The organism is Treponema peruense (assembly GCF_016117655.1).
GTDB classification, from domain to species: domain Bacteria; phylum Spirochaetota; class Spirochaetia; order Treponematales; family Treponemataceae; genus Treponema_D; species Treponema_D peruense.
Window position 1 is genome coordinate 2472780 of record NZ_CP064936.1, and the last position, 230686, is coordinate 2703465.

General features: G+C 41.4%; 224 protein-coding genes, 2 tRNA genes, 2 pseudogenes and 1 CRISPR repeat array. Of the genes and pseudogenes, 70 read left to right on the top strand and 158 right to left on the bottom strand.

Annotated features, from left to right (window positions below):
* Nucleotides 1–120: 120 nt before the first annotated feature.
* Nucleotides 121–348 (top strand): YdbC family protein, encoded by a 228-nt coding sequence (locus IWA51_RS11340; protein WP_198442500.1) that lies wholly within the window; start codon nucleotides 121–123, stop codon nucleotides 346–348.
* Here IWA51_RS11340 and holA read toward each other — a convergent pair.
* The 4 genes from holA to hprK are packed head-to-tail and all read right to left on the bottom strand — an operon-like array spanning nucleotide 345 to nucleotide 3263.
* Complete coding sequence (holA, locus tag IWA51_RS11345; protein WP_177528705.1) at nucleotides 345–1364, bottom strand: DNA polymerase III subunit delta; 1020 nt, start codon at nucleotides 1362–1364, stop codon at nucleotides 345–347. The two genes, IWA51_RS11340 and holA, sit on opposite strands and share 4 nt — an antisense overlap.
* A gap of 1 nt (nucleotide 1365) precedes the next feature.
* Nucleotides 1366–1980 carry a transcriptional repressor LexA gene (gene lexA / locus IWA51_RS11350; RefSeq protein WP_177528706.1) on the bottom strand — a complete coding sequence of 205 codons (615 nt, stop codon included), beginning with the start codon at nucleotides 1978–1980 and terminating at the stop codon, nucleotides 1366–1368.
* A gap of 5 nt (nucleotides 1981–1985) precedes the next feature.
* On the bottom strand, nucleotides 1986–2252 hold the full coding sequence (locus IWA51_RS11355) for an HPr family phosphocarrier protein (protein ID WP_177528707.1): 267 nt from the start codon (nucleotides 2250–2252) through the stop codon (nucleotides 1986–1988).
* A gap of 21 nt (nucleotides 2253–2273) precedes the next feature.
* Nucleotides 2274–3263: an HPr(Ser) kinase/phosphatase gene (hprK, locus tag IWA51_RS11360; RefSeq protein ID WP_177528708.1), complete on the bottom strand. Its 990-nt coding sequence runs from the start codon at nucleotides 3261–3263 to the stop codon at nucleotides 2274–2276.
* A gap of 166 nt (nucleotides 3264–3429) precedes the next feature.
* On the opposite strand from hprK, the gene IWA51_RS11365 reads away from it, so the two are divergent.
* The gene (locus tag IWA51_RS11365; protein ID WP_177528709.1) at nucleotides 3430–3753 is read left to right on the top strand and encodes a hypothetical protein; all 324 of its coding nucleotides are present in this window, start codon (nucleotides 3430–3432) and stop codon (nucleotides 3751–3753) included.
* Nucleotides 3728–4480 (top strand): class I SAM-dependent methyltransferase, encoded by a 753-nt coding sequence (locus IWA51_RS11370; protein WP_198442502.1) that lies wholly within the window; start codon nucleotides 3728–3730, stop codon nucleotides 4478–4480. Before IWA51_RS11365 ends, IWA51_RS11370 begins: the two co-directional genes overlap by 26 nt.
* 57 nt (nucleotides 4481–4537) lie before the next feature.
* Here the strand turns inward: IWA51_RS11370 and IWA51_RS11375 are convergent, their stop codons facing one another.
* The 7 genes from IWA51_RS11375 to IWA51_RS11405 all read right to left on the bottom strand — a co-directional run bounded on the left by IWA51_RS11375 (nucleotide 4538) and on the right by IWA51_RS11405 (nucleotide 12384).
* Complete coding sequence (locus IWA51_RS11375) at nucleotides 4538–5095, bottom strand: cysteine hydrolase family protein (RefSeq protein ID WP_177528711.1); 558 nt, start codon at nucleotides 5093–5095, stop codon at nucleotides 4538–4540.
* A gap of 124 nt (nucleotides 5096–5219) precedes the next feature.
* The gene (gene groL, locus IWA51_RS11380; protein ID WP_177528712.1) at nucleotides 5220–6857 is read right to left on the bottom strand and encodes a chaperonin GroEL; all 1638 of its coding nucleotides are present in this window, start codon (nucleotides 6855–6857) and stop codon (nucleotides 5220–5222) included.
* Between the two features lie 129 nt (nucleotides 6858–6986).
* Nucleotides 6987–7946: an ABC transporter permease gene (locus tag IWA51_RS11385; protein ID WP_198442503.1), complete on the bottom strand. Its 960-nt coding sequence runs from the start codon at nucleotides 7944–7946 to the stop codon at nucleotides 6987–6989.
* The gene (locus IWA51_RS11390; protein WP_198442504.1) at nucleotides 7946–9022 is read right to left on the bottom strand and encodes an ABC transporter permease; all 1077 of its coding nucleotides are present in this window, start codon (nucleotides 9020–9022) and stop codon (nucleotides 7946–7948) included. The genes IWA51_RS11385 and IWA51_RS11390 overlap by 1 nt, the downstream gene beginning before the upstream one ends.
* Nucleotides 9019–10542, bottom strand: coding sequence for an ABC transporter ATP-binding protein (locus IWA51_RS11395; RefSeq protein WP_198442505.1), 1524 nt, complete (start codon nucleotides 10540–10542; stop codon nucleotides 9019–9021). The genes IWA51_RS11390 and IWA51_RS11395 overlap by 4 nt, the downstream gene beginning before the upstream one ends.
* 152 nt (nucleotides 10543–10694) lie before the next feature.
* Nucleotides 10695–11780: a BMP family ABC transporter substrate-binding protein gene (locus tag IWA51_RS11400; protein ID WP_198442506.1), complete on the bottom strand. Its 1086-nt coding sequence runs from the start codon at nucleotides 11778–11780 to the stop codon at nucleotides 10695–10697.
* 28 nt (nucleotides 11781–11808) lie between these two features.
* Complete coding sequence (locus IWA51_RS11405) at nucleotides 11809–12384, bottom strand: xanthine phosphoribosyltransferase (RefSeq protein WP_198442507.1); 576 nt, start codon at nucleotides 12382–12384, stop codon at nucleotides 11809–11811.
* Between the two features lie 200 nt (nucleotides 12385–12584).
* Between IWA51_RS11405 and IWA51_RS11410 the strand changes: the two genes are divergently transcribed.
* The 3 genes from IWA51_RS11410 to IWA51_RS11420 all read left to right on the top strand — a co-directional run bounded on the left by IWA51_RS11410 (nucleotide 12585) and on the right by IWA51_RS11420 (nucleotide 14971).
* On the top strand, nucleotides 12585–12752 hold the full coding sequence (locus tag IWA51_RS11410) for a hypothetical protein (protein ID WP_177528718.1): 168 nt from the start codon (nucleotides 12585–12587) through the stop codon (nucleotides 12750–12752).
* A gap of 12 nt (nucleotides 12753–12764) precedes the next feature.
* A complete protein-coding gene (locus tag IWA51_RS11415) occupies nucleotides 12765–14306 on the top strand; it encodes a Na+/H+ antiporter NhaC family protein (RefSeq protein WP_198442508.1) in 1542 nt (513 codons plus the stop codon).
* A gap of 293 nt (nucleotides 14307–14599) precedes the next feature.
* Nucleotides 14600–14971, top strand: coding sequence for an SIR2 family NAD-dependent protein deacylase (locus IWA51_RS11420; RefSeq protein WP_198442509.1), 372 nt, complete (start codon nucleotides 14600–14602; stop codon nucleotides 14969–14971).
* Nucleotides 14972–15036: 65 nt separating this feature from the next.
* Here IWA51_RS11420 and IWA51_RS11425 read toward each other — a convergent pair whose 3' ends face one another.
* Genes IWA51_RS11425 through IWA51_RS12960 form a run of 4 tightly spaced genes read right to left on the bottom strand, consistent with a single transcriptional unit; the run spans nucleotide 15037 to nucleotide 16767 of the window.
* A complete protein-coding gene (locus IWA51_RS11425; protein WP_230402660.1) occupies nucleotides 15037–15579 on the bottom strand; it encodes an RNA 2'-phosphotransferase in 543 nt (180 codons plus the stop codon).
* 1 nt (nucleotide 15580) lies between these two features.
* Complete coding sequence (locus IWA51_RS11430) at nucleotides 15581–15907, bottom strand: hypothetical protein (RefSeq protein WP_198442511.1); 327 nt, start codon at nucleotides 15905–15907, stop codon at nucleotides 15581–15583.
* Nucleotides 15897–16427, bottom strand: a complete 531-nt coding sequence (locus IWA51_RS11435) for a hypothetical protein (protein WP_198442512.1) — start codon at nucleotides 16425–16427, stop codon at nucleotides 15897–15899. The genes IWA51_RS11430 and IWA51_RS11435 overlap by 11 nt, the downstream gene beginning before the upstream one ends.
* A gap of 1 nt (nucleotide 16428) precedes the next feature.
* A complete protein-coding gene (locus tag IWA51_RS12960) occupies nucleotides 16429–16767 on the bottom strand; it encodes a DUF4417 domain-containing protein (RefSeq protein WP_408059004.1) in 339 nt (112 codons plus the stop codon).
* Here IWA51_RS12960 and IWA51_RS11445 point away from each other — a divergent pair, their 5' ends adjacent.
* On the top strand, nucleotides 16768–17082 hold the full coding sequence (locus IWA51_RS11445; RefSeq protein WP_198442301.1) for a transposase: 315 nt from the start codon (nucleotides 16768–16770) through the stop codon (nucleotides 17080–17082).
* Nucleotides 17083–17132: 50 nt separating this feature from the next.
* Nucleotides 17133–17921, top strand: a complete 789-nt coding sequence (locus IWA51_RS11450; RefSeq protein ID WP_230402733.1) for an IS3 family transposase — start codon at nucleotides 17133–17135, stop codon at nucleotides 17919–17921.
* An 11-nt stretch (nucleotides 17922–17932) separates the two neighbouring features.
* On the opposite strand, the gene IWA51_RS11455 is transcribed toward IWA51_RS11450, so the two are convergent.
* Both IWA51_RS11455 and IWA51_RS11460 read right to left on the bottom strand, forming a co-directional pair.
* Nucleotides 17933–18400 (bottom strand): DUF4417 domain-containing protein, encoded by a 468-nt coding sequence (locus IWA51_RS11455; RefSeq protein ID WP_198442514.1) that lies wholly within the window; start codon nucleotides 18398–18400, stop codon nucleotides 17933–17935.
* A 100-nt stretch (nucleotides 18401–18500) separates the two neighbouring features.
* Entirely contained in the window at nucleotides 18501–19283 is a 783-nt protein-coding gene (locus tag IWA51_RS11460) for an HU family DNA-binding protein (RefSeq protein ID WP_198442515.1), read from the bottom strand.
* 207 nt (nucleotides 19284–19490) lie between these two features.
* On the opposite strand from IWA51_RS11460, the gene IWA51_RS11465 reads away from it, so the two are divergent.
* Together IWA51_RS11465 and IWA51_RS11470 are read left to right on the top strand one after the other, a co-directional pair.
* Nucleotides 19491–20384: an ABC-three component system protein gene (locus tag IWA51_RS11465; protein WP_198442516.1), complete on the top strand. Its 894-nt coding sequence runs from the start codon at nucleotides 19491–19493 to the stop codon at nucleotides 20382–20384.
* Nucleotides 20368–20601 (top strand): ABC-three component system middle component 7, encoded by a 234-nt coding sequence (locus IWA51_RS11470; RefSeq protein ID WP_198442517.1) that lies wholly within the window; start codon nucleotides 20368–20370, stop codon nucleotides 20599–20601. The genes IWA51_RS11465 and IWA51_RS11470 overlap by 17 nt, the downstream gene beginning before the upstream one ends.
* A gap of 518 nt (nucleotides 20602–21119) precedes the next feature.
* Here the strand turns inward: IWA51_RS11470 and IWA51_RS11475 are convergent.
* The gene (locus IWA51_RS11475) at nucleotides 21120–22358 is read right to left on the bottom strand and encodes an IS256 family transposase (RefSeq protein WP_198441892.1); all 1239 of its coding nucleotides are present in this window, start codon (nucleotides 22356–22358) and stop codon (nucleotides 21120–21122) included.
* Nucleotides 22359–22452: 94 nt separating this feature from the next.
* Between IWA51_RS11475 and IWA51_RS11480 the strand changes: the two genes are divergently transcribed.
* Nucleotides 22453–23640 carry a DUF2326 domain-containing protein gene (locus tag IWA51_RS11480; RefSeq protein ID WP_198442518.1) on the top strand — a complete coding sequence of 396 codons (1188 nt, stop codon included), beginning with the start codon at nucleotides 22453–22455 and terminating at the stop codon, nucleotides 23638–23640.
* A gap of 95 nt (nucleotides 23641–23735) precedes the next feature.
* Here IWA51_RS11480 and IWA51_RS11485 read toward each other — a convergent pair whose 3' ends face one another.
* Nucleotides 23736–24128, bottom strand: coding sequence for a TnsA endonuclease N-terminal domain-containing protein (locus IWA51_RS11485; RefSeq protein ID WP_198442519.1), 393 nt, complete (start codon nucleotides 24126–24128; stop codon nucleotides 23736–23738).
* 308 nt (nucleotides 24129–24436) lie between these two features.
* Between IWA51_RS11485 and IWA51_RS11490 the strand changes: the two genes are divergently transcribed.
* Nucleotides 24437–24838 (top strand): restriction endonuclease, encoded by a 402-nt coding sequence (locus tag IWA51_RS11490; protein ID WP_198442520.1) that lies wholly within the window; start codon nucleotides 24437–24439, stop codon nucleotides 24836–24838.
* Nucleotides 24839–24855: 17 nt separating this feature from the next.
* On the opposite strand, the gene IWA51_RS11495 is transcribed toward IWA51_RS11490, so the two are convergent.
* Nucleotides 24856–26094 carry an IS256 family transposase gene (locus tag IWA51_RS11495; protein WP_198441892.1) on the bottom strand — a complete coding sequence of 413 codons (1239 nt, stop codon included), beginning with the start codon at nucleotides 26092–26094 and terminating at the stop codon, nucleotides 24856–24858.
* A gap of 113 nt (nucleotides 26095–26207) precedes the next feature.
* Between IWA51_RS11495 and IWA51_RS11500 the strand changes: the two genes are divergently transcribed.
* Nucleotides 26208–30770 carry a type ISP restriction/modification enzyme gene (locus tag IWA51_RS11500; RefSeq protein ID WP_198442521.1) on the top strand — a complete coding sequence of 1521 codons (4563 nt, stop codon included), beginning with the start codon at nucleotides 26208–26210 and terminating at the stop codon, nucleotides 30768–30770.
* A gap of 81 nt (nucleotides 30771–30851) precedes the next feature.
* Nucleotides 30852–32090: a phospholipase D-like domain-containing protein gene (locus IWA51_RS11505; RefSeq protein ID WP_198442522.1), complete on the top strand. Its 1239-nt coding sequence runs from the start codon at nucleotides 30852–30854 to the stop codon at nucleotides 32088–32090.
* Nucleotides 32091–32250: 160 nt separating this feature from the next.
* Here IWA51_RS11505 and IWA51_RS11510 read toward each other — a convergent pair whose 3' ends face one another.
* The 4 genes from IWA51_RS11510 to IWA51_RS11525 all read right to left on the bottom strand — a co-directional run bounded on the left by IWA51_RS11510 (nucleotide 32251) and on the right by IWA51_RS11525 (nucleotide 35007).
* Nucleotides 32251–33489 carry an IS256 family transposase gene (locus IWA51_RS11510; protein ID WP_198441892.1) on the bottom strand — a complete coding sequence of 413 codons (1239 nt, stop codon included), beginning with the start codon at nucleotides 33487–33489 and terminating at the stop codon, nucleotides 32251–32253.
* A gap of 98 nt (nucleotides 33490–33587) precedes the next feature.
* A complete protein-coding gene (locus tag IWA51_RS11515) occupies nucleotides 33588–33707 on the bottom strand; it encodes a recombinase family protein (protein WP_198442523.1) in 120 nt (39 codons plus the stop codon).
* Between the two features lie 41 nt (nucleotides 33708–33748).
* The gene (locus tag IWA51_RS11520) at nucleotides 33749–33910 is read right to left on the bottom strand and encodes a hypothetical protein (RefSeq protein ID WP_198442524.1); all 162 of its coding nucleotides are present in this window, start codon (nucleotides 33908–33910) and stop codon (nucleotides 33749–33751) included.
* Nucleotides 33911–34098: 188 nt separating this feature from the next.
* Nucleotides 34099–35007, bottom strand: a complete 909-nt coding sequence (locus IWA51_RS11525; RefSeq protein ID WP_198442525.1) for a DMT family transporter — start codon at nucleotides 35005–35007, stop codon at nucleotides 34099–34101.
* A gap of 214 nt (nucleotides 35008–35221) precedes the next feature.
* Between IWA51_RS11525 and IWA51_RS11530 the strand changes: the two genes are divergently transcribed.
* The gene (locus IWA51_RS11530) at nucleotides 35222–36709 is read left to right on the top strand and encodes a glutamate synthase subunit beta (protein ID WP_198442526.1); all 1488 of its coding nucleotides are present in this window, start codon (nucleotides 35222–35224) and stop codon (nucleotides 36707–36709) included.
* A gap of 426 nt (nucleotides 36710–37135) precedes the next feature.
* Here IWA51_RS11530 and gltB read toward each other — a convergent pair whose 3' ends face one another.
* Entirely contained in the window at nucleotides 37136–41662 is a 4527-nt protein-coding gene (gene gltB / locus IWA51_RS11535) for a glutamate synthase large subunit (protein ID WP_198442527.1), read from the bottom strand.
* Between the two features lie 312 nt (nucleotides 41663–41974).
* Here gltB and IWA51_RS11540 point away from each other — a divergent pair, with 312 nt between their 5' ends.
* The 4 genes from IWA51_RS11540 (at nucleotide 41975) to IWA51_RS11555 (ending at nucleotide 46881) form a co-directional block, all read left to right on the top strand.
* On the top strand, nucleotides 41975–42817 hold the full coding sequence (locus IWA51_RS11540) for an undecaprenyl-diphosphate phosphatase (protein WP_198442528.1): 843 nt from the start codon (nucleotides 41975–41977) through the stop codon (nucleotides 42815–42817).
* 70 nt (nucleotides 42818–42887) lie between these two features.
* The gene (locus IWA51_RS12855; RefSeq protein WP_198442529.1) at nucleotides 42888–44744 is read left to right on the top strand and encodes a methyl-accepting chemotaxis protein; all 1857 of its coding nucleotides are present in this window, start codon (nucleotides 42888–42890) and stop codon (nucleotides 44742–44744) included.
* Nucleotides 44745–44924: 180 nt separating this feature from the next.
* The gene (locus tag IWA51_RS11550) at nucleotides 44925–46451 is read left to right on the top strand and encodes a DUF5312 family protein (protein ID WP_198442530.1); all 1527 of its coding nucleotides are present in this window, start codon (nucleotides 44925–44927) and stop codon (nucleotides 46449–46451) included.
* A gap of 31 nt (nucleotides 46452–46482) precedes the next feature.
* The gene (locus IWA51_RS11555) at nucleotides 46483–46881 is read left to right on the top strand and encodes an acyl-CoA thioesterase (RefSeq protein ID WP_177528731.1); all 399 of its coding nucleotides are present in this window, start codon (nucleotides 46483–46485) and stop codon (nucleotides 46879–46881) included.
* A gap of 47 nt (nucleotides 46882–46928) precedes the next feature.
* Here the strand turns inward: IWA51_RS11555 and IWA51_RS11560 are convergent, their stop codons facing one another.
* A complete protein-coding gene (locus IWA51_RS11560; RefSeq protein ID WP_198442531.1) occupies nucleotides 46929–47228 on the bottom strand; it encodes a hypothetical protein in 300 nt (99 codons plus the stop codon).
* 50 nt (nucleotides 47229–47278) lie between these two features.
* Nucleotides 47279–48811 carry a hypothetical protein gene (locus IWA51_RS11565; protein ID WP_198442532.1) on the bottom strand — a complete coding sequence of 511 codons (1533 nt, stop codon included), beginning with the start codon at nucleotides 48809–48811 and terminating at the stop codon, nucleotides 47279–47281.
* A gap of 151 nt (nucleotides 48812–48962) precedes the next feature.
* Here IWA51_RS11565 and hflX point away from each other — a divergent pair, with 151 nt between their 5' ends.
* The 16 genes from hflX (at nucleotide 48963) to lptB (ending at nucleotide 61947) form a co-directional block, all read left to right on the top strand.
* A complete protein-coding gene (gene hflX, locus IWA51_RS11570) occupies nucleotides 48963–50258 on the top strand; it encodes a GTPase HflX (protein ID WP_198442533.1) in 1296 nt (431 codons plus the stop codon).
* Nucleotides 50252–50746 (top strand): flagellar basal body-associated FliL family protein, encoded by a 495-nt coding sequence (locus IWA51_RS11575; RefSeq protein ID WP_198442534.1) that lies wholly within the window; start codon nucleotides 50252–50254, stop codon nucleotides 50744–50746. Before hflX ends, IWA51_RS11575 begins: the two co-directional genes overlap by 7 nt.
* Nucleotides 50747–50810: 64 nt before the next feature.
* Nucleotides 50811–51170, top strand: coding sequence for a hypothetical protein (locus IWA51_RS11580; RefSeq protein ID WP_198442535.1), 360 nt, complete (start codon nucleotides 50811–50813; stop codon nucleotides 51168–51170).
* Nucleotides 51154–51717 (top strand): RNA polymerase sigma factor, encoded by a 564-nt coding sequence (locus IWA51_RS11585; RefSeq protein ID WP_177528737.1) that lies wholly within the window; start codon nucleotides 51154–51156, stop codon nucleotides 51715–51717. The genes IWA51_RS11580 and IWA51_RS11585 overlap by 17 nt, the downstream gene beginning before the upstream one ends.
* Nucleotides 51718–51738: 21 nt before the next feature.
* Nucleotides 51739–52200, top strand: coding sequence for an anti-sigma factor (locus tag IWA51_RS11590; protein WP_198442536.1), 462 nt, complete (start codon nucleotides 51739–51741; stop codon nucleotides 52198–52200).
* Between the two features lie 60 nt (nucleotides 52201–52260).
* Complete coding sequence (locus IWA51_RS11595; protein WP_198442537.1) at nucleotides 52261–52863, top strand: SAM-dependent methyltransferase; 603 nt, start codon at nucleotides 52261–52263, stop codon at nucleotides 52861–52863.
* A complete protein-coding gene (locus IWA51_RS11600) occupies nucleotides 52860–53852 on the top strand; it encodes a peptidoglycan DD-metalloendopeptidase family protein (protein WP_198442538.1) in 993 nt (330 codons plus the stop codon). Before IWA51_RS11595 ends, IWA51_RS11600 begins: the two co-directional genes overlap by 4 nt.
* Before the next feature lie 158 nt (nucleotides 53853–54010).
* Nucleotides 54011–54829 carry a CheR family methyltransferase gene (locus tag IWA51_RS11605; RefSeq protein WP_198442539.1) on the top strand — a complete coding sequence of 273 codons (819 nt, stop codon included), beginning with the start codon at nucleotides 54011–54013 and terminating at the stop codon, nucleotides 54827–54829.
* A gap of 15 nt (nucleotides 54830–54844) precedes the next feature.
* The gene (locus IWA51_RS11610; protein ID WP_198442540.1) at nucleotides 54845–56038 is read left to right on the top strand and encodes a protein-glutamate methylesterase/protein-glutamine glutaminase; all 1194 of its coding nucleotides are present in this window, start codon (nucleotides 54845–54847) and stop codon (nucleotides 56036–56038) included.
* A 51-nt stretch (nucleotides 56039–56089) separates the two neighbouring features.
* Nucleotides 56090–57202 (top strand): polyprenyl synthetase family protein, encoded by a 1113-nt coding sequence (locus IWA51_RS11615; RefSeq protein WP_198442541.1) that lies wholly within the window; start codon nucleotides 56090–56092, stop codon nucleotides 57200–57202.
* Nucleotides 57178–57708 carry a tetratricopeptide repeat protein gene (locus IWA51_RS11620; protein WP_177528744.1) on the top strand — a complete coding sequence of 177 codons (531 nt, stop codon included), beginning with the start codon at nucleotides 57178–57180 and terminating at the stop codon, nucleotides 57706–57708. The genes IWA51_RS11615 and IWA51_RS11620 overlap by 25 nt, the downstream gene beginning before the upstream one ends.
* Entirely contained in the window at nucleotides 57705–58139 is a 435-nt protein-coding gene (locus IWA51_RS11625; RefSeq protein WP_198442542.1) for a SoxR reducing system RseC family protein, read from the top strand. Before IWA51_RS11620 ends, IWA51_RS11625 begins: the two co-directional genes overlap by 4 nt.
* A 64-nt stretch (nucleotides 58140–58203) precedes the next feature.
* Nucleotides 58204–59805 carry a CTP synthase gene (locus IWA51_RS11630; RefSeq protein WP_198442543.1) on the top strand — a complete coding sequence of 534 codons (1602 nt, stop codon included), beginning with the start codon at nucleotides 58204–58206 and terminating at the stop codon, nucleotides 59803–59805.
* A gap of 42 nt (nucleotides 59806–59847) precedes the next feature.
* Complete coding sequence (gene lptC, locus IWA51_RS11635; protein WP_268969384.1) at nucleotides 59848–60438, top strand: LPS export ABC transporter periplasmic protein LptC; 591 nt, start codon at nucleotides 59848–59850, stop codon at nucleotides 60436–60438.
* Complete coding sequence (locus tag IWA51_RS11640) at nucleotides 60435–61223, top strand: LptA/OstA family protein (protein ID WP_198442545.1); 789 nt, start codon at nucleotides 60435–60437, stop codon at nucleotides 61221–61223. Before lptC ends, IWA51_RS11640 begins: the two co-directional genes overlap by 4 nt.
* Nucleotides 61216–61947, top strand: a complete 732-nt coding sequence (gene lptB, locus IWA51_RS11645) for an LPS export ABC transporter ATP-binding protein (RefSeq protein WP_198442546.1) — start codon at nucleotides 61216–61218, stop codon at nucleotides 61945–61947. Before IWA51_RS11640 ends, lptB begins: the two co-directional genes overlap by 8 nt.
* Before the next feature lie 78 nt (nucleotides 61948–62025).
* Here lptB and IWA51_RS11650 read toward each other — a convergent pair whose 3' ends face one another.
* The 50 genes from IWA51_RS11650 to epsC all read right to left on the bottom strand — a co-directional run bounded on the left by IWA51_RS11650 (nucleotide 62026) and on the right by epsC (nucleotide 97426).
* A complete protein-coding gene (locus IWA51_RS11650) occupies nucleotides 62026–62670 on the bottom strand; it encodes a CBS and ACT domain-containing protein (protein WP_177528750.1) in 645 nt (214 codons plus the stop codon).
* A 3-nt stretch (nucleotides 62671–62673) separates the two neighbouring features.
* Nucleotides 62674–63378, bottom strand: coding sequence for an ABC transporter ATP-binding protein (locus IWA51_RS11655; RefSeq protein ID WP_198443703.1), 705 nt, complete (start codon nucleotides 63376–63378; stop codon nucleotides 62674–62676).
* Nucleotides 63379–63380: 2 nt separating this feature from the next.
* Nucleotides 63381–64202: an ABC transporter ATP-binding protein gene (locus tag IWA51_RS11660; protein WP_198442547.1), complete on the bottom strand. Its 822-nt coding sequence runs from the start codon at nucleotides 64200–64202 to the stop codon at nucleotides 63381–63383.
* Nucleotides 64202–65224 carry a branched-chain amino acid ABC transporter permease gene (locus tag IWA51_RS11665; protein WP_198442548.1) on the bottom strand — a complete coding sequence of 341 codons (1023 nt, stop codon included), beginning with the start codon at nucleotides 65222–65224 and terminating at the stop codon, nucleotides 64202–64204. The genes IWA51_RS11660 and IWA51_RS11665 overlap by 1 nt, the downstream gene beginning before the upstream one ends.
* A gap of 12 nt (nucleotides 65225–65236) precedes the next feature.
* Nucleotides 65237–66148, bottom strand: a complete 912-nt coding sequence (locus tag IWA51_RS11670) for a branched-chain amino acid ABC transporter permease (protein WP_177528753.1) — start codon at nucleotides 66146–66148, stop codon at nucleotides 65237–65239.
* 146 nt (nucleotides 66149–66294) lie between these two features.
* On the bottom strand, nucleotides 66295–67452 hold the full coding sequence (locus IWA51_RS11675) for an ABC transporter substrate-binding protein (RefSeq protein ID WP_198442549.1): 1158 nt from the start codon (nucleotides 67450–67452) through the stop codon (nucleotides 66295–66297).
* A gap of 149 nt (nucleotides 67453–67601) precedes the next feature.
* On the bottom strand, nucleotides 67602–67835 hold the full coding sequence (locus IWA51_RS11680) for a hypothetical protein (RefSeq protein WP_198442550.1): 234 nt from the start codon (nucleotides 67833–67835) through the stop codon (nucleotides 67602–67604).
* A gap of 3 nt (nucleotides 67836–67838) precedes the next feature.
* A complete protein-coding gene (gene rplQ, locus IWA51_RS11685) occupies nucleotides 67839–68285 on the bottom strand; it encodes a 50S ribosomal protein L17 (RefSeq protein ID WP_177528756.1) in 447 nt (148 codons plus the stop codon).
* Nucleotides 68282–69328, bottom strand: coding sequence for a DNA-directed RNA polymerase subunit alpha (locus tag IWA51_RS11690; RefSeq protein WP_177528757.1), 1047 nt, complete (start codon nucleotides 69326–69328; stop codon nucleotides 68282–68284). The genes rplQ and IWA51_RS11690 overlap by 4 nt, the downstream gene beginning before the upstream one ends.
* A gap of 12 nt (nucleotides 69329–69340) precedes the next feature.
* Nucleotides 69341–69976, bottom strand: a complete 636-nt coding sequence (gene rpsD / locus IWA51_RS11695; RefSeq protein ID WP_177528758.1) for a 30S ribosomal protein S4 — start codon at nucleotides 69974–69976, stop codon at nucleotides 69341–69343.
* A gap of 15 nt (nucleotides 69977–69991) precedes the next feature.
* Nucleotides 69992–70372, bottom strand: a complete 381-nt coding sequence (rpsK, locus tag IWA51_RS11700; protein ID WP_177528759.1) for a 30S ribosomal protein S11 — start codon at nucleotides 70370–70372, stop codon at nucleotides 69992–69994.
* A 13-nt stretch (nucleotides 70373–70385) separates the two neighbouring features.
* A complete protein-coding gene (gene rpsM / locus IWA51_RS11705) occupies nucleotides 70386–70754 on the bottom strand; it encodes a 30S ribosomal protein S13 (protein WP_177528760.1) in 369 nt (122 codons plus the stop codon).
* Nucleotides 70755–70765: 11 nt separating this feature from the next.
* Nucleotides 70766–70879, bottom strand: coding sequence for a 50S ribosomal protein L36 (gene rpmJ / locus IWA51_RS11710; RefSeq protein WP_074641226.1), 114 nt, complete (start codon nucleotides 70877–70879; stop codon nucleotides 70766–70768).
* A 172-nt stretch (nucleotides 70880–71051) separates the two neighbouring features.
* Nucleotides 71052–72386, bottom strand: a complete 1335-nt coding sequence (gene secY, locus IWA51_RS11715; protein ID WP_177528761.1) for a preprotein translocase subunit SecY — start codon at nucleotides 72384–72386, stop codon at nucleotides 71052–71054.
* 17 nt (nucleotides 72387–72403) lie between these two features.
* Nucleotides 72404–72889, bottom strand: coding sequence for a 50S ribosomal protein L15 (gene rplO / locus IWA51_RS11720; RefSeq protein ID WP_177528762.1), 486 nt, complete (start codon nucleotides 72887–72889; stop codon nucleotides 72404–72406).
* A complete protein-coding gene (rpmD, locus tag IWA51_RS11725; RefSeq protein WP_177528763.1) occupies nucleotides 72889–73074 on the bottom strand; it encodes a 50S ribosomal protein L30 in 186 nt (61 codons plus the stop codon). The genes rplO and rpmD overlap by 1 nt, the downstream gene beginning before the upstream one ends.
* Before the next feature lie 2 nt (nucleotides 73075–73076).
* On the bottom strand, nucleotides 73077–73589 hold the full coding sequence (gene rpsE, locus IWA51_RS11730) for a 30S ribosomal protein S5 (RefSeq protein WP_177528764.1): 513 nt from the start codon (nucleotides 73587–73589) through the stop codon (nucleotides 73077–73079).
* 8 nt (nucleotides 73590–73597) lie between these two features.
* The gene (gene rplR / locus IWA51_RS11735) at nucleotides 73598–73960 is read right to left on the bottom strand and encodes a 50S ribosomal protein L18 (protein WP_177528765.1); all 363 of its coding nucleotides are present in this window, start codon (nucleotides 73958–73960) and stop codon (nucleotides 73598–73600) included.
* Nucleotides 73961–73971: 11 nt separating this feature from the next.
* A complete protein-coding gene (gene rplF / locus IWA51_RS11740) occupies nucleotides 73972–74514 on the bottom strand; it encodes a 50S ribosomal protein L6 (protein ID WP_177528766.1) in 543 nt (180 codons plus the stop codon).
* A gap of 12 nt (nucleotides 74515–74526) precedes the next feature.
* Nucleotides 74527–74928, bottom strand: a complete 402-nt coding sequence (gene rpsH, locus IWA51_RS11745; protein WP_177528767.1) for a 30S ribosomal protein S8 — start codon at nucleotides 74926–74928, stop codon at nucleotides 74527–74529.
* Nucleotides 74929–74943: 15 nt separating this feature from the next.
* Entirely contained in the window at nucleotides 74944–75129 is a 186-nt protein-coding gene (locus IWA51_RS11750; protein WP_177528768.1) for a type Z 30S ribosomal protein S14, read from the bottom strand.
* Between the two features lie 11 nt (nucleotides 75130–75140).
* The gene (rplE, locus tag IWA51_RS11755) at nucleotides 75141–75692 is read right to left on the bottom strand and encodes a 50S ribosomal protein L5 (protein WP_177528822.1); all 552 of its coding nucleotides are present in this window, start codon (nucleotides 75690–75692) and stop codon (nucleotides 75141–75143) included.
* Complete coding sequence (rplX, locus tag IWA51_RS11760; RefSeq protein ID WP_177528769.1) at nucleotides 75692–76015, bottom strand: 50S ribosomal protein L24; 324 nt, start codon at nucleotides 76013–76015, stop codon at nucleotides 75692–75694. The genes rplE and rplX overlap by 1 nt, the downstream gene beginning before the upstream one ends.
* 14 nt (nucleotides 76016–76029) lie before the next feature.
* Nucleotides 76030–76398, bottom strand: coding sequence for a 50S ribosomal protein L14 (gene rplN / locus IWA51_RS11765; protein WP_177528770.1), 369 nt, complete (start codon nucleotides 76396–76398; stop codon nucleotides 76030–76032).
* 13 nt (nucleotides 76399–76411) lie between these two features.
* Nucleotides 76412–76684, bottom strand: a complete 273-nt coding sequence (gene rpsQ, locus IWA51_RS11770) for a 30S ribosomal protein S17 (RefSeq protein WP_177528771.1) — start codon at nucleotides 76682–76684, stop codon at nucleotides 76412–76414.
* A 10-nt stretch (nucleotides 76685–76694) separates the two neighbouring features.
* Nucleotides 76695–76937 (bottom strand): 50S ribosomal protein L29, encoded by a 243-nt coding sequence (gene rpmC / locus IWA51_RS11775; protein ID WP_198442551.1) that lies wholly within the window; start codon nucleotides 76935–76937, stop codon nucleotides 76695–76697.
* Nucleotides 76938–76947: 10 nt separating this feature from the next.
* A complete protein-coding gene (gene rplP, locus IWA51_RS11780) occupies nucleotides 76948–77364 on the bottom strand; it encodes a 50S ribosomal protein L16 (RefSeq protein WP_177528773.1) in 417 nt (138 codons plus the stop codon).
* Nucleotides 77357–78121, bottom strand: coding sequence for a 30S ribosomal protein S3 (gene rpsC / locus IWA51_RS11785; RefSeq protein ID WP_177528774.1), 765 nt, complete (start codon nucleotides 78119–78121; stop codon nucleotides 77357–77359). The genes rplP and rpsC overlap by 8 nt, the downstream gene beginning before the upstream one ends.
* 1 nt (nucleotide 78122) lies before the next feature.
* On the bottom strand, nucleotides 78123–78479 hold the full coding sequence (gene rplV, locus IWA51_RS11790) for a 50S ribosomal protein L22 (RefSeq protein ID WP_177528775.1): 357 nt from the start codon (nucleotides 78477–78479) through the stop codon (nucleotides 78123–78125).
* Nucleotides 78480–78490: 11 nt separating this feature from the next.
* Nucleotides 78491–78778 carry a 30S ribosomal protein S19 gene (rpsS, locus tag IWA51_RS11795; protein ID WP_177528776.1) on the bottom strand — a complete coding sequence of 96 codons (288 nt, stop codon included), beginning with the start codon at nucleotides 78776–78778 and terminating at the stop codon, nucleotides 78491–78493.
* A gap of 14 nt (nucleotides 78779–78792) precedes the next feature.
* A complete protein-coding gene (gene rplB / locus IWA51_RS11800; protein ID WP_177528777.1) occupies nucleotides 78793–79617 on the bottom strand; it encodes a 50S ribosomal protein L2 in 825 nt (274 codons plus the stop codon).
* Nucleotides 79618–79646: 29 nt separating this feature from the next.
* Complete coding sequence (locus tag IWA51_RS11805; RefSeq protein WP_177528778.1) at nucleotides 79647–79931, bottom strand: 50S ribosomal protein L23; 285 nt, start codon at nucleotides 79929–79931, stop codon at nucleotides 79647–79649.
* On the bottom strand, nucleotides 79931–80569 hold the full coding sequence (rplD, locus tag IWA51_RS11810; RefSeq protein ID WP_177528779.1) for a 50S ribosomal protein L4: 639 nt from the start codon (nucleotides 80567–80569) through the stop codon (nucleotides 79931–79933). The genes IWA51_RS11805 and rplD overlap by 1 nt, the downstream gene beginning before the upstream one ends.
* 14 nt (nucleotides 80570–80583) lie before the next feature.
* Nucleotides 80584–81204 carry a 50S ribosomal protein L3 gene (rplC, locus tag IWA51_RS11815; RefSeq protein ID WP_177528780.1) on the bottom strand — a complete coding sequence of 207 codons (621 nt, stop codon included), beginning with the start codon at nucleotides 81202–81204 and terminating at the stop codon, nucleotides 80584–80586.
* Nucleotides 81205–81312: 108 nt separating this feature from the next.
* Nucleotides 81313–81621, bottom strand: coding sequence for a 30S ribosomal protein S10 (gene rpsJ, locus IWA51_RS11820; RefSeq protein WP_177528823.1), 309 nt, complete (start codon nucleotides 81619–81621; stop codon nucleotides 81313–81315).
* A 50-nt stretch (nucleotides 81622–81671) separates the two neighbouring features.
* The gene (tuf, locus tag IWA51_RS11825) at nucleotides 81672–82859 is read right to left on the bottom strand and encodes an elongation factor Tu (protein WP_177528781.1); all 1188 of its coding nucleotides are present in this window, start codon (nucleotides 82857–82859) and stop codon (nucleotides 81672–81674) included.
* A 639-nt stretch (nucleotides 82860–83498) separates the two neighbouring features.
* Nucleotides 83499–83969 (bottom strand): 30S ribosomal protein S7, encoded by a 471-nt coding sequence (rpsG, locus tag IWA51_RS11830; protein WP_177528782.1) that lies wholly within the window; start codon nucleotides 83967–83969, stop codon nucleotides 83499–83501.
* A 21-nt stretch (nucleotides 83970–83990) separates the two neighbouring features.
* The gene (rpsL, locus tag IWA51_RS11835) at nucleotides 83991–84365 is read right to left on the bottom strand and encodes a 30S ribosomal protein S12 (protein ID WP_177528783.1); all 375 of its coding nucleotides are present in this window, start codon (nucleotides 84363–84365) and stop codon (nucleotides 83991–83993) included.
* A 189-nt stretch (nucleotides 84366–84554) separates the two neighbouring features.
* Complete coding sequence (gene rpoC, locus IWA51_RS11840) at nucleotides 84555–89036, bottom strand: DNA-directed RNA polymerase subunit beta' (protein ID WP_177528784.1); 4482 nt, start codon at nucleotides 89034–89036, stop codon at nucleotides 84555–84557.
* On the bottom strand, nucleotides 89029–92586 hold the full coding sequence (gene rpoB, locus IWA51_RS11845; RefSeq protein ID WP_177528785.1) for a DNA-directed RNA polymerase subunit beta: 3558 nt from the start codon (nucleotides 92584–92586) through the stop codon (nucleotides 89029–89031). The genes rpoC and rpoB overlap by 8 nt, the downstream gene beginning before the upstream one ends.
* A gap of 266 nt (nucleotides 92587–92852) precedes the next feature.
* Entirely contained in the window at nucleotides 92853–93227 is a 375-nt protein-coding gene (rplL, locus tag IWA51_RS11850; RefSeq protein WP_177528786.1) for a 50S ribosomal protein L7/L12, read from the bottom strand.
* Between the two features lie 160 nt (nucleotides 93228–93387).
* Complete coding sequence (gene rplJ / locus IWA51_RS11855) at nucleotides 93388–93987, bottom strand: 50S ribosomal protein L10 (protein WP_177528787.1); 600 nt, start codon at nucleotides 93985–93987, stop codon at nucleotides 93388–93390.
* On the bottom strand, nucleotides 93987–94667 hold the full coding sequence (gene rplA / locus IWA51_RS11860; protein WP_177528788.1) for a 50S ribosomal protein L1: 681 nt from the start codon (nucleotides 94665–94667) through the stop codon (nucleotides 93987–93989). Before rplA ends, rplJ begins: the two co-directional genes overlap by 1 nt.
* The gene (gene rplK, locus IWA51_RS11865; RefSeq protein WP_177528789.1) at nucleotides 94667–95101 is read right to left on the bottom strand and encodes a 50S ribosomal protein L11; all 435 of its coding nucleotides are present in this window, start codon (nucleotides 95099–95101) and stop codon (nucleotides 94667–94669) included. Before rplK ends, rplA begins: the two co-directional genes overlap by 1 nt.
* Before the next feature lie 187 nt (nucleotides 95102–95288).
* Nucleotides 95289–95846, bottom strand: a complete 558-nt coding sequence (gene nusG, locus IWA51_RS11870) for a transcription termination/antitermination protein NusG (RefSeq protein WP_177528790.1) — start codon at nucleotides 95844–95846, stop codon at nucleotides 95289–95291.
* A 13-nt stretch (nucleotides 95847–95859) separates the two neighbouring features.
* On the bottom strand, nucleotides 95860–96039 hold the full coding sequence (secE, locus tag IWA51_RS11875) for a preprotein translocase subunit SecE (protein ID WP_177528791.1): 180 nt from the start codon (nucleotides 96037–96039) through the stop codon (nucleotides 95860–95862).
* 28 nt (nucleotides 96040–96067) lie between these two features.
* Nucleotides 96068–96140: transfer RNA gene (locus tag IWA51_RS11880), tRNA-Trp, on the bottom strand.
* Between the two features lie 46 nt (nucleotides 96141–96186).
* Nucleotides 96187–96363 (bottom strand): 50S ribosomal protein L33, encoded by a 177-nt coding sequence (rpmG, locus tag IWA51_RS11885; RefSeq protein ID WP_177528792.1) that lies wholly within the window; start codon nucleotides 96361–96363, stop codon nucleotides 96187–96189.
* 28 nt (nucleotides 96364–96391) lie between these two features.
* A tRNA-Thr gene (locus IWA51_RS11890) sits at nucleotides 96392–96464 on the bottom strand.
* A 101-nt stretch (nucleotides 96465–96565) separates the two neighbouring features.
* The gene (gene epsC / locus IWA51_RS11895; RefSeq protein WP_177528793.1) at nucleotides 96566–97426 is read right to left on the bottom strand and encodes a serine O-acetyltransferase EpsC; all 861 of its coding nucleotides are present in this window, start codon (nucleotides 97424–97426) and stop codon (nucleotides 96566–96568) included.
* Nucleotides 97427–97684: 258 nt separating this feature from the next.
* On the opposite strand from epsC, the gene IWA51_RS11900 reads away from it, so the two are divergent.
* From IWA51_RS11900 to radA, 4 genes are all read left to right on the top strand, one after another.
* A complete protein-coding gene (locus tag IWA51_RS11900) occupies nucleotides 97685–99802 on the top strand; it encodes a hypothetical protein (RefSeq protein ID WP_177528794.1) in 2118 nt (705 codons plus the stop codon).
* Between the two features lie 79 nt (nucleotides 99803–99881).
* Complete coding sequence (locus tag IWA51_RS11905) at nucleotides 99882–100529, top strand: hypothetical protein (RefSeq protein ID WP_177528795.1); 648 nt, start codon at nucleotides 99882–99884, stop codon at nucleotides 100527–100529.
* Nucleotides 100530–100730: 201 nt separating this feature from the next.
* Complete coding sequence (locus IWA51_RS11910) at nucleotides 100731–101102, top strand: NusG domain II-containing protein (RefSeq protein ID WP_198442552.1); 372 nt, start codon at nucleotides 100731–100733, stop codon at nucleotides 101100–101102.
* A 36-nt stretch (nucleotides 101103–101138) separates the two neighbouring features.
* Complete coding sequence (gene radA, locus IWA51_RS11915) at nucleotides 101139–102494, top strand: DNA repair protein RadA (protein ID WP_198442553.1); 1356 nt, start codon at nucleotides 101139–101141, stop codon at nucleotides 102492–102494.
* Between the two features lie 2 nt (nucleotides 102495–102496).
* Here the strand turns inward: radA and IWA51_RS11920 are convergent, their stop codons facing one another.
* The gene (locus IWA51_RS11920) at nucleotides 102497–103729 is read right to left on the bottom strand and encodes a TraB/GumN family protein (RefSeq protein WP_198442554.1); all 1233 of its coding nucleotides are present in this window, start codon (nucleotides 103727–103729) and stop codon (nucleotides 102497–102499) included.
* On the bottom strand, nucleotides 103716–105179 hold the full coding sequence (locus IWA51_RS11925) for a tetratricopeptide repeat protein (RefSeq protein ID WP_198442555.1): 1464 nt from the start codon (nucleotides 105177–105179) through the stop codon (nucleotides 103716–103718). Before IWA51_RS11925 ends, IWA51_RS11920 begins: the two co-directional genes overlap by 14 nt.
* Nucleotides 105180–105243: 64 nt before the next feature.
* Between IWA51_RS11925 and IWA51_RS11930 the strand changes: the two genes are divergently transcribed.
* Nucleotides 105244–106992 carry a hypothetical protein gene (locus IWA51_RS11930; protein WP_198442556.1) on the top strand — a complete coding sequence of 583 codons (1749 nt, stop codon included), beginning with the start codon at nucleotides 105244–105246 and terminating at the stop codon, nucleotides 106990–106992.
* Between the two features lie 5 nt (nucleotides 106993–106997).
* Here the strand turns inward: IWA51_RS11930 and IWA51_RS11935 are convergent, their stop codons facing one another.
* A complete protein-coding gene (locus IWA51_RS11935; protein ID WP_198442557.1) occupies nucleotides 106998–109433 on the bottom strand; it encodes an asparaginase domain-containing protein in 2436 nt (811 codons plus the stop codon).
* Between the two features lie 125 nt (nucleotides 109434–109558).
* On the opposite strand from IWA51_RS11935, the gene IWA51_RS11940 reads away from it, so the two are divergent.
* Genes IWA51_RS11940 through ppk1 form a run of 3 tightly spaced genes read left to right on the top strand, consistent with a single transcriptional unit; the run spans nucleotide 109559 to nucleotide 114713 of the window.
* Nucleotides 109559–110989 (top strand): MGH1-like glycoside hydrolase domain-containing protein, encoded by a 1431-nt coding sequence (locus tag IWA51_RS11940; RefSeq protein ID WP_198442558.1) that lies wholly within the window; start codon nucleotides 109559–109561, stop codon nucleotides 110987–110989.
* A 14-nt stretch (nucleotides 110990–111003) separates the two neighbouring features.
* Complete coding sequence (locus IWA51_RS11945; RefSeq protein WP_177528803.1) at nucleotides 111004–112563, top strand: Ppx/GppA phosphatase family protein; 1560 nt, start codon at nucleotides 111004–111006, stop codon at nucleotides 112561–112563.
* A 23-nt stretch (nucleotides 112564–112586) separates the two neighbouring features.
* A complete protein-coding gene (gene ppk1, locus IWA51_RS11950; protein WP_177528804.1) occupies nucleotides 112587–114713 on the top strand; it encodes a polyphosphate kinase 1 in 2127 nt (708 codons plus the stop codon).
* Between the two features lie 79 nt (nucleotides 114714–114792).
* Here ppk1 and thrS read toward each other — a convergent pair whose 3' ends face one another.
* The gene (gene thrS / locus IWA51_RS11955; RefSeq protein WP_177528805.1) at nucleotides 114793–116550 is read right to left on the bottom strand and encodes a threonine--tRNA ligase; all 1758 of its coding nucleotides are present in this window, start codon (nucleotides 116548–116550) and stop codon (nucleotides 114793–114795) included.
* 165 nt (nucleotides 116551–116715) lie between these two features.
* Here thrS and IWA51_RS11960 point away from each other — a divergent pair, with 165 nt between their 5' ends.
* Nucleotides 116716–118125 (top strand): TP0584 family protein, encoded by a 1410-nt coding sequence (locus tag IWA51_RS11960; RefSeq protein ID WP_198442559.1) that lies wholly within the window; start codon nucleotides 116716–116718, stop codon nucleotides 118123–118125.
* A 1-nt stretch (nucleotide 118126) separates the two neighbouring features.
* On the top strand, nucleotides 118127–119701 hold the full coding sequence (locus tag IWA51_RS11965; RefSeq protein ID WP_198442560.1) for a peptide ABC transporter substrate-binding protein: 1575 nt from the start codon (nucleotides 118127–118129) through the stop codon (nucleotides 119699–119701).
* 22 nt (nucleotides 119702–119723) lie between these two features.
* On the opposite strand, the gene IWA51_RS11970 is transcribed toward IWA51_RS11965, so the two are convergent.
* From IWA51_RS11970 to coaBC, 5 genes are read right to left on the bottom strand one after another with little or no spacing between them, the layout of a single operon-like run.
* Nucleotides 119724–120890: a DUF8086 family protein gene (locus IWA51_RS11970; protein WP_198442561.1), complete on the bottom strand. Its 1167-nt coding sequence runs from the start codon at nucleotides 120888–120890 to the stop codon at nucleotides 119724–119726.
* A gap of 40 nt (nucleotides 120891–120930) precedes the next feature.
* The gene (locus IWA51_RS11975) at nucleotides 120931–121437 is read right to left on the bottom strand and encodes a hypothetical protein (protein ID WP_198442562.1); all 507 of its coding nucleotides are present in this window, start codon (nucleotides 121435–121437) and stop codon (nucleotides 120931–120933) included.
* 50 nt (nucleotides 121438–121487) lie between these two features.
* Nucleotides 121488–122495, bottom strand: a complete 1008-nt coding sequence (locus tag IWA51_RS11980; protein WP_198442563.1) for a mechanosensitive ion channel family protein — start codon at nucleotides 122493–122495, stop codon at nucleotides 121488–121490.
* A gap of 25 nt (nucleotides 122496–122520) precedes the next feature.
* Nucleotides 122521–123477, bottom strand: a complete 957-nt coding sequence (locus tag IWA51_RS11985) for a P1 family peptidase (RefSeq protein ID WP_177528811.1) — start codon at nucleotides 123475–123477, stop codon at nucleotides 122521–122523.
* A complete protein-coding gene (gene coaBC / locus IWA51_RS11990; protein ID WP_198442564.1) occupies nucleotides 123464–124657 on the bottom strand; it encodes a bifunctional phosphopantothenoylcysteine decarboxylase/phosphopantothenate--cysteine ligase CoaBC in 1194 nt (397 codons plus the stop codon). The genes IWA51_RS11985 and coaBC overlap by 14 nt, the downstream gene beginning before the upstream one ends.
* A gap of 64 nt (nucleotides 124658–124721) precedes the next feature.
* Here coaBC and IWA51_RS11995 point away from each other — a divergent pair, with 64 nt between their 5' ends.
* Entirely contained in the window at nucleotides 124722–125921 is a 1200-nt protein-coding gene (locus IWA51_RS11995; protein ID WP_198442565.1) for a hypothetical protein, read from the top strand.
* A 16-nt stretch (nucleotides 125922–125937) separates the two neighbouring features.
* Here IWA51_RS11995 and nth read toward each other — a convergent pair whose 3' ends face one another.
* The 6 genes from nth to IWA51_RS12025 all read right to left on the bottom strand — a co-directional run bounded on the left by nth (nucleotide 125938) and on the right by IWA51_RS12025 (nucleotide 132239).
* Nucleotides 125938–126579: an endonuclease III gene (nth, locus tag IWA51_RS12000; protein WP_198442566.1), complete on the bottom strand. Its 642-nt coding sequence runs from the start codon at nucleotides 126577–126579 to the stop codon at nucleotides 125938–125940.
* Nucleotides 126576–127754 carry a methionine adenosyltransferase gene (gene metK / locus IWA51_RS12005; protein ID WP_177528814.1) on the bottom strand — a complete coding sequence of 393 codons (1179 nt, stop codon included), beginning with the start codon at nucleotides 127752–127754 and terminating at the stop codon, nucleotides 126576–126578. The genes nth and metK overlap by 4 nt, the downstream gene beginning before the upstream one ends.
* 597 nt (nucleotides 127755–128351) lie before the next feature.
* Nucleotides 128352–130421, bottom strand: a complete 2070-nt coding sequence (locus IWA51_RS12010) for a CHASE2 domain-containing protein (protein WP_198442567.1) — start codon at nucleotides 130419–130421, stop codon at nucleotides 128352–128354.
* Complete coding sequence (locus IWA51_RS12015) at nucleotides 130418–131365, bottom strand: M48 family metallopeptidase (RefSeq protein WP_198442568.1); 948 nt, start codon at nucleotides 131363–131365, stop codon at nucleotides 130418–130420. The genes IWA51_RS12010 and IWA51_RS12015 overlap by 4 nt, the downstream gene beginning before the upstream one ends.
* Nucleotides 131358–131813, bottom strand: a complete 456-nt coding sequence (locus IWA51_RS12020) for an SH3 domain-containing protein (protein WP_198442569.1) — start codon at nucleotides 131811–131813, stop codon at nucleotides 131358–131360. The genes IWA51_RS12015 and IWA51_RS12020 overlap by 8 nt, the downstream gene beginning before the upstream one ends.
* Nucleotides 131814–132059: 246 nt before the next feature.
* Nucleotides 132060–132239, bottom strand: coding sequence for a hypothetical protein (locus IWA51_RS12025; RefSeq protein WP_198442570.1), 180 nt, complete (start codon nucleotides 132237–132239; stop codon nucleotides 132060–132062).
* Between the two features lie 122 nt (nucleotides 132240–132361).
* On the opposite strand from IWA51_RS12025, the gene IWA51_RS12030 reads away from it, so the two are divergent.
* From IWA51_RS12030 to IWA51_RS12045, 4 genes are all read left to right on the top strand, one after another.
* The gene (locus IWA51_RS12030; RefSeq protein ID WP_198442571.1) at nucleotides 132362–132757 is read left to right on the top strand and encodes a type II toxin-antitoxin system VapC family toxin; all 396 of its coding nucleotides are present in this window, start codon (nucleotides 132362–132364) and stop codon (nucleotides 132755–132757) included.
* The gene (locus IWA51_RS12035; RefSeq protein ID WP_198442572.1) at nucleotides 132748–133071 is read left to right on the top strand and encodes a type II toxin-antitoxin system Phd/YefM family antitoxin; all 324 of its coding nucleotides are present in this window, start codon (nucleotides 132748–132750) and stop codon (nucleotides 133069–133071) included. Before IWA51_RS12030 ends, IWA51_RS12035 begins: the two co-directional genes overlap by 10 nt.
* An 11-nt stretch (nucleotides 133072–133082) precedes the next feature.
* The gene (locus IWA51_RS12040; protein ID WP_198442573.1) at nucleotides 133083–133460 is read left to right on the top strand and encodes a type II toxin-antitoxin system VapC family toxin; all 378 of its coding nucleotides are present in this window, start codon (nucleotides 133083–133085) and stop codon (nucleotides 133458–133460) included.
* Nucleotides 133461–133791: 331 nt separating this feature from the next.
* Nucleotides 133792–134613, top strand: coding sequence for a pyridoxamine kinase (locus IWA51_RS12045; RefSeq protein WP_198442574.1), 822 nt, complete (start codon nucleotides 133792–133794; stop codon nucleotides 134611–134613).
* A 28-nt stretch (nucleotides 134614–134641) separates the two neighbouring features.
* Here IWA51_RS12045 and IWA51_RS12050 read toward each other — a convergent pair whose 3' ends face one another.
* From IWA51_RS12050 to IWA51_RS12125, 16 genes are all read right to left on the bottom strand, one after another.
* Nucleotides 134642–136252, bottom strand: a complete 1611-nt coding sequence (locus tag IWA51_RS12050) for an ATP-binding cassette domain-containing protein (RefSeq protein WP_198442575.1) — start codon at nucleotides 136250–136252, stop codon at nucleotides 134642–134644.
* Between the two features lie 15 nt (nucleotides 136253–136267).
* Complete coding sequence (locus tag IWA51_RS12055; RefSeq protein WP_198442576.1) at nucleotides 136268–137284, bottom strand: glycosyl hydrolase family 18 protein; 1017 nt, start codon at nucleotides 137282–137284, stop codon at nucleotides 136268–136270.
* A 22-nt stretch (nucleotides 137285–137306) separates the two neighbouring features.
* Nucleotides 137307–140249 (bottom strand): DNA translocase FtsK, encoded by a 2943-nt coding sequence (locus tag IWA51_RS12060; RefSeq protein WP_198442577.1) that lies wholly within the window; start codon nucleotides 140247–140249, stop codon nucleotides 137307–137309.
* 51 nt (nucleotides 140250–140300) lie between these two features.
* Complete coding sequence (locus IWA51_RS12065) at nucleotides 140301–141545, bottom strand: small ribosomal subunit Rsm22 family protein (RefSeq protein ID WP_198442578.1); 1245 nt, start codon at nucleotides 141543–141545, stop codon at nucleotides 140301–140303.
* Nucleotides 141546–142508 carry an Hsp33 family molecular chaperone HslO gene (locus IWA51_RS12070; RefSeq protein ID WP_198442579.1) on the bottom strand — a complete coding sequence of 321 codons (963 nt, stop codon included), beginning with the start codon at nucleotides 142506–142508 and terminating at the stop codon, nucleotides 141546–141548.
* Nucleotides 142509–142739: 231 nt separating this feature from the next.
* Nucleotides 142740–143804 (bottom strand): ABC transporter permease subunit, encoded by a 1065-nt coding sequence (locus IWA51_RS12075; protein WP_230402661.1) that lies wholly within the window; start codon nucleotides 143802–143804, stop codon nucleotides 142740–142742.
* Complete coding sequence (locus IWA51_RS12080) at nucleotides 143801–144892, bottom strand: ABC transporter permease (protein ID WP_177527748.1); 1092 nt, start codon at nucleotides 144890–144892, stop codon at nucleotides 143801–143803. Before IWA51_RS12080 ends, IWA51_RS12075 begins: the two co-directional genes overlap by 4 nt.
* Nucleotides 144889–146406: a sugar ABC transporter ATP-binding protein gene (locus IWA51_RS12085; RefSeq protein ID WP_177527747.1), complete on the bottom strand. Its 1518-nt coding sequence runs from the start codon at nucleotides 146404–146406 to the stop codon at nucleotides 144889–144891. Before IWA51_RS12085 ends, IWA51_RS12080 begins: the two co-directional genes overlap by 4 nt.
* A gap of 182 nt (nucleotides 146407–146588) precedes the next feature.
* Complete coding sequence (locus IWA51_RS12090) at nucleotides 146589–147584, bottom strand: ABC transporter substrate-binding protein (protein ID WP_198442580.1); 996 nt, start codon at nucleotides 147582–147584, stop codon at nucleotides 146589–146591.
* Between the two features lie 215 nt (nucleotides 147585–147799).
* Entirely contained in the window at nucleotides 147800–149386 is a 1587-nt protein-coding gene (locus IWA51_RS12095; RefSeq protein ID WP_198442581.1) for a response regulator, read from the bottom strand.
* A 3-nt stretch (nucleotides 149387–149389) separates the two neighbouring features.
* Entirely contained in the window at nucleotides 149390–150871 is a 1482-nt protein-coding gene (locus tag IWA51_RS12100; RefSeq protein WP_177527744.1) for a sensor histidine kinase, read from the bottom strand.
* A 1-nt stretch (nucleotide 150872) separates the two neighbouring features.
* Nucleotides 150873–151898 carry an ABC transporter substrate-binding protein gene (locus IWA51_RS12105; RefSeq protein WP_198442582.1) on the bottom strand — a complete coding sequence of 342 codons (1026 nt, stop codon included), beginning with the start codon at nucleotides 151896–151898 and terminating at the stop codon, nucleotides 150873–150875.
* Nucleotides 151899–151916: 18 nt separating this feature from the next.
* A complete protein-coding gene (locus IWA51_RS12110; RefSeq protein ID WP_198442583.1) occupies nucleotides 151917–154421 on the bottom strand; it encodes a bifunctional diguanylate cyclase/phosphodiesterase in 2505 nt (834 codons plus the stop codon).
* Nucleotides 154422–154564: 143 nt separating this feature from the next.
* Nucleotides 154565–155257: an LrgB family protein gene (locus IWA51_RS12115; RefSeq protein WP_198442584.1), complete on the bottom strand. Its 693-nt coding sequence runs from the start codon at nucleotides 155255–155257 to the stop codon at nucleotides 154565–154567.
* A complete protein-coding gene (locus IWA51_RS12120; RefSeq protein WP_198442585.1) occupies nucleotides 155254–155634 on the bottom strand; it encodes a CidA/LrgA family protein in 381 nt (126 codons plus the stop codon). Before IWA51_RS12120 ends, IWA51_RS12115 begins: the two co-directional genes overlap by 4 nt.
* Entirely contained in the window at nucleotides 155621–155824 is a 204-nt protein-coding gene (locus IWA51_RS12125; protein WP_198442586.1) for a hypothetical protein, read from the bottom strand. Before IWA51_RS12125 ends, IWA51_RS12120 begins: the two co-directional genes overlap by 14 nt.
* A gap of 112 nt (nucleotides 155825–155936) precedes the next feature.
* Here IWA51_RS12125 and IWA51_RS12130 point away from each other — a divergent pair, with 112 nt between their 5' ends.
* Nucleotides 155937–156878: an omptin family outer membrane protease gene (locus IWA51_RS12130; protein ID WP_198442587.1), complete on the top strand. Its 942-nt coding sequence runs from the start codon at nucleotides 155937–155939 to the stop codon at nucleotides 156876–156878.
* 57 nt (nucleotides 156879–156935) lie between these two features.
* Here IWA51_RS12130 and IWA51_RS12135 read toward each other — a convergent pair whose 3' ends face one another.
* The 3 genes from IWA51_RS12135 to IWA51_RS12145 form a co-directional block, all read right to left on the bottom strand.
* Nucleotides 156936–158300 (bottom strand): MATE family efflux transporter, encoded by a 1365-nt coding sequence (locus IWA51_RS12135; protein WP_177527738.1) that lies wholly within the window; start codon nucleotides 158298–158300, stop codon nucleotides 156936–156938.
* 71 nt (nucleotides 158301–158371) lie between these two features.
* A complete protein-coding gene (locus tag IWA51_RS12140) occupies nucleotides 158372–159178 on the bottom strand; it encodes a leucine-rich repeat domain-containing protein (RefSeq protein WP_198442588.1) in 807 nt (268 codons plus the stop codon).
* Between the two features lie 112 nt (nucleotides 159179–159290).
* On the bottom strand, nucleotides 159291–159707 hold the full coding sequence (locus IWA51_RS12145) for a NifB/NifX family molybdenum-iron cluster-binding protein (protein WP_198442589.1): 417 nt from the start codon (nucleotides 159705–159707) through the stop codon (nucleotides 159291–159293).
* Between the two features lie 364 nt (nucleotides 159708–160071).
* Between IWA51_RS12145 and IWA51_RS12150 the strand changes: the two genes are divergently transcribed.
* Nucleotides 160072–160488 (top strand): Hsp20/alpha crystallin family protein, encoded by a 417-nt coding sequence (locus IWA51_RS12150; protein WP_198442590.1) that lies wholly within the window; start codon nucleotides 160072–160074, stop codon nucleotides 160486–160488.
* 133 nt (nucleotides 160489–160621) lie between these two features.
* On the top strand, nucleotides 160622–161539 hold the full coding sequence (pyrF, locus tag IWA51_RS12155) for an orotidine-5'-phosphate decarboxylase (protein ID WP_198442591.1): 918 nt from the start codon (nucleotides 160622–160624) through the stop codon (nucleotides 161537–161539).
* Nucleotide 161540: 1 nt separating this feature from the next.
* On the opposite strand, the gene IWA51_RS12160 is transcribed toward pyrF, so the two are convergent.
* The gene (locus tag IWA51_RS12160) at nucleotides 161541–162566 is read right to left on the bottom strand and encodes an LPP20 family lipoprotein (protein WP_198442592.1); all 1026 of its coding nucleotides are present in this window, start codon (nucleotides 162564–162566) and stop codon (nucleotides 161541–161543) included.
* Between the two features lie 79 nt (nucleotides 162567–162645).
* Here IWA51_RS12160 and IWA51_RS12165 point away from each other — a divergent pair, with 79 nt between their 5' ends.
* The gene (locus IWA51_RS12165) at nucleotides 162646–163065 is read left to right on the top strand and encodes a cytidine deaminase (RefSeq protein ID WP_198442593.1); all 420 of its coding nucleotides are present in this window, start codon (nucleotides 162646–162648) and stop codon (nucleotides 163063–163065) included.
* A 17-nt stretch (nucleotides 163066–163082) separates the two neighbouring features.
* Here IWA51_RS12165 and IWA51_RS12170 read toward each other — a convergent pair whose 3' ends face one another.
* The 4 genes from IWA51_RS12170 to IWA51_RS12185 form a co-directional block, all read right to left on the bottom strand.
* Entirely contained in the window at nucleotides 163083–165107 is a 2025-nt protein-coding gene (locus IWA51_RS12170; RefSeq protein WP_198442594.1) for a TRAP transporter permease, read from the bottom strand.
* A gap of 78 nt (nucleotides 165108–165185) precedes the next feature.
* The gene (locus tag IWA51_RS12175) at nucleotides 165186–165713 is read right to left on the bottom strand and encodes a DUF1850 domain-containing protein (RefSeq protein WP_198442595.1); all 528 of its coding nucleotides are present in this window, start codon (nucleotides 165711–165713) and stop codon (nucleotides 165186–165188) included.
* A complete protein-coding gene (locus IWA51_RS12180) occupies nucleotides 165703–166656 on the bottom strand; it encodes a TAXI family TRAP transporter solute-binding subunit (RefSeq protein ID WP_177527730.1) in 954 nt (317 codons plus the stop codon). The genes IWA51_RS12175 and IWA51_RS12180 overlap by 11 nt, the downstream gene beginning before the upstream one ends.
* A gap of 107 nt (nucleotides 166657–166763) precedes the next feature.
* Nucleotides 166764–169019, bottom strand: a complete 2256-nt coding sequence (locus IWA51_RS12185) for a patatin-like phospholipase family protein (protein WP_198442596.1) — start codon at nucleotides 169017–169019, stop codon at nucleotides 166764–166766.
* A 277-nt stretch (nucleotides 169020–169296) separates the two neighbouring features.
* Here IWA51_RS12185 and IWA51_RS12190 point away from each other — a divergent pair, with 277 nt between their 5' ends.
* Complete coding sequence (locus IWA51_RS12190; RefSeq protein WP_198442597.1) at nucleotides 169297–171087, top strand: glycoside hydrolase family 13 protein; 1791 nt, start codon at nucleotides 169297–169299, stop codon at nucleotides 171085–171087.
* A 169-nt stretch (nucleotides 171088–171256) separates the two neighbouring features.
* A CRISPR array of direct repeats spans nucleotides 171257–172349; the repeat unit is 36 nt; unit sequence ATCTACAACAGTAGAAATTTTATTTGGGTTCTAAAC.
* A gap of 115 nt (nucleotides 172350–172464) precedes the next feature.
* Here IWA51_RS12190 and cas2 read toward each other — a convergent pair.
* From cas2 to IWA51_RS12220, 6 genes are all read right to left on the bottom strand, one after another.
* A complete protein-coding gene (gene cas2, locus IWA51_RS12195) occupies nucleotides 172465–172743 on the bottom strand; it encodes a CRISPR-associated endonuclease Cas2 (RefSeq protein ID WP_198442598.1) in 279 nt (92 codons plus the stop codon).
* A 67-nt stretch (nucleotides 172744–172810) separates the two neighbouring features.
* Complete coding sequence (gene cas1 / locus IWA51_RS12200; protein ID WP_198442599.1) at nucleotides 172811–173812, bottom strand: type V CRISPR-associated endonuclease Cas1; 1002 nt, start codon at nucleotides 173810–173812, stop codon at nucleotides 172811–172813.
* 12 nt (nucleotides 173813–173824) lie between these two features.
* Entirely contained in the window at nucleotides 173825–174382 is a 558-nt protein-coding gene (gene cas4 / locus IWA51_RS12205) for a type V CRISPR-associated protein Cas4 (protein WP_198442600.1), read from the bottom strand.
* A 13-nt stretch (nucleotides 174383–174395) separates the two neighbouring features.
* On the bottom strand, nucleotides 174396–175436 hold the full coding sequence (locus IWA51_RS12210; protein ID WP_198442601.1) for a virulence RhuM family protein: 1041 nt from the start codon (nucleotides 175434–175436) through the stop codon (nucleotides 174396–174398).
* 87 nt (nucleotides 175437–175523) lie between these two features.
* Complete coding sequence (gene cas12a, locus IWA51_RS12215) at nucleotides 175524–179528, bottom strand: type V CRISPR-associated protein Cas12a/Cpf1 (RefSeq protein WP_198442602.1); 4005 nt, start codon at nucleotides 179526–179528, stop codon at nucleotides 175524–175526.
* 164 nt (nucleotides 179529–179692) lie between these two features.
* A complete protein-coding gene (locus tag IWA51_RS12220; RefSeq protein WP_198442603.1) occupies nucleotides 179693–181705 on the bottom strand; it encodes a glycoside hydrolase family 31 protein in 2013 nt (670 codons plus the stop codon).
* A 57-nt stretch (nucleotides 181706–181762) separates the two neighbouring features.
* Here IWA51_RS12220 and IWA51_RS12225 point away from each other — a divergent pair, with 57 nt between their 5' ends.
* Together IWA51_RS12225 and IWA51_RS12230 are read left to right on the top strand one after the other, a co-directional pair.
* Nucleotides 181763–182728 carry an AraC family transcriptional regulator gene (locus IWA51_RS12225; RefSeq protein WP_198442604.1) on the top strand — a complete coding sequence of 322 codons (966 nt, stop codon included), beginning with the start codon at nucleotides 181763–181765 and terminating at the stop codon, nucleotides 182726–182728.
* Between the two features lie 66 nt (nucleotides 182729–182794).
* Nucleotides 182795–183871 (top strand): M24 family metallopeptidase, encoded by a 1077-nt coding sequence (locus IWA51_RS12230; RefSeq protein ID WP_198442605.1) that lies wholly within the window; start codon nucleotides 182795–182797, stop codon nucleotides 183869–183871.
* A 163-nt stretch (nucleotides 183872–184034) separates the two neighbouring features.
* Here IWA51_RS12230 and IWA51_RS12235 read toward each other — a convergent pair whose 3' ends face one another.
* Nucleotides 184035–184742, bottom strand: coding sequence for a CatA-like O-acetyltransferase, family 3 (locus IWA51_RS12235; RefSeq protein WP_198442606.1), 708 nt, complete (start codon nucleotides 184740–184742; stop codon nucleotides 184035–184037).
* A gap of 42 nt (nucleotides 184743–184784) precedes the next feature.
* On the opposite strand from IWA51_RS12235, the gene IWA51_RS12240 reads away from it, so the two are divergent.
* Together IWA51_RS12240 and IWA51_RS12245 are read left to right on the top strand one after the other, a co-directional pair.
* Nucleotides 184785–185408 carry a GNAT family N-acetyltransferase gene (locus IWA51_RS12240; protein WP_198442607.1) on the top strand — a complete coding sequence of 208 codons (624 nt, stop codon included), beginning with the start codon at nucleotides 184785–184787 and terminating at the stop codon, nucleotides 185406–185408.
* Nucleotides 185409–185674: 266 nt separating this feature from the next.
* Nucleotides 185675–186562: an ATP-binding protein gene (locus IWA51_RS12245; protein ID WP_198442608.1), complete on the top strand. Its 888-nt coding sequence runs from the start codon at nucleotides 185675–185677 to the stop codon at nucleotides 186560–186562.
* Here the strand turns inward: IWA51_RS12245 and IWA51_RS12250 are convergent.
* Nucleotides 186495–187733, bottom strand: a complete 1239-nt coding sequence (locus tag IWA51_RS12250) for an IS256 family transposase (protein WP_198441892.1) — start codon at nucleotides 187731–187733, stop codon at nucleotides 186495–186497. The two genes, IWA51_RS12245 and IWA51_RS12250, sit on opposite strands and share 68 nt — an antisense overlap.
* A gap of 111 nt (nucleotides 187734–187844) precedes the next feature.
* Between IWA51_RS12250 and IWA51_RS12255 the strand changes: the two genes are divergently transcribed.
* Entirely contained in the window at nucleotides 187845–188321 is a 477-nt protein-coding gene (locus IWA51_RS12255; protein ID WP_230402662.1) for a DUF4143 domain-containing protein, read from the top strand.
* 215 nt (nucleotides 188322–188536) lie between these two features.
* On the opposite strand, the gene IWA51_RS12260 is transcribed toward IWA51_RS12255, so the two are convergent.
* From IWA51_RS12260 to IWA51_RS12330, 15 genes are all read right to left on the bottom strand, one after another.
* Nucleotides 188537–188674 carry a hypothetical protein gene (locus tag IWA51_RS12260; RefSeq protein ID WP_198442609.1) on the bottom strand — a complete coding sequence of 46 codons (138 nt, stop codon included), beginning with the start codon at nucleotides 188672–188674 and terminating at the stop codon, nucleotides 188537–188539.
* Between the two features lie 81 nt (nucleotides 188675–188755).
* Nucleotides 188756–188956 carry a hypothetical protein gene (locus tag IWA51_RS12265; protein ID WP_198442610.1) on the bottom strand — a complete coding sequence of 67 codons (201 nt, stop codon included), beginning with the start codon at nucleotides 188954–188956 and terminating at the stop codon, nucleotides 188756–188758.
* A gap of 44 nt (nucleotides 188957–189000) precedes the next feature.
* Nucleotides 189001–189744, bottom strand: coding sequence for a hypothetical protein (locus tag IWA51_RS12270; protein WP_198442611.1), 744 nt, complete (start codon nucleotides 189742–189744; stop codon nucleotides 189001–189003).
* A 100-nt stretch (nucleotides 189745–189844) separates the two neighbouring features.
* Nucleotides 189845–189991: a DNA adenine methylase gene (locus IWA51_RS12275; RefSeq protein ID WP_198442612.1), complete on the bottom strand. Its 147-nt coding sequence runs from the start codon at nucleotides 189989–189991 to the stop codon at nucleotides 189845–189847.
* A gap of 1 nt (nucleotide 189992) precedes the next feature.
* A complete protein-coding gene (locus IWA51_RS12280; RefSeq protein WP_198442613.1) occupies nucleotides 189993–190670 on the bottom strand; it encodes a DUF3800 domain-containing protein in 678 nt (225 codons plus the stop codon).
* A gap of 249 nt (nucleotides 190671–190919) precedes the next feature.
* Nucleotides 190920–192149, bottom strand: a complete 1230-nt coding sequence (gene fabV / locus IWA51_RS12285; RefSeq protein WP_198442614.1) for an enoyl-ACP reductase FabV — start codon at nucleotides 192147–192149, stop codon at nucleotides 190920–190922.
* Between the two features lie 103 nt (nucleotides 192150–192252).
* A complete protein-coding gene (locus IWA51_RS12290; RefSeq protein ID WP_198442615.1) occupies nucleotides 192253–192999 on the bottom strand; it encodes a GNA1162 family protein in 747 nt (248 codons plus the stop codon).
* Nucleotides 192986–193360 carry a DUF4810 domain-containing protein gene (locus IWA51_RS12295; RefSeq protein ID WP_198442616.1) on the bottom strand — a complete coding sequence of 125 codons (375 nt, stop codon included), beginning with the start codon at nucleotides 193358–193360 and terminating at the stop codon, nucleotides 192986–192988. Before IWA51_RS12295 ends, IWA51_RS12290 begins: the two co-directional genes overlap by 14 nt.
* Entirely contained in the window at nucleotides 193357–193698 is a 342-nt protein-coding gene (locus IWA51_RS12300) for a hypothetical protein (RefSeq protein WP_198442617.1), read from the bottom strand. Before IWA51_RS12300 ends, IWA51_RS12295 begins: the two co-directional genes overlap by 4 nt.
* A 5-nt stretch (nucleotides 193699–193703) precedes the next feature.
* The gene (locus IWA51_RS12305; protein WP_198442618.1) at nucleotides 193704–194645 is read right to left on the bottom strand and encodes a CsgG/HfaB family protein; all 942 of its coding nucleotides are present in this window, start codon (nucleotides 194643–194645) and stop codon (nucleotides 193704–193706) included.
* Nucleotides 194646–194679: 34 nt separating this feature from the next.
* Nucleotides 194680–195348, bottom strand: coding sequence for a lactate utilization protein (locus tag IWA51_RS12310; RefSeq protein ID WP_198442619.1), 669 nt, complete (start codon nucleotides 195346–195348; stop codon nucleotides 194680–194682).
* Between the two features lie 99 nt (nucleotides 195349–195447).
* Nucleotides 195448–195651: a hypothetical protein gene (locus IWA51_RS12315; protein WP_198442620.1), complete on the bottom strand. Its 204-nt coding sequence runs from the start codon at nucleotides 195649–195651 to the stop codon at nucleotides 195448–195450.
* A gap of 67 nt (nucleotides 195652–195718) precedes the next feature.
* Nucleotides 195719–197692 carry a phage tail protein gene (locus IWA51_RS12320; RefSeq protein WP_198442621.1) on the bottom strand — a complete coding sequence of 658 codons (1974 nt, stop codon included), beginning with the start codon at nucleotides 197690–197692 and terminating at the stop codon, nucleotides 195719–195721.
* Nucleotides 197670–198164: a hypothetical protein gene (locus IWA51_RS12325; protein WP_198442622.1), complete on the bottom strand. Its 495-nt coding sequence runs from the start codon at nucleotides 198162–198164 to the stop codon at nucleotides 197670–197672. Before IWA51_RS12325 ends, IWA51_RS12320 begins: the two co-directional genes overlap by 23 nt.
* Entirely contained in the window at nucleotides 198161–199828 is a 1668-nt protein-coding gene (locus IWA51_RS12330; protein WP_198442623.1) for a WD40 repeat domain-containing protein, read from the bottom strand. The genes IWA51_RS12325 and IWA51_RS12330 overlap by 4 nt, the downstream gene beginning before the upstream one ends.
* 384 nt (nucleotides 199829–200212) lie before the next feature.
* On the opposite strand from IWA51_RS12330, the gene IWA51_RS12335 reads away from it, so the two are divergent.
* Both IWA51_RS12335 and IWA51_RS12965 read left to right on the top strand, forming a co-directional pair.
* Nucleotides 200213–201790, top strand: a complete 1578-nt coding sequence (locus tag IWA51_RS12335) for an ATP-binding protein (RefSeq protein ID WP_198442624.1) — start codon at nucleotides 200213–200215, stop codon at nucleotides 201788–201790.
* A 64-nt stretch (nucleotides 201791–201854) separates the two neighbouring features.
* Nucleotides 201855–201941: pseudogene (locus IWA51_RS12965) on the top strand (hypothetical protein); the annotation flags it as partial.
* Between the two features lie 11 nt (nucleotides 201942–201952).
* Here the strand turns inward: IWA51_RS12965 and IWA51_RS12340 are convergent.
* Nucleotides 201953–203290, bottom strand: a complete 1338-nt coding sequence (locus tag IWA51_RS12340; RefSeq protein WP_198442625.1) for an ATP-binding protein — start codon at nucleotides 203288–203290, stop codon at nucleotides 201953–201955.
* 335 nt (nucleotides 203291–203625) lie between these two features.
* Between IWA51_RS12340 and IWA51_RS12345 the strand changes: the two genes are divergently transcribed.
* Together IWA51_RS12345 and IWA51_RS12350 are read left to right on the top strand one after the other, a co-directional pair.
* A complete protein-coding gene (locus IWA51_RS12345; RefSeq protein WP_198442626.1) occupies nucleotides 203626–203910 on the top strand; it encodes a hypothetical protein in 285 nt (94 codons plus the stop codon).
* 144 nt (nucleotides 203911–204054) lie between these two features.
* Entirely contained in the window at nucleotides 204055–205416 is a 1362-nt protein-coding gene (locus IWA51_RS12350; RefSeq protein ID WP_198442627.1) for a PFL family protein, read from the top strand.
* Nucleotides 205417–205470: 54 nt separating this feature from the next.
* Here IWA51_RS12350 and IWA51_RS12355 read toward each other — a convergent pair whose 3' ends face one another.
* Both IWA51_RS12355 and IWA51_RS12360 read right to left on the bottom strand, forming a co-directional pair.
* On the bottom strand, nucleotides 205471–205749 hold the full coding sequence (locus IWA51_RS12355; RefSeq protein WP_198442628.1) for a DUF4160 domain-containing protein: 279 nt from the start codon (nucleotides 205747–205749) through the stop codon (nucleotides 205471–205473).
* Nucleotides 205733–206005: a hypothetical protein gene (locus IWA51_RS12360; RefSeq protein ID WP_198442629.1), complete on the bottom strand. Its 273-nt coding sequence runs from the start codon at nucleotides 206003–206005 to the stop codon at nucleotides 205733–205735. The genes IWA51_RS12355 and IWA51_RS12360 overlap by 17 nt, the downstream gene beginning before the upstream one ends.
* 138 nt (nucleotides 206006–206143) lie before the next feature.
* Between IWA51_RS12360 and IWA51_RS12365 the strand changes: the two genes are divergently transcribed.
* Together IWA51_RS12365 and IWA51_RS12370 are read left to right on the top strand one after the other, a co-directional pair.
* Nucleotides 206144–207532: an MATE family efflux transporter gene (locus tag IWA51_RS12365; protein ID WP_198442630.1), complete on the top strand. Its 1389-nt coding sequence runs from the start codon at nucleotides 206144–206146 to the stop codon at nucleotides 207530–207532.
* Between the two features lie 18 nt (nucleotides 207533–207550).
* Complete coding sequence (locus IWA51_RS12370) at nucleotides 207551–208402, top strand: GNAT family N-acetyltransferase (protein WP_198442631.1); 852 nt, start codon at nucleotides 207551–207553, stop codon at nucleotides 208400–208402.
* Here IWA51_RS12370 and IWA51_RS12375 read toward each other — a convergent pair.
* The 3 genes from IWA51_RS12375 to nrdD form a co-directional block, all read right to left on the bottom strand.
* Nucleotides 208390–208968 carry a hypothetical protein gene (locus tag IWA51_RS12375; protein WP_198442632.1) on the bottom strand — a complete coding sequence of 193 codons (579 nt, stop codon included), beginning with the start codon at nucleotides 208966–208968 and terminating at the stop codon, nucleotides 208390–208392. The two genes, IWA51_RS12370 and IWA51_RS12375, sit on opposite strands and share 13 nt — an antisense overlap.
* Before the next feature lie 95 nt (nucleotides 208969–209063).
* On the bottom strand, nucleotides 209064–209564 hold the full coding sequence (nrdG, locus tag IWA51_RS12380; RefSeq protein ID WP_198442633.1) for an anaerobic ribonucleoside-triphosphate reductase activating protein: 501 nt from the start codon (nucleotides 209562–209564) through the stop codon (nucleotides 209064–209066).
* 18 nt (nucleotides 209565–209582) lie between these two features.
* The gene (gene nrdD, locus IWA51_RS12385) at nucleotides 209583–211745 is read right to left on the bottom strand and encodes an anaerobic ribonucleoside-triphosphate reductase (RefSeq protein WP_198442634.1); all 2163 of its coding nucleotides are present in this window, start codon (nucleotides 211743–211745) and stop codon (nucleotides 209583–209585) included.
* Between the two features lie 478 nt (nucleotides 211746–212223).
* On the opposite strand from nrdD, the gene IWA51_RS12390 reads away from it, so the two are divergent.
* A complete protein-coding gene (locus tag IWA51_RS12390) occupies nucleotides 212224–214116 on the top strand; it encodes a methyl-accepting chemotaxis protein (RefSeq protein ID WP_198442635.1) in 1893 nt (630 codons plus the stop codon).
* Nucleotides 214117–214411: 295 nt separating this feature from the next.
* Here the strand turns inward: IWA51_RS12390 and IWA51_RS12395 are convergent, their stop codons facing one another.
* Genes IWA51_RS12395 through IWA51_RS12430 form a run of 8 tightly spaced genes read right to left on the bottom strand, consistent with a single transcriptional unit; the run spans nucleotide 214412 to nucleotide 224336 of the window.
* Entirely contained in the window at nucleotides 214412–215503 is a 1092-nt protein-coding gene (locus tag IWA51_RS12395) for a tyrosine-protein phosphatase (protein ID WP_198442636.1), read from the bottom strand.
* A 59-nt stretch (nucleotides 215504–215562) separates the two neighbouring features.
* Nucleotides 215563–215979: a DUF3899 domain-containing protein gene (locus IWA51_RS12400; protein WP_198442637.1), complete on the bottom strand. Its 417-nt coding sequence runs from the start codon at nucleotides 215977–215979 to the stop codon at nucleotides 215563–215565.
* The gene (locus IWA51_RS12405; RefSeq protein WP_198442638.1) at nucleotides 215976–217034 is read right to left on the bottom strand and encodes an ATP-binding cassette domain-containing protein; all 1059 of its coding nucleotides are present in this window, start codon (nucleotides 217032–217034) and stop codon (nucleotides 215976–215978) included. Before IWA51_RS12405 ends, IWA51_RS12400 begins: the two co-directional genes overlap by 4 nt.
* A complete protein-coding gene (locus IWA51_RS12740) occupies nucleotides 217024–218367 on the bottom strand; it encodes an ABC transporter ATP-binding protein (RefSeq protein ID WP_230402663.1) in 1344 nt (447 codons plus the stop codon). The genes IWA51_RS12405 and IWA51_RS12740 overlap by 11 nt, the downstream gene beginning before the upstream one ends.
* Nucleotides 218360–219886 (bottom strand): ABC transporter permease, encoded by a 1527-nt coding sequence (locus IWA51_RS12415; RefSeq protein WP_198442639.1) that lies wholly within the window; start codon nucleotides 219884–219886, stop codon nucleotides 218360–218362. Before IWA51_RS12415 ends, IWA51_RS12740 begins: the two co-directional genes overlap by 8 nt.
* On the bottom strand, nucleotides 219876–220844 hold the full coding sequence (locus IWA51_RS12420) for an ABC transporter permease (RefSeq protein WP_198442640.1): 969 nt from the start codon (nucleotides 220842–220844) through the stop codon (nucleotides 219876–219878). The genes IWA51_RS12415 and IWA51_RS12420 overlap by 11 nt, the downstream gene beginning before the upstream one ends.
* Nucleotides 220845–220850: 6 nt before the next feature.
* Complete coding sequence (locus IWA51_RS12425; protein ID WP_198442641.1) at nucleotides 220851–222893, bottom strand: ABC transporter substrate-binding protein; 2043 nt, start codon at nucleotides 222891–222893, stop codon at nucleotides 220851–220853.
* Between the two features lie 21 nt (nucleotides 222894–222914).
* Entirely contained in the window at nucleotides 222915–224336 is a 1422-nt protein-coding gene (locus IWA51_RS12430; protein WP_198442642.1) for a PrsW family glutamic-type intramembrane protease, read from the bottom strand.
* A 67-nt stretch (nucleotides 224337–224403) separates the two neighbouring features.
* On the opposite strand from IWA51_RS12430, the gene IWA51_RS12435 reads away from it, so the two are divergent.
* Nucleotides 224404–225327 carry a hypothetical protein gene (locus IWA51_RS12435; protein WP_198442643.1) on the top strand — a complete coding sequence of 308 codons (924 nt, stop codon included), beginning with the start codon at nucleotides 224404–224406 and terminating at the stop codon, nucleotides 225325–225327.
* Here the strand turns inward: IWA51_RS12435 and IWA51_RS12440 are convergent.
* The 3 genes from IWA51_RS12440 to IWA51_RS12450 form a co-directional block, all read right to left on the bottom strand.
* Entirely contained in the window at nucleotides 225309–225905 is a 597-nt protein-coding gene (locus IWA51_RS12440; RefSeq protein ID WP_198442644.1) for a TetR/AcrR family transcriptional regulator, read from the bottom strand. The genes IWA51_RS12435 and IWA51_RS12440 overlap by 19 nt on opposite strands.
* 9 nt (nucleotides 225906–225914) lie before the next feature.
* Nucleotides 225915–227069: a THUMP domain-containing class I SAM-dependent RNA methyltransferase gene (locus tag IWA51_RS12445; protein ID WP_198442645.1), complete on the bottom strand. Its 1155-nt coding sequence runs from the start codon at nucleotides 227067–227069 to the stop codon at nucleotides 225915–225917.
* Between the two features lie 446 nt (nucleotides 227070–227515).
* Nucleotides 227516–228838, bottom strand: coding sequence for a serine hydrolase domain-containing protein (locus IWA51_RS12450; protein WP_230402664.1), 1323 nt, complete (start codon nucleotides 228836–228838; stop codon nucleotides 227516–227518).
* Between the two features lie 362 nt (nucleotides 228839–229200).
* Between IWA51_RS12450 and IWA51_RS12455 the strand changes: the two genes are divergently transcribed.
* On the top strand, nucleotides 229201–229470 hold the full coding sequence (locus tag IWA51_RS12455) for a type II toxin-antitoxin system Phd/YefM family antitoxin (RefSeq protein ID WP_198442646.1): 270 nt from the start codon (nucleotides 229201–229203) through the stop codon (nucleotides 229468–229470).
* 62 nt (nucleotides 229471–229532) lie between these two features.
* Nucleotides 229533–229961 carry a type II toxin-antitoxin system VapC family toxin gene (locus tag IWA51_RS12460; RefSeq protein WP_198442647.1) on the top strand — a complete coding sequence of 143 codons (429 nt, stop codon included), beginning with the start codon at nucleotides 229533–229535 and terminating at the stop codon, nucleotides 229959–229961.
* A gap of 16 nt (nucleotides 229962–229977) precedes the next feature.
* On the opposite strand, the gene IWA51_RS12465 is transcribed toward IWA51_RS12460, so the two are convergent.
* Both IWA51_RS12465 and IWA51_RS12985 read right to left on the bottom strand, forming a co-directional pair.
* Nucleotides 229978–230460, bottom strand: a complete 483-nt coding sequence (locus tag IWA51_RS12465) for a DNA-deoxyinosine glycosylase (protein ID WP_198442648.1) — start codon at nucleotides 230458–230460, stop codon at nucleotides 229978–229980.
* A 43-nt stretch (nucleotides 230461–230503) separates the two neighbouring features.
* Nucleotides 230504–230626 (bottom strand): annotated as a pseudogene (locus IWA51_RS12985) (chloramphenicol acetyltransferase); the annotation flags it as partial.
* Nucleotides 230627–230686: the final 60 nt, after the last annotated feature.

Genomic DNA, 230686 nt, shown 5'->3' on the forward strand with positions numbered 1-230686 from the left:
ACACATTAATAATTATCGCAACATTGCAAGCCTTTAGTTAACTTAAAAAACGAAATTTCAGAAAACGAAGCCGGATGCCGATACTTGCTATTGAATACAATTTTATTTTAGGAGAATTTTATGGCTGACGATTTTTCATTCAGTATCGAACAGAAATTCGGTGTGCTGTCTACGTCAAAAAAAGGATGGAATCTTGAACTCAATTCGGTTTCCTGGGGCGGCCGTCCTGCAAAATACGATATCCGTTCGTGGGATGCGGAACATGCAAAAATGGGAAAAGGCGTCACTTTAACCAAAGAAGAATTGAAGGCACTCCGTGATATTCTTGGCGGAATGAATCTGGACTAGAAGTCTGAATATTCTGAAAAAAACAGGCCGTTCTTGATTACAATAGAATATATGGCCATAAAAAGCCTTGTATCTTCAAGTGCGGCTCCTGTTTCCCTGTTTTCTATATCTGACGAGTCCAGAAGCGCAATTATGGAAGAAACTGTGCCAAATCCCCATACTCTTGCAGCAGACATATATCTTGCCTGATTTTTTTTGCCGATAAAACCTGCAGCGCGGAGTTCCTGTTCTGAAGGAGTTTTTGAACCTGAATGAAGCACGTGCCAGGTTCTGAGCTGGCGGAAACTGTACAAAAGTCCAGAAATAAGAGCCACACTGTTGGAATCGCGGGAAGCCCTGATTTTCTGAAGAATGTCCAGTGATGTTTCAAGACGCTGGGCCGGAGAACGCGAAGAATCTGCCATTGCTTCGAATAATGTAAATGCATTTTCTGTTCTGTTATGCGCAAGAATTTTTTCTACGTCAGAAACTGATATTCTGTGTCCTTTTTCAAAACAATAGAAAAATCTGGAACATTCGGAACGAAGGCTTTCGGTATTGTTTTCCACCATGTCAAGAATGAGCTCTATGGCTTCGGCATCGGCGGAATACCCGTTTTTGCGTAAAAAGTTCTGCAGCCACTGCGGCTTCTGGTTTTCGAACATTTCCCAGAAGATTTTTTTGTTTGCAGCTGGAATTTTTGATTCAAGCTTTTTGTCCACGGAATTTTCGTCGGAAACAAGGACAAGAACGTTGGGACTGTCAGAAGATGCTTTTACCCAGTCTGAAAGAAGATCGGTGTCTGACTTTAACTTTATGCTTTCGGCATTGCGAAGGACAATGAACAGTGCTGGGGAAAAAAGACTTGCATTTCTAAGCTGGGAAACGACATCTGTAATTCTTGTGTCGGTTGCATAATACTTGTACTCGTCAATGGATCCGTTTTTCTTTACGGCATCTTCGCGCAGTACATTTATGGCATCGCTTTTTTCGCCGGCTTCGGGTCCGGTAAACAGATAGACTTTTGATTCAGCCATTTCAGTAAGTACGGACTATGCTGGAAAGGATTCCGACGATGCGGACTTCCTGACAGTAAATGGGCTGAAAGTCAGGATTTTCGGGCTGAAGACGCACTCTGGAAGCTTCACGGTAAAATCTTTTCAATGTAATTGCATTGTCTATTACGGCAACAACAATCTGTCCTTCCGAAGCAACGTGGGCAACTTCTATTACCGCAAGATCTCCGTCAAGGATTCCGGCATTTATCATACTGGTTCCGTGCACATGAAGGGCAAAATATTCTTTGCCGGGTCTTACAAACGGTTCTGAAAGATTTACATAACCGTCAAGATTTTCTTCGCTTAAAAGAGGTCTTCCTGCAGCAACATTTCCAAGAACAGGAATTTTTGATGTAAACGGAGCGGATTCCTTTACGCGTTCATCTTTTATAACACGGATTGAACGGGAACAGCGCTTCTGGCTTTGGGAGAGATACCCCTTTTTCTGAAGGGCAGCAATATGATCCTGTACAGCACGAAGCGAAATTTCGAAGTGATCACCTATCTCTCTAACCGTAGGCGGATAAACATTGTCTTCCGTAAACTGAGCAATATAGTCAAGAACTTCACGCTGCCGGTCTGTAAGACTTCTCATACGGCTTATTCCTCTTCAAATTTTGATTCAAAGAGATTGTAAATTGCGTTGCTGGCTTCTTTTTCATCAGATCCGTCGGCTTTGAGTGTAAGAGTTGTATTATAGCCGGCAGCCATTGTAATGACGCCCATAATTGACTTTGCATTGACTGTAGTCGTATCTTTTTCAAGAATAATTTCTGATGCAAATTTGTTTGCAGTCTGGGCAATAAGCGCCGCCGGTCTTGCATGAATTCCTGCGCGGTTACGAACTGTAAGAATTTTTTCTGTCACGATGCACTTCCTCTGTTTTGTTTAATAAGAATCTTCACTTCCATAATAAGCATTCTGAGCCTCTCCGGTTTCTATCCACTTTAAGATATTCTGATTAAATTCCCGTGCGGAATAATAACCCATTGACTTAAGTCTTTCGTTCATTGCCGCTGCCTCGATAATAATTGGAAGATTACGGCCGGGTTTTACCGGAATCTCAATGAGAGGAATCTTAACGCCAAGAAGGTCTGTTGTGTGCGCATCTGTTCCAAGGCGGTCATAAATCTTATTCTGATCCCAGGTTTCAAGTTTTACTACGAGCTGTACTTCTTTCTGCTCGCGGATTGCACCTACGCCGTACAGCTGTGAAATGTTTATGATTCCAAGTCCGCGTATTTCCATGTGGTGGCTTATAAGTTTGTTTGCACCCTGCCCCAGAATACTGTTTCCATTAACGCAGCGTATTTCAACAATGTCATCTGCAACAAGACGGTGGCCGCGCTCTACAAGTTCCAAGGCTGTTTCACTTTTACCTACACCGCTGTCACCCGTAAGAAGAATTCCGATTCCGTAGACTTCTACAAAAACCCCGTGCATTGTTTTTTTTGGGGCAAACAGGTTTGAAAATACGCGTAAAAGTCTGCTTGAAAATTCTGTTGATTCAAGGTCGGTCTGAAGAATGGCACAACCGGCATGTTCTGCTATTGAAAGGAATGTATCGTCGGGAGTTATGCTGTGCGTAAAAATTGCGCACGGAATACCATAGGAAAAAAACTGTTTGATTGTTTCGATATTGCCTTCGAAGTTGAGTTTTTTAAGATAGGCAAATTCACCGCGACCAAAAAGCTGTACTCTCTGATATGCAAACGAATCATAAAAACCCGAAAGCGCAAGTCCGGGCCTGTTGATGTCGGGAACGGTAAGAGCCCTTGAAAGCCCCATGCGCCCGGCAATGCAGTGAAGATTGAGTGAGTTATGTCCCTTAAGATCGAGATCCAGAAGATCAAGAACTGTAATCTTTTTATCAGACATATGACTAGTATACATTTTTTACATACGCGTTGCAACAGGATTTACAAAAGGAATGCATAATGCTACATTCTATTAAAACAGGAAGAGTATATAAAGAAGTCGCCGGAATATCGTAAGCTTTTTTATCTGCGTTGAGGAGTTGGGTTTGGAAATTCATTCTTATTTTATGTCCGGAAAACAGGACGACAAGGCTTTTGAATATTACAAGATGAGAATCAACTTTAATGAAAGCCTCAGAAGCCAGAAATTGTTTGACCTCGAAGTAAACAACGAAAAAAAGGCATTGAAGGACAATTCATCACTTGGATTATACAGCATCAATTCTTCTTACGCTGAAGAAAATTCCAGAAAACTTATAGAACTGAGGCGCAATATGTATATTCAGAATGCAGTTACGCTCGGCGTGCCCAAAGATATTATTGCTGAAATTTTCGGGCTGAATATTCCGGATACAGGAAAAAAAGATGAAAAAACATACGGAATGGTTTGAAAACGAAAACTTCTGGCTGAATTACGGTCCCATTATGTTTGACTCACAACATTGGGCAGAAGCCAGGGGAATTGCCCAGCGGTGTACTGATATAGCAAAACTGGGTCGCGGAGATTCTGTTTTGGACGTATGCTGCGGTCCCGGAAGAATAAGTGTTGAGCTGGCGCTCTGTGGAATGGAAGTTACCGGCGTTGACATAACACAGCCCTTTTTGGACGCTGCGGCTGAAACTGCAGAAGATGAAAATGTTTCACTAAACCTTATCAACGCTGATATGAGGAAATTTTCAAGCAGAAAAAAATTTGATGCCGCAGTCAATATATATAATTCGTTCGGGTACTGCGACAGCGTTTCGGACGATACGCTTATCTTAAAGAAAGTAGCGGCTGCCCTAAAAAAAGGCGGCACTTTTATTCTGGAATGCATAAGCCGTGAAACTGCCGTAAAATATTTTACTGAAGGCGAATGGTTTGAACGTGCAGGAAAGACAGTCCTCACCGAATTCAAGGTAACAGGAGCGTGGGAAGGACTCAGTTCAAAATGGATTCTGATTGATTCTGACGGAAAAAGAATGGAACACGTTTTTATACAGAGACTTTATTCCGCAGCGGAACTGCGCGACACTATGCTTCACTGCGGCTTTTCAGAAGTGGCGGTTTACGGCGGGTTTGATCTGTCTGCCTACGACCAGAATGCAAAAACCATGGTTATTGTTGCAAAAAAGTAGCTTTAAAAAGAGCATCTCCAAAGGCTTGGAAAACTGAAGTTCCGGGGTTGGTTGCAATTATTCAGAAAGATATTCCGCGGTAGTGCACATCTTCAAATGAAGCGGAGAAAGTCCCGAAAGAATAAGTTCTGTTGCCTTTTCTTTGGGGGCATCCAGTCCGGAAACGGCGTCGGTAAGGTAAACAGTGTAGATTCCCGCGTCAATAAGCGCAAAAACTGTTGAAAGAACGCAGCATTCGGCTACAACACCTGTTATTACAACCCGCTCATGTTTTTTTGCCTCAGACAGCACTTCGGGAACAGACAGCGAAGAATACACTCCTTTTTTGTACAGCGGATATTTTTGTGCATAAGCGACCAGAAGCGGATTAATGAGATTGGCTTCACGGTCTGAATTGACGTCTGCATATTTTATATTGTAATCTGCCCAGACTCCGGCGGCCTTTTCACATGCAATGAATTCTGTAAAAATTACGTCTGCTTTTTGTGAATCAATGATTCTGATTATATTGGAGGCGGCCCCGTCTGTATTTGTGCACTGCCATTTGCCGCCCTTTCTGTAGACATTCTGCATATCCACGACCAGAAGCAGATCTTTTTTTTCTGTTTTGTTCATGCCGTATCTCCCGGAATTACCTGTATTAAAACAAGGGCCGCCCCGGAATAACCGGAACAGCCCTTATTGTTTAATTCAGTTTAGAATGTAAATTGTTTACTATGCTGACAAATGCAGGTTTTTATCAGTACATTCCGCCCATATCACCCATGCCAGGCTGTCCTGCAGGAGCTGGTGCCGGCGGTTCTGGGATGTCTGTAATAGCACATTCTGTTGTAAGAAGCATTCCTGAAACAGATGCAGCATTCTGGAGGGCACAGCGTGTTACCTTTGCAGGGTCAATAATTCCGGCGTCCATCATGTTTACCCATTCCTGGCGGGCTGCATTGAAACCAACGCCCGGTTTTTCGTTCTTTGCCTTGTCTGCAATAACGCTACCGTCAAGACCTGCATTGTCTGCAATCTGGCGGATTGGTTCTTCGAGAGCGCGCTTTACAATTCTGAAACCGACCTTTTCGTCACCGACAAGTCCGGCCTTGTTTTCATCAAGAACTTTGCTTGCTTCAATAAGTGCAAGTCCGCCTCCAGAAACAATTCCTTCTTCGAGGGCTGCGCGTGTTGCGGCAAGAGTATCTTCTACGCGGAACTTCTTTTCTTTCATCTCGGTTTCTGTAATTGCACCGATGTGAATTACGGCAACTCCGCCTGAAAGTTTTGCAAGGCGTTCCTTGAGCTTTTCTTTGTCGTAGTCAGATGTAGACTTTTCTATCTGGCTCTTGATTTCTGCAACGCGGTCTGCAATTGCCTTTTTGTCTCCGGCACCGTCAACGATAATTGTATTGTCCTTGTCGATTTTTACAGACTTTGCATGTCCAAGATCTGCAAGTTCGGTTGTTTCGAGCTTGAGTCCGAGGTCCTTTGTAATTACTTTTCCGCCTGTAAGGATTGCTATATCCTGAAGCATTTCCTTTCTTCTGTCACCGAATCCCGGAGCCTTTACTGCGCAGCACTTGAGTGTTCCGCGGATGCTGTTTACAACCAGTGTAGCGAGAGCTTCACCGTCGAGATCTTCGGCTATAATTACAAGCGGCTTTCCTGTCTGGGCTACTTTCTCAAGAAGAGGAAGCAGGTCTTTCATTGTAGAAATTTTTTCGTCGTGAATAAGAATGTAAGCATCGCTGTAGTCACATTCCATTCTCTCGCGGTCGTTTACGAAATAAGATGAAATGTATCCACGGTCGAACTGCATTCCTTCTACAGTCTTTACTGTTGTGTCCATGTTCTTTGACTCTTCTACAGTAATAACGCCGTCTTTTCCTACCTTTTCGATGGCATCGGCAAGAATTTTACCAATTTCGGGGTCGTTGTTTGCAGAAATAGTTGCAACGTGTGTAATATCATCATTGCCCTTTACGGCGCGTGAATTTTTCTTTACTTCTTCGATTGCAATTGCTGTTGCCTTGTCGATACCGCGTTTGATTTCAATCGGTGTCATTCCGGCAGAAACAGCCTTGAGTCCTTCGCGTACAATAGCATAGGCAAGAACTGTAGCTGTTGTTGTTCCGTCTCCGGCAACATCGTTTGTCTTTGAAGCAACTTCTTTTACGAGCTGTGCGCCCATGTTTTCATACGGATCTTTGAGTTCTACTTCTTTTGCTACAGAAACGCCGTCCTTTGTGATTGTAGGTGCGCCATACTTTTTATCAAGCATTACAAGGCGTCCGCAGGGACCAAGTGTAACTTTAACTGCGCGGGCAATCTGTTCAACACCGCTCAGCATCTTTTTGCGGGCATCTTCATTGTAAATCAACTGTTTAGCCATAATTATTTTACTCCTATTTGCAAAGCCGGAATCAGATATTCTTTTTCACGGCAAATTTTACGTTTATGAATAAAGATATAAAAAAATATCTGAATCGGCAAATTTTTTTTGCTTTTTTTAAGCCAAAATCTAGCGGTCTTCCCTGAAGTAACTCTCACCCAAAGCTGCAGGAGCACGGCTTCCTTTTTTTGAACCGAGGCCCATACAGACAAGAACAATTATTGTTGCAAAGTAAGGTATCATGTCCAGAAGCTGCGGCGAAAGTGCAATAACAGAAGTTCCCACAGTAATGCTCTGGAACTTGAAGGTAAGCCCCTTCAATGCACCGAAGGCCCAGGCTGCCGCAATTGCCTTAAGAGGATTCCACGAACAGAATATTACGAGCGCAATTGAAATCCATCCTGCACCGGCGGTTATATTTTCCTGCCAGCGCGGAACGAACACGAGCGAAAGATATGCACCCGCAAGTCCGCAGACAAAGCCTCCTGCAAGAACATGAATGTATTTATAAAGAGTAACGTTTATTCCCGAAGCATCTGCTGCAGCCGGATTTTCACCGATGGCTCTTACGTTAAGTCCCCAGCGCGTGTACTTGTAATAGAAGAAAAGTACAGCTGCAAGAATTACTGAAAAATAAACATACGGGCTCTGGTCAAAAAGCATAGGTCCAAGAACCGGAATTTCTGAAAGAAGCGGAATCTTTACCGGAGCAAAGGCTTTTGTAATGGAAGACGGAAGAGGCGTGGCTGTAAGTGTTTTACCGAGGTAACTTGAAATTCCTGTTCCAAAAGTGGCAAGAACAAGTCCCGTAACTACCTGGTTTCCGCGGAGTGTAATTGTAATGAAAGCATAGATGAGAGCACCGCAGGTTCCGGCTAAGCCTGCATACAAAACTGCCAGCTGAGGACTGCCGGTAAGAATACCCGCATAGTAACCGAGTGAAGCGCCCATAAGCATCATTCCTTCTGTACCAAGATTGGTATTTCCTGCCTTTTCAAAAAGAATTCCGCCGAGGATTCCAAGAAGAATATGTGTGCCGGTCTGAACAGCAACCTGAAGAAAAAGTCCCAGTGATATAAGAAAAGCCATCAGCATGCCTCCGTGTTTGTGTTTCTTCTGCTGCGGGTAAAGGAAAGTTTGTAGCGTACAAAAAATTCGCTTCCGAGTACAAAGAAAATTATTACGCCCTGAAGAATCTGTGCCATTGAAGCCGGAATCTGCATTGAACTCTGAAGGAAACTGCCGCCCTGCAAAAGCATACTGAACAGGAAGGACACGCCCACCATTACAAGGGGATTAAGTCTGCTGAGCCAGGTTGTAATTACGGCTGTAAATCCGAGTCCGTTTGACATGTTGTCTGTAAGGGAATTTTCTATTGCGCTGGCCTGCATCATTCCGGCAAGTCCGCAAAGACCGCCTGAAATCAATATTGCAAGAAGCATTGTTTTTTTTACGTTTATTCCGGCATATCTTGCTGTATTGGTACTTTCGCCGATTACAGAAACTTCATAACCGAATTTTGTACGCAGCAAAAGTATGAAAAGTAAAACTGCCAGAACAAGTGTTATAATCCAGCCGATGTGGATTCCGCAGACGGAAGGAAGGATTGCATTTGACTCAAAGCGCGCAATTCTTGGAAAGCCGTTGCCGTTGGGGTCGCGCCATGGTCCGTACTGAAGGTAACCTACCCATTTCTGTGCGATGTAATTCATCATGAGTGTAACAAGAGTTTCGCTTGTTCCCCATTTTATTTTTAACAAAGCAGGCACGGTTGCAAAAAGGCCGCCAAAGACAAATCCAAAGACTGCCATAAGAGGAAGAAGTACCGGCGCCGGAAGTTGCGGGAACAGCATAACTGCCCAGGTAGCACCGAATGCACCCATATAAAACTGGCCTTCGGCGCCTATGTTCCAGAATTTCATCTTAAACGCCATTCCGGTTCCCAAAGATAATACCGTAAGCGGAATGGCTTTATTCACAGTTTCGCGGAACCGGTATGCACTTCCGAGAGAGCCGTTTATTATTTTTGAGTATACTTCAAACGGATTCAGTTTCATAAGAGCCATGATAATCATTGAAGCCGCTATTGCAGAAACAACTGCCGCAGTATTTATAAAGACTTTCTTTTTGAATGACAACGCCTGTCTTGCTGATTTTCTTATCATTTTGCGCCCCCGTTCATATCTTTTCCCATCATCATAAGTCCTATGGTTTCTTTTGTAGTAGTTTTGGGATCGACTGTTCCCATGTTTTTTCCGTCATGCAGAACCATGAGTCTGTCACTTATTGCACAAAGCTGGTCTATGTCTTCGGCGATGAGAAGGATTCCTACACCCTTTTTCTTCTGTGCATTGAGCATGGAAATAATATTTTTTGTAGCACCGATGTCCAGTCCGCGGAAAGGATAAGAAACAATCAGAAACTTGGGGTTCATTTCTATTTCGCGTGCAAGAAGAACTTTCTGTATATTTCCGCCCGAAAGCTGTTTTACTACATTGTTTATTGAAGGAGTTGAAATATCGTAGCGGCTTACAATATCAATCGCACTTTTTATTCCGGATTTTCTGTCTACAAAAATTCCCTTTGTTTCGTCATAGGAACGCAGAATTATGTTGTCGGTAACATCCATTCCAGCAACAAGTCCCATACCCAGTCTGTCTTCGGGAACAAAACTCATTCTAATTCCGAGTTTTTTTATTTCAAGCGGTGTTTTTTCAAGAAGCTCAGAATTTTCAAACATCGCGGAACCTGCGGCTTTTGTTATTCCGGTAAGGACTTCGCACAATTCCTTCTGACCTGAACCGACAATTCCTGCAACACCGAGCATTTCGCCCGCGTAAAGGTCAAAGGAAAGACTGTCCAGTTTTTTTGCACCGCTCTTGTCTTCACATGTAATATTTTTTACCGAAAGAAGCGGGGTTTCTCCGTGCGGAACTTTTACGTACTCGTACTCAAGGTTGAGTTTTCCGCCGATCATCATTCCGGCTACTTCTTCTTCTGAAGATTCGGCTGTATTTACGATACCTGCAAGTTTTCCTTTTCTTAAAATTGCAACGCGGTCACTGATTTCCATTACTTCATTCAGCTTGTGGGTAATTATTATGACCGAACAGCCTTCACTTTTCATTCTGCGCAGGGTTTCAAAAAGTTTTTCTGTTTCCTGGGGCGTAAGAACTGCAGTCGGCTCGTCAAGAATAAGAATGCGCGCTCCCTGATAGAGCATTTTTATGATTTCTACAGTCTGCTTTTCACTGACTGCCATGGAATGAACTTTTTTGTCCAAATCTACGGAAAAGCCGAACTGACCGCAGAGTTTTTCTATTTTTGTGCGGATTCTGGTCCTGTTTATAAAGAATCCTGCCTTGCGTTCACCAAGCGTTATGTTTTCAAGAGCGGACATAACTTCTACAAGCTTGAAATGCTGGTGAACCATTCCTATTCCGGCAGAGATGGCTTCCTGCGGTGATGCAAACAACATTTGCTTACCGTCAATGATTATTGAACCGGACTCGGGTGCGTATATTCCGGCCAGCATGTTTACAAATGTGCTTTTTCCACTGCCGTTTTCACCTAAAAGAGCAAGAATTTCGCCCTTTTTTACGCTGAGTGAAATGTTCTGATTGGAACGGACTGTTCCGAACGACTTTGTCAGATTTAAGACTTCGACTGCGTTTTCGTTTTCCATTGCGCTATATTACTGTAATTAAAAAAAAATGTCAGTTATGTTTGCTGTAATGTTTGCGTTTATTCAATAAAAAAGCCCCGGTCCGGATATTCTTACCCGCAACCGGAGCTTTATTTTGATTTATTCTGTTAATTAAATAAATCTGTTGGAAATCAGTTGGCCGGAATTGTTCCGTTTACGCCCTTAACGAACCATCCCATGTTCCAGATTTCGTCGTCTGTCATGACTGTTCCGGCGGGAACTTTTTCTGCACCGCTCTGGTCAAAGATTGGTCCTTCAAAAATCTTGAGGCTGCCGTTTTCGATAGACTTTCTGGCGGCATCGATTTTTTCCTGTGTTCCTTCTGCGCAGAGTGCTGAAAGAGGAGCAAGGTCTACCATTCCGGAAGAAAGGCCTTCCCAGTAAGCGCGGCTTGTCCAGGTTCCGTCAAGAACTTTCTGTACATCGTCTGTAATAAAAGTTGCCCAGTTGAATACAGGAGCTGTAAGATATGCCTTTGGAGCGGCGTTCGGTGTTGCAACGTTGTATCCGATACAGAATGCGCCCTTTTCTTGGGCAGCAATCTGCGGTGCTGTTGTATCCTGGTGCTGTTCGATTACGTCGCATCCCTTGTTAAGGAGCTCAAGTGCAGCCTGCTTTTCTACTGTCGGGTCATACCAAGTATTTGTCCAGATAACTTCTACTGATGCAGCAGGATTTACTGACTGAACGCCGCGTGCAAAACCGTTGATTCCGCGGATACATTCAGGGATTGGGAAAGCTGCTACGTATCCGATCTTGTTTGACTTTGTCTTGAGACCGGCTGTAATTCCTGCAAGGTAGCGTGCTTCGTACATTCTTCCGAAGTAAGTGGAAACATTGTCTGCACGCTTGTAGCCTGAACAGTGTCCGAACTTAACATTGGGGAATTCTGCGGCAACCTTGATTGTCCAGTCCATAAAGCCGAAGCTTGTTGTGTAGATTACATTGCATCCCTGATCAATAAGATCGCGGATAACTTTCTCGCAGTCTGCATTCTCGGGAACATTCTCGACATACATTGTTTTAATTCCCTGAGCTTCGAGGGCAAGACGTCCCTTGTCCTGTGCTGTAGTGTAACCTTCGTCGTGAATAGATCCGATGTAAACAAATCCGACCTTAAGGTTGTCCTTTGTAATTTTTGCATCCTGAACATTCTTTTTTGAACATCCGGCAAGTGCAAAAACCGCTGCCATAACTGCCAGTGCAATTTTTTTCATAATCTGCCTCTTACTTTATTTTTCTGACTTACGCACGGAACTGAATTTTTCCGTCGTCTGTCATTTTATCTACGATAGCCAGGCTTTCCACACGGAAACCCTTTTCGCGGAGTTCTTTTCCGCCGTTCTGGAAACCTTTTTCTATGGCAATACAAATTCCCTGGACTTTTGCGCCTGCATCGCCAACTATTTTGATAAGCCCGTTAAGAGCCGCTCCGTTTGCAAGAAAGTCATCTACAAGAAGAATTTTGTCGCAGGAACTTATGTATTTTTTTGAAACAACGACCGTATATTCCTGATTGTGTGTAAATGACCATACTTTTGCCGAATACACGTCTTCGTTAACATTGCTGGATTTGTGTTTTTTTGCAAAGACAAGCGGCACCCCGAACTTCTGCGCAACTGAATATGCTACGGCAATTCCGCTTGATTCTATTGTAAGGATTTTTGTAACAGGTGTATCTTTGTAAAGCCTGGCAAATTCTTCGCCCATCTGATCCATAAGCTTTACATCTATCTGGTGATTTAGAAAATTGCTGACCTTGAGGATATTTCCCGGTAAAACTTCTGCGTCTTCTCTAATTCGGTTTTCAAGTAATTCCATAGCCTATAGTATAAAAAAAATGTAAAAAGTTCAATAAAAAAAATAACAAAGACAGGCTCAAAAAATTGCAATTTTCAGAGTCTCCCAGTATTTTTGAGCCGGATATTGCCGATTTTTACAAACATAATGCGCACGATTAAATAAACTATGATATAATCAAAAACTGTTACAAAACTAAACGGTATAAACCGGAGGATAATATGGAAAACACCGATGCCATTACGGCTTTAAAACAGGTAAGAACCTATTGCTCGGCAGAAGCACTGGATGCACTGGACTACGCAATCGAAGTTCTTGAAAAGCTTGAAAGAGACGGAATAAAATCTCCTTTGAGTACAGATTTCTGCAGCAAAAAAAATCAAAACTAAAAGGAAAAAAATATGGCTGGAACATTTTGGTCTCTTGTGCCTGCAATCGTAGCAATTGCACTGGCTTTAATTACAAAGGAAGTTTATTCTTCACTTTTTATCGGAATCGTCATTGGCGGAATATTTTTTGCAATAGACGCGTCGGCCGGCTTCCCCGGATTCTTTAACCACATATTCAACGATGGAATGATAAAGCAACTTTCTGACAGCAGTAACGTAGGTATTCTTCTGTTCCTGGTTCTTTTGGGAACTCTTGTTGCCCTTATGAACAAGGCCGGCGGTTCGGCAGCGTTTGGTGAGTGGACAAAAAAGCATTTCAAGTCAAAGGTTGGCGCTCAAATTGCAACAATTCTTCTTGGTATTCTTATTTTTATTGACGACTACTTTAACTGCCTTACAGTCGGTTCTGTCATGAAACCTGTTACCGACAAATATGGTGTTTCACGTTCAAAACTTTCATACCTTATTGACGCAACAGCCGCTCCTGTCTGTATTATTGCTCCGATAAGTTCCTGGGCAGCCGCAGTTTCGGGATTTGTTTCTGAAGGTGAAAACGGCATTGCGCTCTTCTGCAAGGCAATTCCATTCAACTTTTATGCATTATTTACTATTATAATGATGTTTGCTATGGTTGCAATGAAGTTTGAATTCGGTCCTATGGCAAAATATGAACTCGGCGAAAAAACAGACAAACCTGCAGAAGATGAAGATGCCGGCGAAGATACAGTTGCAAAAAAAGGAAAAGTCATTGATCTTATTCTTCCTATCGTTTCGCTGATTATTTTCTGCGTAGCCGGAATGCTTTATACAGGCGGTTTCTTTACAAAACTTTCTGACGGGAATGCAAACCCGACTTACCTGAATTTCGTTGAGGCATTTGCAGGAAGTGTTGCTTCTGTTGGTCTTGTGCTGGGATCTTTTGCCGCGCTGATTATTACGGTTGCTTTCTATATAATTCGCCGCGTTCTTCCTTTCAAGAACTGCATGCGATGTATTCCAGACGGATTCAAGGCTATGGTTCCGGCTATTCTGATTCTTTCACTAGCATGGACACTTAAAGCTATGACGGATAGTCTTAATGCCGCGGAATATGTTGCCGGTGTTGTTAACGGAAGTGCTGCCGACCTTCAGAAGCTGCTACCCGCAATTATTTTTGTTATTGCCTGCGGTCTTGCTTTTGCAACAGGAACTTCGTGGGGAACTTTCGGAATTCTTATTCCAATCTGCATTGCGATTTTCCCTGAAGGAGTACCGCTCAGAATTATTTCTATTTCTGCATGTATGGCAGGAGCTGTTTGCGGTGACCACATTTCGCCGATTTCTGACACAACAATTATGGCAAGTGCCGGAGCAAACTGTGACCACGTAACGCATGTTTCGACACAGCTTCCTTATGCTTTGTCTGTAGCTGCAGTTTCGTTTGTGACATATATTGTTGCAGGATTCACACAGACTCTGGGAACCATAGCAAGCGCTTTGATTTCTTGGGCATTCGGTGTAATAGTTCTTTTTGCCTTCCTTATTTTCATGAAGAAACGTGCTGTAAAAGCATAAAAGAAAATATTTATAGTTCCGAAGTAACGGTTACTTCGGAACTATAATAGTCACATCGTTTTCGACTTGCGTGGTATTAAAATAAAAAATGTTTGTTAAATGATGAAAATTTTTAGTATATTTTATAGAAAAAGTAGAAAGGGGCATCTATATGGATTTCTTTCCAAAGTTTTGAATTAACTTGAGTATTTTTAAATTTATTTTTCATTCCTAATAAATCTTTTTTTATTCCATTTCGTTCCAGTGTTCCGTGTCATAAAAAAACTTACGACAATGAAAAACAAATTCTACAAATGATTGAACAGCAAAAAGATTTAAAAATTCCTTCTGAGCTGATTCCAAAATGCCCAGTATGTGGAAAACCTATGACAATGAATTTAAGAGCCGACAACTTTTTTGTAGAAGATTCCTTTTGGGAAAAAGCCGCCGCCCGATATTCAGCTTTTATAAAAAAACACCAGAACAAAAAAATTCTTTTTCTGGAACTGGGCGTTGGTTTTAATACACCCGGAATAATAAAATATCCGTTCTGGCAGATGACTTTACAAAATCCAAAGTCGCATTATGTGAGCATCAATAAAGGTGAATCTTATTGTCCCCAAGAAATTCAAAACCGCAGTTTTTGCATTAATGAAGATATAGGGAATGTTTTGGAAAGATTGTAGAGATTGTAGAAGATTGCTCCTTGGTGGAAACAGGTTGCTATAAGATTAGAAATCATCAATCCATGTCAGTTCAGTTTCACGAGTTCTGGTGGAATTCTATCGCAGAGCCATACTTTTTCATTTCCAATGTAAAATTTTATTCCTTCTTTTAAGGCTGATTTTACATCTATTTTTAGAATAACAGGCTCTTTGTCTCGTCTTTTTCCTACAGTTGTTGCTGTTTCAATATCAGTTGAAAGATGAACATATTGTCTGTTCATTGGTAAAAGCCCCTTTTCCTTTATTGATGGCAGAAATCTTTTTGCTGTTCCATGATAAAGAATAACAGGTGGAATAGATTCTTCTTTCTTTATGTGCATCGGAATTGAGTGCCCGTAAAGAGCTCTAATTTTTTCTCCGACAATTTCAAGTCTTTTCTTGTCAGAGATTTTCATAACATAAAGAATATCAGGCAATTCAATTTCTTTTGGGTATTTTTCTTCTTCATTTATGGATGAAAGCAATTGAGAAATCTGAACAAATCCTGCTTCATCAATTTCCAGTTCATACTTCCATGGGGCGTGACGCAGAGCATAGGAAATTTCTTTACTAAGATTAATGTAGTCCATACTAGTGTGCCTTTTCAAGTTCGTTTGCATAATAACGCTTGCTTAACTTTTTACCGTTAGATATCAACATATAAAAGTATCTTTTTTCATTATAATGCCAGCAGATAAGATCTATCTGAGCAGTTTTGTCTTTTGCAATGATTCTGACATTATCATTCCAATTGAATTCTGGCGTTTCTCGTGATTTAAAAGCAGTTTTAAGAACCATATATTCAACATCTTTATACAAAACTGTTACTGTATCCTCGTTTTCTTCGATACACTTTACGGTTGTACCAATGTTGTAACTTTCTGCATTTGCGCTAACTATTTCATTTTTATCGAGCATGAAGCCCCATGTATTTATTAAGCTCATTTTTAACACCCCAGTTATATTTTTTGTGAAAAAGATTTTTACCCAGTTCTTCAAAAATCTTCTTTGCTGTTGGCATAGACTTTTTATTCGGTTTAAAATGACCGCTTTCGTTGTTGAAAGATTTTATCTTTCCTCCGGCTATTTCAAGCATTCCTGCCATCTTTACTTTTGGATTTTTACCTCCAATTAAAGTTGGATGGGGTGTTGCTAAACCATCTTTTCCATTGCCATTTCGTTTTCCTACAATTATATCACCTTTAGTAGTGATAGCATAGACAAAGATTCCGTTAGTATTCTTGTTGCCTATATAGTTGCCGTTTATCATTGACTTGATATTTTTAGCTGTAGGATTTTTTATGTACACGTCTTTTTCAGAACATATTCCTCGGCTTATGTCATATTTCTTCATATCCTTGCAGACTTTATAGGAACTTGCATATCTTTGGGAACTACCATGAGTTCCGTGGTACATTCCACTATAACCACTTCCCATTCTATTTTCCTCCATGACATCGTTTAATCCAGTCATCAATTTGGATAAAAGTTGTCTTGTTTGTAAGATCTGAAAATATTGATTTCGGCATTGCTCCGTAAACAATGACAACTTTAGGTTCCAATTCTTTAAGCATCGAAATAAGGCCTTCACGGAAAAAGAAAGTATTCTCTTCACCTTGAATGCAGCCATAAGTTCCGATTGAATAAATTCCGCCTTTCTCAACTCCAAGAAATGCAAATGGAAGTTCAGTTGGGTAAAATGAGTGTGTAAAACGACACAGAAAAAGGAGCAGATTTAAGGTGCAAACAGCCGATAAATTAAGCAAGGCGGTTAGCACATGGTAAAGAAACGACAGTCATTCAGCAAGGATTTCAAGGCAAAAGTTACACTTGAAGCATTACGAGAAGAATCTACGATTCAGGAAATTGCAGTAAAGTACGGCGTCCATCCGAATCAGATTTCCCAATGGAAAGCGCAGGCGATTGCCGGAATGGCTGACATTTTTGAACGGCCGAACAAGAAGTCAGAAGAAACGAGAAAGCAGGAAGAGGAAAAAGACAGTCTTCTGAAAACAATCGGTGAACAGAAAGTCGAAATTGATTTTCTAAAAAAAAAGTACAAGCAGATATACGGCTACGATCCAATCTTGTAGAACCTGCTTACAAGGTTTTAAGCATTTCAAGGCAGTGCAGGCTGCTTGGGATTTCACGGAGCCGGTATTATTACGAACCGGGTCCAGGGCATGATGAAAAAGATTTCAATCTGCTTGTGAAAATCAAGGAAGTCCAGATTGAGCATCCGTATTACGGCTACCGCAGAATCTGGAGAGAGATAAACAAAAACGGCGGAGACACTACAGAAACAACTGTACGCCGTGTAATGCGAAGATTCGGGATTACGGCGGTATTTCCGGGCAAGAATCTTTCCAAGGCCTGTAAATATCACAAGAAGTATCCGTATCTTCTGAAAAACAAGGTAATCAGATATCCGAATCAGGTATGGTCAACGGATATCACTTACATAAAGCTGCCGACAGGGAATGTTTACCTGATGGCAATAATCGACTGGTTCTCGAGGAAGGTCTTGAGCTGGCGCGTATTCAACACGATGGATGCGATGCAGTATGCAAATCTTCTGAGGGAAACAATCGAAGAATACGGCTGTCCTGCAATCTTCAACACAGACCAGGGAAGCCAGTTTACATCTGATGTTTTTATCAAAGTTCTTGTCGATTACGACATCCAGATCAGCATGGACGGAAAAGACCGGGCTTTGGACAACATCAGAATTGAGCGTCTTTGGAGAAGCCTCAAGTACGAGGACATCTACCTTAAACGCTATGAGACAATGAAAGACTTGAAGGCCGGCATAAATGCCTACTTCAACTTCTACAACACAGCGAGGTTTCATCAGTCTCTGGATTACAACGTGCCTGATGAAATGTATAAATGCTTCCAGTACAATGAACTGGAAAGAAAACGGGCTGCATAAATTTTTACACCTTAAACCTGTAAAATTTTTGTGTTGACTAAATAGCGCATTTTAGGGATCAACCTTGTATAAGATCTTTCATCTCCCCACCGTATATTCGGAATTACATAGATTCCTTGAGCCTGTAAGTAATGACCGACTTGCCTATTTAAATAAACATTCATCATTTGTAAAACAAGAGGCATATCTCGATAAAGGGAACAATCTGGTGAAATTACACCAGGAAATCTTTTTAAGTCTTCAATTTGTTCTTTAGTTGCTGTCAAAATATTGCGGAATTTTATGTCATGTTCATAAAAGCACACAAAATCTTTTTTATCTTTACTTTTATTACGTTCACTAAAAGGTACCATTCCTTGAGGAATAATTATTTCTGCATTGTTGTGTATTACAGGAATCTCAAGAAGACCGTCAAAAATTGCAGTCTTAACTAGTTTGGCATTAAAGCCGTCGTCAATTATATTTTTTATTTTCCTCATGATTATAAACCTCATTTTATATATATGTTGATTTGCAAAATCTGCGGAACTTTTTTAGAAACTCCAAATCTGTTCCGCAGAATTTTCAGTTTGCCTGAAATTAGGCTGTTACGGTTACTGTGTCGGAGATTGTTTCAATCAGTTCTTTGCGCTCATACCCTGAACGACCTGCGCAATGCGTTCGGATTACAATTTTGTAAGAATTGTCTGCAACAACAGAATCTGGAACTGTAAAAAGTAATTTTGAAGGAGTGTTGTAAACAAGAGGCGAAATAACTTTTATCCAAGAATTTTCATCAGTTGATACAGCACCTGTTTCCGTAACTGGAGCAAAATAAATGCCAGAATTTTCGCCACTTACTTTTATTCCTATTCCTTCAAGCAGACAAGAGCCACCGGTTGTAACAGTCCCGTCGAACAGTCCTGTTGCAACATTGGTAACAGAAAAAATTTTTCCTTCTGCTTTTTTAAATTCCGAAGAGGCAATCTCGATGTTTTTCACTACATTTTTTAAGGTCTGACTTGCAGTAAATTTTACAGTCAGTTCGGGTCGCCCAGTTTCAGAATCTACAACGCCTTTTGAAGCAATGTAAAACATTCCAAGTTCTCCAAACTTGACGGCGTTGCCGCTTTCAAGAGCTTTTAAAACAACATTTGTATAAGAATTCAAAACGCTTGCTACCGTTCCTGTGTCAATTTGAGGGAGTTCGTTTGCAATTCCTTCTAAAGTGTTCTGAACACTTAAAGTAAAGCGTTCAACTTTGCCATAATAATTTGGAGTTCCTTCATTCTTGTTGAACTGATTCAACTGAAGTTTAATACCTACGCGACCTGCCGTCGCTTCTGTCAGCTTTATAAAGCTGTTGTTAGAAGAATTTTTCATGTTCTTCTCCTTTTTCCACAAGTTAAACTTATTTTTGTTTTAAATAAGCTTAACTTGTGGTATAATAATTAGATAAAGATACAGATACACTGCATCACAAGTTAAGAAAGATATAACTCTTTCTTAACTTGTATCTAAATAATACTTTTTTATGGTGTCCACTTGGTGATGCAAAGTGACGTAAAGTGATTTAAAGTAGCGGAGAAAATGAAGTTTTCAGATTTTATTAGTACACTACAAAAATATATATGCACCTCTAGTTCAAAACTAGATTTTACTAAAACTGTTATTATCAATGCAGTTGGTTTTGATGATATTTATGATCTTTTTGCAAGTGCAGGGAAACCAGACATCGAAGAAAAAACTATAGGAAATTATTATAGAGCCAGACCATTTCCAAAATGGCTTTCAAGTGCAATTCTCGAAAATCTCTCCAAATCCAAATTTGAAAATTTTATAAATGAAAATCTATCGTTAGGCGATACCACTGACGAACTTGCAGATGCCTTAAAGAAATTTGGAACGAATATTAATATTTCTACAGATAATATGGGAGAAACTTGCACAAATTTTTTTGTTGCTATAATGAATGAAAATAGTAGTGACAATAAAAATGAACTTGATCAACTACTTGATATTACAAATAAAGATGAATACTTACAGAAAGAACTTGAACAAGTTGTAAAAAGCATTCTCTTGTGGGAAAAGAATGATAATTTAAGTATGGCTGATAAAATTGAACTCGATAAAAACACAGAATTAAATTATGATCCTGTTGTCGTAGAAAAGAAACTTTATGATGTAAAATCGTTAAAAACAGTAGTTCTTGCAAATGTTACTGAGTATTACAAAATGATAAAGTCTTTTTTTCTTGCGGAACAAAAAAAGTCCAGTGAACAGGCTGAATATGTTTCAAAAACTGTAAAAAATAAATATTTAAAAGTTAAAGCAATTGCAAAAGGTGATAAACATGAAATTTTCAAACGAATGAAAATATTTATTCAAGATAAAACAGAAAATTATGATAATGATGAGATTTTAAATATTATCGTTTCGTATTTTATACAGTCGTGCGAGGTATTTGATGCTTCTTCCAAATAAAACAGTTACATATAAAGAATCTATTATTAGTAAGTTTCCTTTTATTTTGAATTTATTGTGTAATACAAAAGAGCGAAAGATAAAGATCTACGATTTGTGTAAAAAAACAAATAAAGAATTTGAAAGTACAACAGATTTTATCCAGACTTTGGATGCGCTTTTTGCACTTAATAAAATTAAATTAGATGAAAATAGTGGAGAAATAGTAATATGCTAAAAGAAATTCAATGTGATATTTTTACAGAAGATGGAAAGCAAAGAAAACCTATTATCTTTAATAATGGTCTGAATATTATTTTGGGTGATGAAAGCAAGAAAAACTCTATTGGAAAATCAACTTTCTTACTTGTGATAGACTTTGTTTTTGGTGGTAATGCTTACGCAGATAAGAATAATCAAATACTAAAAGTGGCAGGCCCCCATACTGTAAAATTTTGTTTTGACTTTAACGGGAATATTTTTTATTTTACTAGATCGATAGAGAATTCAAAAATTGTAAATGAATGTAATAATTTATATGAACCGATTAATGTTATAACACTTGAAAAGTATACAGACTTCTTAAAAGAAAAATACAAACTTGAAAATATAAATCTTACTTTTAGACAAATTGTTGGAGCATATTCTTGGATAGCCGGAAGAAGCAGTGAAAACAGTAAAGAAATTCTTGAAGGTGCAAATCAAGAAGCTCGAGTTATTGTCAATTGTTGTGGATTGAAAAAAAGTGTCTTTTCATCAGGCAGCCTTCATTTGTTCACCGTCCACAAAAATTATATTTTTGGCGACAAGTTCAAGTTGTTTAAATCCCCTGAGCCGTCGCCAGTTTTTCTCTGCCTGAAGACAAAGCTTGAAAGCCATTGCAACAGAAGCAGCGGAAGAGCCGTTTCCTTTTGTTGACTTGTGGCGCAACCTGACTGTTGCAAATGTCGATTCAATCGGATTCGACGTTCTAATGTGAGCCCAATGTTCCGCCGGATAATCATAAAAGCGGAACAAATCCTCCTTGTCTTTTTCAAGACATTCCGTTGCCTTCGGATATTTTTTTCCGAAAGTTTCTATAAATAAGTCGTAGGCTTTCAAGGCGTTTGCACGTTTGTCTGCCTGCCACATATCCCGAATCATTTTTGTGGCCTGAGTCTGCACACAGTCAGGCAATTTGTCCAGAATGTTCATGGACTTGTGGAACCAGCATCTCTGAATTTTTAGCTGGCCCCAGATTTCATCAACTGCATTTTGAAACCCAAGCGCTCCGTCGCAGACTGCCAATTTTGGTGCTTTTGTCAGTCCGCGGAATTTCAAATCAAGCAAAACTCCACGCCAACTTTCCGTTGACTCGCGAATTCCGGCCTGTACAGCCACAAGTTCTTTTTTGCCTTCAACAGTTACGCCAATTATTACCAGAAGGCAGGTCTTTTCACCGTCAAGCCGGGACTTTACGTAAATTCCGTCTGCCCAAACATAAACGTATTCCTTTCCGGAAAGATCTCGTTTGCGCCATTCGTCATATTCAGCCTGCCATTTTACAGTAAGCTTTGTTATGACTGACGGACTCAGGCCCTTTGCTTCTTTACCAAGAACATCATGGAGCATGGCTGAAAACTTGTTTGAAGAAATTCCTGCAAGGTAGGCAGCGGAAAGTATTGCTTCTACTGTCGGAGTTTTTCTTGCAAACGGAGGAAGGACTTTGCTTACAAAGCGATCCTTTTCTTCAAGTGCACGGTCATCAACTCTGGGAAGCCTGACTGTAACGTAACCGTTTGTAGTAAGAATTGTCCGTTCTTTGTGAAAGCCGTTTCTTACTACAAGTTTGTTTCCGGTTTTGTCTACGATAGAAGAAGTTTTATTAAGAAAACGCTGAACTTCATCCTCGTAAAGACTTTCAATTACTTCACGTGCTCTTGCGCGGATTGCTTTTTCAAGCAAATCAATCGTTGGACTATTGGAATTTTCTTCAATTTCCAGTATTCTTTTCATAAGAGGTCTCCTTCGGTGTTTATTTTTTTTTCCAAAGAAAACTATACCTTAGACAGACCTCTTTTTCTATGCCTTCTCAGGCAATCCACAACTTTTGATTATAACTCAAGAAGCTCTTTCTAATGCTATTAACAGTTTTGAAAAACTATTTCCTGAAAAATATAAAACTATTGAAATAGCAAAACAGGAAGCTAAAATTGCAAAAGAAAACTCTAAAGCTTTTAATACAGTAAAAAAACGTGAACTCATTGAATCAACATTAAAAAATCAAACCCAGGTAAAACAAGCTGAAAAAGAAATAGCAGAACTTGAAAAAGAAATGTCTTTAATTATTAATGAACCGTTAAGTACTTTTTTAAATGCTAATCAAAAAGCTGTTACACAATTTGCAACTATAAATGCTGAATTAAAAGCTTTAAAAGCAAAACGTAACAGATTAAAATCAAAAATAGAAGGGCTTATTAATATTAATACTGAATCTGGAATTCCCAGCGAATTTGATTTTTCTGCATTACAGACTTTTTTCCCAGAAATTAATATACAAAAACTGAGTGATATCGAGCATTTTCATAAGACAATTAGTTCTATATTAAAAAATGAATGTAATGAACAGACAGAAATATTCAAAAAAGAATATGATACAGTATTAAATCGTATTCAAGAATTGACCGATGAAATAGCAAAAATTCCTGGTATAGAAGGAACTCCGGCATCAGCAATTAAAAAACATGAAGAATTTAGGTTACGCTCAGAATATCTAAAAAAACAGATTGAGCTTTATGCAAAAGGAAATGAATTAGGAAAGGTAAAAACTACAACGCAAAAAAATGCGGAAAATCTTGAGGGACAGTTTTTAATAGATATTTGTAATATAATTAATAGTGATTTAGTTTTATTGAATAATGAAATTGAACATGGGCGAAATCAAATTCCTGTTTTGGAATTTGCAAAATCGAATGCATCTTATACTTACAGTTCTGGAACAGACACTACTGGTACAGGTTCTTCTCATTCAGCTCAAATTCTTTTTAACTTGGCTATATTAAAAGAAACTCAAGTTCCGTTTTTAATTCATGATTCTTATATTTTTGACCCGATAGGCGATGAACGATTAAGCGATATTATTCTTCTTTATAGAAAACTCGGAAAACAAGTTTTTATTGCTCTAGATGGAGAAAACCGTTTAAGAGATGATATAAAAACTATTTTAAAGGATGATAAGGTTACTATTCTTCATTTAGGAAAAAATGAAAAATCATTATTTGGTAAATCACAAAACTAACGTTTTCCATAAGAAAAAACGGTTGTTTAGCATTATGTAAAACAACCGTTTTTCACCGTACAAAATTATTGTTTTTTATCATGTAAAACGACAGCTTAATGCTTTATTTCATACTGTGTGTCTTTGTCAAGTTTATTCTGAAAATCTGTGCTCTGACTTTGGGCTGCGTATAATTCTCCATGCTTATTATCAAATGTGTAGAACGAGTTTTGCTTGGACTGTAATGCAATAAATTCCTGGAGTTTCATTGTTGCATAATTGTCCGGGATAAAAACGTATTCCATTTTACTGTCTTTTGCAAAGCGTGTTGCGTATTCAGTTTTTGCTTTTGTAATCGGAAGATCTACGCGGTTACCGCCTTTGATTTCGATTATGTAAAACGAGCCGTCCTTTGTTTCGATTAAAAAATCAGGGTAGTAAGAGCGCAATGTATTTGAGTCCGGATCAATGTAGTGAATAAGAAAGTCTGACTGACCGGCTGTAAACATTAGAATGTGTTGGGAAAAAATTAAAAAACTGGAATAAGGTGAGTTCAAAGAGTATATTCAGTACCTGATAGTCATATTTTATACTGAATTTATGGAATTTTCAACAAAATCCTTAAAACATGTATTTCTGTGACTTCGGTAATTTTCAGTTAGTCGTACTTTTTACTTGAGTAGTTTACTTAAAGTAGTGACCTGCGAGATTTTTGCCGATAGAGCAGAATTTGGGGATATAGACAGAGTTATAGTTCAAATTTGATGGTATTTGTGGTAAAATATAAAGATTATTCTTTATAAAACGGATGCCCATTATGACAATTAACGAGATATTAGAAGATATTAGAGCTACATCAAGAAATACTGCGGATAAAGGAACAAAGTTTGAAGTATTGATATTAAATTACTTCTTGACAGAACCTAACTTTGCAAATCAATTGGACCATGCGTGGCTTTGGAGCGATTTCCCTTGCCGTAAAGAATTTGGCGGTCATGATATTGGTGTAGACGTTGTTTGTCATACCAAAACTGATGAATATTGGGCGATTCAGTGTAAATGTTATGATAAAGGAACAACAATTGATAAATCTGCCGTAGATTCATTTATTGCTACCAGTGGAAAATCATTCAGTGACGGTCTTGTAACAAAACGCTTTGCACGTCGCTATTGGGTAGATTCTCTTCCGATGGAGTTATTGTCAATTGTTGTGGATTGAAAAAAAGTGTCTTTTCATCAGGCAGCCTTCATTTGTTCACCGTCCACAAAAATTATATTTTTGGCGACAAGTTCAAGTTGTTTAAATCCCCTGAGCCGTCGCCAGTTTTTCTCTGCCTGAAGACAAAGCTTGAAAGCCATTGCAACAGAAGCAGCGGAAGAGCCGTTTCCTTTTGTTGACTTGTGGCGCAACCTGACTGTTGCAAATGTCGATTCAATCGGATTCGACGTTCTAATGTGAGCCCAATGTTCCGCCGGATAATCATAAAAGCGGAACAAATCCTCCTTGTCTTTTTCAAGACATTCCGTTGCCTTCGGATATTTTTTTCCGAAAGTTTCTATAAATAAGTCGTAGGCTTTCAAGGCGTTTGCACGTTTGTCTGCCTGCCACATATCCCGAATCATTTTTGTGGCCTGAGTCTGTACACAGTCAGGCAATTTGTCCAGAATGTTCATGGACTTGTGGAACCAGCATCTCTGAATTTTTAGCTGGCCCCAGATTTCATCAACTGCATTTTGAAACCCAAGCGCTCCGTCGCAGACTGCCAATTTTGGTGCTTTTGTCAGTCCGCGGAATTTCAAATCAAGCAAAACTCCACGCCAACTTTCCGTTGACTCGCGAATTCCGGCCTGTACAGCCACAAGTTCTTTTTTGCCTTCAACAGTTACGCCAATTATTACCAGAAGGCAGGTCTTTTCACCGTCAAGCCGGGACTTTACGTAAATTCCGTCTGCCCAAACATAAACGTATTCCTTTCCGGAAAGATCTCGTTTGCGCCATTCGTCATATTCAGCCTGCCATTTTACAGTAAGCTTTGTTATGACTGACGGACTCAGGCCCTTTGCTTCTTTACCAAGAACATCATGGAGCATGGCTGAAAACTTGTTTGAAGAAATTCCTGCAAGGTAGGCAGCGGAAAGTATTGCTTCTACTGTCGGAGTTTTTCTTGCAAACGGAGGAAGGACTTTGCTTACAAAGCGATCCTTTTCTTCAAGTGCACGGTCATCAACTCTGGGAAGCCTGACTGTAACGTAACCGTTTGTAGTAAGAATTGTCCGTTCTTTGTGAAAGCCGTTTCTTACTACAAGTTTGTTTCCGGTTTTGTCTACGATAGAAGAAGTTTTATTAAGAAAACGCTGAACTTCATCCTCGTAAAGACTTTCAATTACTTCACGTGCTCTTGCGCGGATTGCTTTTTCAAGCAAATCAATCGTTGGACTATTGGAATTTTCTTCAATTTCCAGTATTCTTTTCATAAGAGGTCTCCTTCGGTGTTTATTTTTTTTTCCAAAGAAAACTATACCTTAGACAGACCTCTTTTTCTATGCCTTCTCAGGCAATCCACAACTTTTGATTATAACTCCTTCCGATGGCTCTCAATAAAAATGCAGAACTTGCAATGCAAAACCAGACTCCTTCTGTTCAAAGAATTGGTCTGGATGCTTTGAGTAATTCAACTGTAAATTGGGAAAAAATCTATAAAGGAAAGAACGGTAAAGAAGCTCAACAGGAAAGAAAAGAATTAAAAGACCATCAAAAGGAAGCAATTGATAAGGCAACTCAACATTTCTGCACACATGACCGTGGCAAAATGATTATGGCCTGCGGAAGCGGAAAAACATTTACTTCTTTAAGACTAGCCGAAACTATAACAAACAAAAAGGGAAAAATACTTTTCCTTGTTCCAAGTATTTCCCTTCTATCCCAGACTCTTATGGCATGGACTGCGGATGCTGATGAAGCAATCAGTCCTATTTGTATTTGTTCTGATACAAAAGTATCTTCAAAGAAAACTACTGATGATTCAGGAATTATTTCAGTTCAGGAACTTGCTGAGCCTGCAACAACAGATGTTGAAAAAATTCGTACTTTGATTAAAGCCAAACAATCAGTGAATCCAGACGGAATGCTTGTTGTTTTTAGCACATACCAATCTATAGAAGTAATTTCTAATGCCCAGAAATCAATCGGAAAGGATTTTGTTTTTGATTTGATTGTCTGTGATGAAGCTCATAGAACAACTGGTGTAACTCTTGAAAATGAAGAAGATAGTGCTTTTGTTAAAGTTCATGACAACGATTTTATTAAAGCAAGTAAACGTCTTTATATGACTGCAACTCCACGTCTTTACAAGACAGAAGATCAGGATAAGGCTAAAGAAAAAAACGCTTATCTTTGTTCTATGGATGATGAATCTCTTTACGGAAAAGAATTTTATCGTCTTTCATTTGCTGATGCCGTAAAGAAAGACTTACTGTGTGACTACAAAGTAATTGTCCTTACGATGAACAGAAAAAATCAAGACAAAATCCAGATTGCTGACGGTGAAGACGACACTCGTGCAGAACATCTTGATGAATGGCAGAAACTTGTTGGAACTGCGGCCGCATTAAGTAAAATTTCTTTGACAGATGATACTACTCTTTACAAAGATGATCCTCAGCTGATGCATCGTGCCGTTGCATTTTGTTCAAATATTAAATCTTCTAATAAAATCAAAAATACTTTCAATGTTTTGAATAAAGAATATGTAGATAACCTTGTTGAAACAAATGGTGAACATAAATATGTTCAGATTGAAAGCCGTCATGTTGACGGAAGCATGAATTCTCAGGAGAGAAATGCTGATATTCAGTGGCTTAAAGATACACCAACTGATTCAAACGACTGCCGTATTTTGTGTAATGTACGTTGTCTGAGCGAAGGTGTTGATGTTCCTTCTTTGGATGCGGCCATTTTCCTTAGTCCTCGCAAGTCTCAGGTTGAAATTGTTCAGTCTGTAGGACGAGTAATGCGCAAAAGCGAAGGCAAGAAATTCGGTTATCTTATTATCCCGGTAATTGTTGACGCCACAAAAGAAGCTGACAAAGCTCTTGAAAAGAACAAGGATTTCCAGATTGTATGGTCTGTTGCCTGTGCATTGCGTTCTCATGATGATAGATTCAATTTATTTGTAAACAATCCTGACTTGGATCCAAGCGGAAATGGAGGCGGTTCTGGCGGTGGAAATGGTGGTGGAAGAGGACCTATTATCCTTGATGGAGAACAGTTTGATTTTCCGAACGATGAACTCGAAACAAAATTTTATGCCCGCATGGTTCAGAAAGTAGGAGACAGAAGATATTGGGTTCAGTGGGCGCAAGATATTGCGTTAATTGCAGACCGACATATCAAACAGATTACGAAGAAAGTAGAAACTGACAAAATTGCTCAGGATTCTTTTGCAAAATTTATAGAAGGTCTTCATAAAAATATCAATAATTCAATCACAAAACAGTCTGCAATTGAAATGCTTGCTCAGCATATAATTACAAAACCAGTTTTTGAAGCTCTTTTTGAAGGTAGTGAATTTATAGCAAATAATCCTATTTCCAAAAGTATGCAGAACATTCTTGATATTATTGATATTAAGTCTGCAAATCAGGAAGAAGCCGATACCCTCAACCGGTTCTATGATTCTGTAAAAGAACGTGCTTCGGGTGTAAAGAGTGCTGACGGAAGACAGAAAATTATTGTCGAACTTTACGACAGTTTCTTTAAGAATGCCTTTCCAAAAATGGTTGAACAGTTGGGAATTGTTTATACACCAGTTGAAGTCGTAGATTTTATTATCAACAGTGTTGCTTATGTTTTACAGAAGGAATTCGGCAGAAATATTTCTGATGAAAATGTAAATATAATTGATCCGTTTACGGGAACTGGTACTTTTATTGTAAGACTTTTGCAGAGTGGATTGATTAGACCGGAAGATTTTAAGCGCAAATATATGCACGAAATACGTGCAAACGAAATTGTTCTTCTGGCATATTACATTGCTTCAATCAATATAGAAAATGCATATCACAGTATTCTGAATAATGAAGTTTTCTTTACAAACGAAGACAAGTCTTATTCTCCTTTTGGCGGAATCTGTTTGACAGATACTTTCCAATTGGCAGAAAATAACAAAGACTTGTTCAGCGATATGTTCCCCGTAAACTCAAGACGTGTTCAGGAACAAATTGATACGCCGATTCATATTGTTATTGGAAATCCGCCGTATTCTGTTGGCCAAAAATCTGCAAATGACAATGCACAGAATCTTCACTATCAGAATCTTGAAGCAAGAATTGAAAAAACTTATGTTGCAAAGAGTACTGCAATAAATAAAAACTCTCTTTATGATAGTTATATAAAAGCATTCCGATGGGCAACAGACCGACTTGACCCTGCTTATGGCGGAATTATAGGTTTTGTTACAAACGGTTCTTGGCTTGACAACAATAGTTTTGATGGTTTTAGAAAATGTATCGAAAAAGAATTTGAAAAAATCTATGTATTCAATCTTCGCGGAAACGCGAGAACAAGTGGAGAATTAAGGCGTAAAGAAGCCGGCAATGTTTTTAAAGAAGGAAGTCGAACTCCAGTTACAATTACAATTCTTGTTAAACGAAATGAAAGAAATACTGAGAAGGCAACTATCGTTTATCGTGATATAGGCGATTATTTAACCCGGGAACAAAAACTCAAAATTATCAAAACTGCAAAATCTATTGAAAATCTTGAAATGACTGAACTTCATCCAAATAAAGAGGGTGACTGGATAAATCAGAGAAATGATAAATTTGCAGAATATATTTATATTGGAGATAAAGATAATAAAAATAATGAAAAGACATTCTTTGACATAAATTATTCAAGAGGAATGGCAACAGGACAGGATGCAAGATTAGTAAATTTTGGAAGAACATTTTTAAAACAATGTATTGATACTTGTGTTATGGAACTTAATCAAGTTGTCGAACAAAGCAAAGAGAATTCAATAGATGTTGAGACAATTGTAAAATCAATGAAAATTCATAATGTTAGTTGGACAGATGAATTGAAAATGTATGCAAAAAGAGGTTTTATCTTTGAAAAATTTGATGATAAATATATTGTTGATTATGAATATCGACCATTTTGCAAGTCAAATATTTACAATTATAAACCATTGATTACTCGTACTTATCAAACTACCAAAATTTTCCCAAATTCGGAGATTTCTAATATCGTTATTTCCGTAAGTGGTATTGGTGCAACAAAAGAGTTTATGCCATTTATATCAGATTGCCTTCCCGATTTAGGATTAAATGCAGCTTGTCAATGTTTTCCTCTATACTGGTACGAAGAAAATAAAGAAGATCAACATACATTTGATTTTGAAGAGAAAAATCCTAATGGCAAATATATCCGCCACGATGGAATAACAGATTGGATTCTAAAACAGGCAAGAAACATCTACGGAAAATCTGTAGAAAAAGAAGACATTTTCTATTATGTTTATGGCTTCCTTCATTCAAAAGAATATAGAGAAACGTATTCTGCCGACTTAAAGAAAATGCTTCCTCGCATTCCTCTTGTAGACAAAAAAGAAGATTTCTGGGCATTCAGCAAAGCAGGCCGTGATTTGGCAGACTTGCATCTTCATTATGAAACAGTTGAACCAATGGAAGGTCTTGATGTTAAATTTACGGGAGATATGGGCGATGAATACGAGTATTTCTCTGTAGAGAAACTTCGTTTTCCTGCAAAAGATAAAAAAGACACAATCATTTACAACAATCATATTACAATTTCGGGTATTCCTGAAAAAGCGTATGAATATGTTGTTAACGGCAGAAGCGCAATTGAATGGATTCTGGACCGTTATCAGGTAACAGTAGACAAAGATTCGGGCATAAAAAACGACTGCAACAACTGGTCAAAAGAACACAAAAAACCGCGGTATATTTTCGATTTACTTCTCAGCATTATCAATGTAAGTGTACAAACGGTTGATATTGTAAATTCACTTCCAAAAATCGCTTTTGGAGAAACTGCTAAAAAAGAATGCTCATATCCAGAGCAAGATGAAAATTACGGACTTCTTAAAATAGCAAGTGATGAACCTGGTTATGGTATGAAAAAGTAATATATCGTTAAAAAATAATTTGAAACGCAATTTATTATTCTCGATTCCTATAATAAAAATAGAAGAATCTGGAGGAATATAATGAGATTAATTTCAAATACAAACAAACCAAATGACAGAATGCTTTTTTTATTATCAAAATATGGTAAGAATACAACGGTTTTAATTGCTTCGGCGTTTTTTGCAGACAGTGATTTGCTAATAAAAATGCTCGAAAATAATTGTACGGTTTATATGATAATCAGATTAGATGTCGGCACAAGTCCAGAGGCTCTATTAAAAGTAATTGATAAGCCGAATGTCTATATACGTTACTTTTCGGAAAGATATTTTCATCCGAAATTATTTATTTTTGGTCGTGAAATTGCCTATTTAGGTTCTGCAAATTTTACTCATAGTGGCTTAACTGTAAATAATGAACTTGATGTAGAGATTACATCTGACGAACCTATTTTTGATGATTTGGATTCTACTTTTTCTGATTATTGGGAACAAGCGGAGGTTCTCACAAAAGAAAGAATTATAGCATTCCAAGAAGCCATAAAGGGTTGCTATATTCCAGAACCACATCAGGCAATATCAAAAGCTGTCGGAACAGTTATGTATAATAATGCCGGATTTGATGGCTCTGATTTATCGAAAGAAGATAGATTTATATCAGATTTCAGGAAAAAGTATCAAATTTATATCGGAAAATTTAATCAATTAAAATCAATTTTTGAGGAAATTGGAACAAGACGTTATCCAGACCTTCCAATACGAATTGAAGTTGATCGTTTTTTGTGGTGGTTGGGTGTAGAACATGTAAAAGGAGAATCGTACAAAGACGTTCCTGAACAACCTATACAAGAAATCAAGCAAAAAATAGTTGGTTTAATTGAGGAATATAAAAGGTCGACAAATGAATATCTTGATAGGACTGCGAATGAACATTTTTGTAGTCTCAACAGAGGTTTTGAAACTGCGGAAAAAATTAATAAATATAATTATGACGAACTTTTTGAAATTCTGTGTTATGTTTATGCTTTCCATGATAGATTGAGATTTTATCCTAATGGTTTACCATCTATGAAAAAAAGTTTTATCGAAAAAAATTCCTTAGACCAAATAAAGAAAACAATAATATATTTGCTATTTGGTAAAGATGAATATGAGATGAGAGTTTTTAAATGTATAAAAACAAAAGAGTATAAACTTGCTGATTTTGGTGAACATTGTGTTAAGGAATTATTTGGTCGAGTTAATAAGAATGACGTTCCAATCTGCAATGGTTGTACTTTGAAAAGTATGCAATGGTTAGGTTTTGGTAAGCTAGAGTAAATTTACTCTCCGATTAAATACCCTTATTTTTAAAGAAATCTATAAACAGTTGTTCGGTCAACATGCAATAGGTTTACTATTTCTGTTCTGCTTACGCCTTCATCATCAATGTATTCGAGTTATTGTCAATTGTTGTGGATTGAAAAAAAGTGTCTTTTCATCAGGCAGCCTTCATTTGTTCACCGTCCACAAAAATTATATTTTTGGCGACAAGTTCAAGTTGTTTAAATCCCCTGAGCCGTCGCCAGTTTTTCTCTGCCTGAAGACAAAGCTTGAAAGCCATTGCAACAGAAGCAGCGGAAGAGCCGTTTCCTTTTGTTGACTTGTGGCGCAACCTGACTGTTGCAAATGTCGATTCAATCGGATTCGACGTTCTAATGTGAGCCCAATGTTCCGCCGGATAATCATAAAAGCGGAACAAATCCTCCTTGTCTTTTTCAAGACATTCCGTTGCCTTCGGATATTTTTTTCCGAAAGTTTCTATAAATAAGTCGTAGGCTTTCAAGGCGTTTGCACGTTTGTCTGCCTGCCACATATCCCGAATCATTTTTGTGGCCTGAGTCTGCACACAGTCAGGCAATTTGTCCAGAATGTTCATGGACTTGTGGAACCAGCATCTCTGAATTTTTAGCTGGCCCCAGATTTCATCAACTGCATTTTGAAACCCAAGCGCTCCGTCGCAGACTGCCAATTTTGGTGCTTTTGTCAGTCCGCGGAATTTCAAATCAAGCAAAACTCCACGCCAACTTTCCGTTGACTCGCGAATTCCGGCCTGTACAGCCACAAGTTCTTTTTTGCCTTCAACAGTTACGCCAATTATTACCAGAAGGCAGGTCTTTTCACCGTCAAGCCGGGACTTTACGTAAATTCCGTCTGCCCAAACATAAACGTATTCCTTTCCGGAAAGATCTCGTTTGCGCCATTCGTCATATTCAGCCTGCCATTTTACAGTAAGCTTTGTTATGACTGACGGACTCAGGCCCTTTGCTTCTTTACCAAGAACATCATGGAGCATGGCTGAAAACTTGTTTGAAGAAATTCCTGCAAGGTAGGCAGCGGAAAGTATTGCTTCTACTGTCGGAGTTTTTCTTGCAAACGGAGGAAGGACTTTGCTTACAAAGCGATCCTTTTCTTCAAGTGCACGGTCATCAACTCTGGGAAGCCTGACTGTAACGTAACCGTTTGTAGTAAGAATTGTCCGTTCTTTGTGAAAGCCGTTTCTTACTACAAGTTTGTTTCCGGTTTTGTCTACGATAGAAGAAGTTTTATTAAGAAAACGCTGAACTTCATCCTCGTAAAGACTTTCAATTACTTCACGTGCTCTTGCGCGGATTGCTTTTTCAAGCAAATCAATCGTTGGACTATTGGAATTTTCTTCAATTTCCAGTATTCTTTTCATAAGAGGTCTCCTTCGGTGTTTATTTTTTTTTCCAAAGAAAACTATACCTTAGACAGACCTCTTTTTCTATGCCTTCTCAGGCAATCCACAACTTTTGATTATAACTCAATGTATTCATCTATGACAAGACCTTTTCTTTTGCATAAATCTTCAATTCCAAGTTTTTGGTTTGCGCCGTCCTGTTTGTCGGTGCTTACTCTGATATATCCGTATGTCATGAGTATATTATCGGAATTATAGTTTGGTCTCGGTTTGATATTTATAGAATGTCGTCGTTAAGTAAAAAATCAAGAAGTCCAATAGTAATAATTCCTTTTTCATTAGTCTTTTTTTTAATGTCATCGCCAGTGATAATTATTTTTTTGAAATTGTCATTTATTCGTAAAAGAGGACGTTCTTCCTGCATTTTCTCCTGCTGCATTCCCAACAATTAAATACATTAAAAATCTAAAAAGTTTGGAATTTAAAGTAGCGCTCAAATATTTTAAATGTTTTCCAGTAAAAAAATGCATACTATCTTGGATATAAATTCCTTTATCAACTAAGGCAAATTGTTTCTCCATTCCGATATATTTTGAAAACATGCTCTTTTTTTTTCATTACAAATTTCTAATTTCCACTCTTCCTTTCAGGTAAGCTTGCAAGAATGATCGCCGCAAAAATCATCGCAATTCCAAGCAGCTTAAAAAATCCTGCAGATTCTTTCCATAAAAAGATTCCGATTAATGTTCCTACAAGAGGTTCAACTGTTGCAAAGATTGCGGCCCTCCCTGCTTCAAGACCCGAAAGTCCGAACGTGTAAAGCAAAAATGGCAACAACGTACAAAAAACTGCAGTTCCCAAAAAAAACAAAAATGAGCGCACACTCATTGCGCCTGCAAGTTCAACAGGAGACGAAAGAGGAATCATTGCAACAGAAGCAAACAAAAGTGAATAAAAAGTTACAGTAAGCGGCTCATATTTTTTTAATGCCACACGCCCGAAGATTGAATAAAGTCCGTAGCCCAATCCCGAAAGAAGCCCGACAAAAAATCCTTTAGGAGAAACAGAAGTTCCGCTTCCAAAAATTCCTGCAACAAAAACACAGCCTGCAAACGTAATTACAAGAGCCGCCGCTTTTAAAAAAGTGATTTTTTCTTTAAAGAAAATCGCAGACAAAATCAAAACAAAAACCGGCGACGTATACAAAAGCACAACTGCAACAGAAGCGCCGCATTCAATAATCGTAGAAAAATAGCAGACAGAAAAAAACGCCATGCTCAAAATTCCGCTTCCAATAAAAATCCAAATGTCACGAAGATGAATTTTAAAAAGAGCCGGATTTTTTAAGGCAATAACAGCCGCAAGAATTCCTGATGCAAGCAAAGAACGCATAAGCATAATCTGTCTGGAAGAAAAACCAAGAAAACTGAGCGAGCGTACAAAAATGCTCATTGTTCCCCAGAGAATTCCGGCAGCAATTACACAAAATGAATAAATGATTTTTTTTGAATCAATTGTATTTTTTGAAGTGTCCATCTTTTTCCTGTAAACCGCACAATATTAGCACAACAAAAAATATTTTTCCATTGTAGCATCACGAGAAAAGCCTGGAACAGTTGCAAAACTTAGTCAAATCTGCTATACTATAAAAATCCGACAGAGAGGTCGCAGATGAATATATATGGGAAAACCATGTGTATTTGTCTGCGGCCTCTTTTTTTATTCCTAATTTTAAATGTAAGGGGTTATTATGGGAAAAGCAGACGGTTTTATGTTGTACAAGCGTGTTGAAGATTCATGGATTGAACCTGCAGAACGCATCAAAAACTTCAAGGAATTTCACAATCATCTTAATGACAAGGAACGCCGTGAACAGGCCGCGCGCTGTATGAACTGCGGTGTGCCTATGTGCCAGAGTGCAATCCGTCTTGGAGGAATGGTAACAGGCTGTCCGTTGCACAATTTTATTCCGGAATGGAACGATGCACTTTACAAAGGCCAGTATGACATGGCTGCCTGGCGTCTTTTAAAAACTTCCAGTTTTCCTGAATTTACAGGACGCGTTTGCCCGGCACTGTGCGAAAAGGCCTGCAACTGCGGTAACGGAGGAGACATAAAGGACGCGGTTACAATTCACGACAACGAACTTTATATTATAGAAAAAGCATTTGAGTCAGGCTACATGAAGCCGCAAATTCCAAAGGTACGCAGCGGCAAAAAAATTGCTGTCGTTGGATCGGGACCTGCAGGCCTTGCTGTAGCAGACCTTCTTAACCGCCGAGGACATTCAGTAACAGTTTACGAACGAGATGACAGAGCCGGTGGTTTGCTCATGTACGGTATTCCAAACATGAAGCTGGACAAAAAAATTGTTGAACGCCGCGTAAACTTAATGAAGGCCGAAGGCGTAACTTTTGTAACAGGAGCAGATGTTGGCAAAACAATTGATGCCTCACAGCTTGTTGCAGACTACGATGCAGTTGCTTTGTGCTGTGGCGCAAAACAGGCCAGAAGGCTGAATGTCGCAGGCGAAGAGTCAGCAGGAATTTTACCGGCAGTTGACTTTCTTAAAAGCGTAACACAGTCTCTTTTGAATTCAGATTTTGCAGACAAAAAATTCCTTGACCCGAAAGGAAAGCATGTAATTATAGTTGGTGGCGGCGATACAGGAAACGACTGTACGGGAACATGCGTAAGACTCGGGGCAGCAAGCGTTACGGCACTTGAAATGATGCCCCAGCCACCGGCAGAACGTGCAGCAAACAATCCGTGGCCGCAGTGGCCCAAAGTTCTTAAAACAGACTACGGCCAGCAGGAAGTAATAAAAACAGAAGGCCACGACCCGCGCGTTTACAAAACAACAATAAAGGAAATCTACACAAAAGACGGTTCTGTCTGCGGAATAAAAACTGTTCAGGTTGAATTCAAAAATATTGACGGCCAGAGAAAACTCTGTGAAATAGAAGGAAGCGAAAAAGAACTTCCGGCAGACATGATTCTGATTGCAGCAGGATTTACTGGTTGTGAAGACTACACGGCAAAGGCATTCGGAACAGATCTTACACCGCGCAATGTTGTGGCAACTTCAAAAAGCGATGACTATGCTACAAGCAAGGAAAAAGTATTTGTTGCAGGAGACATGCACCGCGGACAGTCACTGGTTGTTTGGGCAATAGCAGAAGGCCGTGAATGCGCAAGACAGATTGACGAATATCTTATGGGATACACAAATCTGTAATAACAGGTAACTTCGAAAGTCAACCCTTACAGGCTTTCGTCGTATATAACCCTTACGGGTACTTCCCGGTATGAGCAGACTGTTCGTACCGGGAAGTTTTTTTTGTGTTTCAAAGTAACAGAGTTATTTTGAAACTAGCCGGCTTGGAGGGCTGTCAGGCTGCGGCTTATTGAATGACAGGTACTTTTTGCAATAATTGCCCGCGCGGGAGGACGGGGGAAGCGGAAATGATTTGATTTTTAGCGTCGCGAAGCGACATTTGATAGTTTCCATACAAAAATCACATCAAGGGCCTTATGGCCCGGTTTTCGATTTCACCGGCCGACCAGGAGGGCTGTTATTTAAATAAATTTCTGTCAGTAAAAAAAGCCCGGCCGCCTAAAAAGACAACCGGGCTTAATTAACAGTTTATGCATTCAGCACAATTCAGGCAGTAAACTTTTTGAATGCATCAAGAACAGCATCGTCATGTTCAAGACCGCGGCTTTCACCGTCGGCAATAAGACTGAGCATCTTGCTGTAGTCATTCGGAATAATTTTCTTAAAGTGTGTTATGTATGTACCAAAGTCGGCAAGTATGCGCTTTCCCAAATCACTGCCGGTTTCTGCAACATGCTTTTCCACAAGTCCCTTAAGAAGTTCAACATCGTGGGTGTCGCTGACTTCACTCATTGTAACAAGCTGCTTGTTAAGGCGCAGGTACAAATCATGGTTCATGTCCAGAACGTAGGCAACACCGCCGCTCATTCCGGCTGCAAGATTGCGTCCCGTCTGACCAAGAATTACTGCAACACCGCCGGTCATGTACTCAAGTCCGTGGTCACCGCATCCTTCTGCAACAACAGTCGCCCCGGAATTACGTACGCAGAATCTTTCTCCTGCAATTCCGTTTATAAATGCCTTGCCGCTTGTTGCACCAAACAGAGCAACGTTTCCTATGATGATATTTTCTTCGGCTTTGTATCCTGCATTCTTTGGTACAGTGACGACGATTTTTCCGCCTGAAAGACCTTTTCCAAGATAGTCGTTGGCATCACCTGAAAGTCTCATCGTAAGACCCTTCGGAATAAATGCGCCAAAACTCTGTCCGCCGCCGCCCGTGCAGTTTACGATATAAGAATCTTCTTCAAGGGAAGATCCGAATGTCTTTTGAATCTCGCTTCCAAGGATTGTTCCGACAGTGCGGTCTGTAGAAGAAACGCAAATGTCAAATGTTCCTTTCTTTGCCTTCTTTGTCTTTTCAAAAGATTTAAGAAGTTTTGAAACATCAACAGTTTTTTCGAGTTCAAAGTCGTAAACATCTGCCGGGTCAAAGTGAGTTTTTTCTTCACCAGAAGATGCACTCCAACCGATAATGCGGCTCATGTCAACAAGGTTTGCCCTCTGGAATGCACTCTTTTCTTTTATGCCAAGAATCTCTGTGTGACCGCACATTTCATCAATTGTTCTGAAACCGAACTTTGCCATGTATTCGCGCAACTCGGCTGCAATAAACTTCATGAAATTTTCGACATATTCAGGCTTACCGGTAAAGCGTTTGCGAAGTTCCTCGTTCTGTGTGGCTACTCCGAACGGACAGGTGTCAAGATTGCATACACGCATCATAGCACAGCCCATTGTAATAAGAGGCGCTGTAGCAAAACCGAATTCCTCTGCTCCAAGAAGACAGGCAATTGCAACATCACGTCCGCTCATAAGCTTACCGTCTGTTTCAATTACAACGCGACTTCTGAGTCCGTTCTGGATAAGTGTCTGGTGCGTTTCGGCAAGACCAAGTTCCCACGGAAGACCCGCATGATGAATGGAAGAAAGAGGTGCAGCTCCTGTTCCGCCGTCGTGTCCAGAAATAAGAATAACCTGTGCGCCGGCTTTTGCAACCCCGGCAGCAATTGTTCCGACTCCTGCTTCGCTTACAAGCTTTACAGAAATACGTGCCTTGCGGTTTGCATTCTTAAGGTCGTAAATAAGCTGAGCCAGATCTTCTATAGAATAAATGTCATGATGCGGTGGCGGCGAAATAAGTGACACTCCGGGAGTTGCATACCGTGTTTTTGCAATCCAAGGGTAAACTTTCTTTCCGGGAAGATGTCCGCCTTCACCTGGTTTTGCTCCCTGTGCCATCTTAATCTGAATTTCCTTTGCGCTCAAAAGATATTCTTCTGTTACACCAAAGCGTCCCGAAGCAACCTGTTTGATTGCAGAGTTTCTGTCAGTTCCAAGACGTTCGGGCCGCTCTCCTCCTTCGCCGGAATTTGATTTTCCGTGAAGATGGTTCATTGCGAGTGCCATACATTCGTGGGCTTCCTGGCTTATTGAACCGTAACTCATTGCACCGGTCTTGAATCTCTTTACAATTTCGTCAACACTTTCTACTTCGTCCAGCGGAATTGACTTTGACTCGTCATAGTTGAACTTAAGCATTGCGCGCAGTGTATGCGGATGAGCATTGTCGTCTACAAGAGCCGTGTATTCCTTAAAGCGCTCGTAACTTCCGCTGTGTGTCGCTTCCTGAAGGGCAATAATTGTTTCGGGAGAATAAAGATGGTCTTCGCAGGTAGGTCCGCGGCGCAGTTTGTGCATTCCCACAGAATCAAGATGGGTATTCACTGTAAGTCCGAGCGGGTCAAATGCCTTGTTGTGGTGGAAGTTAACATCTTCTGCAATTTCCTTAAGGCTTATTCCGCCAACGCGGCTAACAGTGTTTGTAAAGTAAGTGTCAATTACATCCTTTGCAATTCCTACTGCTTCAAAAATCTGTGCACTCTGGTAAGATTGGATTGTGCTTATTCCCATCTTTGCGGCAATCTTTACAATTCCGTTTAAGAGGCCCTTATTGTAGTCATCAATTGCAGTGTGGTAATCCTTGTCCAAAAGTTTCTGGTCAATAAGTTCTGCAATACATTCATGTGCAAGATAAGGATTGATTGCGCGTGCTCCGTAACCAAGAATCATTGCAGCCTGGTGAACATTGCGCACTTCTGCCGTTTCAAGAATTATTGAAATTGCAGTACGCTTTCTTGTACGTATCAGATACTGTTCCACTCCGCTTACCGCAAGAAGTGACGGAATTGCAACATGGTTTTCGTCAACACCGCGGTCGCTTAAAATAATGATATTGCTTCCAGAATGATACTCGCGGTCAATTGTAATAAACAGATTGTCCAGTGCTTCCTTAAGAGAAGTATTCTTATAATATAGAAGAGAAACGACAGAACTCTTAAGGCCCTTTGTGTCAAGATTCTTAAGTTTGAGCATATCAACGCCGGTAAGAATCGGATTGTTGATTTCAAGGACAGTACAACTCGAAGCTTTGGGTTCAAGAAGGTTTCCGTCACTTCCTACATAAACAGTTGTGTCTGTAACAATTTTTTCACGCAGGGAATCAATCGGCGGGTTTGTAACCTGTGCAAACAGCTGCTTAAAGTAATTGAACAGCGCCGGATGCTTATCGCTCATTACTGCAAGCGGTGTGTCCACGCCCATAGCTCCGGTCGGCTCTATTCCGTTCTGTGCAAGGGGAAGAATCATTTCGTTGACATCTTCGTAGTTCCAGCCGAACGCGCGATACATTACATCACGTTCTTCCTGTGTGTAAACCGGAATTTTCTTGTTTGGAATCTTAAGATCAGAAAGTTTTTTGAGGTTAAGATTAAGCCACTCACCGTAAGGATAAAGATCTATGTATTCTTTCTTTGCATCATAGTCCGAAATAAGCTTTTTCTGAACAGTATCAACAAGAAGAATGCGGCCCGGCATAAGACGTGACTTTTTTACAATATTTTCTTCTGGAATATCAAGAACTCCGACTTCAGAAGAAAGAATAAGTTCATTGTCTTTTGTAATATAGTAGCGGCTTGGTCTGAGTCCGTTGCGGTCAAGTGTTGCGCCGACAAGGTCTCCGTCGCTGAACAGAATTGCGGCAGGTCCGTCCCAAGGTTCCATCATTGTAGCCCAGTAATGGTAGAAGTCCTTTTTGGAACTGTCCATTGTGTCATCGTTTTTCCACGGCTCAGGAATACAGACCATTACGGCAAGCGGAAGAGGCATTCCGTTCATTACAAGGAATTCCAGCGTATTGTCGAGCATTGCTGAATCGCTGCCGCTCAGGTCTACAGCCGGAAGAATCTCGCGTATTTCATCGTCACTGAACACAGGAGACTTTATTGTCTCTTCACGTGCAAGCATTCTGTCTGCATTGCCACGGATTGTGTTTATTTCGCCGTTGTGTGCAATAAAGCGGTTCGGATGTGCACGCTGCCATGAAGGCTGTGTATTTGTGCTGAATCTTGAATGAACAAGAGCCATGCTTGAAACATAGTCTTCACTCTGAAGGTCGGTGTAGAAAGTACGAAGCTGTTTTACAAGGAACATTCCTTTATAAACAATCGTGCGGCTTGAAAATGAAGCAACGTATGTATTCAGGTGTGAATGTTCAAATTCGCGGCGCAGAATATACAGTTTTCTGTCAAAGGCAAGTCCTTTTTCTACATTCTGCGGGCGTTCAACAAAGCACTGCATGATACACGGCATACAGTCACGGGCTTTCTTTCCCAAAACTTCGGGATTCACCGGAACTTCGCGCCAGCCCAAAAACTTAAGTCCTTCCTTTTCTGAAAGAACTTCAAGCATTTTCATTGCCTGACTTCTTATAAACTTATCCTGCGGAAAAAAGAACATTCCGATTCCGTAGTCCCTTTCGCCGCCAAGTGTAATTGAGCAGTCAGCTGCAGCTTTTTTAAAGAATTTGTGCGATACTTGGACAAGTATTCCTACTCCGTCTCCTGTTTCGCCGGTAGCATCTTTTCCCGCACGGTGTTCAAGCTTTTCTACTATAGAAAGAGCATTGTCTACTATTTTATGAGTCTGTTTTCCGTCAATGTTAACAACCGCACCGATTCCGCAGTTGTCATGCTCAAACGACGGCTCATACAAAGTATTTTTGTTTTGGATCATTGCAGCCCCCTTACTCGCTACATATACGTTTAGTCTGAAAGTTTAAAAAAAATGACGTTCGGTCGGAAAAACTCATTTGCCGTAAGGGCACAATAAGTTCGTCCAACCAAACGTCATTGTCGGTAACTAAAAGTATACGGAAATATACATTTTTTTGCAATAGCATTCACGCCGGAGTACTCAAAAAATTTGAAAAATTCCTCTGCAAAAATCATATTCTGCAGTTATATATTATATCAAACTATGCTATACTTAAAGGAAAGTTTTCTTACAGAACTTTTGTAACTGATTTTTCTAATATTGGAGAATATTATGTCTATTTTTCAGGGAATTCTTCTGGGACTTCTTCAGGGGGTTGCGGAATTTCTGCCTATATCTTCGTCGGGTCATCTGGCTGTAGTTCAGAATCTGTTCGGGCTTGAAGATGTTCCTCTTCTTTTTGACGTGTTTCTTCATCTTGCAACACTTCTGGCAGTTGTCCTGTTTTTCAGAAAGAAAATATGGGAACTTTTGTGCACATTCGGCAGACTCTTTACAAAGAAGAATGAAAATGCTTCTGAACAGGAGCAAATCCGTGAAACAGAAGACAGAAGATATATTCTTGCAATAGTACTTACAACCCTTGTAACAGGCGTTCTTGGCATTGCAACGTCAAAAATCCTGCCGGACTTTCCTATCAAGGCAGTATGTGCCGGCTTTATTGTTACAGCCGCACTTCTTGTAGTTTCTGCCCTGCTTGAAAAACGGGCCGCCGCAAATAATACAGAAAGTAGCGAAACTGCGGCGCCGTCATGGAAGCAGGCTCTTGTTATAGGACTGGCCCAGGGCTGCGGTACACTTCCGGGAATTTCAAGAAGCGGCTCCACAATTGCAGGCGCACTCTTCTGCGGAGTAAACCGTGCACAGGCTGGGGAGTTTTCGTTTATCGTATCAATTCCTGCTATTTTAGGAGCATTTATTCTTGAAGCAAAAGATCTGGGCAATGTTGCTTCTACTGTTGGCGCCGAACCTGTTATTGCAGGATGTGCGGCAGCCTTCGCAAGCGGCTATCTGGCCCTCACTTGGCTTATGAAGATGATACGCAAGGGACGCCTTGAATGGTTTGCCTGCTATCTTATTCCACTTGGAATACTCGGAATGATTTTCCTGCACTGATATATATTATATAGAAGAAAAAAACAAAGTCTGCGTTGCAGATTTTTATCCCGTACTTTTGGAGAATTTTATGGATCAACCAACAATTTCAAGACCATCGCGTGCAGTTCCTGTACTTCATATGCTGCTCAATTTAATTTTGATTCCCTACGTCACTGTATACATACTGGCCGCAAAATTACTTACACCCGGTCAGCTGGGAGCAATTTTTATTCAGCCTGCAATTCTTTGCTTTCTGGCTTTTCACATTACAGTTTCAATCCTGACTTACAGAATTTTAACAAAGAAAATCATGACTTACGACGGAACGCCCGAAAGTTGTGATTACATAAACAAACTTACCGTCGTTAACCACATACTGAACATGATTCTGCCTATTTCAGAAGGAATTGTACTTCCTATAATCCTTCATATTGAATCCAAAAAAATAGGTGCAGAAACAATAGAAATTCTTCCTATGATATTCACATGTCTTGGAACAACATTTCTTCTGGTTCTGTTCATCTACATTTTCTGGATTGAAAACTTTGAAAAATGGCTGCGTTTTCTTCCTTTGAAAAGACAGCACGTTTACTTTAACATAACGTCAAGAAACAGCCTCATAATCTTCTTTTCTGCACTCGGAATAGGTCTTGTTTCGGTAGCACCGCTTTTGTTTACTGCAAACCACGGTATTCCCATTTATACCCTCGTCGTAAGAAAAATACTTCCGCAGCTTTTGACCGGTATTTTCTACATGGTCCTGGACTCATACTTTATGATGCGCAATATTTCATGCAGACTCAATTTGGTAAACGCTCTTGGCGAAAAACTCGAAAACCGTGACTATACCAGCAAAAAACTTGATGTAGTAAGCCGCGACGAAATCGGAATACTCATGAACAGCATGAACGACCTTCTGTATACAACGCGCACAATTCTTTTACAGATTGGTAACGCAGCACAGTCTTCTGACAAGGCCGCAGATGAAACGACAGACGCTGTTTCTGAAATTTCTTCTTCTACAAACGAAATTGTTGAACACATAAATGACGTTAAGAGGCGCATGATTGAACAGGCCAGCGGTGTAGAAAAGTCGGCATCTACAATAAAAGAAATTGTTCAGAATATAGAAAAACTCAACACCAGCATTGAACAGCAGTCCGCGGCTGTAGAAGAAAGTTCTGCGGCTGTAAGACAGATGGTCGCCAATATCGGCAGCGTATCTGCAATTCTTGACAAAAACGCCGACTCAATGAACAAACTTGGCGACGCGTCAGAAGTAGGACAGCAGCGTGTTGAAACAGCCGTTAACATGGCAGAAAAAATCATCCAAGAATCAAGCGGACTTCTTGAAGCATCTACTGTTATCCAGAATATCGCCGACCAGACAAACCTTCTTGCCATGAATGCAGCCATTGAAGCGGCCCACGCAGGTGAAGCAGGAAAAGGATTTGCAGTTGTTGCAGACGAAATCAGAAAACTTGCCGAACAGAGTAATGTTCAGGGTAAAAAGATTACAGAAAGTCTCAATAGCCTTGAAGAAAGCATTAACCAGGTTGCAGAAAGTTCACGTGCACTTCAGAACCAGTTTGGCGTAATATTTGATCTTACAAAAACTGTACGCCAGCAGGAAGAAGTTGTCATGAACGCCATGAAAGAACAGTCAGAAGGAAGTTCTCAGATTCTCGAAGCCATGAAAGACATTGACGATTCTACCATCAGTGTAAAGCAGGGTTCTTCAGAAATGATGACAGGAAGCCACCAGGTTTCAGAAGAGATGGACCTTCTTGGAAACTCAACGGCAGAAATAAACACGGCTATTTCAGAAATGGCAAACAGTACTGACAGCATCATCAATTCTGTAGAAAAAGGAAATCTTGCCGCCGAAAAGAACAAGAACAGCGCAAGACAAATGGCAGACAAAATAAGCCAGTTTACAGTCTGATAAAAGCAGCCCTGATTCAAAGCGGGAAAAGGAGACGTGTCATATTTTACGGCATGTCTCCTTTTTTTTACAAATACTGAACTTTGGCGCATTTGACACGTTCCAAGCAATTTCGTATATTTATAAAAGGAAGTAAAGTTCCCCTTAACAGCGAAAAAGCCACAATCTTCAGGTAGTTTTATGAGTATTTTTTTTCAGAATCTATTGAATTCTCTTTTTGCAGGAAATGATCCAGAAGCCCTGAAAAAGCGTGCCCTGCGGAATATTTCAAAAAATCTTCTCAAAACAAAATACAGATTCTATAAACCCGGCACACACGAAGCCGATCCTTCATTGGCAAAATTTTTCTACGAAATATACAAAGTAATTTCACCGGCACAGCTTATGTTCCAGTCAATTACCCCTGCTAAACTCAAATCTCTTGTCATAGGAATGTCACTTTCCGAAGAACAGAAACAGTTGATTGACGGCATAGACGAAAATTTCATAAAAGAAAAAGCCGCAGCAGACGGTGTACAAAAAACTTCGCAGTTTGTAGAAGAATCTGTTTCAAAAATTTCAGACAGCTTTGACAGCACGTTTGTTGCAAAAATCGACTCTCTTTATTCAAAGATACTCTGTCTGCGCAACTTCTGCCTGTATGACTTTTACTTTTTGCTTAAAAAATTTGACGGCAGAATTACAGAACACAACTTTCTGACGCAGCCAAGATTTACGCCCATAAACGGCTCTTATATTTCAGAAGACATAAAAGAGTTTATAGATATTGCCTGGTGCATTCCGACAGACCAGGACTGGGACGATGTATTCAAACTGCTGCGACAGGCAAAAGGCATTGAGCCCATTACACTCGCAGTGTGGAAAAAAATACTGGTTCGAATACGCAACCTTAAGGAACGCAAAATCCTTGAAATGCTCGTACAGCTTGTAACAGAAGATCCTAACTACAGGGCCGAAGCAAAATCTTCAAACCAGGCTATTGCAGAAGACTACATTGCAAACATAAGAAATCAGGCAAAAAAAACTGTCTCTGAACTTAAGGCAGCACAGACTGCAGGAAAAGTAAGAAGTCTTTTAGACCAGGTCTTTGAAACCAGAAACATAGAAAAACTGAACTATTATACAGAAGTCAGAAGTTCAATTTTTGAAGCAAAATCGCTCGGCTCATTCAAATACACCGAACCACTCGCTTACCTGCGCCAGTTTATTCTTGACTATGCAAAGAAATATATCCGTGAACTTTCGGACATTCTTCTTGTACGTGCAGCATGGTCAAACCAGCAGATAGCAAAACCAATGAGCGACGCCTACAATTACCTTATGGAAGTTTCTACAAAAATTGCGGTTCTTGACTCGCGCATTTCGGAAACTTCGGATTTGGGAAGTAAAATCAAAACCCTTATGCCAAGAGCCGAACGCGACAAAGAAGCCCGCAACATAATCGGCATGACAATTGACGACATAAATGATGAAGCCGCAAAAATAATTCTTAATTCAACAAGACATCTTGTTACTTATGACAAGAATTTAAAGATGCTTCTCGAGGATTCCGTAAAAAAGCATCCAGAGCTAATAATGAACTGGAAGGAAATAAACCACTTTGCCGGCGAAAATCTTAAAAACATGGCAATTGAAGTTTATAAAAAGATTTATCTTTTCGTTTCACTGCTTCAGAATTTTCCGGTAGAAATTGTCAGACAAGACTAGAATTTATAATTATAGGGGTTATAAGAAAAAAATGATTTTTAAGACTGAATTAAAGGTGCGTTCTTATGAATGTGACAGTTACAGCCACGTTAACAATGCCGTTTACCTGAATTATCTTGAAACAGCCCGCATGGACTTTTTGAACCAGATAGGGTTTCCGTACAATGACGTTGTGGCCGCACACTACTATCTCTACGTAACTCACATTGACATTTACTACAAAAGTTCGGCTTTCTTGAACGACAATCTTGTTATAGAAACAACGCCTACAAAAATGGGTGCTGTAAAGGGAACAATCCACCAGATAATAAAAAAAACTGACGGAACCGTCTGCGCAGAAGCCGATGTCACATGGGCATCGGTAAAAGAAGGAATTCCTTCCAAACTGCCGCAAGAATTTCTTGTTCCGGGACTTTACCCCGAAGCGTAATCAATAAGGCAACCTTGGTACAGTTTTTTTCTGAGGTTGCAGCAATTCTATCTTAAAACTGAATCTACAAGAGCCTTAAGACTGGGATCTATTTTTACTGATGAAACCTCAAGATCTTTCTGTATTGTAAAAATTCCGTTGTTTTCTACAATTGCACTTTTTGACTTGAATAATTTTTTTACATTCATTTTTTCTGTTCCGGTTTTTGAATATTTTTTTTCTATTTTGGCAAGAAGCCCGTGTGCAGTATTTTGAGCAAGCTTTGTTTCCTCATTCATGGCACGGTTAAGCAAACCGCGTTTTTTACTTGAGTCAACGTTATTTTTGTCTGTCTCAATCACCGCCATATTAGTTTCGTCATCCTGCCGCTTTTGGTTTAGTCTTTTTTTGTGGAATTCTAATTTTTTTCTTCGTCATCCAAATCAGAAAAATCCAGACCGCCTACAGAAAAATTATTTTCAGCACCTTCGTTTTTATTATCGACAGAGTTCCCTTCTTTGTTTAGCGGATAATCTTCGCGCTGAAACTCTTCCAGCGACACAAGTTCAACTTCATTTTCTTCATCATCTGTTTCTTCGAGAGGTGCAAGCTCTTCCACGTCGTCTGCTTCTTCGAGAGGAGCAAGCTCTTCTACGTCGTCTGCTTCTTCGAGAGGGGCAAGTTCTTCTACTTCATCTGCTTCTTCGAGAGGAGCAAAATTTTCTGCATCAGCGGGGGCTTCATTTTTTACCGCAGTTTCTTCCTGCAAAGGCTTCATTGCGCCGGACAGTTGTGACCAAAGCGCCTCCAGAAGAACATCTGCACCGGCAGAATATTCTGCTCCTTTACGCCCCGGACTTCTGCACAAATAAGAATTAATCTCAAGCCGCCGGCGCAGAATTTTTTGTAAAAACTCACGCTTTTCTTTGTCAGAGGCGCATTCTGCATATTGTTTCAGAACATTGCGCCTGAACTTTTCTATTCTGCTTTTCAGAAGCGCCATTCTGTTTCTGCGCAGATTGAACAGCATAAACACAAAAAGAAAGAGTGTTACAAAAAGGCACAGAAGAAGCACCGCAGATTCCGCGCGTGAAAAAACAAACTCTTCTGCGCTGCAAATCCATCCCAAATGCAAAGTTCCCGATTGTGCAGTAACAAGATAAAATTCACGTCCGTCATCCAAAGCCGCAATTTTTTCTTCACTATAGTCACCGCTCTTCCATTTTTCACAGGCCCGCGCTGCAACCAGCGCTGCATCACCGAACGGCACGTTAAGCAGAATTTCATTCTGATCAACAAGGACCGCTTTTGTTCCGGCGGCAACTGTTCCCTCACTCACCAAATGTGAAACAAAATCGTCTGCATAAACATAAAAAGCCATTGTTCCGCGCTCAAGACCGTAAGAATCAACAAACGCAAAGCAAAACACAAACTTATTCTGTTCAGCATAAAAAACGGGCGCATTTTCTGACCAGGAATATTTCTGGAGTTCGGCATAAGGTATTGCGTACTTTGAAGCGGCTGTATAATTTTTGTATGCAACAAGATTTTCTGTTTCGCGTACAACATCTTCTTTAAAAGTACTTTTGTGTATATGAAGGCCGCCATCTTCTACAAGCCTGAATCCTTCCAGGCCCGGAACAGAAGCGAACAGTCCGTTTTCAAGGGCATTTCTTTTTTGCAGAACATTACTTGAGGGAGAACGTTCAATATATGAACAAACGGCCTCTTCTTTCATAAAAGCCCTGAACTTTGCACTCAGGCCGGAAGAATAGTTTACAAAACTGTCAGAAACCCTTTCAAGTTTTTCAGTGATTGCAGATTCAACGCGAGGGCGAAAAAAATTCATCTCAAAGGACTTAAAACCGCCCTTTACTCCCGATACTACACATGCAGCAAAAACTGCGCCTGAAATCATAAGGCTACAGATAGTTTTTTGCAGAATTTTCAAAGTTCAACCTCAAAATTGAAATAATGGCTTTTCAGAGCCGCCATAAAAAAGAACCCCATTGGAATTTCGGCAGTTTTCAATGCATGCTGAACGGAATTCAGCAGAATTTTTGCTCTTCTACAAGCCGCTTACTTTGCATTATAATATGAATATGTTTGAAATAAAAGAAGAAGCCGAAAAAAAACCAAGATGTCTCCTTATCGGAGCACCGCCCAAACAGAATGAACCGCCTGAACCAAAAGAACTTCAGGGACTTGTTCACACTTTGGGCATGGAAGTCGCAGACACGGTTGTTCTTAACAGAATTGAACCTACTCCTTCATACGGAATCGGCACCGGAAAAACACATGAAATCGCTGACCGGGCAAAAGAAGTCCAGGCTGACTGCATTATATTCGACTGGGAACTTGACCCTTCCAAACAGCGCAACTGGGAAAAACTTACAAGCATTCCTGTTTTTGATAGAAATGAAGTCATAATCCGCATCTTTGCACAGCGCGCCCGTACAAAAGAGGCTTCCCTTCAGGTCGAACTTGCACGACTTGTTTACTCAATGCCGCGTTTAAGCCACATGTACGGTGACCTTGCAAGACAAAGAGGCGGCTCTTACGGTGCAAAAGGAAGCGGTGAAACACAGCAGGAACTTGACCGCCGCCAGATAGAAGAAAAAATCATACAGATAAAAAAAGAGCTCGAACAGGTCGCTACAAACCGCGAAACACAGCGAAAACAGCGTGCAAGAACAGCCGCCGCCTCGTGCGCACTTGTAGGGTACACCAACGCAGGAAAATCCAGTCTTTTGAACGGGCTTACGGGCGCTGACGTTTTTGTAGAAGACAAGCTCTTTGCAACACTGGACCCTACGACAAGAAAACTGCCGCTTTCAGAAGCATCGTCGGCACTTATTACGGACACAGTCGGTTTTATTTCAAACCTGCCTCACACGCTCATAGACGCATTTAAGTCCACGCTCGAAGAAACATCGCTTTCAAACCTGCTGCTTCTTGTAATTGACTCAAGCGATTCGGAATGCATGATGCAGTACGAACAGGTTATAAAGGTTCTTGAAGAAATAGGCGCAGACAAAATACCGCGGCTTATTGTGCTCAATAAGTTTGACAAAATCTGCAGCGACCACGCAACAATTTCGGCACTTGACGCGGCTTTTCCGGGCGCTGTAAAAGTAAGTGCAAAAACACACGACGGCTTTGAAGAACTCATGGCACAGATAACGGAATGCCTTCTTGGAACCGTACGCGAATATTCAATTCCGCTCGAAAGGGCCGACGTAGTTGAACTTATCCGCAAAAACGGAACAATCGAGTCAGAAGAATGGGGAGAATCTGCCGTAAAGCTGAATGCAAGAATTCCCGGAACAATAGACGAAAACGGAAAAGCCACAACCAGAACGCTTTCTATAGCAATGCCCTGGAGTGTCCCATGCTGAACAGAATTCTTGCCGCAACTGCCGCACTGCTCGCTGCAGTTCTAATTACAGTCACAGCCGTAAGATTCAGAACTTCGGCAGACAAAATCGGTCTTGACTACAGAAAAGCAGATCCACCGCCCGCAAAAGTTGTTGCCAGAAGTACACGCCAGAAAAGCGGTGCCGTAGACTCTTTTACAGAACTGGGACGGCTCCGTGCGTTAACAAAACCAAACCCTGACACAGGAGATGCAACGGTTGTAATTGTATCGCCGTGGTTTTCGTATCCTGCGGGAGACACTGTTCTGTTCGAAGAAATGTCGCAGAAAGACAGGCAGCTCAAGTCCCTGGTACTGGAATATTTTTCTTCAATGACAGAAGACGAACTCAGGCTTCACGGTGAAAACAAAATAAAGGATGACTTAAAAGCCGCAGTAAATTCAAACCTTGTGCTGGGAAAAATAACCGCCGTATACTTTGACGAATACATTTTTATCGGCTCACTGTAAAAAAAATGCAACCTTTTGCAGCAGAAAGTGTCCTATTGTAGGACAACATTCACGGAGGAACAAAGTGGACTCTTCTTTTACACCGGCAGCACAAATTATTATCTCAATTATTCCCATAGTCGGAATAGCATTTGCCGCAACACTTATATTTTTTGCACTGCTTTGGAAACATTCAGAAAACAAAGCATCCATCCAGCGCGGAACATACAAACCGGCCCATTTTAACCTTAAAGTTTTTTCACTTCTTACCGGATTATGCCTCATTGGAGTCGGAACGGTTCTCACTGTAATGTTCCTGATTCTTGAGCCTTTGTCCTGGAGTCTTCTCGGAGGACTTATTCCGCTTGTACTGGGACTTATGCTCATAATCTTCTACAAAGCAAATCCCAAGTTTAAGCAAGAAACAGATGAGCAAAGAGACTGACGAAAAAGCCGCTCTCAAACGTGACAGAATTCTTGTAAAGGAAGCGGTCGCTGGCAAACCGGAAGCTTTTGCACAACTCATGTCGCTGTACCAGAACAGGGTACATGCTGTTGGCATGAGTTTTTTCCACAATCTTACAGATACAGAAGATTTTGTTCAGGAAGTTTTTATAAAGGCTTTTACAAACCTTGCCTCATTCCGTGGGGAAAGCCGTTTTTCTACCTGGCTTACACGCATTGCATACACAACTGCAATAAACGCAAAAAACCGCGTTAAAGAATACGAAACACTTACCGACGAAGATTTTATAAAATCACCCTCGCTCACTCCCGAAGACGAACATATCAGGAGCGCAACAATAGATTCTATCCGCGAAGCAGTGCAAAACCTTCCTGAACGCTATGGAATCTGCCTGGATATGTACTTTTTTTACGACTTGAGTCACGAAGAAATTGCGCGCATTACGGGATTCCCCATAAATACAATAAAATCACATATATTCCGTGCAAAAAAAATTCTTTGTAAAAAGCTCAGCGGCTTAAAATAAGATGTTTTATAGGAGACAATTATGAACAAGAAATGCGAATTCTACATGGACAGTTATCTTTCACTGGATAAAGGTGAACGTGTTCCGCTTAAACTTACAGCACATCTTCTTTTTTGTCCGGAATGCCGCCGACAGATAAAAGCAATGTCACGTGCCCGAAAAATCACCACGCAGGCACTGGATATACCGGTTCCGCTTGAGTCAGACACAATAGCAAAAGTCCTTGAACAGATTATTCCCCAGGCTGAACCCAAAAACAACCGCGTTAAGCTTCCGCAGTGGATTATTACCGGAATTCTGCTTCTTGTCTGCATCGTTGCATTCGGCTTTATAGCGCAGTCTTCTTCAAACAAACTGATTATTTTCTACGCTTACATGTTCTTTGCAGCGGGAATTTCTGCTTACTGCGCGCTTTTTGTAGGAACAAACCTAGACTTTTTTGTAAAAAAGATAAGCACCAAAAAACACGCCGGCCGTGCTTAACGCAAGGAATTTTGTATAATTGAGGTGTGTTTTTGACAGAATTCTTCCGATATATAACACATGCCGTCTAAACAAAACAGTTACAGCAAGCCCGATTTTTGGTCACAGAAAGCGTTTCGTGAAGGTTATCCTGCCAGAAGCGTATACAAACTAGAAGAAATCGACAAAAAATTCGGAATGCTTAAAAAAGGATATACAGTTCTCGACCTTGGTTCCGCTCCGGGAAGCTGGACCACGTGGCTTTTGCGCAATCTTGGCCAGAGCGGAAAGGTTGTGTCAGTTGATTTGAATCCGCTTGCAAAGTCCGTAAAAGGAGATAACCTTGTGTTCTTTCAGGGTGACCTTCTGAGCGAAGAAATACGCACGCAGATAACGGCAAACGGCCCGTACGACCTTGTTGTATGCGACGCAGCCCCACTGACTACAGGAAACAGAACAATAGATACAGCCCGCTCAAAGGCACTGGTAGACATGGCAATCTGGTATGCCCAGGCTATGCTCAAAAAAGGCGGAAACTTCTGCGTAAAGATTTTCCAGAACGGCGACCAGCAGAAGCAGCTCATTAAAATGCGTGAAACATTCACTTCTGCAAAAGGCTTTAAACCCGAAGCCTGCCGCACAGAATCCTTCGAGACTTACCTTATAGGACTTAACAAAAAATGAATTACAGCAGAAAAGTCGTTCTTAAGGCATACGGAAAATTCATACTCACATGTACCGCTGCAGTTTTGGGAATTGCGGCCGTCACAACTGCGGGCATTCTTTCTGCGCTACATTTCAATACGTTCAAGGGCCAGGGCGGTCTTGAAACTCCGGGTCCTGTAGAAGAACTTCCGGCAGACCTTACCCCAGAACTTGCACAGGAACTTCTTGAAGACACAGAAGCACCTGTTCCCGGACATAAAAACGCGGGTCTCCTTTCGTATACATCTTACCGCGTAAAAAAAGGTGACATGATCGGCTTTATCGCAGATGAGTTCGGCGTTACGCAGGACACAATAATCAGCGTAAACAACATTCATTCGTCGCGCCTTATTCAGATAGGACAGTATCTTAAAATTCCGTCAGAACCGGGAATTCTCTACACTGTACGCAACGACGGTGAAACTCCCTCTACAATAGCTGCAAAATACAAAGTAAACCCGGAGCGCTGTGCATCACTTAACGGACTGGAACTCAACGCATCACTTTCTGCCGGAAGAACGCTTTTTGTTCCCGACGCAGAACTTGACTGGGTAACGCGTCAGGAAATAAACGGAGACCTTTTCAAAAAGCCGCTTCATTCAAGATATTATTTCTCTTCAATGTACGGCTGGCGTTCAAGTCCGTTTGATTCCACACGCAGAACATTCCACTCGGGAATAGACATGGCATGCGCAAGGGGAACTTCAATTTATGCAGCCCTTGACGGAACCGTTTCTACAACCGGCTGGAGCGACGTATACGGAAATTACGTAATCATAAGGCATCATTCAGGCTACAAAACACTGTACGCCCACATGAGCCAGATTCTTGTCACAAAAGGACAGCACGTAAGCACCGCCACAAGAATAGGCCGTGTAGGAAGTACAGGAATGAGTACCGGCCCGCACCTGCACTTTACAGTTTACAAAAACGGTCGCACTGTAAACCCCGCAAATCTGTGGAAATAAGAGTATCCGGCATTATTCTGCATGCACATTCCGCTGTTCAGCCAGACAACTGTGTGCATATACTGCAGTTTACAATTTACTTCTATAGATATATAATCAAGAATGTTCAGGAATCCTGACCGGGTTCAATCACTGTACAAAAAAGGCAGTTTACGAATATGGCAGACTTACTCACAGACTTTCAGTTTAATGAATTCCGCAAAATAATTTATGACTCAAGCGGAATAACCTTTTCAGAAACAAACCGTTCAATTTTGGACAGCAGAATGAAAGAACGCTTGCGCCTTAAGGGAATGACCGATGTTCAGGAATATTACAAACTCATAACATCTGATCAGAACGAATTCAAAACCTTTCTTGACAGCATAACAACAAACCTTACGCGCTTTTTCAGAAACCAGCCGCATTTTGACGCGCTTATAAATTATGTAATCCCGCATGTAATTGAACTAAAAAAAACGACCGGTGACAGAAAAATACGCATTTGGAGCGCAGGCTGCTCTACAGGAGAAGAACCGTATACAATAGCAATGCTTCTCAAAGACAAACTGCCGGCTCCGTACACATTCGAAATAACAGCATCCGACATTTCACTCAAGTCACTTATGGTAGGACAGCAGGGTTTTTATCCTGAATCAAGAATTACGGGAATTCCGCAGAACTATCTGGCCGCTTACTTTACAAAGACAGAAAGCGGTTACCAGGCAAAACCCGACCTTATGAAAACAATCAAATTTGACTACCACAACCTGCGCTTTGACATGGGCGCCCGCAACTTTGACGTAGTTTTCTGCAGAAACGTACTTATCTACTTTGATGAAGCGGCACAAAAAGCAACAATTGACAGGTTCTGGACATCAATGGCAAAGCACTCGTATCTTTTTATAGGACATTCAGAAAGTCTGTTCGGAATGGACACAAAATTTGAATTCCTCAAGACGCCGTGGGCCTGCCTTTATCAAAAAAATGAAAAATAAACCGGAGTAAAAAAAATGGATAACATAGAAGTTCTTGTCTGCGATGACTCAAGCCTTATGCGCAACATGATTTCACGCATTGTAGATTCTGCTGAAGGTATGCACACTGCCGGAACAGCCATGAACGGAAAATTCTGCCTGCAGAAAATTCCTCTCCTAAAACCCGATCTTATTCTTCTGGACATAGAAATGCCCGAAATGACAGGCGTTCAGTTTCTTGAAGAACGCAAAAAACTCGGAATAGATATTCCTGTAATTATACTGTCTTCCATTGCAACAAAGGGCGCGGCCGTAACCATGCAGTGCCTTGAACTTGGAGCCAGCGACTTTATTACAAAACCGGGCGGTTCAGTTTCGGTAAACATAACTTCTGTAGGAAGCTCTATAATAGAAAAAATTGCATCCTACGGCGGAAAATATGCCCGCGCTCACGGAAAGAATATTGCCTCACCCGAAGTTTTTGTACATCAGGCAAAACTCAAAGAAGCAGAAGCGGCAGCCGTTAAGGAAGGAATCATTTCAAAAATAAAGCCTTCTGAAACAAAACCCGAACCTCTTCCCGCCACACTGTGGACACCACCGCACAAAGAGCCGGCCGTAATTACACCGTTGCGGCAAAGCGGCCCCATAGATGTTGTTGCTTTAGGAATCTCTACCGGCGGTCCGAATGCACTGCGCGAAGTTTTTGCAAAGATTGACCCCAAGTTTTCAAAGCCTATTCTTGTCGTCCAGCATATGCCGGCGGGCTTTACAAAAGAGTTTGCCGCAAGTCTTGATAAAATATGCCCGCTTAAGGTAAAAGAAGCAGAAGACGGTGATCTTATTCACCCGGGACAAATCTACATTGCTCCGGGCGACTTTCATATCGTGGTACAAAAATCTACACTCTGCAACGTAATACGTCTTTCCAAAGAGGACCTGCGCAACGGACACAGACCTTCTGCCGATGTTCTGTTCGAGTCAGTGGCAAAACTCTACAAAAACCGCGCGCTCGGCGTAATTATGACGGGAATGGGCCGCGACGGAGCAGCACAGCTTGCAGAAATGAGAAAACAGGGAGCGCGCACTCTGGGACAGGACGAAAAGTCTTCCATTGTATACGGAATGCCGCGTGCAGCCTGGGAACTGGGTGCAGTTCAAAAACAGGTATCTTTGGAAAACATGGCGGCAGAAATGAGCGCCGTAATAAAAGAGCAGGCCGGCGTTTAACAGCTGTCTTCAAAATTGAATTTTTTGAGAAAAGCATATATAATCAGAAGAATGAACATTGATTTTACGTCTTATCTTGAAAAAATTGAACAAACGATACTTACATACATTCCGGCCGATTTCACAGAAGAATGGAAGCTGGCCTCTTTCGGAATACAGAGTGCAGCCGTAAAGGACTCACACATAGAACCACTGGCTGCTCCTGCAAGGGAACTCGTATCACTGGGTGGAAAACGTTGGAGACCGCTTCTTATGGTACTCTGTGCACAGGCAGCAGCAGACGCGAACGGCTTTGACAAAGAAACAGCAGAAAAAAGAGCATACTCATTAACACCTCTTGTAGAATTCGTACACACGGCAAGCCTTATACACGACGATATAGAAGACAGCTCTGATACCCGTCGCGGAAAGCCCGCCGCCTACATTACCTACGGGACAGACACTGCAATAAACGCAGGCTCATGGCTTTACTTCGAGGCTCCGGTCTGTATAGACAGACTTGACTGTTCCGCAGAACTCAAAAACACACTTTATTCTGCATACGCAATGGAACTGAGGCGGCTTCATCTTGGTCAGGCCATGGACATTGCGTGGCACCGCGACAACACCGCAGAGCCTTCAGCACAAGAATATATAGCCATGGTAAAAAACAAAACCGGAACACTGGCATCACTTGCCGCAAGAACAGGAACTCTGTGCGTCGGAACAAGACCGCAGGACGCAGACAAAGCCTCGCTCGCAGCAGCACAAATAGGCGCCGGATTCCAGATTATAGATGACGTTATAAATCTTACTACAGGCAATCCCGGAAAAAAGCGCGGCGATGATATTGTAGAAGGCAAAAAATCTCTTCCGGTACTTCTGCTCGCAGAACAGTGCCCGCAGCAGATGAAAAAACTTCACACACTTTTTAAACAGGCCCGTTCCGGCGGAATCGAAAGCCCTGCAGTAGAAGAAGCAATATCTGTTCTTACAGACTCCGGAACAATTCTTCAGGCAAGGGACCGCGGCATAAAACTCATTCAGGATGCCTGCGAAAAATTTGACGCCCTTTTCGGAAGCAATAACGAAGAATCGGCAAAAATAAGACAGCTGTTTATGTCAATGATTCCGCAAATTCAGCTTGGAGAGGCAAAAAAATGCTTGAAAGCAGCGAAAAACTGAATAATCAGGCAATAAGACTTGCCGCCAAGGGGCAGTTCCCCGAAGCAATTGCCTGCCTTAAACGCGCCATTACAATGGAAAACCAGAATTATCTTCTTTGGTTTAACCTGGCAGTAACATACCGCGACGCAGGAGAACTTGCAGCCGCAAGAAAAGCCATGGAATGTGCGTACAGAATGAACCCTTACGATGATGAAGTTATAGAAACGTTGGCAAATCTCTGCTACACAATGCACTGCTATGACGATGCAAAAGCATACGGTGCGGCAGGACTCCTTCACAATCCCGACAACCCAAGAATATGGAACACAGTTGGTGTCGTTTACTTCAACGAGTCCGACTACATAAGCGCAAGTGAAGCCTTTGAACACGCAATCACACTGAATCCGTATTATTACGATGCCATGTTTAACCTGCGCGATACATACGAAGAACTCGGAAACAAAGCAGGATACGAAGAATGTGCGGAAAGGCTCAAAAATTTAAAACCTGGAGACGAACAGTGACAAACAGAGCAATAGTAATTTCGGCAGATGAAAATTCTGCACAGGTAATGGCACTTCCAAAGGGCAGCTGTTCAACGGCAGAACACACGGGCTGTGCAGACTGCGGCGGCTGTTCGGGAAAAGCAGTTACATTCCGCGTACAAAACCCGCTCAAACTGCAGCTTAAAAAAGGCACCATCGTAAAAATAGAATCGTCCAAAAAAGCGCAAGCCGTTCAGGGACTACTTTCACTGCTTATTCCATTTGCATGTGCCGTAACAGGATATTTTCTTGCACCAAAACTCATGTCACTTCTTGGAAAACCAGCAAGCGATGACTCAAGGGCTTTTTTTGTACTTCTGTTCCTGTTTCTTTCGGCCGCAATTATATTTACCGTTTCAAGAAAAATTCCTCTTCCGGGACAGCCGCAGATTACCGACATCGAAGAATAACACTGAATTTTTGAAGTGCAATTCCTATTGACCAAAATCACTTATAATGTGAAAATACAAAGATATGAGTAAGTATGTTCTTGTTACGAGCGGAGTTTGTTCAAGTTTAGGAAAAGGCGTTGCTTCCAGCACAATAGGAAGCCTTCTTGAATGCAGCGGGCTTAAAATCGCAATGATGAAGTGCGATCCCTACATTAATGTTGACGCCGGAAACATAAGTCCATACCAGCACGGTGAAGTTTATGTCACAGAAGACGGAGCCGAAACAGACCTTGATCTCGGAAACTTCAGCCGTTTTACAAGTGTAAATTTAACAGACGAAGCATGCATTTCGATAGGCAAAGTCTATGAAAATGTAATCCAGAATGAACGCGCTGGAAGATACAACGGCCGCACGGTTCAGGTAATTCCGCACATAACAGATGAAATAAAGCGCTGCATACGCCACATGGGAACAACTTCGGGTGCCGATGTAGTTGTTGTAGAAATAGGCGGAACAGTCGGCGACATAGAAACAGTACCTTATCTCGAAGCTGCACGCCAGCTTGTACGTGAACTCGGCAAAAACAATGCCATAAGCGTTCACCTCACACTCATTCCTGTAATTACAGGCGGAGAACTCAAGTCAAAGCCCACGCAGAATTCTGTAAAACAGCTGCAGCAGGTGGGTATACAGCCCGATGTTCTTATCTGCCGCTGCGAAAGTGAAGTAGAAGATTCAATGAAGCAAAAAATTGCACGCTTCTGTAACGTAACACCAGGCGCAGTTTTTGTTTCTCCAGATTTCCAGAAATCAATTTACGAACTTCCGGTTATTTTCCACAAACAGGGTCTTGACGCCATGATACTCAGCAAGCTTGGTTTGGGTAACAGAACAACAGACATAAGGCAGTGGACAGACTTCCTTGAAAAACTTTCAAACCCTGCAAAAAAGATTCGCATCGGAATGGTCGGCAAAAAAGACTATCTGGACAACTGTTACAAGTCAGTACACGAGTCTCTTTTCCATGCGGCAGTCACAGGAAACAATGCTGAACTCACAGTAAAAAAAATAGACGCAGAAACTCTCGAAAAAACACAGGATATTGACCAGGTCTTTGCTGACGTAGACGGAATTGTAGTTCCCGGAAATTACGGCCAGCGCGGATTCTTGGGTCTTCTTGCCACAGTACGCTATGCACGCGAACACAAAATTCCGTTTCTTGGAATAGATTTGGGAATGCAGCTCATGGCAATCGATACAGCGCGCTCACTTTGCGGCTGGGAGGATGCAGATACGACAGAATTCATTCAGAATTCAACACATCCTGTAATAAGCCTCCCCGAAGAGCAGCCCGGACCAAACGACGGTGTAATGAAGCTGGGAGCCTCTGAAGTACATATCGAAGACGGAACAAAGCTTTATTCAATATACAACTCAAGCAACATTGTAGAGCGCCACAGATCAAAGTATACTTTTGACAGACGTTACGCCGCCGCAATGACAGAACACGGTCTCATTACTTCGGCCTGCGCTGTTTCTGACAAACAGACAGAAGCTTTTGAATGGAAGGATCATCCATGGGGAATAGGCGTTCAGTATCATCCTGAATTTGTAAGTCGCCCTGCAAAACCGCATCCTCTTTTCAATTCCTTCATAAAGGCAGCCATCCAATACCGCAAGTAAGTTAAGTAAGGACGCACTGACTTGAGAGACAAAAACCGACGCATGCACAAAAAAAACAGCACAATAATTTTCTTTATTATGCCCGTATTGCTTTTAACTGCGCCGGTTTCCTGCTCGTTAAAGTACGATGAAGTTACAGACACGACAGACTCCGTGCCCGAATTCGTATTCCGCAACGCAAGGTACAGCCGTTATGAAAATTCAAAAAAATCAATATATCTGAGTGCCGGCCTTCTTGAACAGTACAAAAAAGATTCTGCTTCTTATGCCAGAAATGCCGTTTTTTCTACATGGGACAAAGACGGAACCATTGACACCGAAGGAAAGTGCTATCTTCTTGGCATAAACTCAAATGAAGAAATATACACGCTGTTCAACGACATTCTCATAAAAAACACTCCGCAGAATTTTAAAATCCGTGCAGAAAATTTGCGTTGGAACGGAAAAACCGAACAACTCACAGCCGGCGCCGACGAAACCGTTTATATAACAAAAGACGATGTTGAACTTTCGGGCAAAGGCTTTTCGGCAAGCGGTGTAAACAGAAACTACAGGTTCAGTTCCTCTGTAAACGGAACAATGACAACAAAAGACGAACCTTCTTCAGAACAGATTCAGGCGGCAGAAGAATGAACAGAACGGCAAAATATTTTTTCATAGCGGCATTTTTCCTTACTGCAGCATTATCTTACGCAGAAAAAATTTCATTCAGCGCAGACTCAATGACCGGAACAGCAGGAAGCAAAAACAGCTCCACTACTCTTTCGGGAAACGCCGCCGTCATCACCGAAACCATGCAGATAAATGCAGACAATATAAAACTCAGCGGGCAGGACTTCAGGTACATAACAGCAGAAGGCTCTGTAAAAGGAACAGATACATCAAGCGACATGATCTTTACCTGTGAAAAAATGACATACGACAGGGAAACAAAAATTGCAGTGCTTGAAAAAGACGTCAACCTCGATGACAAGGCAAACGAAGTAACCGCCCAGGCCCAGAGAATTGAATACAACCAGGATACAGAAATTGCCGTCATGCAGATAAGCGTTTCGCTCAAACAAAAAGACAACAACTGTACGGCCGCCTATGCAATCTACAGAAAAAAGGACCAGCTTCTTGAGATGGACGGCAACCCGCAGGTCATTCAGGGAAAAGACACATTTAGGGCACAGACAATTACCCTTAATATGAATACCCAGGAAATTGAACTTTCCGGAAGAGTTAAAGGAACAGTCACAACCGAAGCCGAAAACACAGAAAAACAGAATAATACCAAAGAAAGCAGCGGGGAACAGAATACAGAAAATGATACAGACAGCAAAACAGATATAGAAAAAGATAAGGACAGTGGGCAGCAGGCGGAACAGAAACTTCAAGACACCGGTTCCCAAACTTCAGGAGAAACAAATGAATGAAAGTATACTCAGCGTCTCCTCACTATACAAAGCCTTCGGAAGAAAGCAGGTTGTAAACGGAATAGATTTTTCAATGCATACAGGAGAAGTACTGGGACTTCTTGGCCCAAACGGTTCTGGAAAAACAACGACTTTCTACATGATTGTCGGTTTCTATAAGCCAACAAACGGTGACGTATTCCTTAACGACCAGCGCATTACGGGACTGCCAATGTACAAGCGCGCCCAGCTCGGAATTTCATACCTGCCGCAGGAACCTTCAGTTTTCAGAAAGCTTACCGTAGAAGAAAACATCTGGTCAATCCTCGAAACCCGTAAAGACCTGACAAAATCAGAAAAAAGACAGAGACTTGAGGAATTAATAGAAGAGTTTGCAATCGGCCGCATTAGAAAGCAGCAGGCATATACTCTTTCTGGAGGAGAACGACGCCGTACAGAAATTGCGCGCTCACTTGCCATAGAACCTAAATTTCTTCTTCTGGATGAACCGTTTGCAGGAATTGACCCTATTGCCGTAGCAGACATTAAAGAAATAATACGCCTTCTTTCACGCCGTGGAATAGGAATTCTCATTACCGACCATAACGTACGCGATACTCTTGAAATAACAGACCGCGCAATAATCATTTCCACAGGACAGATTGTAATTCAGGGAAGCAAAGAAGAAATTCTGGAGTCTCCTAAAGCCCGTGAAATCTACCTCGGAAAAGATTTTACAATGTAGAGATTGCCGTCGAGTTCTAAGTTGGTTCTATAAAAAAGGGGGGCTGTATCACTCTTGTAATACAGCCCTTTTTTTAACTTACACATTTCTTATATCGTCGACCGCAGCACCGCAGTCAGTGATAATTTTCTTAAAATCATCAATTCCTATAGAAGCAGCCTTTACGGTAACCATTCTGTGATTTGTAGAATCAACATCAGACGAAACAATTGACACAATGTTTCCGCCCTTCTCTGCAATAGCCGCTGTAAATTTTGCAAGCTGTCCGGGTTCTTCCGTCATAATAACGGTAGCCCTTACTCCAGACGCCCTTGTATTGAACATACGTATAAACGAAGCAAAAACATCAGACTCGGTAACAATACCAACCAGAATATTTCCGCGCAAAACCGGCAGACAGCCGACAGAATAATCGCTCATAAGTCTTGCAGCTTCTTCCACGGTGTCAGACTCGCATACGGTTTTTACACTGCGACTCATTGTCTTTTCTACAGTAAGCTTACTCAAAAGATAACCAAGTTCAAACATATCAAGAGTTGTGGCATCACTCGGCGAAGACTTCATCAAATCATTGCGCGTAATAATTCCTACAAGTGCACCATTTTTATCAAGAACAGGCAACTTGTTTATTCCGTTCTTTGTCATAAGATCCTTTGCTTCAAGAACAGAAGCTTCGGGAGCTATAGTTATTGGATTTTTTACCATTATGTCTTTTACTAACATGTTTCAACCTCCAAGATAAGCAGACTTTACGGCATTATCATTAATCAATTCGCTGGCAGGACCATTCTTTGTGAACAGCCCTGTTTCAAGTATATAAGCCCTGTTCGCAATTGACAAGGCTTTATATGCATTCTGTTCAACAAGCAGAATAGTTGTTCCCGAAGAGCTGATTTTTTTAATTATATTGAATATTTCGTCAACAAGAATCGGAGCAAGCCCCATACTTGGCTCATCCATAAGCAAAAGAACCGGACGCGACATAAGAGCACGTGCCATTGCAAGCATCTGCTGCTCACCGCCGCTTAGAGTTCCAGAAAGCTGGTTGATTCTTTCCTTAAGACGCGGGAACAGTTCAAAACACCATTCCATATCCGAACGGATTCCGTCCTTGTCATTTCGTGTATAAGCGCCCATTTCCAGGTTTTCACGGACACTCATATTGGCAAAAACACGTCTTCCTTCCGGAACCTGAATAAGTCCGCGACGTACAATTTTGTCAGGAGAAAGATTGGTAATGTCCTCGCCTTCAAATTTAATTGTTCCGCTAACCTTGTGAATAAGATTGCTTACAGAATGAAGTGTCGTAGTCTTACCGGCACCGTTTGAACCAATCAGACTTATAACTTCACCCTTATCTACATCAAAAGAGATTCCCTTAAGTGCCTTAATTGCTCCGTAAGAAACACAAAGATCCCTAACTTCAAGCATACTCATTGTGCACCTCCAGCAATTGCTTCGTATTCAGAACCCAGATAAGCTTTAATTACCGCCGAATTACTCTGAATCTCAGCCGGAAGTCCGCTTGCAATAATTTTACCGTAATTCAATACCATAAGCCGCTCGCAGATTCCCATAACAAGCTTCATGTCATGTTCAATAAGAAGAACGGTAAGTTTAAATTCCTTTCTGATAAATGAAATCATTTCCATAAGTTCTTCTGTTTCCTGACCGTTCATTCCGGCGGCAGGCTCATCCAAAAGCAAAAGTTCCGGAGCGCTCGCGAGTGCACGACATATTTCCAGTTTACGCTGTTCTCCGTAAGGAAGGTTTTTTGCATATTCAGAAATTTTATTTTCCATATGGAACAAAGAAAGCAGATGTTCTGTCTTTTCCTGCATAAGTTTTTCGTCTTTTCTGAATTTTCCCGTTCTTACAAGAACATCAACCGGGTTGGCCTTGCGGTTCTGATGAAGTGCAATCTTAATATTGTCAGCAACCGACAGCGAACCAAACAGACGAATATTCTGAAAAGTTCTGGCAATTCCAAGTCTGTTAAGCTGGGCCGGAGACCTTCCGTTAATTACATCAAGTTTTCCGTTTCTGTCAACAAAAGTGACAGTACCTTCAGTCGGCTTGTAAATTCCTGAAAGCATATTAAAAACAGTTGTCTTTCCCGCACCGTTCGGACCAATAAGACCAATAAGTTCGCCTTTATACAAATCAAGCGAAAAATCACTTACAGCTCTCAATCCGCCAAAAACAATCGAAATATCCTTGGCCTGGAGCAAAAGTTCCTTGTCTTTTTCTGCCATTATTTTGCCCCCTTTCTGATTTTTGCCATAACTTTGCGGAAAAATCCTGGAATTCCGTCATAAAACTTAACGAAACTCAATTCTTTTACGCCAAGAAGTCCCTGCGGTCTGAACAGCATGACCAGAATAAGAATTACAGGATAAATCAAAAGTCTGTAATCACGCAGGAATCTGAGCACTTCCTGAAGAATCGTAAGAACAAATGCCGCAAGAATACCGCCAGTAATACTTCCCATTCCGCCAAGAACAACAAAAATCAAATCATTGATTGAATTGTTGAACGAAGCAAGATCTGGTTTAACAAAGCCAATGAACGGAGCATAAAGCGCACCGCCAATTCCGGCAATAAAAGAAGCAATTACAAAACCAATCATCTTGTAGCGGAACACACCTATTCCGTTACTGTTTGCCGCAACAGGATCTTCACGAACCGCAAGAATAGCTCTTCCGTATGTTGAACGCAAAAAATTCTGAAGCAGAACAATTATCAAAACAAGAGAACCAATTACTGAAAGGTAAGAAATAGCTGCACCGTGGTCCAACGAAGTAGTAAACACCGTGCTGAACTGCTTTCCGTTCGGTCCGCCGGTAATTCCCTTTAGGTTAACAAGCACAACGCGTATAATTTCACCAAAGGCAAGCGTAACAATTGCAAGGTAATCGCCCTCGAGTTTAAGCGTAGGAAATCCAATCAGGAAACCAAAAAATGCAGCAATCAGCCCGCCAAGAATAATACTTACAGGAAGGGGAATACCGCATTCGCTCGTCAGAAGAATTACAGAATAAGCTCCCAAAGCCTGAAATCCGGCCTGACCAAGTGAAAGCTGTCCGGTAATTCCGCAGATAACATTTACGCTTATTGCCATAATTGCGTTTATTCCGCCAAGAATAATTATCTGCGCCGTATAGGCATCAACTGCCGGAGCACCAAGCGGGAACTCCATCAATGCGGCCGGAATAAGAACAACCGCCAGAGAAATCACAAGAAGAATTATTGTATTCCGTCTAAAATTATCTTTCATAATCTGCTCCCGTCAAACCTTGACAACCTGTTTTTTGCCAAGCAGTCCAGCCGGCTTTACAAGAAGAATCACAATGAGAATACAATATGAAATAGCATCCGCATATTGGGAAGAAATATAAGCCTTTGTCATAGTCTCGGAAATTCCAAGAATAACGCCACCAACCATTGCACCCGGAACAGAACCAATTCCGCCAAGAACTGCTGCAACGAAAGCCTTAAGTCCTGGAATATATCCCATAACAGGATCAATCTGCGGGTAGGCAGTCGCATAAAGAACACCGCCGGCACCTGCAAGAACAGAACCAATAACAAATGTAATTGCAATTGTCTTATTGACACTTACACCCATAAGACTTGCGGCTCCCATATCGTAACTTACAGCACGCATAGAACGTCCCGTCTTTGTATAGTTGATTATGTAATTCAGAATAACCATCAGAATGGCAGAAGAAATAATAACTATAAGCTGAATATTGGAAACCGAAACTATTCCGTTAGGGTAATTTGCTGTTGAAAGAGTAAAAATCTTTGTAGGCATCGTCGGAAACTGGCGCGGATCAGGTCCTACAAACGGCAGAACGCGCATTGTATTCTGAAGAATAAGTTCCACCGCAATTGCAGTAATAAGAGAGTTAAGTCTGGGCGCGTTTCTGAGCGGACGGTATGCACAGCGTTCAATAAGAAGACTCAACAAAGAACACACAATCATTGCTGCAATAAAAGCGCATATCATTCCTACGGGAGTAGTTCCCATGGCGCGCAAAACAAAATATCCGGTATAGGCGCCGACCATCATGACGTCACCGTGCGCAAAGTTAATCAGTTTTACAATACCGTAAACCATTGTATAACCGAGAGCAATCAATGCGTAGATACTACCCAGAGAAAGACCGTTTACGAGTTGTTTTAAAAAAGTATCCAACGTATCCTCCAAAAAGATCCATTCTTATACAAAATTATAAGATTATCTATTTTACTATAATACGCAAAAAATAAAAAGGGGCGCACACCAGTTAAGGCATGCACCCCTTTGTGCAGATTTACTGACTATAAAAAGCGGATTAAATCTTATTTGGAAATATCAACTGTAGCTTCGTAAGCTGTAGCGAGTTTTCCGTCATCAGCCTTAACAAGCTTAATCATAACAGCAGACTTAATCGGGTTGCGGTTTGCATCAAAAACAATGTGTCCTGTTACGTAATCGCCGTTTGTTGCCTCAAGTGCATCGCGAATCTTTGCAGAATCATCAGTTGAACCTGAAGCCTTTATTGCATCGCGGAGCATATAAACACAGTCATATCCCAAAACTGCGAATGAGTTGGGAGCCTTGTTGTACTTAGCCTTGAATGCCTTTACAAAAGTCTGAACCGCTGCACTGCTGCTGTCTTCAGAATAGTGGTTTGAATAATATCCGTTAAGAACTTCATCACCGGCATTGTCAGTAAGTCCGTCCCAACCGTCAGCTCCAACGATAGGAACATTGATTCCCTGTGCACGAAGCTGTTTTGCAATAAGAGCAACTGTTCCGTAATAATCAGGAAGATAAATTACTTCAGGATTTGCAGCCTTAATCTTTGTAAGCTGGGCATTAAAATCTTTGTCTCCAGTGCTGTAAGATTCTTTTGAAACAATCGAACCACCCATAGAAGTATATTCTGCAGTAAAATTATCAGTAAGACCTACTGAATAATCATTTCCAATATCGTAAAGAATGGCGGCTTTTTTTGTACCGAGGTTTTCGTATGCAAATTTTCCACCAATTTTTCCCTGGAAAGGATCTGTATAGCAGGCGCGGAAAACATAGTTACCGGCATCAGTAATAGCAACGGCAGTAGCAGCAGGTGCAATCTGAACAACTTTCTGTGCCTGAGCCAAATTTGTAATAGCCATTGTACAGCCAGAAGTAAGAGAACCGATAATTACCTTAACGCGATCCTTTGTAACAAGTTTCTTGTATGCGTTTACAGACTTGGCAGAATCACCTTCATCATCTTCGCAAATAAATTCAATTTTCTGTCCGTTAATTCCGCCGGCAGCATTGATTTCTTCTACAGCCAGATCAATACCATTTTTGCACTCAACACCGTAAACAGCTACCCCACCGGAAAGAGGAGCAATACCACCAATCTTGATTGTATCATTCTTTTTTCCGGAACATGATGCTGCCATCATCATTGCAGAAACAACTGCAGTTCCTAAAAGAACATTTTTAATACCTTTTTTCATATGTCCTCCAAAAAACAAATGTTATGAATAAATATACCGAATTACATAGGTTTAGTAAATAAATAACGAATAAAAAATGGGGAAATTTAAAAAAATACAGCCGCCCCTGTAGTATAAGGGCGGCTACGAAACCTAACTAAATTGATTAATTATGCTTCTGTTGATTCAGCTTCAGGAGCAGGAGCAGCTTTTTTTGCAGCGCGAGCATCCTTCTGTGCCTTGTTCTTGAAAGTTGCTTTGCAAACCTTGCAAATCTTTACTTTCTTTCCATCAACTTCCTGATCATACAAAGTTTTGACCTGAGCCTTTCCGCAAACCGGACAAACTCCACGGCCATGGTTCACTTCCTTACGGATTCCTGTTCCACGATGTGCTTTAGACATAGCTTACTCCTTTGCAGCTACAGCCTTTTCAGCTGAAGCTTTCTTGGCAGCTTTTTTTTCTGCCTTGGCATCTTTTTCTTCAGGTTCCGGCAACTTGTAATCTACCAGTTCCAGAATTACTACATCCGCAGCGTCACCCTGACGGAAACCCATCTTAAGAACACGGGTATATCCACCATTGCGATCCTTCATGCGAGGTCCAAGTTCTGTGAACAATTTGTTCAAGATTCTTTCATCAGCAATAAACTTTGCAGCAATTCTTCTGTTGTGAACGCTGTCAGTCTTTGCGCGAGTTATAAGTTTTTCGGCTGCCTTGCGTACTTCAAGAGCCTTTGACTTTGTCGTGGTAATGCGCTCATATCTAAAGAGCGAAGTTACCATGTTGCGTGACATTGCACGGCGATGGGCTGTTGTACGTGAAAGCGGATTAAATCCATTCTTATGATTCATTCGTTCTCGTCCTTATGTTTACGTAAGTTAACATCTTTAAGGTGGCTGTAATCGGTCATTCCAAGGGTAAGACCATGTTCTTCAAGTTTTGCCTTAATTTCCTCAAGACTCTTCTTTCCGAAGTTACGGGTCTTTGTTATGTCCTCTTCAGTCTTTTTTGTCAATTCACCGATTGTGTGAATGTTCGCATTCTTGAGACAGTTTGAACTGCGTACAGAAAGCTCCAACTCTTCAACCGAAGTGTTAAGAAGCTGGCGTACCATTTCATCACCTTCATCAAGCTCGTCTCCTCCGGAATATTCACTCTCGTTAAAGTTAACGAAAATTGCAAAATAATCTTTAGCAATCTTTGCTGCTTCAGCAAGTGCATCTTCCGGTTTTATAGAGCCGTCGGTCCAAATCTCAAGAATAAGTTTATCATAGTCGTTACGCTGACCTACGCGGCATGGTTCAATAGAATATTTAACCTTTGGTACAGGCGTAAAAATGCAATCCATCGGAATTGTTCCAACAACTTCGATGTAATGCTCATTCACTTCGGCAGGAACATAGCCTCTGCCCAAGTCAACCTGAATCTCAATCTCAAGAGAGGCACCATCCATCATGGTAAAGACTTCGAGTCCCTTTGTCATCACTTCAAGCTGACCCGGTTTCTCAAAATCGTCACTGGAAATAGTGCCTGGTCCCTTAAATTCATAAAGGATAGTATCCTGTTCGATATCCCGCGGCAGGCGCAAACGAATCTGTTTTAAGCTATTCAAGACTTCCAATGTGTCTTCTGAGATATTCGGGATTGTCTCAAATTCACTGGAAATAACATGAGGAACACCGTCTGCATCATACGAAGTAATCCTGACAGAAGAAATTGCATATCCCTGAATTGAAGATAAAAGTACGCGGCGGAGCGTGTTGCCCACAGTCGTACCGAATCCCGGTTCAAATGGATAAGCAGTAAACTTTCCGTAATTGGGATTTGTTTCGAGATGCTCAAATGTAATGCCCTTCGGTTTTTTAAAACCTTTAAGCAGATTTTTGCGAGCCATCTGAACTCCTTATTATTTAGAATAGAGCTCAACCACGAGCTGCTCTTTCACATCAGCAAGGTCCGTGACCTCTTCGCGGCGAGGATACTGAACGAAAGTTCCCTTTACGGCATCTTCGTCAAGAGTAATCCAAGGAGCCGTTCCTGACTTTGAAACTTCCTTGAGGCTGTCCTGAATAACTGCAAGTTTCTTGCTTCTTTCTTTAACCTCAATAACATCTCCCGGTTTAACCTGGAAACTTGGAATGTTTACAATGCGACCGTTTACCATAACATGGCGGTGCAGAACTATCTGACGTGCCTGGTTGCGGCATGAACCGATGTGCATTCTGTAAACGATATTGTCAAGACGGCTTTCGAGAAGACGGATAAGGTTTTCACCGGTTACTCCAGGCATACGAAGAGCATGCTCGAAAGTAAGGTGGAACTGCTTTTCCTGAACACCGTACATTCTCTTAATCTTCTGCTTTTCACGAAGCTGAAGACCGTACTCACTGCGTTTTCCTGTGCGTCCCTTAGGATCTTTTCCAGGAGCTGCACGCTTCTTGTTAATCGGGCACTTGTCGCTCTTGCAGCGCTCACCCTTAAGGCACAATTTTGTCTGTTCCGTTCTGCAGAGTCTGCAAACAGGACCTGTATATCTTGCCATAGTAGACTATTCTCCTTACATGCGGCGTGTTTTGCGTGGGCGACATCCATTGTGAGGAATAGGTGTTACGTCAGAAATTGACTTTACCTTAAGTCCCAATGTTCCCAAAACACGAATAGCATTCTCACGTCCGATTCCGGGTCCCTTTACAAAGACATGAACCTCGCGTAATCCATAACTTGCCGCACGCTGAACAGCAGTTTCAGCAACTGACTGTGCTGCAAACGGAGTAGATTTCTTAGCTCCGCGGAATCCCAGACCACCAGAAGAAGCCCAACTAATTGCGTTTCCTCTAAGATCCGTGATAGTTACAATTGTATTGTTGAAGGTTGCCTGGATATAGACATTTCCTTCATATACACTTTTCTTTTCCTTTCTCTTCTTTACGGTTGCCATCATCTACCTCCGCTTAAGCCTTCTTCTTGTTCGCAACAGTCTTCTTCTTACCCTTGCGTGTACGAGAATTAGTGCGAGTGCGCTGACCGCGAACAGGCAATCCCTTGCGATGACGCAATCCACGATAGCTACCAATATCCATAAGACGTTTGATATTCAAACCAATTTCAGAGCGAAGGCGTCCTTCAGTCTTGTAATTGTCATCAATTGCCTTGCGGAGTTTAGAAAGATCATCCTCAGAAAGATCATTAATAAGAACATGAGGATCAATCTTAGTAATTTCGCAGATCTTGCTGGCTGCAGAACGGCCAATACCGTAAATATATGTCAATGCAATATTGACATGCTTATTAGGGAGGTCAACTCCCGCAATTCGAGCCATCAGTTAACTCCTCAACCCTGTCTCTGCTTATGTTTGGGGTTAGAACAGATAATGCGGATGATTCCGTTTCTCTTAATAACCTTACACTTGTCGCAAATGGGCTTTACACTGGTTCGTACTTTCATAAAAGTCCCCCTGGAAAAATGTATACTACGTCGAATCATGGCAATCCGAAGCGAAATTATTTTCGCCATGGACTACAATCCGACGTCCCACTTCCACTTATGTAGTGGTGTGATAGTATATCATATTTTTCCAAACTTAATCTAGTCCTAAATCGCGAATTCTCCGTTTTTTTTAGAGATTACGTGACTTTAACCCCTTCTTAGTCAAACCATCATGGTGATGCATCTTAAGAAGAGCCTCTACCTGTGCCATGGTATCAATGTCAACACCTACCAGAATCAACAGTGAAGTACCTCCCATCAACATAGAAATTGACGGCGGAAACTTAAAGATGATCTGAATCACAGTAGGAAGCAGCGCGATGACTGCAAGATACAATGAACCAGGAAGAATCAGACGGTTCAAAACCTTCTGAAGATATTCCTCAGTATGGTCGGTACGGATTCCGGGAATGGAACCGCCGTTTTCACGGATATTCTTTGCGATTTCAGTGGGGTTCAGTGTTACCTGAGTGTAGAAGTAAGCAAAAAATATTATCAACAATACTTCAATGAAATTATACCAAAATCCGAGTGGATTCAAAACCGCAGAAACCTTCATAAGCCAAGTTGCCTTTGATGAAAGACTGTTGGCAATCTGAAGCGGGAACGTTAAGAAAGCAGAAGCAAAGATGATAGGAATAACGCCCGACGGATTAATCTTAAACGGAATATACGAACTCTGACCACCATACATCTTGCGTCCGACTACACGCTTTGCATAGTGAACTGCAATCTTGCGCTGTCCTGACTGTTCAAAAACAACAAGACCAATAATAACCAGGAAAAGAACAAATGCTACAATAACTAAGACAATATTTATATCTCCGTTACTTACGCTCTTGCCCAATTCGTATACGGCACTCGGAAGTCGAGCGACAATACCGGCGAAAATAAGCATAGAAATGCCGTTTCCGATACCATGCGCAGTAATCTGATCGCCCATCCATACAGTAATCATAGAACCTGTGGTAACTGTAAGAATAGCAAGCACATTAAAATAGACTTTGTTATCAAATATAATCGCGCCAGGAACTGCCTGGTTGATGGAGTCAGCATACACAGTCAAAGCTACAGACTGAAGAAGACATACAAAAATTGTACCTATTCTTGTCCAAGCCTGAACTCTCTGCTGACCGCCCTCTTCCTGAGCAATTCTTTTGAGTGACGGGAAAATAACGAGGGCGAGCTGCAGAATAATCTGTGTTGAAATATAAGGCATTACACCCAACATAAACACAGAGAATCTTTCAAACGCACCGCCCGCAAAAAAGTCCATGTAACTGGCAAACGCACTTTCCGCACCGCTTGCAAAACTGTTAAAGTACTGCAAAAGCAATGTGGCATTTATGCCTGGTATAGTAAGAACACTTCCCAGACGGAAAACAGCTAGAATGAGCAATGTAAAGAAAATACGGTTACGCAGTTCCTTTACTTTGAACATATTTACAATAGGATTGTTTGCCATTTAGTCACTCCAAACTTTTATTTTGCTTCTTCGGAAGTCTTTGTCTCAGCAGCCGGAACCAAAACTTTTACGGTTCCACCGGCAGCCTCAATTTTTGCCTTGGCAGAAGCAGAAACTTTTTCTACTTCTACATTAAGCTTTTTCTTAAGGTCTCCGTTACCAAGAATTTTAACTCCATCGATAACTTTTCCAACGAGACCCTTAGCTCTAAGTGACTCGCGGTTAACGGTTTCTCCGTCAGCAAACTTCTCTTCAAGTTCAACTACATTGAAGCAAACATATTCCTTTTTGAAAGGATAGTTAGAGAAGCCACGGCGTGCGATGCGACGATAAAGAGGCATCTGACCGCCTTCAAATCCAACATATGTCTTTCCGCCAGAGCGTGACTGCTGTCCCTTGTTTCCTCTTCCTGCAGTTGTTCCGCGGCCAGAAGAAGATCCACGACCAACAATACGCTTCTTTTTATTAGCACCCTGAGGAGCTGTAAGAATAAAATCTGCCATTAGTCAATCTCCTCTACTTTTACCAAGTGTGAGACAGCTGCTACCATACCAAGAATAGCCTCGGTTGCTTCATGCTCAACAGTGGAACCAATCTTTTTAAGACCAAGACTGCGAACAGTTGCCTTTTTTTCGGGCTTCTGTCCAATAACACTTCTAACGAGTGTAACACGAATCTTCTTTGCCATAATCAGCCCCACATATCCTTGAGTGTCTTACCGCGATTCTGAGCGACAGCACGAGCGTCCATAAGGTTTGTTACAGCATCAAATGTTGCGCGAACAACATTTACAGATGTACTTGAACCCAAAGACTTGGAAATAACATCAGTTACTCCGGCCGCATCCATAACCGCACGAACTGCACCACCTGCAATGATTCCTGTACCAGGACAAGCAGGCTTGAGCAATACTGAAGAGCTCTTAAACTTTCCTACCATCTCATGAGGAATAGTACCATTCTTCATGGGAAGTACCATAAGGTTTGACTTAGCCTTATCAAGGCTCTTCCTTATAGCTTCGGTAACATCATTTGCCTTTCCGAATCCGAATCCGATGCGTCCTTTTTTGTCTCCAACAACTGTCAGAGCAGAGAAAGACATTCTGCGTCCACCTTTTACAGTTTTAGCAGTACGGTTCAACTTTACAAGTTTCTCTACGAATTCATCAGCAGGCTTTCTATCAAAATTCTTCTGGTGTTCCATAGCCACTCCTAGAATACAATCCCGGCACTGCGGGTAGCGTCAGCAAGGGCCTTAACAACACCATGATAAAGATAACCGTTACGGTCGAACACAACTGTATTGATGTTCTTTTCCTTAAGGCGTGCACCCAAAGCTTCTCCAAGTTTTTTTGCACTTTCAACATTGGCTTTAAGTGCAATAAAATCCTTTTCCAGAGTTGAGATGGCAGCAAGAGTTCTGCCCTCATCATCGTTGATTACCTGTGCATAAAGATTGCGACCACTCTTGAACACTGTCAAGCGGGGACGTTCCGCAGTACCGTAAATTGACTTACGAATGTGAATCTTTCTGTGCAGGCGCTTTCTGTTTTTATCACTAAGTTTCTTGAACATATCAATTCACCTTATTTTACACCAGTCTTACCGACTTTGCGTCTGATAACTTCGGTTTCGTAACGTATTCCCTTTCCCTTATAAGGTTCAGGCTTACGTAATTTACGAATCTGTGCACTGAACTCGCCAACCTTCTGTTTGTCAATACCAGAGATTGTGAGTTTTCCATTCTGATCTACAGTTACTGTAAGTCCCTCTGGAATCATTGCTACGAAATCAGATGAATATCCTAAGTTCATAACGATTGTCTTGCCCTGGATTTCAGCACGGTAACCAACACCAGTGATAACAAGAGTCTTAGAGAAACCGGCTGAAACACCAGTAACCATATTGTGAATAAGGTTGCGGTAAAGTCCGTGTGCAGCGCTGGCAGCTTTAGAACCGTCAGCCGGAGTTACGATAACTTCTGTTCCCTTAACTTCAACATTAACCAATCCGTTTACATCCTGCTTAAGCTCGCCCTTAGGACCTTTTACAGTCACAAGGTTAGGAGCTACAGTAACGGTTACACCTGCAGGAATAGTTACAGGAAGCTTACCAATCTTAGATGCCATATCTTCCTCCTATTACCATACGTTGCAGATCAACTCGCCGCCGACCAACTTTTCAGAGGCCTTTTTGCCAGTTGTAACACCGATTGAAGTTGAAACAATTAATGTACCGTATCCGTTGTAAACGCGCGGTAATTCCTTGTAACCTGAATAAACACGACGACCAGGTGTAGAAATTTTCTTCATACCATGGATAACTGACTTGTTTGCATCATCGTACTTAAGGAAAATACGAATAATGCTGTGTCCGTTGTCGTCCTGAACTTTCTTGAAGTTTTTAATAAAACCTTCAGTCTTAAGTATCTTTACAATTTCCAGTTTCATCTTAGAGGTAGGAACATCTACCTTCTCGTGACCGACTTTCGCCGCATTCTGGACTTTTGCGAGCATATCTGCTATTGGGTCTGAAGCTGCCATTTTATTCTCCTGTCACTACCAAGATGATTTTGTGACGCCTGGTAAAAGGCCTTCACTAGCTAATTTGCGGAAACAGATACGACAAATCTTAAACTTCCGCAAATATCCATGAGGACGACCACAAATATGACACCTGTTGTACTTACGTGTGCTGTACTTAGGAGTGCGGTTCGCCTTGATAATCATTGATTTCTTAGCCATGAACTTATTCCTTATTTCCTAAACGGCATTCCAAACTTAGTCAACAGAGCGCGGGCATCACTGTCAGTGCGGGCACTGGTAACGATGCTGATATTCATACCTGCAATCTTAACAATCTTGTCGAAGTCGATTTCCGGGAAGATAATCTGTTCTGTTATACCAAGAGAGAAATTTCCGTGTCCATCAAAGCCTGTTGCCTTGATTCCGCGGAAATCCTTAACACGAGGAAGTGCAACATTGATGAGACGATCGAGGAATTCATACATGATATTTCCACGAAGTGTCACCATTGCTCCAACCTCATTGCCTTCACGAAGTTTGAAGTTTGCAATACTTTTCTTAGCTCTTGTTTTAACAGCTTTCTGGCCGGTAATCTGAGTGAGATCTGTAACTGCAGCATCAAGAAGTTTCTTATTCGTGAGAGCTTCGCCGACACCCATGCTTACGACAACCTTTTTGATTGCCGGAATCTGCATAGTGGATGTGTATCCAAGCTCCTTAAAGAGCTCCGGAGCGATTTTTTCCTTATAGACTTTCTTAAGCCGTGGTACGTAATTTTCCATTACAGTGCTTCTCCACACTTGCGGCAAACACGAGTTTTCTTGTCGCCATCAAGTTTATATCCTGCTCTAACAGGGCGTCCGCATTTTTTACATACGAGCGCTACGTTCGATATATCAAGAGGAGCCTCAATCTCAACGATTCCACCGGCATCCTGCTGTGATCTTCTCTTCATCGCCTTCTTGACCAAGTTGCATCCGCCAACGATAACACATGCTTTATTGTGCTTTTCAAAAACACGAACTATCGTTCCGCGCTTACCTTTGTCCTTTCCAGCAATGATTTCTACATTGTCATCCTTATGGATCTTATACTTATGCTGCATAATCTCCAGGCTCCTTACAGAACTTCAGGAGCAAGTGATACGATCTTCATAAAGTCCATATCACGAAGCTCACGGGCTACAGGTCCAAAAATACGTTTTCCCTTCGGATTCTTGTCAGCATCGATGATAACACAAGCATTATCATCAAAGCGAATGTAAGTTCCATCAGGGCGGCGGTATTCTTTCGATACACGAACGATTACAGCCTTCTGTACAGTACCTTCCTTAATTGTAGATGTCGGAATCGCTTCCTTAACAGCTACCACAACAATGTCACCAATACCTGCATAACGGCGGTGTGAACCACCCAAAACCTTAATGCACTGAACCAGCTTGGCACCGGAGTTATCGGCAACAACCAAATTTGATTGCATCTGAAGCATATTCTACTCCTGGTTATTTGGCCTTCTCGATGATTGCATCAAGACGCCAGCACTTGTCTTTGCTGATTGGGCTACATTCAACGATACGAACTGTGTCACCCTCATGGGCTTCGTTCTTTTCATCATGAGCCTTGCATTTCTTGGTCCGTGTAACATATTTCTTGTAGAGACGGTCCATCTTCTTTGTATCAATAGAAACAACGATAGTCTTGTCCATCTTGTCGCTAGTGACGATACCTACGAATGAACGTTTTACAGACTTTTTCTGCACATTCTGTTCTTCCACGGGTCAGCTCCTAGTTATTTGCAGCAATAGCTTCAGCAGCTGCGGCTCTGAATTTCTCCAAATCCTGCTGGTGAATAAGCGTATTAAGACGCGCAATCTCGCGGCGAATTGTACGCTTCTGCATTGGGTTCTCTACATGTCCTGTAATAGCCTGAAAGCGAAGGTCCATGTAGCTTTTCTTAAGTTCATTCCGCTTTGTTACAAGTTCGGAATAAGAAAGATCCTTGTAATTCTTTTTCTTTGAATCAGCCATCTTTTACTCCTTACATCACAGTCGGGCGGAATGCCACTTTTGTCTTGATTGGCAGTTTGCTTGCAGCAAGGTGCATAGCCTTTTCAGCGAGTTTTTTGTCTACTCCACCTACTTCAAACAAAATCATACCTGGTTTTATAACTGCGGCCCAGAATTCCGGAGCTCCCTTTCCCTTTCCCATGCGGGTGTCAGCAGGCTTCTTTGAAACCGGCTTATCAGGGAAAATACGAGTCCACAACTGGCCCTGACGGTTAATACAGCGGTTGATAGCAACACGAGCTGCTTCAATATGCTTTGCGCTAAGCCAAACCGGCTCCATAGCAACCAAAGCGACTTCGCCAAAGTCTACAAAATTATCACGTGTTGCGTTTCCTGTCGGACGACCGCGCTGAACCTTGCGGTGAGCAACTCTTTTAGGACTAAGCATTTTCTACTTTTCCTCCCTCAGCTTTCGGGGCGCGTGCAGAATCATTTCTGCGTCCACGATCACCGTTTGAGCGCTCGCGACGTGGCTTCTTTACAATATCACCTGCGTCTTCGTTCTGCTCGCGACCGTAGTTCATTCCATTGTACACCCAGACCTTGATACCAATCTTACCGTATGTAGTAAGAGCTTCGAATGTACCGTAGTCAATGTCGGCACGAAGAGTATGAAGAGGAACACGTCCTTCCTTATGCTCTTCAGAGCGAGTCATATCTGCACCTGCAAGACGTCCGGAAATACGGATTTTAATACCCTGAGCTCCGGCCTTCATTGCGTTTGCAGAAGCCTGCTTGAGCGCCTTGCGGAAAGAACCGCGTCCTGCAAGCTGGCGACCAACATTCTGTGCAATGAGAGAAGCGTTGATTTCGGCACGTTTCACTTCTTTAATCTTGATCTGTACCTTTTTTGTCAACTGCTTCTGGATATCTGCGCTTATCTTTTCGATTGTAGCGCCCTTTACACCGATAATCACACCTGGGCGTGCTGTATGAATTACAATTGTAACACGCTGCGGGTGACGTACGATTTCAATTTCAGCAATATCAGCATTCTTGCATTCAGGAAGAAGTCCGACAAGCTTGCGGATTTTTACATCTTCCAAAAACAAATCCGCGTATTCACGGGGACCTGCATACCAACGAGACTGCCATGTTTTGTTTACACCAAGGCGTAAACCGATAGGATTAACTTTCTGACCCACTTTACTTTCCCGCCTTTTCGTCAACTACAACGGTGATATGGCACATGCGCTTCAGGAGCTGATCAGCACGTCCGCGACCACGGAACCAAACTCTCTTGAGTCTTGGACCTTCATCAATACGGATTTCCTTAACGTAAAGCATATCTTCATCAAGCTTCTTGTTTTTGTTAAGTGCATTTGCAACAGCAGACTTTAAAGTACCGTTTATAAGCTTTGCACCCTTCTGAGGCATGACATCGAGGATAGCCATAGCTTCAGCACAAGATTTTCTTTTGATCACATTAGCTACAGGACGAACCTTTGTAGGTGATGCAATAAGAAATTTAGTTGTGGCTACATAACCTTTCTTTTCAGCCATAATATCCACTCCTATTTCTTACCAGCTGATTTATCTGAACCGCCATGTCCTTTGAATGTACGTGTTGCAGCGAACTCGCCGAGCTTGTGGCCGACAAGGTTTTCCGTAACATATACAGGAATCCATGACTTACCGTTATGCACTGAAATTGTATTTCCTACCATTTCAGGGATGATTGTAGAGCAGCGGGAATAAGTTTTTATTATTTTCTTATCAGCTGCCGTTGATTTGTTCATTTCGTTAACCTTTTTGTAGAGAGACTTCTCAACAAAAGGTCCTTTCTTAACTGATCTAGACACAATTAACTCCTACGCTACTTCTTGCGGCGACTAATAATGAACCGATCAGAGGTCTTTCTCTTGTTACGGGTCTTATAACCTCTACAAGGCTGTCCCCAAGGAGTAACAGGATTGTGTCCCTTACCGGCGCCTTCTCCACCACCAAGCGGATGATCAACAGGGTTCATAGCCATACCACGAACTGTCGGACGAATACCGCGCCATCTGTTGCGGCCAGCTTTTCCAAGCTTTGTATTCATACGATCTTCGTTTCCTACAATACCGATTGTTGCATAGCACTTTCCGTTAATACGGCGAAGTTCACTGGAAGGAAGACGAATAGTTACATACTCACCTTCTTTTGCAGCAACAAGAGCACCGGCACCTGCAGAACGAACAAGCTGTCCGCCACGACCAAGTGTAAGCTCAATGTTATGAACTGTAAATCCAACAGGAATTGCAGAAAGCGGAAGTGCATTTCCTACAGTAGGAGCAGCATTTTCGCCAGACATAATTTTCTGACCAACAGTCAGTCCCTTTGGAGCAATTATGTAGCGCTTTTCACCGTCAGCATAGGCAATAAGAGCGATGTCCGCACTGCGGAACGGATCGTACTCAATTGTCTTGACAGTTCCAGGAATACCGTGCTTATCGCGTCTGAAATCGATTTCACGATACTTTCTCTTATGACCACCACCCTGGTGACGTACAGAAATACGTCCGCCAGCTCCACGTCCTGCTTTAGCAGCGCGACCTGAAGTCAGGCTTTTTTCGGGTTTATCGGCTGTCAGTTCTTCACGTACCAAGTCAACACGGCCACGTGTACCTTTTGAATAAGGCTTATATATCTTAAGAGCCATATGGTTCCCCTTATTTACTGTTCAAAGGCTCAAGCGCCTTCAAACACCTTAATTGTTTCGCCAGGAGCAAGTTTAACGATAGCTTTCTTGTAGCTGGCAGTTCTTCCAGGTCTTCCACGAACCCGTTTCATTTTTCCCTGTACATTGACTGTTGTGCAGTCTTCAACTTTTACATTGAAAAGTTTGCGTACAGCTTCTTTTATTTGTATCTTTGTCGCAGAAGAAGCAACCTTGAATGTATACTTATTCTGGTCGCGAAGTGCTGTTGCTTTCTCTGAAAGAATCGGTTCAATAAGAACATCTTCGAATGTCATTATTTTGCCTCCTTATCTTCGGCATAGAATTCTGAAAGATTCTTTGCAGCACCTTCAAGCATAATTACTTTTCTTCCATAGAAAAGGTCATGTGCACGAAGACGATTGAAAGAAAGGAAATAAACATTCGGAAGGTTTCTTCCAGCCTGTTTGATAAGCTTGTCATCATCCTTAAGAAGGATAACAGTGCGCTCACCTTTAGTAAAATTGTTAAGAATTTTTACAAGATCCTTTGTCTTACCGCTTTCTACAGTGAAATCTTCCACAACAGTGAGTCTGTCGCTCTGAGCCTGAAGGCTAAGAATTGTTTTCATTGCAAGACGCTTTTCTTTCTTAGGAATTGCATAGCTGTAATCACGGGGTCTTGGTCCAAAGACAATACCACCGCCTACTGTGATAGGAGACTTTTTATCACCACGGCGGGCGTTACCAGTTCCCTTCTGTTTGTACGGCTTTGCATTGCTTCCATGAACTTCGGCACGTGTTTTTGTGCATGCTGTTCCAACGCGTTTATTTGCTAATTCGTTAGTGATGGCGTAGTAGATAACATCTTCGTTGACTGGGAGTCCGAAAATTTTATCATCAAGATTGATTGTCCTGAGTTCTTTACCATCGATTGAATAGACTTTCTTTTCCATACTATTCCTCGACCTTATTTCTTGACTGCAGCCTTAACGATAAGTGTGCAATCTTTGTTCCCAGGAACTGCTCCACGAACCATCAAAACTTTAAGCTCAGGGTCTACTTTTACAACCTTGAGATTCTGTACTGTTACACGCTCAAAACCCATGTGACCAGGCATCTTAATATTCTTAAGTGTGTGTCCAGGAGTTGTACTGCATCCAGTACCACCGGCCTCACGATGGAACTTAGAACCGTGTGTTGCACGTCCACCATGGAAACCCCATCTCTTCATTACACCCTGGAATCCCTTACCCTTAGAGGTAGCGGTCACATCGATGAAACGAATTTTCTCAAACATTTCGACACCAATCTGGTCGCCAACTTTTACATCGCCTTCAAAATCGCGAAATTCTTTAAGATGACGTTTTGGTGTAATGTCCTCAGGAAACTGCTTTGCATAAGGCTTGCTTGCCTTGTTTGCCTTGAGATCTTCAAGACCAAGAACAATAGCGTTGTAGCCGCACTTTTCCTCTGTCTTTGTAGCAACAACAGTGTTAGGCTCGACGCGGATCACGGTTACTGGTGTCAGATTACCGTTTTCGTCGAAAACTTGTGTCATTCCTACTTTTTTTGCTATCAGACCTTTCATCTGAATACTCCTATTTAGGAAGATCAGGATTTCCTTTACTTCCCTTCGGCCGCCATCCCCGATCCAGGGGACCGTTACCGTTTATTTTTGGAAACTAGGTTTCCGCAATTACTGTTTAATCTCTACATCAACACCGGCAGGAAGCTCAAGCTTCATAAGTGAATCCATCACTTCAGAACTGGGCTCGAATATGTCAATAAGGCGTTTGTGTGTACGCATCTCAAACTGTTCACGTGACTTCTTGTTAACAAAAGGTGAACGAAGAACTGTAACCTTATTAATTCTTGTTGGAAGGGGGATTGGTCCTGAAACCTTTGCTCCAGCCTTCTGAACCTGCTGTACGATATCTTTTGCACTCTGATCGATAAGAGCTACGTCAAAAGCACGAAGTCTTACACGAATCTTATCGTTTGCCATCATTCCTCCAGTCAGAAACCGGGGTACAAACCCCGATTTCTGATTATAAACTACTCAATAATCTTTGTAACCTGACCAGAGGCGATTGTGCGTCCACCCTCACGGATAGCAAGCTTAAGTCCCTCATCCATAGCAATCGGGTGAATAAGCTCACCAATGATCTTTACGTTGTCACCAGGTTTTACCATGTCTGTTCCTGGTTCGAGTTCTACAGTACCAGTGATATCTGTAGTGCGGAAGTAGAACTGTGGGCGGTAACCTGTAAAGAACGGGCTGTGGCGTCCACCTTCTTCCTTTGAAAGAACGTAGATCTGAGCTTCGAACTTTGTGTGCGGGTGAATGCTTCCGGGAGCAGCGAGAACCTGTCCGCGAATAACATCTTTCTTTTCAACACCACGAAGAAGAATACCAGCGTTGTCTCCAGCCATACCTTCGTTAAGTGTCTTGTTGAACATTTCGATACCAGTTACAGTAGAAGCCTGTGTCGGGCGGATACCAACGATTTCAACAGCGTCACCCATGTGAACAACACCGCGCTCGATACGACCAGTAACAACAGTTCCACGTCCTGTGATTGTGAAGATGTCTTCAATAGGCATAAGGAACGGCTTTTCATCGTCGCGAACAGGATCATCAAACCATGTATCCATAGCTTTAAGAAGCTCTTCGATACACTTTGTGTTCTCAGGATTGTCAGACTCGTTAAGAGCTTTGAATGCAGATCCCTGGATGATTGGTGTATCAGCAGAGAATCCGTAACCCTGAAGAGTGTCCTTTACTTCTTCAACAACGAGTTCAAGAAGATCTGGATCGTCTACGAGGTCAACCTTGTTAAGGAATACAATAATCTTGGGAACGCCAACCTGGCGTGCAAGAAGAAGGTGTTCCTTAGTCTGAGGCATAACAGAATCAGGAGCAGAAACTACGAGAATAGCTCCATCCATCTGTGCAGCACCAGTAATCATGTTCTTGATGTAGTCAGCATGTCCCGGGCAGTCAATATGTGCATAGTGACGCTTGTCTGACTGATACTCAAGGTGACGGCTGTTGATAGTAATACCACGAGCCTTTTCCTCAGGTGCATTGTCGATTTCATCGTACTTCAGAAGCTTATCACCATACTTCTTTGCGCAGTAAGCAGTGATAGCTGCAGACAATGTGGTCTTACCATGGTCAACGTGACCGATGGTTCCAACGTTCATGTGAGGTTTGGTTCTGTTGAACTCTTCCTTTGCCATGATTTTCTCCTTGCTCTACAGGTAAATAAACCTGCGGCATATGTATTTTTTATGTGCTGCACTTTAAGCCAGAAAACACCGCGCATAAAAAATGAACGATGCTTTCGCATACACACTTTACCAAGTAAAAGAGATGATTATTATGTAACGGGCAACTAACAATTTCTGTTTCATCTATTCGAAGCAGTTGGCCGCTACCACCTAACATCATCAAGTTATTTTGATAACCGGTCTGGTATTACGAACCTTCCAATTTACTGGCGTAAATATCGTTTGCATTTGCAAACTCTGTCAGAAACCCGAAATACTTAACCAATTGAAGCCCCGCCAACGGCGGAACTTTCTGCACTAGGGGGTGTGGCAACCTGAAGACTGTTGTGTAGTACAGTCAGCTTTACGGCAACCACCGGACAACCTACAAAATTGTCCGTCTGACATCTCAAAGAACCCTCTGGCGCAAAACGCGCTTTCAACACCCACTTCGGGCGTATACGGTGCATATTTTATACACTTTTTAACAAATTTATTCAATAGGTAAATGTTTATTCTGCAAATAAAAAAGCAGTTTTTTTTAATATTTAAATATAAAAAAGGCGCCATTTATAAAAAACAGCGCCTTTTCAAAAAGAAAAAGAAGAACTACCAGCGGTAGTGTGCAAAAGCCTTGTTTGCTTCTGCCATCTTGTGTGTATCTTCCTTCTTCTTGTAAGCAGAACCAGTGTTGTTGAATGCATCAAAAAGTTCAGCTGCAAGAGTCTCTGCCATTCCGTGTCCAGAACGTGAGCGTGCTGCAGTGATCATCCAGCGCATTGCAAGAGCTTCACGGCGGCTATCGCGAATTTCGATAGGTACCTGATATGTAGCTCCACCAACACGGCGGCTCTTTACTTCTACCATCGGCTTTACATTCTCAAGGGCCTTCAGGAATACTTCAAGAGGATCCTTGTCTGTCTTTGCCTTAAGTTTGTCAAAAGCATCATATATAATCTTCTGGCAAGTCTGTTTCTTTCCGTCAAGCATCATGCGGGTAACGAACTTAGAGATAACAACACTGTTGTATCTTTCGTCTGGCATAACCGGGCGGTTAACTGATTTCTTATGTCTTCCCATAGTAATTTAACCTCCTTAAAATTATGCCTTAGGCTTCTTGGCACCATACTTTGAGCGGGCACGCTTGCGTCCGTCAACACCAAGAGTATCCTTTGTTCCGCGAATAATGTGATAGCGAACACCAGGAAGATCCTTTACACGTCCACCACGTACAAGCACAACAGAGTGCTCCTGGAGGTTGTGTCCAATTCCAGGAATATACGCAGTAACTTCAATACCATTACTCAAGCGAACACGGGCAATCTTACGAAGAGCCGAGTTCGGTTTTTTCGGTGTCTGAGTCATAACGCGAGTACATACTCCACGTTTCTGCGGACAGGACTCAAGCGCGGGAGCTTTAGTTCTGTTTGCTGACGTCTGACGACCCTTACGAATCAATTGATTAATTGTAGGCATCGGCCTATTCTCCTATTTAACCGCCGAGCAGCACCTCGGACAAAATAAACATGTTAATTCCCTGAAAAGAGAAGATAAGTCTATATATAATACCGAATTCAACTGTTTTCCGTCAATAGAATTCCGATGAATCCGGCATAAATAGTTGAATTCATCCCCAAAAATTGAATTTTCAGGGATGAATCTTTACTAGTCCTCGTCGTTTCCTTCCATTCCGGCAGACATTGTGTCCATTGTCTCGGCTGCAAGGGCTTTTTCTATACGACGCTGTTCAAGGATCTCTTCCATCTTGGCATCAAGGTCGGCCGTAGAAGAGTCAGAAAGCTTAACGTTATGATACTGGCGCATACCGCTTCCGGCCGGAATCATATGACCGATAATAACGTTTTCCTTAAGTCCGTGAAGGTGATCGATTGAACCTGCAATTGCCGCATTTGTAAGAACACGTGTTGTCTCCTGGAAAGAAGATGCAGAAATAAACGAATCAGTTGCCAAAGCTGCCTTTGTAATTCCCTGGAACATCGGGCGTGCTATGGCAGGCTGTCCGCCTTCTTCAATAACGCGCTCATTTTCTTCATGGAATGTGTACTTGTCAACTGACTGGCCGTAGATAAACTTTGTATCTCCTACAGACACAATTTCTACTTTCTTAAGCATCTGGCGGATAATTGTTCCGATATGCTTGTCGTTGATGTCTACACCCTGTGCACGGTAAACGGACTGAATTTCATCCATAAGGAAGTTCTGCAGGGAATCTTCACCCAAAACAGACAGAACGTCGTGTGCATCGATAGAACCATCACTGAGCTTTTCACCTGCTTCGACTGTATCTCCGTCACGAACAAGAAGACGTTTTGTCATTGGAACAAAGTGATTAAATTCCTTGCCGTATTCATCTTCTACGATAACAGTTCTCTTACCCTTTACAATCTTTCCAAACTTTACGGTTCCTGCTATCTGTGAGATAACAGCCGGATTCTTTGGCTTGCGGGCCTCAAAGAGTTCTGAAACGCGCGGAAGACCGAGGGTAATATCGTTAGCCTTGCTTGCTTCCTTGGCAATCTTTGCAAGAGTTTCTCCTGCCTTTACCTGCTGCTTGTCTGAAGCAAGAAGGATTGCTCCTGCAGGAAGGTGGTAACTACCCTTTTCGTTTCCGTCTTCGTCAGTAATGATAATTCTTGGCTGCTTTACGTCAAGATGAAGATCACTGATACGGCGTTCAACTGCTCCTGTCTGGGGATCTGTTTTTTCAAGAAGAGTAGATCCTGTAATAATGTCCTCAAAGTGAACATATCCTGAAACTTCAGCAATAATAGGTTCGCTGAACGGATCGAATTCACCAATAGGAACATTCGCGTCGGCTACGCATCCGGCTGAAACATACTGTGAGTAAATTATTGAACCGTTGACAATCTCTATCTTCTGGTCATTACTTGTAAGATAAACGGTATTGTCGCGGATTATAATGCGTCCGTTGTCAGAAGCTTTTACTTCTTCGCCGTTATGCTTGAAAATTACATTATCCTTGCGGACGCGTGCCCCGTCGGTAACAAGAAGTTCATCAGAAGGTTCAAAACCGTACTTGTTAAAAAGTTTTGTTACAACCATTGAACCGCGACGTGTAAACAGCCAGTTGCCGTTATCCATAACAACGTGTGTTCCTTCAACGCTCTGAATATATACAGGATACTTCATTGCGATGTGGTTGTCTTCTGTTGTCTTTTCGGCGGCTCCTCCCGTATGGAATGTACGAAGGGTAAGCTGAGTACCAGGCTGTCCGATTGACTGTGCAGCGATTGTTCCGACTGCTTCACCGATTTCAACAATTTTGTTGCGTGCAAGGTCTTTTCCGTAACACTTTACACAGATTCCATGCTTGCTTTCGCAGGTAAGAACTGTGCGGAGTTTTACTTTTTCTACACCGGCCTTGTCAATCTTCTGGGCAAGAGCCTCGTCAATGTACTGGTTAACATCGCAGAGCAACTCGCCGCTTACAGGGTCAAGAACGCGCTCGATTGTATAGTGACCGGCAATTCTTGTAGCAAGAGGCACAACTACAGTGTCTCCGTCCTTGATTGCTGTGTAATCAATACCGTTGATTGTTCCGCAGTCATCTTCATTTACAACAACGTCCTGGGCAACATCAACAAGACGGCGTGTCATGTAACCGGCATCGGCTGTCTTGAGAGCTGTATCGGAAAGTCCCTTACGGGCACCGTTTGTAGAAATAAAGAATTCAATAACGGAAAGTCCTTCCTTAAAGTTTGCACGGATAGGAAGTTCAATGATGTCTCCGTTAGGTTTCTGCATAAGTCCGCGCATTGCGGCCAGCTGTGAAATCTGTTTCTTGGAACCACGGGCACCGGATGTAGCCATCATGTAGATAGTATTGAATCCGTCCTTGTCCTTGGCAAGATTGTCCATCATTATGTTGGTGAGCTTTTCGTTTGTTCTTTCCCAAACTTCAGTTACGCGGTTATAGCGTTCGTCCTGTGTAATAGCACCGCGTGACCACTGGCTAACGATGTCTTCAACTTCTTTATTGGCCTTGTCAACCATAGCTTTTTTCTCTGCTGGAACAAGGATGTCATCCATAGAGAGCGTTGCACCGTAGAACGTAGCATTTTTGTAACCGCAGGCTTTGATTGCATCAAGCATCTGGATTGTAAGCCATGCCCTGTCAGTTGCATAAAGACTGATAATCAGCTTGCGCAGAACATTTTCTTCTATAGGAGTTTCGCGGTTGTAAATCTTATTAATCTGCTTAATAAGAAGTGCGTCTCCCATTACTTTGTCCATTACTTCGGCAGAAAGTTTTTCGAACGGATACTTTGCTTCGATAAGAGCCTTGACTGCCTTGTCACTGGTCTGCTCGTTGTGATAAACGCTTTCAATCATCTTCTTGAGCTTTTTGTCGCCAAGAAGTTCATTGTAATAGTCAACTTCTGCAGGCATAGACTCATTGAATGCAAGCCGTCCGGCTGAAGTAAGAATATAGCGTCCGTCAGGATCTTTGTCTCCGCTTACGCACTTATTGAGAACAGCCTTGTGAATCTTGATTTCTGCCTGCCATTCGATAGCACCGGACATAGCAGCAAGACGAACTTCATCAGTTGAACTGAAAAGTTTTCCTGTACCCTTTGCGTTCGGCTTAATGGAAGTCATATAGTAGATTCCAAGAACCATATCCTGTGAAGGATAAACAATAGTATTTCCGTTTGCAGGGTCAAGAAGGTTTCTTGCAGAAAGCATGAGTGTCCAGCATTCCATCTGTGCCGCCTGGGTAAGAGGAACATGGATAGCCATCTGGTCACCGTCGAAGTCAGCATTAAAAGCCTTACATGCAAGAGGATGAAGCTTAAGTGCCTTTCCGGGAACAAGAACAGGTTCAAATGCCTGAATTCCAAGACGGTGGAGTGTAGGAGCACGGTTAAGCATAACAGGATGCTCGCGTACAACTTCATCAAGAATAGCATATACTTCGGCAGACTCGCTTTCTACAAGCATTTTTGCCTTTTTAATGTTAAATACAACACCCTTGTCTACAAGTTTCTTCATTATAAACGGCTTAAAAAGTTCAAGTGCCATTTTTTCAGGAAGACCACACTGCCAGAGCTTAAGTTCCGGACCTACAACAATAACTGAACGTCCTGAGTAGTCAACACGCTTACCAAGAAGATTCTGGCGGAAGCGTCCCTGCTTTCCCTTAAGCATGTCACTGATTGACTTGAGCGGTCTGCTTGATGCTCCCTTAACGACACGCTGCTTGCGCTTGCTGTTGTCAAAGAGTGCATCTACGGCTTCCTGAAGCATGCGCTTTTCGTTGCGGATAATAATATCCGGGGCAGAAAGTTGCTGAAGTCTCTTGAGACGGTTATTTCTGTTTATTACGCGGCGGTAAAGGTCATTGAGGTCGGAAGTTGCAAAACGTCCTCCGTCAAGCTGAACCATAGGACGAAGTTCCGGCGGAATTACAGGAACAACGTCAAGAATCATCCATGATGCCTTGTTTTCAGAAGAGCGGAAGTTCTCAACAATCTCTATGCGGCGAAGAAGATGCTTGTCGCTCTTTGGCCCCTTTTCTATCATCTTTGCGCGAAGTTCCGCTGCCAAAGCATCAAGATCAAGGTTTTCAAGCAAAGTCTTTATGGCTTCTGCACCCATGCCGGCAGTAAATGAACCGCCGTAGCGTTCCTGGGCTTCCATGTACTCGTCTTCAGTAAGAAGCTGGTTCTTTTTAAGGTCAGTATCGCCCGGATCAATTACGATATACTTCTCGTAGTAAAGTACCGAGCGGAGTGCTGCAACCTGAAGATCAAGCAAAAGACCCATGCGGCTCGGAACTGAATGGTAATACCAGATGTGGCTTACCGGAGCTGCAAGTTCAATGTGTCCTGTTCTCTCGCGGCGAACTTTAAAGTGAGTAACTTCAACACCGCAGCGGTCACAAATAACACCCTTGTAACGGATGCTCTTGAATTTTCCGCAGTAGCATTCCCATTCCTTTGTGGTTCCGAAAATGCGCTCACAGAAAAGGCCGTCACGCTCCGGTCTGAGTGTTCTATAGTTTATTGTCTCAGGCTTTTTTACTTCACCGTAAGACCATGCACGGATATTGTCCGGCGATGCAAGCTTTATTTTAAGACTGGCGAAATCCTGAATGTCACGCATTATCGTTCTCCTTGTCAAAACCAGAACCTGCCTTATCGATCAGTTCCTGGTCTCTTTCAGTAAGGGCAATCTGTTTTCCCTTATCATCATAGATAGTGAAATCCAACGCAAGACCGCGAAGTTCCTGTACCAAAACGTTGAATGATTCCGGAACTCCGATTGGAGCACTTGGATCACCCTTTACAATTGATTCATAAACTTTAGAACGGCCGTTCATATCATCGGACTTGATTGTCATCATTTCCTGAAGTGTATTGGCTGCACCGTAAGCTTCAAGAGCCCAAACTTCCATTTCTCCAAGACGCTGGCCTCCGAACTGGGCTTTTCCTCCCAACGGCTGCTGTGTAACAAGAGAATAAGGACCTGTTGAACGGGCATGCATCTTGTCGTCAACAAGGTGGTGAAGCTTCATAAAGTAAATTACACCGACAAAAATCGGGTTAACGAAAGTTTCACCGGTAAATCCGTCATGAACAAGCTGCTTACAGTCAGAACTAAGTCCTGCTTCCTTAAGCTTTTCGGCAATCTGCTCCTGTGAAGGTGTCTGGAAAGCCGGGGAATTATAGAATTCATTCAGAACAAGACCTGCACGGCCAAGTTCAGATTCCATAATCTGTCCGATATTCATACGTGAAGGAACACCAAGCGGGTTAAGACAAACATCAAGCGGGGTACCGTCATCGAGGTAAGGCATGTCTTCTACAGGAAGAATTCTTGCAACAACTCCCTTATTTCCGTGGCGTCCGGCCATCTTATCACCAACAACAAGCTTTCTCTTGTCGGCAATAACAACTTTGACTACTTCATCAACACCGGGGTTAAGTTCGTCGCCTTCTGTTCTCTTGAGACGCTGGATGTCAATTACAACACCCTGAACTCCGTGCGGAAGACGAAGTGAAGTATCGCGTACTTCTTTTGCCTTTTCACCGAAGATTGAATTCAACAGTTTGAATTCCGGAGTTGTCTCTGTTTCACTCTTTGGAGTTACTTTTCCAACAAGAATATCTCCTGAGCGAACTTTTGCACCTACACGGACAATACCTTCTGCATCAAGATTATCGAGTGTCTTTTCTGCAGTATTCGGAACATCGCGCGTAATCTTTTCGGGACCAAGCTTTGTTTCGCGGATTTCTGTCTGGAACTCATGAATATGTACAGAAGTGTACATATCTTCTTTTACAACACGCTGGCTGATAAGAACAGCATCCTCGTAGTTGTATCCATTCCACGGAACGAATCCGACAAGAATATTTCTTCCGAGTGCAAGCTCACCGTTGAAAGTAGCAGGTCCGTCTGCAAGAACGTCACCCTTCTTTACTTTTTCGCCAACCTGAACAGTCGGTCTCTGGTGGTTACATGTATCACTGTTTGTTTTCTGGTACTTAAGGAGAGGATACTCATCAAGTTCACCGGCCTTTGCACCTGTCGGTTTAACCTTTACAAGGTCACTTTCTACCCAGACTACTTCTCCATCGCGTTTTGCCTTGATAAGAACACCAGAATCATAAGCAGTCTTCTGTTCCATACCTGTACCTACATGAGGAGGTTCCGGGAAAAGAAGAGGAACTGCCTGACGCTGCATGTTACAACCCATCAAAGCACGGTTAGCATCGTCGTGTTCAAGGAACGGAACAAGGGAAGCAGAAACAGAAATTACCTGACGTGGAGAAACATCCATGTACTGGATATCCTTCGGAGAACGGCTGGTATAGTCACCGCGCTGGCGGCATGAAACCAGATCAGTCGGGAAAGATCCGTCGGGCTTCATGCCTTCTGTAACCTGTCCGATAGAATACTTGTCTTCGTCCATAGCTGAAAGGTAATCAACTTCGTTTGTGGCCTTTCCGTCAACAACACGACGGTACGGTTCTTCGAGAAATCCATACTCATTGACACGTGTAAAGATAGCGAGTGAAACAATAAGACCAATGTTCGGTCCTTCAGGAGTTTCAATCGGGCACATACGTCCATAATGTGTGTAGTGAACGTCACGAACTTCGAAACCTGCACGGTCTCTTGAAAGTCCGCCCGGTCCCAAAGCGTTAAGACGGCGTTTGTGTGTAAGTTCGGCAAGCGGATTACACTGATCCATAAACTGTGAAAGCTGTGATGAACCAAAGAACTCTTTTATAGAAGAAACAATTGGTTTTATTGAAATAAGATCCTGCGGCTTAAGTGTCTCAGTTTCTTTAAGATTCATTCTGTCTTTGGCAATGCGTTCCATGCGGGCAAATGCGGTCTTGAACTGATTTGTAAGAAGTTCTCCTACAGAACGTACACGGCGGTTACCAAGGTGATCAATATCATCAAGAGGTTCGTCGCCTACATAAATTTCTATAAGATGCTTCATTGTCTGAATAATATCTTCCTTTATAAGGGTAAGATCATCAACAGGCTCGGCATAGTCAAACTTTTTGTTAAGCTTGTAACGTCCAACGCGACCCAAATCATAGCGACGAAGGCTAAAGAACATGCTTGTAAGATCTTTTTCGGCAGCCTCAACAGTAATAGGCTCTCCCGGCATAAGAACAGCATAAACCTTGGAAATACAGTCTTCCTTTGAAGGCTCATCTGTAGCATTGGCTCCGTCCTTAACAAAGATAATTTCTTCACGCTCAAAGCAGTTAACAATCATCTCACTGTCAAGTGAAGGATTTCTTTCTTCCTTGCTTTCGGGATGTTTTTTTGCATTGAACTTGATTACAGAAATCTTCTTTACGCCGTTTACAACAAGATCATCTATGTCATGGGGGTGAAGTTTTTCACCCGCGCGGAACAATCTGTTTTCTTCGCCTGTAGACTCATCTTTTATAACAACAGCATCTGCAAGAACTTTTCCTACAAGTTCATCACGCTTTGCTGAATCAGAAGGAACATCAACTTCTTCTGTAAGATAGAAGCAGCGGATTATTTCTTCACGGGTTGAATATCCAAGTGCACGAAGGAAAATAGTTCCCAAAATCTTCTTTTTGCGGTCGATTTTTGCGTATATAAGTTCTTTTTTCTGGTCAATTTCAAATTCAAGCCATGATCCGCGGTACGGAATAATGCGGCTGGAATAAACATTTTTCTCATGCTGGAAAATAACTCCAGGAGAACGGTGAATCTGGCTTACAACTACACGCTCAGCTCCGTTAATTACGAAGGTTCCGCGGTCTGTCATAAGAGGGATATCACCCATATAAATATCTTTCTGAAGAATCGCTCCAGATTCCTTGAAGTTAAGATTGATGCGTGCCTTAAGCGGAACAGCATAAGTCAATCCCTTCTTCTTACATTCAAGTTCGCTGAACTTTATGTTGGCATAATCCAACTCATAAAATTCATATTCGAGAGTCATGTCGCCGGCAGGACTTTCAATCGGGAAAGTCGAAGTGAAGACTTCCTGAAGCCCCTGATTCAATAACGGCTCATTTTTATCCAGTCTTTCTTTCTGAATGAATTCCTCGTATGAAGAAAGCTGAATGTCGATAAGATTGGGAAGTTCCATGAAATCCTGGATATCTTTTCCAATATACTGACGTACAATCTTTTTGCTCTTTGCGAACATTAAATACCTCTGCGGTGTTAAAAACTGGTACACCCGGAACTGCTACAAGCAAAAACTTTGCTCAGCACAAGAACCGGTGTCCTGACAGACGTTTCAGTCCGTTTGCAGAAAGGGCGCGTCACTTCTTCTGACTAATGGTGTTTTATGACGCCTAAAGCTTCAGGAAAGATACAACTTCCCTGAAGCTTGATTTTCAAGTTTTGAGTAATCAACCCCGGCAAGCCGGGATCATATTATGTAAATCTTGATGCGTTAAAGCGAACAAATTATTTCTTGCTTGCCTTTCCGCCGGCTGCTTCGATGTCAGCAACGATCTTGTCAGCATCAGCCTTGGAAACACCTTCCTTAAGAACCTTCGGTGCGCCTTCAACAAGAGCTTTTGCTTCACCAAGTCCAAGACCTGTAATTGCGCGAACAGCCTTGATAACTGCAATTTTCTTTGCAGCGTCAACTGACTCGAGTGTTACAGTGAACTCTGTCTGCTCTTCAGCAGCAGCTGCAGGACCAGCAGCAGCAACAGCAACAGGAGCTGCGGCAGAAACGCCGAACTTTTCTTCCATTGCCTTTACGAGATCAGCGGCCTGCTGAACTGTCATGTTTGCGATTGCTTCAAGAATTTCATCATTTGTGAGAGCTGCCATATTGTCTTCTCCATAAAATAAATTACGTTCCGCTACAGAAAGAAACAAACCATTTCTTTTTATCTGTATGACGGGTATACCGGACCATCCCGGTATATATCTGCGGACAGTCGACAGCTATGAAGCCTGACCGCAGTTACAAAAAGAACCTTTACCGTGCTTACTCAGCAGCAGGTGCAGGTGCGGCTTCAGCAGCAGGTGCCTCAGCAGCGGGTTCAGATGCAGGTGCCGCTTCTGCAGCAGGAGCACTGTCTCCCTCGTTCTGTTTCTTTTCAACATATGCCTGCAATGTTCCGGCAAGTTTGCGTGCAGGACCATTGATAGCAGACATAATCATAGCAATAAGCTGCTTCTTTCCTGGGAGCTTTGAGAAAGCTTCGATCTTTGCAGCATCATAAAGTTCGTTTTCTACCCAAGCGCCCTTTACTACGAGAGTAGGAGCTTCTTTTGTGAAATCGAACATTACTTTTGCAGCTTCGTTAGCTTCTTCACCAACCATAGCAATTGCTGTTGGTCCTGAAAGATATTCAGCTACAGCGTCGTTCTTCATTTCGTCGAAAGCTACGCGGGCAAAAGTGTTTTTAATAACCTTAAGCTGTGCGTTCTTTTCGCGAAGTGAATGGCGAAGCTTTGTAATCTGCTCTACAGAAAGTCCGCGGTAGTCAATAAAAATAAAATTGCTGTAACTGCTGAGTACTTTCTTAGCATCTTCAATAGCAGCTGTTTTTGCAGCCTGGAATTTCTTTGCCATTATAGCCATTATTCTTCCTCCTTGAAGTCTACCCAAACGCCAGGACCCATAGAAGAACTAATGGACACAGAGCGTACGAAACCAGCCTTTGCATCTGCGGGCTTCTTGCGTTCAAGTTCAGTAAGGAATGTAGAAACGTTTTCTGCGGTGTCTTTTGCATCCATAGAAACCTTTCCTACCGGAATGTGTACTACTCCGCCCTTGTCGGCACGGAATTCTGTACGACCCTTCTTGAGTTCTGCAACAGCCTGTGCGATGTTGGGAGTAACAGTACCTGTCTTTGGGTTAGGCATAAGACCCTTGCGGCCCAAAACCATACCAAGACGACCAACATCCTTCATCATGTCAGGAGTAGCTACAGCAACGTCAAAGTCGAGCCAGCCGCCCTTTACCTTGTCGATGTACTCTGTTGAACCTGCATATGTGGCACCAGCTTCCAAAGCTTCCTTTACACGATCTTCCTTACAGAAAACAAGAACGCGCTTTTCACCGGTAAACTGATGGGGGAATACGAGTGTATCACGAACAGTCTGGTTCTTCTCAAGGCGAAGAGTTACAGAAAGTTCTACAGTCTCGTCAAACTTTACGTAGTGAAGATCCTTCACAAGCTGACAAGCTTCTGTAACACCATAGTGCTTTGTTACATCGTACTTTTCCAATGCTGCGAGGTATTTCTTTCCGTGCTTCATTATTCAGCCTCCACTTCTACACCCATACTGCGTGCAGTACCGGCGATAGTTTTCTTTGCAGCCTCAATATCATTTGCATTAAGGTCAGGAAGCTTCTGAGCTGCGATTTCCTCAAGACTCTTGCGTGAGAGAGTTCCTACCTTGTCGCGAAGCGGATTGCCGGAACCCTTCTGAATTCCGACAGCCTTCTTGATAAGAACAGCTGCTGGCGGTGTCTTAAGAATGAATGTGTAAGATTTATCCTGATATACAGTGATAACTACAGGGATGATAAGTCCCTTTTCCATGCTCTTTGTTCTGTCATTGAATTCCTGCACGAACTTAGGTGCTGAAACTCCATGAGGTCCAAGAGCTGGTCCAATTGGCGGGGCCGGCGTTGCAGATCCTGCGGGACACTGCAGTTTGATGATTGCCGTAACCTTTTTTGTGGCCATATTGTATCTCCTTAAATTGGTGTGGGTGTCCGTAAAGCCGGTACCCTAGCGAAGCGCCTATGTCCAACGGACTTACACTTCTCCCAAAATTAGAAAAAGGTGTATCCACAGAGGATCACCGAATTCTCTCAAAGAACAAGACACAAAAGCCCACCACATGAATAGCGGCAGGCCGTGCTGAAACAGATTATATTTTCTCTACCTGAAGAATATCGACTTCTACAGGTGTTGCGCGTCCAAAAATCTGAACATTGACACGCAACTTGTTTTTTTCTGCATTAACGTCTTCTATCGCACCGCTAAAACTTGCGAAAGGACCTTCTGTAATCTTAACCTGGTCTCCAATCTCAAAGTTCTGCTTGATACGGACTGACTTTTCGCCCTTAAGCTCGCCTGCAGCCTGAAGAAGATTTTTTGCTTCATCGGCAGAAATCGGACGGGGACGTTCTGAAGGATTTGTTCCTACAAAACCTGTAACACCCTGAATACGGCGAATCTGCGCACATGTATTCTTCCAGCCGACCTGAGGAAGATCCATCTCTATCATGATGTATCCTGGAAGAATCAGATTGTTGCGGGTATGTTTCTTACCATTGCGTACATCTACAACTTCTTCTGTCGGAACTTTAATCTGAAGAACAACAGCAGGATCAAGTTTGTTTTCTGCCAGAAGTGTATTGAGCGTACGATTGATTTTTTGTTCGTAACCTGTATATGTATGAAGGATATACCAGCTTCTTGCCATCAGTCTGTCCTACCTAGAAAATAAGACGCAGACCTTCTGTAAACAACCAGTCAAGAAGGCCAAGAATAAGAGCAACAACAATAGTAGAAATGAAAACAACTTTTACTGAAGAAAGAACTTCGCTACGGGTAGGCCACACAACTTTCTTTAATTCACCTACACACTCTTTGCAAAACTGTCGAATCTTACCCATTTTCATCCTCTATATCTTGAAAATTTTACAGGCCAGGCAGGACTCGAACCCGCGACAACCGGTTTTGGAGACCGGGACTCTACCAACTGAGCTACTGACCTAGATATAACAAGATCTTCTCTATTGAAAAGACCGTGGTATAAGTTTTTATTTTGCCTTTGTTTCTTTGTGCAGAATTTCCTTGCGGCAGAACGGGCAATACTTATTCTTTTCAAGTTTACCGGTGATGTTTTTGCGGTTCTTGTATGTTGTATAATTCTTGCGCTTGCACTCCGTGCACTGTAAGGCTATGATTTCTACGGCTGACTTTTTCTTGCTTGCCATGACCTTGCTCCTTAAAAATTTTATTGAAAGCTCCCGAGCGGAATCGGACCGCTGACCTCATCGTTACCAACGATGTGCTCTACCGACTGAGCTACAAGAGCGTTACAATATGCGTTTTGTTACTATACAGAAATTAAAACTTTATGTCAATATAAACATCGTTCAAACAGACATAAATTCAATAAATATCTGGAATTCGGGCTTATTTTGAAGCTTCCTGGGTAAGAAGCGAACCTGCAGGAACAGACTTTGTTACCCAAGTATTTCCGCCTATGACACTTCCCTTTCCTATAATTGTTTCACCGCCAAGAATTGTTGCGTTTGCATAAATTGTCACATTGTCTTCTATAGTTGGGTGACGCTTTTTGTCCATAAGCTCTTTTTTTACACTAAGCGCACCGAGCGTTACGCCCTGGTAAATTTTGACATTGTTACCGATAACACATGATTCTCCGATAACTACGCCTGTTCCGTGGTCAATAAAAAAACTTTCACCTATTGTGGCACCCGGGTTTATGTCGATTCCGGTTTTTCCGTGCGCATATTCACTCATTATTCTGGGAATAACAGGAACGCCGCTTTTGCAGAGAAAATGCGCCACCCTGTAAACTGAAATTGCTTCAAGTCCGGGATAGGAAACTATTACTTCTTCATTTGATTTTGCGGCCGGATCACCTGCAAAGGCTGCCTGTACGTCAAGCCCGATTTTTCTGCGGATTTCGGGAATTTCTTCTATTAATGCAATGGAAGCCTGTTCGGCAAGGTTAAAACAGTGTGACTGTTCAACAGCATCATCACGCACGATGAAAAAAAGCGCTTTTTTTATTTCGCGGGTAAGCATTCCGACTATGCGGTTTACACGGGCGCCGGTTACAAATTTGAGCGTCATGGAATCCAGACTTTCATCTACTCTGTAACCGGGGAAAATAAGGGACTGAATATCCTGAAGAACATTTATTACATTCTGGCGGTTGGGGAAATTTGCAGCTTCATCAAGGTTGATTCCGCCGTATTTCTGATAAGATTCAAGAATCTGCTCTACAGCATTGTCTATTTTACTCATGCGATTGCCCCCACGTAAAAAAAATAGAGGCGCCAAATGATAACATCACCCGGCGCCTCTACCGTGTGGTTTCCCACACATCGGAGAGAGTTTATCAGCTTATTTACAAGCTGGTTATAATTTAACATAACACTAATAAAATGTCAAGTTTTTGTTGACATTCAATAATTCAAAATAATTCAAAAGCGATAAATGCTTTAACTTGACAGAAAATATAATATAATATTAAATATAAAAAAAATGTTAGGAGAGGTTTTTATGAAATCCCTTAAATTCATAATTTTATTTTTATCGTTTCAATTGTCTGTAAGCTGCTCTGGTCTTTTGACACGATTTGATGCACCTTATTCACCAATAACTGATATTAGTGCATCTTTGTCTTTTGATAATATTACAAATCAGGGTTTTATGGGCGGTTCTTTACCATTTAGCGCTAAGAATATTTCCTCTAGCCCTTTAAGAGAAAATGCTTTTATTGCTGTAAGATTGGGCACAGTAAAAAGAACTGATATTGATAATACTCAGAGCGTTTTTGAAGATATTCCAGAAGAAGCATGTTACGGTATAATAAAAATAAAAGATATTAATACAAAAAATCTTTCTTTTTCCTGTCAATTCTTTGATGCTGATAAAAATATTTCTTCAATAAAAGAATTTTCAATTAAAGAAAACCAAAGTGTTGATATTAATAATGATGGTTTTCAGGATTTATCATTTTACAAATCAACTGATAAAAGAATTGGATTTGAAAATGCTATGTATTTAACATTCAATAGCTCCCAAGAAAATAAAAAAACAACTATGTTTGCTGTTCTTACGGAACAATATCCAAATTCAGATTATCCAGGTGGATTAATCGGTATTAATCCGAGTGGTAATTTTATTTTATCCAAATATACAACTTCTGGGGAAAGATCTGTATTGGGCTCTTTCAGAACTGGAGACTATGTTCTTGATTCTGTTGAAGGTACATATAAGAAAATTAATTGTTTAGATTTTACAGGCAGTTCAAGAGAAGTTTTAGATACAGAATTAGAAAGTATTGATGAATGTGCATCAGGTATTTCATATTTATTTGATTCAAAAGAATTTATAGATGGTTATGACTCAGATTTACTTCTAAGTAATCTTAGTATTATTTTAAAATTACAAACACTATATAATGAAAAATCTTCAATAGATAACTTAAACTCAATTTTAAGAGAGCGTAACTTGCTTCAGAAATTATTAGAAGCTGGGCTATTCGAAGATAATGTTGATGATGTACAAGAAATTATTAATGAAATATATGCATACTCAGAAACAGAATTGATTCACTTAAATAGAAGTTTTATAGAATTACTTTACCCAGAATTATGTCCTAAGTTAGTTGTTTCTTCAAATATCTATACTGAGATTATTCCTTTAGCGAGTGTAAAGTTTGGATCGTCTGAAGAAGAAACCTCTTGTAGTGATTATATTAAATCGCGAAGTGCATTAACAGCAAATGAATATGAAATAGAGAAAGCTGCTTTGTATTCAAAGTATAAAAAATATATTGAAGTAAAAAAACAGGAGATTACATTGCCAAAAAGTATTCCTGTTGGCAAAGGTAGTGTAAATATTGTATTTACAAATTCCTACTTAGCAATTGGAGTTACAGGTAGCTTTAATTCAACATGGGGTAGTGTTAAGTCAACGGTTAAAGGATGTGTTTATATAACAGCCGATACTAATATTGATGCAGATGTTTCTTATGAAAGAGATTTGTTTAACCCAAATTACAGGATTGAATATCCAATACAACTTTATGGTCCTGTTATTCTTTCCCTTTCTGCAAATGTGGGTATTTCTGTTCCTTTGAAGATAAATGTATCAGAATCAAAAAAATTAAATTACAGAGCAACTTTTACAGGCTTGTATGAAGCTGGATTTGATGTTGGTTTAAAATATGGAGTAAATTGGAAAAAAGCTTGGTTCGTTAGCATTCCAAAACCATATGCAGACTGGTCAGGTAGAAAACTTTGGAATGCAGATACAATTTCTTTTTCTTCATCCCAGCAGAAGGAGTCTGTTACACATGAGCGATCTTATGCGAGAATTGGAGCTAAAGCATATGCTTCTTTTGGTGTAGATATATCAAAAATTGTATGGGGAGATATTACTGCTAGTACAGGAATTTATTCTCAATTTGATTTAATTTACCTAAATTCATATTTAACCGGAAAAGCAACAATTACCCCTGAATTGAATCTGGCAGCTAATGCTTTTATAGGTATAAAAGATATTCCTTTTATAGGCCAATTGGGTAAAAGTTGGTCATACGATATTTATAAATATAATAAGCCAATGGCAAGTTATACTTTATTTAATACTAAAGTTTCAGATTTGAAATGAGGCAGTAGAAGAAATTATGAAAATGCATTTTATTTTTCTACTACCATTCTTGTTTTTTTCATGTTCTACTTTCAAAACATTGGATAAAACCATTTACATACCAAAGAACTCTGTATCTTATGGAAATATTTGCAATAAATCGAGCCAAAATATTTCCGGAGAAAATGATATTTTGTATGAAGGTAAGTTAAAGCCTGCGTGGAGTTCTTCATTAATCTATTTGAATATTGCATATTCGAATGATATAGATGCAAAAAAATGGACTGGTACTGTTGTTTCCGATGAAAATGAAAAAAATATCGAAGTAACGTTTTGGCATAATCTGAGCAAAACTTCAAAACGAAAAATAAAAATTCTTAAAATAGAAGGATTTGATGATTTTCTTAAGATTGAGTGTCCAAAGTTGTCTGATGATTACTTATATAGTAAAAACTTTCCACAGACTGTGTTTAGTTTCAAAAGTAATAATAAGAAGTATTCTGTTAAAATGACTAAAATAAAGATACCGGCAATACAAACGGAAGGTGTTTGTAACGAAACAGATACTTTCTTATTACCAGAACAGGTTTTTATTATTCAAAATTCCCGCAATGAAGTTTTGGCTCAATTTACAGAATTTGGTTTTCAATTATTTTCTGAAAATGATTTCGAAAATGGTATTTGCAAAGATGTAATTGAGTTTTGCATGATTTTACGGGATATCTGTAAAAAAGTGAGCGAATTGTAATCACAGATTCTTTATTCTCTGCTTGCCTTCAACAACCTGTCTCATAACTTCTACTTTGTGTTCATCCATATAATTCATAGCTCCTTTATTATACCAAAAGTGTCAGAATCCCTTTCGGAATTTTTGGACAAAATCGCTTTTGAATTATTTTTTGAAGATCTTTTGTTGACATTTTAGAGAAAGACACGCAAACTGGGAAAAATGAAAAACAAGCGCTTTTATATTATGGATTTTGTGGCCGTAGCGGTTTTTCTTGCCCTGTTTGCAGTAGTTTTTGTAAATGCACGTAGAAATTCCGGCAGCAATGACACGGTTTATATTCAGGCTGGGAAAAACACATACGCATATTCCCTTAAAAAAGACGGAATCTACTCTATTCCCGGTAAAATCGGCGACTCTGTAATTGAAATTTCCGGTGGAACAGCACGGTTCGCCGATTCCCCCTGTGAAAATAAAAGTTGCGTACTTTCGGGAAAAATTTCACACGCAGGTGAATGGGCTGCCTGTCTGCCGAACGGAATTTCCATAAGAATAGACGGGTCGCAAAAAGATTTGGACGCTACTGCAAAATAGATTATATTGGAATACGGTTATCTGTGGAGGATTTAATTGGCAAAAAAGAAAGGCTCTGTTTTTTACAAATGTTCTGCGTGCGGTTATTCACAGCCGGGATGGTTAGGACGCTGCCCTGAATGCGGTGAATGGAATACCCTTGAAGAATGTATTGTTGACCCCAATGCTGCCGGTACTGCTGTTCATGACAAAGATTCTGCGGTAAAGGCAAAACCTGTTCCTATGGGAAAAATACAGATTCAGGATGACGGAAGAATTTCTACTGGAAATGCAGAATTTGACAGGGTACTTGGAGGCGGTGCTACAAAACGGAGTGCTGTTCTTATAGGAGGTGAACCCGGAATAGGCAAGTCAACGCTTCTTTTGCAGACTGCCGCCGGAATTGAGACTAAAGGACGCATTCTTTATGTGTCTGGAGAAGAGTCTGCTTCCCAAATTAAGGGACGGGCTGTAAGACTAGGGCTGCAGGTTGATTCCGTGGAAATTTTATGCACGATGCGGCTTGAAGATATTCTTGATGCCCTTGACCAGATTAATCCTTCTGTTGTTATCGTTGATTCCATTCAGACTGTTTATTCTGTACAGGCCGGTATTGTTCCGGGTACTGTAAGCCAGCTTAAGTACTGCTCGAACGAACTTATCGGCTGGGTAAAGGAAAGGGACAGCGTGCTTTTTATGACGGCACATGTTACCAAAGACGGACAGATTTCGGGTCCCAAAAGTCTTGAGCATATGGTAGACACCGTGATTTCTTTTGAACGCAGTGGTGATGAATTCAGATTTTTGCGGGCGCAGAAAAACAGATTCGGGTCGGTGGATGAACTTGGTATTTTTGAGATGGACAGTGACGGTCTCAAATGTGTTGCAGACCCGAGCGCGCTCTTCATTACACGTCGTGAAGGCGGGATTCCGGCAGGAGTAGCATGCGTTCCGGTTTTTGAAGGAAGCCGCGTATTTATCGTAGAAATTCAAGCTCTTACTGTTCCCGCCAAATCTTCTTTGAACCGCGTGTACAGTGAAAAAATAGACAGCGCGCGTGTCAGCAGAGTGGCAGCGGTTCTGGAAAAACGGGCCGGTATGAAGTTTTCGGACCAGGACATTTACATCAATGTTGCGGGAGGAGTACGGCTTACCGAAAGTGCAATTGATGCAGCGCTGGCAGCCGCACTGTATTCCGCAAGGACAGATCTGCCGCTTCCTGAAAAAACGCTGGTTGTAGGAGAGCTGAGCCTTGCAGGAGAGATTCGCCCTGTTACAAAGCTACGCCAGCGTGTAAAGACAGCTGCAGAACTTGGGTTTGACAGAATTATAGCCCCGGAAAAAGAGCTGGGTTCAGTCCGTGCAGAAAATATCAAAGCCCTCGTTAAGCTTTTGTTTGCCAAGGGCTCATGAGTTTATTTTGTAAAAACAGCAAAAATTTTGTCAAAGAAAGATGATATTACTGCGACAAAACTTGCTCCGGCTGCAAAAGTTCCCACAGAACTTCCTAAAGAAGACAGAATAAACACCAGCAGCACACGGAGTATTCTGTTGCGGTAAAAGCCTTTTACCGAAGTGGCATCTTCCTGAAGAAGTTCCATGTCCGAGACTTTGGGTTTGCATACTACTGCCTGAACAATGCCCGAAACGATTCCGATTCCTATAAACGGACACAAGGACGTAAGCGGTGCACCCACAAAAGACACAAGTACTGTAAGAGGATGTCCTCCGGCTGCAACAGCTCCTATGGCTGCAAGAATTCCGTTCCACAGTACCCACGAACCGAACATTTTCATGCCGGCCTGTCTTCCGCCGAATACAAAGCCGCAGACTATAAGCGCAACAATGAGCACGGGAATTATCCACGATGCTATTTTTGAACCGAGTTTTTTTTGCGGAACAGTTTCTATGGCCGAACAGTCTGCACTTTCACTTCCGGCGGCCAGTTTCTGAAGATGAGCCTGTACTCCGCCAAGATGCCCTGCGCCCAATACTGCAAGCACGGTTGTTCCGGGTGAAGTCCATATTTTTGATGCAAGGTATTTGTCGCGCTCGTCAATAAGCACTTCTTTTACTGCAGGAAGATAGTCTGACAGGTCGCGCATCATTGTGTCCATTTCGCTGGTCTGCTTGAGTTTTTCTATTTCGCCGGGTGAAACTTCTTCTTTGGAAAAAGCGCTTGCAATAAGCATTGAAAGAAGCTTGCTCTTTCCCCAGAAGGAATTTTTTACCCAGGCGCGTCTTAACGTCACTGCAATCGGGCGGTCAACCATCGTAAGTGGAATTCCCATACTGCGTGAAGTTTCTATTGCAGCAAGCATTTCGTCACCGGGTTTTACTCCTGCATTCTCTCCCATGCGCTTCTGGTAGCCTGCAAGAACAATATTTGCGAGCATAAGAAAGCCCATTTTGTTTTTGAGGACTTTTATAATGTCCATCTTGCGCCAGGATTCGGGGTCTTCGAGATTTTTGAGGCGGTTTTCGTCCAATTCCACGGCTACCGAGTCGGGCTTTATGTCAGTAACGGCTTTTTTTACTTCTTCTATACTTTCTGAAGAAACATGCGCCGTTCCAACAAGAATTATTTTCTTTTCACCGAATTCGAGGTGCTTTTGAGTTGCTGTATCTGCGGAATTATTCTGTTCCATTTTCTTTTATGCTCCATTCCGCCAGTCTATACTCAAAAAACATAGGGGAATTCATTTCTACGACTTTTGTATAATATTCTTTGGCGGCTTCTTTTCCTCCAAACATATCATAAAAAAGCCCCAGATAGAAGTACATTTTGCCGCGCAGGTTTCTGTTCTTGAGGGCTGCAATTCTTTGCGGAAGGGGCATTTCACCGGCTTTGTCATGATAAACACGCAGCATTGTGTATTCAATTGTATTTCTGTCCATTACACGCAGGGCCTGGTTGCTGAAATTGCGTGCCTCAATGTCGTTTCCTTCCATATAATAGCAGTACGTAACCATAAGAGGATAAGACACGTTGGCAGGATTTTTCTTATAGCATTCCTCGAAGGAAGCGCGGGCAGTACTCCACTGTTTTTCATGCAGGGCAAGAACGCCAAGACTTTCGTGTGCAAAATAGTATTCCGGGTTCAGTTCCACAACTTTTTTGTAGTCGGCAAGTGCCTGCGGGAACATATTGCGCTCGTCATAAAGTCCCGCGCGGTATGCGTATGCCAGAAAATAGCCACTTTCTATCTGAATTGCTTGTGTCCAGGCTTCTTCGGCTGCATCGTAGTGGCCAAGATAGCGTTCGTACATTCCGTAATCCATGAAGTAATCGTACTGGGTCGGATCTTTTTCTATTGCAGTTTTTGCATAGTCAGACGCAATTTTGTATTCATTGTTTGCAGCTGCAATTTTACCAAGATAAAGATATGCGGGTGCGTAATCAGGATTTTTTTCCAGAAGCTTTTCGAGGGATTTTTTTGCAGAATCGTCATTTTCGAGATAGTATTCTGTCTGGCCCAACCCGAACAGTGCGTCTTCGTTGTCTGAATCTCTGGCGAGCGCACGGTTGTAATAGGTTTTGGCAAGTTTGTAATTGCGCTTCATAAATGCATCTCCGGCAAGCTCGACATTGGCTCCGGGATTGAATTTGTCCTTTGCGATAATGGCGGCTATTTTGCGGCTGCGCTCGGCGGAATTTCCGGTTTTTTTGGCAATTACGGCAGACAGTTCCATAACGTCGGTGTTGGAAGGGTCAATTGCAGAAAGTTCGTCGCACAAAGCCTTTGACTCTGGAATTCTGCCGGCACTAAAGTAAACGGATGCCTTTAAAAACAGAAGATCGTAATCAGAAGCAAATTCTTGTGGAAGGGTGTCGTAAAGTGCAAGGGCTGCATCAAAATCGTTTTTTTCAAGACAGGAACTCAGTGATTCAAGAAAGTCCATCTTTGTAAATGTCTTTTTTTTACTGACGGCGGGTTTTTCTTTTACTGCCGGAACTTCTGCTTCTTTTGAAGGCTGTTCTGCAAACTGTTCTTCCTGCACTTTGCCTGTTGTAGCACAGGAAAATATAAGTGCACATGCTGCTACGGCACAAATCATTTTTACGGCACGCAATGCCGGTTTTTCCAATCTTTTCATAATTCCCCACAAAAACAGGCGCGTATTATTGCATTTTGTATCTTTAGAATATAGAATAAACAAAATGCGTAAACATCCTGTAAGAAAGTTTTTAGGACTCACAGTCCTTTATGCCGCTATTATTGTCGGCATTTTTGTACTTCAGTTTAAGAGTGAATCAATAATTTCAAAAGCAATAGGTCCTCTGCACATTTCAATTGCACAGACGGAATCAGATACCAATGTAACTGAACTCAAAAACCAGTTCAAGGTTACATTCAAAGGCATTTCTTTTTCTGCAGATGACGAAAATCCTGTTGTAGCAAAGACAGATGAAAATTCCGCAGGTGAAAAGCTTGTTCTGAAGTCCTTTGACGAAACTTCACTTTCTGCCTCCTTTACCTTTAACGACGGAACTGTTCTTACTTTTCACACATCAAAAGCTGATTCTGACGGGGAACTTTCTGTTTCTGCAAGAATTTCTGATAAGTTTAGCTCGATTGAGGTTCCGTACAAACTTTCAGGAAACCTGACTTCGGAAAAACTTTCAAAAAGCCATGCACTTCTTACTGCAAAGAAAGGATTTTTTATGCTGACTGCACACGATATTCTTGACAATACTGTTCAGTTTACAAAAAAAGACTCTGTGGCCATGTTTGTTACCTACGACCCGTCAAAGAGATTCTCTTATTCTACTGTAGTCGGTCTTGAAGGAACAAGCCGCGCTTCATTTGATGCAGAAGCCAGGCGTGCCCGCGACAAATTCCTGTCTGAAACAGAGGCAATTCTTAAGACTTCGGCGGCGGACAGTCTGTCTGAAAGTGCAGTTACCGCTTATGTTGCAGAAATGGCTTCACGCGACAGGTACAACGAGGCGATTGATTCTGTTCCAGAGTCGCTCAGAAGAGAAAACCACAGAACTTATGTTTCGGCGCCTTTCTTTAACACACTTGCAGTAATGAACAGAAGCCTTGTTGTTCAGACTGAACAATATTCTTCCATGACGGCAAGTGCTGTTACGTCAAAAAACCTTGATATTTTCAATATAGACGGAATTTCTGACTTTATTATACGCGAAAAGAAAAAGTCCAGAATCACAAACCTTCTTTCTTTCCCGGCACAGATGGCAGACTTTAAGCCGACTGTTGTTCAGGCTGCGGGAATTCTTAACGTTTACGCTGATTTGTATAAAAACGATGCTTCTGTTGCGTCCCTTCTTGAGCCGGTTCTTGCAAAATGCCTTGATTCAATTGCGCAAGCCTGTTCACTTGAAAACGATGCCGTTAAGATCAACAACAACGGTGCGGCACTGTCGGTAAGGCAGACTATAGAAGTCGGAAATGCTCTTGCAAAATACGGAGACGTTTCTTCAAAGAATGAATATGCGCAGACAGGCTACCTTATTATGAACAAGGCACTTGCTGCAGGACTCAATGTAGAAACGGCGGCTTCTGTTTACCATATTCTTGCAGAATCCAATTTCTATTACCCGCACACGCAGATTCTGGGTTATTACGGGAATACTGCAGTCTGGGCATGGACATGTGCAAGAAATATTTCTTACAGAATCGATGCTGAAAATATCGTAAATATTGACATTGACTTTCCACAGGGACTTACGAACCACATTATTTTTAACGGAGTTCCGACTTTCCACGGAAAGATTGAAATTCAGGGCCAGATGTTCAGAACAGACCCGCGATTTGAAACATACAATTCTTCGGGTTACGTTTACCAGACAAGCACGCAGTCACTTCTTCTGAAATCACGCCACAAGTCGTCAAAAGAGACGGTGCGCCTTTTCTGCGACCCGACGGATTCTTTTTCTAATTGATTCCCTTATCTGAGCTGAAGGGTTTCGCCTGAAGTTTCCATAAGTTCTGAAAACTCTTCGCGGGTGTCTGCCACAAGACTTGCAGCAAAATAAAGGGCTGTGACAGATTCTGTGGTAAGCGCACCCATAGGAACAGCACCTTCCCTCCATACCTGCGCTCCTGTTGCATACTCGCTGAAGTCAAGACGGCGTTCCTGCTGGGATGTACAGTAGAAGGAACATCCGCATTTCTTTCCTTTTATAAGAAGATATTTAAGCGAATAGTCCGTACTTCTCATGTTTCCTGTTCCGCTGGCGTAAAGTTCCATAATTACACCGCTGATTTTCTGTGATTCTGCTGCCCCGGAAAACATTTCTTCAAGGCGGCTTGCTTTCATTCCCGGGTAAAGGCGCACGATTTCGAGCGAAGACGCTGCTTCGTTAAGAATTGCAGACATGGCTTCTTTTTCGGGAAGGCTTACTGACAGAAACTGGTGGCTGAGCGGCTCGTCTGAAGTAAATATCGGTTGGGGAAGGTTCCAGTTTTCGAAAGGACGGCCTTTTTTTCCAAGAAATTTGAGGTTAAGCGGGGAATAGATTTTACCGCCGCAGACTACATAAACACCGTTCTTTTTTTCACGCGCAGTTTTGACTGCAAGATTTACGTTTATCTTTGCCTCATCACTTTCTGACGGAAGAGTTTCTGAGGTTGTTATTACAAGCGGCACCTTTGATGCCCCGAACAACCAGAACAAAAGGGCTGCAGTATAGGACAGTGTGTCTGTTCCGTGTGTGACTACTATTCCGTTTGCCGTACCTGATTCAATCTTTTCATGTATGGCCGCTATGAGTCTTGCCCAGTCTGCAGGTTCTGTTTCTTCACTGAGCATTGCACCTACGGAAGATATCTGTACCGGAAAGCTGTTGTTTTTTTCATCAAAAAGAGTGCGTATTTCTTCGGAGTTTCCTGCTTCTACAGAACCGTCGGGTCTTTTTCTTGCGCTTATTGCGCCGCCCATGGCAAGTACATAGATTACGTTTATGTCAAGAATTGACTTTATCATAGCCTTTACAGTCTGTGCGTCTGCTCTGCCGTATGTTTCTTTCATTACGCAGCCAGTAAGATATTCAAGGGGAGGCATCTGCCCCTGTCTGAGCGCTACCACACTTTTTTCGTTTTCTGAAAGGACTTTTTTTACAACAGGTTTGAGTTCTTTTTCTGAAAGGAGCGTCATTCCATCGCGTTCGGCTGCTTCAAGCGGATCTTCCCCTGTTTCAAACACATCTTTGAGAAGTTTTTTTGCCATTCCGCTGTTTATGCGGCCACTTTCGAACATTTTTATTACGTCGGCGAATTTTTGCGGCGTAAGTGCGCAGGTTTTTATTGAACGACGGCTCCTGTTAAGAAGGCGCATCAGTTCACCGGCCATCCAGTGGGCTATATTAAGCGGATCTGCACCGCAGGCGGCGGCCTGTTCGAAATAGTCTGCGCGGTCTTTTTCTGCACAGATGAACATGCTCCTTAAGCGTGAAAGTCCGTACTGTACCCGGAGCCTTTCGCGTCTTGCACCGGGAAGTTCTACATCAAGGGAGCCTGACTGGGAGCATGTTCCAGTGTGAACTTCGACAGACGGTTCTACAACGGCAAATCTTTCCATGCACGGCTGTCTTTCCTGAAAAGATTCTGTCGTTCCGCACTCTTCTATCCAGAGACGGCTCTCGCTTGCAACCGTGCCGCCGCCTGAAAGAATTTCCTCTTGCCGCGACAGTTCGCTGTTAATGGCCTTGCGTACAAAGTTGAAGGAATTGAGGTTGCGGAGTTTTACTGTATACGACGGTTTTTGGGGATATTCAGCCATTGAAACATAGGCATTGCATCTTACCGCGGCTTCGCTCAGTTCAGGATTGACCACCTTGAGGTATGCAAGCAGCGTGTAAAGTTCCTGAAGAAAAAGTTCGGCTTCTTCGCCAAGTTCAAAGGCACTACTGGTACGGATTCTTATGCTGGGACATCCTGCGTAGGTCCAGTCCATGCGCGGTTTTGCCCCGCCCACACGCGTCAGGTGCCCGCTGTCTTCTTCTACCCTTACTTCTTCTATTTTTATGTGCTTTGATTTCTGGTGGAACATTATGTCCAGACCGCCACCCTGAGCTGCCCTTACAGAAAATCCGGTAAAATTGCGGTCATCTGGCGGCTCCTGAATGTTTCCGAGAAGTCTTTCCAGTGTTGAACTGCCTGTCATTGTTCCGCCCAGAGCTTCTACCAGCGTGCGTACCCTATGAAGCGTTGACGGTTCTATTTTAACTGAATTTATTTTGGGGGCAGAGTTGTTTTTGCGCAGAAAATCTGCCTTTACCGACAAAATATCTTTTTTTGCGCTATCCTCTGTAGTTGAAATAAATACTCCGGGAACAGAAGACAGCAATACTCTTACTTCAAGGTAAATAAAAGACTGGAACATAACAACCTTTTCCTTAAAAATCTAAAAAAAGCTTGCGAAATTATACCGTTTTTTTTTATTTTATGATATAATATTAAGTTGTATAAAGAATTTTTTTTTACAAAAGTTTTTTCTCAGGAGCAAATGTGAACAAACGAGATTTCCCTAAAATCCATTTTTATGATCAGGATTTCGTAGATATTTATGACAAAACCTGGAACTGGCTAACCGACTACTGGATTGACCCTGTTTCGGGCGAGACTTCTCCTGACGGATATTTCATTTACCCTCTTAACGGAAAATTAGAGATGACCCAGACAGAAGCTATTTTCTCTTCGTTCTTTCTGGTCTATTCAAACAGGAATTATCCAGCCAACAAAAACATCGACTATTTTTACGCAAGGCAGGAAGAAAACGGCGCAATACGCTGCAAGTACGATGCCACTACAAACAAAGCGATTCCGGATCCAAAAAATCCTGAAGGTGTAGGTCTGCCTCTTTTTGCCTGGGCTGAATTCAACCTGTACCACAAAAGTGCAAACAAACGCAGAATACGTGAAGTAATGCCTGTCCTTCAGAAATACATGGACTGGATTGACAGAACATTCAAGCATCAGAACGGGCTTTATTCTGTTCCGGCAGAAGCTTCAAGCATGTTCAATTCACCGCGCAAGGGATGCTACTACCCGGTTGACTTCAACAGTTGCATGGCTATTAACGCAGCTCATATGTCGGCACTGGGAGATATTCTTAACGACAAGGATTTGAGTTTTCAGTACAAGAAAATGTACTTCAGCCTCAAGACAAGAATAAACAGCCTCATGTGGGACAATGAAACCGGCTTTTACCACGATTTGGACAAAAACGAAGCACGCCTTCCGCAGAAAACAATTGCAGGTTTCTGGCCTTTGCTCGCGGAACTTCCCAACGCAGACAGAGCTGATGTTCTTATTGCACACCTGAGCAATTCGCAGACTTTCGGAACAGATCATCCGTTCCCTACATTAAGCGCCGACAGTCCTGACTTCAAGGAAAGCGGTGAAGGCTTCAAGGGCTCGGTTCTTGCACCGTTTAACTTTATGGTAATCAAGGGGCTCGAAAAGTACCAGCGCTATGCCTTTGCAAGGGAATGTGCAATACGGCACCTCTATTATATTCTTGAGGCGCTGAGTCCTGTCGATTCCAAGCAGAAGGGTGACCTTTACGAAGCCTATCTTCCGTGCAAGGAAGGTCCGGCAGCCTGCAGAAGTGATTCCGAATTCCCCAAAAGAAGATACCTTCACTACACAGGTCTTTCTACAATTGCCCTTATGATAGAAAACGTAATTGGCCTTAACATAAGTCTTCCGCGCAAAACTGTTGACTGGGTTATTCCCAATCTTGAAATAATGGGAATAGAAAAACTGTCACTCAAGCGCAATCTTATTACAATTCTGAGCAACAAGAGCAACCGCGGCTGGGAAATCCAGATGGAAAGCGAAAAACTCTATTACTTTACTATCAATATTCTTGACCAGAAGAAAAAGACACTTCCGATTCCGTCGGGCAAGTGTTCAATGCTTATAGACAAACTTTAATTCGGGAGGCCAGATTGCAGACTCCGCAGGCAGTTATTGAAATCGGCTCCACAGGTATACGTCTGTTGGTTGCAGAACCTGTGGAAGAGCGCACGGCAGACTCGGAACAGCCAGTTCAGAAAAAGTACAATATTCTCGACAGAAGTGAGTTCCCGGTAAATCTGGGGCGCGATGTTTTTACTGCAGGCTCAATTACCCGCGAAACATTGTTGGCGTGTCTACAGATTCTGAACAGATTCGGCGAGCAGCTTAAGGGCTGGGGAATTTCCAGACAGGAAACCATTGTTATTGGAACAAGCGCGGTACGTGAAGCAAACAACCGCGACCCCTTTGTTGACCGCATTAAGGTAAAAACCGGTTTTACAGTTCATGTTACCGACGGAATTGAAGAAAACCGTCTCATGTACATTGCCGTCACAGAATGCCTTAAAGACGAAAGCGTAAGTGTAAGGCAGAGCGATTCCATTATTCTTGAAATTTCAGGCGGCGCTACCGAAATGATGCTTATGGAAAAAGGGCGCATGGTCGGTGCACACAGCATGAGGCTGGGTACTGTCATTATTGAACAGCAGATACGCGCAATGCTTGGAAACATTGACGACGCACACCGTTTTATTGGCGAATTCATCAGAAACACAAAAAATGCCCTTAATACAGAGATGAATCTGGACAAAGTGCAGCAGTTTATTGCCCTGGGAACAGACATGAAACTGGCCGCCATCTTTGCAGGAAAACCAATTTCTCCGTTCCTATGGGAAATACAGCGTTACGACTTTGAAGCGTTTGTTGACGAAGTGCAGCATTATACTACGGAAGAATGTATTGCCAAATTCAAGCTGAATTACAACGATGCGCAGACATTCCAGATTTCGCTTATTGCATACAAACTTTTTGTTTACCTTACGAATGTTACTTCGATTATTGTTCCGGAAACATCTATACGTGAAGGTATTCTTCTGAACAACGCGGAACTTTCTGACGGTGAACTGCGCGATGAGTTTACGCAGCAGATTCTTGCGAGCGCGACTTCACTTTTGAGAAAATACCAGGGAGACGAAGCCCACGCCGAGCATGTAAAAAGAACAAGCCTGCGCATATATGATGCCATGCAGGATGAACTTGGGCTTGACCCGCACGTACGCATGCTGCTTTCTGTAAGTGCAATTCTTCACGATATAGGAATGTTTATTCGTGCAGAAGACCACAATGTTCACAGCAAGTACATTATAAACCACAGCGAGATTTTCGGTCTGAGCAGGGATGACAAAGCGCTAGTTGCACTGATTACTAACTTTCACAAAGGGTCCAGAATGCCACAGGACGATCCTGAATTTAGGCTGCTTCCCAGAACAAGCCGCATGATTATCCTTAAACTAAGCGCTATTCTGAGAGTTGCCGACGCTCTGGACAGAACACACCAGCAGAAACTTATTGACTTTACCATAAACTTTGCGCACGACAGCCTCACGTTCCGCGTAAAGGGTCACACAAATCTGGCGCTCGAAAAACTTGCCGTTGCGCAAAAGAGCGACCTTTTTGAAAACGTATTCGGATACAAGATTGTTCTTGTCTGACTGCACATTTTTTGGAGAACACGATGGAAGGTGCAAAATATTTTAACAGGGAACTCAGCTGGATTGAATTCAATGCAAGAGTACTTCACGAGGCGACACGAAAGGATCTACCGCTTCTTGAAAGGCTTAAGTTTCTTGCGATTACAGCCAGCAATTTTGACGAATTTTTTCAGGTAAGAGTTGCTTCAATTAAACGGCAGTTCAAGGAAAATCCCTACAAAACAGACGCAAGCGGACTGACGCCTGCGGTTCTTCTTAAAAAAATTTCGGACAGATGCCACCAGATTACAAAACTTCTCTACGGAACACTTACAGGTGACGTTCTGCCGTCTCTTGCAGTACAAGGAATTTCCTATGTTCCGCCAAAGGATTATACAAGCGCGCAGAAATCTTTTACCGAAAGCATTTTTAAGCACGAGATTTTCCCGGTTTTGACTCCGCTCAGAACAGACGGCTCTTCTTTCCCGAATATTGGCAATCTGCGTCTTACTGCGGCTTTTCTTCTTGAGCCGATGAAGGGCGTGCACAGTCTTAAAACTGCAATCACGGCTGACGAAACAAATGATATTTTTGCCCTCGTACAGATTCCGGCGAATATTCCGCGCATTGTGTGGCTTCCGGGCAACAACGGAACAAAACAGTTTGCTGTTCTTGACGATATTGTTGCACTTTACGGAACGGAGCTTTTCCCAGGTTACCGTGTTAGCGAAACGATGCTGTTTAAAATTGCACGCGATGCAGACTTTGCTGTAGATGAAGATTCCGGCCCGAATTTTATTCAGGCTATGGAAGAAGTCCTGCAGAAGAGACAGTCTTCTTTTGCCGTGCGCATGATGTATACTTCCACGAGCCGCAAACTTCTTGAAATTATCAAATCAAAGCTTGCCCTTACCGACGACGATGTTTATGAAGTCAACGGTTTGATTGACCCGACTACTCTTCTGGATCTTCTTAACGTAGAAAATGCGCCCAAATTCCTTTACCCGGAATGGAAGAACTTTTACCCCGACGATCTTCCCGAAGAAGGCACTTACTGGAACACGCTCAGACAGCATGACGTTCTTCTTGATGTTCCTTACCAGAGTTATGATCCTGTTGTAAAATTCCTGCGTGATGCGGCAAAGGACGAGCAGGTTCTTGCAATAAAAATGACCCTCTACAGAACAGGAAGTTCGAGTCCGGTTGTACAGGCTCTTAAAGAAGCCGCGCAGAACGGAAAGCAGGTTACCGTTTTTGTTGAACTGAAGGCACGCTTTGATGAAAAACGCAATATTTCATGGGCAGAAGAGCTGGAAAAGGCAGGCGTTATCGTAATTTACGGAGTTGTAAACCTTAAGGTTCATGCAAAGATTTGTCTTGTCGTAAGGCGTGAAAGCGACGGAATGAGACGGTACGCGCACTTGAGCACGGGCAACTATAATCCGAAGACGGCGAAACTCTACCAGGATCTTTCTATTTTTACTTCGAACAACGAAATTGCAACTGACGCAACGCTTTTCTTCAATGTAATTTCGGGATACAGCGCCCTTCAGACAATGCACCATCTTTACATGGCACCGGTGTCGCTCAAGTCAAAGCTTCTGGAACTGATTGACCGCGAAGTAAAACAGAGTACGGCAGAAAATCCCGGGCACATTGTTGCAAAAATGAACAGCCTGTGTCATAAGGAAATAATTGACGCGCTTTACAGGGCAAGTCAGGCAGGAGTCAAAATTGAACTAAATATACGCGGAATCTGCACTCTTGTTCCGGGAGTGCCGGGGCTGAGCGAAAACATAAGCGTAGTAAGCGTAGTTGACCGCTATCTTGAACACAGCAGAATCTTTTACTTTCAGAACGGCGGGGCCGAAGAAATTTTTCTCAGCAGCGCAGACTGGATGGAACGCAATCTTGACCGCCGCATAGAACTTATGTTCCCGGTTACCGATGCAGAAGTATTCAAAACCGTGCGCGAAACTTTGGTCCTTTATTTCCAGGACAATACACACAGCCACACTCTGCAGAAAAACGGCAACTGGAAACCTAATGTACCAGAAAAAAATGAACAGGCTGTGCGGGTACAGGAAGTTCTTTACAAAAAATACAAAAAGCGGGATGACACAAAAAAGTCAGAACCAAAAGTTGAATTCGAAGTAAGGCGCAATGATTAAACCAATCTGAATTCAACTGAAATAAAATTGTGTAAAAGAAGGTAAATAAAAGGGGCTGCCTTACGGCAGCCCTTGTTTATTATATTCCATTGAAGTGAGTGGCTACTTTGTCCAGAACGTAATCGCGGAATTCTTTCAGTTCAAAAGTCTTCTGCTGCAGTCCTGAAGAGGCGCGGAATCTTACGCACACGGCGTTTTCATCACGCTCTTTTGCACCTACAACAAGAATATATGGTGTTTTGTGCTCGCTGGTAATCATCTTGATCTTGTTCTTCATGTTGGAATCATCAACATAAGCGTTTGCACGGATTTTTGCTGCCCTGAGAGTGTCGGCAACAGTCTGTGCATACTCATTGAACTCGGGACTTACAGGAACTACAGCAGCCTGTTCAAAGTGTAGCCAGGCCGGCATTGCTCCTGCATAGTTTTCTATAAGAATTCCAAGAAAGCGCTCCAAAGAACCCATTACTGCACGGTGAAGCATAACCGGATGATGTTTCTGGTTATCGCTTCCGATGTACTGTGCATCAAGGCGTTCTGCAGAAGGAAGCTGGTAGTCCAGCTGAATTGTTCCGCACTGCCACTGGCGGTCAAGGGCATCAACGAGGGTAAATTCAAGCTTTGGTCCATAGAATGCGCCTTCACCGGGCTGAATTTCGTATTCCATTCCGGCGGCTTTGCATGCGGCTGCAAGTGCACTTTCTGCATGCTGCCAGGTTGCAAGTTCACCAACGTGGTCTTCAGGCATTGTACTGAGCTTTACAAGAAGATTTTTATCAAATCCGAAGTCTTTGTAAACGTCAAGAAGCAGGTGGCAGAATTTTGTAACTTCGGCTTCAATCTGGTCTTCTGTACAGATAATATGTGCATCATCCTGAACAAAACCACGTACACGCATTATTCCGTGCAGGGTTCCGCTGGGCTCATTACGTACACAGTGTCCGAATTCTGCCAGGCGCAGAGGAAGATCTTTATACGAACGTGTTCTTGACTTGAAGATTTCGAGGGCGCCGGGACAGTTCATTGGCTTGATGGCAAAAATGCGTTTTTCGCTTTCTGTAATGAACATATTCTTCTGGTAGTGACCCCAGTGGCCCGAGCGTTCCCAAAGAGTGCGCGGCATTACGGCAGGTGTATTTACTTCCTGGTAACCGTCGCGTACAACCTTGTCACGCATGTAGTCCTGAAGGGTTACATACATTGACCATCCGTTGGGGTGCCAGAAAATCTGACCCGGATCTTCAGGATCAATGTGGAAGAGATCCAGCTGGGTTCCGAGCTTGCGGTGGTCACGGCGTTCTGCTTCTTCGAGTTTTGCAAGATAATCCTTAAGATCGTTGGGCTTTGCAAAACAGACGGCATAAAGTCTTGTAAGAACAGGGCGGTTAACGTCTCCTCTCCAGTAAGCGCCTGCCATTTTTGTAATTTTGAATGACTGGGCGTTTATTTCCTTTGTGCTGGCAACGTGCGGACCGCGACACAAGTCGGTGAATCCGTCCTGGGTATATGTAGTAATTTTTTCTGAGTCAGGAAGATCATTGATAAGTTCAACCTTGTAAGGCTGATCCTTAAAAAGCTCAAGCGCCTGCTCTTTTGTAACTTCATTTCTAACAAATTCAGAGTTTGAAGAAAGAATTTTGCGCATTTCCTTTTCTATGGCCGCAAAATCAGTTTCTGAAGCCTTATGGTCCGCCGGAAAATCAAAATCGTAATAAAAGCCATTGTCTATGGCCGGTCCAATTGCTATTTTTGTTCCGGGAAAAAGCCTGAGTACGGCTTCCGCCATTACATGCGCGCAACTGTGGCGCACGGTCTGCAAATTTTCATCAAGTGCCATTCTTCTATCCTTTGGATTAAATAAGTCCTTCCCTAGAGATTAATCTTTTTTTATGTTTATTTCAACAGGTAGAATTTTATGGTAGTATGTTATGCAGATTGGCGCGTTTTATGCCGATATTTATAAAGAATATTTGTTTTTTTTAACGCAAGGAAGGTACTACTTATGGAAGATTTCAATCAACAGATAATTCCGGCGGCTGCAGACAAGGAACGTTGGTTTGATACTACGGCGCTCCCTAAAATTCAGGAGGCTTACCGGCTTCACCTTTCATGTGTAAGGAATCTTTTTGACGCCCTCGTTAAGCGTTCGCTTATTACGCCCGACCCTTACAAAAATGACAAGAAAATTTCGGATATTACCCGCATAGAAGACACGGAATTCAATGATAATGAAAAATCCATTATTCTGGGAAAAAGACTGAGCGATTACGAAAGCCTGATTGACTTTGTATGCAACTACATGCGTTTTTCTATTTCGCAGCTGGGAATGGAAAAAATCCGCAAGCTTTTGGAATTGAACAATACCTTTGCATGGAACGCTTTGTCAGAAAATTCAGCCAAGCCGAATACAAAGGCACTTGCAGCAGTTCTTACTTCCTTAAAAACAGGTGCCACACCTCTTACGCTCAGCCTCATCAAAGACAGCGTTGCAAAAACAGTAACCGCTTTTTCTGAAATAAACGCTACTCTCAAACAGCTGACTGAATTCCAGAAAGAGCGCTACAAAATTGATGTACGCAAAAATGTACTTGGTTCCGAACAGTTCAATAAAGAAGCGGCCTATTCTTCGACAACTGCTTTTATCACCGAAACAAAGCGTCTCTTTGCATCGCTTATGCCCAAGCGTTCTTTTGTTGCCGACCTTATTGGGGAAATTGCAGCCGAAGAAACTGCGCCAGACAAAGAGGCTCGGCAGAAAAAACTTCTGGACATGATGACGGTTTCTGAAAACAAAGTTCAGAAAAAAGTAGAAAAGGTGAACACGCATGATATTCTTATGGAAGCCGTGCGCGTAATGGGTACACTTTCTGAAAGCTATGACCTTATTTTTGAAAAAATCTGCATTAATCACGATGTACTTGAAAGCGAACACAATACACTCGGTGACAAATTCATGCGGTTTATAAGGAAACTCTTTGGCATAGCTGAGCCTCCGGTAGACTACGAGGTAATTCTTACCGACAAAAAAACAGAAGCCAAGCGCGGGGAAGTAATCCACTTCAAGGAATTCAAGGAAAGTCTTATGAAGCGCGCCAGATATTATGCTTCTTTTTCTGTAAGGCATACCCCGGGGTTTAACAGAATAAGTTCCCAGCCTGATGAAACGATCCTGGACTTTCTTAACAAGCATATTATAGAAAACAACCATCTTCTTGCACTGCTGGGAGCGCTGGATGAATTTTTCAAGGATACCGTACACCAGAGCGACAGATCCAGAATAAAGGGAATTAAAATGGAACTTACGACGCTCAAAAATATTATGGTCAAGGTAAACCAGCACCGGGTTGAATATACTTCTTATATAGAAGAACAAAATCAGATGCGCAAACTGGGAATAATCGAAGGGGAATAAAATGGCTGTTACGAAATTTTTCAAAACCGCACTTTTGGTGTGTGTCACCGCTGCACTTTCTTCATTTTCATTTGCACAGGAGTCTGAATCTGAAGAAAACCCGCTTTACAGGAATTTTGTAATCATTGATATTCCGCACACTTACGATTTGAACCCGCATACAGCAGCCTATGTTTCTGAAGCACAGATTTTTACAGCACTTTACGAAGGACTTTTTTCTTACCATCCTGTAACGCTTGAGCCCATTCCCGCAATATGTGAGTCATACAAAATTTCGCGTGACAAAAAAAGATGGACTTTTACACTGCGCAAGGATGCAAAATTTAGCGACGGTATTGCCATAACCGCACAGACTTTCAGGGACTCGTGGATTAAACTTCTTTCAGAACATGGAGCCCCGTTCGCGTCTATGCTGGACTGCATTACGGGCGCAAAAGAATTCCGCATGGGAACAGGCACTGCAGAAGATGTGCGCATTGAAGTTAGGGATGACTTTACTCTTGTAGTGCGCCTTGACGAACCGGCAGCCCATCTTCCCAAACTTCTGTGTCACCACGCATTTGCTGCCGTAAGTCCAGACAAAGATGCATTCAGCGGTGCCTTTGCAATTTCTTCATACACGCCGGGAAATCTTGTTCTTGCAAAAAATGAAAACTACCATTCCGCCGGGGAAGTAAAAATTCCGGGAATTACAATTATCCAGAGCGATGACACGGCAGAAAACAGTTATCTTTTTAACACAGGACGCGCCGACTGGATTTCGGGAAACGCAGAAAGTGCTCAGATAATAAATCCGAATTCAATTCACGTATCTGCAGAATTCGGGACGACATATCTTTTCTTTAAAATAAAAAATTCACCATGGGACAAACCTGAATTCAGGAATGCACTTCTGGAAGCAATTCCGTATGACAAACTCAGGGCAAAGGCTTCTGTAAAAGCAACAACACTTGTCTACCCGCTTTCGGGCTATCCTGAAGTTAAAGGAATAGATGACTACGATCCTGTAGATGCAGCCGAGCTTATGAAAGATGCACGTGCAAAATACGGAATTGAGGCCGGTGAAAAAATACCGCTTATTTTTGCGATTACGCCCGATGACTATGTAAAAGAATGGGCCGAACTTCTTAAAGCTGCTTGGGAACCGCTCGGAGTGGAACTTACCGTGCAGACCACGTCTTTTGAACGCTACAATCCTTCTATTGCAACATGGAACGCAGATTTGTTTACTTATTCGTGGATTGGTGACTTTGCAGACCCGCTTGCCTTTCTGGAACTTTTCAGGGGAGACTCGACGCTTAACGTTGCAAATTATAAAAACCCTGACTATGACGCTCTTTTAAGTAAATCTGCCACTGCCGAAGACAGCACTGAACAATACAAATATCTTTCACGCGCGGAACAGCTTCTACTCGATGACGGAATGCTCATTCCTGTTTTACATGCAGTGAGTGTCCAGTACATTGATTTGAATTCCGTTGGCGGCTGGCAGACAAATGCCCTGGATCTTCACCCGCTCAAATACATCTACTTGAAGCAGGCCCAGACCAGACTACCCAATCTTGTAAGAAAATAATCTGTCCGGTGGGGCTGCCTGTTCAGTTTGAAGATGCGATTCCCGCCGAGTTTATAAGGTCCATTACTTCCGAAAGACCTACGCTTATAAAGCCTGCACGGCCTGTTTTAAAGAAACTGGTTTCTTCCCAGGCAACATAAAGCATGCCGTCTGCAACCGCAAATTCACCGTAGCAAAAACCGGCGGGCAGTTTTGGGAGCCTGAACGCGGCTTGCTGTGCAGCTGAATCTTTTTTTATGTAAACTGTTCCGTCAGAAAAAACAGCCGCAGTATATTGTTCCACAGGAATTCTGGCCGCCTTTGCGTTAAGTGTAATTCCGCCGCTGCCCTGCTGAAAGTAATTTACGGGCGAAGTTCCAGAGTTATCGCGCCAGGATACATAGAAAGAAAATTCTTCAGGTATCGGAGACAGTAGCTCTGCAAGGCCCGCCGGCGCGGCATCGAATAACAAAGGAAGGTTTATTTTTCTGTACTGTGCTTCTGTGCACGGAGAAAAAATGAAAGTTTCATAAGAGAGCGCCGGCGACAGTTCTGTAAGTGCGACTGGCGGCTCCCAGAAAAAATATGAAAAAGAAACCTTTCCGGCTTCCGTTTTTTTTACAGAACAACTCCATGTTGTTCCGTTCCAGAAGAATCCTGTTATCTGGTCGGCCGGCAACAGTCCAAGATTTTCGTAGGTCACAAGTGGAAAAAACATCCCCGATTCAGGATTGAACTCTACAAGAAAAGGTCTTGAAGCATTAGAAGAAGAAGCTGCCACTTCGTTAAAAAATGTACTCCGGTACAGGTTAAAGACGGGTTTTCCGGCGCTGAACACAAGTGAGCCGGCGCTGTATTCTGAAAAAAAGGAAACATCTTTATAAAGATGCGGGCCGTCACTTTCAAAAGAAAGAATTCCCAGTTTGTTTACAACGGCATAGGAGTGCGCCCCGGAGTTTTCGCTTACTGATGACGCTGCGCTCGAAATGCGTCTTGCTTCTGTCCACGGGCATTCTGCGGTTTTTGGTGCATTCTGCGGAAGATCTGTTTTTTCAAAACCGTCGGCTGTAAAATAATACCAGATATGGTTTTTTACAGAAAGCTTTGCAGGAGGCTGCTGTTCCGAACCTGATTTTTTTGAAGAACATGAAACAGCAGTCAGGGTAAATATAAAAACCGCAATAAATACAAAATAGGTTTTCTTGAACATGCGGTCATTATACACTTGAAGGAAAAAAGTTAAAAGCACGTCATTCAAGCATCCTTATGTCTGACAGTTTGAATGTTCCCGAAGCGATGGACTGGACAAGATGGTTTTTATCAAGATTCCACGGATTTTCGTACTTTCGGCATTCTGTCATGAGGCGCTGCCAGTTGAAGTAATTAAGATATTCTTTTACCTGGGCAGCGTTTTCTTTAGAGGAAAGGTTTATGAGCGTGTAAAAAACATCTGCAGCGAAACCGTCCTGCGCGTTAAGTATTGTTGTGCATGGATAAATTGCGCCCAGAGGAAATGCAGATCCGTCTGTGTAGGCAAGAACTGCTGTAAACGCATTCGGCTGAAGTTCAAGCTCGAAGTCATAGTCATCGGCAGCCAGATAAAGAGGTTTTCCGGGGACCTCAGAAGATAGAATCTTCCACCCGCCGGTATTTTTTGAGGCAGGCGAAATTGAAAACTCAACGGACTCAGTGGTTTTCCAGAATTCACAGGAAGACAGCACGAGTGACAGACACAATATATAAATTAACTTTCTCATGCTTATATATTGTGTCTGACTTTTTATTTCAGCAAAAAAATGAAAAATTTTTATGCTTTTGTACTCTTTTTTGCAGCCGCACGTGCTGTTGTTTTTCTTGTTGTCTTTGATTCAGTTTTGTCAGTTGTTTTTGCAGTTACTTTTTCTGCTGCTTTTGCTACCGGAGCCGGAGTTCCGCTTTTGTCATCAACAATCTTTATGTCGTAGCGTGTGTACGGAATTTGCACATTGTTTTCATTACAGAGTTTTACTACATTAATGTAAACATCGTTCTTTGTCTGAATAAGATCTGCACCGTCAAACCAGACTGCAAGTTTTAAATTTACAGCATCGCCGAATCCGTCGTAGAAAACAGAAGGTGCCGGGTCTTTTAAAACTGTAGGACAGTATTCCGGAACTTTTGCAATTACTTCAAGTGCGTGGGCAAGATCTGTTTCATAACTGATTGGAATCTCAAAAAGAAAGCGCCTTATTCCAAAGTGGCTGTAATTCATAAGATTGCTGTTAATCACTACGCTGTTCGGAATGCGGATCATCTGGTTGTCTGGAGTATGAATCTTTACACTCAGAAGGCCTACAGAGTCGACTGTTCCGCTTACGCCACCTACAGAAATAAAGTCGCCTATCTTCATTGCACGCTCGCTGAGTACGAACATTCCACTTATGAAATTGCTTACACTTGTCTGTGCTGCAAAACCAATTGCAAGTCCTGCAACACCGGCTGCTCCCCATACTGCTTTAAAATTTATTCCGAAGAGGCTTAAAATGTACATTCCAATTATCACGTAGAAAACATAACTGATAATCTTGTTGATAAGCATTGAAGTGTGTACTTCAAACTTTGATGAAGTCTGGCGGAACACTAGCTTTTTGATAATTCTGTAAACAATGTACATAAGTACAATGGTTATAAGGTTTGCTACAACCTTCGCAAGATTTCCCCATGTCAGATACCTGGAAAATTCGTCCAGATGCAGAAGATTGCGTGCCTGTTCAGTGACGCCCTCCCCCACCGCCTTTACAGCCTCTGTTGCCGAATTGATTGTTTCTTCTTCCATCTTACGTTTCTACCTCCTGGTGGAACTATTTTCTTATCTTGGATAGATATTCGCTTTCTTCCATTTTGGCAGATTTTACTGCATCGAGAATTGCTTCTGAGAGGACTCGGCATGCCAAAGTTCCGGCCAGGTCAGGATTTGATTTTACGTTACCGGTCGAGACAGCATAAATTGTATCACCGTCACCGCTTGTTCCGACAGGATTAATGCTTCTTCCCAAAGCAGAACGTGTCATTGCCGCAATTTTGCACATCTGCTGCTGGGTAAAATCGCCGTTTGTAATTACAGCACCGATTGTTGTATTTGTTCCGGCTGTAATTTTTTTCTGGGCACAATACAACTCTTCTTCAAGACTTGCAAATTCTTTTCTGTCGGCAGTAAGAAGTCCTGCGACTTTTGTTCCATTCCTGTAGTCAAAAATATCTCCCAGCGCATTTACTATGACCACAGCACCCATTTTCAATTCACCAAGCTGAACAGCGTAATAACCGATTCCTGCTTTCTGTGAGCGTGACATTCCGTACAGTTTGCCTACAGAAGCTCCTGTTCCGCCGCCGATATTTCCAGAAACCGCGCGGTTGTTTACTGAATCGGCACAAGCTTTATAACCCATATCAAAATCTGGTCTTACCGAAGAACTTCCTATTCCAAGGTCAAAAATGCATGACTGCGGAACTATCGGCACAACTATATCACCCAAGTGATAGCCCATATTGTGTTCTTCGAGATATGCCATTGCTCCGGCCGACGCTGCAAGACCGTATGCAGAACCTCCCGAAAGCAGAAGTGCCGTTATTGACTGCGGATTTGCCAGCGGACTGAACAGAAAAGACTCGCGCGCTGCAGGACCGCCGCCGCTTATATCTATTCCGGCTACATTCGGGCCGTCAAAAACAAGGGCTGTTACTCCTGTCATCGCGTCGTAATTCTGCGCGTTTCCTACTTTGAAACCGCCGATTTGTGTAAATTCAATTCTGTGCATTTTTTATTTCATCCAGTATTCTGTGGGCTGCTTCTGTTTTGCTCATAAGTGGAAGTTCCGTAGTTGAATCTTTTGTAATGAGCGTTATTACATTTGTTTCTGTTCCGAAACCGGCACCGGCTGTTTTAAGACAATTGGCGGCAATCATGTCCAGATTTTTGCGCTCCAGTTTGGAACGGGAATTCTGTATAAGATTTTCTGTTTCCATCGAAAAGCCACATAAAAACTGCCCTCTTTTTTTGTTTGCGCCAAGATATGCCAGAATGTCATCTGTACGTTCAAGCTGAATGGAAAGATTGCCGTCTGTTTTTTTCATTTTCTGTTCGTAAACATCTGTCGGTCTGTAATCTGCAACTGCAGCTGCTTTTATTACAATATCTGCCCCGCTGAATTCAGTGCGCACGACTTCAAACATTTGGGCGGCTGATTCAACATGAATGATTTTTACAAACGGCGGCGGTTCCAGCGCAACAGGTCCCGAAACAAGCGTTACTTCTGCCCCACGGTCGGCGGCGGCTTTTGCAACGGCATAACCCATTTTTCCCGTAGAGCGGTTGCTTACAAAACGCACGGGATCCAGTTTTTCACGCGTTGGTCCTGCAGTAACAAGAATGCGCTTTCCCGCAAAATCTTTTTCGTAACCGATTTCGTGTTCTATCTGCGCAAACAGGAATTCACATTCCGGCATCTTTCCGCGGCCAACATCACCGCAGGCGAGCATTCCCTCTGCCGGAAGCACAACCTTCATCCCGAAGCGGCGGCATTTTTCCAGATTATCCTGCGTTATGGGATTGTCAAACATTGCCGTATTCATTGCAGGACATATTATTTTGGGACAGGCCGCCGCAAGAAATGTTGTTGTAAGCATGTCATCGGCGAGCCCGTTCGCAAGTTTTGCTATTGTATCTGCACTGGCCGGAGCTACTATGAAAACAGATGCAGCCTTTGCAAGAGAAACGTGGGAAACCTTGAACTCAAAGTTGCGGTCAAAGGTATCTACAAGACATTTGTGTCCCGTAAGGGTCTCAAAAGTTATTGGATTAATTATGTTTACGGCATTGGGTGTCATTATAACGCGTACATCTGCGCCGGCTTTGACCAGCATACTCGCAAGAGACGCGGCCTTATACGCAGCGATACTTGCCGTTACACCAAGAATTACTGTTTTTCCTTTAAGCATGCGTATATTATAACTGTGACGTCCAATACTGACAATAGAAGTTTTTCGTGCTATAATTCAAATTATGAAACATCCTGCAGCTTTTCTTTTTTTAGGCATAATTTTTTCTCAGTTCGTAGCGGCACAGAATTCAACTGTCGAAACGCGCATTCAATATATAGAAGATTTAAAGATAAAAATTACGGCAGATCCTCAGTCTGAATCAAAAGAGGCATTGAATTCAGCATACAAATCGCTAGAAGCATCAGAATACATGGAAAATTCACTTGACGGGCAGCTTGAACTTGTCATCGGTGATTATGATACACAAAAAGCAGTCTGGCCCCTTACAGTTTCGATGCAGACTCTCGGCCACAAAGATGCAGTAAAAATAGAATACGATTTGCCATATTCTGATGTTATAGAAAAGAAATATGTTCTTCCCGAACAGATGACAGAGCGCCAGTTAAGGGACTATGAATTCAATGTTGAATATTACGACGCACTTTTCAGAAAAGACAGTTCTGTTCTCTATGCCGAACTTTATTTTACGGTAACCCACTGGCTGTCGGCCTCAGAATACAGAATAAAACCTGTTGAATGCAGAATATACAAAAATGAAAAGCGCGCAAAAGAAATTCTTACGCTGAATTCCGCACAGATGCAAAGCCGCACGTTCGTTATGTCCCCGCAGATTGATGTACGTTCCGCAGAAGAATACCAGGCCGACATCGCAAGGGTACACACAGCTTTGGAAAGTGAAAAACTTGCACAACCGCAGCCGCAGAAAGAAAGTGAAACTGAATATACAGAAGAAAAAGAACAGAAAGGACGCCTCTCATTTTATGTAACTACCGGAATGGAACCGGCCGATCTTGATTTTTCTGATTTTGACATTAAGGAAAATCCGCTGGACAGCATTGACGGTTATCTTACATGGGGAATGGGCAAAAACTTTTTTACCGGCCTCAATATCGGTTATGACATCAATTCGCTTTACAAATCTTCAATTTATTCCGTAGGTGTACTTTTTGGCGGTAATCTGAATATAGGCAGCCACTTCAGACCTTATGCAGACACAAAAGTTTCTGTCAGAACAGACAATGCGGTTATTTTAAAAGCCGGCGGCGGTTTTGACATTATAATGGGAAACTTTATGCTGAATATTGACTACGGCTACAACTGGAAACTCAATGACTTTGAAAGCATATTCGGCTCCGGTGATTCAGACGTGCAGATTACAAACTTTCATGCATTTTCTATCGGTGCAGGATTTACCTGGTAAAGCTGATTTTCATAACTTAAAAATTGTGAGCGCATAAATCACTTATAATACATTCTTCGCACTTTGGATTTCTTGCGGTACATACATAGCGTCCGTGAAGGATAAGCCAGTGATGCGCGTGTTCCATGTAGCGTGAAGGTATTCTTTCCAAAAGAGATTTTTCTACCTGAAGGGGATTGTTTCCTTCTGCAAGACCAATTTTGGGGCAAATTCGCAAAAGGTGTGTATCTACCGGCATTGTTGGCTGTTTGAAAACTACATTGAGTATAACATTTGCGGTTTTTCGGCCAACGCCCGGTAAAGATTCAAGTTCTTCGCGCGTAGAAGGAAGAGTTGAATTGAAGTCCTGCACAAGCCGTTTGCTGAGTCCCATAACATGCCGTGCTTTTGCCCTGTACAATCCGATTGATTTTATATAGGAAATAAGTTTTTCTTCGCCGAGTTCAAGCATCTGTTCAGGTGTACGGACTTTTTCGTAAAGCGGCGCACAGGCAACATTAACCGATTTATCTGTTGCCTGCGCACTGAGCACGACGCTTACCAGAAGACAATACGGATTCGGAGCAATAAGTTCCGTTTTGGGTTCGGGATTGTTCAATCTGAATCTTTCGAACACCTGCGTTATCTGACTTTCGGTAAGCAGTTTTATTTTGCTCATATTGATTTTTTGAGTTCTTCTACCCTGTCTGTTTTTTCCCACGGGAATTCGCTGCGACCGAAGTGCCCGTAAGCTGATGTTGCAGAATAAATCGGGCGCTTAAGGTCAAGCGTTTTGATTATTCCGCCCGGTGTACAGTCAAAGACTTTCTTAATGGCTTCAACGATTTTTTCTTCGGGAATCTGTGCTGTTCCGAAGGTCTGTGCCATTATGCTTACAGGGAAAGGAACGCCGATAGCATACGCAAGCTGAATTTCACAGCGCTCTGCAAAGTCCGCGGCAACGACATTTTTTGCAATGTAGCGTGCCATGTATGCTGCTGAACGGTCTACCTTGCTGGGATCTTTTCCGCTGAACGCACCGCCACCATGACGGCCCATTCCGCCGTAAGTGTCAACAATAATCTTGCGGCCTGTAAGTCCCGTGTCGCCTACCGGGCCGCCGATTACAAACTGACCCGTTGGGTTTATAAAATACTTTGTATTTGCGTCAATAAGTCCTGTAGGCTCAAGTACCGGCTTTATTACGTTTTCGATTACGGCAGACTTAATGTCATTGTAAGAAATTCCTGCATCATGCTGCTGGCTTATAACAACAGTGTCGATTCTTACAGGCTTGTGTCCTTCATATTCTACTGTTACCTGGCTTTTTGAGTCCGGACGGAACCACTTTATCTGACCGCTTTTGCGAACCTGGGCTGCACGCTGCATGAGTTTGTGTGCGTACATAATTGGAGCAGGCATTAATTCAGGAGTTTCGCGGCAGGCAAAACCGAACATCATGCCCTGGTCACCGGCACCCTGCTGTCCTTTGAATTCTTCAAGTCCTTTTCCTACAACACCCTGGTTTATGTCTGAAGACTGCGAATGAATCATGTTAAGAACAGCCATAGATTCGCAGTCAAGACCATAAGCGGGATTTGTGTAACCGATTCTCTGAACAACATCATGCGCAATTTTCTGTACGTCGACATAAGCGCCGGTTGTAAGTTCACCGCCTACAAGAACAAGAGCCTGGGACGCAAATGTTTCGCAGGCAACATGACTTTCGGGATCCTGGCGCAGACATTCGTCAAGAATTCCGTCGGAAATCTGGTCACATACCTTGTCGGGATGTCCTTCACCGACAGATTCTGAAGTAAATAAATAATGATTGTTAGATAAGACAGTGCCCATTATGAGCCTCCTATTTAGCAAGTTTCAGTCTCACAAGAAACTGTTCCGCCTGCAATTTGGATAAATCAGCGGATAAGTGTTAATAATATAATTAAATTTCATAAAATAAGCAAGAAGTGGCTGTTGCTTGTCCGCGGGGGAAGACGCTGCTTCTAAAGAGATAATCTTAGCAAAAGTTAAAATGCGCGAACGAGGACGGAGGAATCGGAAATGACTTGATTTTTTGTTGTTTCGAAGTAACTGGTTACTTCGAAACTATGCTGACTGGGAGCATTTTAACCTATCGCTGACACTTATCTAAACAAATTGCGTCTTACCACGCGGACCTTCCCGTACACGCGTATTTGTTAACGAACGTCCGCGGGGGAAGACGCTGCTTCTAAAGAGATAAATCTTAGCAAAAGTTAAAATGCGCGAACGAGGACGGAGGAATCGGAAATGACTTGATTTTTTGTTGTTTCGAAGTAACTGGTTACTTCGAAACTATGCTGACTGGGAGCATTTTAACCTATCGCTGACACTTATCTAACTAAACTGCGTCTTACCACGCAGACCTTCCCGTACATGCGTATTTGTTAACGAACGTCCACATGTTATTTATTTTTGCGCGGCTTTCCATTCGCCGTGCCAGTCCGTACCGGGCGCGCTGTTTATAAATTCGCTGCACTTTGCCGCATAACGCGCGCTGGCCTCATCCTGCACAGAAAGTTCAGAAAATATTTTTTGTGCTTGAACAAAATCTGCGTCATAAAACAAATGTAGTGCGCGGTCAAATGATTCAAAAAAGATTTTTCGCTGCAAAAAAACTGCGCGCTCCACAGGTTCAAAAACAACAACAGGCTCTTTTTTTCCTACAACCACGGCGCGCGCCAGTTCCCTAAAATAAAGCGGGCAGCCTTCACGGGAAGCTTCGCGCACAGTTGTTTCGGAACACATCAAATATGTACCGAACTGCTTGTTGAATCCCTCAAGACGCGAAGCAAGATTTACACTATCACCAAGCATAGTGTAGTCAAAGCGCTGTCTGGATCCCATGTTCCCCACAATGGCATCCCCTGTATTAAGACCGATTCTTGTAAGCAAAGGACGACCGGCAATTTTTGAAAACTCTTCAGTTTTTTCTTCAATGGCCTTCTGGCACTTCATTGCCGCTTCAACAGCAACACGCGCATGGCAGTTAATGTCAACCGGCGCATTCCAGAAAGCAATAATTGCGTCTCCTTCATACTTGTCGATTGTTCCGCCACTTTCCAAAATAATATCTGTCATAAGCGTAAGATATCTGTTAAGCAAATCTGTAAGTTTTTCAGGTTCAAGTGGTTCTGAAATAGAAGTAAAAGACTGGATGTCAGAAAAGAAAATTGTAATATGTCTTTTTTCGCCGCCGAGTTCAAGTTTTGAAGGATCATTAATCAGGCGGTCAACAACAGCCGGGCTCAGGTACTGCGAAAAAGCCGACTTGATAAAACGCCGCTGCTTTCCTTCACTTGTATAACTGAAAAAAAGACACGCAACAAAACTGGACACAATACAAAAAAGCGCGCACGTCAAAGGAACATAAATTCCTGCCGCAAACGAAACTGTTGAAAAAACAATTGTCAGCAAAACAAGGGCAGTGACCAGAAAAATCATAAGCGGGTTTCTTCCGCGGAATTTTGTACAACCTATTCCGTAAACTGTAAATGAAGAAGCAAAAGACAAAACAAGACAGACAAGCAGTTGGGCCCAAAGCGGAATCTTATGCAGGAACTCACCGTTAAGATAATTGTCCAAAAGCGTCATATGAACGCCGGCACCGGGATAAACCTGAGAAACAGGAGTTGAACATATATCGTAAAGTCCGGGTGCATAAAGTATAAAGAAAATAACTGCATCTTCAAAATCAGCCGGAACAAGTTCTGATTCCTGACCATTTTTATAAAGATTCCAGTCACGCAGAATATCGTACGCACTGTAATGCGGGTAACGGTCAATATTTCCTTTGTACCGCAAAAGAACAGAACCGTCTTTCAAGGAAGGTACTTCTTTTTTGATTTTACCAAGTTCAGCCTGAACAGATTCGGGCGGCAAATCCAAAAGTACAGGCGCTATTCCGAGTGAAGGATATTCCCCTTCTTTTGTGCTGAATGAAAGACGCGCCCTTCTGATTATGTCATCGCTGTCTTTAAGACTCGTAATGTTTGCAATCATTGCGGCAGAGTTTCTTAAAGGTTTTATCGGGAAAACCTGACCGCTACTGCTCTTTGAGTCAAACATAACCTGCACGACTTTTCCAAACTGCGCGCAGCTTTGTGCAAAAACTGTGTCGTCACTTCCTTTGTAAACAGAAGGTTCCGTAAAAAAAACATCAAAGGCCACACACTTTGCACCCGCTTCATGAAAAAAATCGACAATCTCTGAATAAACTGAGCGCGGCCATGGCCATCCGTAACCGCGTTCCTGCAGAAGTGAATCTATGCTGTACTGGTCAACGCCGACAAAACAAATGTTGTCATCGGGAACAGTATATCGCGACGTAAAATTCATTCTTGCGTCGTAGGCTTTGTGTTCAATGTAATCAAAAGCCCCGGAAAAATTAAGCACGCATCCCAGACAAAAAATGCCGACACTTATCAAAATAAATGTGATAAGGCGTTTCTTAAAAAAACCGGGGAACTTTATTTTCATAGGACAGACCAGACTTCTTCAAAACGTTCAGTACGCATTGACTGTGTTTTACACGAAGCATATTTTTTGTATTCTTTGGAAAGATTTTTTATTCTTTTCTTTGGCTTGGGGTGCGTTTTTCCAAAACCAGATTTTGCTTTTGACTTCTGTCCGAGCATTTCAAGCATTTCATCCATAGCCTGAACATCATAACCGGCAGCGTCAAGCAAAGAAAGTGCGTACTTGTCGGCAGCAAATTCGTTATCTTGGGAATAACCTTTGTCTACCATATTTGAAATTGCTTTACCGACGGTACTGTCAAAGCTTTTAATCAGTTCAACAGTATTATCATCGCCATCAGTAAGTGCTGTAAGTACTGCACCACTTGTCTTAAAAACAGCGTCAGTTGTGCGGCTTGACTTTATTGCCTTAATGCTATGCTTAAGCTGAATATGTGCAATTTCGTGAGCAAGAACTGCCGCAATTTCATCTTCGCTTTTTACATTTTGAATAAGACCTTTTGTAACAAGAATGTGTCCGCCGCTTGTACCAAAGGCATTTATTTCATTGCTGTCCAGAATCTGAACATAATAGCCTTTGTAAAGTTCGGGCTGCGGAGAATTGACTGTAAGAACGTGGCATACATAATTCAGATATTCAGTGGCAGTTTCGTTCTGGTACGCACCGTAATTTTTAAGAAGTGTTCCGGCAACAGCGCGGCCAAGGTAATATTCCTGCTGTGGCGAAACTTCTTCGGCAGCCGCAGCAACAGAAGCAGAACTGTCTATAATTGCAGAAGCGGTATTTGAATCAATAACACCTGTTACACCCCCGGCTACTGCAAGAACTGCCGTACCAACACTTACAACATTTGTAAAAGTCTGGCATGAATAAAACACAGCAGAAGACAAAACTACCGCTGCCGCAAGAAAATTTTTTGCATAAAGGTTTGCGCGTTTACTCATCTGCTCCCTCCAGTCCGCCGTCTTTTATAAACTGCTTTAATTCATTCAAATCAACATTGCGGCTTTCCATTTTGTTTACGGATGCGTAATCTGCCTTCTTTTCTTTTTTAAAGGAATTTTCAAGTTCGGCACTGAATCCTTTTCCGGCTAAGGCAAGCTCATCGGCACTGGCAGAAAAACCGGACTTTGCAATTTTGCGTTTGCTAAGCGATGCAGAACTTACCCAGCCTTCCTGTCCGTTGCCGTTGCGTATTTTTGAGAGTGAATCTTTTTCTTCTATTAATAAGACGCTGTCGCCGTAAGAAAGCGAAAATAATTCTTCTGAGAAAAAGCCCGTTCCTGATTTTACGGATGCGTTTTTTACCGTTACGTACATTTTCTTTTCTTTGGCAAAAAGAGTTGTGGCCGCAAGAAAAAGAATTGATATAAATAGAACAAATCTTTTCATAAATTTATTTTAGTTCAAAACATCGGTTTTTTCAAGTTGAACGGCCGAAAAAGAAGGTCCGCGCGGAAAGACGCTGGTTGGTAAAAGATAAATCTTAACGAGTATCTAATAAAAGTTTCCAAAAACAAAATCTTCCATTCGCAATCTCGAAAACGGATTTGACTTCCAGGGCAGTATGGATTATAATTTCATCCTTGAAAAGGTTTTCAGGTCTAACCGTATCTGATGTAAAATTGCCAGCGTGTGCTATGGTGTCAGTTGCCTTTTCTTATCTTTATATACAAATTCATCTACTGTGTTATTACTTGCACTTAAACTTAATCCAAAGTTATATTCAAAAGACGGATAGGCAAATATTCTTCCACCTGAAAAAACAAGAATTCCCAATATTAAAAGGTTTTTTTCCATAAAGAAAATAAATGCCATATAGTACAATTTTATGGAAACTGATCGAAAGCGGAGAAATAAAGGTTTGATTAGCAATTAGAAATTAGCAATTATTGAAGAATTTTCTTGACTTCTAACTTGTACAATAGTACAATGTAATTATGAGTAGAAAACAGCTTATTATTGACGCGTCGTGCATTATGGCGGTAATACGAAATGAACCAAACTGTAACGACATTATAGAAAAAACAAAATTATATGAATTACTTTCGCCGGAATGTATAGTTTTTGAAGTCGGCAATTCTTTATCTAAATTGTTAAAACGTAATTTATTGGAAATACCTGAAGCTCAAAAATGTTTTAAATTATTTAAGAATATGCCTATAAAACTTATTGAAGTAAATTTTGACAATGCATTAATGCTTTCAGGTGAAGAAAAACATTATGCTTATGATATGTATTATCTGGATTGTGCAATCAGACATAAAGTTCCTTTGTTGACTTATGATTTAAAATTAATAAAAATTGCAACTGAAAGAGGTGTAAAATGTTTGTAATGACTTATTCTCAGGCACGACAAAACTTAGCCACTTTTTTAGACAAAGCTAAAATTAATGGTGAAGCAATAATTAAACGTGCTGATGGAAGCAGATTTAAAGTAATCCCTATAACAGAAGAAAAAACAGAATCTTCACCTTTTTCTGAATTGGCTGAATATTCTTCAACAATTAATTCAAAATTAAAACAAATCCCCCTCCAAAATATTCTTCAAATGATGAAAGAAGACGAAGATGAAAGAACAGACAGAATTCTTGCGGCGGCTTCAGGAAAAACTATTGATGATTTTTTTGATAAACTAAAAAAATTGTAATTGGAGATTTTATGAAATTTCTTGTAGACGCTCAAACGATTTATGATTTTTTTAACGGAAAAACAGAACTTTTTCATTTTTTTGAAGATACAGAAAATATTTATGTTTCTGTAATTTCTCAAGGGGAACTTTACAGTAAAACAGAAAAAATAACAAAAAAACAGGAATATTTTAGATTTGCTTCTGATTTTTGCCATTTACTGCACATTCTTGATGTTGACGAACCAATCGCAATCGAATATTCAAAATTAAAACAAAAATATCCCGATTTGGAACAAAATAAACTTTGGCTTTGTGCAACCGCAATAACAAGAGATTTAATTATAGTCAGTCAGGATAAAGACTATTTAAAAGTTAAAGAAATTGTCGTTAAGATAATTAACACGTAATAATAAATAACTCGGAATTAGTAATTACTAATTGATAATTGAGCTTTAATTCCGTTTACAGACGAAAGTATTTCATGAACAACTCAAATAGCGTTGTTCATGAAAACTTCAGTTGTTGCACAACTGCCTTTATTAACCTGTACTCTCACGCGTACGAATTGTACTCAATCGCAAGTTGATACTTGCTCAATCGTACAATTTTATGGAAAGTATTTTTTGTGTAGTGTTTCAAAATTTTCAATAATAGGGTATTATTCTGTAAAACTAGATTCATCTTTTGATTCAGTATAAATTGAAGCAAAAGTTGACCCGAGAACAGGAGCCTTTTTTTATGGATAAAAGATTACTTACAATTCAGGACATTTCTTGCGTAGGACAGTGTTCGCTTACTGTTGCGCTTCCGGTTATTTCTGCCTGCGGAATAGAAACTGCAGTTCTTCCGAGTTCGGTGCTTTCAAATCACACGGCATTTAAGGGATGGACTTTTAACGACCTTACATCTGACATGGAAAATATTCTTGCACAGTGGAAAAAAGAAAACATAACCTTCAGCGCATTTTACACCGGTTACATAACGGCCGCACAGATTCCGGTTATACAGAAAATAATTAAAGAAACTTCACGCGAAGGTGCACTTAAAATAATTGACCCTGTAATGGCAGACAACGGAAAGCTTTACCCCGGTTTTGCAGAAGATTTCCCGCAGAAAATGGCACAGCTTTGCAAAGAAGCAGATGTTATTCTCCCGAATATTACAGAAGCGTGCCTTCTTTTGGGAATTCCCTACCCTGCAGAAAATTACGACAAGGCTTTTATTGAAAAAATGTGCGCTGACCTTCACAAAATGGGTGCAAAAAATGTTGTTGTAACAGGCGTAAGTTTTGAAAAAGACAAGCTGGGCGTTGCAGTTTACGACGGGCACTCTGTTGAATATTATTTTACAGAACGCCTGCCGGTTCAGATGCACGGAACAGGAGATGCATTTGCTTCTGCCTTCGCCGGAACTTACTGCCGCGGATGGTCGCTTTTGAAAGCCGCTTCACTTGCAGCGGACTTTGTCGTTGAGTCAATCAAAGCAACCCTTGACGACAAAGACCACTGGTACGGAGTAAAGTTCGAAAAGGCAATTCCGTTCCTTACATCAAGACTTTAAGCAGCAGCCAAAACCAAACTAACGCTGCTTAGTTTTCCAAAATTGCATACATTGGCGACTCGCCGGGGTGAAGTTCAAGAATGTGTTTTTCGCATTCAAGCACTTCGGTCGGGTCGTGTGTAACATGCAGCAGAGTTGTCGTTCCTGTAGAGGCGACAGTTTCCAGAAGTCCCAGAATCTTATCGCGGTAATCCTCGTCAAGTCCGTGGCAGGGTTCATCCAGAATAAGAACGCTGGGGCTTTTTACTGCAGCCCTAAGTATAAGAACTGCACGCTGTTCCCCGTAACTGAGCGAGCTGAACGTATCTTTTTCGCGCCCGCCGAATCCTGCAAGATTAAGCCATGCCTTTGCGGTGGCAAGTTCAAAATCTGACGGCGTTTCATAAAGACCAATGCTGTCCTTGAATCCGCTTATTATTGTGTTTTCAAGTGAAGTTCCGCCGACCATTCTGTATTCAACATGAAGACGGTAACTTACAATTCCCAGTCTTTTCTTAATGTCCCAGATACTTTCTCCACTGCCGCGCCTGTTGCCGAAAAGTTTTATGTCCTCGCGGAATACCTGCATGTTGTCGCCGGTAATGAGTTCAAGTATAGTTGTTTTTCCGCTACCGTTTGGTCCGCGTATACACCAGTGTTCGCCGGCTTTTACTTCCCACGAAAGATTTTCAAGTACGTGATGGTCGTCCCAGCCTACATTTACGTCTGTAAACTTAATGAGACTTTCGCCCGGTTTAGAAACTTTGCAGCCAGAAATTATTTTGCTTTCGGCGCGTATTTTGTCCAGTTCGGAGCGGAATGCGGCTTTCTGCACTTCCCTTTCTTTTTCTGATGCGGCTTGCCTTTGTGCAAGTACGTTTTCGTATTCTTCGCGGCTACCTCCAAAAGAAATTTTTTTATTGCTGAATTCAATTACGCGGTTTATTGCAGACGGAATTTCGTGAAAGCGTTCCATGCTTAAAATTATTCTGGGAAAGCCTGAATCTTCTGAAGAAGAGTCCAGCTGACGGCGCACAATGCTGTCAAAAAATTCCAACAGTATTGCGCGTGATGTGGCATCCAGTCCTGCAAACGGATCACTCAGCACAAGAAGCCCCGCACCCGAAAGCAGCGCCCTGCACAAAAGAGTGCGCCTTATCTCGCCCGTTGACATATAGCGCAGTCCGCGGTCAAGTATTTTTTCTATTCCGCAAAGTTTAACCTGCGGCATTGTTTCAAGTCTTGCTGCTATTGGCGGAAGAGGTGCATTTTTTTTGCTTGAACCACCCAGCACTTCGCAGATATACTGGCGGCCTGTTCTTCCGGCGTCTTCTTTGTCCATGTATTCGCTTTCGTCACGCTCGCGTTCTTCTTCTATAAGAGAGGCGGCGGCTTCGAGGGAAACTACGGCAACACTGTCAGAATAGCGTGAAGAATAAAGCGGTGCTTCACTGCCGCCGTTTATTTCATTTGCAGGACGAATGTTCGGCACAAACTGCATGCTACCCGACAAAGCCTTTATAAAATCTGCCTTGCCGCCGCCGTTTGGCCCTATGACTAACCATGCTTCACCCGCGTTCATGCACCAGTCTACGCGGTCAAGATATTTTTTTGTTCCACCCTGAACCGAGCAGTCCTGAATCTTAATTAAAGAATTCATCTTTTACCTTCAGATTTATTTTTTTTCATCAACATTAAGGTAATTCCAAATAGCTGGATCTTCCTGACCGATTCTCCAGAACGCAACATTGTCTATTCCCATTCCGCCGTAAAGCCGGCATCTTTGCAAAAGAGACTGAGCGTCGTCAAACCAGCCTGTTACACAAACCTGCGCGGTAAACGAAAAGTTGGGTACACCGTCTTTGCGTTCAACCTGTTTTACCCCGTTTTCATTCAGAATTCTGTTGACGCCGCTATTGTACCACGCCTTTCCGAAATTTTCATCTACCCATGTGCGGCCGTAAAAGGGCATTCCCATAACAATTTTGTTCTTTGGAATAACCGAGCAGGAATATTCGGCAATACGTTCGCCCCAGTCCATTCCGGCTACGGGACCGCTTTTGCTCGTTGACCAGTGCTGGTCGTAAGCCATAACAATAATTCTGTCTGCAAGTGGTTCAAGCATGGTGTAACTGTAAACATCGTCTTCTACGCTTCTGAGTCTTGCCGGAACACAAACAGAAAGCATTTTTTCTTTTGGAAGTTTGGAATGCAGCAGTTTAAGAAACCGGCGGAAGTTTTCTGCATCACGCACTGGAACAAGTTCAAAGTCAATCTGAATTCCGTCATAGTCAACGCTGGCCTTTGCAAGTTCACGTGCAATTTTTTTGGCAATTCCGAATTTGGGTTCCAGAACCAGGTGGGAAAGGGAACGGCTTTCACAGGTAACCACAAGATGCTTTCTTCCCTTAAAGCCTTCGAATTTTGACAGGTCGGGATAAGACGAAATTTCGCCGTAGTGATTTATGTCGGCACTAAAGCAGCAAAGGTCGGTAACAGGCATCTGTTGCGAAAACTCATATTCGCGTCCGTTCATTACGTAACCCCAGACTTCGCCGAACGAAACCGCTTCCTGTTCCGAAAGATTCTGCTCGTATGCGTAAAGGTATTGCGTATCCTGCACTTTTTGAGCAAAACCGAATGCGCCTGTTAAAAAAGCGACAAGCGCCGCACATATTGTCCTGACTTTCACTTTGCGCCCTCTCTTGCGCCGCTTACGGCATATGAATAATCTCGCGCGGTTTACTTCCGTTTGCAGGTCCTACAATTCCGCGGTCTTCCATATCTTCTACAAGACGCGCGGCGCGGTTGTAGCCAATCTTAAGGCGGCGCTGAATGTAACTGGCACTTGCTTTTCCGGCCTGAACAACAATCTGCAGCGCCTTTTCGTAAAGCGGGTCTTCGCCATCACCGCTAAACAGTGACATCTGGTCTGAATTTTCATCGTCATCGTCATCAACAAAGATTTCGTCATCAATATATTCAGGTTCACCCCATTCCTTAACGGCGTCAACAACATCTTCTACTTCCTGGTCGCTTATAAACGCACCCTGAATACGCACTGGGAACGGATCTGTCGCACTGGCATAAAGCATATCTCCCTTGCCAAGAAGTTTTTCTGCACCGACCTGGTCAATAATAATGCGGCTGTCCATTTTGCTGGCAACCATAAACGCAACACGGCTGGGAATATTTGCCTTAATCAAACCGGTAATTACGTCAATAGAAGGACGCTGGGTTGCAAGAACAAGGTGTATTCCTACGGCACGGCTCATTGCGGCAAGACGGGCTACAACACTTTCGAGCTGTTTTCCGGTAGTTGCCATAAGGTCGGCAAACTCATCAATCACGACAATAAGATACGGGATTTTTTCTGTAGCAATATGCTGTTCAACAATTTTTCTGTTGTAACTTGAAATATCACGGCATCCAAGACTGTCCAAAAGTGCATAGCGGCGTTCCATTTCGCAAAGACAATACTGAAGTGCCTGCATGGCGCGTTTCGGGTCAGTAATGACCGGCGTCAAAAGATGCGGAATTCCGTTGTAAAGCTTAAGTTCAACAATTTTAGGGTCAATAAGAATGAGCTTTACTTCATTAGGACTGCGCTTGTACAGAATACTCAGAATCATGCTGTTTACACAAACCGACTTTCCAGAACCTGTCGAACCTGCAATAAGAAGGTGCGGTGTTTTGACAAGATCCATAATCTGCGTCTCACCCTGAATATCCTTACCCAGAATTACCGGAACAGCCATTTTTTTCCATTCAGGAGTATTTTTTTCTATACACTCGCGGAAAGAAACAATTGCGCGGTTTGAATTAGGAATTTCTATACCCACAGCACTCTTACCCGGAATGGGTGCAACTATACGAACAGAACTTGCGGCAAGTCTTAGAGCAATATTGTCCTGCAGGCCGACAATTTTTCTTACGTTGATTCCGCGCGCCGGAAGAATTTCGAACATCGTAACAACAGGTCCTTTTCTTATACCAACGACTTCTGCTTCTATCTTGAATTCCCTGAGCGTTTCCTTAAGATTCTGCGCGGCTTTTTTAGTGTCGTCATCGATTATCCAGTACGGATTTTCATCGTATGCCGTAAGAAGTTCCGTGGAAATTTTATACGGACCGTGCTTAACGCGGCGTTTTGGCGGAATTTTTACCGGCGTTGTGTTTCCCTGCGCATCTGTCGTTACCGCAATTGGCTGTCCGTTGCTGTCTACAACAGGAGGCGCCGTCGGGTCTATGCGTTCAGATTCTGTCTTTGTGCTGCTGTTTAAAGCCGCGCGCCGTGCATCATCGTCCATGCGTGAAAAAACTTCGTCCAGTGCCGACACCATTGAGCGCGTCTGCGGATTGGGTTCTGGAGCCGGCAGTTTTAAAACAGTATCTGCAGAAGGAAGAACATCTGCATTTTCTTCTTCAGATTCAACACCAAAACCAGCGTCTTGTGAATTTTCGCCGATTTCTTCTGTATTGTCTTCTAAATCATCTTCTATATCGTAATCATCATCTTCCGCATCAGAAACAGTTTCAAAGCCGTCTGTATCTTCGGAAGGCTCATTGTCTTCTATATTGAAATTATCTTCTATTATACTACCGCTTTCGCTGACATCTTCATCTGTGCTTTCATCCTGAACATCTTCTTCACCGTCGTTCATGAGTTCAGGATAATCCTCTTCTTCATCTTCGGTAAGAAACTCGTCATCATCAAAAGGCATTTCTTCATCCGGAAAAGTGCTGTCCTGCAAAGAAACGGTGTCTTCGTAAGAGTCGGCATTATCTTCTGCGCCGCCTTCTGCATCTTTATCTGACTTTTCGTCCTGTACATCTTCTTCTGCAACAGATTGAACGTTTATCATATTTTCACTTTCAAATTCGTCTATAATATCACGGTCATCTGCGGAATCTTCTTCAAAGGCAGGCGTTACTTCATTAACAGGAGCTCCATTTTGGACAAAGGCACTTTCCTGTTCCTTAACATTGCCTTCGTCGTCAATAGACCAGATGTCTTCATCGTAAAGTTTTGCTTCACTGACAGTGGCGTCTTCGTTTGAAAGCGGCAGCGGTTTTTCTGGCGCAGGCTCTTCTTTTGCAGGAACTTTTGCGTCAGTTTTCTGAACCGCGGTTTTATTTTTGCGCTCAGAATTCTTATGCACGGCATTTTTTGTATGATTCTTAAGGGACAAAGCAAGTTCAAGGGCCGCTTTTGTCAAAGACTTTCCGCTGCTTATTCTTGAAGCAATCATCACGGTAAGAAGATATTCCAGCACCACAAGAAGAATGGCCATCACCATAAGCGTAATTATTTTAAGGGCCGCAATCGGACTAACATCGGCACGGGCTATAAGGCGTGAAGTACGTTCCGCAGAAAACATTGTAATAAAAGGAATTACACTTATTGCAAGACAGAGCGCGCGTGAAAGCGACCATTTTGCAGAAAAACAAAAAACGCCGGCAGTAAAAAAGAAAGCAGGAATAAGGGCTGAACAGAACCCGTACACAGAAACCAGCATTCTTCCAAAACCTGCCAGAAAATTGCCGGAAGTGCCGTAGTCAAAAACCCCAAGAAATATAGATATTGTAAATACTGCAGCAGTCACAAAAAGCGCAATACCTGCAACAAGAGCCGCTGTTTTTTCCTTTTTAGTCATCAAAATCCCCGTTTTATGAAATTAGGTTATTCTGATTAATTATCGGCATTTTTAAGGGGCAATTTTAGTATTTGAAGAAGCAAAAGGTTCAACTTTTAATGCCGTTTTTTCACCTATGCCGAACGCAGGACTGTCTTTGTCACCGCGAAGTTCAGGATTCAAAAGTGCAATTCTGTCGTAACGGCGCAGATTAAAAAAGCCCAGTTCTTTTGCATGAGTATCATCTTTTTTTGCAGAAAGCGGAATGCGGCTGCGGCCATCGCACAAAAGATAGCGAACCCTTCCCGACTTGTTGAGCATACCGTCAGAAACAACAGCATATTCCCCGGTGCAGCCGCATGGAACGTTGTCCTCTTCGTTAACAAACGCGAAGTATGACATTTTGACGCTTGTTCTTTCCAAACCGGCACTGCGCGCGAGGGCGGCAACAGTATGCGGCGGCGTCCACAAAACTTCAGAGTGACAGGTAGTGGCACTTGAGGCCTTTAACGCTGGACAAATGCACGACGCCACACACGGAGAAACGACAGCAGCACCTTCTCGTACCAGAGTGTCGCGCGCTTCAATAAGTGAACGGCTTGTTTCGAGAAGTGCCGGCTCGCATACAAGCAGAACACCGCCCGGCGAAAGCAGATTAAGAAGTGACTTGAGAAAATTTGTACGCCTGCTGATTCTGTCAGGAAAATCTTTCCAAAGCTCATTAAGAGCGTGGCTTGTAACGATAATATCATACTTTCCTTTAAACAAACCCGCCGGATCTTTTTTCATAAAGTCGGCAGTCACAGTCTGCGTGTCAACCTGCTTAAAATCTGACTCAAACAGCCGCTTTGCCAGGGAAAGAGAGCGCGCACTGTAGTCGCAAAGAGTAAGTTCAATATTGTTGCTGGCAATTCCTGCGCCTGTGCTAAGAGCACTTGTTCCAAGTGCACTGCAGACAGAGGCGGCCGCAGGTCCTGGTCCCGAACCGGCATCCAGGATTCTTACAGGCCGGGGCAGATTCTTTAAAAAATCCAGTCTGCCAGACTTAAGCACATTGCAGAAAGCATACGAAACCTGCATAAAACTGACGGGCCAATAATACAAAAGGTAGGCACCAAGAAAAGCCCTGTCTTCCATATAACCGGCCCCGGCCAGATTGCGCTCTCCGGTAAGCCCGCGCTGAAGCTTTAACAACGCGCCGGAAACCTGCCTTAATTCGCGTTCAGAAAGGGGGGAACAGTTTGCTGTACCGCGCCAGAGTTTCAAAAGCGTTTTCAAATGAGGCTCAAGCGCACTTTCACAGGAATAAGCACACACTTAGAGATTCGCCATCGGAATATGATAAATACTTCCGCAGTTACGGCAGCAAATTTCCAGAGGATCTGGATCGTTCTTTTTTATGTCGTCAAGTTCAGCCTTTGGAAGAGAACGGATATATTTTGCAAAAGACTCTTCTGAACATGGGCAGTCGTAAATTACTGAACGGCGAACGGCTACAGCAGGATTAAACTCGCGGAACAAGCCGTAAACGATGTCATCGATTTCACCCTTTTCTGAAAACCATTTTCCCAAAGACGGAGCGGCAGAAAACGCATTTTCTACCTTTTCAATAAGATGCGCATCTTCTTTCATGTCTGCACCGCTTGCAGAAGAAGAGCCGTTCTTTTTTGTTCCGCCTGTTTCGGGCAAAACCTGAAGGAACATTCCGCCGGCACCAGCAACACGGCCTTTTGTGTCCATATAAACGCTTGTATTGAAAGCTGTCTGGATTTGTTCAGACTGAAGGAAGTACCACGCCAAATCTTTTGTTATGTTTTTGTAAAGAATTTCTACAGAACTCGAAGAGGGAACTTTGTCTCCTTCGCGGGCAGTTGTCATTGTCATTGTTCCATTACCAAGGAACGGGGCAAGGTTCCAGTTTTCGAGCGGCTTTTCTACGGGAATATGTTCGTTAAAAAGATATCCGCGCACATAACCAGATGAATCTGCTTCTACAGAAAATCCGGCGGCAGGACCGTCAACTTCATACCGCCACCCCATGTGTTCCTTACCTTTCATTGTGGGAATCAAAAGTGCACCGCACAAAGATGCCTGTCCCAGAATCATTGTTTCAAGAATTCCAAGATTATGCTGCGCGCGCATCTGGTTTACAAAACGTGTTCCATGAAAAAGAGCGCCCCTTACGCGGCCGTCTGCCATTACAAAAACCGCCATCTCATCTTTGGGAAGCGATTCAATATGTTCAACCAGTTCTTTGTCATTTATCTGTGCTTTAATCATATATTCTATTATACCGATTTGCACAACTTTTTTCCACAATAGTACTTTTGAAATATTAGGTCTTATTTGGGCAGTAATTATAGGCTGGGGAACAGGCTTACTCTATACTTGTATTGCAACTTTTATTACAACAAAAAAAAGATTCTGTAAAAACATCTTCCGATGATTTCTAAAATGCATTGCGCAGTGACTAACAACAGCGGGTCAATGACCCGCCGTTGTTATTTTCCCTTATTTGGATGCGCGCTTTGCTTTGATTATGGCAAACACGCTCTGAAGAACTATAAAGAAGCACAGGATTGATGAAAGCACAATCTTGTTCCACCAGGAAGAAAGAGTTCCCTGGCAGCGGATAAGCGTTTCTATCGTAGCCTTAATCAGTACGCCAAAGAATGTTCCTATTACGGTACCAACGCCGCCGGTAAGCATTGTTCCGCCAATAACAGCAGAAGAAATTGCTTCCATTTCAAAACCGCGTGCCTGTTCAACAAAGCCCGCAGTTGTGTTAAGACAGAACACAAATCCCGCAAGAGCTGCAAGGAATCCTTCAAGAACATAAGCTGCAAATTTTGTGCGCTTAACGTTGATTCCCAAAAGAAGTGCAGACTGTTCGTTACCGCCGATTGCAAAAAGATTGCGTCCGAATCTTGTGTAGCGCAGAATAAACCACACTACAACAACAACCGCAAGCGCAATAATTACACTCGGGTGAATAAACGGATACATTCTTACGCCGTGCTTGTTGACTGTTGAACCAAAGAAAATATTTATATTCTGATTGGCCAGCGCAAGAAATGCTTTGTTTGCACGGATTGCAATCTGCTCGGAACTGATTACGGCCGTAAGTCCGCGGCACATGAAAAGCCCTGCAAGTGTTACAATAAACGGCTGCAGCTGCATGTAAGAAATAAGCCAGCCCTGGAACGCGCCGAATAAAATTCCGAATACAAGAACCACGGCAATTGCAACACCTGAAGGAAGACCCATCTTTTCCATTGAATAAGACAGAATCATACATACAAGGCCAACAACAGAACCTACCGAAATATCAATTCCGCCGGCAATCATAACAATTGTCATTCCCGAAGCCGCAACAAGAAGTCCCGCGTTATCTATGAGCATGTTAAGGAAGGTCTGCATTCTTCCAAAGCCCTTGTCGCTGTAAATAATTACTCCGGCAATATACATGACTACAAAAAGACAGATTGTAATCATCATAAGGAACTTGCTGGAATCTATGCGTTTTCCCTTTGAAATATTGGACAGCACAGTCTTGAAATTCATTTTGTCACTCATACAGCACCACCTTCAAGCTTTTTGCTTGCACGACTGTTCTTCATATTTGTAAGCCAGGCCTTGAATGTTGGCGACTGGAATAGAACTATAAGAATAACGACGGCAGCTTTGTAAACAGGAAGCTGGTCTCCCGAAACTCCGATGGCATAAAGACAGGTGTTCAAAGCCTGAATTGTAACGGCACCGATTACCGAACCCATCAAATTGAATTTACCGCCACTAAGACTGTTTCCTCCAAGTGCAACCGCAAGAATTGCATCCATTTCCATATTGAGTCCGATGTTGTTTGCATCGCTGGAATAGATTCGGCTCGAAGCAATCATGCCGGCAACTCCTGAACTAAGGCCGCAGAATACATAGCAGAAGAAAATTACCAGAGCGGAATTAATTCCTACAAGACGTCCTGCCTTTGGATTGATTCCGACCGTCTGAATGTAAGTGGACATGGCGGTCTTTTTGAGCACAAGATATGTAAGCGCAACAAAAATTATCGCTATGAAAATAGGCGTCGGTACTATACAACCCGGAATAAAGCCTCCGATGTAGCGGAACGATTCTTTTCTTACGTAGAGAATAACGCCGGTTGCAGTTTCGGTCGAGCTTATGAGCTGGGCTATTCCGCGGCCGGCCGTAAAAAGAATAAGTGTCGCAATCATAGGCTGGATATTCAGCCTGGCAACAAGAAGTCCATTGAACGCACCGCATGCTGCACTTGCAAGAAGCCCAAAGAAAATTGCAAGAACAGGAACCATTGCATAAGAATCATAACTTGAACCAAGAAGGCGAACAATCAGCGCACCTGAAATTGCAGCAACAGCACCAACAGAAATATCTGTTCCGCGCGAAGATGCCGCAACAAGTGTCATTCCGACTGCAAGAATAACAAGTTCGCTTGAACGGTTAAGAATATCAATAATGTAACCGTAAAGAACGCCGTTGTTGATTGAAACCTTAAAGAAGTTTGCCTGCTTTGTAACCGCAATAATTATTACGTTAACTACAAGCATAACCAAAAGTGCGATTATAGGAAGAGCCAGCTGGCTTTTCATCATTTTTCCAAAGTCGAATCTGCGTTTGCTTTCACTCATTTTCCATCACCTCCGGCGATTGCAGCCATGACGTCTTCCTGGGTAAGATTGTCGTTGTTCAGTTCCCCAACCTTTTTTCCGTCGCGAAGAACACAAAGTCTGTTTACGGTTCTGAGCATTTCTTCAATTTCGGAACTTATAAACATAACAGTCATTCCTTCCTGCGCAAGCTGAATTACAAGTTTCTGGATTTCTGTTTTTGTACCAACGTCAATTCCGCGGGTAGGTTCATCCAGAATAAGAAAGTCCGGGTGTGTTACAAGCCATCTTCCAATAATTACCTTCTGCTGGTTTCCGCCTGAAAGAGATTTGATCGGCGTTTCGGTAGAAGGTGTTTTTATGTTAAGAGCCTTGATGTATTTGTTTGTAAGTTCAAGCTGTTTGCTCATCGGAAGAAGTTTGAAGATTCCGGTTTTGGCCTGAAGCGCAATCATCATGTTTTCGCGTATTGAAAGATCTGCAATAATACTTTCTGCCTTGCGGTCTTCGGGAAGATACGCCATTCCGCGCTTGATTGAGTCAATAGGAGCCTTTGCCTTGAGAGACTCATCCTTAAAGAAAAGTTCGCCGGAATCAGGTTTGTCTGCTGCATAAAGAGAGCGTGCAAGTTCTGAACGACCCGAGCCGAGCAGTCCCGTAAGTCCTATAACTTCACCCTTCTTTATTGTAAGGTCAAACGGCTTTATTGTTCCCTGGTGTGTAAGTGCCACGGCTTTTATTATCTGCGGCAAATCTTCCTGTGAATTAATTGCGCTGTTACTGTGCAGATTGTCAAGCTCGGCAACTTCGTGACCAAGCATTGTCTGTACCAGCTTTAGGCGCGGCAGTTCTTCTACAGTAAATTCACCCTGGAATTCACCGTTGCGCAAAACCGTAATTTTATCACAAACTGCATAAACCTGTTCAAGAAAGTGTGTGACGAAAATAATTCCCGTACCTTTTTCCTTGAGCCTGTTCATTACTTTGAAAAGTTCTTCTACTTCCTTGTCGTCAAGAGAACTTGTCGGTTCGTCAAGAATAAGAACCTTGCAGTTAAAGTTAACCGCACGTGCAATTGCAACCATCTGCTGAATGGCTACAGAATAGTCACCCAGAGTGCGTGTAACATCTATATCAAGACCTACTTCGGCAAGAACTTCTTTTGCCTTGCGGTTCATAAGTTTCCAGTCAATTGCCAGACCCCATTTTTTTGGTTCCTGACCGGCAAATATGTTTTCGGCAACAGAAATATTGGGACAAAGATTCACTTCCTGGAATACAGTACTTATTCCGTTAATCTGGGCTTCCTGAGGTGAATGATTGTTTATTTCTTTACCGTCAAGGTATATTTTTCCTGAATCTCTTGTGTGGACACCGTTAAGAACTTTGATAAGAGTACTTTTTCCGGCTCCGTTCTCTCCCATAAGCGCATGAATTTCGCCCTTTCTGAGTGTAAATTCTACATTCTGAAGAGCCTTGACGCCCGGGAAAGTCATATTGATATTTTTCATTGAAAGCAGAACGTCATTTGCCATAAGTTTGTCCTTCTTAAAAGCGGATTTTTCTATGTCGCGGAAATTAAATTATTCCGGCTGATTATTGTCTGCACAAAACAAGAGCCGGAGTGGAACATTGCCTTCCGAATCTCCGGCTCGGTAAGATTTACATGCGGAATCTTTTTTTACAAAAACTTATGCACTTGTTCCGCAGATTTTAATTAGTACTTACGTGTAGGAAGCATTGCTTCTGCGTTGGCTTCATCAAATACGCCTTCATCTACATAAGCAATCTTGTCTACTGTTCCGCCGGCCTCAAGTGTCTTGATGATTGAGTCTACGCGCGGTCCGTGAAGAGGGTTACACTCTACGGCGCAGTTGATTTCTCCCGCCATCATCTTGTTGAATGTTTCGTGTACAGCGTCGAAACAAATGATGATAATGTCTTTTCCGGGCTGTTTTCCGGCTGCCTTGATTGCGTCTACTGCACCCCAGGCCATGTTGTCATTTTCTGCAAATACTACATCGATGTCATCATACTGCTTGAGGAAAGATTCCATAACTTCCTGTCCCTTTGCCTGTGTAAATTCACCAGTCTGTTTAGCAAGAAGGTTGTAGTTTAGATTCTTTGCAAGACCTTCAGTAATTCCCTGTGTGCGTCCAACCTGTGCAGAAGAACCGATTGTTCCCTGAATAAGAAGTACATTAAGTTTTTCTGAATCGCGGCCGTTTTTCTTGAGATAGTCGTTGAGCCAGATTACAGAGTCGCGTCCTTCTTTAAGGAAGTTTCCTCCAACCCAGCAAAGATAGAGACTGTCGTCAGAAACTTTCATCTGGCGGTCAGAGAGAATAACAGGGATTCCTGCAGCCTTTGCTTCGCCCAATACTGTTTCCCAACCAGTCTCAACTACCGGAGCAACTACGATATAGTCAACATCCTGCTGAATAAAGTTGCGCATTGCCTTTATCTGGTTTTCCTGCTTCTGCTGTGCATCATCAAAAATAAGCTTGTAGCCGTTTTCTGCGGTGAAAGTGCTCTTGAATGACTCGGTGTTTGCAAGACGCCAGTCAGATTCTGCACCAACCTGTGCGTATCCAACGGTAATTACCTTTTTGTCACCTTTTGCGCCCTTTGCTTCGGGACCCTTTTTTGAGCATCCTGCAAGTGCAAGAGCAACCATAAGAATTGAACCTGTAAACGCAGCAATCTTTTTCATGTAAATTCCTCCTATACACGTTAAGTGCGATAAAACGTTATGATTACATCATAAACCCGCTTTTGGAATACGTACATGTAAATTTTTACGAACTTTGTTCAATTTATTCTGTTTTTTTTACAAAAAAAACACTTTCTCTTCTGCCGCTGCGAAAAAAGTTTAAAATCTTACGAAAAAATGTTGAATATTTTACGGCACCCGGCTACCAGGCTGCACTAAAGCAAACAGCAGGAATTTTTGTATTCCCGCGGACTCATACCGGTATTTTTCTTGAAGATAAAACTGAAGTAATGCGGATCATTAAAACCGCACTCGTAGGCAATGTCAGAACCTTTCATATTTGTTTCACGCAGAAGTTTTTTTGCATTTTCTATACGCACGTCGGTAAGAAACTCAATGAAAGTAATTCCGCATTCCTGCGAAAAAATTGTGCTAAAATGATTTGGACTCAAATGAACCGCTTCTGCAACAGAATTAAGGCACGTATCCTGACTGGCAAAATTCTGTTCAATATAAACCTTTGCCTTAAGAATAACGTCACCGTAACGGCCCTGCATTTTTGAATCGCGAAAGTCCAAAACCTTGTCAAGAACACGTTTTATTTCTGAAGCAAGCATTTCTTCACTTACAACGGCCTTGTCCACAAATTCACGGCGAACAACTTCGGGCATAACCTGTTTAACATCGCCACCAAGCTCTTCTATAAGTTTTGAAACCGCCATAATCACATCTACAAGAAGATAAGACGAAACTACGCCAAATGTCTGCGGATTGTTTTTAAGCATATCCATCTGCTGTGAAACAATTGCATCAATTTCGTTGCGGCCGGCATACTTGAGCTTGTCTACAAGAGGATCATTTTCGCGCAGTGAAAGTATACCGCCGCTTGTTTTATTCACATCGTCGGAACTTACGATACGGCTTTTGTTCCAGAAGCGCGTCATTGAAGAAAGGCTGTTTGCGTCTGAATACGAGTCGCCCAACTGCGAAAGATGTTCCACGGTTTTTCCTATTGCCGAAATAACATTGCAGTCAAGATTCTGCGTAACAATATGTTCCACGGCTTCTGCGACACTGTAACTGTCTTCTTCTGTTTCCTTGTCTGAGTTTCCCTTAAGGATAATGACAAAGCGCTCCGGTGAAATAAAAAATGAAACTGTAGCGTCACGTGCATTCATCATAGAAACAAGTCGGGCGCGTGTTTTTGCAATTGAATTTGTGTCGCTGCTATTCTGCCGCAAGTCGCTTACAATAACTTTATAAAAGCGCGCAATCAAATCTATTCCAAGGGACTGCGCCTTCTGCATAAGGGTTACCGCATCTGATTTTTCAAGAACAACTTCTGTAAGAAACAGATTTTTTGCCATAACAGAATTGGACTCGAGTTCTTCTTTAAGTCTGCTTATATCCTGAATTTGCTGACGCTCTTTGTCCAGACGTTCTGCAACTTTATTAAGACTGGCAAAAATTTCGTCGTGTGTGAATGGCTTTAATATATAATCCTCGACACCAATAGAAATTGCCTGCTTTGCATAATCAAATTCATCATGTCCCGAAAGAATAATAATTCTTATCCACGGCTGTATTTTTTTTAACACACGCGCAAGTTCAAGTCCATCCATAAACGGCATTTTAATGTCGGTAATAAGAATGTCGGGCTTTACTTCGTGAATCATCGAAAGCGCAAGTTCACCGTCAGTGGCTTCACCGGCAAAAGTAAAACGCGAATTTTCCCAGTCAATTTTTTTGCGCAAGCCTTCCAGAACAATATGCTCGTCATCAACAATAAAAACGCTGTACATTTATTAAATCCTCCGGTCAGCTTCCTGAACAATACACGGAACAGTAAACGAAATTTTTGCACCAAAACCGCCCATACTTTCAATTTGAATTCCATCTGAAAGCGGTTCTGCACCATCATTATAATAAAGTACAAGTCTTTGGTTAACATTGTAAAGACCGTAAACCGAACTGAGTTTTTCTGTTTCGCAGGAATTAAGCGAAAGTTCATGTCTTACCTGTTCAAGCCTCTCCTGTGAAAAACCCGCGCCGTCATCCTGTACGGTAAAAGTCATAAACTTTTTTGAAGCATCAGAAAAATGTGCGCTGACTTTTAGATGTCCACGGCCACGCTTATTTTTAATTCCGTGATAAATTGCATTTTCCACCAGAGGCTGAAGGCTCAGTTTGAGCATCTTAAAATCGTTAAGAGCCGGGTCTGCTTCAATTTCGTAGTTAAGAATATCTGCATAGCGGATTTTTTGAATTGTAAGATAATTGCGCACGTGGTCAAGTTCCTGGCCAACTGTAATCCATTCGTGTCCGCGGCTTAAGGAAATGCGCAGAAACTCAGAAAAAGCGTGCGTTACTTTTATAACATCTTCTGTCTGCTCTTCTTCGGCAAGCCAGATAATTGTATCAAAAGTATTGTACAAAAAATGCGGGGTAATCTGTGCCTGCAAAGCCTTCATCTCTGCCTTGCGCAAATTTTTCTGTTCTTCTACATTCTGTTTTATAAGGGCGTCAATTTTTTGCGCCATGGAATTAAGGTTGTCTGCAAGATTGTCCAGTTCCAAAACACCCGGAATGTTTACGCGCGAATCAAAGTCACCGTGCGCAATTTTTGTAGAAAGAATTTCCATTTCTGAAATAGGACGGCGCACTGAATCAGAAAGGGCAAGACCTCCGCGAAGGGAAAGAATAACCGCAAAAAGAATAATTCCGGCCTGAATAAGTCCCAATACAATAGAAGAATTTGAAATAGAAATATTTGTTTTGTAGGCAGACTCAATTTCCATAACAATAAATTCCTGCATTATGTCAGAAAAAAGCGCACTGATACTGCGGATTTCGTCAAGTGCAACTTCACTGCTTGCAACAGAACCACCCGACGCAATGTTAACGCCAAGACGACTTACGTTTCTGTAAAGAGTAAGACGCGCACGGGAAGCAACTTCGAGTTTCTGGCGGCTGCGTTTGTCAGACGTAGTCTGTTCAATGCGTGAAAGTCCGTCTTTGATTTCTTCGAGCATTTCATATTGCATGCCTTCGTTGAAAGATTTACGGCCACTTACAATATTCCAAAGTTCATCGGGGATTTCTTTTTTTGCAATACTGTTTATTAAATTGGCAAGACTTACATTTGTAATAATATCATTGTACTGCCTCGAATGAATATTGGAAACAACAACAGAATAAATTGTCGGAACAATCATAAGCGCAATGATAAGAATATAAGTATGCTGAACCCTTTTTATAAGACTGAATTTATTGCGCGAACTTTTCATTTTAAAAACCAACTGCCTGTGTCAAAGAAAAATCATCGTTCTCAGAATAGACACGGCCGTCTACATAAGTCACGCGGGGAATAGTGTTACGGTTGGCGGCTGTCTTTACAAGTTTAATAAGTTCGGGTCCAAGACGCGGATTGCATTCTACAATACAGTTTATCTTTCCTTCCCTGAGTGCCGCCACAGCATCTTTTTCTCCGTCAATGCTCACTATTGTAACATCGCGCCCCGCGTTCACACCGTAAAGTTGCAGCGTATCAAGCGCACCCAAAGACATTGCGTCATTGTGTGAAAAAATAATATCCAGCGAGGAATTTTCCCACGAAAGCGAACCTTCTTTTGCAAAAATGTTTGAAATAATTTCTTTGCCACGTGACCTTAAAAAATCACCGGAAACACTTTTTACAATACAAAAGCGCGGGTCCTGTAAAAGCACTTCCCTGAACCCGGCGGAACGTTCCTTTGCCATGGAAGAATAATCTGTTCCGCGAAGCTCAAGAACATTCAGTTTTTTTGTGGAGTCAGAATATTTTTGCAAAAGGAAACGTGCTGCTTTGCGACCTTCTTCTATTCCGTCTTCACCGATAAAACCGGCATAAAGTGACTCGTCCTGCGTTTTGATTTTTCTGTCTACAACAATAACCGGAATGCGTGCTTCCTTTGCTTCCCTGAGAACATTGTCCCAACCGTCTTCCACAATCGGAACAAAAGCAATTACATCAACGCGGTAAACTATAAAAGAGCGTATTGCCTTAAGCTGATTGGTCTGTTTCTGCTGTGCATCATCGTAAAGAACCTGAATTCCCTGTTCTGCGGCTGCTTCAAAAACAGACCGCGTGTTTTCGGTACGCCACGAACTCTCTGTGCCTATCTGCGAAAAGCCCAGTATTATTTTTGCACCGTCGCGCTCGTCGTCCACGTATATAGTAGACTGAATGTTCAATTTTTTTCTGTCACATGCGCTAAATAAGAAACTAACCGCCGCCGCCAGTCCAATTACAGTAGCAAAACTTTTTTTTAACATAAACTTTCCAAACTTAAATCAAATGGCGGCGGCTCTTTTTCTTGCAAACGCCTCGACATCATTACCAGAAATGGGTTTGCTGAACAGATAGCCCTGAATATAGTCACAGTGGAATGTCTTGAGTTTGTTAAACTGCCACTTGAATTCAACTCCTTCAACAACAAGACGCATATTAAGGGAATGAACCAAGCGCACAATATTTTTAATAAACAAATCGTTCGCACTGTTAAGATAATGATCAATAAGAGACTTGTCCAGTTTGACTGTTTCTACAGGAATATAAGTAAGGTAACTCAAAGAAGAATAACCTGTTCCAAAATCATCAAGCGAAAGGGACACGCCAAGTTTAGTAAACTCGTCAAAAAGTTTTATTGCCTTGTCTTTGTTTTCTATAAAAAGACTTTCTGTAATTTCAATGCAAATAAGTGCCGGCGAAATATCGTACTGCTTGAGAAGAGCGCGCAAAAAGTTAACGTAACCTGTGTCTGAAATCTGTCCGTAAGAATAATTGATGGAAACCTTATGAAGTGCCATTCCGTGACTGCGCCATTCTGCAATCTGCTGCACAACCTTTTCGGTAACTTTGCGTCCTATATCAATTATACAGCCCTTTTCTTCTGCAATGGGAATAAACTGCGACGGCGGAAGTGAATTATCCTTTATTCTTACAAGAGCTTCGTAACCGTAAATTACACCGTTGTCTACATCTATCTGCGGCTGGTACAAAACTTTGAATCCGTCATTTTCAATACAGTCCTTGAGAACAGCTTCTATTTCATCAGTCGTGCTGCGGTCTGTTTTCATTGTCTCGCGGAAGAAAGTACATCTGTTTTTTCCTGCACGCTTGGACTCGTACATTGCAATGTCGGCATTTACAATAAGTTCGTCAGGGCTGGAACAATTCAAAGAAGAAGCCACACCCATGCTTGCCTGAACATAAACTTTTGTATTTTTATATTCAACTGGGTCGCTGAAAATTCCCTGAAGTCTTACAAGATCGTGGCTGTCCTCGTCAAAATTTTCACCGCTGTACAATACAAAAAATTCGTCACCGCCAAAACGTGAAATAAAGAAAACACGGTCTTCGGCAAGCTTAAGGAAACGTGCAGAAATCTGCCTGAGCACTTCGTCACCAAAAGAATGTGTATAAAAATCGTTTATACTCTTGAAGTTGTCAATATCCAGAAGGATTCCGTAAAATTCTTTTTTCCTGCCGAACATTGCTTCTATCTTTGGCTGTGTCATAAAACGATTGGGCAATTTGGTAAGATAGTCATGGCGCGCCATATATTCCATCTCGTTGCGTGATTCCACAAGTTTGCGTGCATGGCAGCTGGAAGAAATTCTTGAAGTTTCGGCAATGATAAGAAGAGCACCAAGTGACAGAACAAGAAAAATGCAAGGTGCAAGAATTTTTGCATAAGCTTTAATGGCAGATATTTTTTTATTTATTATGACAGCATCTTTGGGAAGCTTTGATTCGTCCAGATTAAACCTTTGTATTACATCATTGTCAAAATAGAAAAGACCTTCCGTATTTCTCTTGAGGGAAATAAAATTCATATTTGTTCCTTCAAGAATATCCAGTACAAGCAAAGCAGCATTTCTTGCTTCCGTTTCAAAGTCTACGGTTTTGCCTCCAAGAATTCCCTGTCCGAGACCGTTTGTATTGTAGCGGTAAACGGGAATTTTGGAATGTTTTACAATAAATTCCACCTGTGACGCACTTGAATATACATTTCCCTGTTTATCATCTACGGCGCTCAGGAACATCAGAATCGTAGAATCATCAAGATTTGAAAGACTTGAAGCAAATTCAAAATGTGAAAGACTTGTTGTGTTTATTCCGTAAAAATCAAAGTTCTTGTACTCGGTTTTATAACGGTTTGCAAAATTTCTAAACTGAATCCAGTCGCCGTAACCTGTAGGTGTTTCATCATAAATTGCGGTTACAGATTTTGCACCGGGGTTAAGCCTGAGCGCAACGTTCAGTGTGTCTTCAAGGAAAATTTCTTCTGCATAACCTGTTATTAACGGACGGGCAACGGCTCTATTTGCATGGGAAATGCTGTTTACGCAGAAAAAGACAATGGGAATTCCGGCAAAAAGTTCATCTTGATATTTTTCTCCAAAATCAAGGGCAGCATCATCTGCAAGAAGTATTGCATCGTACTTGTATTTGATTGTATTGAGCTTGTATTTGAGTGACTTATAGAAATTGTCCACAACCTCACTTTCTGTAAAGCGCTTTGTGTCCATGAATTCTACATCAAAAGAAATATTGTTTTCGTCAAAAACTGAATGAATTCCGCGTATTTGTCTGAGAACACTGAAATACGTTATATCGTAGGAACTTATGAAAAGTACATGGGCTTCGGGAGATTCAATTTCTTTGTAATAATCACTCTGAGCGATTTTTTTCCCGTAAAGAGCCGCGATGAGAAAAAACACACTGGCTATTATTCCCACAGTAGCGGAAACAATAAAAAACGATGTTATGAATCTTCTTCTTTTGCTTAACATATCGAAAAATCAAAATCCTGTTATTGGTTTTTCTCACCTTTATTTTGTTATTTTTTCTATTATACTACAGTAATCTGCATAAAGCAACAAACAAAACCCGTCTTCCCGTTAATTACCTGTAAAAAGAAGACTTACGCCGCTGTTCAAATAAACTGGGCAAAAACAGATGCACCAACTACGGTAAGAAGACCTGCTACGGCTATTGAAAGACCACTCATTGCACCTTCGACTTCACCCATCTGAATGGCGGCGGCGGTACCCAAAGCATGGGCCGAAGTTCCTATGGCAACGCCTTTTGCAATCGGGTCGTTTATATGGAAGATTTTGCAGATTTTTGCAGCAAAAAGATTGCCCAGATTTCCTGTTATGATAATCATCACGACAGTAATCGGAACAGAACCGCCCAATTCTTCTGCAAGTGGAAGACCTATAGCCGTAGTAATTGATTTTGGCAGCATAGAAACATATTCTGTGTGGCCGATTTTAAACAGAATGCACATTACAAGAATAAACACAAAGTTTGTAAGAACACCAGCCACAATTCCGCCTATAATGGCAGGCCAGTTGCGCTTGAGTTTTTCAAACTGCTGGTAAAGGGGAATTGCAAGACACACGGTTGCAGGTGTAAGAAGATCTGACACAAGTTTTGCACCCAGTTCATACGACTCGTAGGAAATACCGGTGGCCAGCAAAAAAACAATACACAATGTAATGGAAACAATCAGCGGACTGAACAAAAAGAATTTTGTCTTTTTATGAAGCCATACGCCAATCATGTAAGTAAAAAGCGTCAGAAAAACACCAAAAAATACTGAATTTTCGCAGAATTCCTTCATTTTTCTTTACCTTCCTTTTCTGAATCTTTTTTTGACATTATTTTCATTATAAACTGCGTCACAAGTCCCGTTACGACCATAACAATAAACGTAGAAAAAACTGCAATTACCGTAAATTGAATTCCGTATTTTTTCATGAGAGGAATAGCGCTTATAAAACCGACACTCGGCGGAACAAAAAGCAGCGGCATTATGTCCAGAAGAAAATCGCCGGTTTCCTGTACAGCAGAAAGTTTGAAAATCTTAAACTTAAGACACGCAAACATTATTACCAGTCCGTAAATGCTTGCCGGTACAGGAAGCGGAATAAGATGGTTAAGAGTTTCACCGATAAATGAAACAATCAGAATAATTGTAAACTGTTTAAGAAACTTCATACACAACCCCAAATAAAGACAAGCGGCGTAAAAATGCCGAAAACTGCGGTAACGAAGAAATTGTTCCGGCAAAAACAAAAAAGTCCAGAAACGCAAGCAGAAAATAAACTGCACGCTTTGTTCTGCAAACAGACAAAGGCTTTGGAGCAAGAGCGTCCAGTACATTCAAGTCCTGAAAGCACGCCTTCAATCTCTAATTTCATTTCATGCACCTTTTTAGCGAAAAGATTCTACAGTTTTGTCTGACTTTTTGGAATAGGTTCCACTTGTAAACAACAGCCTTTTTATATAAAATTCAGTATATGAAAAAGAAAGTACTTGTCCTTTCTGCATTTTTACTGACATCCGCGGCTTTTTGCACAACAAAATCATCAGGTACGCCCGGCAAAGAATTTTACATCCAGACACAAACCGGGGCTGTTTACGGCAGCATGGAAAAATTTCTTTACTCAAGTGCACTTACCGACCGCGCAGTAAGCCGTCTTGTCTGGGAAATAAAGCCTTTATGGTATTTTGGTCTTCTTGGCGGAACAAAACTCGGTAACTTTGAAGCACAAATTGAATTCAACGGAGCACTTTCTTTAAGGTCCGGCAGAATGTTTGACTATGATTTTACCACTGACGGAACACTTACCACGTATTCTGTCCACGAAGAAACAGCCGTACACAGTGCACAGACTTCCATTGGGCTTAATTACGCATTGTTCCGCACAAAAAATGTGGATTTGAAAACCGCCGTAGAAGTTTTTTATTCGTACAATTCGTTTACGGCAAGAAACGGCTACGGCTGGTACGGAATGAATCTTCCCGAAGATAATCCTGGCAACTGTTTTTATGAAGCAGGACGTCTTTACGGAATAGACTACAGCCGCCACTCTTTTTATACATTTGCAGGAATTGCAGCAGAGTTGCGTTCAGGTCCGCACTGGGGCTTTACTTTTGAACTTATGGTGTCTCCTTTTGCATATATTTCGGGACTGGATCACCATCTTAACGCCTCTGAGGGAACACACTACATGGAAGTACAGTACGCTCTGTTTAAGGCCATGAAATCTTCATTCGGAATATACGTCAACTTTGGCACAATGCGTGCTTCACTTACATGCAGCGGCCTTGTCCAAAGTTTGCAAAAAGGTACGCTCTACCACGATTACTGGAGTGAAAATCTTTCCCGTTCAGACCAGCCATGCGCTTCAAAAAACAGCACCGCAAACATCTGCCTTTCCTTAAGAAAATACTTTTAAGCGCCTCTGTTTTGAATAGGACCGACCCCGAACAAAAAACGCCAGACCCGCGCAAAATTACTTTTTGTCCTTAAGTGACGAATAGCAGACCAGAAACAGCACAAAGGACGTAACTGCCGAAGTTGTAGAAGCAATCGGTTCGGACCAGAAAATGCCGTTAACGCCCATAAAATGTGGCAGAACAAGTGCCAGAGGAATAAGAAGAATTACCTTTCTTAAAAGAGCCACGAATATAGAAGTCTTTGCACGGCCAAGCGCAACAAATGTTCTTTGTGCCGCCATCTGCACGCCAAAAATCCAGACTGCACCAAAATAAACCGGCATTAAACTTACCGCAAGTGAAATAAGCTGCGCATCGGAAGTAAAAATAGAAACAAATGTTTTTGGGAATGCAAGAATAATTACTGCCGCCGCCACTGAAGCTGCGAATGAAATATAAATCATTCTTTTTATTGTAGTACGCACTCGCTTTAAGTTACCGGCACCGTAATTGTAGCTTACAATAGGCTGAACACCGTCTGTGAATCCCTGAATAGGAATATAGCAGACCTGCATAAGACTCTGCATAATTGTCATTGCACCAACGTAGATGTCACCGCCAAACTTCTGCAGCCCCGTATTGAATACAACAGAAATTGCACTTTCTGTGGCAGACATAATAAAAGGCGACAGTCCCAAAGCAGAAATTTTTGCCGCAACCGCCGGCTTAAATTTAAGGATTGCAGGACTTATTCTTAGCGACGATTTTTTTGAACAGAGAAATATTACTATCCATACAGTGCTTATGGCCTGGCTTATTACTGTAGCAACAGCCGCACCCTTGACGCCCATGTCAAAAACAAAAATAAAGACAGGGTCAAGAATAATATTTGCAACAGCCCCAATTACTATAGAAAGCATTGCTGTTCCGGCAAAACCCTGCGCATTTATAAAAGGGTTAAGACCAATGGAAAGCTGAACAAAAATCGTTCCAGCCATATAAATTCTTAAATAATCCTGCGCATACGGAATAGTAGCTTCACTTGCCCCGAAAGCCATAAGAACAGGACGCATAAAAATCTGAAAGATTACTGTAAGAAGAACAGCAAATGCAACCAGAAGAATTACTGCATTCCCCAGAATTGATTCGGCGCGCGATTTTGCATTTTTGTCATGCTCGCTTTTGCCGAGTTCTATTGCTGCAAGCGGCGCGCCTCCCGCTCCGGCAAAAAGACTGAATGCAGAAACCAGCGTTATTATAGGAAAGCAGATGCCTACTCCGGTAAGGGCCAGAGATGCAGCGCTGTCTATGTGACCAATATAAATTCTGTCTATAATATTGTAGAGAATGTTAATAACCTGCGCTACTATTGAAGGAAGCGCAAGTTTAAGCATGAGGGAACCCAAAGGTGCAGTTCCCAGCTGTGATTTTGAATTATCCATTTTTCCTTCTTACGCGTGAGCGCACACGTAAATAAGACAGTTGTGCAGCAACTGAAGTTTTCAGAACAACTCTATTTGAGTTGTTCTGAAATACGTTCATCTGCCAGGCGGTTAAACGGGCCGTTGCGGCACCAGCCTTCTGCATAGGAACCCTGTCTGCAGTAGATTTTTGTATTTTTGTCAAAGGCACTCAGTTCAATGTAGTCCACAGATTCGGGAAGGAAAACTTTCACTTTATTTAAACAGCCGGCAAATGCTTCATCAGAAATACTGGTTACTCCTTCGCTTACTCTTATTGAAGAAGCGTTGCAGTTATAGAAGGCGCGGCGACCTATTCCCTTTGCACCTGCCGGGGTCTGCAGTTTTTCGTCACTTCCGTTGTAGAAAAGAAGCATTCCGTTTGAAGTATTGAGCATCATGCCGTTTTCGTAACGGTAAACTTTGTTTGTAGGAAGATATGTGCCGCTGTTAGGAAAAGCGTCACGCGCACATTCTGTTAAATTATCGGGAATGACTATATTTTTAATGCCTGTGCAGCCTGCAAAAGCGCGTTCCTTTATTCCGGTTATGGAGTCGGGAAGAGTTATTGACTCAAGGCTTACACAGTCGGCAAAAGAATCGGCTGTTATTGTCGTAATTCCCGCAGGAATTTCTATTGAATTCAAAAATGCGCAGTTTTTAAAGGCACCGCGCTCTATTGCCACTACCGAAGAGGGAATTTCTATTTCTTTAAGATTTACGCAGTCGGCAAAGGCATTTTCACCGATAACAAGAACGCCTTCGGGAATATGTACGGAACATATTGCGCGATGATTGGGAATTGTAGCCGCAGTAATTTCTGTAACGCCTTCGGGAATACTGAATTCAACTTTTTCCATAATTTCTCCCATCAGATTTTTTATACTCCTCCATTAAAAATTCATGAGTAAATCTTCAGATTTAGGAACAACATTTACGTACAATAATAATACCGTTCCTTTTGTATTTCAATCAATGAACCGTATTTACAGGTTTAAAAAATGAGTTTTCCAGAGAAAGGGGCGGATCTTTTTTTTCATGACCGTGTTCGTGATGATGGCTGCAGTTTGGAACAGAAGTATATTCAAGTTTGCCAGCAAGATAATCCTTAACCGCAGCGTCGCAGTCCCCTTTTACACCGGCAGCAACCTTAATATTCTGTTCGGAAAGTGCTTCCATTGCCCCGGAACCTATACCACCGCAAATCAAAACCGTAACGCCAAGACTGCTTAAAAAAACAGCAAGCGCTTCGTGCCCCTGACCGTTTGTATTGATTACACCTGAGTCAGAAATACAATTGTTCTCTATAGAATAAACTTTAAAATCTTCTGTGTGACCAAAATGCTGGAATATTTCACCGTTTTTGTAAGTGACTGCGATTTTTGTCATTTTTCCCCCATATAATAAATTGCAGTTAAAATATAAACAAAATTCCGGCAAGTTTCCAGTTAAACCGCTTCCAAATGACGCAAATTTTACTGCATCCGGAATAGATACTGGGTAAATTTAACACACTTTAATGAGTCAAAACGACACATTTGATTCAAATTGAACTTGCCAAGACCGCTCTGTTACGGAACAAACGCGTTTTGCAGGTAAAAATGTCCCTAAATTCAGCCTGAATGAAGAAAACAGTGCTTAAAAACAGTAAATTTTCACTTGAATCAAAGTTGGCACGGTTTCTGCTATATAGTAAGTGTAAGCAACAAAAAGCTTACCTAAAATCTTATACAAACCTTATGGAGGTAATATTATGAACGAACTTTCACTTTTGGACACACTTTTTGGAAACGACGGTACAATGCCATCTTTCTACACTCGCGCATGCACTCCGAATGTTGATGTAAAAGAGACAAAGGATGCATACATTCTTACCATGGATTTGCCTGGCAGAAATGAAAACGATGTGGAAATCGGTCTTAAAGATGACATTCTTACAATTGCTTCTGTAGAAAAAGCTGAAACAAAAGAAGAGAAAAAGGAAGACAAAGAAGAATTCTCATGGCTTATCCACGAGCGCCATTCTTCTTCTTTCAAACGCACCTTCTCTCTTCCGAAGGACATTAATCCTGAAGCCGTTACTGCGGTTTTCAAGAACGGTGTTCTTACCGTAAGAATCGAGCGCAAGGCTGCTGCTTCTGCAAAGAAGATTGCAATCCGCGTTGACTGATGTTAACGGCCGCTTAGGCTGAAACCCCCGGAACTTTGTGATCCATCCCGCAGAGTTCCGGGGGTTATTTTTTTTGAATTTTACTTTTGTCTTAAACTGGTTTAAATAGACTTTTTCTGCTATACTTGTTGCCATGAAACACAATATGCAGATTTTACAGGAACTTGCGGCCGCAAATGGTCCGCTTTGTGTAGGTTTGGACACCGACCCGTCCTATATTCCGCCCTCTGTTCTGGCAAAGTATGATTCACCGGCACAGGCTGTTCTTGCTTACAATACAGAAATTATTGACCGTGTTGCCACAGCAAAAAGCGCCTGCTGTTTTAAGGTACAGATTGCCTATTACGAAGCCATGGGACTTGAAGGAATGCGTGTTTACGAACAGACTCTCAAGGCTGTAAAAAAGTCGGGACTGGCCTGCATTTCTGACATCAAGAGAGGTGACATTGCGGCAACTGCAGGTGCATACGCGCGCGCTCATTTTTCCGGTGATTTTGAAACAGACATTATTACGATTAATCCTTACATGGGTTTTGATACCTTAAAACCGTTTACAGAATATGCGCAGAAGGCCGGAAAGGGAATGTTTGTACTTTTAAGAACAAGTAATCCCGGTATGACAGATATTGAACAGAAGGAACTTAAAGAAGGCGGCCGTGTTCTTGACGGTGTAGGTGCCGAACTTGAACGCCTTTCAAAAGAATTTGCTTCTTTCTACCCGGAACAGACATGCAGTCCGGTAGGTGCCGTCGTAGGCTGTACAGAAGAAAGCGATGCAAAGGCCCTGAGGGAAGCTTACCCCGATATTTTCTTCCTTATACCGGGATACGGTGCACAGGGTGGGGCCGCGAGAATAGCTGCCACTCTTCTTAAAAACGCCGGCGGCACCGTCAATTCTTCACGCGGAATTCTCTGCGCCTGGAAAAAGTCACCGACCTGCCTTCAGAAAGAACAGGACGGTTCTCTTACCATGGACGATATCGGAGACGCAGCCGGAGCGGCAGCAATAGAAGCAAAAAACGATCTGCTTTCTGCCTTTGCCGCACTCTGAACTAAAGCTTTTTGTTCAGTGTATTTTTCAAATCACCGGGAAGAGTTTCGCGTATTTTTGCAGAAATTTTTCCCAGTGAATCACGTTGCATCTTCTTTTGTGAGAATGCCAGCGATTTTTCGGCAGAATCAACAAAGCAGGTGTAAAGATTTGTTCCGTAATAATTCAACTCGATTATTGCCGACGGTTTTCCTACATAAATGGGGTCTTCGCCGCTTTCGCCTTCTTTTGTTTCATTCATTTCTACAGTTACGTCAGCACGGTAAGCGCAGGCCGACGCTGTTCTCGCAACAGAAAATCCAGCTTCCTTAAGAGAGTCACTCACGGCTGCTTCTACCAGACCGCCTTCATCTCCTTTTGTATAAACATACACTGTACATCCCGCGAGACTTTGTGCAGTAAGCGCGGGCAACTTTTTTAACGCCGCGTACTCTTTGGAAAATGCATTTTCTGTCAAAGGGCTGCATATTGTGTCTGCAACAGAAAGCCGTGAACGCAAAGTGTCTGCTTCCTGAACTGCATTTGAATACCAGATATAGGCCCTGAACGGATCACACTCTGCTGCATGGTCGTATATTGCAAAAAATTCGTCTGATGCGGCGGCAACTTTGGGGCGGTACTGTTCCCAGGCTTTTTCGCGCTCTATGTAAACTGCCACGTACCAGACTTTGGCGCTTTTGTAGTATTCTGTATAATTCAATTCTGAAAATTCAAACTGCGAATCTATAGTGCTGGTCTGTTTAAGCCGGCGGTTTACTTCGCTTTTGGAACCTGATTCTGAAACAGCTTCTGTTTTTGCAACAACCTGTGTTTTTACCGAAGTGCTTATATAGCGGCTCAACTGTGCAAGTGCATCTGCAGCGGCCGCTTCCTTTGAGGCGCCATCTCCTACCTGGCAAAGATATTTGCTCTGCGGATACACTGCATTTGCAGAAACAAGCCATTCGGGCGCCGGCGGCTGTTGGGCACATGAAAACAAAAATACGGCAAGACACGTCGCAATTATCGACAAAATTCCCTTTTTCATAATAAATCCTTTTTTGTACAAGAAAATATACGGAAGACTAAAAATTGAATTTTTTACAGCTTCCTCTTATAATTATAATATGAAAAACAAAAATGAACAGACAAATACAGAAGAACTTGTAAAAAAAGCAATGAAAATGCTTGAATTCTCATATGCACCCTATTCAAACTTTCATGTAGGGGCCGCACTTCTTGGAACAAACAATAAAATATACACCGGCTGCAACATAGAAAACGCCGCTTACGGCCCAAGCAACTGCGCTGAACGTACTGCATTTTTTAAGGCTGTAAGTGAAGGCTGCAAAGAATTCAGGGCCATTGCAATAGTCGGTGGCCCCAAAGGCATTGTAAGCGACTACTGTCCCCCGTGCGGAGTCTGCCGGCAGGTAATGGCAGAATTCTGTACGCGGGATTTTAAGATAATTCTTGCAAAAAGTATGACCGAGCAAAAGATCTTTACGCTGGAAGAACTTCTGCCCCAGTCATTCAGCCTGCAATAAAAGCAAGACAGAATAATTTATTTTGCAGTGGCGGTTTTGCGTTCGATGCGGTTTCGTACAAGCTGCCATGCAATAAGAACTGCAATAATGGAAAGTCCTATTACATCGCTGTAAGTTTCGGGAACCACGCACATAAGACCGGCGGCGGCAAAAAGAATTCTTTCTACAACAGACACCTTTCTGAAAGCATAACCTTCCAAAGCAACACTGAATCCGAACATACCTACAAGGGCAGTAACACAAATTCCTATTACACCCGAAACAGTTGTTCCAATCATAAGCATCTGCGGATTGAACACAAATATGTACGGAATAATAAACGCACCTATGGCAAGCTTTGTTGCATTGAATGCCGTCTTCATTGGCTTTGCTTTGGCTATTGCGGCTCCGGCTATTGCAGCGAGGGCTACGGGCGGCGTAATGTCGGCAATAATTCCAAAGTAAAAGGCAAACATGTGTGCGGCAAGAGGCTCAAAACCAAGCCCTATAATTGCCCCGGCAGTAATTGTCGAAGTAATAAGATAGTTGGCCGTAGTCGGAGCACCCATTCCCAATATAATAGAAGAAATCATTGTAAGGAACAAAGTGATAAATGCAATTCCGTGGGAAATTGAAATAAGTCCAGCGCCAAATTTAAGACCGATTCCCGTAAGAGTAACAATTCCAATAATAATGCCGGCCATTGCACAGGCGATTGCTACGCTGATTATATTTCTTGCGGCAGAACACATTACTTCAAGAAGGTCGTTGAAACCAAAAGTAGGTTTGCGTCCGTGTGCAAGATCTACAAAAGACGTAACAAGACCAATAAGAAGACAGCTTACAATTCCCATAATGGCGGCGTAAACTGCAGTTTTTCCCATACAAAGGAAAGTTACAATTACCACCAGAGGAAGAAGCATATATCCCTTTCTGAGGAACAGCGGAAGAAATTTAGGAAGCTGCTCACGCGGAAGTCCCTTAAGTCCAAGTTTGTGTGCTTCGAGATGAACCGTAATAAAAATTCCCGTAAAATACAGAATAGCCGGAATAACAGCGGCTTTTACGATTGTGATGTAAGGAAGACCAAGACTTTCTGCCATAAGAAAAGCCGCAGCGCCCATAATAGGCGGCATAAGCTGACCGCCGGTAGAAGCAGCTGCCTCTACAGCGCCTGCAAATTCGCTTTTGTAACCGAGCTTTTTCATCATGGGAATAGTAAAACTTCCCGAACCTACAGTGTTTGATACAGAACTGCCCGAAACTGTTCCCAAAAGGGCGCTTGTAAGAACAGCAACTTTTGCAGGTCCTCCCGAAGCACCTCCTGCAATTGAATTGCATATATCAATAAAGAACTGTCCTATTCCGGTTTTTTCGAGCAGCGCACCGAACAGTATAAAAAGAAAGATAAATGTAGAACACGCGCCGATTGGTGTTCCCATAATTCCTTCTGTATTATAGAAAAGATGTGTTGCTACGCGCTCAAGGCTGTAACCGCGGTGGTTAAGAAAGCCCGGAAGATAGCGGCCGACAAACGCATACAGAATAAAGCACGCGGCAATAATCATAATGGGCAGGCCTACAATTCTGCGGCAGCTTTCAAAAAGAATCAGAATTCCGGCTACGGCAACAATTACATCCAGGCTCTGGTACATTCCTGCACGGCGCACAATGTTCTGGAAATTGATTACAATGTACATCCAGCAGGCTGCCCCCAAAAGTCCAAGCACTACATCGTACCAGGGCAGCGTATCTTTTGGGCTTTTTTTTGTAGCCGGAAAAAGCAGAAATGCCAGCAGCTGAACAAATGCCAAGTGTGTAGCGCGAAGAATCTGCGCTGTTATTGCACCCGACAAAGTGGCATAAAGTTGAAAAAAACAAAAACAGACTGAAACTACAACTGTAATATACTGACGCCAGCATTTGTGTTCACGGTAGGCATGCTCGCGGTCAAGATTGCGCATGAGATCTTTCATCTCATTTTCATTGGAAGTCGGAAGAATATTTTCTATTACTACGTGTTCAGAAGTAGAAGTTTCCGCGTCCCTGTTCAAATCATCCATCAATTCCTCCTGCGTGTGTAAAAATTTTATTGAGAGTCTCCAAAAAGCCAGTTTACCGGATTTTTACAGATGCCCTATTCAAAGTTTGTGTACCGCATATTCAAGTAAAGGAACCTTTTTTACTTTTATAAGAACCGAAGTCTGCGGTGCAAAAAAGTCCTTTAAGAAAAACTCTCTGTTCCCGATAGTAATTGAATGTTCTGCAATAACACCGACTGCCATCAAAAGATTTGGAATACGTCGGTTAAGGCCACTTATCTTATATTCATCTTCGTTCAATGAAAAAACTGCACCGCTTGTTTCAGAAGCCTCCGGGATTCCGGCTCCGTAAGAAACAAAAGAAGTTGCATCTACTACAAGTTCATTGTCACTTGTGCAGGAATAATAATCATGTACGCGTCCTTTGTTTACAGAATGTGTGTAGGAAATGCAAAACCCGCTGAGCGCCTGTTTTGAATAAAATCTGGAACCTGCGGATTTTGCATTGCTTATCGAAACAGTTTTTACAGCCGGAATAAATGCGGTGGCTGCAAACAAAACTGCAAGTACTGCGGCGGAAACCAGACACAATACATGACGGCTTCCGCGACGGCTCTTATTGAGCAAGACCAAGTTCCTTAAAGTACTTGAGTGCGCCTGCATGGAACGGAACAGAAATTCCAGTTACAGCTGCGGCGGCTGAAACTTCTTTTCCCTTTGCGTGAGCCTGTGAAAGTTCGTCAAGGTTTTCGAACAATGCTTTTGTCATTGCATAAACTGTTGCTTCGTCAAGATTTGCATTTACAGCGATTGTTGCTTTTATTGCAAGAGCTGCTACATCTTCTTCTGAACCTTTGTATGTTCCACCGGGAATTATTGTCTTTGTATAGAAGGAATATTTTTTGCAGATTTTTTCTGCGGCTTCACCATCTACTGGAATAAGTACGAGTCCGTTTGTGAATGCAAGTTCCTGAAGAGCAGAATTTGGTACGCCGGCTGTAATAAAACATGCATCAAGTGTATTGTTCTGAAGTCCTTCTGCAGATTCTTTGAAAGAAAGATTGTTTTTTACAATGTCGTCAAATGTAAGTCCGTATCCTTCGAGAATCTGTTTTGCATTGAATTCAACTCCGCTGCCGGCGTCTCCTATTGAAACGCGCTTTCCCTTAAGGTCGGCGATGGTTTTTATTCCGCTTTTCTTTGAAGCCGCAATCTGTACAACTTCGGGATAAAGGGTTCCGATTGTGAGAATGTTGGGAAGTTTCTGTCCTTCGAACATGTCTGTTCCGTTGTAGGCATAATCCATAACATCATTCTGAACGATTGCATATTCTGCGTCTCCTTTGCTTATGAGACGAAGATTTTCTGCAGAAGCACCTGTTGCCTGTGCTGTTACGTTCATATTTTCTATTTTTGTGTTCCATATATTTGCTACAGCTCCACCAAACGGATAATATGTTCCGCTTGTTCCGCCGGTTGCGATGATGTAATTTTTCTTTGCCGGTGCGCAACCTGTAAGAACGGCTGCTGCTGCAATTAACGAAAGTACTGCTGTGAGACTCTTTTTCATAATATACCTCTATTCTTTTAAAAGATAGTTAATTCTACTATATACTGCGCAATAAGTTCAAGAATGGTATTAAGAACATATAACCTAGAGTTTATATGTTCTTAAACCTACATAAACCCGACCATGAGACACCATTTGCCCTGCGTGTTCATGCTGCCGCCAACGATTAGATTTGCGCTGCCGGTTTTTAGTGCAAGATACGCACCTATTCCGAAGCATGACTGGGAATTTTTCCAGCCGCGGTCTTCTTTGTAGAAAACATCTGACGGCGGCTCTGTTTCTGTAAACGGATTGTATGCATCGCAGATTCCAGCTCTTGCATGAAGAAGTCCCACTACGGGAAAACCGCCTGCAGAAAACAGTTCCTGTTCAAAAGCAATTCCTGTCATAAAAAATTCGCGGCGGAAAGTTCCGTAAGAATAACCGCACATTCCGTTTATTCCGCCGAATTCAGCATAACCGCAGTTAAGTTCGTACGGAAAATTTATCCAGCCGGCCATTGCATCATAACCGAACGAAAGTTTGTCTTTGATTAAAGGAATTCTGTGCGAAAGGGATGCCTGCACTGCAAAAATCGGTGTTCCGCTCTGGTATTCCCCGGCTTTGAGGATTCCTTCTGCGCGAAAACCGCTGAATCCTGTTATGTCATAGTCCAGCGTATTGTAAACTGCATCGGCATAAAAATTCAGCATGTTGAAAATTCTGTAACCTGTACGGAGTCTGTCCATTTCATAAGCAATGCCTGTTCGCAAACTGATCATATCAAGATAACTGAATTTGATTCCGCAAGAAACATTTATTCCCCTGTCGTCATCTGTCGTTCTGTCGCGGTTGAGTCTATTTGTCTTTGGTCCAAGGCTTCCTATTTTTGCTCCGGTCTGAAGATCGAGCTTTAGTTTCATTTTTCCGACATCTTTAAGTTTTGGAGTGGCAGAATAATTTATGCCTATTGCTTCACCGACTGTCATTTCTGCACGCATTTCGAACGGCCTTACAAGAGAAACCCCAAAGTCAAAAACCGGATTCACAAGAAATTCCGCAGAACCATCGCGTTTTGCAATACACATGCTTGAAGATCCGCCTGCATAAATTTTACTCAGGTCGCGTCCGTAATGATTTGCATAAATGTTCATGTCGCAGCTGCCGTCTTTGTTTGCAACAAGTTCGTAATAAAGCGAAGAAAAATGATAAAGCTCACGAAAATCGTTCAGCCGTGAGTCAAGAATTTTTCTTTTGGCATCATCAAGCATCTGTCCTTCCAAATCACGAAATTCCTGTGCAGAAGGAACAGGTCCAGGTTCAAATACAGAAATGTCACGCACGCTTACTTTTCTTATAACAGGATAAGGCAGATTATCGTAAGCGCTTCTTCTGTCGGGATTAGGGTATGAAAGCTGAACTCCGGCCTCTTTTATTTTTGCAGCAATTTCTTTTATTGCACCGCGGTTTTGTTCAACACATTTTTCTCCTGCCTGAATAATTTTTTTTGCACGGTAAAATTCCAGCATGCTGAATTCATTTAATTCAGGCTTTAGTACAATGTCTGCAAATTTATACTGGTCTATTGAATTGGAAGAAATTACAAGATTGAATATCTGAACAACGACAGAAGACAAATCTCTTAATGAAGCCGGATCATTATGCACCGAACCCATTACATCCATCGCGATAATTACATCGGCACCCATTTCTTTTGCCAGCTTAATTGGAATGTTGTCTACAAGACCGCCGTCCATTGCGTATGTTCCGTCACTGTTGCGGGCCGGCGTAAATATTGCAGGAAGAGAAATGCTTGCCCTTACTGCAGAAAGTATTGAGCCGCTGCTGTAGACTATGGGCTGCCCTGTAGCAACATTTGTTGCGACTGCCCTGAAAGATTTGTCCAGTTTGTCAAAGTCGTCTACGGCCATTACTTTTGAAAGATAGCCGGCCAGTTCAAGAAGAATATTCTGGTCTCCTATAAGCCCCGGAGCACTGCCGATTCCGCTGCGGTTAAAGGCTATGTCAAAATATGAGTCGCGGCGGTTTTTGAACGGCTGGGGCGAAAGTTTCAAAAGAGTTGCCGGCCTTTCGTTGAGGATTTCTATAAAATCAATTTCTGTCATTATAGTGCGGATCTGTTTTGGACTGTAGCCGGCGCAATAAAGCGAACCTATCAAAGCGCCCATGCTTGTTCCCAAAACGATGTCGGGCTTTATGCCTTCTTCTTCGAGAGCTTCAAGCAGCGGAATTTCTGCCAGCCCTTTTGCACCACCGCCACTTAATACCAGCGCTACTTTTGGTGCGCCGTAAGCAGACCATGCACTTGTGTTAAATAATAAAACTGCAGCCAGTAAAAGTGATTTTATTCTTGCATTTTCCATTCCTTAATTATAACGGTATTGGACAGGTTGTTCTATATTTTGCGCTTGTGAGGGAAAAATACCGGCATCATGGAAAAAAAATCTCCCTGGTTTTGTTTAATAATTTAGTTCCCCCAATTTTTTTCCCTCCCCCATCATCTGCAAAATTAACCCAACATTAATACTTTTTTTATATTTTTTTATGAATTTACTATTACATCAATTTAAAAAAAGGATATATAATTATATTTTGTAGGCAATCATTAGAACTATACAAGGATTGCCTTGCGAGGTTTTTATGAATTACGGCGCTGTTGAACACCATGCTTATGATACTTACTGCTACCCTGTTAACAAAGATGAACTTAAAATCAACATAAAAACAGGAAAAGACATTACCCAGGTTTTTTTAATTTACGGAGACCCTTTTTGCACAGAAAAAGTTGACGGCAAATGGAAGTGGAGCAGTACACGTCTTGAACTGACAGAACGTGCAGAAATGCAGAGTCATTACTGGTGGCAAACGACAGTTGTTCCGCCGTTTAAAAGATGCAAATATTTTTTTGAACTCCGATGCGGTGACGAAACAAAACTTTATTTTGAAGACGGCTTCTTTACTCCCGAAGAAGTTGAACAGAATGCAGACAGCCATGTTCTGTTTATTTTTCCGTGGATGAATCCTGTTGACATATGCACTCACCCGAAGTGGGCCGAACAGACTGTCTGGTACCAGATTTTTCCTGCAAGATTCTGTCACGGAGAAAACCCGGCTTATACAAAAGAAATTCTTCCGTGGGCGGGACCTGACAAAGCTGTAGACAACAGTGAACAGTACGGAGGAAACATTCAGGGTATTATTGACAGGCTCGACTATCTTGAACAACTCGGAATAAACGGCCTTTACCTTAATCCAATAAATCTTGCAACTTCACAGCATAAGTATGACACGACCGACTATCTTGAAATTGATCCTGAATTCGGTACGAAGGAAAAACTTTGTGAACTTGTAAAAAAGGCACACTCACGCGGAATGCGTGTTATGCTGGACGGCGTATTCAACCATTCGGGATGGTTTTTCTTTGCATGGCAGGACGTTATAAAAAACCGCGAAAATTCAAAATACGCTGACTGGTATATGGTAAATGATTTTTCGTTCAAGGACAGACCGTGTGACAATTCCGCAAAGGGAAAATATTTTGCATTTGCCTTTGCCGACCCTATGCCAAAGCTCAATACAAATAATCCGCAAGTTCGCGATTATATCTGCAAAGTCTGCGAAACCTGGGTTAAAGAATACGACATTGATGCAATAAGACTTGATGTTGCAAATGAGATTTCGCATGTTCTGTGCAATGAGCTTCGTACAAGAATGCATGCACTTAAGGATGATTTTTTTATTGTCGGCGAAATATGGAATCATGCAATGCCGTGGCTGAGGGGCGACCAGTTTGACAGTGTAATAAACTACCCGCTCAGAACAGCAATTATGGATTTTGCACTCATTCCCGGAACGACAACCCGTGTTCTTGAACAGCAGATTAACCACTGCCTTCACATGTACTACAGCCAGACAGAGCGTGTTCTTTTGAACCAGCTGGACAGCCACGATACGGTTCGTCTTGTTACAAAAACCGGCGACAAAGATCTGACTATGCTTCAGTTTGCGCTTTTGTTCATGTTCCCGGGTTCTACCTGCATTTATTACGGAACAGAAGTTCTTCTTGAAGGAGAACACGATCCTGACTGCAGAAGGTGTATGCCCTGGGACGGAATTGAGGCGGGCACTTACAAAGAAGAACTTTCGTTTATGAAGGGCCTTATTTCTTTAAGAAGAAAGCACCCCGCCATTACAGCAAACAAAACTGAATTTGTGTACAAAGATGAAGACAGCGCAAATGCCGGAGAGTCACGCGTTGTAAGAATTATAAAAACTGATGAAACAACAGGTGAACGCGTAGCCGGAATCTTTAACTTTGGAAACAAAGCGTGCGCGGCTTCACTTTCACAAAAAGACACGGTTCTGAGCAAACGGTACTTTAACGGCGCAAGTGTCGAAGCAAAGGGCTTTGTTATTTACACGATGGAGTAAGCAGTATAAGAGCGGGCTTTTTTCGGGAAGCTCGTTCTTATACTAACGAAGCAGAAGAATACCGGTCATAATATTATTCATTGAGTTCAGAATAAATATCATTACGCGTTTTTTTGGCGTTTTGTAATATTGACATTATTTGTTTGTTCAGTCTTACGGTTTTTACTGAATCTACAACAGTAGAAATTTTATTTGGGTTCTAAACTCTGAATAACAGAGATAACAGGTTCGCATCTACAACAGTAGAAATTTCATTTGGGTTCTAAACGCTGGTCATGGAATGGGTGTTTCTCGATCTACAACAGTAGAAATTTTATTTGGGTTCTAAACCAATTCACCTCTGCCACTGAAATCAACAATCTACAACAGTAGAAATTTTATTTGGGTTCTAAACTTATTTTGTACTCTTCTGCACCTTCATCTACAACAGTAGAAATTTTATTTGGGTTCTAAACGTTTTTCCATCATTACCAAAACTCCAGATCTACAACAGTAGAAATTTTATTTGGGTTCTAAACCCCCAACGAACACAAAAAGTTAACAATCTACAACAGTAGAAATTTTATTTGGGTTCTAAACTGCTAATACACCCGAACATTGTTTCATTATCTACAACAGTAGAAATTTTATTTGGGTTCTAAACTTAGACATGACTGAACAATCGCAGTAATCTACAACAGTAGAAATTTTATTTGGGTTCTAAACGATTTAACGACCTTCTTTATATCCAATCTACAACAGTAGAAATTTTATTTGGGTTCTAAACTCAACTGCACCACCTACCGCTCCAAATCTACAACAGTAGAAATTTTATTTGGGTTCTAAACGCGCTGCGTGTTGCTTTCGCTTCAAGATCTACAACAGTAGAAATTTTATTTGGGTTCTAAACCAAAATCTGTGTCTTTAGTAGCATACTATCTACAACAGTAGAAATTTTATTTGGGTTCTAAACGATCAGAGCTATTTTGGCCGTTTACTGATCTACAACAGTAGAAATTTTATTTGGGTTCTAAACTCTGCATATTCAGATAAGAACAATTATCTACAACAGTAGAAATTTTATTTGGGTTCTAAACAGCATATACAGAGGCGTCAATACTTGATCTACAACAGTAGAAATTTTATTTGGGTTCTAAACCAAGCGCAGAATCTGAACTGCTTGCAATCTACAACAGTAGAAATTTTATTTGGGTTCTAAACCATCGAGATTTCAATAACGGATCACGATCTACAACAGTAGAAATTTTATTTGGGTTCTAAACTCTAGTCTTTGTACAACAGTACTGTTTAGAACGGTTTTTCGCATATATTACCGAGAAAAACAACAAATTTATTACTGATTCCGGTAAAAACTCCAGTAAGACCTGGGGTCTGCAATTATGATGAAACCAAGATGAAATCTTCGGAATTATTTTTTGCATATCCATACGAAATTTTCTCACATGTTTCACTCAACTTAAATATAACAATACTATCCTCTTCTGTAAAGGTCTTTTCATATACATTTGCAATTTCATTCATAATGATTTTTAAAATATGTTCTGAATTATGAATTTCAAATACTGAATACTGTAATCTAAATCCAAACTTTTGCAAAAACTTTGAAAACCGTGTACGGACTTTATCATCTGCAATATCATAACTGACAATCAACATTTTCTTCTCCTTTTTTCGCCATGGATGGGCGGTCTAATCGCAGTTTTTCAGAGAAAACCTGCATAAGTTAGTTTGCCACGGAAGGAAAACTAACGACTTTCTTTCCTTCAAATAAAAAAACAGGATATTCTTCCACAGGTTTATTCCTCATAAAAGAGCGGTAATAGGTTTGAATATATAAAAAAATCTCATTTTTTCTTTCAAGCAAAGCATGAATAAAAATAGTTATGTAAGGTGCGGCCTTCTTTCCCCCAATCATCCACTGATTCTGTGATTTAAAGAAATCTTTTTCATTACATTGTCCAAGATTTAAGGCTTTAATTAACGCATTATCAATTATTGCACGAAACGGTTCGACCATATCACATACCAGAGACTTTCTGTTAAAGAACTCACGGTGTAAAATTCCAACATAAGTATCAAATCCGTACATTTCCAAAAGACCATCAATCAAATTAAATAAAAGAGAATATCCAATATCTAAAAGACAATTTATCATATCCTGCTTTACTCGGGGGCGTCTTGCTTTCCAGTCATAGTCTTTAAATAACTGCCCAAAATAAATTCTGGCAGAAGTACCTTCCAACCCCATTATTTCTTCAAGTTTTAAATCAGGTAAAAGAACTTTTTTCTCATTTACTTCAAGTGTAGCTATCACTTTTTTCAGCTCAGAAGATTTTTCCCGTATTTTTTTTAGTACAGCATTCTGATTATGTATTTTATTTGAAATAATATGGGCACCAAGTTCAAACGATTGATATTCATATTGTTTTCTACGAAGAATTACATTTCCTTCTGCTCTTGCTGGCAACATAGCATACGGTCGCAAAGTGTAAGACATAAAAATTATTGAAAAACAGAATTTTTTTGCACGTTCCAAAAGTCCGCTTGTAACACAAATATGACCTGAAACAAACAGCGCAAAAAGAAGATAGCAGGTTGACTGGTGTTTTATCTTACCTTCTTTATTCAGAATAATAATATTGTCATTTTTAAAACTGACTTTTTCACCCTCTTCCAGCAATACAAACAAAATCTGCTTATGCTCAAAATCTTTTGTACTAATCATAAACGCAACTCCTTATGCAAGCGGTCTGTCACAAAAATTACTGTAAATGCAAAAAGCGCATTTCTTTTCATTCTGCGGAATAAAGTCGTCAGGATTAAAATTCTGTATTTCTTTTATTGTTTCCTTAAATTTCGCAAACATTTGAGGATTTTTTTCTGGAAGTTCAACAGGATACACTTTGTTGTCATCGCTGGAATAAAAGCGAATTTGCTTTACATTGTACCCCATCTCGCGCAAACAAAAATATTGCGCATAAAGCTGAAAAACGTAACCGTCATAAATTGTTTTGATTGATTTTTTACGTTCTGTTAGCAATCCCTTATCAATATCAAAGATATCAATCTTACCGCAAAGTTTGTATTCATCAGAATATACATCGATTGCCTGCAGAATATTTTTGTGGGTGGAATACCGCTTTTCGTCTACAGCCTCATGTACCGCCCGGCCATTCATCTGCACATCATCGTAATAAAGTCGCTCAGAAAGTCCCCCGTACAGCTGATGAAAATAAATGGAAAGCGGACAAAAAATAAAATCGTTCAGGTAAGTTATGCGTAAGTAGGATTCCAATACAACCTCCCGGTTAAGATTGTTTCTTTATTGTTTTCTTTGGGGCTTCCAACTTCTCCAGTTTACCAATTGATTCTAAAAAATCTTTTTCAACTGGAGATGCTTCAATTTCAAGGCGCTTCTGATATTTTTTATATTCTTGATGAGCTTTTTCGATAGCCTGACCATGAGAAACTTTTCCACTTGTAGAAAGAATCTCTTTTCGCGTCATTTTCAAATAATCGTCAATTGTTACAAGCCAGTCTTTCATGTACATAGGCTCCTGATTCAAAGCCATAACTTCTGCAATATCCAGGTATGCAGTAACAATCTTATTCAAAGCATCAAGTTCTGGTTCGGAAAGATAGTTCTTTGCAATCTCTGTATCACTCTGCTTTATGTGAGTTCCGCTCCATGATGTAAGCCCCATATTCTGTTGTTCACCATCTGCACGCTGATAAATGATTTCTGCCGCAGTGTGTTTGTGAGCTGCCCAATGCATTTTGTTTTGCACCTGCTTAAAAAAAGTTTGTGAAAGTTCAGATTTAGGGTTGTAATCAATGCTTGTTGAATAAATATCAAGGACTTTGCGCCAAAAAACTTTTTCGGAAGAACGAATATCGCGAATACGCGCAAGAAGTTCTTCAAAATAGTTCCCTCCGCCCAAATTTTTGAGCCGTTCATCATCCATGGCAAAACCTTTTTTCATATATTCTTTTAATATGTTTGTGGCCCATATTCTGAATTGAGTGCCACGCAAGGAATTAACCCTGTAACCAACAGAAATAATCATATCCAGATTATAAAAGTCCACATTATAATTTTTGCCATCTTTGGCAGTGTAGGCAAAATTTGCCCATACTGAGTTCTTATCCAGTTCACCTTCTTTTAACACATTACGAATATGTTTTCCGATAACGCTTCTGTCTCGACCAAAGAGTTCTGCCATCTGATCAATAGAAAGCCAAACTGTATCATTATCAAAAGTAACTTCTATTTTTGTTACACCATCAGAAGTGGTGTACATGAGAATTTTTGATTTATTTTGAGAAGGTGTAATTTCTGATTTCTGCATACATATCTCCATTTAATTATAAGTAATATCCCACACAAGCGGAACATGATCGCTGTATTGTTTCCATATTCCGCCGTTTCTTTTCGTTTATTTGTTATATTCATTTTCCTGTGCAAAACGGAACCAGTCGGCATTGGAAATTTTCATATCTACCTTTTTCAACTGGTCTTCAGGAGTTTTGTCAAAAGCTTTTAGCAAATACAAACCTTTTAACGCAATATGATATGCACCGTTTGCATCTGCATCTTTTGGAAGTTTTGCATTATTGCCTAGCTTTTCCTGCTCGCGACTGTCAAAGAAATTGGCGCTTTCTGACATAACCGGAGAAATAATATAATCATCACCAGTTTTTGCGTCGCTGTTACGCATCTGCAAAACCAGTTTGAATAATACAAGCAGTTTATCCCAGAAATCTGCAATTTCTTTTGCAGGTTTTTCGCCAGCTTTTAAAGCTGCTCCAACTTCCAAAATTGAATCAAGAATATTGTTGCCATTCTGATAATCAAATTCTCTAAAAAGAGTTTTGAATTCTTCTGTAAGGTTTTCGATATGCTTAGAAGCTTTTCCTTTTCCGCAGAATTGAATACGCTTTCCATTTGAATAAACAGTCCACTTTGTTCTGCTCATTTCTTGAGCGTCTTTCCTGTTGAAATTCTTGTAATCAAAAGTAAAAGCAAACATCTGTTTTTCTTCATCAAAGCAAATGCTGTCAAACTTAGCAAAGAAATCTCGCTTTTTCTGAACATTTGTAAGGTTTGTCATATCAAGAAGATTTGCAAAACCTGTAGCTGGATCAATTTTTGAAGTATAGCCTGCCGGAACATAGAACAGAAAACCGCTCTGTTTTCCTAAATCTTTAAAAGCTTCCAATTTGTCTGTTAGTTGATACGCATTTAGAACTCCACCTGGTTCAGTTACTTTTCTATCTTTGAAAACTAGATAATTAAGTTTATCAATAAACATGTGTTCAAATTTCTGATATACTTGTCTCTCAACTGCAAAACGTCCTCGTTTAAAACCGAAGTTCAAATCTTCCATTACCACAATTGCGTTATTATCTACCATAAGTGTTGCAATCTCATGTACAACAGCAGAAAGATAACCTTCTTTTAGTTCTTTTATATTGCCGATTGTCTGCCAGTTTTTTCGTGCCTTATCACGGTCGCCTTCTTTTTGTACAAGTTTCCCTTGATAATCAATTAAACGTTTTTGTTGTTCCACAAGATTCAATGTCTTCTGTAGTTCAATCTCACCTTTCTGATTAATTAATGATAAATAAATTAAGTTTCGTTCTCCACGGTCAAGACCAATTATCTTAATTTCCGAGTTATTTTTTATTTTTTCTAAAACCCTGTCATTAAATTTTTTTCCTGTTATTTCTTGTGCTTTAAAATTCAAAGATATTGGGCAATGAAATAAATATGTATCCTGTGTAAAATGTCTATCCTTTATAATTCTGTGAGGAGCAGCTCTATATTTTACCTTTCCAGAAGATAAAAGCTCTTGTGCTTCATCAGAAATTGTATCAGTCTTTCCATTTAATTTTTGATAGATCTCCTGGTAGATTTCTTCTGGAATAGTTTCATAGATTTCTTTGTTGCCTTTAACTTCTTTCAGATATGTTCTGTTGACAATAAAAGAATTCTTTTCGTGTATTGTAGCATTTTCCTCTTCCAAACTCTTTGGTCTAAAGAATAACTCGGCTCCTCCGCTTAATTGTAAAACGACATCATCAAGATTTTCTTTACTGAAAAGATTTTCCCAATAAAGAGTATGCATATTTTTTCTTCCTGTAGAACCATTTCCTCCGTCTTTACCAGTTGAAAAGTCTTTATTATAAATTTGGAACAAAAAGAGTTTTCCTTCATCTACAAGAGTCATCAGATTATCAAAATTAATACGTTCTGTTTTAAGTTGATAACATGACCTCATTGTATCAGCGTAGAATTCAGAAATATCTGCATAATCTTTAGTTTCTTTCCAGCAAAAATTGTAATGTTTGTATGAATCGTGTCGTGAGAATCCTAATTTAAAATAGTCAATCAATTTAATAAGAGATTTCTTGTACACTTCAAGATTCTTCTCTCGATATTCGGTTTTAAATAAACCTTTGTCATAAATATCTATAACTGATTCTATCGGTAAGTCATATGTACTTACAGCAGGTGCATAAGCAGTTCCTTTTGATCGAATAAACAGTCTTGGTGTATTTTTATTATCAGGTTTTTGGAAATCATAAACAATTTTTTCTATCATAGTATTTCCATTTTGATAAATAGAATCTATGTCAGTTTTATCTAGTTTTTTATTAATAATTCCAAGATAAAAACAAGAATCAGATTTAAAAATGTGAGCCGCTTTACTTCCATAATCAGTTCCCCAACCAGAAAGCAGAGAACTGCAATCAAAATTAAGTTTTATTTTTTTAATTTCGCCAACTTTCTTTGTAACAAAATTTCGTGTTTTATTGTAAAGAGACATTATTTCACTCAAGATTTGCAAATATTCATCATAAGAAGAATAGAACATCTCGTCTTTTAAAGCATCACCTTTGTAGTCAACAAGTTTTAAATAATGAAAAAGATTTTGTACAGCGTCTAAATACTCTTTTATTGGAATTGAAGCATTTTTTTCTTGTTGCAAGTCCTTGATATTATCAAAGTCAATTCTGATATACGTGCTTTTCACATCTTCAATTAAATTTGAAACAACTTTCTCATAAGTTCCGTCTGGCTTCTTTTGTTGTCGTATTTCGTTTAAATTGAAATATGAATTGATGCTAATTCTTTTATTAAACTCAATATTATTTTTATCAGCCCAAATATCATAAGCAGACTGCAAATCAATTAGTGAATAATCATTTTTAGCAATTTTCTTTGTAAGATCCTCTAATTTCTTTTCAGATAAAGTTTTTTCTCCTTTCTCTTTTTCAAATATACACTCCGAAAGCAAAGACCAGTTACCATACACTGACTGAGAAAATGCAGTTAACGATTTTGCAGGAACAAATATTTTTTCAAGATTATATGCATTATGCTGTTTATATAAATCTGCAATTTTATCAATAATACTAGAAATGCATTTTGCATTAAAAGCTTGAACAGCCAAATATACTTCTTTACTGTCATTAAAAACTTCTGGAATAAATGATACTTTTTCTTTATCGCTTAAAATCTGTTTGTAAAGAAAAGTCATTCTTTGTTTAAGCTCATTTTTTCTTTCAGGAGGCAAACCTTGACGTAAAAGGTTTATGGCTTCATTTATTCCCTGTTTTCTTGGAATACCTTCTTTTTCAGGGATTCCTCCAATAATTATGTTATAGAAATCTATCCCTTTCTGTGAAAGTACATTATTAAAACCATTTATAGTGAATATGTCTTTTAATTTTTTTCCACTCAAGTCATTTTTCAACTGGTTTTCAGTATCATCGATAATTTTAGGAAAGTTTTTTGATAGATACTCAAAAACCTTTATATTGGCAACATATTTTGGAAAGTTTTCATTCACAATACGGTTACTTATTGCAGTACTTTTATCTTCTGCACTATAAATAGTTTTTCTGTTTTCATGGAAATTAGTAAAATATGTGCAAAACTGGTGGAACTTAGCAAGGGCCTCTTCTTTTTGTGTAATTATTCCAGAAGTGTCTTTCTTGATTGCTTCAGGAAGAAGATCTTCTATTAATTCCTTTTTGAATAGTTTTTCATATACAGGGTCTTTATTATCCTTATCGCCTGTAAATAACTGTACGATCTTCTTACGCATTTCCTTTTGCTGAGCTTCAAGGACTTTTTTACATTTAGCTTTCAATAATTTATCTTTTTGATTTTTTTGATATTCATTCAAAGCATTAAAAAGATTTGTCCAATCTAAAGATACTTTATCTAGTCTTTCAGCAATAAAGCTTCGATGAAAATCATCAATCAAGTTCTTAACTTCCACATAGGCTGCAGCTCTTCCATAGTCATTTTCCATCAAATGATATTCTTTTATTTTGTCTTCTGTCTTTCCAACAGGAATCAACTTATTACGCAAAGTCTTTGACAGGGAATATCCGTTTTTCTGTCCGCAAAATTCATCAATTGTTCTCATAACTGCTCCCGTTTATTAGTTTTCATCAAATTACATCTAATATATACTGAATCCAGTATAACACTATATTAGTATGATATCACCAAAATTAAATAAAAAAGCACCCCTAAAATTGAACTGGTATCCAACTTCAGGGGTGCTTCTCATTTTTTCTGCCTACTTCTTTACTTTATCTCACGCATTCCTTCGTTAAGATTTATTTTGCGGCTGTAACCGTCGTCGGTGTACAATTCGCAGGATTTTGCGTCTCCTACAAGATATGCGCTGTTCATGTCTATCTGTTCGCTGCTGAGTGCACTCTTAAAGAGCGGCACGGCGCGACCTTTTTTTACAAAGAACACAACTGTTTCGAGCGGAATCTCTACAAAGTGGTCACCGGCGCTCATTGGTTTTTGTTCGGCACGGCTGTCTGACCACGTTACCATTGTCATGTCTTCGGGAAGATATACGTAGCGGCCTTCTGCATTCTGTGTGTAGACAGGTGCAAGAAGAATATCACTTCCTACCATAAGTTCATCTTCTGTACAAACTGCGCGCCTGTCATTCGGATAGTCAAACGCAAGCGGCCTTATGTAACTGTCACCGTTAACAGCTGCCTTTACAAACTCACTGTAAATGTAAGGAAGAAGTGCATATCTCAAATCAATTATGCTTTTGAATTCCTCGGGATTTTTAAAGCTGTAACATTCCTGAAGGCGTGTGTTCCATGCAGAATGGTTTCTCATAAGAGGCGTAAAGTCACCAAGAGCAAGCCATCTCATAAGAAGATCGCGCGAAGTACTGTCACCAAAACCGCCAATGTCTGCCCCGGAATAAAGGAAGCCGCACATGTTCACTCCAGGAAGCATTTTTATTTCCTGCAGAAGATGCGACCAGGTAGAAGCATTGTCACCTGTCCATATTCCGCCGTAACGGTGTGCTCCTATTGCAGACGCGCGTGAATAAATGAGCATGCGCTTGTCCGGACTGATTTTTTCAAGTCCTTCACCTGCAGCACGCGTCATCCACGCTCCGTAAAGATTGTGTATCTTGTCGTGGCGGATTTTTTCGTCCGGGTTTGAAGAGCCGGGCACTCTGTGATAAAAGCGCTTGTAGTCTTCGAGCTGGTTGAATGTACTTCCCGAAATTGGTGTAAATTCAAAGAAAGTCTGAATATCAAGATTCTTTCCCTTGTAGCTTTCGAGTTTGTCAAACGCTTCTTTAAGGCTGTCGTCTGAATAGAACATGGCAGGTTCATTCATGTCGTTCCAGAAACCTTCAATTCCCTGATCTGTAAGAATTTTATATTTTGAACCGAACCATTCGCGTGCCTGTGGATTAAAAAAGTCCGTAAAGTGCGAACGTCCCGGCCATACACCTGCTGCATAAGGCGTACCGTCTTCTTTTGTTGCAAAGTATCCGTTTTTTACGCCTTCTTCATAAACATCATAACCTTCCTTAACCTTAACTCCGGCGTCAATAATCGGAATAAGATGCATTCCGTCTTTTTTAAGCTCAGCCGACAATCCCTTAAGGTCAGAAAATTTTTCTTTGTCTACAGTAAAGTCCATGTAGTCGGTCATGTAATCTATGTCGAGTACAACACTGTCCAGCGGAATATTCAGCTCGCGGTACTTTCTGACAACTTCGCGAACATCGGCTTCGGTCTTGTACCCCCAGCGGCTCTGCTGGTAACCGAATGCCCATCTTGGCGGAATATAACTCTGGCCTATAAGCGCGCGGAACTGTCTTGTTATATCAGTAAGCACATTTTTTGCATTGTCTGACGGAAAAATAACGTAGACTTCAACACCGGTATCTTCTGTTTTAACAGTCATTACATCCTGATCTGTCCAGCCAATGTCAAATTCAATTCTTGAAGCTGTGTCAAAGAAGATTCCGAACGGATTTTTTCCGAACACGAGCAGAAAGTTGTGGGCACCGTACATTGATGGTGTATTTTCACTCTGATTGGGACAATCCAGACACCAGCTTACATACTTAAAGCCACGCTTGTTCATTCCGCGTACACTTTCGCCCAGACCAAACACGATATCTGTTTTTTCCAGATTATAGTTCCACGTGAACGGCCATTCAGACTCAATTTTTCCTACGGGGAACTCCGACTTGCACAGAGAAAACTTCTCGACCACGGCTCCGGTAAAAACAGGTGCTCCAAAAGAAAATTTATTCGTCATAAATAAGATTATATTCTTGAAAATCCCTTTTGAATAGTGCTATAATTATCTCAAAATATGACGAAAGTATTTTATGAGCAGAAAGCAGACATTCCAAAAACTGACTCTTCAAAGCCGGTTAGAGAAACCCAGCAGAGAGGAACAATTGTTTTTCCGCTCCAGTACAACCTGTGCAATACAGAAAATCCTTCCTACGACCTTTGGATGCACTGGCACACCGAATTCGAGATTATCCACATAATTTCGGGAACATACAACATCTCGCTTGAAAACCACGACTTTCACCTTTCAAAGGGTGACCTGTGTATTATTCCGGGCAAGATGATTCACGGCGATGCACCTGTCAAAGGTTCCAGTCTTTACGAGTCCATTGTTTTTGACATTGAACTTCTGCGTCTGCACAGTTTTAGCCCAGATCTTTTTATAAACGATATTCTCAACGGAAACACGATTCTTGAAAATCAGATTAAATTCGAAAAAGACAGTGACTTTGCCCAGACTACAGACATTCTTTTTTCTGTACTCAAAGGAAAACCAAACGGTTACGATATAATTTCTGCCGGCCTGCTTATGGTTTTGTTCGGGCTTATAAAAAAACACGGACTTTATACCGAAAAACGCATAATGCCTGCACACAAAAGGGTACGTTCCGAACAGCTGGATCTGGTGCTTAATTTAATCAGAAAGAATTACGACCAGAACCTTACACTCGAAGAAATGAGTAAAATTGCCGGACTTTCGCCCAAGTACTTCTGCAGAATATTTCGTGAGATGACAGAGCGTTCACCCATTGAATACCTTAACTGGTTTCGGGTGAACAGAGCCTGCGCACTTCTTAGAGAAACGAATGACAAACTTCCGGACATTGCCTTTAACTGCGGATTCAACGATTTTTCGTATTTTATAAAAACATTCCGCCGTTACAAGGGAATGACGCCGCTTAAATACAGAAATTTTGACCCGCTCAGAGACAAAAATTCTGCTGTGGAACTTAAAGATGATGATTCGCAGTTTGAAGAGTAGTTTCTGCGGAGAATTAAATTTCTTTTATTGAAAATTGTCGCTCCAGGTTGTAAAATAAGATTAGTTATGAATATTATTTTTAAAAACAGACAGTCAAAAATTTTCTCAGAAATGTCACAGCGCAAAATTGATGCGCTTCTTGTAAGTGACCCGCTGAGTATTTTTTATTTTACAGGAATTCATGTTAACCCCATGGAGCGTCTTTTTGCACTTTACTTTGAAAAGGGAGAAACTGTTCTTTTTGCAAACACGCTGTTTTGTATTAAAAATGCAGAATGTAGCGTTGTTTTGTATTCAGACGGAATAAATACTGCTGATTTTTTAACCGCTCATATTCTTAAGCAAGGTACACTGGGAATAGACGGCATGTGGCCTGCACGCTTTCTTATTCCACTTATGAAAAAAAATCCTGCTGTTAACTTTGTGTGTGGTTCTGAATGTGTTGATTCTCTTAGGGGCTGCAAAGATGCACAGGAAATTTCTCTTATGAAAACCGCCGCCGCTATTGCAGACGACTGTCTGCAGAAGGCATTTAACTTTATTCACGATGGCGTTACCGAAAAGGAAGTTGCGTCTTATATTGATTCACTGTTTGCAAAAGCCGGTGCAGAGCCTTCTTTTGAGACAATTGTTTCTTTTGGAAAAAACGCGGCGGCCCCGCATCATGTTCCAGACGGGACAAAGCCTTCACGCGGGGATGTTGTTCTAATTGATCTTGGCTGCAAAAAAAACGGTTACTGTTCTGACATGACGCGCACTTCATTTTTCTTAACGGCACCAAAGGAAGTGGCACAGATTCATGATATTGTACGCCGCGCAAACGAATATGCAAAAAGCATTATAAAACCGGGTGTTGCCCTAAAAGACATTGACAGTGCCGCACGCAATCTTATAGAAGAAGCCGGTTACGGTAAGAATTTTACGCACAGGCTTGGACATTTTTGCGGAATGGCAGACCACGAAGCAGGAGATGTAAGCCAGAGTTCAACTCTTACCGCGCGAGAAGGAATGATTTTTTCTATAGAACCGGGCATTTATATAGAAGGCAAAGCCGGAATAAGAATAGAAGACCTTGTGCTTGTAACAAAAGACGGTTGCGAAAGCCTTAACAAACTGGACTCCCACTGGCACATCCTGGGCTAGAACGCAAATTTGGAGTACAAAATTAATTTTTTAGTTTAAATGGAAGAAGCAAAAAAAATCAGCCGTGATCCAAATGTAAAGTTATATACATCAGGTTTTTGCATTGTAGCTCGGACATTTAAGGCAGTCATCGCCGCAAAGTGTTATTTTTGTTTTGTTCATTTTATTCCCTTGTCAGATTTTCACATTCTTTTCTTACAAGTTCAAATACTTTTGCAACCTGGTAGCCGTCGGCGATTGCGTGATTCATTCTGACTGTTAACGGCATCATAAGGCGAATACGTGGTTCTTCTGTTTTTGGGTCAACGACATATTCTTTTTTAAAGCGGCCCCAGTTTATAATCGGCATAAAATACAAGTATCCGTCGGGAAGTTCAATATTCAGGCTGTCATAATTTTCCCAACTGATGTAAGATGCGTCGAACCAGTTTGGATGAGTTGCGCTTTCGTTCACATAAGTGCGCCTTTCTTTTGCTTCCTGAATATCTTTTGTAATTCCGTCATAAAATTTTTTATAATCAGAAAAATATTCTGAATAAACCGGCGTGCAGATTTCTTTTTCTTCAAAAAAAATGTAGTGGCAAGGATTAACTTTTTCCCAGCAAACAAGTTCTTTTGTCAGCCAGCGGTATTCCATTTTGTAGTCGTCGCGGCTGTTTAAAACTTTTGAAAGAACGTACAAAAAATTTATGTAAAATTTTGTTCCGCATTTTTTTGACCAGTTGAATAAATCTGTTACGTCAATTTTGCTTGTCATGCTGAGTGAACATTTTGGGCCTTCTGAAAAATTTGTAAAACTTCCTTTGCGGTAATATGTTTCCAGATTAATTTTTTTATAAGATTCGCTTTCTGGTGTATTTTCTTTTTTCATAATTTTATTATATTCTAATTTTGGGAGTTATTAAATAAAAAAATGAATACCGATTTTATTATTAGAAACGAAACTGAATCTGACTTTCACGCAACGGAGGATCTTGTAAGAAATTCTTTCTGGAATGTTTACAAGCCAGGCTGCAGCGAGCATTTTGTTTTGCACGAACTTAGAAATAGTAAAAATTTTGTTCCTGAATTGGATTTTGTAATGGAAAAAGATTCCAAATTAATTGGGCAGATTGTTTTTGTAAAAGCCAAAATATTTTGCGACGATGGAACAGAACTTCCTGTTATGACTTTTGGTCCGCTCGGAATTGCCCCTGATTTTAAACGAAAAGGCTATGGAAAAAAACTTTTGGATTATGCTGTTGAAAAAGCCCGTGAACTCGGTTGTGGAGCTTTGTTCATAGAAGGAAATATTGAATTTTACGGAAAAAGCGGATTTGTTGAATCAAAGTCAAAAAATATTTTCTATAACGATGAACCTCGCCAAAATGAAATTCCGTATTTTTTATGCAAAGAACTAATCCCGGATTTTTTAAAAGGTAAAACCGGAACATACAGAACTCCAAGTGAATATTTTGTTTCAGATGAACAGGTAGAAGAATTTGATAAAATTTTTGAACCAAAAGAAAAACTAAAACTTCCAGGTCAGTTGTTTTAATATAGCGGTGGGGTTAATGGGATTTTTACTGTCAGTGGCAATAAGTTTATTAAATTAATTTTTTGTAAGACTGGACTTATCACGGTAGGAAATTATACAGAGAAAGTCGCCTTCAAATCACCACGGAATAAAAAATTCGCGACCGCAAAATTACTCTCCTATTCGACTAATTTTTCAGTAATTTGACAAATTTAACTTCTTGAAATATAATTCTATTGAAATATTGGACAGATTTTCGACTAATTTTTCACTAACTGGAGCAAATTATGGAACGGAAGCTTTATCTTGACAAAATAATCAGAAAAAAGCATAACGGAATGATAAAAGTAATTACCGGAATCAGGCGTTGTGGAAAGTCATATCTGCTTTTCAATTTGTTCTATAATCATCTAAAAGAATGTGGTGTCGATGACATTCATATAATAAAAATAGCTCTTGATGACAGAATCAATATAAAACTTCGCGATCCCGACGAACTTTGCTCTTATGTTCATGCAAAAATTACTGACAATAAAATGTATTACATTCTCCTTGACGAAGTTCAGTTTGTTAAAGATTTTGAAGATGTTCTGAATTCTTTTTTGCATATCCAAAACGCGGATACGTATGTTACTGGAAGCAATGCGAAATTCTTGTCAAAAGATATCATAACGGAATTTCGCGGTCGAGGTGATGAAGTTCATTTGTTCCCATTGAGTTTTTCTGAATTCGCAAAATATTCATCTGGGGACAAGTATTCACTCTGGAAAGAATATTTAAATTTTGGCGGTTTACCAAAATTAATGGAAATTGAAAGCGAAGAAGATAAATCAAATTACTTAAAAAATATTTTTACAGAAACGTATTTAAAAGACATTCTGGAGCGAAATGATATACGCAATTCAGAAGAACTTGCGGAACTTTTGGATTATCTTGCATCTTCAGTTGGAAGTCTTGTTACTGCAAAAAAACTTTCTGATACATTCAAAAGTGTAAAAAAAATCAATATTCATCCTGAAACTGTAAAAAATTATCTTGAATATTTTGAAGATTCTTTTTTGATGAGTTATTGTCAATTGTTGTGGATTGAAAAAAAGTGTCTTTTCATCAGGCAGCCTTCATTTGTTCACCGTCCACAAAAATTATATTTTTGGCGACAAGTTCAAGTTGTTTAAATCCCCTGAGCCGTCGCCAGTTTTTCTCTGCCTGAAGACAAAGCTTGAAAGCCATTGCAACAGAAGCAGCGGAAGAGCCGTTTCCTTTTGTTGACTTGTGGCGCAACCTGACTGTTGCAAATGTCGATTCAATCGGATTCGACGTTCTAATGTGAGCCCAATGTTCCGCCGGATAATCATAAAAGCGGAACAAATCCTCCTTGTCTTTTTCAAGACATTCCGTTGCCTTCGGATATTTTTTTCCGAAAGTTTCTATAAATAAGTCGTAGGCTTTCAAGGCGTTTGCACGTTTGTCTGCCTGCCACATATCCCGAATCATTTTTGTGGCCTGAGTCTGCACACAGTCAGGCAATTTGTCCAGAATGTTCATGGACTTGTGGAACCAGCATCTCTGAATTTTTAGCTGGCCCCAGATTTCATCAACTGCATTTTGAAACCCAAGCGCTCCGTCGCAGACTGCCAATTTTGGTGCTTTTGTCAGTCCGCGGAATTTCAAATCAAGCAAAACTCCACGCCAACTTTCCGTTGACTCGCGAATTCCGGCCTGTACAGCCACAAGTTCTTTTTTGCCTTCAACAGTTACGCCAATTATTACCAGAAGGCAGGTCTTTTCACCGTCAAGCCGGGACTTTACGTAAATTCCGTCTGCCCAAACATAAACGTATTCCTTTCCGGAAAGATCTCGTTTGCGCCATTCGTCATATTCAGCCTGCCATTTTACAGTAAGCTTTGTTATGACTGACGGACTCAGGCCCTTTGCTTCTTTACCAAGAACATCATGGAGCATGGCTGAAAACTTGTTTGAAGAAATTCCTGCAAGGTAGGCAGCGGAAAGTATTGCTTCTACTGTCGGAGTTTTTCTTGCAAACGGAGGAAGGACTTTGCTTACAAAGCGATCCTTTTCTTCAAGTGCACGGTCATCAACTCTGGGAAGCCTGACTGTAACGTAACCGTTTGTAGTAAGAATTGTCCGTTCTTTGTGAAAGCCGTTTCTTACTACAAGTTTGTTTCCGGTTTTGTCTACGATAGAAGAAGTTTTATTAAGAAAACGCTGAACTTCATCCTCGTAAAGACTTTCAATTACTTCACGTGCTCTTGCGCGGATTGCTTTTTCAAGCAAATCAATCGTTGGACTATTGGAATTTTCTTCAATTTCCAGTATTCTTTTCATAAGAGGTCTCCTTCGGTGTTTATTTTTTTTTCCAAAGAAAACTATACCTTAGACAGACCTCTTTTTCTATGCCTTCTCAGGCAATCCACAACTTTTGATTATAACTCTTTTTTGATTACAAAATCCCGTCGTTATGATGTTAAAGGAAAAAAATATATTTCATCGCCGCAAAAATATTATTTTACAGATGTAGGTTTACGAAATGCCAGATTGAACTTTCGCCAATTTGAAGAAACTCATCTTATGGAAAATGTGATTTTCAATGAACTGCTTATTCGAGGTTACAATGTTGATGTCGGAATGGTAGAAGAAAATATTATGAATAAAGACAAAACCAAAACTCAAAGACAACTTGAAATTGATTTTGTATGCAACCTGGTTTCAAAAAGATTATATATTCAATCCGCTTTGTCTTTACCTGATAAAGAAAAATTGCAGCAGGAAGAACGCTCATTGGTTAAAACAAAAGATTCATTCAAAAAAATTATTATCGCTAAAGATAATCCCACTCATTACACAGAAGACGGAATTTTAATTCTGAATCTTTTTGATTTTTTATTGAATGAAAATTCTTTGGATCAGATATGACGCTCAATAAAAATCTATCTACCAAAACTTTTTCTCAGAATAAAAAATTCTGTAGCTACAAAAATATTTCGTGTAGATAATAAAAACTCCGGCAATTTTAAAAATTATTATTATCCATGTTGGTTGCGTTACAAGCCTGTTTTTTTCTTGTAAATTCAATGGTCTTATTACGGCTTTTGCAAATTTTGTTGCAGTTATAATTCCAATAAAATTTTCTACTCCCACTCTTCAAAGTATTTATCAGAAAGAAAAGTATAAAATGACTTGACGATTCTAAAGGAAGTCATATTCATTACATCGCGCATTTGTGTTCCGCCGTTTGAAAGAAAATATGGAGAATCTGCAAAAATCATATCAAAGGGGAAAGTCTTCCCCTCGCTTCAAAGCTTCTCTTTTTCGCTACCCCTTCTGCGGGGAAACCCCGCAACGCCCCGTCAAAACTCAATCCATTCAGTCCATGAATCATCAGTTAAATCATGAATCTCCATTTGCCTAAATTGACATTCACCAGGTTCCAATACAATCTTACCCTTATAATATTCGTCTCGAATAAAATCGTAAGGCTCAACACCTTCAGGAATATCTAGTTCAAATTTTCCAACAACCATTTCTTCAATATTAACTTCTATTTTCATGATTTGGATCTTTGATCAATTTTTAAGAAATATCAAGTAGAAAATTACAAAACAAATTCAAATTCCTGTTTTTTTAACTCTTGGTTATACTCTTCTTCAAGTTGTGAATAACTTAAAAAATGAACTCGTTTTTCTTTGTTCAATATTTCAAACGAAGAATAATTAATCTTGGACAAGTATTCTTGTTTTCTTCTTTCGTCCGCGACAATTACCATTCTTACATAAAAATCTCTTAAATCGTTAAACTTTAATAAAGAATTTTGAATGTCAGTTGAATGTTCTACTTCAAAAAATGAATCAGGCATATTTCGTTCATTAAACCAAATCACATCAATTGTTGAACTTCTATGAACAAAATTATTATAAGAAAAATTTGGAAGCACTTGTAATGTTCTCAAATCACCTAATTTTTGTTTTCCGTAAAGTTTGTTTTGGTCTTGATTCGGTACAAAAGTTTTTAGATTTCTAAAATTTCCAATCGTCAATAATAAACCTTGATAATACGAATGATTAAATTGTTTTACTTCTTCTGAATCTTTATTTTCTTCAGTTTCGACTATTATTCCTAATTTTTCTAATGACTTTTGATAAGATTTAAGTGCATATAAACCAGGCTTAATTTTATAAATATTAGTATCTTGTTGGACAATTCTTCTGATTGATGCAAATGGTGTTTTTGTTTTCCATTCACAATCTTTTATTTTAAATACTTCAACATTTAGTTGTCCAAGCGTACCAATTCCACCAAGATTTTCAAGTGCAATTTCTACAGCTTCATATTGTTTCATATGTTTTCCTCGCATTAGGCTATGAAGCACCTGCGAAGCAGTCCACCACAACGAAGTGAGGAGGATGAGCGTTAGCGAAGTGCGCAATAGCCGACGGCATTTATGCCGGAATGCCCCCTCCGCCGACAAAAGGTTCACAATATTTTTCTATTTTCTGAGGATAAAATTTTTGAATTTCAGGTAAAAGCTGGGTTTTTCCGCCTGCCCATTTTAAGAAAGGTTTTGCCCCGGAGTTTTTGTTTTTCATATTATTTGTACTCTTTGACCTTTAGTATCTTTAAGTAATTCTTTTTGAATTCCCGGTAATTATTAAAAAAGAGCATCTCTGACTTTGAAAAACTTTTGCGCGAAAACTTCATTTCCAGCAATTTGAAAGAACAGATTAAATCAGCTGCCTGAAACAGACGATAATCTGACGGAGAAACTTTTCTGAACTGGACATGATCCAGAAGCGTATTGAAAACTGAAGATAAAATTTTTGTTACCTGAACCTGACCATTGTCATAATAGACTTTAACTGTATCAAAATCCAAAAAATCCTGATAATGTGTTTTGATGAAATTTGCAATCTGTTTTGACAATTTTCCTGTAGCTTCAACTTCATCCTCAATATGAAGCTTTTCAATCATAAAACATTTGTATTGGATATCTGCAGAACGTATAAATGCAAACATTTTATTGAATATAGATTTTCTCTCTTCTATATTCATATAAGTAAAAGATTCTTCTTTTCTGATTATTGGTCCTACATGTATACACTGGTCATTAAACCCTGCATTAGAAAGTTCATATTCCAGTTTTTCGATTAACGGTTGAATATTTTTGTCTTGATTATGAAAAATCATTGTTATGATATAATACGGGGAGTGGCTGGAATATTCTCCGAAGTCGCCCGATTCATCAACGAAAACGCTCAGTTCTGACATATAAAAATCCCACAGAGCAAAAAAATAGCGGGGCACTTCCCCGCTACGCGATAGGACCAAGGTCTATTGACCAGCCCCTACGGCTTTCACCGTTTTTATAAATTAACATAAATATTTTTTGTTGTCAAGTTTAGCATAAACCAAGGCAAAGTTCTATTGACTGGAAGTTAGTTCTTGTCAGGAGAGTTTTTTAACAATTTATTTGCCCGTTAAAAAAGCTGCCCTTTTTTAGAGCAGCTTTTGTTGGGTTTAGTATTCTATTTTTGACATATCGGTGACTTCTTTGTTGTAGTCAACGCCGTCTACATCGAAGCCGTTGATTGTTAGGAAGTCGTGCTTGAGGCCGGCAAGATCTGTTGTCTGTGCAACATTCTCTTCGGTTACTGTCGGCATTATCTTGTCGACTTCGGCCTGAACTTTGGGGTCAAGTTCCCAGTCATCTATGCGAATGCGGTTTTCTGAATCTACAGGAACTGTTCCGGCTGCGTTGTCCTGTCCGGTATAAAGACGCTCGGCAAAGAGACGCTCCATCTGTTCAATACAGCCTTCGTGTGTTCCGTTTGCCTTCATAATCTTGAACAGAACGCCAAGGTAAAGTGAAATAATTGGAATAACTGCAGATGAACGTGTTACAAGACCCTTGTTTACGCTTACGTATGCTGCACCGCCAATCTTTTTGAGAGAAGCGTCAATGTTGCGTGCGCGTGCTTCGAGGTCTTTCTTTGCTGTTCCGATTGTTCCGTCGCGGTAAATTGCGTGTGAAAGTTCCGGTCCAATGTAAGAATATGCTACTGTGCGGCATCCTTCTGCAAGAACTCCCGCTTCTGAAAGCTGCTTGATCCAGCGCTCCCAGTCTTCGCCGCCCATTACTTTTACTGTATTGGGAATATCATCGCCTTCTGCAGGAGCAGCCGAGCTGAATGAAATTTTTCCTGTCATCATATCAAGTGCCGCACCGCTGTACTCTTTTCCTACAGGTTTGATTACCGAGCGGTAGAGTACTTTTGTGTCGGGGTCTGTGCGTACAGGGCTTGCAAGGCTGTATATAATAAGATCGAATTTTGAATTGAGCTTTTTTACTTCTTCTATTACAGAAGCGCGGCATTCGTCACTGAAAGCATCTGCGTTAAGAGTTACCGCCTTGAGGCCGGCGGCCTTTGCTTCCTTGTCGAATTCCATGTTGTTGTACCAGCCCGGGGTTCCGCCCTTGTTTACTGTAGGCTCTTTTTCGAATGAAACACCGATTGTGTCGGCACCGTATTCAAATGCTGCACTTATGCGGCTGGCAAGTCCGTATCCTGTTGAACATCCGAGGACGAGAACAGTTTTGGGGCCTTTTCCGCCTTCGGAAACTGACTTTATTGCGCGCTTTGCTTTCTGAGAGCGAACATAGTTAATCTGATTGAGTGTTTCTTTTGCGCATCCGATCGGGTGTGCGTTAATGCAGATATTGCTGCGAATCATCGGTTTAATAATCATAATTTTCTTAGCTCCTTTAAGCCTATAGATAGTTTCTAATTTTATCACGTCTCGACATTTTCCGTCAATATGTCAAAATAGAATGTGTTTTTTTACGGTTTGACTAGTTTCTGCCAATTTCTATAGACATGGATTCACTCAAAGCCTCTTCTTCACCGTCGTGCATGTACTCTATGCTGTAGGGACCGGCCGGAAGATCTGCGAGCGCGCGTTTGTTTCCTTTTATTGCAACGTCCATGTAGTCAGTACAGGCCGTAGTTACCGCCGTCATTATTGATTCAACAAGCATTATCAAAAATTCCGAACCTTCTGCATTTAAATCGGCTGAAGTATCATACGAAAATACTGCTTCCCGGAAAAAAAGCGTTTCGTTTGTAATTGCAGACCGCAGAGTGTATTTAACAGCGACATCAACCGAGCCTATGTTAAGAAAATTTGCCTTGTTCCAGTAGCAGATCTGTGTAAAAAGAACCGCATCTGTTCCCATTATCTGATTGAATTTTGTAAGGTCGCCTTCTGCAAACATCTCTGAATCATAGGCGCTCTGGCTTTGAAGATACTCCAGCGTAAGAAACTGCGGAAACACATAATAGCCTGCTTCTGCCAGCGGAATGCTCATTGTTGAATAAAAAAAGTCCTTTGCTTCTACACTTGTGCTGGCGTTTATTGGCGGCATGATAAGAATTGAGCGCGGCGCTTCTGCATACATCTGCGGGTAGCGTTCGGCTTTGGTCGGTACGTGAATCACGTTGTCCATTGTGGCGCAGGATGCAAATAAAGCGGAACAGAGTGTGCAGGCAAGAAAAATTTGCACTATATAATAGAAGATTTTGTGCTTAGTTTTCACCATATTCGATGCGTCCTATTATCTGCGAAATAAATTTTTCTGATTCTGGGTAGAATTTTATTTCGTTACGGAGCATTTCAAGTCCTTCGGGAACAAACCCCTTCTGCACAAGAATCCATCCGTAGTCTGCACATACTCCCGGCGGAACACAAGCTCGCGTTCCGGTTGGAGCATCTATCATTTTTTTGTAAGTCTTTAAAAGTCTGTTTACAGAGGCGTCGTTTGACTTTTTGAGATAATCGTAGCTGTTTTCCTGATAGCTGTACCAGTTGTACTTTGTTGTGGTAGTCAGGCAGGAATTAAAGCAGATTACAACTGCCGCTCCAAAGACAAACCGCACGAAAAATTTTGCGTACTTTTTCACGGAAGCGCTATTTCCCTTATATCCTGTGACGAAATAAACACTTCTTTTGAAAATACAAGGCGGTCACCTGAATATACCTGAACGCTGTGTGTTCCAGCTTTAACTGCATAATTGTTTTCATTGTCTATTTTGCGCGTGTCAGGGAAATTTACGGCGGCATAAAATTCTATCTTGTCGTCAATTACAACGCGAACTGCGTCAAAATCTTCGCTGGTAAACGTAATGTAGCCAACATCAGAAATGCCGTGCGATACTGTTCTGGTAGATTCGCAACCCGTTGTTACAGCCGCAAACAAAACCGCCGCCGCTGTTAATATTACAAATAAATTCTTTTTCATAAAGTTTATTTCTCCGTGATTTCGTATTTGGAAATATTGCTGTAGTCTATGCTGCCTTCTGTTATTTCTACTATGGAATATTCGTCGGTTACAGTAGTACCGCCGCAAGAAATTACTTTTACTTCGGCGGCTTTTTTTCCTGGAAGGGTTACGGGCATTCCGGTCTGCGGATTTTTTACTGTTTTACCCTTTTCTATTACAGACAGTTTTTTTCCGGGAAGAAGGCCCTGTTTTATTCCGCCTGCGATAAAAATACCGTCACTGTCTGCCGAAAGAAATACTGACTTCCACGGACGGTCCATGCAGTTGTTTATTACGTTTTCCACAAGTTTAGAAATTGCCGCACTGATTGCCTTGTCGCTCAAAGTTGCGTCAAAACCGGCCGTTCCGCCTATGCCAAGTATTGTAGAAGATTCTGTTTCTGCCTGACCCTTGCCTTCTTCTGAATAAATTATCTGTCCTGTAGAAACGTCGACAAGTCTTAAACTTACGCCGGCCTGAACAATCTGGCGCTTTGTACGGGAGAAAAGGTCTGTTTCGCCGATATTTTTGCGGCCGAATTCTGTTATTGAACCTATAATAAGATAGTCGGCGCCGATTTTTTCTGCAGCCTGTGCATCTGTGAGAGCTTTTTCTGAATCTATTTTGTCTGCTTCGGCGCGCTCAAGTAAAATGAATTTACCGCTGGCCGCAAGTTTTGTGGAAAGGATGTCCAGCGCCTGTTTTCCGAGCGGGTCATTGTCTTTGTCAAAGAACGCGCCCTTTGCATACTGGCTTTCGTTTGTAAACCGTGCGATTGCTACCTTGCGCTTGAGTCCTTTGTACACCGGCTGGACGAACTCCTCCCCGTTAAGTGCTGTGCGGTCGGCCTGTACATCGGGCTTTACGCTTGTACACGAAGACAAAAGTGCCAGTGCGGTAAAAATTAGCGGCAACAGTTTTTTCATAATATTCATCTCCTTCCTATTTAGATGGTTCAGATTAGATTCCGAGCGGTTCGTCTACGAGAATTATTTTTATTCTTCCCGGAACTTTGCTCATTCTTGTTTCTACGATGTATGAACAGATGCAGTCGGCGGCAGTACAATCACCGCAGCTTCCTGTTTTTGAACACGGTGTTCCAGTAATCTGTGCAAAGTGAGGGTTTAAGTTGCAGCGCTGGACATTTACCGGAGCGGCATAATTTCTGGCACGGTCGCGGGCACTTTCTGTTGTTTTGCATATTTTGTTCATGCTTACTACAGCAATTACACTTTTGGGACCGTAAGCAATGGCTGCTACGCGGTTTCCCATTCCGTCTATGTTTATTAAAACGCCGTCTTCGCTCATTGCGTTAAAACTTGTGAGATAAACATCGGCAAAAAAGGCTTTGTGCATAAGTTCCTGGCGTTCTTCGGGAGTTTTTGCTGTGTCGCGGTCTATTGCATTGTAGTCTCCGCTGCGTACGGCTTCCAGAACTTTAAGTTCTTCCATGGTTTGGGTTCCGCCCCAGGAGACAGATGCTTTTGCCGGAATAAGTGAAAGTACTTTTTGGGCTGCTTCCTGTGCAGTTTCTGTATAATATGCGTCGAATTTTCTGGCTTTGAGATTTTTTATTACGCGCTCGGCTAAAAGTTTGTTTCTGTTTTTTACCGAAATATCACCGGCCATTTTTTCCTCCACCAAATGAATTGCTTCTCTATATAAGGTACATCTTAATTCAATACTGGGGAAAAATCAATTGGAAAAAAGAAAACCTGTTTGCTGATTTTATTCAGTATCGCAGTCGGCATAAAGATAGGCGAGCATGTTGTACTCACCGGAAGGGAGCTTGAAGTTGAGTGCGTCCTCGAAATCCCGGTCCAGAACAATTCCCATATCGATGCAGTGCTGCATATAGCGGTTAAAGGTAAGATTCTGTTTTGGAGAAGGCTGTTTTGAAAGCAGCGCCTTTTGAAGTTCATTCATGTTCATAGTTCCATTCCGGTTTTGTTTTAAGGTTTTTAAGCACGACAATATTTTGCCGTGCTTAAAATACTAATTAGTCTGTAATTGTAAGTGCTACAGGGAGCGTTACTGTTGTTGTTCCTGACTTTGCAGTAATAAGAACATTGTATGTTCCGCTTTCAAGAAGTTTTGCACCGGTCTGTGTAAACGTTGCGGGTGTTCCTACTGCTACAGCTTCCTGTGTCTGGCTGTAATATTTTGTTCCGGGTGCAGAAACTGCAAATGTTACGGAATCGTAAGCGAAACCTGTTGTTATTGGTGAAGTTGCTCCCTTGTCTGCTACATTTACAGTCCAGATTAGTGCACCGGTGTCATCAAGCGCATCGGCTTTTGATACACTTACGGTATATGACGGATCTGTTCCTGTAAGTGCAACATTATTTTTACCAACTGTAATCCATGAGGCGTCGAGTTTATAGTCGGCTGCGTTAAAGATATTTACATCTGCGTCGGTTGTGTAGCATGCGTAAAGATCAATATTTGCAGGACCGGAGTAGTTTGGTGTTGCAGCAACGTCAATATCTTTTTTGCCAGAGTCCTGCCACTTTGTCCAGGAAAGACTGTTCTTTACAAGTATATTTGTTGTTGCAGCTTCAGAAGTATCAGGAACAAGATATGCTGTTTCGGTAGAAGCATATCGTACAATTGGTGTAGTCTGTGCTGATCCTGTCTCCGGTGTATATGTTCCGCCCTGGAGATTGTATCTGATTCTGAACAGATTGATGAATGTTCCGCCGAATACTGTTCCAGTACCATTTCCTGCGCCGACTGTTACATAAGTGTTGGCTGATGAACCTGCACGGTTAACTGCGCGAATTCTTGCGACATAGGCTTTTCCGAGCTCAAGTTTCATTGTAAGCCATTTGTTGTTTGCAAGAAGTGAACCTTCTGTGTAAAGCTGGTCTTCTATTACTGCAGCACCGTAAGTAACTGCTGTATTGCCTGAATCTGTTACTGCTGATTCCCATGTTGTCTCGTCTGTCGGAATTGCAGCTACAGTAGAACCTGTTACATCAAGAAGGTCAATTTCAAAATAGCGCTCGTTGACACAGTCTTTTCCGACCCAGTCAAACTTAACGTCATAGAATCCCGGAGTGCTGTCTTCTGTACCGGCAACATAAGATGCTGTAAATGTTGTTACTTTTGCGGGAACTGTTCCGATTACGTTCGGTATGGCTACAGCAGTGCCGTTTGTTTTTCCTGGAAGAATTACAATTGAGTCACTCCACTCTGCTTCACATTCGTTTTTTGCATTAAGGAATTCTACTTTGAATGTATATGTTCCGGGGGCAAGATCTTTTGAAGATTCACCAAATGTTGCGGGGAATGTAAGTGTTCCTGCCGCTTTTTTTGCAGTTTGAACAGTTGTAGTGTCACCTGAATAATTGACAACAGTACCGTTTGTAAGATTGTAGATTCCGAGTGTTACTGACTCAATGCTGGCAGGAATTGTCCAGTCATCGAGCAATTTAGTTGTAAGATTTACCTTACCCGGTGTTGTAAGTCCGTCGGGCTTTAAAGTAAAGCTTGCACTGTTTGCATGGCGTGTAAGGTCTACGGCAGCGTATCCTATAAGAACTGCCTTTCCCTTAACTGCGGCAAGATCGTCTGCTTCTGTAATTTTTGTTGCTGCATCTGCAGTAACAGCAAGAGTAAGATTCCAGTTGTACGGCTCTACATCAAGAGTGAATTTTCCGTTTTCTACTGTTACAGAAGTCCACTCCTTTTCTTCACCGTTGGAAGCTTTTCCGTAGAGATAGTAACTGAGAGTGTCACTTGTTTTAAAAGCATCGGGCATAATTGAACGTGCAGGAGCAAACATATTTGCCTGAACACTGCTCTCTTCAACAAACTCGCTGTAATTTTTGATTTCTACAGTAAGTGTCCTGAGGCCTTCAATTCCTTCACCGGAAACACTGTCGCCTTCAAGGCTGTTCTGACATCCGGCAAGACCAAGCAAAAGTGCAAGCGCACCAATGCAGTTCCTAAAGATTTTCTTTCCCTTCATTATTGTCCTCCTGAACAGGGATTTCTTCAAGCGAATCGTAAACCACCAGTTCGCACGAGTCGCCGTATATTGTTCCGTCTGCGCAGGCAAGTGAAAGTTCAAGAACATAAGTTCTGCCGCTCACAAGCTTTGCATCGGGTATGTACAAAATAAAATACTGTCCTTCCTGACCAAGTACTTCTTTTTTTTCAATTGAATTTACAGAATAAAGCGTCCATTTATATGACGAACATCCGTCGGGTGCTGCCAGTGAAACAGATGCATTGCGGTTTACAAAATAGCGTTCCAAAAGAATTTCGCTTTCATTAAAATTTTCATCACCCGGAACAGGTTCTCTGAAATTTTCTTCTGCAACATGGTGAAACTGCGAATTGTATTCATCCATAATCTGCCCGATTCCGTTTGTGCACGAAAACAAAAGGGCAGGTAAAATTACAAAAGCAAAAATCCGGGCAGCAAATTTTATTTTCATTGTGCACCTACCCCGAATCTGTACCCCGCTCCAAAACGGAGTGAAAATGCAGTTACGCAGTCCCAGTTCATTCCCGCATATAAAGAAATTCTTTTGAATGCTGCACCGACACGAAATCCCGCGCATGGTGAAAAATATGTTCCAAAAATGGCACCTGCAGGCTGTACAAGACTGAATACACTCATGCCGGCACTAAGTTCCGCAAAGACATCAACATCAGAAGCAAAAGGAAAAAGACTTATTCCAAACGGAACAACTGCAGAAAAAGAAGTGAGCAGCGGATTTGCAATAACCTCGCCGCCGCTTCTATAAGTGTATGGAAAATTCTGTGAAGGAAAAGCACACGCTGCACGTACAAGACCGCCAAAATAAAACGGCTTTAGCACACCGGCATTTGTGTAACCGGCACAAAGGCCGCCCTGAACACCATAGATTCCCGAAAGAATTGAACAGTCGGCACGGACTTCCACACTGTGAGCATTGCGCGTTCTGAAAGCCTGAACCATTTCTGAAGAAGAAGAAAGTGCTGTTCCGCCAGAAGATTCTGCGCCTTCACCTGCAGGCAAATATCCTGTTCCCGAAGAAACATTTTCCTGGGCAACATAAACGCGGTAAAGGTTTGGCTTTTTTCCCGGTTTATAAAAAACGTCTTTTACATTCAAAATATAAATTGAACCGTCTTCATGTCCTACAAGAAGTTTTTTTGAATCAGAAGAAAATGCATAACTTGTAATTGCAGTTTTATTCCACGACGGAATGTAGCCCAGATATTCTGCACTGTCCAGCGCGTAATACCTGAACTGATTTTTCTTTGTAAGAACAATCAGTGTTTTTTTATCTTCTGCAAGGCGGAATGAATTTATTTTGTCTTCGCAGGAAATCTTATTTACGGTCTCGCCAAGAAAATTTTTTATTTCGATAGTGTCTTCTGCAGAAGCAAAAATTATTTTTTCTGAATCTTCTGTAAATTCCATGCAGGGAATTTTTGTATACGCACCGGCAATTACAGTAACAGGTTCAACGCTGCTCATATTCCAGATAACAACACTTGCATCTGAACGCAGAGCCGCAATTTTTTTTGAAAAAGAATCAAAAGCAAGCGAAATTATTTGAACACTTTTATTTTTGTTTTCTGTATTGCTTTCGCTTTCATCTTCTGCAGTTGATGAAGAAGGAGACCTGAGCGTTAGTCCCGTAAGAGAATTTGAAATATAAAGCTGAAGATAAACGTGAATATCGTTTTCGGAAGTGACAGCGGCAATGTAGTTTCCGTTTTTTGAAAAACTTATTCTGCACTCATCGTTGTCTTCGAATTTTCTTGTTATTGTATTTATTATTCCTGGAAGACGGTAAATTTTTAATTCAGAAGAATCAGACACCGTGACCAACTGTTCAAAAGATTTTTCTTTATTGGCAACAAATTTCAACTGCTGCACATTTTCTTCAGAAACTGAAAAGGTCTTTATCTTTGAAAAATCATCTGCATCGCGGATTGTAACAGAATTTGCTTCACTGTATGCAAAAACAGAAGAGTCGGCATTCCAGTCCAGAGCCAGTACGCTCGAAGGAATTTTTATTACCGGAATATCAATTTCCTTTGATGAAATACAAAATGGTAATGCTAAAAATAAAACTGCTGATAATAAGCGTTTCTTCTCTTCCATAATAAAACTCTATTTTCCATTATACCCCCCCATTTTTTGTCAATACTATCTATATAACGGTAGACAACTATCTTGTACATCTTTATGACAAAACAGGATGCAGCAACCGCAGCGAAAAGGAAAAGGAACTCATTCAGCAATTAAAAAAATAGAAAAAACAGCATTTCTTCGCAGTGTTAATTCGTATCTTGGAATAATGCAGCATTACAAAATGTATAATTTCAAAAGTAAACTGATAAAACACTGTTGCGGCATTTATTGGAAAAATTATTTTTCTTTTAAAACAATTCTTAAGAAAATTGTCTGGCTAAAAACTGAATATATTGATTGATGTCCAGTATATTCTGCATTGAATATAGTTACCTTTCAAGATATAATAAACTTATGGCAGAATTAAAACTTTTTCCTATTGGAATTCAGGATTTTGAAAGGCTCAGAAAAGACGGTTGTTATTATGTAGATAAAACTGATTTAGTTTATAAAATGACGCATACTTTTAATTATTATTTTTTGAGCCGTCCGCGCCGCTTTGGAAAGTCACTTTTAATTTCAACTTTACGCGATTATTTTTTAGGAAAGAAAGAACTTTTTGAAGGACTTGCAATAGAAAAACTTGAAAAAGAATGGAAAAAGTATCCTGTTTTTCATTTGAGTTTTGCAGGAAATAAATTTACAGATTTAAAATCTCTTCAGATTTATATGAATTTTAAACTTTCTGAATTAGAAAAAACATATAAAGTTACGAATACAAATGAATATGAATGGGGTCCCCGTTTTGAAAAAATTCTTATGACCGCATACGAACAGACAGGCACAGAACCTGTAGTTTTAGTTGATGAATACGATGCACCTCTTTTAGATACAATGGACAATCCTGAACTTCAGCTTATTCTAAAACAGGAAGTGCGAAAGTTGTTCAGCCCGTTAAAAGATATGGGCGGAATTCTGCGCTTTGTTTTTTTGACAGGAATAAGCAAGTTCAGTCAGCTGAGTATTTTCAGTGAATTGAATAATCTTAATGTAATTACGATGGATAATGAGTATGCTGCAATCTGCGGAATTACAAAAGAAGAACTTTTTGAACAGATGAAACCGGAAATCCAGGCGCTGGCAGATAACAACAATATGACTTACGACCAAGCTTGTGCAGCTCTTACTCAAAAATATGACGGCTATCATTTTACAGAAAAGTCACCTGATATTTATAATCCGTTCAGTTTGATAAATGCGCTCAGTAAAAAAGAATTAAAAAACTTCTGGTTTGCAACGGGAACACCGACAATTCTTACGCGATTGATAAAAAAATATAAAATGGCCCCTGAAAGTTTTGACAAAGGATTTCCGGCAACACTTGAAATGTTTGACGCTCCGACAGAAACGGCAACAAATCCAATTCCTATGCTTTATCAGAGCGGGTATCTTACAATCAAAAATTATGACGGCTACGAATATACACTTGGATTTCCAAATGATGAGGTGCGACTGGGCTTTGTAAAATCACTTATGCCTTATTACGCAACAGATGATCAAATTCAAAATGACAGTTTTATTTTAAGAATAACAAAGGCCTTTCGTGAAAACCGTCTTGAAGATGCTCTAAAAGAAATGAAAGCTTTTTTGTCTTCGATTCCGTATAATGCCGAAAAGCAGGATGAAAATCACTACAAAACTTTATTCTATTTAATAGCGCGCTTGTGTACGCCGTACGTTGTCAAGACAGAAGAAGCAAGTGCTGCCGGCCGAAGTGATATGGTTGTAGAAACAGAAAGCGCTGTTTACGTTTTTGAATTCAAACTTGACGGAACAGTAGAAGAAGCACTCGCGCAGATTGATTCAAAAGGATATCTGATTCCGTATTCAGTTACAAAAGATAAAAACGGCAACGACAAAAAGCTGGTAAAAGTGGGCGTAAGTTTTGATGCAGAAAAACGCACACTCGGTGAATGGAAGATTGTAGAATAGAAAGAATTTTAAAATGAACAAAAGACCAAATTTAAATATTTAACTTGACTCAAAAACTTTCAGAAACTTTTATTATTTAAAAGAAGAACTTATTGAATTTTGCAGAAAAAATAATCTTCCTGTTTCGGGCAGAAAACTGGATACTTTATAAAGGTTTTGCGGTTATAAATATTTCTTTATTAGCCACAAAAGATAGAGCGGCAAACTAATTGACTTTGTATTTTCAATCATGTTTACGCCTATATTCTTCATAGAAATCCGAAAACCTTTTTTGCTTTTGTAACGGGTACAGAAAAGATTATAACTTTTTGCCCGTGTATTGCTTTCTGCTTTTGCTTCCACAGGATATATTTCTCCGCTGTATTCAAAAAGAAAATCAAGCTCAGCTGTGTTTCCGGAAGTCCAAAAATACGGTTCAATATCATTTTTTATTAATTCTGAAAGGCAGTAGTTTTCAACAAATGCTCCTTTAAAAGTCCCAACTCCGGAATTTCCCAATGAACTCTCGTTTGATTCCAGCAGCAATTCAGGAGCAATTTTTGCTTTTGCCCTTAATAATCCTGTATCTGCAAAATACACTTTAAAATATGAATTGTCGGCATACGCAGAAATCGGACTTTGTGGATTTGTTACAAGATTTAGTTTATAAACAAGACCTGCTCCTACAAGCCACATGAGTGCATCTTCTAAATCTGCAGAACGTTTTCTGGCTTTTACATGCGAAAAAATAAATTTCTTGTTGTCTTTTGCAAGTTGTGCAGGAATCGAATCCCAAATCCAACCGATTTTTGCAACGTCTGTAATTGGTGCGTGCTTTGAAAAATCAGATTCATAATCCTGCAAAATTGTATTTTGAATTTGAACCACTTCTGAAATATTGTGATTTTTTGACCAGCTTAAAACTGCTTCAGGCATACCTCCGACAGCAAAATAATAACGAAGTTCTTTTTCAAAAGTGGAAGTGTATAAAGCAGAAAGCGGATTTTCGTCAGCATATTTTTCTGTTCCGTTACAAAGTGACTCAAATCCTTCTGCCCACAAAAATTCCTTAAAGCTCATTGGAAACATTTGGAGTCTGTCAACTTTGCCAACAGGAAAAGAGATATCTTTATTTTTAAGTGCAACTCCCAAAAGAGAGCCTGCCGCAATTACATGAAGTTCCCGTTTGTTTTCGCAAAAATATTTAAGAGAAGTTATCGCCTTTGGGCAAGATTGAATTTCATCAAAAATTACGAGCGTTTTACCACAGATAATTTCTTTTTGTCTGAAAATATTTCCAAGTTCGTCAAGAATCCGTTCAATATTAAAATCCTGGTCAAAAATTGAACAGAGCGAAGGATTTTCTTCAAAGTTGAAGTAAGCTGTATCTTCAAAAAAATCTGCGCCAAATTGTTTAAGCGTATACGTTTTACCGCACTGACGCAAACCTGTCATAACAAGAGGTTTTCTTGATTTGTTTTCTTTCCATAATCTCAATTTATCAATGATTGAACGCTTCATAACTAAATAATAGCAAAGTTCATAGGAAAAAACAAGAAATAGTAGCAAAGTTCATAGGAAAAAGTGTGAAAATACTGCAAAACTCATAGGAATAAATATATTTAATTACTCAATTTTAATTTTTTTCATTTTTGAGTAACAGACTCGTCTTTTTTAGGGTGATTTTCCCGATTTTTTAGGGTGTTGCACTTCCTGACGGCGGAATGAATCTTGGCGGAAACGGTGGCGGGTTCGGCGGACTTTTCGATAAGAAAAAATAATGTGTAAGACCTCTGGTGGCCGTTTTAATAGAAAAGAGTTTTTACCGTATACAAATTTTAACAGGAATAATTATTATGAGTGAAACAAAAGTACAGTCGTTTGACGGTGAAATTAAGAAATGCCCTGGTTGCGGAGCAGTACTTCCAAGTATGGCTGCAAAATATCCGGAATGCGGATTTGAGTTGAGAAATACAGAAGCTTCAAATTCTGTTAAAGACTTTCAAAGAAAATATACATCTTCAACAGATACTAAATATCATGGGAAGGCGAAATTTTTGCGGCTCCTTTTCGCGACAGAATTGTTCATCATATTTATTACGCAATTTATCTATCCAAATTTTCTTCTAAATTATTATTAATTAAAGTATAGCACATATTTGAACTTTCTGCTAATTGCCTCAGCCTTCCCGTAAACCTGCTCCATAATTCCTCCAAGTCCCCTAGATTGATTTTATTTGTTTTTTTATATAGAATTAACAATTATTTGTATACCAGAGGTTGCCATGATTTTTTCACCTGTAGAAATAGAAGAAACAGTAAACATGTTTATGAGGCAGAACCTTGACGTTCGCTGCATTACCATGGGAATTTCACTTCTTGACTGCGCCTGCGAGGACAGTAAGCGCGCAAATCAGAAAATTTACGACAAGATTATGCGCTATGCCAGAAACCTGGTTCGCGTTGGCCAGGACATAGAAAAAGAGTTCGGTGTACCTATCATCAACAAGCGCATTTCTGTAACACCTATTGCCCTTGTTGCCGGTGCCAGCAGCGAAAAATCTTATGTAGAATACTGCCGCACTTTGGACCGCTGCGCAAAAGAACTGGGCGTTAACTTTATCGGAGGATTCAGCGCTCTTGTTCAGAAAGGCATTACTCCTGCAGACAGAATTCTTATTGACTCTATTCCTGAAGCACTTGCAGTTACAGACAATGTTTGTTCATCAGTAAATGTTGGTACAACCAAAAACGGAATAAATATGGACGCAGTTAAACTTATGGGAGAAACCATCAAGAAAACTGCAGAAGCTTCACGCAACTGTGCAATCAACGGATGCGCAAAACTTGTTGTGTTTACAAACGCGCCAGAAGACAATCCGTTTATGGCAGGAGCATTCCACGGTCCGGGAGAAGGAGACGCGGTTATTAACGTTGGTGTTTCAGGACCGGGAGTTATTCTTGCAGCCGCCCGCGAGTACAAGGGACGACCTATTAACGAACTTGCCGACGGAATCAAAAAGATGGCCTTTAAGATTACACGCATGGGCCAGATGGTCGGAACAGAAGCGGCCAAACGTCTTGGCGTTAACTTTGGAATCCTTGATCTTTCGCTTGCACCTACGCCCGAAGTCGGAGACAGTGTTGCACGTATTCTTGAGGAAATTGGTCTTGAAGGAGCAGGAGCACCGGGAACAACTGCCGCGCTTGCAATGCTTACCGACATGGTTAAAAAAGGCGGCGTAATGGCTTCTACAAATGTCGGCGGCCTTTCGGGAGCATTTATTCCGGTTTCTGAAGATGAAGGAATGATCAATGCCGTTAAACAGCATTCAATTACTTTGGAAAAACTTGAAGCAATGACCTGCGTTTGTTCTGTAGGACTTGATATGATTGCAATTCCGGGAGACACACCGGCTACTACCATAAGCGGAATTATGGCTGACGAAATGGCAATCGGTATGGTCAACAACAAGACTACGGCCGTAAGACTTATTCCAGCACCGGGAAAGAAAGCAGGTGAATGGGTTGAATTCGGAGGACTTCTTGGAGGCTGCCCGGTTATTGACGTTAACACATTCAGCTGTGCAGACTTTATAAACCGTGGCGGAAGAATCCCTGCCCCAATCCACTCTTTTAGAAACTAGATTAATAAAAAGCCCCGCCGAATCTTCGACGGGGCTTTTATTTAGAAAACTGTTTCAGCAATAATAACTAACTTCTCCGAACATTTCTTTCCATTTAGTTATTATTTCAAAAGAACGCGGTTCTATAAGTCGAAGCAATTTGTTCAAAACTTTTTCAGGTATTTTTGAGTTATTATTTGCCAAAGAGCACTTTCCATTTTTTGTAATCCACACTTTTGTTCCATTTGCAATTGGTCGCCCTTCTGACAAGTGTATATGAACTGGTTCCCTTGGACTATTTTCATTAGCCCAGAAATATACCCAATAGGAACCAAATTTAAAGATTTGCGGCATTCATTAATCCTCCTGTCTGGGCCAGTTCAAGTATCATATGTTTTTCTGAATCGACAAGTTCTTTTAAGTATTCAAGTTGGGAATCTGTATATCCAAGAATATCTTCCCACTTTTGTTCAGGGAGCCAACAGGTTGCATGCTTAAAGCAGTACTTTTCATCAGGAGTTTCCATATAGACTTTAACTTTCCCGTCAGGCATCATTTCTGAATGCACAATTTCTGTTTCATCAGGCAATGTCATAAAAGAATACATCATAGTTCCTCCATAAATGTTCATTCACAACAAAATGAGAATGTACATTTAATTAATAGGAAAGTTTGCAAACTTTCCTATTAATTATATCATTTCTTGCCTGAATTTGCTACACAGACATATTTTTGCTATACTGGGCTTATGTTAAAAAATAATTCGCTCAGGACACCGCTTAAGGGTTTTTACAAGACACTTTTTTTTATTGCCGTTCCCATTATTCTGCAGAATTTGATGCAGACTTTTGTAAACATGCTGGACACTATTATGGTCGGCCAGCTGGGTGCAGCAGAAATTGCCGCCGTCGGACTTGGAAACCAGATATTTTTTATTCTGAATATGATTCTTTTTGGAATCTCTAGCGGCGGCTCTATTTTTATTACGCAGTTCTGGGGCAAAAAAGATCTGGACGGAATCCACAAAACAATGGGCATTATGCTCACTTTTTCTACTATTATATCGCTCGTATTCTGCATTGCCGGCCTTACTGTTCCGCAGGTTCTTATAGGCTTTTATTCAAAAGATCCTGTTGTAATTGCGTTCGGGGCAAAATATCTGAGGGCAGTTGCACCAAGTTATGTAATAATGGCACTTGGCTTTCCGTTCCAGCTGGCATTCAGAAGTACTGAACACGTTCACCTGCCTATGGTTTGCACAGCTGCTTCGTTTGCAGTAAATGCACTTTTTAATTACGCACTTATTTTTGGATTTTCGTTTAATTTTCTTGGAATACATTTTGCAGTTAACGGAATGGGCGTTACCGGAGCTGCTATTGCTACAGTCATTGCGCGCAGTCTTGAAACCGCACTTTTACTGATTTTTTCGTATGCAAAAAAATTTGAAGCGGCAGGGTCGGTGCGATCGTTTTTTAAATTTGACAGATACTTTGTTTACAGATTCATAAGAATTGCACTGCCGGTTTTGATTAACGAAACTTTCTGGGGAATGGGAATTACTGTAGAAAACGCAATTTTTTCACGCATGGGAACAGACGCAATTGCCGCGTTCAACATAACGGGAACAATTTCGCAGCTTACCTGGGTTTTCTTTATTGGCACAGGAAACGCAACAGGAATTATTCTTGGCAAAAAAATCGGCGAAGGTAAAAAAGATGAGACGCGTCTTTATGCAAACAGATTCGCATGGTTCCTTCCGCTTTGTGCAGTGGGAATCGGTCTTTTGCTTTACCCGCTTTCACTTCTGCTTCCGTATTTGTTCAACGTGGAACCGAACATTATTAAAACGGCCAGGCACATGCTTTATGTTTTAATCTGCTTTTACCCGTTCAACGCGTTTGCCATGTATTTTATTGTCGGTTTTTGCCGCGCGGGAGGAGATACAAAGTTTGCGGCCTTCCACGATATTTTCTGGATGTGGGCAATTGCCATTCCGGCTGGAATTTTTGCAGCATTTGTTCTGAAGCTTTCACCGCCGGCAGTTTATTTTTGTCTTTTGACTGAAGGTGTTTTAAAAACTTTCTGGGGTCTTGCAAGACTCAAATCTGGAAAATGGCTCAAGGACGTTACTGAATAAATGCGCTGTATTAAAATTGTGCAGGCAGCAAACTGTCCTGATGCAAAAGCTTTGTTTTTACAAGCGCAGACATTTTTGCTTGCAGAAGAAAAATTCAACTGCGCTTTAATGCAGCGTATTCTTAACGAAGAAGAAAGCGTTTTTCTTATTCTGAATACGGACAGTGATAAAAAAGATGCGCCGTGTCCTGTACAGATAGCAGGCGTTTTTTCGTACAACATCGGAAAATCACTGAGCGCCTTTATTCCTGACATGAATGAAGAAATAAAAAAGGAACTTGCACTTTTTTTTAAGGACAAAAAAATTCATTCAATCACCGGAGAAAGCAGCTGCGTGTCAAAACTGGAAGCGGCTCTTTGCAATGTGAATTTTTATAAAGAACGCAGGGCGCGGGAACTTTTTCTTATGGAACAAACGTGCGGCGCTGTCTGTAAACCGGCGTTTGGTGTTGTAAAAGAATGTTCTCTTTCTGACGGAAATCTTCTTATGCCGCTGCAGGTTGCTTACGATACAGAAGAAGAAATTTCCCCGTGGAAGAAAATTCCGCCGGCAGCAGAGCGCATGGTTTTAGACAAGACGCTCCGTACGCTTACAGTTTTTGGTATTTTTTACAAAGACACTTTTATTGCAAAGGCAAATACAAATGCGCAGACAAAAAATTTTGTTCAACTGGGCGGCGTGTATACAAAAAAAGAATTCCGCGGAAAAAATCTTGCAGCGGCTTTGGTTTGTGCAATTGCATACAAAGCGCGCGCAGAAGGTAAAAAAACAATTCTTTTTGTAAGGCAAAAAAATATCAGCGCAATCCGCAGTTACACAAAAGCCGGCTTCACTCTCGCAGGAAATTTCAAAATTGTTTATTTCAGGTAAGATAAATTTAATGTACAGCTATCATCGGTGATTAAAAGATTGTATTCTGCATAAACAGTGTAGTTGTCTAACTGTTTTTCACCATCAGCGTCTGTCCATTTTGAAAAATCATCGTGCTTAAAAATCACTGTTCCCAGATTATCCTGAATTATATTTGATAAATCCTGCTTCTGACCTTTATTATACAAAGGAACTTCTTTATTATAACCCAAAAAGTTTTTTCCATTTTCTCCGTTAATGTTAAGAAGAAAAGATTCTTTTACAGGTACTTCATACAATGATTTAAGTAAAATTTCTGTTGACTCATTTTCATTTACAATTTTATTTTCTTTTATTACAGAATGAGTTTCTCCGTCAGATACCCAGAAAAATTCTGCCCAAGTATTTTCCTCGTCCAGCAAAACCGGAATAAGGTTCAATTCAGCCTGATTATTTGATTTATTTTCTACATTGATTTTTATATTAACTGTATAAATATAATCGATTGCAAGATCTTCATTCGTTGGACACCCGGTAAATGCAAAAAGCGAAAATAGAATAATTAATGCAAGAAATATTTTTTTCATTTTATACTCTCATATAAATTATTGTGTGGTTCAAGTCGCAGATTACAATTGCAGTATTGTCCTGTTCAACCAGGCTCTTGAAATATACGGAACAATCAGTCATTTGCTTTTTCCTTCAGGTTAATTATGCGCTGGTTTTTGGAGCCCCGGAACTTGAGCGATATATCTTTTTGTTCTGCAATGAACGGCCCGTCAACAAGCACGTCTATACACGAAAGCATTCTGTCTGTAAAAGGCGTGTGTTTTTTTCCTTCCGGATTTTTTATGTCTGTATCGTAATTGTAGCCTGTGTAACACCAGATTGTTTTGTCAGGAAAAGCCGCGCGCACTTTTTCTAAAAACGGTGCGAGTTCAACCTGATTTTCACTCTCGAACGGTTCACCGCCCAAGACAGTAAGACCACTGATGTAGTCCGGCTTAAGGGCACAAAGAATTTCTTCTTCTGTCTGCTGTGTAAACGTATTGCCATAGCAGAAGTCCCATGTCTGTTTGTTAAAACATCCGGGACAATGCACACGGCAGCCCGACACAAAAAGTGTAACTCTTACGCCGTCGCCGTTTGCAATATCTGTTTTTTTTATTTCACCGTAATTCATTTTATGCCCGGACAAAAACTAAAGGTGCAGAACGCGCTCTTTGATTTCCTGCGTGCGTCCCTGATTCCAGTACTGTGTTCCGATGTAACCGCATGTTCTGCGCGCAACATTCATTGTAGCCTGATCGTGATTTTTGCAGTTGGGGCATTCCCACACAAGTTTTCCGTCTTTGTCTGTTACAATCTGAATCTCGCCGGTGTAGCCGCACTTCTGGCAATAGTCGCTTTTTGTATTGAGTTCGGCATACATGATGTTATTGTAAATGTGCTTTAAAAGCGCCATTACAGCCGGAATATTGTTTTCCATATTGGGAACTTCTACATAACTTACCGCACCGCCCGGTGAAAGTTCCTGGAACTGTGACTCAAATGTAAGTTTTGTAAACGCATCGATTTTTTCTGTAACATTAACGTGGTAACTGTTGGTAATGTAATTTTTGTCGGTAACTCCGGTTATTACACCAAAGCGTCTCTTAAGGCACTTTGCAAATTTGTATGTAGTGCTTTCGAGAGGAGTTCCGTAGACTGAATAGTCAATATGCTCTTCTTCCTTCCACTTTTTGCAGGCGTCATTAAGCGCGTGCATTACATCAAGTGCAAACGGTTTGGCAGAAGGATCTGTGTGCGATTTTCCTGTCATGTAACGGACACACTCGCAAAGTCCCGCGTATCCAAGTGAAATTGTTGAATAGCCGTTGTACAAAAGTTTGTCTATTGTTTCTCCCTTCTGCAGTCTGGCAAGTGCACCGTTCTGCCACAAAATTGGTGCGGCATCTGACTTGGTTCCCAAAAGACGCTCGTGGCGGATTCTGAGTGCACGGTGGCAAAGGTCAAGGCGCTCTTTCATTATCTGCCAGAATTTTGTCATGTCACCTCCGGAAGAACAGGCTACATCTACAAGATTAAGTGTTACGACACCCTGGTTAAAGCGACCGTAGAACTTGGGCTTTCCGTTTTCATCATGATAAACTGTAAGGAAAGAGCGGCATCCCATACACGGGTAGCAGTTGCCGTCCTTGAGTTCGAGCATCTTTTTTTCTGAGATATAATCCGGAACCATGCGGCGTGCGGTACACTTTGCTGCAAGTTCAGAAAGATAATAATACTTTGAGTCAGGCTCTACATTGTCATCTTCAAGTACATAAATGAGTTTGGGGAATGCCGGTGTTATCCATGCACCCTTTTCGTTTTTTACGCCCTGGTAACGCTGCTTTAAAACTTCTTCTATAATAAGGGCAAGATCTGTTTTTTCCTGCTCGCTCTTTGCTTCATTAAGATACATGAATACAGTAACAAACGGAGCCTGTCCGTTGGTGGTCATAAGTGTAATAACCTGGTACTGGATTGTCTGCACACCGCGCTTGATTTCGTCCTTAACACGCTGCTCGACCATGTAGTTGAACTGGTCTTCATTTACCTGAAGCCCGGTTGTACAAATCATGTTTGAAATTTCTGACTTTATCTTACGGCGGCTCACGTCTACAAAAGGAGCCAGGTGTGCAAGGGTTATGCTCTGTCCGCCGTACTGGCAGCTTGCTACCTGTGCAATAATCTGCGTGGCAATATTGCATGCTGTAGAAAAAGAATGCGGGCGGTCAATTTTTGTTCCGCTTATGACAGTGCCGTTCTGAAGCATGTCTTCGAGGTTAACAAGGTCGCAGTTGTGCATGTGCTGGGCAAAATAGTCAGCATCGTGAAAGTGAATTATACCTTCGTCGTGAGCCTGACGTATGTCCTGGTCCAAAAGAAAGCGGCGTGTAATGTCCTTGCTTACTTCACCTGCCATATAATCACGCTGAACAGAAACAACAGTCGGGTTTTTGTTTGAATTTTCCTGTTTGACTTCTTCGTTGTTTTCTTCAAGAAGGCTCATTATCTGCTGGTCAGTAGTGTTTTCCTTGCGCATAAGCTGGTGGCGGTAGCGGTATGTTATGTAAAGCTTTGCAACATTGTACGCGCCGTTCTGCATAATGCCTGTTTCGACCAGATCCTGAATATCTTCTACGTTAAGGGCATGACCTTCCCTGTGACATTCAATTTCTATGTCATCTACAATGGATTCTATCTGAGCCTGTGAGAGACGGTCCTCTTCTTTGACCTGATTATTTGCTTTTTCAATAGCATTGGAAATCTTGTTCCTGTCAAAAATAACTTCGGCGCCGCTTCTCTTAATGATCTTCATTGAACTTCCCCTATCACTATTTATAAAATTTGAATAAACTTTTCCAATAAAATTACACATATTAAAACCGATTAAAAGGACTTTCCCTAAGCAACCCCGCGTAAGGCCGCATTCAGGAAAGTCCCTATCTAGTTATAATATGTATAATTATAGACTAAAAACCGCTATATCTAGTAGACGGTGTTTATACAGTATACTATCCATAGCGTTATAAGTCAACAAGAAAGAGGCCTGTTTTTGCCCGAAAAACGTATTTCAGAACAACTCAAATAGAATTGTTTTGAAAACTTCAGTTGTTTCACAACTTACTTATTTATATATACAGGCGACTTGTAGATTAACAAATTTTTAGTACAGCACTATGTCAAAATTTATTGACATACACTTTTAACATATATATATCTATGTTATAAATTGTTTATCCGAAAAAGTAATGTAAAATTGTCGTTGATTACGTTCATTAATTTGGAGAAATAAAATGTCCAGTTCTGACCAGATTGTTCAAGAAAAGCCTGTGTTGAGTTTCAGCAAAAGCAGCATATTTCTTATCTGCATTTCCGTTGTGCCGTTTGTATTTGCACCGCTTGTAATGATACCTGCAAAAATTTTAACGGCACAGGAAGTTCTTTTGTCACTCACTTATCCGACATGTCTTATAGCACATTTACTTGCACTTGCAGTTCCTGTTTTATTTGACAAATATTTGAAAAGAAAACTCATGACATTTGACGGAAGCCAGGAAACAATAGATTACTGCAACCATATGCTCACAATGTCACGCAAAATTATCTTCCTTTATAATATTGTTCTTTCGGTAATGATTCCGCTTTCGATTGCAGGTTCAATAAATTCAAGACACCTGCAATTTGAATCATTCGGAAATACAAAGGCTTATGTTCCGCTTACACTCATCTATCTGGGATTCATTGCCCTTTACAGCATTGCCTTTTACACGCTTTACAATTCACAGCTGGAAAAAGAAGTAACATGGCTTAAGTTTGACAAGAAAAACAAAACAAGTTCAATTAAAGAAAGATTTATATTTTTTATCACACTAAACATGGTGGGTTCTTTCCTTTTGCTGAACGGATTTTTCTCTGTTCCGGGAATTGCACATCAGAAGACTATAAATAACTTATTGTATGTTCTGGGCTTTATTCAATTCCACTCGCTTGTGGCTATTGCAATTACTACAATAACAAACACGCATGACATTACGCGAAACCTTAATGCATTAAACGATGTAATCCGCGCGCTTGCACACAAAGACTACACAAAAGAAAATATTCCTGTTATTACAAGAAATGAATTCGGTCTTCTTACAAACAACCTGAACCATGCCTTTAATGAAGTAAAAGATATTCTTTCTGACGTAAGCAAAAATGTTTCTTCTACACTCAAGATTTCAAATCAGCTTGAAGACAACATCAACGAATCTAAAAATGAACTTTCTGAAGCAGGCTCAATTTCTGATTCCATCAAAAATGACATGACAAACCAGATTGCAAGTGTCGAAGAATCAAATGCAACCGCCAACCAGATTATTGAACATATACGCAAGCTTAACGGTGAGATTGAAACCCAGACTTCGGCTATTTCACAGTCATCGGCGGCTATTGAAGAGATGGTTGCAAATGTTGAAGGCGTTACAAATATTCTTCACAAAAACAATGAGTCTGTTAACGCCCTCGAAACTGCCACTGACAGCGGAATGAAAAAAGTTCAGGTTGCTTCAGACATGGCAAAGGATGTTCTGTCAAAGTCTTCACTTCTTCTTGATGCAAGTAAAATTATTCAGGATATTGCAAGCCAGACAAGCCTTCTTTCTATGAATGCAACTATTGAAGCTGCTCATGCTGGAGATGCCGGAAAAGGTTTTGCGGTTGTTGCTGAAGAAATACGTAAACTTGCGGATCTTACTACAAACCAGTCAAAATCTATTGAAAAAGATTTGAAATCACTGTCGCAGCTTATTACGCAGGTTGCAGAAAATTCAGAAACTGTCCAGAAACAGTTTGCCGTTATTAATGAACTTGTGCAGAAAGTAAAGCATCAGGAAGATGCTATTTCAAATGCTATGTCTGAACAGACTGAAGGTAACAAGCAGATTCTTCAGGGAATTGGTCTTATTACTGATTCTACGAATTCTGTAAGCAACGGATCGGCAGAAATGCTTCAGGGCGGGGAACAGATTGCAGTTGAAATGCAGCATTTGAGTCAGGAAACAAATGAAATAAACAAAAAGATTGACGATATTCAGGCCAAGCTCAATGATGTCAATACAAAGATGTCGACTACAAAGACAAATGTTTCAAGAAACTCTGCCGGCGTTAACGAACTCAACAATCACATGAGCGAATTTAAGTTCTGAAAAAAACGTAGCACGCGTGGGAGGACGCAGTTTAGTCAGATAAGGGCCAGCGAGTGTTAAAATGCTCCCAGTCGCCCGTTGAAGTCCAAAACCGGGCCATATGGCCCTTGACGTGATTTTTGCAAGGAAACTATCGTTTGTCGCTTCGCGACAGCAAAAAATCAAGTCATTTCGGCCTTCCCCGTGCTCCTTCGCGCATTTTAACTTTCGTTAAGATTTATCTTTGTAGAAGTTGCGTCTTCCCGCTCGGGCTTGTTATTTAAATAAATTCCTGCGCTTTAATTAACTGCGCTTTTTACTTTGCTGTCAGTTTTTTTACAAGAGTGTTTATTTCGCTTTCGGTAAGCCAGCCGCCTTTTACGAAATAAGAGGCTGTCTTTTTTTGCAGCGTGGAACACCGTGAAACATCTTCTCCCAGCAGACGCGACAGTGAATACGCAAGAAGCCGCGCACTACGGAATTCCTGTATTCCCATAAAACGTGTGCGCTCATAGTCTGCCGCAATTTCTTTCCATGAAGCGCCGCACAAAGCCGCAAGAACTGCACTCATTGTTCCGGTTCGGTCAGAGCCAAGTCTGCAGTGAATGTAGTATGCGCCCGGATGGCTGTTTATGAAACGCACGATTTTCTGTACCGTAAGCGCATATTCTTCACCTGTCGAATCAAAGTAAACGGTTTCGTAAGAAGTATCTACAAAAAGCTGGTTTCCGCCGTCCTGGATTTTTTTCATGTACGGATAAATTTTTTCTTCAAGTTCTGCACTGAGGTTTTCTTCACCGCACAGAGTTATGACAGACTTAACACTGTTTTTCTGAAGCTTTTCGTTTACTATGCGGATTCTGGTTTCTTCTGTGTCCAAAAGCGGCCGTGATTTTTTATAGGGATGGTAGCCGCGCCAAAGACATGACGTACCCGGGACTTTGCGCACGTTGCTTATTTCTGCAAGTTCCTGCTCTGAAGAAAGATTGAATTCAGCCAGTGATTTTATATTGACTGCAAATGCTTCATCATTGATAACCGCTTCTGCATCAAAAGGTCCTTCGGGAATAATGTTGTTTGAAAGAAACTTTATTCCGCGGTTTTCATCAGGTGCATTCAGATAAATGTCTGCAATCATTTCTTTGTTTTCGGCTGTTGCAATAAACTTGAATTCAGGAAAACCGGAATTCCCCGGGATACTAACTTCGCATTCTTTTTTTACAAGAGTCCACTTGCTGCCCGAAGCGTCTTTTTTTTCAAGCTTAAAATCGTCTGTCTTTTGCCAGGCAGTAAAGGTTCCGAAGACATACACATCACGAAGTTTAAAGTTTTCGAGTTCTTTGTAGTCAGCAGGGCAAAAAACAAATTCAACTTCTCCGTTTTGTAAAATTGAACACGTTTCTATCATAGTTTCAATTTATCTAAACCACCGTAATCTGTCAATGTACACTTTGTTAGTGTATTTTGTTAATATACAAAAGCTGCAATTACAGAAACTGCAATAAACAGAATACCCGCTGCAAGTAAAGCAGCAAATGAAAACGAAGTGCCGCTAGTTTTGCGCACTGCTTTTTTTCGCGAACAGTAGTCAAAATATGTTTCTTTTTCTGAAACCGCAATATTTTTTGGTCTGCACAGTCTGCCGGCAAGTTTTGAAAAACCATAGCTTAACGCAAGAAAAGCCCCGGCGCCGGAAGCAACACCAAGCGCGCCCAGACAAAATAAAATTATTCCCGAAACAAAAGTTCCGTCACTAAAAAGACGTGCAGCCCCAAAAGAAGCATTGTGCGCGCGTTCATATAAAGCGACACCAAGCGCAAGTAAGGTGGCGGCGGGAATACAAAGGATGAATGTTTTTGTAAAAGAAGAAAATGTTTTTTTCAAAGTACACCGCCGCCAGTGTCTGTTTGCGCACTGCATTCTGCGTCAAAAACAATACGCTGCCGGCTTCTTTCGTAAACAGGATCGGGTAAGGGAACTGCACTTATGAGAGAGCGCGTATAAGGATGCTGCGGGTTTGCAAAAAGTGCATCAGAGCCTGCTGTTTCAAGAATTTTTCCGCGGTACATAACGGCAATTCTGTCACAAAAATATTTTACTACAGAAAGATCGTGCGCAATAAAAAGAACTGAAAGTCCAAGGTCATGGCGCAAATCATTGAGCAAATTGATTATTTGTGCCTTTACAGAAACATCAAGCGCACTTACAGGCTCGTCGGCAATAATGAGCTGCGGTTCCATAACAAGGGCACGCGCAATGCCTATTCTCTGCCTCTGACCGCCCGAAAACTCATGCGGGTAGCGTTCGGCATATTCAGGCAAAAGCCCCACGCGGTCAAGAACACGGCTCACCTTTTTACCAACGGCATGTCTGTCACGTTCACCGCGCACCAGAAGTCCTTCTGCTATAATTTCGCCAACCGTCATTCTTGGGTCAAGAGAAGTCGCCGGGTCCTGAAAAATCATCTGAATACGCGGTTCAAATTTTGTACTGTTTGCAACACTGCGTGCCTGCCGAATTTTTTCTTTTTCACGGGCAATTATTTCTTTCATGTCAGGATTTTTCTGAAAGCGTGCTTCGCGAATTTTCTGCTCATATTCCCAGGTGCCGGCATTAATGCGGTGGCCGTCAAAATAAATATTTCCGCCGGTAATTTTGTACAGGTGTATAATCGAGCGCCCGGTCGTTGTCTTGCCGCAACCGCTTTCTCCTACAAGACCAAAAACTTCACCGCGTGCTATGTCAAAACTAACGTCATCTACAGCGCAAAAAATTTTACTTCTGCTACCCGCGTTAAAATACTGGCGCAAATGTTCCACACGCAAAAGCGGCAGTGACCGCGTCGACTGTTGTGCCTGCGGCGACTGTTGTGACTGCGGTGGCGAAGAAGGCAGTGGCTGTGAAACAAATTGTGAAACATCATCGGAATTATTCTGCATGACGTGCCTCCTTCATGCGCGCGATTCTGTCACTGATAATCTGCGGCATTTGTACTTTGGGCGCGTCTGGATGCAAAAGCCAGGTTGCCGCTCCGTGCGTATCAGAAATCTTAAACATCGGCGGCTCGCGTTCAAAATCTATTTTAAGTGCATAAGCATTGCGCGCGGCAAAAGCGTCACCGGCCGGGGGATTGCGCATGTCAGGCGGAGTTCCCGGAATAGAAAGCAGCCGTCCCTTTGACTCAAGGTCGGGAACAGAAGAAAGCAACGCCCATGTATAAGGATGCGCCGGGTGGTAAAAAATATCTTCTGCCGTTCCGTATTCCACAATTTTACCTGCGTACATTACGGCAATTCGGTCTGCAACATTTGCCACAACACCAAGATCGTGTGTAATAAAAATTACGCTCATATTCCGCTCGCGCTTGAGTTTTTTTATAAGTTCAAGAATCTGAGCCTGAATTGTTACGTCAAGTGCAGTTGTAGGTTCATCGCATACAAGCACTTCGGGGTTTGCGGCAACGGCAATGGCAATTACAATACGCTGCCTCATTCCGCCCGAAAATTCAAACGGATACTGGTTGAATCTTTTTTCGGCTTCAGGAATTCCCACTTCTTTCATTATGGAAATTGCGCGAAAATAAGCCTTCTTTGCTGTAATTTTGTACACAGACTGAACCGCGTCCCCCAACAGACAGCGCTGCCCTTCCTCACCAAGAATTTTCTTAATGCCCGCAGGAATTTTTTCGCGTACAAAAAAATCAGGCAGCGCATCTATATTGCTAAGGTTAAATTCTTTTTCAGGACTGGCGCAAAACAGGCGCGAAAACTGTCTGCATCCGGCGCGGATTTGTTTTTTAAACAAAGCAAACTCTTTTAAAAGTTCCACAGAGTTTTCCAAAGTCTTGCATTGTTTTTTAACCGCAGCCAAACCCGCACGCACTCTTTTCAAAGCACCGCGCCTGTTGGCTCTTCCGTTAAGAATTGCGGCTTCTGTAAGCTGCGGCCCTACTTTAACAATAGGATCAAGTGACGACATCGGGTCCTGGAACACCATCGTAATGCGTTTACCGCGGATTTTGCACAATTCACTTTCGCTAAGCGACAGAAGGTCTTTGCCGTCAAACAGAATTTTTCCACTTTCGACAAATGCATTTGCGCTCAGAATGCCCAGAACAGATTTTGCAGTAACCGATTTGCCCGAACCGCTCTCACCAACAATCGCCAGAGTTTCGCCCTTGTTAAGAGTAAGATTAATATTGCGTACTGCTTTGACTGTATCCTGTCCTGTTTTGAACGAAACCGCAAGATTCTGTATTTCAAGTTCACTCACCGGCGGCACCTCTCAAAGAAGGATTAAACGCATCGCGAAGACCGTTTCCGAATTCATTGAAACAAATAAGAAGAACAGAAATAAACGCTGCCGGAAAAAACACACAGTGCGGGTGCTGCGAAAGTGCCGACTGCGCAGAGTTCAGCATAGTGCCAACACTTGTCATTGTATCGGACTGCAGGTTAACAATACCAAGATAAGTAAGATTCGCCTCGCTGAAAATAACCGCCGGAATACTCAAAACACTTGCCGTAATAATAAAGCCAATTGAGTTGGGAAGAATATGCCTGAAAATAAGCCGCGCATCTCCTGCACCAAGCGTACGGCTCGCAAGAACATAATCCTGCCCCTTAAAGCGGTAAAACTGCGCGCGAACCGTAGACGATGTTCCAATCCAGCCAAAGAAAATAAACGCGACAAACATAGAAACAATCGGGCCCAGACTCTTTGCAAAATAAAGCTGAAAAAGTGTCATTAAAATAACGCTCGGAATTTCGTAAAGAATATCCTTGATGCGTTCCATAATAATATCGAATGCACCGCCGTAATATCCTTCAAGCGCACCGACAACTGTTCCCAAAAAAAGATTTATTGCCGCAACCACAACGCTCAACAGAAGTGAAAGCCGCGCACCGTAAGCAAGACGCGTAAAAATATCATAGCCTGAATTGTCTGCTCCAAAAAGAAATGATGCATTCCGCCCGTGTTTGTACAGATACCATGCTGAATAAAGCACGCGCACTTCCTTCTGGGAATCATTCATGCGCGAAACAGAATAGGCATATCCATCAGAAGAATCAGACAAAGCGGAAAAATCCCCGTCCTTAAGAAAAATATTCTGCAGTTCCCCGGCCGCGGTCTTTGTTGCATAACCGCGGGCATCCGTCAGAAACCACGCATTCTGGTCGTTTTTATAAACTGCATTTTTTACTTTTGATTCATCAATCAACGGAAAGAAAAGCTGAATGCCCGATTTTTTTTCCCATTCGCGCGCGGCATTGAATTCCTGAGCGGTAAGAAACATTCTTACCCAGCCTGTTTTTGCATAAGTGTCGACTTTAATTTTGTACCAGGTACGTTTGCGCCCGGCCGCAGTATGTTCAGACTCACCCAGATACTTAACAACCGCACCCGGAATTGCCTTAAGATAGTCCAGCGTAATTGCGTTTACTTCAATTGTTTCACAACCGTCCCAGAAACCAAGCGGCGCAAACAAAGCGCACTTCGGCGAAGCATAAGCGTAATAACCGTCTCGGTCAGAGATTTTATAGCCCGAAAACAGCGGTGCAAAAACGGCGTAAAGAACAAGCAGAATAATTATAAAAAAACAGACAACAGAACCGCGGTTAGTAACAAACCTGAGCATTGCATCGGCAAAATAACCCCGCGGCTTTTTTGAAAACACATTTTCTGCAGAAGAAAAATTTTCTGTATGAGCAAATTCAAATTTTTCCGCAGGAATTTTTTCAAAATTATTTTCATTCAAAATATCAGTTGCAAAAGAATTATCAGCGTTCATTGGACTTGTCACCTCCCATGCGGATTCTCGGATCAATAAAACCGTAACTCAAGTCAAAAACAATGCCGGCCGCAAGACCAATCGTAATATAAAACATAGAGCACGCCATAAAAACGCTGTAATCTTTTTGCGTAATTGAAAGAAGATAGGTACGGCCAATTCCCGGAACAGCAAAGATCTGTTCAATAATCATAGAGCCAGAAATAATAGAAATAAAGTCGGCAAGAAAAGTAGGCACCAGCGGAACAAGCGAATTCCTAAACGCATGTCTTACCGTAGCCTGTGCGCGCGAAAGACCTTTTGTTCTTGCAAGAAGCATATAGTCGCTTGTAAGTGTTTCGGTAAGTTCCGCACGAATAAGACGCATGTCACCGGCAATGGGCCCGAACGAAAGTGCCAGCACCGGAAGAATTGCACTGTGCAGCATAGACCACGAAAAATAATCTGTACCTGCGTCCATAACAAGAGGACAAAGATTCAGCTTAAAGCCAATAAAATACTGCAGCAGAAAAGCATACACAAAAGCCGGAACAGAAATAAACAGCATAATAAAAACCTGAATCACATGATCCTGCCATTTATTTTTGCATACAGCCGCAACAATTCCAAAACAGATTCCAAGCGGAAGTGAAATTATAAGTGAAAGAACATTTATATAAATTGTAGCAGGAAGACGGCTCACAATGTACTGCGTAACGGGTTCTAGAAAAGTTCCCATCGTAGTACAAAAACCCCAGTCCCACTTAGTAAACACGTTCCGCAAAAAATACGCATACTGAACGACAAGCGGCTCATTGTATCCCCACGCCTCGCGCATTTCACGAAGAGCCTTGTCAAACCCGCCCTGAACAGCTTCTACCTGGTTGGGCAAAAGCCTGATTAAAACGAACAGCATCGTCATAATCACAAAGAGAGTAAGAAACATGAGCGCAATTCTTTTAAGAACGTATTTAATCATAACCAACTAGTACTTAAGCTGACGGTTGTTTTCGTCACAGTATTTGTCCCATTCGGCATCATCCATAGAAAAAGACATAAACCTCATTCCGCCGTAACCGACAAGCGAGTTGACAAAAGTTTCGCTTCCCATAACAGTACGCTGCGAAATAAGTTCGGTGCTGTTAAGATAGCGGATTGGAATCATGTTGTAATATGACAGAAGACCTTTTTCCATCTGCGAAAGAATTGTATTGCGCACACTGCTTTCTGCCGAAGAATATTCACCTTCACACAAAGCGCGGTACCAGTCATAAAAACTTTTCTGAATTTTTAATCCGCCAGTTTCAGCAAATTCCGAAAGATCAATTTCAAGCATTTCTGATTCAGGATCAAAGCCATATTCGTTAAGCGCACCGGGATCGCAGTAGCACCACATAATTCCATAGGGATCATAAGCGGCACCACCCCAGCCCGTCATTGCACAGTCTACACGTCCACGCCTCATGTTTTCATAATAATTTTCGTCGGTAACCTGCTTTACAACAATCCGTCCTTCAAGCGGAGTATTGAGTGCAACAGCCTTAAGCGCATCTTCAAGAAAAGCCACGCTTCTCATGTTGGCAGTATTTGTGTCGTAAGTATGGTAGTCAATCTGGACAACATCGCCTTCGCTAATATCACCGGCAGCCAGTGCAGCTTTATAAGCCTTTGTAATATAAAAAGATGCAGCTTCAGGATTATAACCGGTAATATTTTCAACTTTGTCAGAAAGATACAAATCGCACAAAACTTTCTGTGCCTGAGGTGTATTGCGGTAAAGTTCACCAGATTCGGGGTCGGCAACATACATATAGTTAATCAAACCAAAGCCAACATCAGACGCGGGTGTAATTGTGTCAACATATTTCTGGCGGTCAAGTGCAAGCGATATTCCGTGCCTGAAATCAGTGTAGCTCAAAATAGATTTGTTGATTCCCTTTGACTCATGTTTTTTAAGAGCCTCTTTGTCAATATTAAAACTGTACTTCCATGTATAGGATTCGGGAGTCGTAAGTCGGTATTCGCTGTTGCCGTAAACTTTCAAATCGTTTACATCAAGCGCAACGTCATCAAGTTCGCCCCTTAAAAAAAGAGAAAGAGCCGTGGAATGTTCAGAAATATATGAAAGCTGAATATTTGTAACCGCATACTGTCCCTCATGTTTGTTGTCAGTCCAGCCGTACCATTTTTCATTGCGTTCAAATTTCATTTCCTTGTCAGGCTGAAATTCCGAAATTCTGTACGGACCGCATGAAGAATATTTTTCGGGTGAAGTGCCATAAGAACTTTTTACAATCTGTCCTTTTTTGGATTTATTCTCTTCATATAACTTAGGATGAACCGGAATAATTGAAGTTGAATTATACTGAACAAAAAAAGGGGAAAGCGAGTTTTTCAAAATAAGAGTAAACGAAAATTCATCATTTTTGATAAAACCAACGTCGCTCCATTCAACACCTTCTTTGCCGGAATAATAATCGTATGCATTTGCAATCGCAAAATTATCCTGACAAAAACTGGACGAACGCAGATTTTTCATATCCGGATTCAAAAACTGTTTGAAAGTATATTCGTATGTGTCGGCGTTAATTTTTGTTCCGTCTTCCCACACGGCATTTTGAATAAGATTGTATTTCCACGCATAGCCGCTTTCTGCCCCTGCCGGAATTCCGTACTTTTCGTTGCCTGCATATTCTTTTGTAACATCAGCAGGAAGTTCGGCTGCCATTTCGCAGAAAACTTCGTAACCATCCTTTGTTTCGTTCATTACAAAATCGTACAGACCCGAAGCCGTAAAATCCAGAACAGTACCTTCGTTTCCCATACTCCAGTCAGTCGGATTCCATGTTGAAGGGGAAGAACTGATTGTTCTGTACGTGTATACACCTTTTTGTTCTTCCTGCGTTGGAATGGAAGCAGTCACGTTTTCTTCTTTTACATCCGCCACAACTGGAGCCGGTTTTTCACTTTTGGAACACGAAACAAAAAGCGCAGTTACCGCCAGCGCGCAGGCAAATATTTTTTTCATTTTTCTTCCTTTTAAATAATCTTATTTTTCACTTTTGTTTTTGGTTTTTTCAGCCGCACCAGCGCGCGTCTTTTTAGCAGCAGGCTTTTTTTCGCTAACCGCCGTAACTTTTGCCGAACCAACGCTCGCGCGCGTCTTTCTTACCGCAGTTTTCGTTTCGCTAACCGACGTGGCCTTTGAAGAATCGCCACTCGCGCGCGTCTTTTTTACCGCAGTTTTTGTCTCGCTAACCGACGCGGCTTTTGAAGAACCGCCGCTCGCGCGCGTCTTTCTGACCGCAGTTTTCGTTTCGCTAACCGTAGTGGCCTTTGCCGAACCAACGCTCGCGCGCGTCTTCCTTACCGCAGTTTTTGTCTCGCTAACCGCAGTGGCCTTTGCCGAACCGCCACTCGCGCGCGTCTTCTTTACCGCAGTTTTCGTCTCGCTAACCGTCGTGGCTTTTGCCGAACCGCCGTTCGCGCGCGTCTTTCTTACCGCAGTTTTTGTTTCGCTAACCGACGCGGCTTTTTTTACCGGCGCTTCTGTTTTGCTTACAAGCGCGCCCGTTTGTGCAGGTAACGCATCTTCTTCTACACGAATTTCTTCTGTAACCTCAGCCGCGCGTTTTTCATGCGCAACATCCGCCGACCCCGAAAACTTTACTCCTACAAGAGTCTTGTCCTGACTGTCACGGATTTTTGCTTCTATCAGAGTTTTGTCGGCGGAATTCTTTTCTACAGCAGCCTTGTGCCCAAAACCAACCGCGGCCGGCGCGCTCTTCTCTTGAGGCAAAAGATTTTTTCTTTCGTTAATGTACCTTGTTCTGCATTCAATAACTGCAATCGCAATAACCGCAAAACTCATGTAGAAAAACGGGCTGGACATGTCAAAACCGGCAAAATAATTATAAACGCCGTGAAGAATTACCGCAAAAATGTAGGAAAATGCACGCGGACTTTTGTGCCTGCATGAAAAAACAAACAGACCGCTCAGAGCCGCACAGCTTCCGTGAACAATAACCGAAGTAACCATCCGAAGCGGTGCAGTTCCTGTTCCAGCAAGTGAATACACAATCGTCTCAAAACATCCAAGCGTAAATCCACTCAAAACCGCGCATGAAAAAAATTCAGCCAGTCGCATCTTTTTCCACGGCAGCAGGAACAAAAGAAGCATTTTTATTGTTTCTTCAATAAGTCCGTTGATTATAAGATCGTGCAAAAGAACAGAAGGCAGCGTCTTTCCCGAAAGAATTCCGCCTCCGCCAAAAAGGTCAATCACAAACTGAATAGCCGTAATCGGAACAACACTCAAAAGTCCCAGAAGACATGCCAGAATTCCGTGCCAAGTCCTGAATCCGCTTACAAAAAGCTTCATGCAGACAAAAATTGCGGCAAGCGGAATGCAGCAAATCAAAACCGGAGCAACCAGGCCCATAACATCAATTTGTGTAGAAAATATATTCATATATAGAGAATAAACTAAAGGTAAATGTTTGTAAAGTTTCGTAGCGCCCAGGCCGAAATTCAAAGAGATGAGACACATTTTATTCATTTTAGCGACTATAAGTCTTACATTTTCCTCGTGTAGCCTGATTGATTTTTCCAGCACAGAAAAAACAATTACCGCGCCTGTAACGGACATCAGCGACACAAACATAACAATCGCTCCTGTAATTCTCACTTACGCCGACTACATGAACATATTCCGCTACGAAATGGACAGCGACGGTGAAGATGCAAAGCAGGTAAAGGACTCACTTGTAAACATAGGCCAGATTATAAAATCAGGCAGTTACCCTGTAGACGGTTCGGTTATTTTCACAGACTATTACGCTTCAAGTGACAAATATTACAGATATTACGTAAGATACAAAACTTCTTCGGGCTACGAAAATTCACAGCCAACAGACACAGTACGACCCTCAAAGGCAAATTCAGAAAAAGAAATTGCAGTCAACGAAGAAAAACTTTATCCGGTCAATGCAAAAGAAAGCCGTATTCCGATAGTCTATGATGAAAAAATCCAGGCTCTGGTCATTGCACCCGGAATTCTTACTCTTCCGCAGACACATGAAAGCACAGAAGAAAACCTGCAATATTTTTCACTTTCTGTAGCCCTCTCAAACGGAAGCAAAACGCAGCTTTTTGAATTTACAAAAGGTACAGAAGATGACACTTATACAATTCTTCTGCATACATCACTTCCCGATGTCTTTAAGGGATGCGCACTTAAAGCAACAGCTCTTGTCGGACAGGATTTTGCTTCAAAGAAAAAAGGTGAAACAGTTATTTTTACAAACTATTACTGGACAAAGCCTATTGAAGAAGACATGCTTGTAATTCTTTCAACAGATGAAAAGCCGCAGAAGCTGAACAGCATCACTGTGCCGAGTACAACTTCAAACAGCACACCTATAGATTACGCCAGAACTGCAGATTATTCTTCGCGGAACTGACTTATAGAAAAGGCAACCATTTCGCGGATTCCGTCCAGTTTTTGCTTTCCAAGAACTGCCAGCCGGAATATTCCGCATTCCAAAAGCATATAAAGCTGGTCGTTAATATTCTTGACGGGCAGCTTTTTTATTTCACCGTTTTTCTGGCCACGAATAACAATTGTGCTCAATATATGCTGAATGCGTATCGTGCGTCTTGCAACCCTTTCGTTGACATTTGATCCGCTTTTCTGAAGCTGAATAAGATAAGTAAGAAGAACCTTAAAAAACTGGTAGTTTTCTTCGGCACGCGTAATAATCATGTCAAAAATGCATTCAAGACATTCAATCGAGGTGTATTGCGGATTCTTTAAAATCGTCAGAATTTCCTGTTCCAAAGCCTGGGTAAACTGCTTGATGCTCCACAGAAAAATTTCGCGCTTGTTCTTAAAATAAATGTAAAGCGTTGTTCTTGTTATTCCGCAGCGATCTGCAATTTTCTGGAATGTAACATCTTCGTAGCCTTCTTCTATAAAAAGTTCCAGTGCTTTTGTAAGAATTTCGTGCTTTCGTTTTTCGTGCTCAACCTGTACTGCCATAATCGCCGCTTAGTTGTAAATATAAAGTGTCGTATCAAGGTTTCCGGCCTTAAGCGACTTTAAAAGCCGTGCATGCTTGCCTATTGAACTCTGGAAACTCTTCTGGCTCGTTATTACACCAAGGTCCCAGCCCGGAAAATCGGTAAACAGCTGCGCCATGTCTTTGTAGAGTTCCGCAGCCTGCTCTGCATCACCGATACGTTCTCCATACGGCGGGTTACACAACAGAAGTCCCTTTTCGTAGGGTGCGCGCAAATCCCTGAAGTCACTTACGATAAAGTCCGGCCGCTCTATTCTGGCATCGCTTCCAATAAGCTGGAGTGCTCTTCCCGCAGTGACGCACGCATGTTCCGCGTTAAGTTTTGCGCGCTCAACGGCCGCCGGATCAATGTCGCTTCCTGTAATACGACATTCAACGTCCGTGCGAATCTTTGCGGCCTCCTGCTTTTTTATTTCTACAGCGCGGTTCTGGTTATATATTGCCAAATGTTCATAAGCAAAGTGACGGCCCAGTCCCGGCGCAACATTGTGTGCATACAAAACGGCTTCGTTTGCAATTGTTCCGCTTCCGCAGAAAGGATCATGAAGAGGTGTTTTTCTGCGCCACATCATTTCCTGAAGCAAAACGGCTGCAGTTGTTTCACGAAGAGGAGCAATTCCGCCGTCAGTTCTGTAGCCTCTTTTATGCAGCGCTTCTCCACTTGTGTCCAAAAGAATTGAAACTTCATTCTGGTCAATGTAAACGCGCACATCACACTGCTCACCGCTTTCGGGAAGAACGCTCATCTTCCACACAAAACCAAGCTTTTTGTAAATGGCCTTCTGAACCATTCCCTGAATACTGTGCTCGCTGTTAAGTTTGCTTTTATAAGTGCGTACCTTATCTACAACAATGCGTGAATCTTTCTTGAATACATCCTGCCAGTCTACAAGCGAACAGTTTTCAAAAAGCTCGTCAAAGTCTTCGGCATGATATTTTGCCATTTGAATATAAACACGGTCACTTGTTCTGAGACAGAAATTTGCACGATAAAGGGCATCATCGTCACCGGTAAAAGCAACACGTCCAGGAGCATTACCTGCAAGAGTATAACCAAGCTGTTTGATTTCGTTACCAAGAATTTTTTCTGCGCCAACCGCGCAAAGAGCCACGTATGTATTCATAATGACATTTTAACACTTTTTGACATTTTGTTCAATGAAAATGTTAACGTACACACTCGTCTGTTAACGCACGTATTTGTTAACGCACGTCCGCGGGGGAAGACGCGATTTTTAAAGAGATAACACTTAGCAAAAGTTAAAATGCGCGAAGGAGGACGCAGAAATTGGAAATGACTTGATTTTTTGCCGTCGCGAAGCGACAAACGATAGTTTCCCAGCAAAAATCACGTCAAGGCCAATATTGGCCGGTTTACGATTTCGGCGGGCGACTGGGAGCATTTTAACCTGCGCTGCCACTTATCTAAACAAACTGCGCCTTACCACGCGGACCTTCCCGAACATTCGTATCTGTTAACGAACGTTCGTATGGTAAAATACATTTCGCTAACGCTGCACCTTCTGTAAGATTTATAGTGAAGGGCGGCCAGCCGCCCTTCACTATAAAATTATTTTTTCATAAGATATTCCGCGACTGCTTCGTACGCCGGAATTGAAAGCGGATCGATGTATTTGTTTGAAGCATAATGGGTTGAAGCGAAACGCGCAATCACCATTTCCGCCGCAGGATCGATGTATATTGCCTGTCCGTGAACACCGCGCGCCATGTATGCTCCGTGGGAATTGTTTGTTATCCACCACATATTGTGGTAGCTCCAGCCTTTTAACTTTGTATAGTCGCTTTTTGCAAACGCCGCCTTGTATTCTTCGGAAGAACCGCCGGATGCTATGTCATTTACCGCTTTTTCAGGAATAACCTGCTTTCCATTCAATTTGCCGCCGTTACGCATCATCTCGCCGAAAGCTGCCATATCACGCAAGTTAAGGTCAAATCCGCCGCCAGCAAATGCTATTCCGGAAGGGTCCACCTGATAGTAACCGTCATAATGAGCGCCTAAAGGCTTCCAAATCATTTCGGAAACCATCTCCGCAAGCCCCTGCCCTGTTACGCGCGAACAAATCCACGCCAAAAGCTCAGTGTTGATTGTCCTGTACCCGAACGCCTCTCCGTGCTCTGAATCAGGAAGTTTTTTTACAGTCGCAAGATATTCGTAGTAGTTCTGCGGACCACGATAATTTATAGGGCGAAAAACATTTCCTGCGGCCGAGTAAGCCCAGATTTCCGCATTAGGATCGTTGTAATCCTCGCTGTACTTTATCGCGGTAGTCATGTCCATAACCTGGCGGACAGTCGCATCTGCATAACCAGAATCCTTTAATTCAGGAATATAGTCCGTTACTTTTTTAGAAGGGTCAAGCTTTCCTTCCGCGGCAAGAATAGAAGCCACCGTTCCTGTAAACGACTTGCTTACTGACATAGCCGCATGCAGACCATCCGGCTTTAGTCCCGCAGGATATTTTTCGTAGACGATTTTTCCCTTATGCATGACAATAATTCCGTCTGTGTAGTTCGCATCCAAGGACTCTTCAAAAGTCATTGTCTTGCCAGAATCCCACGGAGTAAAAGTAACGCTGTCAATTTTAGGGTCAAGTTTTTGCTTTAACGAATATTTTTTGCCGCTTCCAGAAGAAACATTGCGTGTCGGAAAAAATTCCCTCATATGATTTACGCTGTAGCGCAGAGCCGGAAATTCAAAAAAAGAACCGTCAGAAGCATGCAGTGTTTTTTCCTGCGCTGGCGGGAATCCCTGCATCCATCCCATTGAACCGGGCAACGTTTTCTGAGCGTCAGGATATTCCTCCGCAAAACCAGCCGCTCCAGCCATTCCAACCAAAGCAAGCGCTCCAAAAGAAACTAGAGATTTTTTCATAACTGCCTCCATTGTGTTTTCAAAAATTTTCATGCATCAAAAAAACACAGATACTTCCATTATAATCCCAAAACACGTTCCGTGCAAATTTTGCCACGCTCAAAGCACTTTACATTCAGAAAAGTCAAAAACCAAAGATTCCGGGCGTGCCGGCTTCGCCGTCGGGTGTTCCAGCCTTCGCTAACCGCTCATCGTCCTCGCCGCTCCGCGCCTGCGGTCGACTAAAGGGCTTCCATACCCTCACGCATTGCAATCCGCTTTATTCATCATCTTTTGCCTCTATGTTGGCTAACATTTTTAATGTTGACTATATAATTTTTTACATGCTATTATTTCTTATATAAAATATCTTGGAGGTGTCTATGTGCAGAACTTCAATTTACGCAGCAAGAAACAACCTTTCTAATTTTGTAAAAATCGCGGAAAGAGGCGAACCTGTAGAACTTACACGCTACGATAAACCTGTTGCGGTAATTATAAGCTATGAAGAATACGAAAAAAAGAATTCGTCAACTGAAATAAGCTGGCTTTCCAAATGGCGCAAAGAATATGCCAATGTTTTGAACGATGAAGGAATTCCTCTTCGGCCGAAAGTTTATCAGGATCCAAACAGGGTTATTTTTGAAGAATAATTTTATTTACAACTTTAAAAGTTTGCGTTGCAAATTTTCTTAGACTTTCTCATGGAGAAAAAATGAACAAAGTTTATCTTCTTGACACAAACATTGTTTCGGAATTCACAAAAGAATATCCGAATCAAAACGTACTCGCCTTATATGAGGCAAGAAAAAATATGTGTGCAATCAGCGCAACATCATTTCAGGAACTCGTTTACGGTGCTGAAAAAATGCCAGAAGGAAAACGCAAAAACTCAATTGCAAATTTTGTGGAAAATTTAAGGAACAATATAGAAATAATTCCTTACGATGGTTTTGCGGCAGAAATTTGCGGACATCTTTCCGGCCAATGTGCAAAAGAAGGCAAAACCCTTCCCTACTGCGATACCCAGATTGCGGCAACAGCAATCGCAAACGGAATGGTTTTAGTAACGCGCAACACGGCAGACTTTGAGGAAACGGCGGAACGCTCTTTTTTAAGGGTTGAAAACTGGTTCCAGGAATAATTTTACGTAAAAACTTTTAAAACTCCTTTCCCCAAATTTCAACAAGTTTTTGAATTGAATAAACGGCATTTGCAGGACTTGTGGAAGGAAGAGTTTTCAGCATGGAACACAGTTTTTCATCCTGATATTTTAGAAAATATTTAGCGGCGGTTTTGCCGTTTGCAAGAATTTTTGTAATTTTACAGGCGGACACAATTTTTTCAATGTCAGAAGGTATAACATTACTTATCGAACTGTCCGATGAGCCGCAAATCGTACATTCCCTGATTGAATCGTACACGGAAATTTTGTGTTTTTCCAAAAAGCGCTGTTTTTCTTCTATTAATAATGGCGTTTCTTCAGAAAAAATCATCGCCAGCATTTTCCAGAAACGGTTCTGCGGATGTCCGTAATAAAAACCATTTTCCCGCGACTTTACGGACGGCAGGCTTCCTACAATCAATATTTTTGAATCCGCCCTAAAAAATGGCTCAAAAGGATGAACTATATATTCCGTCATGTCTATATATCCTTAATATTTCCGATTTTCTCCAACTGCCGCACATCTTTTGGTTCGCTCCGTTCATCACGAACTCGATTCCCTGCACAATCGCACAGAACTTTCCGCTATTCAGCCTGTCGCCCATAAAATCATAATGGTACGTCACGCGCTCCTCAAACTTTTTAACGCAACGTCCGTGAGGGAAGACGCGATTTTTAAAGAGATAATACTTAGCAAAAGTATT

What these genes read in the sequence shown, in the direction of transcription:
- IWA51_RS11340 (WP_198442500.1), top strand. Translation starts at nt 121, where the DNA reads ATGGCTGACGATTTTTCATTCAGTATCGAACAGAAATTCGGTGTGCTG.
- holA (WP_177528705.1), bottom strand. Translation starts at nt 1,364, where the DNA reads ATGGCTGAATCAAAAGTCTATCTGTTTACCGGACCCGAAGCCGGCGAA.
- lexA (WP_177528706.1), bottom strand. Translation starts at nt 1,980, where the DNA reads ATGAGAAGTCTTACAGACCGGCAGCGTGAAGTTCTTGACTATATTGCT.
- hprK (WP_177528708.1), bottom strand. Translation starts at nt 3,263, where the DNA reads ATGTCTGATAAAAAGATTACAGTTCTTGATCTTCTGGATCTCGATCTT.
- IWA51_RS11365 (WP_177528709.1), top strand. Translation starts at nt 3,430, where the DNA reads ATGTCCGGAAAACAGGACGACAAGGCTTTTGAATATTACAAGATGAGA.
- IWA51_RS11370 (WP_198442502.1), top strand. Translation starts at nt 3,728, where the DNA reads ATGAAAAAACATACGGAATGGTTTGAAAACGAAAACTTCTGGCTGAAT.
- IWA51_RS11375 (WP_177528711.1), bottom strand. Translation starts at nt 5,095, where the DNA reads ATGAACAAAACAGAAAAAAAAGATCTGCTTCTGGTCGTGGATATGCAG.
- groL (WP_177528712.1), bottom strand. Translation starts at nt 6,857, where the DNA reads ATGGCTAAACAGTTGATTTACAATGAAGATGCCCGCAAAAAGATGCTG.
- IWA51_RS11385 (WP_198442503.1), bottom strand. Translation starts at nt 7,946, where the DNA reads ATGGCTTTTCTTATATCACTGGGACTTTTTCTTCAGGTTGCTGTTCAG.
- IWA51_RS11390 (WP_198442504.1), bottom strand. Translation starts at nt 9,022, where the DNA reads ATGATAAGAAAATCAGCAAGACAGGCGTTGTCATTCAAAAAGAAAGTC.
- IWA51_RS11395 (WP_198442505.1), bottom strand. Translation starts at nt 10,542, where the DNA reads ATGGAAAACGAAAACGCAGTCGAAGTCTTAAATCTGACAAAGTCGTTC.
- IWA51_RS11400 (WP_198442506.1), bottom strand. Translation starts at nt 11,780, where the DNA reads ATGAAAAAAATTGCACTGGCAGTTATGGCAGCGGTTTTTGCACTTGCC.
- IWA51_RS11405 (WP_198442507.1), bottom strand. Translation starts at nt 12,384, where the DNA reads ATGGAATTACTTGAAAACCGAATTAGAGAAGACGCAGAAGTTTTACCG.
- IWA51_RS11410 (WP_177528718.1), top strand. Translation starts at nt 12,585, where the DNA reads ATGGAAAACACCGATGCCATTACGGCTTTAAAACAGGTAAGAACCTAT.
- IWA51_RS11415 (WP_198442508.1), top strand. Translation starts at nt 12,765, where the DNA reads ATGGCTGGAACATTTTGGTCTCTTGTGCCTGCAATCGTAGCAATTGCA.
- IWA51_RS11420 (WP_198442509.1), top strand. Translation starts at nt 14,600, where the DNA reads ATGATTGAACAGCAAAAAGATTTAAAAATTCCTTCTGAGCTGATTCCA.
- IWA51_RS11425 (WP_230402660.1), bottom strand. Translation starts at nt 15,579, where the DNA reads ATGGACTACATTAATCTTAGTAAAGAAATTTCCTATGCTCTGCGTCAC.
- IWA51_RS11430 (WP_198442511.1), bottom strand. Translation starts at nt 15,907, where the DNA reads ATGCTCGATAAAAATGAAATAGTTAGCGCAAATGCAGAAAGTTACAAC.
- IWA51_RS11435 (WP_198442512.1), bottom strand. Translation starts at nt 16,427, where the DNA reads ATGGGAAGTGGTTATAGTGGAATGTACCACGGAACTCATGGTAGTTCC.
- IWA51_RS11445 (WP_198442301.1), top strand. Translation starts at nt 16,768, where the DNA reads ATGGTAAAGAAACGACAGTCATTCAGCAAGGATTTCAAGGCAAAAGTT.
- IWA51_RS11455 (WP_198442514.1), bottom strand. Translation starts at nt 18,400, where the DNA reads ATGAGGAAAATAAAAAATATAATTGACGACGGCTTTAATGCCAAACTA.
- IWA51_RS11460 (WP_198442515.1), bottom strand. Translation starts at nt 19,283, where the DNA reads ATGAAAAATTCTTCTAACAACAGCTTTATAAAGCTGACAGAAGCGACG.
- IWA51_RS11465 (WP_198442516.1), top strand. Translation starts at nt 19,491, where the DNA reads ATGAAGTTTTCAGATTTTATTAGTACACTACAAAAATATATATGCACC.
- IWA51_RS11470 (WP_198442517.1), top strand. Translation starts at nt 20,368, where the DNA reads ATGCTTCTTCCAAATAAAACAGTTACATATAAAGAATCTATTATTAGT.
- IWA51_RS11475 (WP_198441892.1), bottom strand. Translation starts at nt 22,358, where the DNA reads ATGAAAAGAATACTGGAAATTGAAGAAAATTCCAATAGTCCAACGATT.
- IWA51_RS11485 (WP_198442519.1), bottom strand. Translation starts at nt 24,128, where the DNA reads ATGTTTACAGCCGGTCAGTCAGACTTTCTTATTCACTACATTGATCCG.
- IWA51_RS11490 (WP_198442520.1), top strand. Translation starts at nt 24,437, where the DNA reads ATGACAATTAACGAGATATTAGAAGATATTAGAGCTACATCAAGAAAT.
- IWA51_RS11495 (WP_198441892.1), bottom strand. Translation starts at nt 26,094, where the DNA reads ATGAAAAGAATACTGGAAATTGAAGAAAATTCCAATAGTCCAACGATT.
- IWA51_RS11500 (WP_198442521.1), top strand. Translation starts at nt 26,208, where the DNA reads ATGGCTCTCAATAAAAATGCAGAACTTGCAATGCAAAACCAGACTCCT.
- IWA51_RS11505 (WP_198442522.1), top strand. Translation starts at nt 30,852, where the DNA reads ATGAGATTAATTTCAAATACAAACAAACCAAATGACAGAATGCTTTTT.
- IWA51_RS11510 (WP_198441892.1), bottom strand. Translation starts at nt 33,489, where the DNA reads ATGAAAAGAATACTGGAAATTGAAGAAAATTCCAATAGTCCAACGATT.
- IWA51_RS11515 (WP_198442523.1), bottom strand. Translation starts at nt 33,707, where the DNA reads ATGACATACGGATATATCAGAGTAAGCACCGACAAACAGGACGGCGCA.
- IWA51_RS11520 (WP_198442524.1), bottom strand. Translation starts at nt 33,910, where the DNA reads ATGCAGCAGGAGAAAATGCAGGAAGAACGTCCTCTTTTACGAATAAAT.
- IWA51_RS11525 (WP_198442525.1), bottom strand. Translation starts at nt 35,007, where the DNA reads ATGGACACTTCAAAAAATACAATTGATTCAAAAAAAATCATTTATTCA.
- IWA51_RS11530 (WP_198442526.1), top strand. Translation starts at nt 35,222, where the DNA reads ATGGGAAAAGCAGACGGTTTTATGTTGTACAAGCGTGTTGAAGATTCA.
- gltB (WP_198442527.1), bottom strand. Translation starts at nt 41,662, where the DNA reads ATGATCCAAAACAAAAATACTTTGTATGAGCCGTCGTTTGAGCATGAC.
- IWA51_RS11540 (WP_198442528.1), top strand. Translation starts at nt 41,975, where the DNA reads ATGTCTATTTTTCAGGGAATTCTTCTGGGACTTCTTCAGGGGGTTGCG.
- IWA51_RS12855 (WP_198442529.1), top strand. Translation starts at nt 42,888, where the DNA reads ATGGATCAACCAACAATTTCAAGACCATCGCGTGCAGTTCCTGTACTT.
- IWA51_RS11550 (WP_198442530.1), top strand. Translation starts at nt 44,925, where the DNA reads ATGAGTATTTTTTTTCAGAATCTATTGAATTCTCTTTTTGCAGGAAAT.
- IWA51_RS11555 (WP_177528731.1), top strand. Translation starts at nt 46,483, where the DNA reads ATGATTTTTAAGACTGAATTAAAGGTGCGTTCTTATGAATGTGACAGT.
- IWA51_RS11560 (WP_198442531.1), bottom strand. Translation starts at nt 47,228, where the DNA reads ATGGCGGTGATTGAGACAGACAAAAATAACGTTGACTCAAGTAAAAAA.
- hflX (WP_198442533.1), top strand. Translation starts at nt 48,963, where the DNA reads ATGTTTGAAATAAAAGAAGAAGCCGAAAAAAAACCAAGATGTCTCCTT.
- IWA51_RS11575 (WP_198442534.1), top strand. Translation starts at nt 50,252, where the DNA reads ATGCTGAACAGAATTCTTGCCGCAACTGCCGCACTGCTCGCTGCAGTT.
- IWA51_RS11585 (WP_177528737.1), top strand. Translation starts at nt 51,154, where the DNA reads ATGAGCAAAGAGACTGACGAAAAAGCCGCTCTCAAACGTGACAGAATT.
- IWA51_RS11590 (WP_198442536.1), top strand. Translation starts at nt 51,739, where the DNA reads ATGAACAAGAAATGCGAATTCTACATGGACAGTTATCTTTCACTGGAT.
- IWA51_RS11595 (WP_198442537.1), top strand. Translation starts at nt 52,261, where the DNA reads ATGCCGTCTAAACAAAACAGTTACAGCAAGCCCGATTTTTGGTCACAG.
- IWA51_RS11600 (WP_198442538.1), top strand. Translation starts at nt 52,860, where the DNA reads ATGAATTACAGCAGAAAAGTCGTTCTTAAGGCATACGGAAAATTCATA.
- IWA51_RS11605 (WP_198442539.1), top strand. Translation starts at nt 54,011, where the DNA reads ATGGCAGACTTACTCACAGACTTTCAGTTTAATGAATTCCGCAAAATA.
- IWA51_RS11610 (WP_198442540.1), top strand. Translation starts at nt 54,845, where the DNA reads ATGGATAACATAGAAGTTCTTGTCTGCGATGACTCAAGCCTTATGCGC.
- IWA51_RS11615 (WP_198442541.1), top strand. Translation starts at nt 56,090, where the DNA reads ATGAACATTGATTTTACGTCTTATCTTGAAAAAATTGAACAAACGATA.
- IWA51_RS11620 (WP_177528744.1), top strand. Translation starts at nt 57,178, where the DNA reads ATGCTTGAAAGCAGCGAAAAACTGAATAATCAGGCAATAAGACTTGCC.
- IWA51_RS11630 (WP_198442543.1), top strand. Translation starts at nt 58,204, where the DNA reads ATGAGTAAGTATGTTCTTGTTACGAGCGGAGTTTGTTCAAGTTTAGGA.
- lptC (WP_268969384.1), top strand. Translation starts at nt 59,848, where the DNA reads ATGCACAAAAAAAACAGCACAATAATTTTCTTTATTATGCCCGTATTG.
- IWA51_RS11640 (WP_198442545.1), top strand. Translation starts at nt 60,435, where the DNA reads ATGAACAGAACGGCAAAATATTTTTTCATAGCGGCATTTTTCCTTACT.
- lptB (WP_198442546.1), top strand. Translation starts at nt 61,216, where the DNA reads ATGAATGAAAGTATACTCAGCGTCTCCTCACTATACAAAGCCTTCGGA.
- IWA51_RS11650 (WP_177528750.1), bottom strand. Translation starts at nt 62,670, where the DNA reads ATGTTAGTAAAAGACATAATGGTAAAAAATCCAATAACTATAGCTCCC.
- IWA51_RS11655 (WP_198443703.1), bottom strand. Translation starts at nt 63,378, where the DNA reads ATGCTTGAAGTTAGGGATCTTTGTGTTTCTTACGGAGCAATTAAGGCA.
- IWA51_RS11660 (WP_198442547.1), bottom strand. Translation starts at nt 64,202, where the DNA reads ATGGCAGAAAAAGACAAGGAACTTTTGCTCCAGGCCAAGGATATTTCG.
- IWA51_RS11665 (WP_198442548.1), bottom strand. Translation starts at nt 65,224, where the DNA reads ATGAAAGATAATTTTAGACGGAATACAATAATTCTTCTTGTGATTTCT.
- IWA51_RS11675 (WP_198442549.1), bottom strand. Translation starts at nt 67,452, where the DNA reads ATGAAAAAAGGTATTAAAAATGTTCTTTTAGGAACTGCAGTTGTTTCT.
- IWA51_RS11680 (WP_198442550.1), bottom strand. Translation starts at nt 67,835, where the DNA reads ATGTCTAAAGCACATCGTGGAACAGGAATCCGTAAGGAAGTGAACCAT.
- rplQ (WP_177528756.1), bottom strand. Translation starts at nt 68,285, where the DNA reads ATGAATCATAAGAATGGATTTAATCCGCTTTCACGTACAACAGCCCAT.
- IWA51_RS11690 (WP_177528757.1), bottom strand. Translation starts at nt 69,328, where the DNA reads ATGGCTCGCAAAAATCTGCTTAAAGGTTTTAAAAAACCGAAGGGCATT.
- rpsD (WP_177528758.1), bottom strand. Translation starts at nt 69,976, where the DNA reads ATGGCAAGATATACAGGTCCTGTTTGCAGACTCTGCAGAACGGAACAG.
- rpsK (WP_177528759.1), bottom strand. Translation starts at nt 70,372, where the DNA reads ATGGCAACCGTAAAGAAGAGAAAGGAAAAGAAAAGTGTATATGAAGGA.
- rpsM (WP_177528760.1), bottom strand. Translation starts at nt 70,754, where the DNA reads ATGGCTCGAATTGCGGGAGTTGACCTCCCTAATAAGCATGTCAATATT.
- rpmJ (WP_074641226.1), bottom strand. Translation starts at nt 70,879, where the DNA reads ATGAAAGTACGAACCAGTGTAAAGCCCATTTGCGACAAGTGTAAGGTT.
- secY (WP_177528761.1), bottom strand. Translation starts at nt 72,386, where the DNA reads ATGGCAAACAATCCTATTGTAAATATGTTCAAAGTAAAGGAACTGCGT.
- rplO (WP_177528762.1), bottom strand. Translation starts at nt 72,889, where the DNA reads ATGGCAGATTTTATTCTTACAGCTCCTCAGGGTGCTAATAAAAAGAAG.
- rpmD (WP_177528763.1), bottom strand. Translation starts at nt 73,074, where the DNA reads ATGGCAAAGAAGATTCGTGTTACACTCGTTAGAAGTGTTATTGGACAG.
- rpsE (WP_177528764.1), bottom strand. Translation starts at nt 73,589, where the DNA reads ATGGAACACCAGAAGAATTTTGATAGAAAGCCTGCTGATGAATTCGTA.
- rplR (WP_177528765.1), bottom strand. Translation starts at nt 73,960, where the DNA reads ATGTTCAAGAAACTTAGTGATAAAAACAGAAAGCGCCTGCACAGAAAG.
- rplF (WP_177528766.1), bottom strand. Translation starts at nt 74,514, where the DNA reads ATGGCATCTAAGATTGGTAAGCTTCCTGTAACTATTCCTGCAGGTGTA.
- rpsH (WP_177528767.1), bottom strand. Translation starts at nt 74,928, where the DNA reads ATGGCAGCTTCAGACCCAATAGCAGATATGCTCGCAAAAGTCCAGAAT.
- IWA51_RS11750 (WP_177528768.1), bottom strand. Translation starts at nt 75,129, where the DNA reads ATGGCTAAGAAATCAATGATTATCAAGGCGAACCGCACTCCTAAGTAC.
- rplE (WP_177528822.1), bottom strand. Translation starts at nt 75,692, where the DNA reads ATGGAAAATTACGTACCACGGCTTAAGAAAGTCTATAAGGAAAAAATC.
- rplX (WP_177528769.1), bottom strand. Translation starts at nt 76,015, where the DNA reads ATGCAGCATAAGTATAAGATCCATAAGGATGACAATGTAGAAATCATT.
- rplN (WP_177528770.1), bottom strand. Translation starts at nt 76,398, where the DNA reads ATGCTTCAGATGCAATCAAATTTGGTTGTTGCCGATAACTCCGGTGCC.
- rpmC (WP_198442551.1), bottom strand. Translation starts at nt 76,937, where the DNA reads ATGGCTGATTCAAAGAAAAAGAATTACAAGGATCTTTCTTATTCCGAA.
- rplP (WP_177528773.1), bottom strand. Translation starts at nt 77,364, where the DNA reads ATGCTTAGTCCTAAAAGAGTTGCTCACCGCAAGGTTCAGCGCGGTCGT.
- rplV (WP_177528775.1), bottom strand. Translation starts at nt 78,479, where the DNA reads ATGGCTGAAAAGAAAGGTTATGTAGCCACAACTAAATTTCTTATTGCA.
- rplB (WP_177528777.1), bottom strand. Translation starts at nt 79,617, where the DNA reads ATGGCTCTTAAGATATATAAGCCTTATTCAAAAGGTACACGTGGCCGT.
- IWA51_RS11805 (WP_177528778.1), bottom strand. Translation starts at nt 79,931, where the DNA reads ATGACATTCGAAGATGTTCTTATTGAACCGATTCTTTCAGAGAAAGCA.
- rplD (WP_177528779.1), bottom strand. Translation starts at nt 80,569, where the DNA reads ATGGAAAAGAAAGTCTATTCAATCGATGGTAAAGAACTCAGGACAATC.
- rplC (WP_177528780.1), bottom strand. Translation starts at nt 81,204, where the DNA reads ATGAAAGGTCTGATAGCAAAAAAAGTAGGAATGACACAAGTTTTCGAC.
- rpsJ (WP_177528823.1), bottom strand. Translation starts at nt 81,621, where the DNA reads ATGGCAAACGATAAGATTCGTGTAAGACTTCGTGCTTTTGACGTAGCT.
- tuf (WP_177528781.1), bottom strand. Translation starts at nt 82,859, where the DNA reads ATGGCAAAGGAAGAGTTCAACAGAACCAAACCTCACATGAACGTTGGA.
- rpsG (WP_177528782.1), bottom strand. Translation starts at nt 83,969, where the DNA reads ATGGGAAGACATAAGAAATCAGTTAACCGCCCGGTTATGCCAGACGAA.
- rpsL (WP_177528783.1), bottom strand. Translation starts at nt 84,365, where the DNA reads ATGCCTACAATTAATCAATTGATTCGTAAGGGTCGTCAGACGTCAGCA.
- rpoC (WP_177528784.1), bottom strand. Translation starts at nt 89,036, where the DNA reads ATGCGTGACATTCAGGATTTCGCCAGTCTTAAAATAAAGCTTGCATCG.
- rpoB (WP_177528785.1), bottom strand. Translation starts at nt 92,586, where the DNA reads ATGTTCGCAAAGAGCAAAAAGATTGTACGTCAGTATATTGGAAAAGAT.
- rplL (WP_177528786.1), bottom strand. Translation starts at nt 93,227, where the DNA reads ATGGCAGCTCTCACAAATGATGAAATTCTTGAAGCAATCGCAAACATG.
- rplJ (WP_177528787.1), bottom strand. Translation starts at nt 93,987, where the DNA reads ATGGCTATAATGGCAAAGAAATTCCAGGCTGCAAAAACAGCTGCTATT.
- rplA (WP_177528788.1), bottom strand. Translation starts at nt 94,667, where the DNA reads ATGAAGCACGGAAAGAAATACCTCGCAGCATTGGAAAAGTACGATGTA.
- rplK (WP_177528789.1), bottom strand. Translation starts at nt 95,101, where the DNA reads ATGGCCACAAAAAAGGTTACGGCAATCATCAAACTGCAGTGTCCCGCA.
- nusG (WP_177528790.1), bottom strand. Translation starts at nt 95,846, where the DNA reads ATGGCAAGAAGCTGGTATATCCTTCATACATATACAGGTTACGAACAA.
- secE (WP_177528791.1), bottom strand. Translation starts at nt 96,039, where the DNA reads ATGGGTAAGATTCGACAGTTTTGCAAAGAGTGTGTAGGTGAATTAAAG.
- rpmG (WP_177528792.1), bottom strand. Translation starts at nt 96,363, where the DNA reads ATGGCAAGCAAGAAAAAGTCAGCCGTAGAAATCATAGCCTTACAGTGC.
- epsC (WP_177528793.1), bottom strand. Translation starts at nt 97,426, where the DNA reads ATGAGTAAAATAGACAATGCTGTAGAGCAGATTCTTGAATCTTATCAG.
- IWA51_RS11900 (WP_177528794.1), top strand. Translation starts at nt 97,685, where the DNA reads ATGAAATCCCTTAAATTCATAATTTTATTTTTATCGTTTCAATTGTCT.
- IWA51_RS11910 (WP_198442552.1), top strand. Translation starts at nt 100,731, where the DNA reads ATGAAAAACAAGCGCTTTTATATTATGGATTTTGTGGCCGTAGCGGTT.
- IWA51_RS11920 (WP_198442554.1), bottom strand. Translation starts at nt 103,729, where the DNA reads ATGGAACAGAATAATTCCGCAGATACAGCAACTCAAAAGCACCTCGAA.
- IWA51_RS11925 (WP_198442555.1), bottom strand. Translation starts at nt 105,179, where the DNA reads ATGAAAAGATTGGAAAAACCGGCATTGCGTGCCGTAAAAATGATTTGT.
- IWA51_RS11930 (WP_198442556.1), top strand. Translation starts at nt 105,244, where the DNA reads ATGCGTAAACATCCTGTAAGAAAGTTTTTAGGACTCACAGTCCTTTAT.
- IWA51_RS11935 (WP_198442557.1), bottom strand. Translation starts at nt 109,433, where the DNA reads ATGTTCCAGTCTTTTATTTACCTTGAAGTAAGAGTATTGCTGTCTTCT.
- ppk1 (WP_177528804.1), top strand. Translation starts at nt 112,587, where the DNA reads ATGGAAGGTGCAAAATATTTTAACAGGGAACTCAGCTGGATTGAATTC.
- thrS (WP_177528805.1), bottom strand. Translation starts at nt 116,550, where the DNA reads ATGGCACTTGATGAAAATTTGCAGACCGTGCGCCACAGTTGCGCGCAT.
- IWA51_RS11960 (WP_198442559.1), top strand. Translation starts at nt 116,716, where the DNA reads ATGGAAGATTTCAATCAACAGATAATTCCGGCGGCTGCAGACAAGGAA.
- IWA51_RS11965 (WP_198442560.1), top strand. Translation starts at nt 118,127, where the DNA reads ATGGCTGTTACGAAATTTTTCAAAACCGCACTTTTGGTGTGTGTCACC.
- IWA51_RS11970 (WP_198442561.1), bottom strand. Translation starts at nt 120,890, where the DNA reads ATGTTCAAGAAAACCTATTTTGTATTTATTGCGGTTTTTATATTTACC.
- IWA51_RS11975 (WP_198442562.1), bottom strand. Translation starts at nt 121,437, where the DNA reads ATGAGAAAGTTAATTTATATATTGTGTCTGTCACTCGTGCTGTCTTCC.
- IWA51_RS11980 (WP_198442563.1), bottom strand. Translation starts at nt 122,495, where the DNA reads ATGGAAGAAGAAACAATCAATTCGGCAACAGAGGCTGTAAAGGCGGTG.
- IWA51_RS11985 (WP_177528811.1), bottom strand. Translation starts at nt 123,477, where the DNA reads ATGCACAGAATTGAATTTACACAAATCGGCGGTTTCAAAGTAGGAAAC.
- coaBC (WP_198442564.1), bottom strand. Translation starts at nt 124,657, where the DNA reads ATGCTTAAAGGAAAAACAGTAATTCTTGGTGTAACGGCAAGTATCGCT.
- IWA51_RS11995 (WP_198442565.1), top strand. Translation starts at nt 124,722, where the DNA reads ATGAAACATCCTGCAGCTTTTCTTTTTTTAGGCATAATTTTTTCTCAG.
- nth (WP_198442566.1), bottom strand. Translation starts at nt 126,579, where the DNA reads ATGAGCAAAATAAAACTGCTTACCGAAAGTCAGATAACGCAGGTGTTC.
- metK (WP_177528814.1), bottom strand. Translation starts at nt 127,754, where the DNA reads ATGGGCACTGTCTTATCTAACAATCATTATTTATTTACTTCAGAATCT.
- IWA51_RS12010 (WP_198442567.1), bottom strand. Translation starts at nt 130,421, where the DNA reads ATGAAAATAAAGTTCCCCGGTTTTTTTAAGAAACGCCTTATCACATTT.
- IWA51_RS12015 (WP_198442568.1), bottom strand. Translation starts at nt 131,365, where the DNA reads ATGAGTAAACGCGCAAACCTTTATGCAAAAAATTTTCTTGCGGCAGCG.
- IWA51_RS12020 (WP_198442569.1), bottom strand. Translation starts at nt 131,813, where the DNA reads ATGAAAAGATTTGTTCTATTTATATCAATTCTTTTTCTTGCGGCCACA.
- IWA51_RS12025 (WP_198442570.1), bottom strand. Translation starts at nt 132,239, where the DNA reads ATGGCATTTATTTTCTTTATGGAAAAAAACCTTTTAATATTGGGAATT.
- IWA51_RS12030 (WP_198442571.1), top strand. Translation starts at nt 132,362, where the DNA reads ATGAGTAGAAAACAGCTTATTATTGACGCGTCGTGCATTATGGCGGTA.
- IWA51_RS12035 (WP_198442572.1), top strand. Translation starts at nt 132,748, where the DNA reads ATGTTTGTAATGACTTATTCTCAGGCACGACAAAACTTAGCCACTTTT.
- IWA51_RS12040 (WP_198442573.1), top strand. Translation starts at nt 133,083, where the DNA reads ATGAAATTTCTTGTAGACGCTCAAACGATTTATGATTTTTTTAACGGA.
- IWA51_RS12045 (WP_198442574.1), top strand. Translation starts at nt 133,792, where the DNA reads ATGGATAAAAGATTACTTACAATTCAGGACATTTCTTGCGTAGGACAG.
- IWA51_RS12050 (WP_198442575.1), bottom strand. Translation starts at nt 136,252, where the DNA reads ATGAATTCTTTAATTAAGATTCAGGACTGCTCGGTTCAGGGTGGAACA.
- IWA51_RS12060 (WP_198442577.1), bottom strand. Translation starts at nt 140,249, where the DNA reads ATGACTAAAAAGGAAAAAACAGCGGCTCTTGTTGCAGGTATTGCGCTT.
- IWA51_RS12070 (WP_198442579.1), bottom strand. Translation starts at nt 142,508, where the DNA reads ATGATTAAAGCACAGATAAATGACAAAGAACTGGTTGAACATATTGAA.
- IWA51_RS12075 (WP_230402661.1), bottom strand. Translation starts at nt 143,804, where the DNA reads ATGAGTGACAAAATGAATTTCAAGACTGTGCTGTCCAATATTTCAAAG.
- IWA51_RS12080 (WP_177527748.1), bottom strand. Translation starts at nt 144,892, where the DNA reads ATGAGTGAAAGCAAACGCAGATTCGACTTTGGAAAAATGATGAAAAGC.
- IWA51_RS12085 (WP_177527747.1), bottom strand. Translation starts at nt 146,406, where the DNA reads ATGGCAAATGACGTTCTGCTTTCAATGAAAAATATCAATATGACTTTC.
- IWA51_RS12090 (WP_198442580.1), bottom strand. Translation starts at nt 147,584, where the DNA reads ATGAAAAAGATTGCTGCGTTTACAGGTTCAATTCTTATGGTTGCTCTT.
- IWA51_RS12095 (WP_198442581.1), bottom strand. Translation starts at nt 149,386, where the DNA reads ATGTACAGCGTTTTTATTGTTGATGACGAGCATATTGTTCTGGAAGGC.
- IWA51_RS12100 (WP_177527744.1), bottom strand. Translation starts at nt 150,871, where the DNA reads ATGAAAAGTTCGCGCAATAAATTCAGTCTTATAAAAAGGGTTCAGCAT.
- IWA51_RS12105 (WP_198442582.1), bottom strand. Translation starts at nt 151,898, where the DNA reads ATGTTAAAAAAAAGTTTTGCTACTGTAATTGGACTGGCGGCGGCGGTT.
- IWA51_RS12110 (WP_198442583.1), bottom strand. Translation starts at nt 154,421, where the DNA reads ATGTTAAGCAAAAGAAGAAGATTCATAACATCGTTTTTTATTGTTTCC.
- IWA51_RS12115 (WP_198442584.1), bottom strand. Translation starts at nt 155,257, where the DNA reads ATGAAGGAATTCTGCGAAAATTCAGTATTTTTTGGTGTTTTTCTGACG.
- IWA51_RS12120 (WP_198442585.1), bottom strand. Translation starts at nt 155,634, where the DNA reads ATGAAGTTTCTTAAACAGTTTACAATTATTCTGATTGTTTCATTTATC.
- IWA51_RS12130 (WP_198442587.1), top strand. Translation starts at nt 155,937, where the DNA reads ATGAAAAAGAAAGTACTTGTCCTTTCTGCATTTTTACTGACATCCGCG.
- IWA51_RS12135 (WP_177527738.1), bottom strand. Translation starts at nt 158,300, where the DNA reads ATGGATAATTCAAAATCACAGCTGGGAACTGCACCTTTGGGTTCCCTC.
- IWA51_RS12140 (WP_198442588.1), bottom strand. Translation starts at nt 159,178, where the DNA reads ATGGAAAAAGTTGAATTCAGTATTCCCGAAGGCGTTACAGAAATTACT.
- IWA51_RS12145 (WP_198442589.1), bottom strand. Translation starts at nt 159,707, where the DNA reads ATGACAAAAATCGCAGTCACTTACAAAAACGGTGAAATATTCCAGCAT.
- IWA51_RS12150 (WP_198442590.1), top strand. Translation starts at nt 160,072, where the DNA reads ATGAACGAACTTTCACTTTTGGACACACTTTTTGGAAACGACGGTACA.
- pyrF (WP_198442591.1), top strand. Translation starts at nt 160,622, where the DNA reads ATGAAACACAATATGCAGATTTTACAGGAACTTGCGGCCGCAAATGGT.
- IWA51_RS12160 (WP_198442592.1), bottom strand. Translation starts at nt 162,566, where the DNA reads ATGAAAAAGGGAATTTTGTCGATAATTGCGACGTGTCTTGCCGTATTT.
- IWA51_RS12165 (WP_198442593.1), top strand. Translation starts at nt 162,646, where the DNA reads ATGAAAAACAAAAATGAACAGACAAATACAGAAGAACTTGTAAAAAAA.
- IWA51_RS12170 (WP_198442594.1), bottom strand. Translation starts at nt 165,107, where the DNA reads ATGGATGATTTGAACAGGGACGCGGAAACTTCTACTTCTGAACACGTA.
- IWA51_RS12180 (WP_177527730.1), bottom strand. Translation starts at nt 166,656, where the DNA reads ATGAAAAAGAGTCTCACAGCAGTACTTTCGTTAATTGCAGCAGCAGCC.
- IWA51_RS12185 (WP_198442596.1), bottom strand. Translation starts at nt 169,019, where the DNA reads ATGGAAAATGCAAGAATAAAATCACTTTTACTGGCTGCAGTTTTATTA.
- IWA51_RS12190 (WP_198442597.1), top strand. Translation starts at nt 169,297, where the DNA reads ATGAATTACGGCGCTGTTGAACACCATGCTTATGATACTTACTGCTAC.
- cas2 (WP_198442598.1), bottom strand. Translation starts at nt 172,743, where the DNA reads ATGTTGATTGTCAGTTATGATATTGCAGATGATAAAGTCCGTACACGG.
- cas1 (WP_198442599.1), bottom strand. Translation starts at nt 173,812, where the DNA reads ATGATTAGTACAAAAGATTTTGAGCATAAGCAGATTTTGTTTGTATTG.
- IWA51_RS12210 (WP_198442601.1), bottom strand. Translation starts at nt 175,436, where the DNA reads ATGCAGAAATCAGAAATTACACCTTCTCAAAATAAATCAAAAATTCTC.
- cas12a (WP_198442602.1), bottom strand. Translation starts at nt 179,528, where the DNA reads ATGAGAACAATTGATGAATTTTGCGGACAGAAAAACGGATATTCCCTG.
- IWA51_RS12220 (WP_198442603.1), bottom strand. Translation starts at nt 181,705, where the DNA reads ATGACGAATAAATTTTCTTTTGGAGCACCTGTTTTTACCGGAGCCGTG.
- IWA51_RS12225 (WP_198442604.1), top strand. Translation starts at nt 181,763, where the DNA reads ATGACGAAAGTATTTTATGAGCAGAAAGCAGACATTCCAAAAACTGAC.
- IWA51_RS12230 (WP_198442605.1), top strand. Translation starts at nt 182,795, where the DNA reads ATGAATATTATTTTTAAAAACAGACAGTCAAAAATTTTCTCAGAAATG.
- IWA51_RS12235 (WP_198442606.1), bottom strand. Translation starts at nt 184,742, where the DNA reads ATGAAAAAAGAAAATACACCAGAAAGCGAATCTTATAAAAAAATTAAT.
- IWA51_RS12240 (WP_198442607.1), top strand. Translation starts at nt 184,785, where the DNA reads ATGAATACCGATTTTATTATTAGAAACGAAACTGAATCTGACTTTCAC.
- IWA51_RS12245 (WP_198442608.1), top strand. Translation starts at nt 185,675, where the DNA reads ATGGAACGGAAGCTTTATCTTGACAAAATAATCAGAAAAAAGCATAAC.
- IWA51_RS12250 (WP_198441892.1), bottom strand. Translation starts at nt 187,733, where the DNA reads ATGAAAAGAATACTGGAAATTGAAGAAAATTCCAATAGTCCAACGATT.
- IWA51_RS12260 (WP_198442609.1), bottom strand. Translation starts at nt 188,674, where the DNA reads ATGATTTTTGCAGATTCTCCATATTTTCTTTCAAACGGCGGAACACAA.
- IWA51_RS12265 (WP_198442610.1), bottom strand. Translation starts at nt 188,956, where the DNA reads ATGAAAATAGAAGTTAATATTGAAGAAATGGTTGTTGGAAAATTTGAA.
- IWA51_RS12270 (WP_198442611.1), bottom strand. Translation starts at nt 189,744, where the DNA reads ATGAAACAATATGAAGCTGTAGAAATTGCACTTGAAAATCTTGGTGGA.
- IWA51_RS12275 (WP_198442612.1), bottom strand. Translation starts at nt 189,991, where the DNA reads ATGAAAAACAAAAACTCCGGGGCAAAACCTTTCTTAAAATGGGCAGGC.
- IWA51_RS12280 (WP_198442613.1), bottom strand. Translation starts at nt 190,670, where the DNA reads ATGTCAGAACTGAGCGTTTTCGTTGATGAATCGGGCGACTTCGGAGAA.
- fabV (WP_198442614.1), bottom strand. Translation starts at nt 192,149, where the DNA reads ATGATTATTAAACCGATGATTCGCAGCAATATCTGCATTAACGCACAC.
- IWA51_RS12290 (WP_198442615.1), bottom strand. Translation starts at nt 192,999, where the DNA reads ATGGTGAAAACTAAGCACAAAATCTTCTATTATATAGTGCAAATTTTT.
- IWA51_RS12300 (WP_198442617.1), bottom strand. Translation starts at nt 193,698, where the DNA reads ATGAAAAAGAATTTATTTGTAATATTAACAGCGGCGGCGGTTTTGTTT.
- IWA51_RS12305 (WP_198442618.1), bottom strand. Translation starts at nt 194,645, where the DNA reads ATGAAAAAACTGTTGCCGCTAATTTTTACCGCACTGGCACTTTTGTCT.
- IWA51_RS12310 (WP_198442619.1), bottom strand. Translation starts at nt 195,348, where the DNA reads ATGGCCGGTGATATTTCGGTAAAAAACAGAAACAAACTTTTAGCCGAG.
- IWA51_RS12315 (WP_198442620.1), bottom strand. Translation starts at nt 195,651, where the DNA reads ATGAACATGAATGAACTTCAAAAGGCGCTGCTTTCAAAACAGCCTTCT.
- IWA51_RS12320 (WP_198442621.1), bottom strand. Translation starts at nt 197,692, where the DNA reads ATGAAGGGAAAGAAAATCTTTAGGAACTGCATTGGTGCGCTTGCACTT.
- IWA51_RS12325 (WP_198442622.1), bottom strand. Translation starts at nt 198,164, where the DNA reads ATGAAAATAAAATTTGCTGCCCGGATTTTTGCTTTTGTAATTTTACCT.
- IWA51_RS12330 (WP_198442623.1), bottom strand. Translation starts at nt 199,828, where the DNA reads ATGGAAGAGAAGAAACGCTTATTATCAGCAGTTTTATTTTTAGCATTA.
- IWA51_RS12335 (WP_198442624.1), top strand. Translation starts at nt 200,213, where the DNA reads ATGGCAGAATTAAAACTTTTTCCTATTGGAATTCAGGATTTTGAAAGG.
- IWA51_RS12340 (WP_198442625.1), bottom strand. Translation starts at nt 203,290, where the DNA reads ATGAAGCGTTCAATCATTGATAAATTGAGATTATGGAAAGAAAACAAA.
- IWA51_RS12345 (WP_198442626.1), top strand. Translation starts at nt 203,626, where the DNA reads ATGAGTGAAACAAAAGTACAGTCGTTTGACGGTGAAATTAAGAAATGC.
- IWA51_RS12350 (WP_198442627.1), top strand. Translation starts at nt 204,055, where the DNA reads ATGATTTTTTCACCTGTAGAAATAGAAGAAACAGTAAACATGTTTATG.
- IWA51_RS12355 (WP_198442628.1), bottom strand. Translation starts at nt 205,749, where the DNA reads ATGCCGCAAATCTTTAAATTTGGTTCCTATTGGGTATATTTCTGGGCT.
- IWA51_RS12360 (WP_198442629.1), bottom strand. Translation starts at nt 206,005, where the DNA reads ATGATGTATTCTTTTATGACATTGCCTGATGAAACAGAAATTGTGCAT.
- IWA51_RS12365 (WP_198442630.1), top strand. Translation starts at nt 206,144, where the DNA reads ATGTTAAAAAATAATTCGCTCAGGACACCGCTTAAGGGTTTTTACAAG.
- IWA51_RS12375 (WP_198442632.1), bottom strand. Translation starts at nt 208,968, where the DNA reads ATGAAAAAAATATTTCTTGCATTAATTATTCTATTTTCGCTTTTTGCA.
- nrdG (WP_198442633.1), bottom strand. Translation starts at nt 209,564, where the DNA reads ATGAATTACGGTGAAATAAAAAAAACAGATATTGCAAACGGCGACGGC.
- nrdD (WP_198442634.1), bottom strand. Translation starts at nt 211,745, where the DNA reads ATGAAGATCATTAAGAGAAGCGGCGCCGAAGTTATTTTTGACAGGAAC.
- IWA51_RS12390 (WP_198442635.1), top strand. Translation starts at nt 212,224, where the DNA reads ATGTCCAGTTCTGACCAGATTGTTCAAGAAAAGCCTGTGTTGAGTTTC.
- IWA51_RS12395 (WP_198442636.1), bottom strand. Translation starts at nt 215,503, where the DNA reads ATGATAGAAACGTGTTCAATTTTACAAAACGGAGAAGTTGAATTTGTT.
- IWA51_RS12405 (WP_198442638.1), bottom strand. Translation starts at nt 217,034, where the DNA reads ATGCAGAATAATTCCGATGATGTTTCACAATTTGTTTCACAGCCACTG.
- IWA51_RS12415 (WP_198442639.1), bottom strand. Translation starts at nt 219,886, where the DNA reads ATGAACGCTGATAATTCTTTTGCAACTGATATTTTGAATGAAAATAAT.
- IWA51_RS12420 (WP_198442640.1), bottom strand. Translation starts at nt 220,844, where the DNA reads ATGATTAAATACGTTCTTAAAAGAATTGCGCTCATGTTTCTTACTCTC.
- IWA51_RS12425 (WP_198442641.1), bottom strand. Translation starts at nt 222,893, where the DNA reads ATGAAAAAAATATTTGCCTGCGCGCTGGCGGTAACTGCGCTTTTTGTT.
- IWA51_RS12430 (WP_198442642.1), bottom strand. Translation starts at nt 224,336, where the DNA reads ATGAATATATTTTCTACACAAATTGATGTTATGGGCCTGGTTGCTCCG.
- IWA51_RS12435 (WP_198442643.1), top strand. Translation starts at nt 224,404, where the DNA reads ATGAGACACATTTTATTCATTTTAGCGACTATAAGTCTTACATTTTCC.
- IWA51_RS12440 (WP_198442644.1), bottom strand. Translation starts at nt 225,905, where the DNA reads ATGGCAGTACAGGTTGAGCACGAAAAACGAAAGCACGAAATTCTTACA.
- IWA51_RS12445 (WP_198442645.1), bottom strand. Translation starts at nt 227,069, where the DNA reads ATGAATACATACGTGGCTCTTTGCGCGGTTGGCGCAGAAAAAATTCTT.
- IWA51_RS12450 (WP_230402664.1), bottom strand. Translation starts at nt 228,838, where the DNA reads ATGAAAAAATCTCTAGTTTCTTTTGGAGCGCTTGCTTTGGTTGGAATG.
- IWA51_RS12455 (WP_198442646.1), top strand. Translation starts at nt 229,201, where the DNA reads ATGTGCAGAACTTCAATTTACGCAGCAAGAAACAACCTTTCTAATTTT.
- IWA51_RS12460 (WP_198442647.1), top strand. Translation starts at nt 229,533, where the DNA reads ATGAACAAAGTTTATCTTCTTGACACAAACATTGTTTCGGAATTCACA.
- IWA51_RS12465 (WP_198442648.1), bottom strand. Translation starts at nt 230,460, where the DNA reads ATGACGGAATATATAGTTCATCCTTTTGAGCCATTTTTTAGGGCGGAT.